Raw genomic sequence first — 229,776 nt, 5'->3', positions numbered from 1 at the left:
ACACGGAGGCACCCATGACGCACCCGTCCCCGTACCCACGCCGCACCCCGCCCACCGGCGGCCTGTCACCGCGGTTCGTCCAGCGACGCACCGTCACATCAGCCGGCACCGCCCGGGCCGTCCAGGACGAGGGCCGGCGGCGGTGGAGGGCGGCCACGGCCCCCAGGGCCACGCCTACCGCGATGACGGTCAGCCAGCGTGTCCAGACCACCGCCTCGACCTCTGTGGCGAGCGCCGCGCAGGAGCCCCCCAGGACGGGGACGGCGGTGTACGCACGGAAGTATGGGCTTGTCGGGCGGTCGCGCCGCAGAACCGGGACGGCCGTGTTGACGATGAAAAACACCACAAGGTGCAGCAGGACGAGCCGGGGAACGCGCCGGGTGGCAGGCCGTGCCACGGGTTCGCGTGCTTTCTCCCTGCCGGCCGAGCCGGTGCCACACGGACAGGACCTTGGACGCGCGGCGCTGGGCGACAGCCCGAACCGTGATGCGAATCAGTGCGCTCCCCATGATCGCGAGTGATGTTCGACATGTACCGAACGCCCGGTAGCATGGTCGGCATGCCGGACCACTCGTTCCCCGCCGACAGTGAGATCGCCCTGCCGCGCCTGCTCGGAGCGCTGAGCGACCCGACTCGGCTGGGGATCGTCCGCATCCTGTCCGACGGTGCCGAGCGCGGATGGGGCCGATTCAGCGCTCCCGTCGCCAAATCCACTCTCAGCCATCATCTCAAGATGTTGCGCGAGGCGGGCGTCACGCAGACCCGTCAGGAGGGTACGCGCTGCTATGTGAAGCTGAGGCGTGACGCCCTTGAGGCCCGTTTCCCCGGCCTCTTGCAGGCACTGCTGTCTGCCGCTGTCAGCGACAACATCGGAGATCATGTCACCGAGCGTGACGAACCGGCGTAACGACGCCACTGTCGGCGCCCCGTACTCAACGAGTTGTGTGTCCCCGGGCGGGCGACAACCCGTCGCCTTGAGGGTTGTGACGCGCACCGCCTCCGGACTTGGCGTTCCGCCGCACCGGTCGCGGTGTGTGGTGGCACCCGCGCCGCGTTGTGCCATGGTGTCGAACTAACCGCACCGATCGGTGTCCGGCCCGCTCCACTCCCTGTCGCGTGTGACACACGACGAGCCCATCGTCCGGCGCGACCTCTTCCTGACCTGGGCAGACCGCCGCGGTGCCCACGGTTGTGGTCGTCCCTCCGCCACGTTGCAATTTGACGAGGGTGCGAAAGCCTTCCCATAGTGTTCTATGTACAACGAACATCGAACAAGGAGTGGCTCATGCCTGCCGACCCCCTGGACCGGACCTTCTCCGGCCATGTCGCGATCGTCACCGGCGCCGGTTCCGGCATCGGCCGGGCCGCGGCCATCGCCTTCGCCGAGGCGGGCGCCCACGTACTCGGTGTGGGGCGACGTGAGGCGCCATTGAAGGAGACGGCCGCGGCCCACGACAACATCGACGTCCTGGCGATCGACATATGCGGCGACGGAGCACCTGCCAAGGTTGTCAGTGCCGCCGTGGAACGCTGGGGCCGCCTGGACCACCTCATCAACAACGCCGGCGCGACGGCGGTCATGCCCCTGGCGGAGACCGACAAGCAGACGATCGTCGATCTGTTCGCGCTCAACGTCGTCGCTCCGAGCCTGCTGGCCCACGAAGCCCTGCCCCACCTGCGGAGGACCTCCGGGACGATCATCAACCTCTCCAGTACCTACGGCCACCGCCCCATGGCGGGCGGCGCGCACTACTCGGCCACCAAGGCGGCCGTCGAGCAGATGACGCGGAGCTGGGCCCTGGAGCTCGCCGGCGAAGGTGTTCGGGTCAACTCGGTCGCTCCCGGCCCCACCCGGACCGACGTCATGCTGCACGCCGGCCTCACGCCGGAGGCCGCCAACGACATGTACGCCTACGAGCGCGACCGTATCCCCACGCACCACATCGCGAGCGCTGACGAGGTGGCCCACTGGATCCTTCGCATGGCCGATCCCGCCGGGCGTCATGCGACCGGTCAGGTGATCACCGTCGACGGCGGGCTGGAACTCATCTGACTCCACCGTCCAGCATGTTCCTGATGGATCATCACGCCTTCACGGGGCTGGGGACATCCACGGGGGAAACCGTGAGTCGCGTGAGGGTGCCTGCGGCGTACGGCGGCCGTAGCTCGAACCTGCTTCCGGGGGAGGACCTCGGTACGTAGCGGGAGCCGTCCGCTCCGGGCCTGATCCGATGACTACCGGGCCGGGGTGCACACGGGGCTGGTCGGCGGCGGCCTCCCGTTCCCTGCGTCTGCCCGCGCGCTCGCGACGGTGAGGGACACCGAGCCGGTGCCCGGCGAGCCCACTGGAGTCCTTGACACGGTTCGGTGGGATTCACGCCATCGGCCCAACACTGTTTCGACAGGGTTCTCCCACCATGACCAGGCGTCGAGTGAATCTGTGACACGGACCGCACTCGGTGCCAGCCGGCACCGTCATTGTCCCGCACCACCGGCGTCACCACCGCGGGCCGGAAGGTTCAGGCCGGGAAGGTGAACAGGCGGTACTCGGACAGCGTCGTGAAGCCGAAACGCCGGTACAGCGGCTCCCCCGCCGGGCTCGCCACGAGCGCGGCGGAGCGCATCCCTCTTTCCTGCGCCGACCGGAGCGCGGCGACCGTCAACGCCGCACCGATGCCCCGCCGGCGATGCGCTTCGGCCACGTGCACGAGGAAGATTCCGGCCACCTCGTGGGCGTTGATCACCACCGTCGACCCGACCACCCGGCCGTCCAGTACCGCGGCCAGCCGGACGATGTCCGCGTTGTCCTCGCGTTGCGACTCGATGCGCACCATCTCCGGCTCCAGGCCGGACGCGATACCCATCGACGTCCGGTACGTCCGGACCAGCTCCGTCAGCCGTTCGCCGTCCCGAACCGTCTCCACCCGCAGGTCGGCGCGTGCGCCGTCCTGACCGGCCGGGTCGAGCATCTCGGCCGGGTGGCCGAGCGGCCTCGCCAGCACGGGCAGGACGGCGAGCTCCTGTCCGCCGTGGCGCCGCAGGGCGTCGGCGGTGTCCCCGGGGCTGTCGGGCCCGACCCACCACCACCAGGGAAGACCCTCCAGGTCCCTGCGAACGGCCGCCACGGCAGTCCCTGTCGCGGACGTGGACCGCACGCGCACCACGCCGTTGAACTGTGGGGTGGCGAGCCCGCTGCGGAACTGATCGACCTCGGGCCCTGGGTGGGCCTCCGCGTCCCATCCCATGAGGTACTGGCGAAAGTTGGCGAACACCGACGCCATGGGTCCGGGGTCCAGGGCGGTGTCCCGGGTTTGCGTCCGGTCATCGTGCGGCGCGCCGATCGCCCTTGCTGAGTGCATTATGAACACGGCCTTCTTGTTGCGCGGGTTCTGACGGGGGCTCGGTGAGTGTAGTGCCGTACGGGGTGAGGTTCCCGGCGGGAGGTCCAGGACGAGGCGGCGCCTTCTACGGCGGAGCACAGGGTCCGACGCCTGTGCCGCGTACCCGGCTGGGGAGCAACTCGCTGAAGCAGACGCTCGTACCGGCCGACGATCCGCACGCCGCCATCCCCAAGGGCACTCCCGGCACCAGCGGCATGTGCTTGGCCCCGTCGGGGAGGTCGCGATGGTGCGCAGCAGAACCCGTACCCGCCCCACCCGGTCCGACAGCAGATCCGCCAGGGTCCCGCCCACCACCGAGCCCGGCAGGGTCACCGTCATGATCCAGCCTGCCTGGGTGGAACTCGACGTGAACGCCGCAGTGAGGGTACTCAGGGCCGGTGGCAAGGTGTTGGAATCGAAGGGATCCAGGCCCCACCCGGCGGAGTTGTCCTCGCCACCGTGTCCACCGTGTGCGTTATGGTGTGGGCCAGCGTTCTCCAGCCCATGTCTGTCCTCCAAAGCGAGGATCAGCGACGGCTGTTGTCAGGGACCGTCCTACGGCCCGTAGATCGCTTTCAGCGTCTTCACCCGATCACGTCAGAAAGAATCGGATGCGCATCAAGAACGCGAGCGTCGTGCTCGCAGGTACCGCCGTGATGGCTGCTCTGGCCGTGACGCCCGCCGGTGCCGCCACCACCAGCCTTCCCAGCCCGTCGGTCACGGGTGTGCTCGCCGTGCAGAAGCAGGCGATGGCCAACGGCGCGCCCGGCGCGCTCACCCGGATCGACTCCGGATTTTCCAGCTACCGGATCGCCATGGGGGAGGCGGACACCGCGGCCGGCACCGCGATGGACGCCGACCGCAGGTTCCGGGTCGGCAGCGTCAGCAAGAGCTTCACCACCGTGGTGCTGATGCAGCTTGTCGCCGAGGGACGTATCGACCTGGATGCGTCGGCGAACGACTACCTCCCCAAGCCGCTGCCGGACGACCGCATCACCGTGCGGCACCTGCTGAGCCACCGCAGTGGCCTCTGGGACTACACCAACGACATGTTCTACCACACTGTCCCGGGCTTTGAGGCGGTCCGGAACAAGGTGTTCACCTACCAGGAACTCATCGACCTCTCGACCGCGCACCAGCCCACCAACCAGCCGGGGGCCGCCTACAGCTACTCCAACACCAATTTCGTGGTGCTGGGACAGATGATCGAGCACGTCACCGGTGTGCCGATGGCCACGCAGTACGAACAGCGGATCTTCCAGCCGCTCGGCCTGAAGAACACCTCCTACGTGCATCCGCAGACGACCATCACCGGCTCCTACGCGCGGGGCTACGTCCGCGACGACGACACCACACTGCCGCTGGTGGACTCCACCGAGCAGACCGTCTCCTGGGCTCAGTCCGCCGGAGCCGTGATCTCCAACTCGGCTGATCTGAACCGGTTCTTCGCCGCGATCGTCTCCGGCAGGCTCGTTCCCGAGCCGCAGTTGAAGGAGATGATGAGCATGGTCCCGGTGAACGCGGACGGCACCCAGTCCTATGGACTCGGCCTGCGCGGCAGGAAGCTTTCCTGCGGCGTGACGGTCTACGGTCACACCGGCACCGTGCAGGGCTACTACACGTACGCCTTCACGACGGCCGACGGCAAGCGCAGCATGACCTCGATGGCGAACACGTCCAACAACGGCACCGTCAACACCGTCCTCGCCGGCACTCTGGAGGCCGCGTTCTGCGGCGTCGATCCCCTGAAGAGCAGCAAGGTCACCACCCGCTCCGGCGGTAAGGCCTTCACCGAAGACGTCGCCCCCCAGATCGTCCGCCACTGAGGCTCCCGCACACCGGCGGTGACCTGGTCGCCCCTGGGGCTCCGTGGCGCCGGCCCGCGAAGGCCGGCGCCACGGACACTCGCCCCCGGGAGGTGATCTGTCCCTCAGACCCTCGTCACGGACGCCCGCTGGTGTCACAGGCCGGGTGCCTGTCCGGTCACACCTTCAACCACCCGGGCCCATGAAGGGATGACGGACGATGACACCTCACGGGGACCTCCCCGCACCGCAGCAGGGACTCCTGCTCACGCATTTCCTGACGGTGCGCGATGTCGCGGTGTCCCGGCGCTTCTACGCGGACGTCTTCGGCGGAGAGGTCGTGATGGAGGAGAATCCGGCGATCGTCAAGGTCGCCAACACCTGGATCATCATGAATCCCGGCGGTGGTCCCACCCCCGACAAACCAGGGGTCACACTGGAGGCACCACGCAGTGGTGAGCGTGTTTCCGGTTTCCTCAATGTGCGAGTCGCCGACATCGCTGCCTTCTACGCGCATGCCGTCGCGAACGGGGCCGGATTCCTCACCGAGCCCGTCGACCGCGGATCCGAACTGCGCTGCTACTTCCGTGACCCCGACGGCTACCTCATCGAGGTGGGTCAGTCCACCGGTCTGCTCGCGGGAATTCACGCGGCCACCCCGGAAGACTTCAGTTGAGCACCGCGACGCGGTCCCGTCCATAGGGGAGTTCCGGATGAAGGTCGTTGTGTTCGACGACGGTGGGCTCATAGGCGCCGAGACCGCTCTCTGGGTCAGGGACCACGGACACGAGGTCGGCCTGGTCTCGGCACCCAGGGGTCTTGACTCGCTCGCACAAGAAGAGATCGCCGAGTCCCTGGGCCAGTGCTCGGTAGTGATCGACCTCTGTCGTCAGCCGTCCCTGAACTCCGGGATCGTCACTGACGATCATGGCCTTGTCATGGACGAGGAGGCCCTCGTCGCGTCATGGCGACGTTCCACCAGCGCCCTCCTCCAGGCCGAGAGGGCCGCCGGTGTCGCACACCATGTCTCCCTGTCCGTGGTAGGTGTGGACCGGATAAGAAGGGAGGGTGCTTTCCGAGCCCTCCAGGCGCACGAGGCCATGGTTCAGCGGTCCGGCATTTCCTATTCCATAGTGCGTTCCACGCAGATGTTCGAGTCGGCCGAGGACATAGCGACCGCGGGCACCGAAGACTGGATCGTCTGGGTGCCGCCGGTCGAAGTGCGCCCGGTGTCCCTGACCGACGTGGCCATCCTGCTCGCGCATACCGCCGTGTCCCGGCCCCTGATCGGCGTCCGTGAGATCGCCGGCCCTGAGAATGTCAGGCTGGACGCGTTCGTGCGTGCCGCCCTGACCACCGTGCACGCGGAGCACCGCCATGTCCTCGCGGACGCCCGCAGCCCCTTCTTCGGTGCGCGTCTTCGGCCCACGGACCTTCTGCCACGTGCGGACGCCTTCGTCGCGCGGACGAGCTACCGCGAATGGTGTGCCGGTCGACCCGGGCGTGAGAGCGCCGAGAACCCTGGAATCGGTGAGTCCCCGGACGGCGCCCACAGGCCCCGTCACGGATCGTCCGACGAAGGCTGCTACTGAGGTGAAGTACTGGAACCGCACGGGCCCCACCCCGTCTGACGCGTCTCGGAAAGCTGGGCTGCAGCCTCCCATGGCGTACCGAGTGAGCGCCCTTCACCCGGTCACAACCGTCGCTTCTCCACGCACGTCGGTGCCACGAGGAGCGCGAGTTGTTCCGTACCGATCGTCTCAGCGACTACCGACGCTGAGATCAGCTGCCACCGACGTGGACGAAAGAGGATGATGCATGTCCGGAGACGTCACAGAACCGTGCCTCAGATGGTTCTGTCTCCCTTGACCAGTGCGGCGATCTTCCTGGTCGTCACGATCGACAGTGGTGGCGAGACCACCGTTCGCGAACTGCTCTCGGACGTCGGCTCACTGGAACGGGCCGTGGGGTTCCGTGCCCAGCCCGACGGCAGGCTGAGCTGTGTCACCGGTATCGGTTCGCACGCCTGGGACCGGCTGTTCGCCGGACCGCGTCCGGCCGGGCTGCATCCTTTCCGGGAACTGAACGGTCCCGTGCACCGGGCCGTGGCCACCCCCGGCGACCTGCTGTTCCACATCCGCGCTTCCCGGCTGGACCTGTGCTTCGCGCTCGCCACGGAGATCATGAACCGGCTGCGCGGAGCGGTCACGGTCCAGGACGAGGTGCATGGTTTCACCTACTTCGACGAACGTGACCTGCTCGGCTTCGTCGACGGCACAGAGAATCCGACGGGCCCGGCGGCGCAAGCGGCCGTGCTCGTCGGCGAGGAAGACCCCCGGTTCACAGGCGGCAGTTATGTCGTCGTGCAGAAGTACCTGCACGACCTCGACGCGTGGGAAGCCCTGCCGGTCGAAGCGCAGGAGAAGGTGATCGGTCGCCGGAAGCTGACCGACGTGGAACTGCCGGACGACGCCAAACCGGCGGACTCACACGTCGCTGTGACAACGGTCACCGACGCGGACGGCAACGAGCGCGAGATCCTCCGTGACAACATGCCCTTCGGATCCGTGGGCCGTGGGGAGTTCGGCACCTATTTCATCGGCTACGCGCGCACTCCCGACGTCACGGAGACGATGCTGGAGCGCATGTTCCTGGGCACGGCGTCAGCGTCGTACGACCGCATCCTGGATTTCTCCACTCCGGTCACGGGCTCCCTGTTCTTCACGCCGACCGCGGACTTCCTGGAAGACCTGCCCGACCCGCCGGTTCCTGAGTCGTCCGCTGCTTCTCAGGCCGAGGGACACGCTTGAGGACCCGTGGTACCCGCGAATACAGGAATGCGCGGGCGCACACGCTGTGGCGGGGCGACCGTCGCGGTGCCCCGCGCGATGGGACGGGTCGCACGCCGTCGTGTTCCCTGTTCCCCGGCGACGGTGCGTGCGTGTCCGGTGCGGGTCGGCTCCTGCCGTTGCCGGCCGCACGGTGTCTCGGTTCAGGGGGCGGGGTGGCCGGCCGCGGTGTTCAGGTGGGACTGGGAGTCGCGCACCGTGGGCAGTGCGCGTCCCACGGCGAAGAACGTCTGTCCCGCGACGATCACGATCAGATCCTCACTCTGCTCGCGCTCGGGATGGTTCGGGGCGATGCTTCGACAGAATGTGATGGTGAAGTCATGACAGGATGGTGGGTTTCCGGCGAAGGTGGACACCGTGCCTGATATCGCGCCGTTGCGGGGGCGACGCCGCGAGTTGGCGGAACTGGAAGCGCTGGTGAGCCGTGCCCGCCTCGGCCACAGCGGGGCGCTGATCGTCTCCGGTGAGGCCGGCGTCGGTAAGACGGCACTCCTCGACCACATCACGGCGCGGGCCGCGGCGCACGTCCGCATCGAGCGCATCGTCGCCTCCCAGTCCGAGATGGAACTCGCCTACGCCGGCCTCCAGCAGCTCTGCGGGCACATGATGGGTTCGGCCGCCCGGTTGCCGGGCCCACAGCAGGAGGCGATCGAGGTGGCGTTCGGGCTGCGCAGCGGCGCCGCCGTGCCGAGCCCGTTCCTCGTGGGGCTGGCACTGCTCGGACTGCTCACCGAGGCCGCGGAGGACCGGGCACTGCTGTGCATCGTCGACGACGCCCAGTGGCTCGATCAGGCGTCCGCGCGTGCCCTCGCATTCGCCGCCCGGCGCCTGGACGCGGAGGGTATCGCCCTGGTGTTCGCCATGCGCCAGGCCGATGATGTGTTCGCGGGCCTGACGCACATGGTCGTCGAGGGGCTGGGCCACGAGGATGCGTGCGAACTGCTGCGCCTGGCGGTGCCCGGTGGTCTCGACCGGCGGATACGCGACCAACTGATCGCGGAGGCTCGCGGCAACCCGCTTGCGCTGCGGGAGCTCCCCCGGACCGTGGGCCCTGCCCGGGTCGCCGGCGGCTTCACCCTGGCGGACTCCCTGCCGCTGGAGAACCGCATCGAGCAGAGTCTGATGGTGCAGCTCGCCCCGCTGCCCGCGTCGGCGCGCCTCCTGCTGCTGCTGGCAGCCGCCGAGCCCACCGGTGATCCCGGACTGCTGTGGCGGGCGAGCGCCGTACTCGGACTGGGCTCGAAGGCCTTCGAAGCGGCCAAGGACGCCGAGGCGCTCGTCGTCGGCACCCGCGTCGCCTTCCGTCATCCGCTGGTGCGGTCGGCCGTGTACCGGGCGGCGTCACCGGGGGACCGGCGTCGCGTCCACGCCGCCCTGGCGGACGTCACCAGCGTCGAACACGATCCGGACCGCCGCGCCTGGCATCGGGCCAGCGCGACGCTGTACCCGGACGAGGAGGTCGCCGCGGATCTGGAGCGGTCCGCGGTACGTGCACGGACGCGCGGCGGTGCCGCTGCCGCGGGCGCGTTCCTGGAACGGGCGGCGGAGCTCACACCTTCGCCGTTCTCCCGCGGGCAGCGGTTGATCGCAGCCGCCGAGGCCACACACGACGCCGGCGCGCCTGCCGCGGCCCTGCGCCTGCTGGAGTACGTCCGCGCCCTTCCTCTCACCGCGTTGCAGGAGGCGCTCGTCGCGCGGCTGCGCGCTCGGGCGGGATACGCGCTGCGGCGCGACCGCGGTGGGGTACAGCAACTGCTCGCCGCGGCGCAGGGGCTTGAAGCCCTCGCCCCGGCGCTCGCCCGCGACACCTACATCGAAGCGCTGGCAGCCGCAACATACGGCGGCAGGCTCGGAGACGCCGAACAGGTGGCCGCCGTCGCGCACGCGATTCTCCGGGCAACGCCCGCCGCCGAGGAGACCGGCCGGGCACGGGACCTGATCCTGCGCGGCCAGGCGTTGCTCGCCACCGAAGGCCAGGAGGCCGCGCTCCCCACCCTGCGACGGGCGCAGCGTGCGTTCCTTGAGCAGGCACCCGACTTCCTGGAGCTGCACTGGGTGTGGTTCGCCTCCCGCGCCGCCCAGGACCTGTGGGACCCCGACGGGCTTCGCGCGCTCGCCAACCAGCAGGTTGAGGTCGCCCGCGCCGAAGGCGTGGTCACAGTACTGCCGATCGCCCTGAGCCTGCTGATGCTGGTGCAGCTGACCGACGGCGACCTGGACGGGGCAGAAGCCTCCTGCGATGAGATCGACGCCATCAAGGAGGTCACCGGCAATCCGCTCCCGCAGTACGGACGGCTCCTCCTCGCGGCATACCGGGGGCAGGCCGCCGAGGCGGAGCGCTGGGCGGAGCAGATCAGGGCGGACGGGCACGCGCGGGGCGAAGGGCACGCGCTGAGCGCGGCCAATTTCTCCGAGGCGGTCCTCTACAACGGCCTGGGCCGCTTCGCCGAGGCGGTGGCCCGCAGCCACCGCGAGCTGCCCTACACCCACGAACTGAACCTCGCGATGCGCACACTGCTCGAACTGGTGGAAGCGGCCGCGCACACCGGTGACCGCGCGCTCGCCGAGCAGGCGTTCGAGAAATTGGCGCGCGTCACGCGGCCGGTCGGAACCACCTACGCGTTGGCCGTGCTGGCGATGGCGGAGGCGCAGCTGCGTGCGGGTGACGAGGCCGAGAAGCTGTACCGCGATGCGATCAAGGGCTTCGAACACGAGCGGATACCGATCTGGGTGGCGCGTTGCCGTCTGCTGTACGCCGAGGCACTCAACCGCTGGGGGCGGTACACCGACGCGCGCGAACAGCTCCGCCCCGCACACCAGGTGCTCAGCGCCTGTGGCCTGAACGGCTTCGCCCAGCGCGCCGCGGACGAGCTGCGCGCGAGCGGAGAAACCTTGCGGGTCCGCGTGCGGGGGTCGGCGGCGCAGCTCACCGATCAGGAACTCAACGTGGCGCGCCTGGCCCGCGAGGGGCTGACGAACCGAGACATCGGCGCACGTTTGTTCATCAGTGCGCACACCGTCGAGTACCACCTGCGCAAGGTCTTCGCGAAGCTCGGCATCAAGCGGCGGACCGAACTGAAGACCGCTCTCGCCGAACCCGGCCCCGATTCCAGGTCGGTTGACGTCATCTGACCGGAGGCGGTGTGACGACTCCACCACCAGGTGCGGCGAACGTCGAGTGAAGCCCCTGCGACTCGGTTCCCGTACAAGCCCACCGTTGACAACGTCGCCGGCTCAAGAGCGTTGGAGAAATCGTCGTACTGCTGCGGCTGTCACAACGACGACCCCTGGTCTGTCTACTTGCTGCAGACCAGCGGCGGCTGTTCCGCCGTCCTCCTAGGCCGGCATGTGTCATGCGGGACACGGCAGGGGCTGCGGACAGCAGGGAGGCCACCCAACCGTGAATGCCGTTGCCGCGTCGATCGCCCGGTGGGACACGTTGGCACGTGTTCACCGTCGGATCGAGTCCCGGGTCGGGCGACACCTTCATCAGCACCTCGGGCTGGGGGCAAGTGAGTTTCACGCCCTGCGCGCGCTGGACGAAAGCGTGCGAGCCGGTTCGGGTCCGCTGTACCTCAACGTCCTGGCCGACGGGATCGGCCTGAGTCAGTCCGGCTCCAGTCGTCTCGTCACACGTCTGCAGGACCGTGGACTGGTCACCACGCGCCTTTCATCACACGACCGCCGCAGTGTCGAGATCGAACTCACTCCCCTCGGACACGAAGTGGTGCGGAACGGCTCTCCTGTCGTCTACAGGGCTGTCGAGGAGATTGTGCGGGAACTCCGTGCCGAGGGCACCGACGAGGACCTCGTCCGCTACCTGCGGGGCAGCACGCACGAAGCGATCACCCACCGGGTTCCGCCAGACTCCGAAGTCACCGCAAGCAGATGACGCAGCAGGGGAGTCGGAGCAGTCCGAGGTGGTGGCTTGCGTCTCGCAGGCCCGCAGACCTCGGATGACATGCGATCTCCGCCGACCAAGGAGACCGCTCCCACACGTCCCCTATGGCCGGCGGAGCCAGAGGCCCACCAACCTGTTCACGTCGGTATGTGAGCCGTGCGCACACGAGGACTGGAAATAGTGTCCTGCCCCTGCTCGTTCCGTCAGACGGCCAGTCGGCGCCCTGGGTGGTATCGCGCGAACGGTTCGCCGGACCGCTGGACGAGTCGTACCGATCCCTCTGCCGGATCGCGAGGGCCGCAGACCAGCCTGTCGCCGACAAGCCACACCAGCTCCAGCCGAATGACCACTTGTCACATGTCAGTTCCGCGGAACCCCGCTGCCACGGCCGGCGGGCTGCCGCCCACGACGGACCGGCATCTCCGTGACCCGCCTGCTCAAGAGCGCGGTCCATGGCACGCGGGTACGTCGTCCAGGGCCTGCACTGATTGACGGCGCCGGGCGTGTGAGCCGGCCCGGGCCGTGTTGCCTCACCGTCCGGCACGCACAGGCCGGCGTGATCCCGTTGCCACCAATACCGCAACGGTCTCCTGCACGCCCGCCTGCGAGGTGTAGCGCTCTGTGACGACGACCGCTGCAGCCGGCCGGCGGCGAGGTGATGTCTCGGCCCGCGCCGCGCAGGCCGGCCAGATGCGGGGGCGGGGGGGGAAGCGGAGTGATCCGATGGGAGTGTGCCGTGCTCCCGCAGAAGGGGGGAGCACGGCACGAGGCGGGAACCGGTGAGGCCCTGACGTCGGCTGCTGGGAAGTGGGACACCAGCCGCACGACCAGGAGCCTCGCCACGTCACCGGGCCCACCGACCCGTGGCCGTCACACCACCCATCGCCCCGTCGGTGCGCCGGCGTACGCGGCCTGATCGTGACGTGGGCTCGCCCGTTCCTCGCCAGGACCGCTTGCGCAGGCTACTTCTGCTGCGCGAGCCACTCGTCGAAGTGGACTTCGCCGATGTGCGCGCCCGGGCCCGGGAGGAGGGTGTCCTCCTGGATCTTCGCGCCCCAGTAGGTGCCGTTCGGGTCCGCGACGACCACACGCGTGTCCTGCTTCGCGGCAAGCTCCTTGCGGATCAGCTCGGGCAGTTCGAAGACGTCGGGACCCGCCACCTCGGTGATGGCGTTGAGGGGCTCCCCGACGGCGGTGCGGCTGACGGCCGTGGCGACGTCGTCGGAGAAGACCGGCTGGATCTTCACGGGGAGGAGGGTCACCGTGTCACCGTCGGTCGCCTGGTCGGCGAGCCCCTTCGCGAACTCGAAGAACTGCGTCGCGTGGACGATCGAGTAGGGGATGCCGCCGTCCTTGATCAGATCCTCCTGTACCTGCTTGGCGCGGAAATAGCCGCTGCCCTGCAGACGGTCCGTACCGACCACGGACAGGGCGACGTGGTGGCCTACGCCTGCGGCCTTCTCCGCCTGGAGGACGTTGGACGTCGAGGTACGGAAGAACTCCATGACGTCGTCGTCCGCGAAGGACGGGGAGTTCGAGACGTCGACGACGACCCGGGCACCCTGGAGCACCTCGTCCAGGCCTTCGCCGGTGAGCGTGTTGACACCGCTGTTGGGAGAGGCGGGTACGGCCTCATGACCGTGCTCCTGCAACTTGGCGACCACCTTGCTGCCGATGAGCCCGGTCCCGCCGATGACGACCACCTTCATGATCAACCCTTTTGATGTGTCGCACGTTGTGCGATGTGGAAATGGGGCGCTGTGTGCTCCCCTATGACCAGGGTCGAACGAGATCTGTGACAGTGCATTGGGCGTTCTCCGTGGAACCTTGCACTACCGGACCGCCGGCCGCCGCCATCTCGGTGAGTGACCCGCACTCGCGTTGCGTGGTCCGCATCCTCCTCGACCACATCGGGCGGACCGGCCACCGAAGCCTCGGCTCCCGGGCGCCGAACCAGTGTCGGCCGGCCTCGTCCGGAAGCATTGCGCGCGTGGCCTTGGCGATGGAAGAGCTCACCTCGTTCCAGGGCTCCGCCCGGCGTGTGGCCGCCAGCGTGGCGAGGGCCGCCAGGTCGGGCCGGCGCATGACCTCCGCGCCCTGACCCGGATCGGGCGGGTGCTCTCGATCAACGCGACCAGGCGTGCGACGGCCAGCGAGGTCTCGCCCGAGTCGGTGAGGTCATCGGCCGACGTGAGGCCGGGCTGGTCGAGCAGCCGGAGGTAGGCCGCCGGGAGGGACGCCTCGGTGTGCTCGGCCTGCGGGACTGCCGGGTCCGCGCCGCCCCGGTGACGGACGCCGTGGGAGCAGCAGCGGATCCTCACCTGGTCGCCGACCCGGCCGACGAAGGTCAGGGCGCCGTCGGTGCGCAGGACCGCGAGGTCGCCGGTGCGGTGGAGCCAGGGCATCGTAGCGCTTCAGCCGTCGGCTTGTGGTGCAAGCCGTCCCTGCTCACTCCCTGGAGCAGTGGGCTGTGGTCCGGCGACGTCCTCCCGGTCGTCCCGTCGGATCGCAGCCCTGGGGGGAGCAGTGCCGACCACGCCGCGGGCGGTTGGCAGCGAGAACTGCACCGTCTCCGTCTTGCCACGCCTTACGGAGAAGAGGGCCACACCGGCGCAAGGCATACTCCGCACGGCGAACGCGAGTTGAGGACGGCATCGCCCACCTGGACAACATTCGAGCCCCGGCCCCGCACCGCGGCCGCCGCGAGCACGTGGGCGACATCGTCCAGGCCGCCGCCGGCCTACCGTTCGACCAGCGGACCGTGGGCCGCACCCGACTCGTCAGAGGAGAAGCCAAGAGGCCGCACGGAGGTTCACCACGTCTCACCGCTCACCGTGCAACGGCGGCGGACGTCGCGCGCCCCATCCTCCAGCGCGCGCCGGGGCGGCGGTTTCGTGAACGCGTCGCCGGCACCGTGTTCCCGTCGCCTCGGCAGACGCCAGACCGGTGTCGTGAAGCCGGAGGCTTCACGACCGAGGTGCGTCAGAGGACATGAGTCCGGTTCCGGGGGGCCTCGTTGAGGGTCCGGTGGGAACTCTCAGCGAGATGATCCTCGACGCACTTGCGGGACATCGACAGCCGGCCGTTGGTCACAAATGAGTGGCATCGACGGTCACAGTGGGCATGAGTCAATCCTTGGAATCGAAGACGGGCATCGACGGGCCGGTCACTGTCATCAAGCGCTACACCGTGCCGGCGGGCGAGGCCGACTATTTCGTCGAGGTGTACCAGGAGAACGCCCGGATCATGTCGACCCAGCCCGGCTTCCTCCGCTCCCGCCTGCACAGGCCGCTCGCCGACACCTCTGAGGTGCAGTTCGTCCATATCGCGGAGTGGACCTCAGGCACCGCACTCGACAAGGCCACCGGCAACCCCGAGTGGCATGCCTCACTGCAGCGCATGTTCGACGACCCGGGCCTTCACATCACGTCAGAACCCGCCAGCTACCGCGTCGTCGTGGAACTTCGCCCTTCCTGACAGCGGTGACCACCGCCCGCACCCCTGGCGCGGCAATGACCCATGACCCACGTCCATTTGGGACCGCGTCGTGCTCGTCCACGTCCAGACCGCCCCTGTGCACCATCTGACGCCGTCCTGGACGGGGGACCCGTGCCAGCGGCAAGCCCTTCCAGGGTCACGGACCTGGTGCACTCCCGCTCCCACGCCGACCACATCGGAGCTGCCTCCCTGCTCGGTAGGGGCGGATACGCGTAGCCAGGTGCAGTGCGCGGCGCCTCAAGGGCAGGGCTCTCCTCGTTCTACACGGCCCTTGAACCGGACGGGAGATGAACCTGCGGGGAGGAGGAGCGGACGGCGGTACCGCCCGGTCCGCCGTCGACGACTGAGACGTCCGCCCCACGGGCTGTGGGGCCCACGCTCCCCCCGGACCGGACGTGGTCCCCGCAGCCGGGGTGGGAGCTCCAAGTTTTCACGCAACCATCACGCACGTCCGGGTCCTGCGGGGAGCGGAAGGAGGAGGAATGATGCGAACCAGACTGCTGCCGCTGCTGAGCGACTGGGAATGGCAGGAGCGAGCCGCCTGCCGCGGGATGAACAGTGCCGTCTTCTTCCCCCCTCAGGGGGAGAGGGGCCACCGGCGCCGCCGGCGGGAGGAACAGGCGCGCCGGATCTGCGACCAGTGCGAGGTCATCGAGGCGTGCGCCGCCATGGCCCTTGACAACAACGAGCCGTACGGCGTGTGGGGCGGGATGACCGCGGGTGAACGCCAGGGTCGTTTCGCTCTGGACCGCGGGGACGCCGACCAGGACGCCGGTTGACCGGTCGACGTGGGTGAGCCGACTGAGACCGATGAGCAACTGGCAAAAATTGTCCGGGATTCTCTTACCCGAAACCCAATCGTGCCGACGGAGGGCCTGGAAGGGACCCCGTCCCGCACTTCATCAACGGCTCCATCGAGGTGATGACCGACTTCGGTACCGAGCCGATCCCCCTGGCCTCCGCCGCTCACGTCCTGACCGTCCCCGTCGCGGTGACGGACCCGCTACCACGGAACACCCCGGTCTGGCTCGGACAAGAACCGTACCCCACCCCTGACGACCGTGCCCGATGACCACATGACGCCCGACCAGCCTGTCACGGACCTTCGTCTCGTCCGGTCATCCTGAGCAGAGACTTCAGGAAGAGATGTGGTCATGACGACGTTGCACGTCACGTTGCTCAATGCGCTCCGCGAGGTTCCGGCCGTGGAGCTGCCGTCCTTCACCCCCGTCGCCGGTGGTCGTCCCCCGCGCCGGTTCGCTCTGGAACTGCACGTGCCGCACGAGCGGCACGAGGAACTGGAGGCCGAGCTGCGTTCAGCCTCCGCACCGGAAGGAGAGCCTCTGCGGGGACGCGACGCAGCCTGGCGTGTGGTGGGCGGTTGGACAGTCACCTCACACGGGCGCAGCCCGGAACTCTACGTCTACCGGATGGAGATCCAGGAGGTGGAGAGTCCGGCGCGCGCCGAAACGGCTGCGATCAGCGCCGAAGGCGGCGAGGCCCTGTTGGAGTTCAGGCTGGAGCTGGTCGTCCTCCCCGTCTCCGACGTCGATCGCGCCAAGGCCTTCTATCAGGCGGTGGGGTTCCGCCTGGACGAGGACCACACCAGCGACGAATCATATCGAGTGGTACACATGACGCCTCCGGGATCTCCGTGCTCAATCCTTTTCGGAACCGGGGTGACAACGGCCCTGCCGGGCACGGTCCGGGGGCTCCATCTCGTCGTGACCGACATCGAGAGGGCATGCCTGCAACTCCATGAGCGGGGGGTCAGGACGGGTGAGATCTTCCACGACACCTGCGACATGTTCCACCGTTGCACTGATGAGACTCGGCGCAGCGGCCCCCATCCGAAACGGCTCGAATACCGCTCGTACGCCACGTTCAACGACCCGGACGGAAACGAGTGGGTGTTGCAAGAGGTGCCTGCGTAGACCCGATGAGGGCCGGGCGGACGACCGCATCCTCCACGCTGGGACGGAGCGGGGCCTGGACTGACCCGCAGCCCGGCCTCGGTCTCCGTCGCGCTGGACGCGGCGCTCGTTGGCCGATCGCGGCGGGCCAACTGGTGGTGCCGTGCTGTCGCTCGGCCGTGCGGCTGGCCGCTCGGCGGCCTGCCACGCCGCTCCGTCGAGAAGGGGATCGCCGCCCCGCGCTCGGCGGAAGCGTCTGATCCGGGCTCATGCCCACAGCGGGATCTGGCAGCCGGCCTCGGCGGCGGGGCCGTTCGCCCGCCTCCACGTCATGCGGACTTGCCACCCGTGAGCCGACCGGTGTCAGGTTCCCGGTCTGTGGGTCGAAGATGAGCGTCCGCCTACTGGGCAGGCCACCGAAGAGGTCGTTGGGGGAGAAGGCCTCGCCTGCACGGCCCGCCGTGTCCTTGACCGTGTCCGCGCGGACCAGGCCCTTGGTGTCCGCCAGGAGGCGCGGCAGCGCCGCTCGCTGCGCGGAGGAGAAGCAATGGTCCCGGAGGTGTGCGGGCACGACTTCGTACAGCAGGCCCGGCCCCATGCTCTGGCCGTGCGTCAGCCACTTCCGCATCGCCTTCTCGGTGGCCGGCGGCTCGGTCACCGACGACGCCCCGCTGGAGCCGGAGGCGCTCCGCGGCGATCGGCCGAGCGCTCCGGCGTCCTCCCACACCGCGCGCTGCCTACTGTGCTGGAACGCGGGAGGCAGTGTCCTGCTCTTCCAGTCTGTCGAAACGTCAGGCTTCTGCCGTGTCCGGAGCAGCCGCACATCCCGCAAGCGCGTTCCGGGCCTGCGCGGGCTCGGCAGCGGCAGCGGCCCGAGCGGAAAGGGCTTGGGTCCACTCACGTGATCAAGCCACGGGCCGGCACGGGCCCAAGGGCCGTTCGCCGGAAGCAGGCACCTGGCGCGCTCGCGCGGGCACGCCCCTGGAGGTTCTCTCCAGTGTTGTGCTGCTCGCCGCTCCACGCCCTCCTCCGGCGACCCTGAGGAGTTCATCCGGCCGGCCGTCCTGATCGGCAGCCGGTCGTCGCGCTCGGTCGATGACGGAAGCGTCTGACGGTCACTTCAGCAGAGGCGGGGACGACATGTCGGTCGATAGGCGCCTGCCACTGCGCCGGATGGCCGACCGGTCAGGCCCCCCACCCCTGTGAAACCCGTCAACGCGTGGCGTTGACCCCGTCCGCCTGGATCAGCGCGGTCTTGTGGCTGTACTGGATCGTGTACATCTTCTTGGCACCGAAGACGACCTTGCCGCTGGACGGGAAGAAGTCGTCGGTCGGCGTCGGTTCGGCCGTGGCCACATACGCCTGCCCGGCGGGAACGCTGTACATGCTCAGCGGGGCCTGCGTCGACGGCGAGAGACCCTCGGGGTACTCGTCGGCGTCCGGGTAGCTGGTGCCGAAGACCTTCAGGGACTCGGTACCGGCGGGCCGAACGATGGTCACGTCATGGGCGGGAACAGTGAGGCGACCGTGCGGGTTGTGGAACCACACCTTGCTGCCGCTGTACCAAAGGGCCGTCCAGTCGCCCTTCTTGCCGGCGACGACGAACTGCTGGCCGGCCTGGGCCGCGGAGCCCCAGTCGCTGATCCGGTCGGTGCCGGGCTCGTCCGGGTGGATCGACTGCTCGGCGAAGAGCGGCGCGTCAGCACGCGGTTCCGTGTGCAGACGGACGAAGTTCGACGCCTGGCGCATGGTCGTGCACTCCTTGGTGACGCCGCTGCCGTCATCCTGCGGGCAGAGCTGCACGGTCTGCTCGTTCCGGGTGAAATCCGGCGCTATCGTCACGGCTGAGCCCACGGGGCCGACGCCGTGCCGTGCCCTCGGTGGAGCACCGACCAGGCCCATGAAGCGCTCCCAGTCCCAGGAGGGGCCCGGGTCCCAGTGCTGGTCCTTGGTGAACCGATCGGCCGGCGCCAGGACATTGTCGTGACCGATGATGTGCTGACGGTCCAACGGGATGTCGAAGCGCTTGGCCAGGTACTTCACCAGCTCCGCGGTCGATCGGTACTCCGCCTGGGTGTACCAGGTGGCACCGTGCGCCGCGTAGCCCTCGTGCTCGATGCCGATCGAGTGCAGGTTGGTGGAGTAATTGCCCGCGTGGAAGCCCAGGTTCTTGGTGGGCACCATCTGGGTCACCGCGCCGTCGGAGGAGCGCACCACGTAGTGGGCCGAGGTGAAGCTCGACGGGTTCTGGAACGTGGCGATGGCCGACTCATAGGGCGACTCGGTGTCGTGGATGACGATCTGGTCGATCCTGATCCCGTTCGCGGGCCGGTCCGCAACCTGCCCGTTGCCCGGGGCGGCCGGGACGAAGGTGCAGTCCAGGGTCGGCGGGCACTCGGAGTCGATCGTCGCCTCGGCGCTCGGCAGCTTGAGCGCCTTCATCTGCGACGTGGCCGGGGTCACCTCGCTGTCGGCGGTGAGCCGCACGATCTCGCCGTCGTCCGTCTTGCGGGTGACACCCTTCTTCATGGTGTCGAAGACCCGGTTCGCGAACGCCGACGCGCCCTGGCGCACGGTGGCCTGGCTGTACCGGGCGACCGCCCCGTACCAGTCGTCCGGGTTGTCGGAGGTCTGGCCGTTCAGTTCCTTCTGGTACGACGCGAGCAGCGCAGCTCCGGCGCGGATGTTCGCCGAGGGATCGGTACGCACTTCGTCGACGGACAGTCCGGAGAGCTTCGCAGCGGTCCGCAGGGTGTGTTTGTCCTCGCCCTTCGCGAGCTCGGCGGCCTCGGCGCGGCCGGCCATGCCCGCGGAGCCGCCGGCGATCATCTCGGGGGTGACGTCGGTCAGGTGCATCGGGCCGTAACCACCCGAGGCACTGTGCTGCCCCTTGTGGGAGTCCCAGGCCGACTGCTCGTAGGCCACCGCGAGCAACACCTGCGGGGGAACGTGGAATTCGGCCGCGGCAGCCGAGAACGCCTTCTGCAGGGTGGGGTCGGTCGCGGGGTCGCCCTGAGTCGCCTGCGCCACCACCGGCAGTGCGATGGCTCCGGCCACGGCCACGGCCGCGGCACCCAGCGCAACGGGACGCCGCCGGAGGGCATGCTTCCGGCGGGCATTCGTCTCTTGTGTCATCAACTTCCCAAATCTGGGCAGAGGTGAAGGTCACATCGGCTCGCGGCCGACCGGAGATCCATGTCGGCCCGCGTTCGATGCGCCTCGAACGTAGCAGACGTTATGGCGAGTCCATCACAACGTTGTGTTCCGGATCGGTCTGCGCGATTGAACGTCGCGTGAATCGCCTCGAAGCGCACGATTACCAGTCGCCACCTGCGCTGACGTTGTGGGCCAAGTCCCCTGCAGGCTCCGGTGCGTTGCCCTGATCGTGCCCACTCCGCCACGGCGCAGCCGTTCAAGTGGCGAGCTTCACATCAAACCTTCACATCGACTGACACGTCTAGTGTCACGGATGCATGAAACTGCATGGAGGCAATCAGAATCCGCGTGGACCACTACGTGTGTCCGTGTCGGTCCACGCGGCAACGAAGCTGGAAGAAGTTGATCTACCATGAAGGACGGCGACGCCAGGACCGTCTGGCTCCCGTACCCCCCGCACCAGATCCCCGGCCTGCCGGCCGGGTTGCGGTACGACTTCTGGGACGGCTCGACCGCACTACCCGGCGATCCGGACGATGTGCGTTTCCTGGTCGGCCCACCGTCGCCGGGCGCCGACCACGTGCTGCGCTCGGTTCTGCCGCGCATGCGCAACCTCGAAGTGCTCCAACTCCTCAGCTCCGGCTACGAGTACGTCATGCCGCTGCTGGACCGCGTGCCCACCGGCATGCGGCTCGCGACCGGCCGCGGTGTGCACCGCGAGGCGACAGCCGAGCTGGCGGTGACCCTGCTGCTTGCTCTGGTCCGGGGACTCGACGACTTCGGTACGCGCCAGGCCGAGGGAAGATGGCAGCCCGAGTTCCGGATGACACTGGTCGGCAAACGCGTCCTGATCGTCGGCTACGGGGCCGTGGGCGCGGCGGTCGCCGCCCGGCTGAGCCCGTTCCGGTGCGAGGTGGTCCTCGTGGCCCGCACGGCGCGTGTGACCCGGGCGGGGCACGTGCACGGCGTGGCGGAGCTGCCCGCGCTGCTGCCCACGGTGGACGCGGTCGTGCTGTGCGCGCCCCTGACCGACCGGACGCGCGGCATGTTCGGCGCGGAAACACTGGCGCTGTTGCGGGACGACGCGATGCTCGTGAACATCGCGCGCGGGGAACTGGTCGACACCGACGCCCTGGTCCGAAGGTTGCGGGCCGGGCGGCTGCGGGCCGCGCTCGACGTCACGGATCCAGAGCCCCTGCCGGCCGACCACCCCCTGTGGCACCTCCCCGGCGCGCTGATCACCCCTCATGTGGCCGCGTTCACGGACGCGTTCCAGACCATGAGCAAGGACTTCCTGAGCCAGCAGTTGGGCCGCTACCAGCAGGGCCAGGAGTTGCACAACGTCGTCCTGACGGCAACCGGAGCCCAAGTCGACGAACAGGCGGCCTGAACACATGTCGATGCCGACGCACTACGACCCGCTGAGGGCCTTGGGACCGGACACCGCCCTTCTGGCGGTGCTCTCCGCCTTCGAGAAGCGCGGCCATGACGATCCCGCCGCAGCCTGGCGGGCCTTGACCAGCACCTGGAACTGGGCGGCACCGCTGCCCACCGGCTTCCCCGGCACCGACCGGACCGGTACACCAGCCGTACGGCCGGTTTCCGGGGGTTACACCCTCTCGGGGCACTGGCGGCTGCCCTCCGCTGCGGACGCCGCGCCGTGGGTGGCCCTACCGCTCGCCGACGGCCGACGGTCCTGTGCCGGTACGGCTGCCGAGCGGAACGCCGCCGATCTGTTCGTGATGCCCGCCAGGAACCTCCGCACGACGGGCATGCTCCCGCGGGGCAGAGGCGACAGCCACCCGGCGTCCGGGCTGGTGTCGCGGGCGACGGACGCGTACGTAGCGGTCGATGTGTACGTGCCGGTCGGCTTCGCCACGTACACGACGGGCAAGCCCCTGTTCGCGAGCGACGCCGCCTTCCACTGGACCGCGATCGCCGCCCTGGCGCTGGGAGCGGCCCGTCGGACGACAGACGCGCTGGCGGGCAGTGTGCCGGGCGCGGCGCCGCCGCACCCGCCGGCGGCACCCGCCGGGCAGGCCGTCGAGCTGGCGGCCGTACTGCACGACGAGCGGTCGAGTCTGGCGGCCACCGTGCACGATCTCCCCGCCGCCCGGGATGTTCTGCCGCAGGCCATGGAAGCGCGGCTCGCGCAGCAGGTCCGGCAGGTGGCCATCGTCGTCCAGCACGTCCTGACCGAGGCCTACCAGCAGATCCTGTCCGGGGACACGATGGGCGACCGGCACGACCTGGTGAGCATCATCGAGACCAGTTCCCCGATACTCCAGCAGGCGCGACGCGCAACGGAGATTCTGCCGCCTGTCGACAACACGCCCCTCAGGAAGGGGTGAAGAACGTGATCACTGTCGCATACCAGGGAGAACCCGGTTCCAACTCGGCGTCCGTCGCGAACGCCCTGTACCCGGCGAACGGCGAACTGCCCTGCACCAGCTTCAGTCAAGCCCTGGACGCCGTGATCCTGGGCGACGCCGACGTAGCGGTGATCCCGGTGGACAACTCCGCGGCGGGACGCGTCGCCGACGTGCACCACCTGCTGCCGGACTCGGGCCTTCACATCGTCGCCGAACACTTCCTGCCCATCCGCTTCGACCTCATGGGCGTGGCGGGCGGCACCCTGGACCAGGTCGAGTACGTTCGCAGCCACGTGCACGCCCTGGGGCAGTGCCGCAAGGTGCTGCGGGAGGGTGGCTGGCGCACCCTCGTCAGCGACGACACGGCCGGAGCGGCGCGCGAGGTGGCCGAGCTGGGCGACCCGCGGCACGCCGCGCTCGCCCCGCCCGCCGCGGCCGCGCTCCACGGCCTGGAGGTATTGCGCGCCGAGGTCGAGGACGACCCTGACAACACCACGCGGTTCGTCGTGCTGTCCCGGGAGGCCGCTCCGGTGCCGCAGACCGGGAAGCCGACGATGACGAGTCTGTTCTTCAGTGTGCGCAACATACCGAGTGCGCTGTACAAGGCGCTCGGCGGGTTCTCCAGCAGCGGGGTCAACCTCACCAAGATCGAGAGCTATCAGATCGGCGCGGGGCTCAACGCGAGCCGCTTCTACATCGAGGTCGAGGGGCATCCCGGCGACGACCATGTCGCCCTCGCCCTGGACGAGCTGCGGTTCTTCTCCTCCGAGGTGCGCGTCCTGGGCGTGTACCCGGCTCATCCGTACCGGCTGAGGAGCTGGAGCCGGCGCGAGGCTCGGCAGGCGGGTGCGTAGACGGCACCACCCGGCGGGTTCACGACTTCTTACGCGGCAACCGCCACAGGCAGGCCGGCCGAACAGGGGATCGTGCCCTTCTGACACGCGGCTCAGGTCGTCGGTGCCACCGACCCGGCAGCGGTCTTCACCGGTGCCGCAGCGCCCTTTGCGGCTCAGCGGCACCGGGTACGCCGCGAGAATCATCCAGCCCACTACACACCCTGTGTATAGTCGTTCCGGCGTCCAGGGACATCCCCGTCCGGGCTGCCGTGCCGTGCGCCGCGCACGCAGGAGGCGGCCACCCCTGTACGCCGCTTTCGACTTTTCGCCCCGCCCTGGCGGACCCAGCCTGCTCCCTGCCATCGGGCCGGACACAGCTCTGCCGCAGCACGAGAGGAAGTCAGTGAGCCCACGTCGGCCAGATCAACCCGGTCCCGTCCCGGTCCTGGCTCCGGAACACAGAAAGCGCCTCGGCCGGTTCCGCGCACTCGCCCTGGGAGCAAGACTCGCCCTGACCGGCGGCCGGGGCAGCGCGGTACGAACCGTCCTGATGGCCGCGGGGATCGGAGTCGGGGTCGCCGTGCTGCTTCTCGCGGCATCGGTGCCCACGGCCAGGCAGCATCGCGACGCGCGCATCCACGGACGCATCGACGTCAACCTGGACGACCGGGTCGTACCGGCTTCCCGGCGCACCGTACTGGTGAGTGACATCGACACGGTCTTCCGCGGTATTGCGATCCGCGGCCGACTCGTGGAACCCGAGGGGCCCGATGCCCCTCTGCCGCCCGGGCTTGACAGGTTTCCGCGGCCGGGCGAGATGGTCGTGTCACCGGCCCTCGGACGACTGCTCGCGCAGCCCGGGAACGGCCTGTTGCGTGCCCGCCTCGACCACCCGGTCGCGGGAGAGGTGGACGACTCGGGCCTGCTCGGCCCCGGCGAGTACGTCTTCTTCCTGGGCGGCGAGCACATGGAGAGCGGCGTGGCGGGCGCACGGCGGCTCGACCACTTCGGCAAGGTCTATGCGGACAAGCCCCTGGCCCCCGATCTCGTGCTGCTCACCGTCGTCGGCATCGTGGTACTGCTCACCCCGGTCGCCGTGTTCATCGCCGCGGCCACCAGGTTCGGCGGTGAACACCGCGACAGGCGGCTGGCGGCTCTGCGGCTGATCGGCGCGGACCGTGGCATGACGGCCGGTATCGCCGCCGGTGAGGCGCTGGTCAGCTCCCTCATCGGCGTTGTTGTGGGTGCCGCGCTGTTCGCGGTGGGACGCCGGTTCGTCGATCTGGTCGATGTCCAGGGACTTAGTGTCTTCGCACGGGACCTCACCCCCGAGCCGTCCCTGGCGGCCGTGGTGGCCGTTGCCGTGCCCTGTCTGTCCCTGGTCAGCGCTCATCTGGCGATGAACAAAGTGGTCGCCGAACCGCTGGGAGTGGTGCGCAGGTCCGTCGGTGCCAAGCGGCGACTGTGGTGGCGCGTCGTCCTGCCCCTGTTCGGGCTGCTGCTCCTGTGGACGTCCGTCCGGGACGCATCGCAGGTTCGGAGCACCGCGGGCGTCGTCGCGCTGGTCGCCGGGATGCTTGCGCTGCTCGTGGGCGTGACAGCTGTCGTGCCTTGGCTCCTCGATCGCTTCACCGAACGGGCCGGCGGGGCGGGCCCCCTCTCCTGGCAGCTCGCGGTGCGCAGGCTGCGGTCGCACAGCGAAGCGTCCACCCGATCGGTCAACGGCATCGTGGTCGCCGTTGCCGGGGCCATCGCGTTGCAGACCCTTTTCACCGGTATGGCCCACAGCCATACGGGTGACCACCCGTCCACGGCACGGGGGCCGGCGCCGGACACGCGGGTCGGCGTGGTCCGTCTGGTCGGAGCCGACAGTGAGAAGCCGTACGCCTCTCTCCTCGCCAGGACCGCGGGGGTGACACGGGCTGTCGGCTTCGCCGAATTGCAGGTGAGCGAGGTCCCCTACGGCGTCCCGCAGACCGTACGCATCGCCGACTGCGCAGTACTTCGTCTCCTGGCCTCCGTCCCCACGTGTGCGAACGGCGACGCCTTCGTGGTCGCTCCCGGCATCGGGAGCACGGACGACACGACCGAGTGGGAGGCAGGCACGAGGATGCGCATGGGCACGAGTGGACCGGACTGGCGGGTGCCCCGGATCACCGCCACGGCGCGGGCCAGGGCGGGAAATCCGCAAGGTGTCTTTCCCGAGACGATGTTGCTCGCCACTCCCGGAGCCGCCGGCGCGACCGCGACCGCACACGCGACCCATGCCGTGAGCCTGGAGTACCGGACTTCCCGAGAAGATGTCCACGACCGGATCCGCACTGCCGCGGTCCGGTTGAATCCGCAGTTCCAGGTCGAATTCCCGGAGGACCGTAAGGAGGACACGGCGCTGAGTGACATCAGGCGTGCTTTGCTCGCAGGCGTTGCCGTCGTGCTGCTCCTGATCGCCGCAAGCATGCTGATCGGCGCCGTCGAACAACTGAGGGACCAACAACGCGTCATGGCCATGCTGGTCGCCGTCGGTGCCCGGAGGCGAACCCTCAACGGCTCGGTGCTGTGGCAGACCGCGCTGCCCGTGGCGATCGGAATGCTCGTGGCGGGACTGGTCGGAACCGCGCTCGGTGGTACCCTCCTCCACCTCATGGGCCGTACGGCGGTGTTCGACTGGATCGGCATGCTGGCGATGGCCGCCATCGGCGCGGGAGCGGTGCTGCTGGTGACCGCCCTGACGCTGCCGACCGTGCGGCAGGTCACCCGAGTGGAGGGCATCCGCCACGAGTGATGTCCACACCTGGTGAGCGACGGTTCCGTGGACGCGCTCGGTCACGACGGCCAGGCCGGCCACGGAGCGTGGCTGCGAGCAGCGCGCCGAAGACTGCGGTCTCCTGTGAAGGAACTCAGCCCACAGGATGTGCGGGACCCCGCGCGGCGGAGCCGCGCCGGAAGCCGGCCGGCCCGGCCGAGCGGCCGGCGAACGGCACCGTCGCCGCCCGCGCCGCCCCGCTCACGTTGCCCATGGACCATCCGCGCGACGGGATCTCGGGCCCGCCCGGCGCGGACTGCCGTCAGTACCGACCTGCTCGGTGACGTCATGGACCCGCTCAGTTCCCGGCACCGGCCGCACCGAGACCGCCTGCGCCGTGCCGCCGGACATCATCGGCGGCTCCGTGCGCGCCGTCGACGCGGGCGCCGTGCACCGCCCGCGGTCGGCAGGCGCACGGCGGCCGACGAGCGGCCGTTTCCACACGGTCGTCCGGTGGAAGGCCTACAGGTTCTGCCGGCTTCCCAGCACACCCTGACCGCGGAGGAAAGCGAGGACCGCCGCGCTGAACTGCTCCGGCCGTTCGATGTGCGCGAGGTGCCCCGTGTCCTCGAAAATCGACAACTCGGCCGCGGGCATGGCCTCGTGCAGGAGGCGGGCCCATCGCGGTCCGCAGATGAAGTCCTGCCTGCCGGCGAGGACGAGTGCCGGTGTGGTGACACCCGGCAGGGCGTCCCGGACATCGAACGGAGCGCCCTCGCCCCGGGTGGGGGCCGCATACATCCGCAGCGACTGGCGGGCGGGTGCGAACTCCTCCTCCCTGCCCCAGTAGTCGAAGAGATAGGCGGGCATGATCTTGCGCAGGATGGCGGTGGTGCCGTCGTCGTCGAGCAGGTCCAGGCGGGCTGTGAGGGCGGCGACGTAACCGGCCACCTCCGGATGGTCGTCGACGTGACGGTCCACGAAGCGCTGCATGGCGGCGACCGCCGCCGACCAGAACTGTTCGTCTGCCACGGGCGACGTGTCGTACAGGACCAGGGCGGCGAGCCGCGCCGGGTGGTCGAGGGCGTACCGCTGGGCGACGAAACCACCATGGGAGTGGCCGAGCAGTGTGACCTCGGGCAGTTTCAGGTGTTCGACCACATGGTGCAGAAGACGCGCGTATGTGGTCACGGAGTAGTCCCGGGAATCGGGGAGCCGTCCGGAAGCGCCTGTACCGACGGGCTCGATGTACACCATGGTGAGGCTGCTCTCAAGCGCGGGCATGCGCAGGTATTCCCAGCCGATGCCGGGTCCGCCCGAGTGAGCGATGCATACCGGGCCCGAACCGGCGACGTGGTATCGCTGTTCGACGTGGGCGGCGCCGTGAGGGACGGTGATCGTGTGGGTGCCGGGGGAAAGTGGGGATGACGAGTGCTTCACGCCTTCCGATGATCCATTGAAGGGGGGCGCACTCCAACAAGAAACGCAACATGTCATCACACTGTTATCGGGACCGCCCAGTCGAACATCGCCGGAACGGCCGGTGTGGTGACTGCCGGCCTTCACCACCGTGTGAGTGCGCTACACTCATCACAGTGTTCCTGACGTCGGGTGGCAACCCGGACAAGCGTCAGGAGCGCTGTCACACCCGCTGCACAGAGCCGAGCGGGTGCAGTGCCCCGGACGTCATCGATCCCCCGTAGACGGCGTCCGGGGCCGTTCACTTTCGTCACCGCGGATCTGGTCAGGGCTGGGCCCGGTAGAGACCCCGGCCGGTCCGCCGGACCCGGGACGCACCGACCAGACGGTCGAGTGTGCTGCGCACCGTGTTGATGCTTCCATTGCCGGTGTCACGGCCGAGTGCCGCCGCTACGTCCCGGGCGCGTACGTCGACGTCGCCGACCTGCGAGAGGTATTCCAGGATCTGCTCGGTGAGCTTTCCATACGTCCGTTCCCCCCCCGGCTTCGGGACAGGGAGCAGCCATGCGCGGTTGCAGCCGGTTCCCGGGAGGTGTCGAGGTCCGGGTGACTTCCGCGGCTGAGGGACGTCCAGCCGGTGGAGTGTCCCTGTACGCCCGTCTGGGCTCCGGCGCACGACTCCGGGCCGCACCGACGGTGCCCACGGGATCCGGCGTGCCACCCGCGGAATCAGCCATCAGGACCTGGAGCGCGCCCAAGGCCTGCTGGAGGGTGTCCAGACGGTCCATGACGGCGGCGGATTCCCTCTCCAGCGCCTGCTTCTGAAGCCGCAGACGGGCCAGATCCTCCTGCAGCACCTCAGCGGTGAGCTCGATGGTGCGCGCCGCGCCAGTTGCCGGGCCATGTCTTCCTCTCGTCCTCAGCTTCGCCGCGCCCGGCCCGTTCACCTGGAGTGACGTTCGACGCGGACGCCAGAATGGGCGCTTCGGTGCATCCTGTGCGGGTTCGCGGCACCCGCTGCACCGGCGGCGACGTCGGCGGCCTGTGTCACCGGGTCCGAGCTGGTGCGAACTTCAGTCCAAGGTGGTCGCACACCCGCTCCGGTCGCTTGCGCGGCCTGCCGAGCACTTCGCCTCGGCGGCGACGTGAATCCTGCTCGTCAGTCCGCACGGGGAACGCCCGAGCGCAGTCGTCACCGCAGGTCAACCGACTCCGAGCAACGCCCCGAACACCGGGAAAGGCACCGTGGCGCCCAGCGTTCCGTCCTGTCGACCGCGTGTGGGACCGGAGGACCTGCCACCGGGCTGACGGACGTCGTCCGGGGCCAGGACGGCCTCCAGCGAGGCGACGTCTCCGGTCCGCGCCGCCGAGACGAAGGCATCGAGGAGGCGTCGGTGCTGGGCCCTGTCCACGGACCGCCGGTGCCCGGCCGACAGGTGTTTGCGTGCCCGGCTCACTATCTTGCGCGCATTGACAGGGGTCAGGCCCAGTATCTCGGCGATTTCGGCGTAGCCGTAGTCGAACGCCTCCCGTAGTACGTAGGCGGCCCGCTCGCTCGGGTTCAGCTTCTCCAGAAGGAGGAGCAGGGCCAGCTCGAGTGCCTCGGCCCGCTGCGCGCCGATCTCCGGGTCGTTGCTCGTGTCGACGGGCTCGGGCAACCAGGGGCCGATGTAGGTTTCGCGGCGCACCCGGGCCGACTGGGCCACGTTGATGGCCAGCCGTGTCGTCGCACTCGACAGGAACGCGACGGGGTTCACCACCACCGAGCGGTCTGTTCTCTGCCAGCGCACCCATACGTCCTGGACCACGTCCTCGGCCTCCATCGCACTGCCCAGAACGCGGTACGCGATACCGAACAGACGTGGACGGAGCTCCACGAAGACAGATACGGCCTCTTCCAGGTTGCTTCCCGTGGAGGGCGTCTCACGATGCATGGTCCTTCTGTCTCCGTTCCCCGCGGATCGGTGCTGCCGGCGGGCGCGCTCGTACGGCTGCCGCGTGACGGTCCGCCCATCGGCCGACTCCTGACACGCCACAACAAGTCACACTGATTTCAACTGTGTCTGCTTCATAGACCAGGGCCGGCCCAGATCCGTTACAGGTCGTTCGTGACCAGTTGTTGTGATCAGCGGAAAAAGGTGTTGTGCGCTCGGACTTCCCGGGCGCACGGTGTGGGAGCGTCTCAGTCTCCGAGGGCCGTGGAAGTGGGGGCGTGGGGGCGGTTCCAGGTGCGCAGTTTGTCGGGGTTGAGAACGGCCCAGACCTGGAAGACGTGCTGGTCGGCGATGTCGAAACTGATGACGGCGGCTACCTGGTCGTTGTGGCGTACGACGATCGCGGTACGGCCGTTGGCCGGGCTGAGGTGCAGAGTCGTGTGCGGTCGGGGGGTCAGGAGGGTGAGGAGGGTGCGGGCGACGTGCTGATTGCCGTGCACCGGCCGGGTGAGGGCCCGCACCTTGCCGCCACCGTCGAAGAACGCGGTGGCGTCGGGTGCCAGCAGGGATGCCAGATGAGTGGCGTCGGCCGTGGTGCAGGCCTGCCGGACCGCGCGGACGATCCTGTCGTGCTGCTGCGGTGTGGTGGGGTGTGAGCGGGTGCTGCGCAGGCTGCGGCGGGCGCGGTCGGCCAGTTCGGCGCATTCGTGTGGGGTCCGTCCCACGATGCCGGCGACCGCTCGTGGTGGCATGGCGAAGACGTCGTTGAGGACGAAAGCCGCTCGTTCAGTGGGGGACAGAGCGTTCAGGGCGTTGAGCAGGGCGCCGCTGATCTCCTCCTCCAGGGCCCGGTGGAGTCCCGCCACCGTGTCGCCGCCCTTCCCGCCCGGGCCTGCGGGTCGTCGCTCGGGCAGGATGAGGCGTGCCAGGCAGACGGAGCCCGTGATCTCGGTCAGCCAGGCACCCGGGTCGGTGATGCGGGCCTTCTGGAGATCCGACAGGTTGTACCACTGCCGGTAGGCCTCGGTCACGGCGTCCTCGGCCTCCGGGCCCGTGCCCAGCATCCAGTAGGCGACGTTGAGTAGATGCCGTCGTTCGTCGAGCAGATCCGCGATCGGCACTGCGTCACCGGCCTGGTCCATACGGCGTCCTCCTTCTCACACGGCACCGCGTCACACCGCCGAGATCGGCTGGATCGACGTCCGTGACGGTCGGCGGACGGAGCACGCGGTCCGGACGCTCTCGGCCGACGGGCTCGTCTTCGGTGCCCTCAGCAGTGCAGACCGGACAGGCACGGATCATGTGACACCAGGACGGGCCCGTCACCCGATCAGAAGGGATTCCACCCCGTCCGGCCGACATGTGACGATGAGTGGTGCCCGGGAAGTCACGTACATAACAGTGTGACAAGATGCTCTCCCGACACCGATCGCGAGGCGTCGCCCGCTGACGAAGGGACCTGTCCATGCCTGCCATCCTGATTCACGGCGTCCCCGACACCCACCGGGTGTGGGACGGCGTGCGGCGGCACCTGACCCGCACCGACGTGGAAGCCTGGGACCTGCCCGGCTTCGGCGCGGCGCGCCCGGCCGGCTTCGGATCCACGAAGGAGGAGTACGTGGACTGGCTCATCGAACGGCTGGAACGGGTCGGTGAGCCGGTCGACCTGGTCGGTCACGACTGGGGATGCATACTCACCGCCCGCGTCGCCTATCTGCGCCCCGATCTGGTCCGTACCTGGGCGGGGGGCAACGGCCCGATCAACTCCGCATACGTATGGCACCCGTTGGCCAAGATCTGGCAGGACCAGGTCGAAGGCGACCGCTTCATGGAGGAACTGCAACCGGAACAGTTCGCCGACGACCTGGCGAACGGCTTCGACGTGCCCATTGATCTGGCCCGGGAGACGGCGAGCCACGTGGACGGTCCGATGAAGGATGCCATCCTCAAGCTGTACCGGTCGGCTGTGACGATGGGCGCGGAGTGGGAGCCGGGGCTGTCCGCGGTGTCAGCGCCGTGCCTGGTCTTCTGGGGAGCGCTCGACCCCGCCTGTCAGATCGAGTTCGGGCGTAAGCTCGGCGCCTCCCTGCACGCGTCCGCGGTGATCGAGATGGACTGCAATCACTGGCCCCTGCTCCAGCGACCCGCAGAGGTGGCCGCAATCCTGGAGGCGCACTGGAGCCGGCACGCGAACGCGTGACGAACGCGCCGGCCGCACCGACGACCGGGGCAGTACGACCCACGCCGGGCGGCAGCTCGGGCAGCAGGGCGACTGGACCGCGACCTGGCTCGGCGGCAGCAGGCCGGCTCCGCCCCCGCACGGACACCGCTCGTACCGGCGGGCCGCGACGATCGTCGGCGCCGCCGGTACCGAGCCGGTGAAGGCCCACGGCACCGGCTGCCCGGGTGCCGCCGGGTTCCCCGACGGCATCTCGCCGCGGACCTGGGTGCCGCCGGGCCACGAGACAGACGGAAGTGCACGTTCCCCAGCCGTCCGGGCCGGCCCGCGGCACAGCGCAGGTGTGGCAATCCGGCGGTCGGCACGGCAAACGCCCCCTGTCTGTGCGACGAGGGACGGTATCCGATCCAAGGGGTGGACCAGAAACGGCGCCGCCGGTTGCACATGCCAGATTCCCGGTTGCGTCCCCGCTCACGTCACACCACGTGGTTCTGGCCGGTCTTGATGGGTGAAACCGAGAGGAACAGAGGACACCGTGCGTGAGATCTTGATCGTGGGTGGCGGCTACGCGGGTTTCTACACCGCGTGGGGCCTGGAGAAGAAGCTGCGCCGGGGTGAGGCACGCGTCACCGTGGTCGACCCTCGCCCGTACATGACGTACCAGCCGTTCCTCCCCGAGGTGGTCGCCGGGTCGGTGGAGGCCCGGCATGCGGCGGTCTCGCTGCGGCGGCACCTGCACTGGACTCGTGTGGTAGCGGGCGCGGTGACGGAGATCCGCAACAGCGCGCGCACGGTCACGGTCCGGCCGGAGAGCGGGCCGGAATTCGACCTCCACTACGACGTGCTGGTGGTGACGGCGGGGGCCGTCACACGCACGTTCCCCATCCCGGGGCTGAGCGACCAGGCGTACGGACTGAAGCACGTCGAGGAGGCCGTGGCGATCCGCGACCGGCTGCTCACCTCGTTCGACCGTGCGGCGACCCTTCCGCGCGGTCCCGAGCGCCGCAAGCTGCTCACCGTCACTGTGGTCGGAGGCGGGTTCTCCGGGGTGGAGGGCTTCGGTGAACTGCTGGCCCTGGCGACCGCCCTGCTGAAGCACTACCCGGAGATCGGCGCGGGAGAACTGGGCTTCCACCTGGTCGAGGCGCGGGGCCGGATCCTTCCCGAGGTGACCGACCGGCCCGGTGAGTGGGTGGTGCGCTCGCTGGAGAAGCGGGGTGGCACGGTGCATCTGAACACCCAGCTCGTCTCCGCGGAGGGCGGGCACGTCGTGCTGTCCGACGGGGAGGAGTACGACTCGGGACTGATCGTGTGGGCGGCGGGCAACGCGTCCAACCCGATCGTGCACAACCACACGGACCTTCCGGTCGACGAACGGGGCCTGCTGACGGTGCGGGCGGATCTCCGGGTCGGTACGGACACCGAGGTGGTGGCGGACGTATGGGCGGCCGGTGACGACGCCTCCGTGCCCGACCTCGCCGCAGGGCGGCCGGGGGCCCGCACGGTGCCCAACGCGCAGCACGCCGTCCGTCAGGGCAAGCTTCTGGCGAAGAACATCCTGGCGTCACTTCGGGGCCGGCCGGCCAAGGACTACGTGCACCACAGTCTGGGCGTGGTGGCGACGCTGGGGCTGGGCCGTGGCATCTTCCAGTACCGGCGTCTGGTCATCAAGGGTTTCCCGGCATGGTTGATGCACCGGGGCTACCACGTCCTGGCCGTACCCAGCTGGGAACGCAAGATCCGTGTTTTCGCGGTGTGGGCCACCGCCGCCTTCTACGGCCGTGACATCGTCTCCCTCGTCTCGGTCCAGCACCCGAGAGACGCCTTCGTCTCCAGCGGCGCCCCACGGAGCAGCGAGGAGCCCACGGACGCCGTCGCCGGGTGAGCCGGCGGTGACATGCCGGGTGACGGGTGTCCCGCTGGGAGCACCCGTTGCCCGGAGGTGACAGCGGAACCCATGACCTGGCGCGGCGCAGTACGGTTTCCGGTCAGGGCTTGGCGGCGCGGTACAGGCCGCGGCCGACACGGCGAATGCGGGAGGAGCCGACCAGACGGTCGAGCGTGCTCCGCACGGCGTTGATGCTGCCACTGTCGGTGTCCCGGCCCAGAGCGGCGGCGACATCGCGGGCACGCACGTCGGTGTCCGCGACTTCGGCGAAGTACGTCAGGATCTGTTCGGTCAGCTTGCCGTACTTCGGTGCGCTGTCGGCCTCGGCCTCGACGTCGGCGTGGTCGGTCCTCGCCCGGCTCGCGTCCGCGCCCTCGGGCGCCGGCTCCGCCGCCGGCCCGACATCCACGGACCCGGGTGCCGCGGACGACGCAGCGGCCATGGGCATCAGGGCCTGGAGGGCGCTGAGGGCTCGTTGCACCGAGTCGAGGTGAGCGGTGACCGCGGACAGTTCCCGCTCCAGCGCCTGCTTCTGAACCTCCAGCCGGGCCAGGTCCTCCCGGAGGCTCTCGGCGGTGATCTCGATGTTGCGAGCCTTGGGGGTCACGGAGCCCATGTGTTCCTCTCGTCCTCAACCCTTGTTCCGGCGGGGCCGCCGATGTGCCGGCGACGTCAACCCGGCCCAACACCGTTGGATGCTACCCGCACATCATATGCAGCGGCCCCCACTGGTCGAGATCTGAGCGGGCTGACACCGGAGAAAACGCATCGAGTGGCGAGGCGCTTCACCGGGTCCGCCCGCTCGATCCCTCAGAGGCGGTCGGTCCTCGAATGATCGAGCCTGGTGCCGTCTGTCTCGCCCGGGTGCTTCTGGCCGTCGGCGGGCCGGGCCACCGAATGGTGCAGGTGCCGGAGGGCCTCGGAGACCGCGTCGATGCGTGCGTCCACCGTGTCGATCGCCTCTCGGAGCAGGCGTAGCCGGCCCTCGAGCAGCGCCGCCTCCGCCGCCAGCGACGCGGTGGCGGCGGCGGGATCGGCCTGCCGGTCAGTGCCTCGGGGCATCCTGTCGTCCTTCCTCAGCTGGTGCCGGAAGCCTGGGCACGGACGTCTCCCGAACAGCGATCATTCGCACGCATCGGCTGACATGTGTCCCTGCCATGCTCCTCCTTCTTCTTCACCGCACGGCTTGAGCGGTTGCCGCCGCAAGCCGTCGACACCGCATTGACCAGGCAGTGGCGGGAGCTGTGACAGCCGTGGAGCGGCGCGCGCCCCGTTACTTCGGCTCGCAGCCGGGATCAGGGGCGTCCTCGGCGAAGGGGGCGCCGTGCGGCAGTACGTAGAGGACCTTCAGTACGACATCCACCGCGCCGCGGTTCTGCCCGATGTGCACGTGCGTCGCGCCAGGCGGTTCCTTTATAGGCGTACAGGTAGCCGTCGTGGTAGTGCCATCCCGTCCCCTGACCGGGAGGAATGGTGATCTCACGGAGAGTGTAGTCCCAACGATGGGTGGTCCACTGTGCCAGCGTCTTGCCCGTGACACCGGGACCGCCGGGTGTCGCCTGCGCGACCACCGGGGCGAACGTGAGTCCTGCGGACACGGCACCGAGGGCCACGGTACGCAACACGTTGCGCAGGCTGACCCCTTCGGGAGATGGGTGGGTGAGGGGCCGCCCGGGTAAGTGCACCTCGTGAGCGGCCTGTTGGACAGAACCCACTGTATTGCCGTGGGTAATGACACCGACAGCGGGGTCCCGTAAAAGTGTGTTTCGGCGACACAATGGGGCAGTCGCGAGATGCGACGCCACCGCAGCGACGATGTTGCCGGAGGGCCGTCCGGAGGGAGAACGCGGTATGGAGCCTGTCGGTGACACACTGCCGATCACGGAGTTGCTCGACGAGCGGAGGCACCTGCTGGAGGTGGCTCACTGGATGCTGGGCAGTCGCCCCGCGTCCGAGCGTGTCACCGATGAGGCGTACCGGCGGTGGTACGGGCTCTCCGATCACCAGCGGGACCGGATAACGGTGCCACGAGCCTGGCTGACCCAGGTCGTCGGTGAGATCTGCCTGGCGCGGCTGGCCCTGCCCGGCCGCAGGGAGGACGCCCAGGGCCCTGTGCCGGGGAGGGAGCAGAACGGTCCCGGTCCGGGGGGCGAGGTCAGCGCGGTGTTGCTGCGAACGCTGGACGCGCTGTCACCGCTCGTGCGAGGTGCGCTCGTCCTCGATGACACGTTAGAAATGCCACCGGGCACGCTCGCGGGCATCGTGGGACAGCCCGAGGGGAGGAGCGCTGAGCCGGCAGACGCGGCCCGCCGGAGCCATCGGGCCCGGCGCGCACAGCCGACGCCGCCACGCCGGCAGGACGAGATCGCCCACGCCGTGCGGCACGCGTGCGCCGACGGGGACGCCGGCCGCCTGGCGTCCCTGCTGAGCCCGGACGTCACCGCATTCTTCGACGGCGGAGGCAAGGTCCGCGCGCTGACGCGGCCCGTCACCGGCAGCGCACGCGTCACCCGGAGTCTGCTGATCCTGCTCGCCCGGCACCCCCGCACCAGTTTGCACACGCACCCCGCCAACGGACGCACTGGTCTCGTCGTCCGCTGCGACGACCAGGTCGCCGCGGTCATCAGCCTCGACATCACCGGCACTCGTGTCGTCCACATGTGGGTCGTCCTCAACCCCGACAAACTGCGCTCCTGGAACCGCCCTCGCGCATGACGGATCGCCCGGGAACCCGGTCGCGGGGGACGGCCGCGCGGCGGCATCGGAGTCGAAGAAGGCGGCGCTCCGACGCGGGTCCGAGACCCACGTCAGTGAATGCCCCGGTGCGTGACCGCGACGGCCATGGCGGTCACGGTGGAGCAGGCCCCCGCTTCGTCCGTCGGCGTCGACCGATCCGCCCCCTTGCGTCGGTCGGAACCGTGGACATGCGGTCGCCAGCTCCGCAACGCGGCCGCGGCCCGTGAAGGGTGGCGAAAGGCCCGTCGCGCACATCGGTGGATCACCCGCCGGCCTTGGGGGAACGCGAGCCCGGCACCGTTCAGGTGTCACACACACGCCGACCGCTCGGTCCTTTCCAGTGACGAGCGGTGGTGTACCGCCCACCCGCGTCTTCGCACTCCCTGAATACGAGCCGCCCCCCCGAGACCGTATCCGTCGCTCACCCCAGGAGGTGTTCCATGGACTGGCGCGAACGGGCGCTTTGCCGAGGCGAGGACCCTGATCTCTTCTTCCCGATCGGCAACGTCAACAGTGGCCCGGTGGCGATACAGACGGACGAGGCGAAGGCCGTCTGCCGTCGCTGCCCCGTGAGGGAGCAGTGTTTGGCGTGGGCCGTCGACGCCGATCCGGTGGAGGGTATCTGGGGCGGTACGACGGAAGGGGAGCGCCGCTCCATGCGCCGGCGCACGGCGCGTACGCCGGGGGCGACGGAAACCGCCGCGTGAGCGCAGGCCGAGTGATGGACGCGGCCGTGGCCGCGGTCCAAGGAGCCGAAGCGCGGACACAGGGCGGGGAGGGGCCGGGCGGGGTGGTTCCGGAACGGGTGCCGCCCCGCCCAGACCGGCTTCCGGTCAGGCTGCCGTGTCCCGGTCGAGCCGTATCGCGGAGACGTCCAGTGTCAGGGTCACCTTGTCGCTGACGAGGACTCCCCCCGTCGCCAACGGTGTGTTCCAGGCCAGCCCCCAGTCCGAACGCCGCAGCGTGGCGGTGCCCTCGAAGCCGACCCGGTGTTGGCCGTAGGCGTCATCGCCGGCTCCGCCGAAGACGACGTCGATGTCCAGGGGCAGTTCGATGTCCTTGATGCGCAGACCGCCGGTGAGGCGGAACTCGTCGTCGCCGAGCGGCACGATGCCGGTGGAGCGGAAGGCCATCAGGGGAAACGTCGCGGAGTCGAAGAAGTCGGGACCCCCGAGGTGCGCGTCGCGCTCCTGGATGCCCGTGTCCAGGCTGTCGGTCTGGACACTCACGTACGCCTCGGAACGCGACGGGTCGGAGCCGTCGAGTTTGAGGAGGCCCTCGAAACGGTCGAATCTCCCCCGGACATTGGAGACCATGGAGTGCCGGACGGAGAAGCCGATCGAGCTGTGCACCGGGTCGATGGTGTACACACCGGTCACCCCAGGGTACGAACCGGGACGGGGAGGAACAACCTGATCGCGTTGTATCAGCATGGTGGGTGTCTTTCTCTGTGGTTGCTGTCTGCCGGTGACGAGGCGTGCCGGCATCTCGGCCATCGCCGCGCCGGACATGAGGCGGGGGCCTGCCGTGCCGCGGTGCGCGGATGACAGGCCCCCTCGAAGGGATGGCGGGCCCTGCCCCAGGGCCCGCCACTTCACGGCTCAGTGCTGCTGCTGCGCGAGCCAGTCGGCGAAACGCGTCTCCGCGATGTGCGCGTCCGGACCGGGGAGCAGGGTGGTCTCCTGCAGCTCCGCGCCGAAGTACGGTGCGTGCACGTCGGTCACGACCGTGCGCGGGTCGTTCTTCGCGGCCAGGCCCTTTCGGATCAGCTCGTCGAGCTGGAACACCTCGGGCCCGGCTACCTCGACCACCCCGTTGACGGGGGTACCGACAGCGGTGCGGCCGACCGTGGCGGCAACGTCGTCGGAGTACACGGGCCGGATCTTGATCGGGGCCAGTCGGACGGTGTCACCGTCGGTCGCCGAGTCGGCGATGCCCTTCATGAACTCGAAGAACTGGGTGGCGTGAACGATGGAGTACGCGATTCCCGAGTCCTTGATCAGCGCCTCCTGCGCCTGCTTGGCGCGGAAGTAGCCGCTCTCCTGGAGCCGTTCCGTACCGACCACGGACAGAGCCACGTGGTGGCTCACCCCGGCGTCGGCCTCCGCCTTGAGGAGGTTGGTGGTCGAGGTGCGGAAGAACTCCATGACGGCGTCGTCCGCGAAGGACGGCGAGTTGGAGACGTCCACCACGACCGAGGCACCGTCGAGGACCTCGGCCAGGCCCTCGCCCGTGAGCGTGTTGACGCCGGTGTTGGGGGCCGCCGGTACGGCCTCGTGACCGTGCTCCTTGAGCTTGGCGACCAGCTTCGAGCCGATCAGTCCGGTACCGCCGATCACTACGACCTTCATAGTGGAATCCTTTCAGTGATGTGTGAAGTCGGTCTGCACCAGAAAAGACCGGCTGCGCACGATGTTTGTGACAAGGCGAAGAGTGTGGAGGAGGAATGCGAGGATGACGGACAGCTATTCGACGAGCTTTCCATCGGTGGAGACGTCCTCCATGAGGGACGCGATCTCGCCCGGGATGGGCGGAATGCTCTCATGGGTGATTCCGGTCGTCGGGGACCAGACGAGGTTGACGCGGAAGGCGGGATCCATGTCGGGGAAGTCGCTGCGGTTGTGACAACCGCGGGTCTCCCGGCGTTCCAGCGCCGCTTCGAGGGTGGCGCGGGCCGCCAGGGCGGCCGATTTGAGGTCGAAGGCGTGGGCGAGGTCCTGGAAACCGGCGATGTCGGGGTGGACCCCGACGTTCTCCATGCGCTTCTCGATGGTGTCCAGTTCCGCCAGGCCCGTGCGCAGACCCTGTTCGTCACGGACGACACCGGCGTGTTCGGTCATGGTGTTGCGGATGGCGCGCTGCAGGGCGCGGACGTTCTCGGGCCCGTCGGCGGCGAGCAGTTCGTCGACTTCGGCGCGCGCCTGGGCCACGGCCGCGGCGGAGCGGGGCTGCGCGGTGAGTGACTCCGAGTAGGCGGCGGCGGCCCGGCCGGTGATGCGGCCGTAGACGAGGAGTTCGATGAGACTGTTGCCGCCGAGGCGGTTGGCGCCGTGGAGGCCGCTGGACGCCTCTCCGATGGCGTACAGGCCGCGGACGTCGGTGCTGTGGTCCTCGGGGCGGACCCAGACGCCGCCCATCGAGTAGTGCGCGGTGGGGGCGACCTCGATGGGTTCGCGGGTGATGTCGAGCATCTGCAGATCGAGGAGCGTCTGGTAGACCCGGGGGAGCCGGTTCATGATCGTCTGGCGGGGGAGGTGGGAGACGTCGAGCCAGACCCCGCCGTTGGGGGTGCCGCGGCCTTCCTTGATCTCGGTGTAGGAGGCGAGGGCCACGCGGTCACGGGTGGACAGTTCCATCCGCTGAGGGTCGTAGCGGCTCATGTACCGCTCACCGAGGGCGTTGCGCAGGATGCCGCCCTCGCCGCGGGCCGCCTCACTGACGAGGGTGCCGGCGGCGTTCTCCGGTTCGATGATGCCGGAGGGGTGGAACTGGACCAGTTCGGGGTCGCGCAGGCGGGCCCCGGCCTCGACCGCCAGGCGGAAGGAGTCGCCGGTGTTCTCGTCCCGTCGCGAGGAGGTGCGCCGCCAGATGCGGGTGTGCCCGCCGGCCGCGAGGATGACGGCGTCCGCGTGGATGAGGTAACGGGTGCCGTTGCCGAGGTCGAATCCGTAGGCCCCGAAGACGGCGCCGTCGTGGACCAGGAGACGGGTGATGTAGACGCTGTCGAGCATGGGTATGTCCAGCTGGCTCGCGCGCCGGATGAGCGTGCGCTGGATCTCCAGGCCGGTGTAGTCGCCGGCGAAGGCGGTGCGGCGGAACTTGTGGGCGCCGAAGAAGCGCTGCGAGATGCGGCCGTCCTCTTCCCGGGCGAAGGCCATGCCGTAGCGTTCCAGGTCGTCGATGCCCAGCGCGGCGCCCTGGGTGACGATCTCCGCCGTACGGGGGTCGCCGAGCAGGTAACTCTCCTTGAGGGTGTCCGCGGCGTGCTGCTGCCAGCTGTCCTCGGGGTCCATCGTGGCCAGGGCCGCGTTGATCCCGCCGGCGGCCAGGGAGGTGTGGGTGTCCTCCTTGGGGCGTTTGCCGACGGCAACGACGTCGACGCCGGCCTCGGCCAGCTCGATCGCCGCCCGCAGGCCGGCTCCGCCGGTACCGATCACGAGGACCATGGTCGACAGTCGTTGTTCGGTGATGGCCACGATTGCTCCCGTCGCTGTGGGTGTCACTGACTACGACCAGGCCGGGCGGAGCTTTGTGACACGGTTGCCTGGCGGCTGCGGGGTGGGTGACCCCGGGGAGAGCACACGTGTCACAACGAGACGGCGTCTCCGGTCCTACCGATGAGTCCGACGGCCGTCCGAGCCGGCCCCGTGGCGTGTTCGACGGCGAAGAGGAGGAGAGGGATGACGTACGTCATCGCGCAGCCCTGCGTCGACATCAAGGACCGGGCGTGTGTCACGGAATGCCCCGTGGACTGCATCTACGAGGGTGCACGCACGCTCTACATCAACCCCGCGGAGTGTGTCGACTGCCATGCTTGTGAGCCCGTGTGCCCCGTGGAGGCCATCTTCCACGAGGACGACCTGCCGCGGCACTGGGCGCACTACCGGTCCGTCAACGCGGAGTTCTTCGAAGCCGCGACCCCGGAGCGGAACCGTCGGGACGGCACGGACCGGGACCACCCGCTGGTCGCGGCCCTGCCCCGGCAGGGTCTCCACAAGAAGGAGATCTCCGTCTTCGCCGTCCGCAAGGAGGAAGCCGCCGACGCGGACCTGTGGTTCCCGTCCTGACCGGGTGTGCCGGCCGCGAGCGGCCGTCGCCCCGGGCGACGGCCGACGCATGCCGGACGTGCCGGTCAGGAGGCGAGCGTGATGGTGGTCGGCGTGCCTCTCCAGGCCATGCGCGCGTAGGGACACAGGGCGTCGGCCTTCTCCATCAGTTCCGTTGCCGTCTCGCGAGCGACACCTGGCCACCGCACCACCAGATCGACGTGCAGCAGATAGCCACCGTCCTCCGGATCCCGTCCGAAGGCGACGGTCGCCATGACCGAAATGGCCGCGGGGTCGAGCGCCTTCTGCCGTGCCAGGAGGCTCAGCGCGCCGTGGAAGCACGCCGCGAAGCCGGCCGCGAAAAGCTGCTCCGGGTTGGTTCCCTGGCCGTCGCCGCCCAGTTCGGCGGGCATGCGCAGATCGAGGTCCAGTGCGCCGTCGGACGAGCGTGCCCGGCCGGAGGCCCGCCCGTGCGAGGCCACGCCACCGTCGACGGTCACGGTGGTCGTGTAGATGGGCGAGAACTCGTTCCCCTCGTAGTCCTTCTCGGTCGGCAGACTGGGTGGCTGGATGCGCTCGGTCACGGCATGACTCCGATGTGGTCGTGGTACGGCGTCCCGGCGGACGTCCGGGAGCGCGTACCCGGGGGCGTCCGGGATCCGGACTACTGGTTGACCGACAAGTAACCGTTCCTGTGACGCCTGCCCGCCGACGGCCGGGGAAAATGCCCGCGCCCGGCGGGTCAGTCGCGCAGGGAGGCCACGTAGGGCTCCAGCTTGGCCGGGTTCATCACCCACATGAGCCGGTCGATGCCTTCCGTCGACACGTCGACGGACAGCAGGGCGACAGCCTTCTCGCCGGACGAGACCAGCACGGCCGGCAGGCCGTTCGCCTCGACCCACCGGATGTCCGCCTGCGGCCAGAAGCGAGGGGCGAAGGCCACGAGGTACCGCGAGACATGAGGGCGTCCGATCACTGGGATCTTGGACGCGCCGCGGATCCCGCCACCGTCCGAGTAGCTGACGACGTCGGCGGTGAGAACGTCCTCCAGCACCGACAGATCACCCGTCCGCGCCGCCGAGAGGAACACCTCCAGCAGCCGCCGGTGGGCTGCCGGCGTGACGCGCTCCCTGCGCTCGGCGGCAAGGTGCCTGCGTGCCCTGCTCACCAGCTGACGGGCGTTGGCCTCGCTGGTCTCCAGGATCTCGGAGACCCGCCCGTAGGGGTAGTCGAACGCCTCCCGCAGGACGTAGGCGGTGCGCTCCACGGGATTCAGCTTCTCCAGGAGCAGCAGTACCGCCATCTCCAGGGCCTCGGCCCGCTCCGCGCCCAGCTGCGGATCCTCCGTGGTGTCGACGGGCTCGGGAAGCCAGGGACCGACATAGGACTCCCGGCGCACCCGTGCGGACTGGGCCAGGTTGATCGCCAGCCGGGTGGCCACCGTGGTGAGGAAGGCGGCCGGTTCGAGGACCTTCGTGCGGTCCGTGTTCTGCCATCGCAGCCAGGTTTCCTGCACCACGTCTTCGGCCTCCGCCGTACTGCCCAGCACGCGGTAGGCGATGCCGAAGAGTCGCGGGCGCGCCGAAAGGAAGTCCTTCGTCGCTTGATCGAGGGTGTCGGGGTGGGCGCCAGCGTGCATGGATCTTCCCTTCTGGCTTCGTGCGCACCATGCTACAAGCGGCTGCGGAGGGCCGCGTCGGGGGCGTCGGCCCGACCGTCCCGGACGCCGTCCAGCGTGCACACCGTGGCACTCGATGAGTCCGCGCCGTCCCCGTGCGGGGCACGCATCGGTCCGCGACCTGTCCGCTCCTGGTGGCGAGAGCGTTCTGTCACGAAACAACTGCACGCCCGGTCAAGACCGTGAAAGGTCATGGACCAGGAAAGGTGCACGCGTCCCATGGACACTCCCGTCGACATCGTGCACTTCATGCTGACGGTCCTCTTCGCCCTCGCGGCGGTGCACGCACTGTGGCATGGTGTGCGGTCGCCGGGGGCGGGACGCCGTGACCGGGTGGACCACCTCCTGCACGCCGCCATGTCCCTCGCCATGGCGGCCATGCCCTGGAGTCTCGGCCGATCGCTGCCCGGCCGGGCCACGACGGTTCTCTTCGCGCTCGCCGCACTGTGGTTCCCGCTGACCGCCCTCCGCCGCCGCACGGCGAACAGAGTGGCGGAGATCGCCGGCCGGCTGCCGTCCGCGGCCGGCATGGCCGCGATGGCCTGGATGCTGCGCGCACCCCACGGCCGTGGGGTGCCGACCCACGAGACCTTGGCCGCGGGCGTCCCGGGCGTGCACGACACCGCGGCTCATGGCCATGCCGCCGGCGCACCGGTGCCGGCCGCATGTGTCACCGGGCTGCTGACGGTGTATCTCCTGGCCTGTGCCATGTGGTCGTTGACCCGCCCCATGCCCTCGCTGCGGTCCACCCCGGACGCCGCGCACCGCGCCGCCGCGACGGACCCGTACGGTCACGTCCGCGACGGCGCGATGGCGCTGGGGACGGCCCTGATGCTGCTCGTGCCCCACTGACCGCCTGTCACAGGGCGCCGACGACGGCCTTGCTGCGCATCAGGAAGTCCGACAGGTAACTGTCGTGGGGCACACCCGGAGCCATCCAGTAGGTCGGGTGGTCACCGACGTACACATTGGCGATGGTGGGTTCCGCCAGCAGCGCGTCGAGCAACGCGCCGTCGCGGGTGAGCGCCGAGAGCACGAGTGTGTCCCGCAGCGGAGCGATGCCGTCCGTACGGTTCCAGGGCGCCACCCATACGCAGGGAAAGGGGAGTTCTGTCCGGAGCTGCGCGGCACTCGAACCGCCGACCTGGTGGACGGCGGGACGCAGGACGGCGCTTCCGTCACCGAGGTCGCCGACGACGCCGTCGCCACCGAGCCAGGCACGGGTCCCCGCCGCCACCGATCTCAGGTAGGAGTCCAGGGCCCGCGCCCGGTCCAGCGGGCACACCGGGAGCACCGCCCGCACGTCCTGCGGCGGCAGAACGGGCAGCCGGGACAGACGGGCAGCGACGGCCTCGGCGAGCGGCGCCGGATCGCCCTCGACGAAGACGGCGGTGGCGTTGACGCACGCGGTGCCCCCCTCGTCGGCGACCGAGCCGACGATCGTGTCGAGGTGCTCCCGCCAGTCGGTGTCCGCCGTGACGAGGATCTTGGTCCTGCCGGGCCCCTGGGGCAGCACGCGCGGATCGCGGGCGTACTGGGTGACCACCTCGTCGCCGCCGTACACGACAGCGCGGTCGGCACCGCGGATGAGCACGTCGGCGGTCCGGTGGTCCGTGGGCAGCAGCATCAGCTGGTCCTCGCGGACACCCGCCCGGTGCAGCGCCGCGACAAGCCGGTGCGGGGTGAACGGCTCCCGCCGCGACGGACGCACGGCGACGCGGTAGCCCAGCGCCAGCGCTTCCAGCCACAACCGGTGGACGCCGGGGTGGTTGCCGGAGGCGTTGACGGCGAACACGTTCCCCCGGCGGGCCCAGACGGCGTGGCCGGCCTCCAGAGCCGGGTCCCGGCGGTCGGAGACCGCCCCGCGTGGTCTTCCCCGCTCGGCGGAGGAACGGGCCCGGCTGACGAACCGAGCCGTGCCCCGTGTCGCGGCGCGCACCACCGTCAGCGGCGTGCCGGACGTGCGGCTGACGAGGTGTTCGTACTCGCGTACGCCCAGTCCGCCGACGGTGCCGGTGGCGAACTCCTCACCGGCCGCCTCCAGCAGTGCGTCGACGTCGGCCGCCGGTACCGCCTCGGCCTTGCGCAGCGCGGCCAGGGCCCGGCCGACGTACAGCGGTGGCACCAGGCTCAGCCGCGCCACCTCGGTGCCGGACACATCCGTCACCGCGCTCGGCACCCGCGTCCGGTACGGACCGCGGGGACCCAGCGCGTCCAGGTACATCGGCCCGGTGACCACCGCATGTGTCATCAGTACACGCCCTCGATCACGGTCTCGCCCTTCACCGTGGGCACCGGCGCGACGTCGGCGACCGCGTCACCTGCCTGGCCGTCGGCCGGCCGCATGCGCACGGCCGTGTCCCGTTCCGCATTGTTCGGGATGAGCATGGATCTGCTGACGTGGCTGACGATCACTTGGCCCCGTTCACCGACATCGACCGTGTCCCCGGTGTCGGGGTCCACGACCGACAGGAACACGTACGGCGACACGGGGTCGAACACACAGGGCTCCGAAGCGCTGAGACCCGTCCGTTCGAGCAGCGCGGTGAGCATCATGGTGTTGCCGTACATGCCGATGAGGGGTACCTCGGGAAAGACCTCCGTGGCCAGCAGGTGGCGGGTGTCGGGGTCCATGTGCGTGCCGCCCCAGATGATCGCCTGGGCGGAGCCGTTGATCCGCTCCAGGAGGTCGTCCTCGCGTGCGAAGCGCTCCAGCAGCGGGGTGGTGGCGGCGAGTACCCCGATGTCCTGGGTCAGCAGGATCCGTCGGCACTGTTCGACGAGATGGTCGGCGTAGGACTCGACCTCGTCGCTCCGGCCGGCGGCGACCAGCTTCTTCACCCAGCGGGGGTCCATGTCGATGTTCAGCCCCAGGCCGCTGAGGGATCCCGCGGCCCGCTGCAGCACGTCACCCACCAGATGCGGACCCGTCGGCGCCACCGTCAGCCACTGGGCTCCGACGGGCAGGCCGTGGTCCCGGAGGCGCTTGCCGACCTGTTCCGTGCTGTGCCGCATCCAGTCGTCGAGCTGGACGACTCGCTTGGGCGCACCGGTCGTTCCGCCGCTGTCGAAGACGTTGAGCAGCCGGACGTCGCTTCCATAGCCCCGGGGGATCAGGTCCGCCACCGGGACGTCACGCAGTTCGTCGGCCAGGTCGGGGAAGAGCATCAGGTCGTCCACGCCCTTGACGTCCTGTCGCGGATCGAAGGCGAGCCGGTCGGCCCGGTCGAGCCAGTAGCAGGAACCTGTCGCCGGGTCGAAGTGCCAGCGCATGGCCGCTCGGACGAACTCGTCCGGGTCGACGTCGTCGGACGGTCCGGCGTCCAGAACGGTGGGGGACTCGTACGTCATGGATGGTCCTTCCTAGGCACGGACTCGTGCGTATGAGCGAGGTTCCGCGGGACGTGTGAGATCGGAAAGCGTTCGGTCACCGGCTGAACAGCTCGAAGGCGACGGCACGCCTTCCGTCGAACCGCGAACCGTGGGTGCCGGTGCTGTCGGTCAGGAAGCGGCGCGCGTACGTCTCGGGGTCCTCCTCGGTCAATGCCTCGATGTAGGTGCGGTGCCGCAGCAAGGACAGCACCCCCCGCTCGAAGCCCGGCTCGGCGGACACCGCGTGGGTCGGCGCGGGCGAGTTGGCGACGGCCACCCACCGGACGCCGTTCCAGGGCCGCAGGCCCTGTTCGGTGAGCTCGGGGAAGATCCAGCGGTTGCCCGCGTCCGCCGACGCGTCCAGCACCGCGCGTCCCACTGCCACGTGGTCCGGTGTGTTCCAGGCACCCTGAGCCCAGGTGTCCCGGTGGTTGAGCGTGATCACCAGCTCGGGCCGGTGGCGCCGGACGGCAGCGGCGATGTCGCGCCGCAGGGGCACGCCGTACTCGATCACACCGTCCTGGTGGTCGAGGAACTCCACCGTGGACACACCCACGGCCGCGGCGGCGGCACGCTGCTCCGCCTCGCGCAGCGACCGGGCGCGTTCGGGGGCCAGGCTGTCGATACCGGCCTCACCACGGGTGGCGAGGACGTAGACGACCTCCCGGCCGTCGGCCACCCAGGAGGCCACGGCGGCCGAGCATCCGTACTCCAGATCATCGGGATGGGCCACCACGGCGAGCGCCCGTCGCCAGTCGTCCGGCATCGGGCGGAGCGGTGGAAGAGGGCTGTCGGTCATGTGTCTGCTCTCGTAGATGTCGCGTGGTGTGGCGGCAGGCCGGCACGGGGCTCTTCAAAGCCGATGTGCGCGGGCACCTTGGAGCCGACCGTGTCGCCGAAGTGGTTCAGACGCGCGGAAGGAGGCTCTCCAGGGGGACGGCGAGATCGGCGAGGACGGCGTCGTCCGTCTCCACGCCGGATTCGATCAGGGAACGGATCGTGCCGATGACGTCCCACACGTTGACGCTCATCCCCGCAACGATCCGGTTCCCGGACAGCCAGAAGGCGATGAACCGCCGCTCGTCCGGTGCCCCGCGGAAGACGACACGGTCGTAGCCGCCCGGCTCGGCGTAGCCGGTGTACTCCATCCCGAGGTCGTACTGGTCGGTGTAGAAGTACGGCAGCCGGTCGTAGACCGCGTCCTTGCCCAGCATGCTCAGCGCGGCGGTGCGCGGCTGGTGCAGTGCGTTGGCCCAGTGCTCGACGCGCAGGTGCCGGCCGAGCCGCGGGTGGTAGGCGTTGGCGACGTCGCCGGCGGCGTGGATGTCGGCCGCCGAGGTCCGCAGGTGTTGGTCCGTGACGATGCCGTTGCGCACGTCCAGGCCCGCCTCCTCGGCGAGGCGGACGTTGGGTGTGATGCCCACTCCCACCACCACGGCGTCCGCGGGCAGGCGACTGCCGTCGGCGAGCACGACCCCATCCACGCGGCCGCCGGTTCCGGTGACGCGTTCGATCCCGGCGTGGGGACGCAGGTCGACGCCGTGGTCCCGGTGCAGGCCGGCGAAGACCTCGGCCGCCTCTCGCCCCAGGACCTTGAGCAGGGGCAGCTCGGCGTGCTCAAGGACGGTCACCTCCGCCCCGGCCGTCCGCGCCGCGGCGGCCGTCTCCAGACCGATCCATCCGCCGCCGACGACCACGATCCGCGCGCCCTCGGTGAAGGCGGACTTGAGACGCTCGCTGTCGCCCACGCGTCGCAGATACAGCACGTCGTCCAGGTCCGCCCCCGGAACGGACAGGCGGCGCGGTGAGGAACCGGTCGCCAGAAGCAGCTTGGCGTAGGGCACGCGACGACCGTCGTCCAGCGTCACCTCGTGGGCCTGCCCGTCGACCGACGTCACACTCGTGCCCAGAAGCAGGTCGACCCCGTGTTCCCGGTACCAGTCCTCGGGGTGCACATAGATCGACTCGCGGTCCTCCTTGCCCAACAGATAGCCCTTGGACAGCGGCGGTCGAATGTACGGCCGCTCACGCTCGTCCCCGATGAGGAGAAGCGGCCCGTCGTGACCGTGCGCGCGCAGTTCTTCAGCAGCCTTGCCGGCGGCCAGGCCGCCCCCGACGATCACGAATGTGTTATCAGGCGACATGATGATCCCGTCTCAGGTTGTGCGGCGCACACAGCGAGTCGTGTGGTGCGGTCATCCATGAGACCGGGCGACGACAAGGGTTGTGACATCACCGCGTCAGCGTGCCGGGGCCACCGCCGTCGGCGTCCCCTGGCCGTTCTCGCGGGCATCAGGAGGTGTGATCCGTCGCCTCATCAGAGAGAACGGAGCGTCACCGCCAGCACGGCCGGATCATCGTGCCCTGCCAACGGGACGAATCCGTGCCGTTCCAGGTCGTCGATCATCTGCGAGCGCGAGGCGGGCCACATCCAGAACGTCTCGGTGTGCTCCCGGAGCACACCTTCCGCACCCCGGACCCAGTAGTCGGCGCGTGTGTGGATGCGGTTTCCGGCGGTCGACATCACCATGCGTCCGCCGTACGTGTGCTCGCCGATCCGCTGTTCGGGCAGGACGCGCAGAAGGGCCCGGACCGGAAGCTGGGCAGGTGGAAGCTGCAGGAACAGCGAACCGCCGGGGACGAGGGCCGCGCCGATCGCATGCCAGAGCGCGTGCCGCGCGCTCGGCGAGAGGCACGCGACCGTGTTGTGGCAGACGGCCACGTCCGCCACCGCGTACAGAGCCGCCTCGTCCAAGGCGTGCGGGTGCACGGTCACCCGCTCCCTCTCCCGTGCGGGCAGGGCGGCGAGGCGGGTCATCAGGGACGTGCGCATGGCCCGCGCGGGCTCGACGGCGTACACGTCGGCTTGAGACTCGGCCAGGCTCATCAACGTGACCCGTCCGGTACCGGCACCGATGTCCAGGACCCCGACACGGGCCTTCGCGACTTCGCGACCGTAGAGCTGACGGACCCGTCTCTCGTCCGCCTCGGCCTGGAGGATGTCGTAGAACTCCGCAGTGACGGCGTAGGAATCCGTCTGCGGCCGGAAGGTCGGTGCTCTCGCTATGACAGGGTGCATATCCAGCAAGACAGCACCTGGGCCGTAGGTGTGACAGCGATGACGGCGAGCGGGGTGCCGGCCCGTGCGGGCTCGGGGTGACCGCCGTCGCAGTCCTGCTGTTGCGTCGGCCGGGACCTCCTCACGAACGTCGAGGAGCACGGCGGCGCCCGGCTCCTTCTGTCACACCTGGGCCATCTCGCCGGTCATGACTGGGACAGCAGTTCACGAACCGTGCCCGAACAGCACAGCCGTGGACGAGTCGGCTCCGCAGCGCCGCGGGTGCGTTGCTTCGCCTCCGTTTTGGGCTGGGCGACGCGCGTGGCACGGACAGCCACGGCCGCACGGCGACGGCGAGCCCTCGCAACACGCCAGTGCCGCGGACTCACGGCAGTGCCCGGGACCGCGGCGCCATCAGACGCAGCGAGCTTCGGGTGATGCAGAAATGAATGGTGAAGAGATGGGCAACGAAAGCCGGCCGGCCGAGCCGGGGCAGGAGCGCACGGGGGAGAGGCTCGCCCAGTGGGCGGACGGCCGACTCGGCTACCGCCGTCTGGCCCGCTCCGCTCGGCGCCTGGTCTTCCCCGACCATTGGTCGTTCATGCTCGGCGAGATCGCACTCTACAGTTTCGTCATCCTGCTGCTCACCGGCGTCTACCTGAGCCTCTACTTCCACCCTTCCTCCGACCCTGTGGTCTACCAGGGCAGCTACGCCCCCTTGCGAGGCCAGCTGATGTCGGAGGCCTTCGACTCGACCCTGCACATATCCTTCGACGTCCGCGGCGGCCTGCTCGTCCGCCAGGCACACCACTGGGCGGCGCTGGTCTTCGTCGCCGCGTTGTTCGTACACATGTTGCGAGTCTTCTTCACCGGCGCGTTCCGCAAGCCACGCGAGCTGAACTGGGTGTTCGGGTTCCTGCTGCTCATCCTGGCCATGTTCGGGGGCCTGACGGGCTACGACCTGCCCGACGACCTGCTGTCCGGCACCGGCCTCCAGGTCGTGAACGGCACGATCCTGTCGATCCCGGTCGTCGGGACGTACGTGTCGTTCTTCCTCTTCGGCGGCGAGTTCCCCGGCGAGGACCTGATCGCCCGCTTCAACACGATCCACATCCTTGTCATCCCCGGACTGATGGTCGCCCTGCTCGTCGGCCACCTGGCCCTGGCCGTATGCCACCGGCACGCTCAGTACCCCGGGCCCGGCCGCACCAACACCAACGTCGTCGGCATTCCGTTCCGGGTGTACGCCGTGAAGGCCGGCGGCTACTTCTTCCTCGTGTCCGGCGTGATCTTCTTCATGGCCGCCGTCGCGCAGATCAATCCGGTGTGGAACTACGGGCCCTTCCGCCCCGACCAGGTCTCCGCCGGTTCCCAACCCGACTGGTACATGGGCGTCGCTGACGGCTTCCTGCGCGTCATGCCCGGCTGGGAAATCTCGTTCTGGGGCCACACCCTGGCCCTGGACAACTTCCTGCCCCTGCTGATCGGCATGCTCCTCTTCCTCGCCATGGGCGCCTATCCCTTCATCGAGTCCTGGGTCACGGACGACGACCGCGAACAGCACTTGCTGGACCGCCCCCGCAACCGCCCGGTGCGGACCGCTCTGGGCGTGGCCTGGCTCAGCGTCTACTCGGTGGCTCTCGTCGGTGCCGCCAACGACCTGATAGCGACGCATCTGCGTGTTTCCGTCGAATCAGTCACCTGGACCGTGCGCATCGGCCTGTTCGTCGTCCCGGTCCTGGCCTTCTTCATCACCAAACGTGTGGCACTGGGTCTCCAACGACAGGACCGCGACAAGGTGCTGCACGGGCGTGAGAGCGGCATCATCAAACGGCTTCCGCACGGCGAGTACGTCGAGGTTCACGAGCCGCTCACCCAGGCGCAACTGCACGTCCTGACGGCCCACACGCAGTACCGGCCCATGGAGGCCGCACCCTTGCAGGACGGCGACGGCGACGGCGACGCGCCCCGCCGGGCCCAGCGCATGCGCGTCAGGCTCAGCCGTGTCCTCTACGGCTCGGGTACGCAGATTCCCAAGCCCACGCCGGCCGAGTACACGGAGATCAGCAGCGGCCACCACCACTCCTGATCAGCGACGAAACACCCCGCGACCCGTCGTCACGACGTGTCACACCTTCGACGCGGTTCCGGTCATATGAGTAGAAGGCGGCACAACGAAGTGCCGGGCCAATCGGTCCGCCGTACACGGCTGTTCGCCGCGGCGCCCTCGCCCCGTCGGCCTGACCGCCGACTCCCGCGCGGCGGCCTCGGCGCTCTTCCTCGCAGCGGCGGACCCACACCCGTACCGCGGCTGCGGGCCGCGCGGGGGCAAAGACCCCCAAGTATCAGCCCGCTTGCCCTCCCGGAGCTTGCGCCCCGATCCCGTCCGAAAGGCATCCGACATGACCCGTACCCCCCGCACACGCCGGGCCCGTACCTCCCTCACCGTTCTGGCCGGCGCGACCATCGCCGCGGGCCTGCTCGCCACCACGATCGCTCCGGCTTCCGCCGACAAGGGCGCCCCCTCGCGGGCGCCCAAGCCCACCGTCGTCCTGGTCCACGGTGCCTTCGCCGACTCCACGAGCTGGAACGGCGTCATAAAGAGACTGCGTCACGACGGCTTTCCCGTGGTCGCCGTCGCCAACCCGCTGCGCTCCCTGAGCGGCGACTCCGCCTACCTCAAGGACGTCCTGGCCGGCATCGACGGTCCCATCGTCCTGGCCGGTCACTCCTACGGCGGCTCGGTCATCAGCAACGCCGCCACCGGCAACAGGAACGTCAAGGCACTGGTCTACCTCGCCGCCTTCCTCCCGGAGAAGGGGGAGAGCGCGGTCGACCTGTCGGGGAGGTTCCCCGGCAGCACCCTCGGTGACGCGCTGCGCCCGGTGCCGTTCACGAACGCCGACGGCTCGCAAGGCACCGACCTCTACATTCAGAACGACAAGTTCCGGCACCAGTTCGCGGCGGACGTGCCCCGTAACCAGACCGACCTGATGGCCGTCACCCAGCGACCGGTCACCAACGCCGCCCTGACCGAGGGCGCGGCGGAGCCCGCGTGGAAGACCATCCCGTCCTGGGTCCTGGTCGCCACGCAGGACCTCAACATTCCGCCGAAGGCTCAGGAGTTCATGGCCGAGCGGGCCGGTGCCCACACCACGGAGGTCCGGGCGTCCCACGCGGTGAGCGTGTCGCAGCCCGGCAAGGTCACCGACGTCATCGAGGACGCCGCGAGCTCGGTGCGCTGACCCTTCCGCGTAACGCCCGCGGGACTGACACGGACCGTTGGGTCCACGCGTCGGTCCCGTGGGCGTTCCACGCTTCCATGTGCGCGAACCCCGTGCCCCCGACCGCCGGTCCGCCGATGCGACCCCGCACCGGGCCCGGCCGCGCAAGGACAAGCCCATGCGCCGCGAACCGCGGATCATTCCCATAGGCCCCGGCGACCTCGCTCCCGTCGTGGCGATGCATCGTCGCTGCTCCTCACAGACCTTGTGGAGCCGTTACCACCGGGCCATGGCCGACCCTCAGACCTACCTGCCCGCTCTGCTGGGCCGCCCCGGCTCGGTCCACCTGGCCGCACGGGACACCACCGGCCGCATTGTCGCTGTGGGCCATCTGATGCCGGACCACTCGGCCGTCGAGGCCGCGCTTCTGGTCGAGGACTCCTGGCAGGGGCAGGGGCTGGGCACCCGCCTGTTGTACCACCTGGGCCACCACGCGCTCAGAGGTGGTTGGGCGACGCTCTACGGCCTCGTCCTGTCCGGCGACGAACGGATGGACGCCCTCCTGCGCCATGTGCCCGTCGCCGTGCACCGGAGCGAGGAGGGCGGCACCGTCACCGCCTGGGTCCAGGGGCGTGACCTGGGGGCCGGCCTGCCCGGCCGACGGCGGAGCTGCTTCCTGCGCACCGGGCACCGGTGATCACCGACCGCCTTCCGGGTCAGCCGGACCGGGTACCGGCCCGTTGAGAAAAGCCGATGCGGAACATTGTGTTCCGCATCGGCTGTTTCACGAGCACCACACATGGGCGCCGGCACGCCTCACGTCCCGGCGTCGGGGTACAGGTCGTCCTCGAAGGGCGCGGACTCCAGGATCTCCCTGACCGTGGTCAGGTAGCGAGCAGCATCCGCCCCGTCCACCAGCCGGTGGTCGTACGACAACGACAGGTGCACCAGGTCCCGGATGCCGATGACCTCCTCGCCGGCGCTGCGCACGACCCCGGGCCTCCTGACCGTCGCGCCCACGCCCAGGATCGCTGCCTGGTTCGGCGGCACGATGACGGTGTCGAACAGGGCGCCGCGCGAACCGGTGTTTGAGATCGTGAAGGTGGCCCCTGATACGTCGTCGGGGGTGAGGTGGCCACTGCGGGCCCGGTCGGCCAGGTCGCGGACGGCCCGGGCGATCCCGGCGACGGTCAGGTCGCCGGCGGCCTTGATCACCGGGGTCATCAGCCCGTTCTCGGTGTCGACCGCGATGCCGACGTTCTCGGTGTCGAAGTAGGTGATCGTCCCCTCGGCCTCGTTGATCCTGGCGTTGACGACCGGATGCGCCTTCAGGGCCTGGGCCGCGGCCTTGACGAAGAAGGGCATCGGGGACAGCTTGAGGCCCTCGCGGGCCAGGAAGCCGTCCTTCGCCCGGTTTCGCAGCCGCATGAGCCGGGTGACGTCGGCCTCGACCGTGCTGGTCAGTTGCGCCTGCTCCAGCAGAGCCTTCTTCAGGTTGTCCCCGATGGCCCTCCGAATGCGGGTCATCCGGACCGTCCGGCCGCGCAGCACGGGCTCCTGTGCCGCCGGGGTGGACGGCACAGCGGGCGCGGGTGACACCGGCGCGAGCGGCGCCGACACCCGTGGTGCCGCCGTTGGTTCGGGTGCGGGGGCCGGCGACGGCGCGACGGGTGCGGCAGGAGCCGGCGTGACCGGCGCCGGCGCAGGAGTGGGAGACGGCGCCGGGCCAGCCTGGGGGGCCTCGGCCGGGGGCGCCGGTGGGGCCGCCGGGACGGCGTCCGCCGCACCGATGACGGCGAGTTCGGCGCCGACCTCGGCGGTCTCGTCCTCGGCGACGGCGATGCTCAGCAGAACACCGGTGGCGGGGGAGGGGATCTCGGTGTCGACCTTGTCGGTGGAGACCTCCAGCAAGGGTTCGTCGGCCTCGACGTGCTCGCCGATCTGTTTCAGCCAGCGGGTCACGGTGCCCTCGGTGACGGACTCGCCGAGGGCCGGCAGGGTGACGGTAACCGTCATGATGTCGTTCAGCTCCTCACGGACCGGCAGGGCGCAAGGGCCCTCCGGTTCCTGTCGTTCATGACCTGCGTCATGGGGGTCGGTCGCGTGTCCCCGCCGCTCACCGGTCGAGGCCGTAGCGGGCGCGGGCCTGCGCGACGATCGCCAAGGGGATCTGCCCGGCCCGGGCCAGCCGGTCCAGTGCGGTCACCACGATCGACTCGGCGTCCACGTGGAAGTAGCGACGGACGTCCTCACGGGTGTCGGACAGACCGAAACCGTCGGTGCCCAGGGAGTAATAGTCCTGCTCGATCCACTGGCTGATCTGGTCGGGCACCTGCCGCATCCAGTCGCTGACGGCCAGCACCGGCCCCGGCGCACCGGCCAGTGCCCCGGTGACGAACGGAGTGCGATCCTCACCGCGCATCCGGGCGTCGTCGGCGCGCATCGCGTCGCGGCGCAGCTCCGTCCACGACGTCACCGACCACACGTCGGCGTGCACGTTCCAGTCGGAGGCGAGGAGTTCCTGCGCTCGCAGGGCCCAGTGAATGGCCGTACCGGAGGACAGCAACTGGAGCCGGGGTCCCGCCGCGGCGGGGTCGGCGGGCCGATACCGGTAGATGCCCCGGACGATGCCCTCCTCGACACCCGGCAGCGCGGGCATGGCCGGCTGGTGCTTCGGCTCGTTGTACACGGTCAGGTAGTAGAAGACGTCTTCCGGCTGCTCGCCGTACATCCGGCGCAGACCGTCCCGGACGATGACCGCGATCTCGTAGGCGAAAGCCGGGTCGTAACTGACCGCCGCCGGATTGGTGGCGGCCAGCAGGTGCGAGTGCCCGTCCCCGTGCTGCAGTCCCTCACCGGTCATGGTCGTGCGCCCCGCGGTGCCGCCGACGACGAAGCCGCGGCCCATCTGGTCGCCGAGCGCCCAGAACTGGTCGCCGGTGCGCTGAAAGCCGAACATGGCGTAGAAGATGTAGAAGGGGATCATGGGCTCGCCGTGCGTGGCGTACGAGGTCGCCGCGGCGGCGAACTCGGCCACGGAACCGGCCTCGGTGATGCCCTCGATCAGCAACTGTCCGGTCGTGCTCTCCTTGTAGTGGAGCAACTGGTCCGCGTCGACCGGATCGTAGTTCTGGCCCAGCGGCGAGTAGATGCCGGCCGTGGGGAACATCGATTCCATGCCGAACGTACGGGCCTCGTCGGGGATGATCGGCACCCAGCGCGCTCCGGTCCGCTCGTCACGCATCAAATCTTTGACCAACCGCACCAATGCCATGGTGGTGGCGACCTCTTGGTGGCCGAAACCTTTCTCCAACGCCTCGAAGGGCTTGGCGGGCGGCTCCGGCAGCGGCTTCGCGATCACCCGCCGGAGAGGGGCGGGACCTCCCAGCGCGGCCCGGCGCTCGCGCAGGTACCGCACCTCCGGTGAATTCTCCCCCGGGTGCCAGAACGGGACCTGGTCACCGGCGAGCGCACTGTCGGGAATGGGAAGCCCCAGCAGGTCACGCATCTCACGGAACTGCTGCATCGTGAGCTTCTTCATCTGGTGGTTGGCGTTGCGGGACTCGAACGCCGAACCCAGGGTGTGACCCTTCACCGTCTGGGCGAGGATCACCGTCGGCGTGCCCCGGTGCTCCACCGCGGCCCGGTAGGCGGCGTACACCTTCAACGGCTCGTGTCCGCCGCGGGAGTTCTCGAACAGGTCGATCACCTGGGCGTCGCTCAGGGCGGCGGAGAGGGCGGACAGGGCGTCACCGGTGAAGAAGTTCTTCCGTATGTACGCGGCGTCCCGCGCGGCCAGCGTCTGCATCTGCGCGTCGGGCACCTCGCCCAGGCGCCGCACGAGGTCGCCGGTGGTGTCCTGTCCCAGCAGCGGGTCCCAGGCCTCGCCCCACAGGGTCTTGACCACGTTCCAGCCCGCGCCGCGGAACCGCGCCTCCAGCTCCTGCACGATCTTCGAGTTGGACCGCACCGGCCCGTCCAGGCGCTGGAGGTTGCAGTTGATGACGAACGTCAGGTTGTCCAGGCCCTCGCGGGAGGCCACAGTCAGCGCGGCCATCGACTCCGGCTCGTCTGTCTCCCCGTCGCCCAGGAACGCCCACACCCGCGAGGCGGAGGTGTCCTTGATACCGCGAGCCTGCAGATAGCGGTTGAAGCGGGCCTGGTAGATCGCGCCGAGCGGGCCCAGCCCCATGGACACCGTCGGAAACTCCCACAGCCACGGCAGCCGCCGCGGATGCGGGTACGACGGCAGGCCGTGTCCGCCCGCCTCCCGCCGGAAACCGTCGAGTTGCTCCCTGCTGAGCCTCCCTTCGAGGAACAGCCGGGCGTAGATGCCCGGGGAGGCGTGCCCCTGGAGGAACAGCTGGTCGCCCGAGCCGTCACCGTCCTTGCCCCGGAAGAAGTGGTTGAAGCCGATCTCGTAGAGCCAGGCCGCCGACGCGTAGGTGGAGATGTGGCCGCCCAGTCCCAGCCGGGAACCCCGGGTGACCATGGCCGCGGCGTTCCACCGGTTGAGCGCGGTGATCCTGGACTCCATCTCCAGGTCGCCGTCGAACTCCGGCTGTGCGGCGGCCGGGACGGTGTTGATGTAGTCCGTGGACAGCAGTCCGGGCAGGGGCGCCCCCGACGCCGCGGCGAACTCGTGCACCCGCCGCATCAGGTAGGCCGCCCGCTCCGGCCCGGCGTTCCGCACGACGGCGTCGAGGGAGGCCTGCCATTCGGCGGTCTCCTCGCGGTCACGGTCGGGTAGTTGATCGAGCTCGCTGATCACAGAGGTCTCGGTGGGCCGGGACGGATCACTCATGGCAGCCTTCCTGTCACTGCGTGGGTGCCGGCGACGCCGGCCGCGGACACGGTGGGCGCCGCGGGGCGGTCGGTGGGGATCGGGGGTGACGACGCGTCGCCGCCCGGCGGACTCAGCGGTTCTTGAGCCACTGGCTGAAGGTCTGGTGGCCGACGTGGGCGTCCGGCCCGGGAAGGAGGGCCCGCTCCTGGAGCACCGCGCCGAAGAACGGGGCCTGCGCGTCGGCGATCACCGGGCCGCGCCGGCCCAGGAAGGTGAGCAGCTCGGCGGTGACGTCCTCGAACCTGAGCTCTTCGGGGCCGGCGACCTCGGTCACCTCGAACCGCGGTAGACCCACCGCGACATGGGCGACCGCGGTGGCGACGTCGTCCATCGAGACCGGACGCAGCAGGAGCGGGGGCACGTGCACACCGTCGGTCCGGGTGCCGGCCGTCGCGGCGGCCGCCACGGACTTGTGGAACGGCGTGGCGCGCACCACGGAGTACGGAATGGTGGTGTGCCGCACCAGGTCCTCCTGTGCCGCCTTGGCCCGGAAGTAGCCCGAGCCGATCCGGTCGGCGCCCACCACCGACAGCGCCACGTAGTGCTCGACGCCCGCCGCGGCGGCGGCCTTGAGGAGGTTGCCCGTCGCGGTGGTGAAGAACGCCGTGCTGGTCTCCTGCTTCCGCGAGGGTGCGTCGGTGAGGTCCACGACCACCTCGGCGGCGCGCAGCGCCTGGTCGAGGCCCTGGCCGGTGCTGACGTCGACCCCTTGTCTGCGGGAGACCGGCACGACCTCCACCCCGTGGTCCCGGAGCCTGGCGACGGTCCTGGAACCGATCAGACCGGTGGCACCTACAACGACGACTCTCATCTGGATCTCTTCCGTCCAGGGGCCGATGACCCCGCTGGGTATGCGTCGAAGGCGGTGGCGGACATCGGCGCGCCACCGTGCTCACCACAGCTAGACAGGACCGATCGGCTCGTTGTGACACCATGCTCACGAGTGCCGGCCGCCGCCGGTCGCAACCCGTGTCACAGATCTGCCGGGCACCCGGTCAGGAGGAGGAGCGGTCTTCAACGACCGGACATGACCACGTGCAGGCGGGATCTGCCGCCCGGGCACGTGGAACCACGGAAGGTGCGACTCAGTGTCGGAGAACTCACAGCACGCCCACCACGGCCACGGTCACGGAACGGACGGCGAGGACGGTCCGAGCTGGACCCGAGCGGCGAAGATGCTCCAGGACGCCTCGCCGATCACCGTTCCCGAGGGTGCCTCGGCGATGACCATCCACGTCCAGTGGGAGCCCGGTGACCCCGGCACCCCGCCGCACCGCCACTCCGGACCGGCGTTCGGCTATGTCATCAAGGGCGCGGTCCGCTTCGAACTTGAGGGCGAGCCCGAGCGCGTCATCGAAGCCGGCGGAACCTTCTGGGAACCGGGTGGCGACGCCATCCACTACCAGGACGGCAACGCTCTCGCCGACGAGAGGACCGAATTCGTCGTCACCATGATGTGCGCCCCCGGCAAGCCCATGCTGGAGCTGGTCGACGAGCAGGAGCTCAAGGAGCGCGCCCACCTGCGCGCACCGCGGCCCACCGCCTGACCCCGAGACGTTCACACGCCGTCCGCTGCCTCATGGCGGCGGACGGCGGCATATCCGTGCCGTGGGCGAGGGGCCCGATCACCGTGCTCCGCGACACCAGGTGCCGGTCCGGCCGTTCACATGACAGGCGAGGCCCTGCGCTCATGAAACCGGCTACCGCCGCGGTTTCATGGGCGCAAGGCCCCGCCTGTCGGTGTCTCCTACTCCACGAAGTACGAGTCGTGCTTGTCGAAGAACGCGGCCCGCTCCTCCTCCGAGGCGTGCGCCAGCTGCGACACCTGCTCGAAGTACTCCTCGCGCGGGGCGCCCGGGGTGAACAGGAGCAGCATGTCGGCCGGGGCGTCGGAGTCGTTCCGGAAGGCGTGCAGCCCGCCCTGGGGGACGTGCAGGAAGTCTCCCTTGCGCGCGTCGACCCACTCCACGCCGTTGAACAGGCGCACCGTGCCGTCCAGGATGTAGAACGACTCCGAGATCCGCTTGTGGAAATGCGTCTTGGGGCCGCCCGCCCTGGGCCGCATCTCCACCCGGTACAGCCCGAACTCGCCTCGCGTGGTACCAGTGGTCGCCAGATAGTGGGTGGCGTCCTTCCCGGTACCGCTCTCACCGAGGTCCGGCGGTGTGGTGGCCGGCCGGAAGACGGCGCTGACCTCACCGTCCTCTCCCCAGTACTTCTGCTCCGGGTACGGGTACGACATGTCTGGCTCCTTTCCTGCGGCCGACGCGTGACGACGCGCCGGCGCGAACCGCTGAGCAGCGGTCCTCTCTACAACGAGACCGGCGGGCGTCCGCCCGTGTGACAGCGGAGCGCCCCGCCGGGTGTCAGTCGACGACCTGGTGATGGGTGAAGCGGGACACCAGTGGAGGCTCCATCAGCCAGCTGTGTGTCCGTCCGTGCAGCGGGTGAGAAGCCGCAGCAGTCTGCCGCAGCGTGGCGAAGGCCACTGACGCGCCGACGACCAGCAGACCCGCGCACAGCGGCATCGCCCGGCCGAACGACGTGTTGAAGGCCGCGTCGGACCGGTAGGCGTCCGGTCCCATCCCGGCCAGGAGGGGCAACGCCGCCACGGACACCAGCCCGGCCGCCCGGGCCACGGCGTTGTTGATGCCGCTGGCCAGCCCGGCGTTCGCGGAATCCACCGACGACAGCAAGGTCACGGTGAGCGGGGCGACCATCACGACCATGCCGGCTCCCATCACCAGCAGGGCGGGAAGGACATCGCGGAGATAGGACGCGCCCGGACCGACCCGCAGCATCATCAACATGCCCGCCGCGCACACCACCGGACCGACGGTGAGCGGAGTCCGCGGCCCCAGCCGCCGGGCGAGCGTCCCGGACCGGGAGGAGAACAGCACCATCAGCGCGGTGTTGGGCAGCATGGCGGCACCGGCTGCCAGCGCCGAGTACCCGACGACGATCTGCAGTTGCAGAGCCGTCAGGAAGAAGAACCCGCCCGTGCCCGCGTAGACGCACAGGGTGATCAGGTTGACAGCGGTGAACTGCCGGGACGAGAAGACGGACAACGGCATCATCGGGTCGCTGCTGCGGCGCTCCACGCGGAGGAACGCGGCACCCGCCGCGACACCGGCGACGGATGCGCCGACGGCCATCGGTCCGTTGTTTCTGGCCTCGGTCAGCCCGTAGGTGATCAGGGAGAGTGCCAGAGCGCCCAGGACGGCGCCGTCGATGTCGAAACCGATGCGCCGCCGGCCCCTCGTGTCGGCCATGAGGACCTCGTTCGTCCTGGGCGTGCCGACGGACTCCGGGACGTGGCGCAGTGCTATGGGTACGCACAGCAGCGCCGGGAGGATGCTCAGCAAGAAGGTCCAGCGCCAGCCGGGACCGTCCACCAGCCATCCGCCGAGAAACGGCCCGAGGGCCGCGCCGACGCCGCCGAAGCCCGACCACAGACCGATCGCGCGTGGCCGGTCGTCCGGGTGGAAGGATGCCTCGATGATCGCCAATGAGCCGGGCGTGAGGAGAGCACCGCCGACGCCCTGCAGGGCTCGGGCGGCGATCAGCGTGGTGGTGCCCGGAGCCAGACCGCACAGCAGGGAGGCCACCGCGAACCACACCAAGCCCAGAACAAAGATGCGGCGCCGCCCGAAACGGTCGCCCAGCGAGCCGCCCAGCAGGATCAGACCCGCCAGGGTCAGCATGTACGCGTTCACCGTCCACTGGAGCACCGCGAGGTCGGCGTCGAAGTCGTCACCGATGCGCGGAAGAGCGACGTTGGTGACGGTCGATCCGAGCAGCACCACGCTGGATCCCAGAACGGTGGCCAGCAGGGTCCACCGTCCCCGGGCACTGGCGAGGCGGAGCGGAGCGGAGTCGTCCGGTGCGGGGGAGTGCGTCATGTCGAGTCCTGGTTCCGTCCGGAGAAGCCGTCGCGGCCGACATACGTGTGCCGCAGTACGCGCACGTCGCGTACGGCAGCCGCGAACGCCTCGGGGCTCTCCTGCGGAAGATTGTGGCCGGCGTTCACCACCTGGCGGTGGAGCCGGGGGCCGGTGAAGTGCCGAGCGGTGGAGGAACCGTCCGACGCGGGGAAGTTGCCGTCGGCCCGACCGTCCAGGGTGACGGTGGGAACCGTGATGGCGGGCAGCTCGGCGAGACGCGCCTCGAAGGCCGCGTACGCCTCGGCACCCGGAGCCGCACCAAGCCGGTGCCGGTACGAATGGATGACGACGTCGGTGTAGTCGGGATTGGCGAAGGCCCTCGCCGTCCTCTCCAGATCCTCCTCGCGGAAAGGCCACTTGGGCGAGTTCCGCTCCCAGATGACCCGGGCTATCCCCTGCGGGTCGGCGGCAAGACCGGCCCGGCCCCGCTCGGTGAGGAAGTAGTAGAAGTACCAGAAGCCCGCCTCCCGTTCGGGTGCGACGGGTTCCATCGCCGCGCCGATGTCCTGGATGAGGTAGCTGTTGACCGAGACCAGGCCCAGAACGCGTTCGGGCCACAGGGCCGCGGCGACGTTGGCGGCGCGCCCGCCCCAGTCGTATCCGGCGAGGTAGGCCCGCTCCACGTCCAGGGCGTCGAGTAGGGCGACGACGTCGGCTCCCAGAGCGGCCTGCTGCCCCGAGCGCGGATTCGACTCGGACAGGAACCTGGTGGGCCCATGGCCCCGCAGATAGGGGACGACGACTCTGAACCCGCTTTCGGCGAGCAGCGGAGCGACTTCCGCGTAGCTGGATGTCGTAGGGGAAACCGTGCAGGAGCAGCACGGTGTCGTCTCCCGACCCCGTCTCGTAGTAGGCGACTTCCAGCACGTCGGTGCTGACTCGTCGCAGAGGGGCGAGTGCGTGGCGTTCTGACATGAGGGTCCTCTGGGATCCAAGGCCCGCGGCGGTCGCTCCGGGCTCCGCGCCGCCGGGCGGACTTCGACCGGCCGGTCGGGTCGGCGTCCCTCGCCTGGTCGAAGGCCGGGGCGACCAGGCGAGGGACGGTACGCGACCGGCCGAGCCGGAGCGGCTGACTCAGCCGAACATGCCGGGCTTGTAGTCGCCGGCGGGCTGCCGGTTGATCACGTTGATGCGGTTGTAGGCGTTGATCACGGCGATCAGCGACATCAGCGCGACGAGCTGGTCCTCGTCGTAGTGCTTCGTGGCGTTCGCCCACGCCTCGTCCGACACACCGTCCGCGCCGTCCGCGATACGCGTGCCCTGCTCTGCCAGTTCGAGCGCGGCGCGCTCGGCGTCCGTGAAGACGGTGGCCTCGCGCCACACGGCCACCAGGTTCAGACGCTGCTGGTCCTCACCGGCGGCGGCGGCGTCCTTGGTGTGCATGTCGGTGCAGAAGCCGCAGCCGTTGATCTGGCTGGCACGAATCTTCACCAGCTCCTGAGTGGCGACCGGGAGAGCCGAGTGCACCGCCGCGCCGGCCGAGTTGAGGTGCTTCATGACCTTGCCGGCCAGGGCGTTGCCGAAGAAGTTGATACGCGCGTCCATGACGGAACTCCTCAGGTGTGGAACAGTTACAACTCACTGACCGGGAGCCCCTTCGATCTGTGACACCGTCGGTCATCGAGTCACTCCCGTCGGACCAGGACGCGGTGCGGATCGGTGCAATACGATCCTCAGCACCGTGTGACAACACGAAGGTGAGGCCCGTCGGCCCTAGCGACGTCATCCTGGGACCGCACACACCGGGCACGGCGAGCCCACCATTCAGCGAATTCAAGGTGATCATCATGGCAACCGAGAGTGTCCTGCACCCGAGCCTCCTCGTCCCGGTCGGGCATGTGGAGCCCGTGCCTCGTCGCATCCGGGGAATGATCGGCGGCCGTGTCGTCTTCGACACCCGCCGCGCGCTGTACGTCTGGGAGTGGCAGGCGTACCCCCAGTTCAGCATCCCGGTCGAGGACCTGGTGGACGGTGTGCTCGACGACGACAAGCACACGGAGCACCTCGGCGCCGGCCCGGCGCACCGTCACACCCTGCGGGTCGGCTCGGAGGTCCGGCCGGGTGCGGCGTGGGTCTGGGGAGAGGGCGCCCCCGGACCCCTGCACGACACCGTGCGCTTCGAGTGGGAGGCGCTGGACTCCTGGTTCGAGGAGGACGAGCCGGTCTTCGTCCATCCCCGAAGCCCGTACTCCCGCGTGGACGCCCTGCGCTCCGGCAGCAGCGTCAGAGTCGAGGTGGACGGTGTGGTCCTGGCGGAAGCCCCGAACTGCGTGAAGCTGTTCGAGACGGGCCTGCCGACCCGCTACTACCTCGACCGTACGACCATCGACTGGACCCGGCTGCGGCACTCCGACACGGTGACCCGATGCCCCTACAAGGGGACGACGAGCAGCTACTGGTCGTTCGACAGCGGCACCGCCTCCCACGAGGACATCGCCTGGACGTACGACTTCCCGACCATCCACGCCAACCGCATCGCAGGGCTGACCGCCTTCTACAACGAGCACGTCGATCTGTACGTCGACGGCTTCCTGCTGCCGAAGCCCGCCGGTCCCACCCGGCCGGCATCTGACAGGTAACGCCGGATCAGCGGGCCCTGCGCGGGTTCCGCTCACGGAATGCCGTGGCCGGTGAGCGAATTCCGCGCCGTTTTTCCCAGAGCGTCACACATCGACTCCCGGCCCGGTCTCATGAGGTGGAAGCTTTCCGAAACCCGCCACCTCACAAGGAGTATGTCGTGAGCGACTTCATTCTCGAGCCCGCCGCCCAGGAATTCGCCGACGCGACCGCCAAGCCGCCGCTGCTTTACGAACTCGGTGTCGAGGGCGCCCGCAAGCTGCTCGACGACGTCCAGTCCGGGCCGATCGAAAAGCTCGACGTGGACGAGAAGTGGATCAGCGTCCCCGCCGAGGTCGGTGATGTGCGGGTGCGCATCATCAAGCCCGTCGGCAGCACCGGCGTCCTGCCCGTGATCCTCTACGTGCACGGCGGCGGCTGGATCCTCGGCAACGCCGGCACCCACGACCGCCTGGTGCGTGAACTGGCCGTGGGCGCGGAGGCGGCCCTGGTCTTCGTCGAGTACGACCGCTCGCCGGAGGCGAAGTACCCCGTCGCCGTCGAGCAGGCGTACGCCACCGCCCAGTGGGTCACCACCAAGGGCGGCGAAGAGGGTCTGGACGGCTCCCGTATGGTCGTCGCCGGTGACTCCGTCGGTGGCAACATGAGCGCCGCCCTCACGCACCTGGCCAAGCGGCGCGGTGACGTCACCTTCCTGCACCAGTCGCTCTACTACCCCGTCACCGACGCCGGGCAGGACACCGAGAGCTACCGGCTCTTCGCCCACGGACCGCACCTGACGGCGAAGGCCATGCAGTGGTTCTGGAACGCCTACACCACCGACCCGGCCGAGCGTGACCAGATCACGGCCTCGCCTCTGCGGGCGACCCTGGAAGACCTGCGGGGACTGCCGCCGGCGTTCGTCGTGGTCGACGAGAACGACGTGCTGCGCGACGAGGGCGAAGCGTACGCCCGCAAGCTGATCCAGGCCGGTGTGCCGACCATCAGCGTCCGCTACAACGCCAGCCTGCACGACTTCATGATGCTGAACCCCGTCCGCGGAACCCAGGCCTCGACCGCGGCGATCGAGCAGGCCGTGCATGTCCTGCGCAAGGCGCTGGGAACCGACTGATCGACTGGTCCCTCTCGCGCGGCCATAGCGCGGAGGATCCCATTCACCGGCGTCTTCACCGGCCTGCTTCACTGGCAAAATGAAAGGCCACTCTCATGAGTGCACAAAAGCCGACCATCGTCCTCGTCCACGGCGCGTTCGCGGACTCCTCCAGTTGGAACGGCGTCGTCGAAAGGCTCCAGTCGCACGGCTACCCGGTGGTGGCCGCGAGCAATCCGCTACGCGGACTGGCCGGAGACAGCGAGTACGTCAGACAACTCGTGGCCTCCATCGACGGCCCAGTGGTCCTCGCCGGCCACTCCTACGGCGGCTCGGTCATCAGCAACGCCGCCGCCGGCCTCGACAACGTCAAGGCACTTGTCTTCGTCGCGGCCTTCCTGCCGGACGAGGGCGAGAGCGCGGTGACCCTCTCCGGCAAGTTCCCGGGCAGCACCCTGGGGGAGGCGCTCCGTCCGGTACCGGTCACCCTGCCGGACGGCAGCCAGGTCACGGACCTCTACATCGAGAAGAGCAAGTTCCACCAGCAGTTCGCCGCGGATGTTCCGGAGGAGACCACGGCGGTCATGGCTGCAACCCAGCGGCCCGTGGCCGACGTCGCGCTGGCGGAGGGTGCCTCCACCCCGGCGTGGAGGAACGTTCCGTCGTGGGTGCTCGTGGCCACCGAGGACCGGAACATCCCGGCGCAGGCGCAGACCTTCATGGCTGAGCGCGCCAAGGCCACCGTGGTGAGCGTCACCGCCTCCCACGCGGTCGGCGTCTCGCGTCCCGGCGACGTCGCGCGCCTGATCAACGAGGCGGCGCAGGCGACCGGCTGAACAGCCGGCTCCCAGCGCACCGGATCCCACCGGGAGGCCGATCAAGTGAGCGGTCGGCCTCCCGCAGGCGCGTCGAGGAAGCACGCGCCGACCGCCGTCGCCCACCCGCAGCCCGGTCCAGGTGCCGAGTGCCGGGCCACCGACTCTGGGAACGCATCATGAACATGAACAAACAGGCAGCTCGTGGACTGGTCGACATAGAGGCCTATCTGTACCGGGAGGCGCATCTCAGTGCTGCTCGCCGGCGTGTGACGGCCTTCACCGCGAGGATGGACGGGCTGACCCACGAACAGAGGAGGGATATCGAGCTGTGGTATCTCGAGGAGCAGAAGCACGTGGCCCGCATGGTGACGAAGTACATCGCCGACAATGTCGGTGCGGCCGAGACGGCGAACAACATCCGGTTCGGCCGATGGCTGCGCGGCACACTGATCGCCATGGCCGTGATCACCATGTTGACGTTCGTGTGCACGGCCGTCGTCGTGGGATCGGTGTCCTGATCCCCGCGCCGTGAAACGGGGACCGGCATGTCCGGGACTGGCTTGATGTCTTCCAACGCCGAGGTATCGTGACGGCCGGGAGGCTGTCATGGCGAGGGGCGGAGCACGGACCGGGCTCTTCGGGCGGCGGGACGAGTGCAAGGTCCTCGATGACCTCCTCGCGCAGGCCAGGGCCGGGCGGAGCGGGGTGCTGGTGCTGCGCGGTGAGGCGGGCATCGGGAAGACCGAGCTGCTGAACCACCTCCTCGGCCGTGCCACCGGATGCCGTGTCGTCAGGGCGGCCGGAGTGCAGTCCGAGATGGAGCTTTCCTATGCCGGGCTGCATCAGCTCTGCGCCCCGTTGCTGCCCCATCTCGATGATCTTCCCGAGCCGCAACGCAACGCTCTGCGTACCGCGTTCGGGATGCGGGTCGGTGACGCGCCCGACCGGTTCCTCGTCGGTCTGGCCACCTTGAGCCTGCTCGCCGGGGCCGTCGGCGACGAGCCGTTGCTCTGCCTGGTCGACGACGCGCAGTGGCTGGACCGCGTGTCGGTCCAGATTCTGGAATTCGTCGCTCGCCGGCTGCTTGCTGAATCGATTCTGCTCGTGCTGGCCGTCCGCGAGTCCGGCTCCCGCGAGATTCTCGCCGGCCTGCCGGAGCTCCCTGTGCGTGGACTGAACGAGTCCGAGTCCCGCAGGCTCCTCGACTCCGTCGTCACCGGGCCGCTCGACCAGCGTGTGCGCGACCGCATCATCGCCGAGACGCGCGGCAACCCGCTGGCCCTGCTGGAGCTGCCGCGAGGCCTGACCGCCGTCGAATTGGCCGGAGGTTTCGCAGGGCCCGGTGCCCGGCCCCTGTCCAGCCAGATCGAGGCGGGGTTCCTCCGCAGGATCAGGTCGCTTCCCCCGGAGGCGCAACAACTGCTGCTCATCGCCGCCACCGAGCCGGTCGGTGACGTGACCCTGCTGCGGGACGCCGCCGAGCGCCTGGGAATCTCCGGGGACACCGCCGTGACCCACGCCGAGGCGTCGGGACTGATGACGCTCGGCACATGGGTCCGCTTCCGCCACCCGCTGGTTCGCTCCGCGGCGTACCGTGCCGTCGGCTTCGAGGAACGCCGGCGCGTGCACGCGGCTCTGGCCGACTCGATCGACGCGAGCGTCTATCCCGAACGCCGCGTATGGCACCTGGCGAGCGCGGCCACGGGACCGGACGAGGCCGTGGCCGCCGAACTGGAGGGATCCGCCGGGCGGGCGTACGCGCGCGGCGGGGTCGCGGCGGCGGCAGCCTTCCTGCACCGGGCCACCGAACTGACTCCGGATCCCGTACGCCGCGGAGCCAGGGCATTGGCGGCGGCGCAGGCCCAATACCAGGCGGGCGCCTTCGACGTGGCACGGGAACTGGTCGACGCCGCGGAACTGAGCCATCTCGACGAGGCCGGAGCCGCACAGGCGACCTTGCTCCGGGGACAGATCATGTCCGCGGCCAAGAACGCCAGCGCCGGCCTGCCGCTGTTGCTCGAAGCGGCCAAGCGGCTCCAGCCGTACGATGCCGTACTCGCCGGTGAGACGTACCGGGACGCGATCTACGCGGCCCTGACCGCGGGCCGGCTGTCCACGGGCGGGGTCCGTGACGTCGCCGAGGCGGTGCTGAGTGCTCGGGGCCACGTCGACACCGAGAGCCGTGAGAACCTTCTCCTGACCGGTCTCGCGCGGGTGATCACGGAAGGGTACTCGGCGGGCGCGCCGATCCTCCGAGAGGCCGTCGACGCGTTTCGCACGGGAGGACTCTCCCGTGAGGAAGCTCTGGGATGGCTTCCGCTTGTGTGCCGCATGGCACACAGCACCTGGGACTTCGCCGCATGGTCCGAGCTCTCGGCACGGCTGGTCGACCTCGCCCGCAGCAACGGAGCGCTTGCCGTCCTGCCCTCGGCCCTCCTCCTGCGCCTGTCGAACCGGGTGTTCGCCGGCGACCTCCGCGGCGCCGATTCCCTCGCCGTGGAAGCGAACGCGATCGGTGAAGCCACGGGCAGCAGCTTCTTCGCGCACTACGGGGCACTCGTCGTGGAGCCCTTCAAGGGACGGGAGTCCACGACCCGGCAGGCGATCGAAACCCTCACGCGCGACCGTGTCCTGCGAGACGAGGGCAAGGTGACGACAGCGACCCAGTGGGCGGCGGCGGTCCTCTACAACGGCCTGTGCCGATACGACGAGGCCTTCGCCTCCGCCGAGCGTGGATGCGAGAACCCGCAGGAACTCGGACTGTCCCTGCAGTCCCGGGTCGAACTCGTCGAAGCGGCCGTACGACTGGGGCGGACCGCGCAGGCGGTCGAGGCCGTATGGACGATCGAGGAGATGGCCCAGGTCAGCGCAACCGACTGGGCGCTCGGTATCTCGGCCGCCACCCGTGCCCTGGTGAGCGAGGGGCAGGCCGCCGACCTCTTGCACCGGGAAGCGATCGAACGGCTCGACGCGGCACAGGCCCGGATGGACGGCGCGCGGGCACGACTTCGCTACGGTGAGTGGCTGCGCCTGGAACAGCGGCAGGCCGAGGCCCGTTCCCAGCTGGGCGAGGCGCACACGATGCTCGGCGAAGCCGGGGCCGACGCATTCGCGGAGCGTGCGCGACGCGAGTTGCAGGCCGTGGGCGTGAGAGTGCGCAAACGCGCCTCGGCGACGCCGGTGGTCCTCACAGCGAAAGAAGTCGAGATCGCGCGACTCGCCCAGGGCGGCTTCACGAACCCGGAGATCGGCGCCCGGTTGTTCCTCAGCCCGCACACGGTCGAATGGCATTTGCGGAAGATCTTCGCGAAGCTGGGCATCTCCTCCCGCAAGGAGATCGGCTCCGCGCAACTCGAAGGGATGCCGACGACATCCTGACCCGCCCGGTTACCGGGCGGGCCCGGCCACCGGGGGCGCGGCCGGGGGTCTGTCGTCTGGGTCACGCCGGGCTCGCGGTCCGGCCTGACCCGAGCGAAAGACCCTAGGCGGGGGACACGTCCGGTTCCGCCAGCAACGTGGGTACGGTGACGATCTTGACATCCCTGGTCAGCAGGCGGTGAACGGGACAGCGCTCGGCGGCCGCCAGCAACTGCTCGCGCTGCGCCGGCTCCAGGTCGCCGGTCAGCCCGACGTTCTTGACGATTCGCCCTTGATCACCGAACCGTACGGCCACGTCGATGCGGTCGAGTGCCCAGCCGTGCCGGTCGGCCATCGCCCGCACGGCCATGGAAGTGCAGGACCCCAGCGCTGCAAGGATCAGCTCACCCGGGGTGGGACCCGCGTCGCCGCTGATGGGCTCGGGTTCGTCGGCCCTCAGGGTGTGGGGGCCGACCGCGATGGAACGGGTGAGCCGACTGCCTTCGGCAATGGACACGATGCGCGTGGTCATGGGTCTTCCTCTCGACCGAGGTGCGGGGACCGGGTAGCTCATCCCTCTTCCGCAGAGACCGAGCGGACCCCGCCCGTGTGACAGGCCGGCCCGGAACGGCGCGGTGCTGTCCCGATCCCCTGCCGCCGTGCGCGGTAGGGGATCGGGACCCCGCTACGGCATCACCAGGGCACCACCACGCAGCCTCCCACGGGTTCTCAATGGCGCGGGCGCCACGCTGCCGCGCGAGGGTTGGTCGCGCGGCGTTCCGGCGTCGCTCACCCACTCCAGCAAGGGAGCCGACCGTGGACACGGACCTGAGGGAACACAGGCGCTCGCCGGTGCGGGACAGCCGCGCGGTGGCCTCGGCGATCGACGATCTGGACGGCGCTGTGTCCGTGTTCCTGCGGGCCCGGCCCTCATTGATCAACATCGCCTGCCGGATCCTCGGCAACGTGAGCGAGGCCGAAGACGTGATGCAGGAGGTATGGCTGCGGTTGCAGCGAACCGACCGCACAGCCGTGCGCAGCCCTCCGGCGCTACTGCGGACGATCACCGTCCGGGTGGCGATCAACGTGCTCCAGTCGGCGCGCAGACGGCGGGAGCGGTGCGCCACCCCGTGGCTTCCGGATCCGGCCGACCCCGGTGCCACCCCGGACGTGGTGGCCGAGCGGCAGGACGCCGTGGAACGAGCGGTCGTCCTGTTGATGCAGACGCTGACACCCCAGCAGCGCGCCGTGTTCGTCCTCCGACAGGGGTTCGGGTACCCGTACGACCGGATCGCCGCGCTCCTGCACCTCTCCGTCCCCAACGCCAGGCAGCAGATCACCCGTGCACAGCAGCGTCTGGATGCGCCGTGGCGACAGCAGCCCGTGGATGCCGTCGCCCAACGCCGGCTGGTGCAGGCGTTGCGCGCGGCCGCACAGGTAGGCGACCTGGCCCGTCTCGAACGGGTCCTCCTGAGGGACGCCGGAGAACCCGTGAGCGCCCCACTCGGCAGGTCCGCGAACGTATAGGGCTCCCTGCGCCCGGAAGTGAGAGCGGCCGCCCCCACCTCGCCGTGTCACAGCGGGAATACCTGCCTTGTCTGTAGGCCGGAGCCGGGAACCGTCCTTACCGGCGTCGTTACGAGGAGGCAGCCACATGCAGGTGGCCGTGGCCGGAGGAACCGGCATGGTGGGGAAGTTCGTCGTCGCGGAGTTGCGGGGCGCGGGACACCGACCTGTGATTCTCGCCCGTTCGCACGGCGTGGACCTGGTCACCGGCGTGGGCCTGGAAGAGGGGCTGTCCGGTTGTGATGCGGTGATCGATGTGACGAACATCGTCACGACGAGGAGGAAGACCGCAGTCGGCTTCTTCTCGCGGGCCACCGGCAACCTGCTTGCCGCCGCCCGGGCGACCGGGATCGGGCACCTGGTCACCTTGTCGATCGTCGGCAGCGACGAGGTGGACTTCGGGTACTACTTCGGCAAGCGCGTTCAGGAAGCACTCGTCCGTGACGGAGGCGTGCCGTGGACGGTGCTCCGTGCCACCCAGTTCTTCGAGTTCCCCGAGCCGCTGCTGGACAACCGGTCACCAGTGGTCATGATGCCGAGGATGCTCACCCAGCCCGTCGCCGCCCAGGACGTCGCCGAGAAGCTCGTCGAGCACGCGGTGCAGGGCCCTTCCGGCATGGCACGGGAGATCGCGGGGCCCGCCCGGCTGGACATGGTCGAGATGACGCGCCGTATTCTGCGCTCCCGGGGTCGGCGGCGGCTCGTCGTGCCGGTGACACTTCCCGGCAAGGTGGGCAAGGCCATGTCAGGAGGCGGCCTGCTGCCGCGTGGGGAGTACGTCCAGTGCCGCCGGACGTTCGAAGAACACCTCGCCTCCTCGGGGCAGGCCATGACCACCGGCCGCTGACCGGCGACGGGGTGGACCCCACTGCTTCGTTGCCGCCCTCGTGCGCCGGCGCCAGGACCCGTCGTCCGCCCGCGGCGAGCACGCCCCCGACCGGTCGTCCCGCGGAGCTGCCACGCCGGCGCTCGCAGCGTCGGGACGCAGGGTCACAGCGCCGTGTGCAGGTGTCGTCGGGAGGGGATGCCGAGCTTGGCGTACACCTTCCGCAGGTGCCATTCCACGGTGTGCGGACTGAGGAACAGTTGCGCGCCGATCTCCGAGTTGGTCAGACCGTCCCGGGCCAGCAGCGCGATCTGGGTTTCCTGGGCGGTCAGTTTCTCCGCCGCGACACCGTCGCGCCGGGTCACCGTCTCACCGGTGGCCCGCAACTCGCGGACGGCGCGTTCGGCGAACGCGCCCGCACCGAAGCGGCTGAAGAGGGCGTGTGCCTCGCGCAGATGTTCCCGGGCGTCCACGCGACGGCCCTCCCGCCGCAGCCACTCCCCGTAGAGCAGATGAGTCCGGGCCAACTCCACCGCGGTCCGGGTACGTCCGAGTCGTTCGATCGCCTCGCGGTAGAGCTCTTCGGCCACGTGGCCCCGGCCGAGCAGCGCCCGGGAGCGCGCCTGCACACCCAGCGCCCAGTTCGTGCCGGCGGCGCCCGTGGCCCGGGTCAACCGGTCCAGTGCGGCCTCGGCCGCGTCGTGGCGACCGCTGCGGGCCGCGGCTTCCACCAGTTCGACCAGTCCCCAGTTGGCCGCGATCAGGTCCTGCTGGTGCGCGGTCGCCGGACGGGTCGCGTCGAAGGCCTCCTCGTATCTGCCCAGGCCGTTGTTGAGCACGGCCGCCGCCCGTAGCCCGATGGCCACGCCGAGGCCCTCACCGCGGTGCACGGCCTCGTCGGTGCCGGCCTCGATCAGCGGAGCGGCCTCGCGTTCGCGGCCCTGCCAGGCGGCGAGCGTCATCGTGCCGTACGGCGCGAAGCTGGTGCCGGTCGCCTCCTGCACCCGGGCGATCTCCGCGATGAGCAGTCCCGCCGCATCCAGTTCACCGGCGAACGTGTGGAGGACGACCCGCGAGTTGAGTGCGAGGGGCAGCTCGGCCAGCGCACCGACGGCCCGTGCGGTCCGGACCTGACGTGTCACCAGCTCCGTCCAGCCCTCGTCGTCCCACATCTCGGCGGCCAGCGCCGAAGCCGGCCACGACAAGCGCAGGATCTCCTCCGGGTCGGTCTCACGGCGCAGCGCCCGTACCGCTTCGCGTGAGGCGGCGACCGCCTCGCGATATCCGACGGTGAAGCGGAGGGTCAAGGCGTCCAGAAGCAGATCGGCGGTGCGCGGCGGTCTCGTGACGGGAGGCAACGTCTTCCGCGCGGTCGCCGCCACCACGCGTACGTGCGTGCCGGAGGCGAGGCGTCCGGTGAAGATGGCGGCCGACAGGGCGTCCAGGAGGGTTTCGCGAGCCAGGCCCGCGTCGAGTGGCACCAGTCGCCGCGCGGTGGCCAGCAGAAGGGGGAGGGCCTCTTTGTCCCGGCTGGAGGCGAAGGCGATCCGGGCCTGGAGGAGTTCCACGCGGGCGCGGCCGAGTGCGTCCAGGGCGCCGCTCCCGGCCAGCGCCAGCAGATCGCGCGCCGCGGCGGGCGCACCGGCACGGAGTTTCGCCTGAGCCGCGGCGAGGGCGCGCGTCGCCTTGCGCCGCGGGTCAGGCGTCAGTACGGCCGCGTGTGCGAGGAACGCCGCCGCGGCGGCGGTGCCGCCTCGGCTCAGCGCCCGCCCGGCCGACGACTCCAGCTCGGCGGCGACCGCCTCGTCCGGCCGCACCGTCGCCCGCGCCAGGTGCCACGCACGGCGGTTCGGGTCGAGGCCGGGGTCGGTCTCCTCCGCCAGGACGCGGTGGGTCTCCCTTAGCTCCCCCAGCCCGGCCGACCGGTAGATCGCGGAGCGCAGGAGCGGATGCCTGAAACGCACCAAAGCCCCGATGTCGAGCAGCCCCGCCGTCACCGCCGGGCCGGCCGCGTCGGAGTCGATGCCCAGTCGCTCGGCGGCACGCCTGAGCAGCGCCGCGTCACCGACCGGCTCGGCGGCGGCGAGAAGCAGCAGGCGCTGTGTCGCGGCCGGCAGCGAGCGGACCCGCGTGAGGTAGCTTCGCTCGATACGGCTGGTCACCGGTCCGGGATCGGGCAGTTCGAGTCCGTCGTCCGGCCCCGTCGCCATGCGGCCACGGGGGAGTTCCAGCAGGGCGAGGGGGTTGCCGCGTGCTTCGGCGAGGACGCGGTCACGGATCCGCTCGTCCATCGGGCCGTCGGCCGCCGCGTCCAGGAGTGCGCGCGCGTCGGCGCCGTCGAGGCCGTCGAGTCTCAGCTCGGGCAGACCGGCCCACTCGTCGCGTCCTCGTTGTTCACGGGAGGCGAAGATCAGTGCCAGCGGTTCGGCGTAGACCCGCCGCGCTACGAACGCCAGCGTGTGCGCGGAGACCCGGTCCAGCCACTGGGCGTTGTCCACGAGACAGAACAGCGGCTGCTCTGCGGCCACTTCGGTCAGCAGTCCGAGTACGGCCAGACCGACCAGGAACCGGTCCGGAGGCGGTCCCGTGCGGAGTCCGAACGCTGTGGCCAGCGCTTCTCTCTGCGGGGGCGGAAGGGAGCCGACGCGACCGAGGAACGGGGCGCACAACTGGTGCAGCCCCGCGTACGGCAGTTCCATCTCCGACTCGGCGGCCGCCACACGGGCGACGCGGTGTGCTACGACGCGTGCCGCCAGGTGATCCAGCAGAGCCGACTTCCCGATGCCCGCGTCACCGCGCAGGACCAGCACGGCGCTGCGCCCCGCCTCCACCTGTGAGACCAGTTCTTCGATCGCATCCCACTCGCGGCGCCGACCACGCAGCCCCGCCGGATCGTCCCCATTCATCCTGCCCCCTGTACCCGGGGGAGCATAACAACGCCACGAGCGGCTCAGCTGGTCGTGGCGCGGGGAGGAGCGGGCCGTCCTCCCCGTTCCTCAAGGGCGCATCTTCACTCGCTCGCCGCGTACGGCAGTGGAGGCGCCGTCGGCGGCGAGCACTCTCTCCAGGGGCACGAGATCGCCCGACTGGGCCGCCGTGCGGAAGGCGGTCACGAGGCGTCGGTGTGCGTCCGGGTCCACCGGCCGGAGCCGCCGGCCGCCGGCGAGACGCTCTTGTGCACGGAAGACCTGCTGCCTGGCATTGGCGACGTTGATGTGCAGAATCTGGGAGATACGGGAGTAGGGGTAACCGAATCCTTCCCGAAGGACGTACACCGCGCGTTGGCTCGGGGGCAGCGTCTCCATCAGCAGGAGGACGGCTCGTTCGACGGCGTCCTGCAACTCGGCCACCGTGTCCGGACCGGCCTGGTGGTCCGTCGAATCCGGCAGCCAGGCGCCGGCGCAGGTTTCCTGGCGTCGGCGGGCGGACTGGACGACATTGACGGCGAGCCGGATCGTCGTCGTCCTGAGCAGCGCCGGCGGGTTGAGCACGACCGTCCGGTCGGTGCCCTGCCACCGCACCCATGCCTCCTGGAGGATGTCCTCGGCCTCGACCGCGTCGCCGGTGATGCGGCGGGCGATCCTGAGCAGCCCGGGCCGGGCCCGCACGAACACCGACACGGCCTCACCGAGTTCGTCCGCGGCCGGGCGGGCCACCACGCCCGGGATGTCCCGGACCGGCCTGGGTCTGGTCAGATACGGCCTCACGACCGCCTCCTTCGCTCGACGGGATGGCGCCCGGAAGGGCGGCAGAGCAAAGGTCACACCCGGGTGTGACGGATCGCACCCCGCGGAGGCCGTAGGCGGGTTCGTAGTGGTCCGTGGTGGACCCGTGGCGGATCAGTGAAGGGTCACGCTCAGATGCTCCGTGGACGAACGCATTCCGACGCTGACCGGTCGCCGCCCTCTGCCCGGGCCGGCTTGTCACACATGTCGCCCTTATTCAGTCAAATAGCTAGAAAACTGTACTTTCGGGCATTCGTGCTGATGTCCCGGCCGGGGATCAACCGGCGTGACATCGGACGCGGAGAGGAGGTCACATGCTGCTCGACAGGGACCACCCCAGCATTCCGGGGGCCGACTGTGCGGGGCTCACTGCAGGGGACGGCGCCCCGGTCGCCGACACTGCTCTCCGCGAGGCCGACCAGCCGGCGCGCGGCCCTCACACCTACCTGAGCACTGTGCTCACCGAGCCTGTGAAATGGCTGATCGGCGTGCCGTTCCGGATCGGCGGGACCCGTGTGATCCGGATGTACTACGTGGTCGACGAGGATCTGGATGTCGCCGACGCCGTGCATGTCGCCATGGAACGCGCGAACGACCCTCAGGAGCGGCACGCGCACGGCGATCTGCCAGTGGAGGCCGAGCGCATCGAGGTGCGGAGGATTCTTCTGGACATCCTGGGGCGCATAAGCCTGGACGACGGCCGCTGACCTGCTGGCGCCTTCTCGGTCGATGGGGTCGCAGGACGGCACGTGGCTGGGAGGCGTTTGGCGAGGGTGGTGCAGAGTTGCTGGACGTGATGCGAGTTCGACGCGGACCTCGCGCAGGTGCCACTTGACGGCTTGGGGGATGATGAACAGCTAGGCCGGCTCGGCGGATTGGTGAGTAGACCCCGGGCCAGGCCCGCGATTCGTGGCATCCTGAGCGATCGGCTCAGTGGACGCGGTGATGACACGCCTGGTCACCGTCTCATCGATGGCCCGCAACTTGCGGCCGGTTCGCTGGATGAAGGCACCGGCGCGGAACCGGGCGCAATATCTTCCAGGCGGACTCGCCGTTCCGGCCTCGCCCCGCAGCACAGGACGGCACTGTGCCCGGCTTCCACCACAGGGCACAGCCACCGGGCGGCGATACCGGGCCGATTCGGCTCGGCATGCAGCAGAGGAACTTTCCTGACCCCGAACGGGCGCGGCACGGCTGTGACGCGGATCATGGGCATGGCAAGGCATGGCTGCCTCGCGACGGCCGATGTTTCCTTGGCGGCATGAACGAAATCCCTGCGGTTCCCTTCCCTGCGCCGTCCCACTGGATCGACGGTCGCCCTCTCCGGGGTTCCGGGCCGTTGATAGATGTGGTCAATCCTGCCGACGAATCGGTGATCGCCGCGGTGCCCGAGGGCACGGCCGAGGACGTGGACAAGGCGGTGGACGCGGCGCTCGCCGCCTTCCCGGGATGGGCGTCGACGTCCCCGGAGCACCGTGTGGCCGTCATGCGGCGCCTGGCCGAAGGCCTTCAGCAGCACTCCGAGGCACTCGCCGCCACCATCACCCTGGAGATGGGCGCCCCGATCGGCTTCTCCCGACAGGCACAGGTGGGGTTCCCCGTCGCGGCGACCTTGGCCGCGATCACGACGGCCGAGCGGTTCGAGTGGACGGAGGTCGTCGAGAACTCGCTCGTCATCCGCGAACCCATCGGCGTGGTGGGAGCCATCACCCCGTGGAACTTCCCCCTTCAGCAACTGGTGACCAAGGTCGTCCCTGCGATGCTGGCGGGCAACACCGTCGTCCTCAAGCCCTCGGAGAACAGCCCACTCAGCGCCCGCATGTTCGCGGAGATCGCCACCGAAGCGGGTCTGCCGGACGGGGTGTTCAACGTGGTGCAGGGCACCGGCCCGGTCGTCGGCGAGGCGCTCTCCCGCCATCCGAGGATCGACATGATCTCCTTCACCGGGTCCACCCGCGCGGGCCGGAGTGTCTCCGTGGCCGCCTCCGGGACGGTCAAACGCGTCGCACTCGAACTGGGCGGCAAGGCGGCCCACATCGTCCTGCCCGAGGCGGACCTCGACTTCGCCGTCCGTCGCGGACTGGCTTACGCCTGGGCCAACGGCGGTCAGGCCTGCGGCGCCTACACGCGCATGCTGGTGCCCGAGAGCCTTCAGGAGACCGTGGTCGAGAAGCTGCGGGACGCGGCCGAGGAGTACGTCGTCGGTGACCCCGCCGACGAGGGCACACGGATCGGCCCGCTCGCCTCGGAGACCCAGCGCCGGCGCGTCGACGACTACATCCGGCGTGGCATCTCCGACGGTGCCCCACTCGTGGTCGGCGGCCCCGGCCGGCCGGCGGGCTTCGAGACCGGTGCCTACGTCAGGCCCACGATCTTCTCCGACGTCGATCCCGAGTCCGTCATCGCCCAGGAGGAGATCTTCGGCCCCGTCCTCGTCGTCATCCCCTACGTCGACGACGACCACGCCGTCGAGATCGCCAACGGCACGATCTACGGACTCAACGGTGCGGTGACCGGTGACGAGGACCACGCCATGGCGATCGCCCGGCGCCTGCGCGTCGGCCAGGTCGACGTCAACGGTGGACCGCACAACTTCCAGGCCCCGTTCGGCGGGTACAAGCAGTCCGGCAACGGCCGGGAGATGGGCCGTGCCGGTCTTGAGGAGTTCCTGGAGACCAAGGCGATCACCCGCTGACGCAGCGCGGCACCATTGCCCCGGCCGCGGTACAACGCTGTCAGGGATGCCGTCCCACCGTCCGCGGGGTGTGGGACGGCACACTGTTGTGGGGAATGTATGGTTCTGGCCGCATTGCTCACACGGTGGAAGCAGTTCGTGAAGGTCGTGGTCGAGGCGGTACTTCCTCCCACAGGCCCGGTCCGGACATCCACGGACCGGCAATCCCGTGGGGGCGGCACCGTCCCGGGAGAAAGGACAGCAGCCATGGCGGACCGGGCAGCGCTGGCGGCGTTCCTACGGGCGCGCCGGGAAGCCCTCCAGCCGGAGGACGTCGGGCTGCCCCGCGGGCGCCGCAGGCGTACCGGAGGGCTGCGCCGCGAGGAGGTCGCGGCGCTCTGCGACATGTCGGTGGACTACTACAGCCGGCTCGAACAGCCACGGGGTCCCCACCCCTCGGAACAGATGCTCGCCGCGATGGCCCGCGGACTGCACCTGTCACTGGAGGAGCGCGACCTTCTCTTCCAGCTCGCCGGTCACGCCGTGCCTCGCCGGGTGCGGCGCGGCGATCACATCAACCCGGGGATGATGCGCATCCTGGACCGGCTGGAGGACACCCCCGCCCAGGTGATGAACCACCTGGGCGAGACACTGAGACAGACGCGCCCGGCGGTGACGCTGCTGGGTGACGAGACGGCCTACACCGGACTGGCGCGCAGTGCCCACTACCGCTGGTTCACCGACCCGGTCGCCCGCCTGCTCCACCCCGAGGACGACCACGCCGAGCGGAGCCGGCTGCTGGTGGCGGACCTCCACGGCGCCTACATCCGCGACGGTGGCGACTCGCGTGCCGCCGCACTCGTGGACGCGCTGAACAGGGCAAGCCCCGAGTTCGCCGGCATCTGGCGCGAGCGCCCCGTGCTGGGGCCCTACTGCGCCCCCAAACGCTTCCGGCATCCCCAGGTCGGGACGCTGGAACTGCACTGCCAGACGCTGGTCGACCCCGACCAGTCCCAGCGGCTCGTGGTCTACACCGCGACACCGGGCACCGAGAGCCACACCAACCTCCGCCTGCTGTCCCTCCTGCCGGACGCCGAGGGACAACCCGTACCGGGCAGACCGTGAGGAAGCGGAGCGGGTGGTTGCCGCGGTGCCTTCCTCCGCCGCCCTCTGATGCCCACCCGTCGGCCCCCTGGAAGCGCTACTCGACCAACCGCGCGTCGGCCGGTACGTCGTGCATCAGCTCGGCGATGTGGGTGGGGATGGGCGGGACGGTTTCGCGGCGCACCCCGGTCGCCGGCGACCACACCAGATTGACCTGTAGGCCGGGGTCGACATCGGGGTGGTCGGACCGGTTGTGACAACCCCGTGTCTCCCGCCGCTCCAGCGCGCACAGAAGTGTCGCGCGAGCGGCGAGAACGGCGGAGCCTAGGTCGAAGGCGTGCGCGAGGTCCTGGAAGCCGCCGATGTCGATGTGCACGCCCACGTACGCCATGCGGGCCTCGATCTCGTCGAGTTCGGCGAGCCCGGCGGCCAGCCCCGCCTCGTCCCGTACGACACCGGCGCGCTCCGTCATCAGGTGCCGCACCGACCGTTGCAGCGCGCGGACGTCCTGGTCGCCGTCGGCGGCCGCGAGCCGGTTCACGTCCGCCTCCGCGGCGCGAACCGCCGCCGGCGACCGTGACTGGGAGGCGAGCCCGGCCGAGTACTCCGCCGCGGCCCGGCCGGCGATCCGGCCGTGGACGAGTGGTTCGATCAGCGCGTTCTCCTCCAGCCGGTCCGCACCGTGCAGACCACTGGCCGCCTCCCCGGCCACGAAGAGACCGTCGACATCGGTGCTGTGGTCCTCGGGTCGTACCCAGACGCCGCCCATGGAGTACTGGGCGGTCGGCGCGACCTCGATCGGGTCATGGGTGATGTCGAGCGTCTGAAGGTCCAACAGCGTCTGATGGACGTGCGGCAGCCGCGTCAGTACCGTCTCACGTGGCAGGTGCGACAGGTCGAGCCACACGCCGCCGGCCCGGGTGCCGCGGCCTTCCTTGATCTCCGTGTAGGACGCCAGCGCTACCCTGTCCCGGCCGCAGAGCTCCATTCGCTCGGCGTCGTAGCGCGTCATGAACCGCTCACCGAGGTTGTTGAGCAGGACCCCGCCCACGCCGGGTGCCGCCTCGCTGACGGGCATGCCGGCCGCGTTCTCCGGGCTGACCAGACCGAAGGGGTGGAACTGCACCAACTCGGGGTCACGCAACCGGGCGCCGGCCTCGACGGCGAGGCGGAAGGTGTCACCGGTGTTCTCGCCTCGACGCGACGACGTACGCCGCCAGATGCGCGTGTGTCCTCCGGTCGCGAGAATCACGGAGTCGGCGTGCACGAGGTAACGCGAGCCGTCGACGAGATCGAACCCATAGGCACCGAAGACCGTCCCGTCGTCGACCAGCAGCCGGGTGACATACACGTTCGACAGGACGGGAACGGCGAGCTGTTCGGCGCGTTCACGGAGCGCTCGCCGCACCTCCAGGCGGGTGTGCTCGCCGGTGAACGCGGCACGGCGGTACGTGTGGTCGCCGAACCGGCGCCGGGCGGTCCCGCCGCAGCCCGGGCGGTCGAGTCGCATGCCGTACCGCCCCACGTCGTGGAATTCCTGTGCGGCGTAGCGGGCCACGACCTGCGCGGCGCGCGGGTCGGCCAGCAGGTGCCCTGCCCGCAGTGTGTCGGCCGCGTGCTGTTCCCATGTGTCTTCGGGCCCGGCGGCGGGGGGCGCCTGTGCCGGACATCCAGATGTCGTAGCAGTGTGGACGTCCTCAGCCGCGCGTTTGGTGACCGCGATGACCGCGATACCGGCCTCGGCGACCTCGATGGCAGCGCGGAGGCCTGATCCACCGGCTCCCACTACGAGAACGGACGTGGCGAGCTGGTGTCCGAGCGAAGACACGGGACCTCCTGTGGCGGCGGACGGGCGAGATCATAGGCAGTGGTCGACCGGACAGCGGCCTGTTGTGTGACAGCGTCGGAGAATCTTTTGCAGTGGAGTCCGTCACAACAAACCGCCACAAGGTGTGGAGTCGTCCCAGGTATCGTTGTGAGGATTCTCCACAGCCCGTCGTGGGAGCCTCACCCCCGGATTCCTCCAAGGAGCCGCGTCGCATGATCTCCAGCCCGCTTCCCCACCTGGTCGGCCGGCGTCGCGAGTGCGCGGCGCTCGACGACCTGCTGGCCGGGCTGCGCGAAGGCGGGTCGCGGGTCCTGGTGGCCCGTGGCGAGGCCGGAATCGGGAAGTCGGTACTTCTGAAGTACGTGGCCGCGCAGGCGTCACGGGTGAAGGTGGCCTGGGCACACGGCATCGAGGCCGACATGGAGCTGCCCTACGCGAGCCTGCACCAACTGTGTGCGCCGTTCCTGGACGAGCTCGACGAACTGCCCGAACCCCAGCGTGAGGCCCTCCGCGTGGCGTTCGGGATGGCGGCCGGGGACCCGCCCGACCGCTTCCTGGTCGGCCTCGCCGTGCTCACCCTGCTCACCCGGGCCTCGGAGAGCCGACCGGTGCTCGTCCTGGTCGACGACGCCCAGTGGCTGGACCAGGTGTCGTTGCAGACCCTGGAGTTCGTGGCCCGGCGACTGCTCGCCGAGGCCGTCGCGATGGTGTTCGCGGTACGTGACCCCGACGGTCAGGACGCACTCCACGGTTTGCCGGCGCTGCGGATCGGCGGTCTCGACACCGTCGCGGCCGGGGAACTCCTTGAGACCGCCGTCGGCGGGCAGCTGGAGAAGCGGGTCCGCGACCGGTTCGTGGCCGAGATGGGCGGCAACCCGCTCGCCCTGCTCGAATTCTCCCGCGGCCGCAGCGCCGCCGAGCTGGCGTACGGCCTGGACTCGGCGAACCTCCGGAGCGTCCAGGGACCGGTTGCCAGCCGTGTCGAACGGGACTTCGCCAGCCGGCTCGGTTCGCTGCCCGCGGCGACCCGGACACTGCTGCTGATCGCCGCGGCGGAACCGGTCGGTGACGCGCGTCTGCTGGTCCGCGCCGCCGCTTCCCTCAAGATCACCCCCAATGCCGCACCGGCCAAGGCGGCAGGTCTGATCGAGTTCGGTGAGTCCGTGCGGTTCCGGCATCCGCTGGTCCGTTCGGCGGTGTACCACGGAGCCGGGCCCGCGGAACGCCGGGCGGTGCACCGGGCGTTGGCCGAGGCCACGGACCCGGTCCTCGACCCCGACCGGCGCGCCTGGCACTCCGCCCAGGCCGCCGACGGGCCGGACGAGGAGGTCGCCGCCGGGCTGGAGCGGGCCGCCGGCCGCGCGCGGCAGCGCGGCGGCATCGCGGCCGAGGCGGTACTGCTGGAGCGCGCGGCCGAGGTGACGCCGGACCCGTGGCCGCGGGGGCGCCGAGCCCTCGCAGCCGCCGAGGCCCACTTCTCGGCCGCTGCGCCCGATCGGGCCACGGAGCTCGCGACGGTGGCCGAACTGTGTCCCCTGAGCACTCTGGACCGTGCCCGCCTGGCGCGCCTGCGGGCCAGGATCCTGTTCGCCCGCAGCCGCAGCGACGAGGCGGCACCCCTGCTCCTCGAAGCCGCCGCACAGTTCACCGCCGCCGGGTCGCCACTGGCGCGCGAGACGTACCTGGAGGCGGTCAGCGCGACCATCTTCGCGGGCCGGGTCCACGGTCCGACAGGTGCCCGCGCAGCCGCGATCGCGGCCCGCGGGTCCGGGGCGCCCCCCTCGGGCTCCAAGGCCGCCGACCTGCTCCTGGACGGTGTGGCCGCGCTCCTCGCGGACGGTTGTGAGACCGGTGTCCCGGCACTGCACGCCGCGCTGGACCTGCTCGCACACGAGGAGCTAGTCACCCGTGAGGCGACCGTGCGCTGGCTCCTGCTGGCCCCGGTCGCGCTGGAGGCGTTCATCCACTACGCCTGGGACCTGCACGCGTGGGACACGCTGTCGAGTCGCGCGGTGCGCCTGGCCCGCGACATCGGAGCGCTCGGCGCGCTGCCGCCGGCCCTCGTCTACGCCGGCGGGGTGCACATCCACTACGGTGATTTCGCCGAGGCGGCCCGGATGATCGACGAAGCCGACGCGCTCGCCGCCGCGACCGGCCACGCCCCGCACAAGTACGCGACGCTCGTCCTTGCCGCGTGGCGGGGCGAGGCGGACGTCGCCGCCGGCATCATCGAAGAAGCCCGGCAGCGGGCCGAACAACGCGGCGAGGTGGGACTGCTGGGCGCGACGGGCTACATCCAAGGTGTGCTGTTCAACGGCCTGGCGCGCTATCAGGAGGCCCTGGAGGCGGCTCGGACGGGCATCGAGCACGACGGGTTCAACTTCACCGGCCTGTCACTGGTCGAACACGTCGAGGCCGCCACCCGTTGCGGTGAGCTGGACCAGGCCCGCGCCTCACTGGCCCGGCTGGTCGAACTCACCCGCGCCGCCGATTCCGGATGGGCCCGTGGCGCCAGCGCCCGCAGCCAGGCTCTCCTCGCCGACGATGACGAGGCAGACCGTCTGTACCGGACCGCGATCGAGGAGTTCCGCCGCGGCGGAGTGACCGTGGAGGTGGCACGCACCCACCTGCTGTACGGCGAGTGGCTGCGCCGCGGCAACCGCCGTTCGCTGGCCCGGGAGCACCTGCGCACGGCCCACGAGATGTTCGCCGCGATGCCCGCGCACGCGTTCGCCGAGCGAGCGCGCCGCGAGCTGCTCGCCACCGGCGAGCACGTCAGGGTGCGGGAAAGCACACCGACGAGCGTCCTCACCCCCCAGGAGTCGCAGGTCGCGTCGCTCGCCGCCGAGGGCATGACGAACGCGAAGATCGGCGCGGAGCTGTTCATCAGTCCGCACACCGTGGAGTGGCATCTGCGGAAGGTGTACACGAAGCTCGGTATCAACTCGCGTCGCGCGCTGCCGGGTGCCCTCGCGAGCGCCCCGGTCGAGGGGAGCAGGGACGAGGGCACGGTGCGATCCGGCTGAGGGCGGGTGCGGGTCCCCGGGTGACCCCACGGTGTCCCTACGGACTCGACCATGGGTGACAAGGGCGCGGTGGGCGGTGCCCCGGGGCGAGGGTGGAAAGCGACGCCCTCGACGGGCGCCCGCCCACGAAGAGGAGTTCCCGGATGTCCGCGCCCAGCCCGGAGACGACGACGCCGACCGAACCGCCGGCCGCGCGGCCGGGCGAAGACGGCCTGGACACCGCCCTCGACATCTTTCTGGCTCAGCGGGCACGACTGTTCCGCATCGCCTACCAGATCCTCGGTGACGTGTCGGGAGCGGAAGACGTGATGCAGGAGGTGTGGGTGCGCTGGCAGCTCACCCACCGCGTGGAGATCAGGAATCCGGCCGCGTTCCTGACCACGGCCACGACCAGGCTGGCGATCAACGTCGTCCAGTCCGCGCGGCACCGTCACGAGACACCGGCCGAGCCGCAGTTGGCCGACCTCGATGACCGGACCGCCCAGGATCCCGTGCTGCGTGCCGAGCAAACGGTGGCGGTAGAGGCGGCCCTGGCCCTGCTCATGGCGAGGCTGACACCGGACCGGCTGGCCGCCTACGTGCTGCGGAAGGGCTTCGACTACGCCTATGCCGACCTGGCGGGGCTGCTCAAGACCAGTGCCCAGAACGCACGGGTGGTGGTCCACCGAGCGCAGGCCCGCCTGGAGTGCGGCCGTGAGCGGCCGGTCCCCGCCGAGTCGCACCGTCGTCTCGTCGCCGCGTTCCGGACCGCGGCCGGCACCGGTGACCTGGACGGTCTCATCCGGCTGCTCGTCCCCGACAGCCCTGTGCACGGCCTGCCGTCGCCGGCCCCTGGATCGCCTCGCCCAGGTCACCGACCGGCCCGACATGCCGCGTGAGAGGAGGAGGCGAGGCGGACACGGCGCGTCGGCCCAGCGAGCGTGCGGGGTCCCGACAGCTCGGCCGACGGCCCGTTCTCGCCTTCGGCGCGCCTCGTCATGTGCCGACCGGCCCGGTGTTCTCCGAGTCCGCCCGCACTCCCTCCCGACGGTGAGGGACGCCGAACCGGTCCCTGGCGAGGCGTCGACCGCGGTGGGGCGCCGTCGGCTGAGCGCCGGGAGGACGGGCCCCGGGGGAGTGGCGAGGTGGCCGACGTGCGGGGTCAGCCGGGCGCCGTCGTGGCTCCGTCGATGAGGCGATCGGCTGCCGCGTCGGTACGGGCGACGTCATGGGTCACCAGGCGGTCCTGGCACAATCCGCGCAGGCCGGAGACGAGCAGCGTGGCCGCGGCTCGTGCCTGCTCCGGCGGGTGACCCAGCCGGACGTACGCGGCGGCGATCGGGCCGATCATGACCTCGACGGTGTCGGCGGCCAACTCGCCGTACTCCTCCGGGTCGGTGGCGGCCAGGCTCAGCAGTTGCAACAGCATGCGGACCGGTCCGGACTGTTCTCCGACGGTCATCGCCTTCCACAGCGTGCGGGCGGCCCGGCGCAGGCCGTCCGTGTCGCGGACGTCGTCGAACATCGCATGAGCATCCGGTCGGTTGGCGATCAGTGCCTGTGCCAGCAGGTTCTCGCGACTGCCGAAGTAGTACAGAAGCATTCGTTTGGTGGTGCCGATGGACTCGGCGAGCGGGCTCAGCGACATCTGGGCGAGCCCGTGATCTTGAAGGTGCGCCACCACCTGCCGGAGCAGCTCGGCGCGTTTTTCGACATTGACTGGGCGAGGCATGACTTTGACTGTACCGGTCGGTACGCATAGGCTCCGCGGAGTGTTGATGTGCCGATCGGTACATTAACTCGACGTTCGCGTCAGCGACGGCCGAGTGCGAAGGGCGTGAAGGGATCTCATGGAACGGGCTGCACTACGGGAAACGGTCACGAAGCGTGGAGCCGCAGGACGTGACCCAGCCGCCGTCCACCTGCCGAGGCGCGGCGCCGCACCTGTCCGTGGCGGCCGGGAGGCGGCCCTGTGAGGCACCGCAAGGAGCACACCGCGGGCGCGGCCTGGGTCAGGACCCTGGCCGAAACCCTGATGTTCCCGACCGTCCTCTTCCTCGGTCTTCTGTTCTGCTTCACCGCGGCCTTCCACGCTCCCCAACCGCATCACCTGAAGGTCGCCGTCGCCCGGCTCGAAACGGAACGCGAGATCGACACCGCCCTGCGCAGGACGCATCCCGGTGGGTTCGACGTCACCGCCGTAGCGGACGCGGGGCAGGCCCGACGGGCGGTGCTCCGGCGGGACGCCGTGGCGGGATACGCCACCGGTCGCGGCCACCCTGTGCTGTACGTGGCCCAGGCCAATGGGACATCGCTGGAACAGGCGTTGGTCCAGGGCTTCACCGAGCTGGCGGCGCACGACCACCAGAGGCTCACGATCACGGACGTGGCGCCCACCGTGAGCAAGGACCGCAACGGCACCACCCTGGTCTACCTCGGTGTCGCCTGGAGCGTACCCGGCTACATACTCGCGACCACCCTGTTGCGGGCCGTGACCTTCAACCGCCGTAAGAAACTGATCACGATCGCGGGCGTCGCCGCGTCCTTCAGCGCGGTGGGCTACCTCGTCGGCACATGGCTGGACTACCTCCCCGACGAGCCCTCGGCGCTGGCGATCGGATTCCTGCTGACCATGGCGGTCGCCACGTTCTCCGCCGGCATCGCGCCGTTCACGCGGCAGTTCTTCCCCCTCGTGGGCATGGGGCTGTTCATCGTGCTGAGCGTTCCCACCAGTGGCGTGGCTCCCGTCCCACTGCTGCCGACGTTCTTCCAGGACCTGCACGCCGTGATGCCGTTGGGCAACGCGGTGGACGCCCTCAAGGGGCTGCTGTACTTCGACGAAGCAGGCGTGCTCGGACCAGTCCTCGTGCTCTGTGCGTGGATCACCGCGGGTGTCGCCCTGCTCGGGCTCGACGCGTGGCGGCACCGGCGCGAGGCCGCCGGGGAGAACGTGGAGGAGGCCCAGGAGGACATCCCGGAGCCTCCGGTCGAGGATCCGTCCGTGGAGGCTCCCGCACCCACCGCGCTTCCCGTTCACCATCATCACCACTTCGGCGAGCCGCTGCCCATGCTGGAGGGCACCGTCCGTGACGACGAGCAGCACCCCATCCGTCATGCCGCCGTGACCGTCATGGACACCCGCGGCCGGCAGCTGGTGCGGACCTCGACGAACGCGCAGGGCGAGTACGCCGTGACCGGCCTGCCCGAGGGACACGTCGTCCTGGTCGTCTCCTACCCCGGCCGCCACCCGGTGGTGCACCAGAAGCTGGTGCAGTCCGGCGTGGCCGTACGGGCCGACTTCACCCTGCACGGCCGCACCCGCTGGACGTCGTACCGGGCGCTCTCACAGCACTGATCCGAGCGCGGGCCGCCTCTTCTGACGTGCCTCCGCCAGCGTGCGCGTGGACCGGCACCGGGACCGGCATCCGATGGTCCGGTCGGCCGACGGGCGGCGGGCGACGGCCGACCGGCGACGAAGCCCGTGTCACAAACGAGCGCCATGCCCGGTCAGCCCTGTGTGCGGAGACGGGCGAGCGGAAGATCGTCTCAGTCGAGTGTGGCGGCGCCCTGTGACGCATGCATAGATGCACGACATATGTGTATTTGCCCCAATTATCGCGAAAGGCACGTCATGAAGATCGCAGTCATCGGCGGAACCGGGCTGATCGGCTCACAGGTCGTCCAGAACCTGAACGCCGCCGGACACGAGGCGGTACCGCACTCGCAGTCCACCGGAATCGACGTCATCAGCGGTCAGGGGCTGGAACAGGCGGTCGCCGGCGTCGACGTCGTCGTCAACCTGACCAACTCGCCGACCTTCGACGAGGCTTCACCGGCCTTCTTCCAGACCTCGATGGACAACCTCCTGGCCGCGACCCAGAAGGGCGGTGCCGGACACTTCGTCATCCTCTCGATCGTGGGCGTCGACCAGGTGCCGGGGTTGGACTACTACCGCGCCAAGGTCCTGCAGGAAGACATCCTCAAGGCGGGACCGATTCCCTACTCGATCGTCCGGGCCACGCAGTTCATGGAGTTCATGGACGCCGTCCTGTCCTGGACCACCGACGGTGACACCGTCCGGCTGCCCGCCACGCCGATCCAGCCGATCGCCGCCCAGGACGTGGCCCGCGCGGTGGCGGAGGTCGCCGCGGGCACCCCGCTGAACGGCATCCGCAACATCGCCGGCCCCGAGGTCTTCAACCTCGACGAGCTCGGCCGGATCACCCTGTCCCACAAGGGTGACCCCCGTAGCGTGGTCACCGATCCCACGGCCGGTATGTTCGCCGCCGTGGAGGGTGATGTCCTCACCGACACGAACGCGCACCTCGCCCCCACCCGATACACCGACTGGCTCTCCTGACCGACGATGCCCGACTGACGGCGAGCTGAGCTCCGGCCGGCGCAGCGGGCGACAGCACCGACACCGGGACGGCGGTACACCTTCGGGACCGCTCCGCACCGACACGCTCACGACCGAGACGCTCGATCGCTCCACGGTGGCGTCTCGGCCGTTTGGCGTGCCCGCGGAAGCGCACGTGCGCAGGGTGTGGACACCAGGTGTCCACACCCTGCCGGCGTCGCCCGGGTGAAGATGCGGACGGGGCGTCAGCGCACCGAGACGACCGTCAGGGACTTGACGGGGCCGGCGCCGCGCAGGGTGAGGTCGAACAGCAAGTTCCCCTGCCCAGGGCGCAGGTCGGCCGTGTGAGCAGGGGCGATCTCCCGTTCCGGGCCCTGCTGGCGCTCGCCCTGACGCGGCCCGTCGATGACGGTGACGTACACGGTGGACGGCCCGGTGTTCCGTACCCGGACCTGTGTGGTCGTTGAACAACGCCGGGGCGCGTCGGACGTCGGGCACACATGACGCAGGTCACCGAAACCGTAAGTGCCGCAGGACAGCTCCTCGTCGGCGGGCAGAGCGGAACGGCAGGTGCGCCCGGCACGCACAGGGTCGCCGCCCGTGTCGCCGCCGTCGCGCGCGGACGAGGTGCCCACGGCGACCAGGGTCACGACGGCACAGCCCGCCCACGCGGCGGCCGATAGGCGATCGGGGCGTCTGCGAGCGGTCCACAGTCTGGAGTGACGTACGGAGTTCACCGGAGTCCTCGACACGGTCGGTGGTTTCACACCATCAAGCACCGTCGGTTGACAGCGTTCTCCCACCATGACCATGCACCGAGTGGATCTGTGACACGGACGCGCCAGTCCTGTCCGCCGGCAGTGTGCGGCGGCACTGCCGCGCCGGTGACGCACGCATCGCCCGCAGGCTCCCGAAGCGGGGCCCGTGAGGAGGCGCCGAGTCGTGCCTCTCGGACCGCCTGTCGGTCCATGGCGAGACCGTCTGCGGAGGCGGCGGGCGGTACTTCAGGCCGGTAAGGCGATCAGGCGGCAGTCGGACAACGTCGTGAGGCCGGGGCGCCGGTACTGCGGCCCGGGCGGGTTCGCCACGAGCGAGGCGGAGCGCACCCTCTTCCCTGTGCCGCCCGGAGCGCGGTCATCGTCAGCGGCGCGCCGATGCCCGGTCGGCGACGCGCTTCGATGACGGGGACGAGGAGATCCCGGCCACCCCTTCGGCGGTGAACCACCGTGGACGCGACCACCCGGCCGACCCGGCCGCGACGCTGGATGCGGCCGGTTCGGCCGGTGCACGCGCCGGCCCGCGGGTGGAGACGAGCGACCATGGCGAACGTGTCTCCGGTTTCCTCACTGTGCGAGTGGCGGACATGGCGGCCTTCTCCGCACATGCCGTCGCGAACGGTGCCGACTTCCTCACCGAGCCCGTCGACCGCGGATCCGAGCTGCGCTGCTGTTTCCGTGATCCCGAGGGCTACGGCATCGAGGCAGGCCAGTCCACCGGTCTGCTCGTAGGCTCCCAAGCGGCCACGCCCACAGAGTCCAGTTGGCGACCGCCCGGGCCGGTGTGCGGTGTCGTGACCGCCGAGAAACTCACGCCTCTTCGTTCACCCAGCTCATCAGCTTGCGCAGCTGCTTGCCGGTGGTCTCCAGCAGGTGCTCGGAGTCCTGCTTCTTGTACTCGTTGTACTTCTTCAGGCCCCCGTGGTACTCGTCCATCCAGTTCCGGGCGAAGGAACCGTCCTGGATCTCGGCGAGGACCTTCTTCATCTCGGCCTTGGTGGCGTCGGTGATGATGCGCGGACCGGTGACGTAGTCACCCCACTCCGCGGTCTCCGAGATCGACCAGCGCATCTTCTCCAGACCGCCCTCGTACATGAGGTCCACGATCAGCTTCAGCTCATGCAGGCACTCGAAGTAGGCGATCTCCGGCTGGTAACCCGCCTCGGTCAGCGTCTCGAAGCCCGCCTTCACCAGCGCGGCCGTACCACCGCACAGCACCGCCTGCTCACCGAACAGGTCGGTCTCGGTCTCCTCGGTGAAGGTCGTCTTGATGACACCGGCACGGGTGCCGCCGATGCCCTTGGCGTACGACAGGGCCAGCGCGAAGGCACCGCCGGAGGCGTCCTGCTCCACCGCCACGATGCAGGGCACGCCGCGGCCCTCCTCGTACTGACGGCGCACCAGGTGACCCGGACCCTTCGGCGCCACCATGCAGACGTCCACACCCGCCGGGGGCTTGATGAAACCGAAGCGGATGTTGAAGCCATGACCGAAGAACAGCGCGTCGCCGTCCTTCAGGTTCGGCGCGATGGACTCCTCGTACACCTGGGCCTGGATCGGGTCCGGGACCAGGATCATGATGACGTCGGCCTCGGCGGCGGCCTCGGCCGGGGTCACCACGCGCAGGCCCTGCTCCTCGGCCTTGGCCTTGGACTTCGAGCCCTCGTGCAGACCGACACGCACGTCCACACCGGAGTCACGCAGCGACAGGGCGTGGGCGTGGCCCTGGCTGCCGTAGCCGATGACCGCGACCTTGCGGCCCTGGATGATGGACAGGTCGGCATCGGCGTCGTAGAACAGCTCAGCCATGGGGTACACCTTTCATGGGTAACTCCCCGGGCGCATGCTTGGCGAGAGAGCGACCGAGAGCGAGCATGGCGCCTCCGGAGAGCGGGGAACACGAGAAACAGGGCCGGGGGAGTCCGGGTGTGTCCTGCCAGGCAGGGGTTCGGAAACCGCGGCAGGACCGCCGCCGTCGGCCCGGCGGTCGAAACACTATCTCACACCTACCATGCGTCGACGGATGCGCGCGCAGTGGTTCCTCAGCGTCCGAAGTGTGTTGCGCGATGCTGGGGCGGGCAGGTCGTGCGACTGCTCCCGCCTGTGAGTGTGTCGCAGCACAACTACCCTCTGAGGACTGCCACTTCGGCTCGATCAGCACCGATGGTTGCCTGATCTCAGTCTCCGTGTCACAGATGGGTCGTCTGCCCTGTCAGTGAGGTGACTCCAGGGTATGGGCCTGTTCTTCCGGCTGCGAACGAAGAGCTCCGTCGTCCACTTGGCGGCTTCAACGCTTCGCAGTCAGTTGCCGGGGGTCTGTTCCCTTGCTTCTACGACACCGAAATGAGCTTCTCCTCATGTTTCAGGACCAGCCCGACAAGGTCGACACCGTCTCGACGACAGGTATCGCCACGTTGGACGATCTTCGCAGGCACTTGCAGTGGGCCATCGAACTCGAACACGCCACGCTGCCGCCCTACCTCACGGCCCTGTACTCCCTCGACCCCGAACGGAACGCGGAGGCCGCACAGCTCATCGGAGGCGTCTTCGTCGAGGAGATGATCCACCTCGCCCTGGCTGCGAACCTCCTCAACGCGGTCGGCGGACAGCCGCGCCTGGACGCGCCGCACCTGCTGCCCCCACACCCGCGGACCATGCCGCACGCCGACCCCTCCATCGAACTGTCCCTCCTGCCGTTCGGGCCGGAGGCCCTGGAGATGTTCCTCCGCATCGAACAGCCGGCGCACTCGGGAGATCCGGCCGAGGGCGACAACTACGAGACGATCGGGCAGTTCTACGACGCCATCGAGAAGGGGCTGCGGCGCCTGTGCGCCGAACTGGGTGAGGACCAGGTCTTCACCGGCGACCCCGCCCGCCAGGTGGCCGGTGGTCCGTTCGCCCACACGGCAGGGCACCTCAACCCGGTCACCGACCTCAGCTCGGCGCTCGCGGCGCTTGAGGAGATCGTCGAGCAGGGTGAGGGCGCGGCCCGCGCTGACGTCTGGGACGGGGACATGGACCTGTTCCACCCCGAAACCAAGGCGGTCTCCCACTATTACCGCTTCCAGGAACTCGCGGCAGGGCGCCGCTACCAGCCCGGTGACACGCCCGAGTCCGGCCCCACCGGGGAGGCCGTGACCGTGGACCCCGCCGGCGTCCGCCCCTTGCGCCCCAACCCGCGGCTGGAGGACCACCCCGAGGGCAGCGCGATCCGCACCGCGCAGGAAGCGTTCAACCAGACGTACTGCAAGATGTTGCACCAGCTGGAGCAGGCCTTCAACGGCAACCCGGCCATGCTGGGCATGTCGGTCGGCACGATGTACGCGATCAAGGGACAGGCACAGAGCCTGATGGCGATGCAGGACGACGCCGGCCTGGCCGCCGGCCCCACCTTCGAGTACGTCGCACCCGAAAACCGGGCCTGAGCCCTCCATCTCCTCCGGTTCGGATCATGCCCGGATCATTTCAATCTGCCGTTGTCCGGTCGGGAGGTCTGCGTCACGGTCCGTGCCGGACCCGGATGGTTTGATGCGCGGCGGACTTGTTCTCGCCGGGTCGCCCGCACCACACCCTTTGCCGGCCCGTCCACACCAGGTCGCCTGTAAGGGACCCTCTGCCCGCGCCCGTCCCCTCCAGGTCGCCCACACCACATCGCGCGCCCGGCCGCCCCCGCCCGGCCGCCCCCGCCCGGCCGCTCCCGCCCGCCCGCAACCGCGCGCCGTCACCGCCGCGAGATCGCGGAGACGTCCTCGTCCGTCGAGCCCTCGGAGGCGGCCACGCTGCCCAGCAGGCGCAGCGCCGCCTCGGTGGGTGAGCCGGGCTCGGCGGTGTAGGCGATCAGCCGCTGTCCGGACGTACCGGGGATGACGAGGTTCTCGAAACTGAGGTCCATCGCGCCGACGAGCGGATGGTGCAGCCTCTTCACGCCCGAGGTGCAGGTGCGCACCGGGTGCCGTGCCCAGCGGGAGGCGAACTCGTCGCACTGGACGGTGAGCTGGCCGACCAGCTCGGCCAGCCGGCGGTCGTCGGGGTGGCGGCCGGCCACCAGGCGCAGGGAGGCGACGGCGAGCTGCGCCTCCTCGTCCCAGTCGGTGTACAGCTCGCGGTACTGCTCGTCCAGGAACAGCATCCGCGTCAGGTTGGGCCGGTCGGCCGGGGTGTCGGGGCTGTCGGACGGCAGGTGTCCGGCGAGCAGGGCGTGGCCCAGCGCGTTCCAGGCGAGGACGTCGTTGCGGCGGTCCAGGACGAGCGCGGGCACGTCCGTCATCGCGGCCAGCAGCTGGCGTGCGGAGGCACTGGCGTGTTCCACCCGCGGCGGTGCCGGGCGGGACGCGGCGGACGGCCGGGCCAGGTCCTTCAGGTGCGCGGTCTCGTCCTCGGTGAGCCGCAGGGTGCGGGCGAGCGCGTCCAGCACGGCGTCCGACGCGCTCGTGGCACGGCCCTGTTCGAGACGGGTGTAGTGGGTGATGCTGACGCCGGCGAGCATGGCCAGCTCCTCCCTGCGCAGCCCGGTGACGCGGCGGCGGGTCGGATGCGGCGTGATGCCGACGTCCTCGGGCCGCAGTGCGGCGCGGCGGGACTTGAGGAAGTCGCCCAGCTCGGACGGAGCGTCCATCGATGCCTCCCCTGTCGTACATGCCCGGCCGCACGGCCGCCGGGTGACCGGTGCTTGCCGGCGCAAGCAGCTCTTCGTCCATGATGCCCGCAGGTCACGGCAGTCGGGAGCGGTAAGGGTGGTCATGAGATGACCACCCTTGCGTTGACTGTGCGAGACAGGGTTCTGGCTGGGTTTCCCGACGCGGACGAGTCTCTTTCCCGAACGGCGCGCAAGACGCCCGTGCTTGAGAGAAAGGGATATCGACCTCATGTCCATCACCGATGCGGAAACCGCCGGTACGGCCGGTACTGCCGGTGCCCCCGGTGCGGCCGCCGGTACGGCCCCGGCCGTCCTCACCCCCCGGCTGCGGCTGGTGCTGGTGCTGCTGCTCGCGGCCCAGTTCATGCTGGCCGTGGACTTCTCCATCCTGAACGTCGCCCTGCCGGTGATCGGCGAGGGCCTCGGCTTCTCCCTGGCGCACCTGCAGTGGATCGGGACCGCGTTCGCCCTGTGCGCGGCCGGGTTCACCCTCCTGTTCGGACGTGTCGCCGACCTTTTCGGGCGTCGGCGGCTGTTCCTCGGCGGCCTCGCGGTGCTGGGCGTGGCCTCGCTGGCGGGTGGCCTGGCGCAGAACCCCGAGGTGCTGATCGCTGCGCGGGTCTTCCAGGGTCTGGCCACCGCGGCGGTGACCCCGGCCGGGCTGTCCCTGCTCACCACGTCGTTCCCGGAGGGGCCGCTGCGTGAGAAGGCCCTCGGTCTGAACGGCGCGCTGATGTCCGCCGGGTTCACCACGGGCGCCGTCCTCGGTGGTCTGCTGACCGACCTGCTGTCGTGGCGATGGGCGTTCTTCATCAACGTTCCGGTCGCCCTCGTCGTCCTCCTCGTCGCGCCGACCGTCATCAAGGAGTCCCGTCCCGACGAGCGCCCGAAGCTGGACGTGCCCGGCGCCGTCAGCGTCACGCTCGGTCTGCTCGCCATCGTCTTCGGCCTCACCCAGGCCGGCGAACACGGCTGGGGCTCGTCCTCGGCGCTGCTGCCCCTGGCTGGCGGCATCGTGCTGCTCCTGGTCTTCCACGCCGTCGAGCGCAAGGTGGCGGCGCCCCTGGTGCCGATCGGTGTGCTCGGCAAGCGGTCGGTGGCCTGGGGCAACCTCGCCGGTCTGATCGCCTTCCTCACCGAGACCTCCCTGGTCTTCCTGCTCACCCTCTACCTCCAGGAGGTCCTGGGCTTCTCGGCGCTGGCCGCGGGCCTGTCCTTCGGCGTGCTGGGCATCGGCACGGTCGTCGGCGGATCCGTCGCCCCGAAGGTCATCGGGAAGATCGGCAGCAAGAGCACGGTGATCGTCGGCGGGCTGCTGCAGACGGTGTTCACGGCCGCCCTGCTCGGCCTCGGCGACGACCGCGGGTGGATGTGGCTGCTGCTGGTCGCCACCTTCGCCGGCGGCGTCGGGAACATGCTCGTCATCGTCGGCTTCATGGTCACCGCCACCTCCGGGCTGGCCGACCACGAACAGGGCCTGGCCACCGGGCTCGCCACCATGACGCAGCAGATCGGCATCACCATGGGCACGCCGATCATGAGCGCCATCGCCACCGCCGCGATGACCGGCACCGGCGCCTCAGCCATCCTCGGCGGCCTGAAGGTCGCGATCGCGGTGAACGCCGCCATCGTGCTCCTGGGTGTGCTCACCAGCGCCGTCTTCCTGCGCGGCGCGGCCTCCCGTGCACAGTGACGCCCCGCGGTACGCGCCGCACGACGACCGTCCGGGCCGCCGCGAGGCCGTCGCGGTCCGCCCGGACGGCCGTCGGCCCGGCGGGCCCGCCTGGGAGGCCCTGTGGCTCGACGCCGGGACGCACCGCATCCCGGTCCGGGTCTACCGCCCCGGCGCGGAAGCCTCCGGCTGGCTCGTCTGGGCGCACGGCGGCAGCTGGCAGGCGGGCTCCCTGGAGCACTGGCACGAGCCGGTCATGGACCTGGCGCGGGTCTCGGGATGCACCGTGGTCAGCACCGGCTACCGCCTCGCCCCCCGCTACCGGCACCCGGCCCAGCTCGACGACCTGCTCACTGCGCTCGCCTGGGCCGAGGAGCAGGCGGACGGCAAGCCGCTGGCGGTCGGCGGGGACAGCGCGGGCGGGACGCTGGCCGCTTGCGCGGCCCTGGCCCGGCGCGACCGGAACGAGCCGCTGGCCGCGCAGGTGCTGGCCTACCCGCCGCTGGACCCCGGCTGCACCGCCCCCGCCTACACGCGCGACCCGGGCGCGTTCCCGGCCGCGGACGACCTGCGGCGGGCGTGGCGGATGTACCGCGGCGGCGCGGGTACGGCCGTAGGTGGCGGCGTACCGCTGTACAGCACCCCCCTGGAGGCCGACCGGCTCACCGGGCTGGCGCCGGCCGTCCTCGCCGTCGGAGCCCTCGACCCGGTCCGCGACGACGTGACGGAGTACGCCCGGCGGCTGCGCGAGGCGGGCGCCTCCGTGCGGCTGCGGGTCTTCCCGCGCACCCCGCACGCGGCCTTCCTCGCCGGTGACGGCCCCGGACAGGGGAACCCGCGTCTGCGGCGCTGGCTCGGCACGACCCTGCGCCGGCACCTCACGTCACCGAAGGAGACGACATGACCACCGCACACAGCGAGGCCGAGCTGCCCCACCTCGCCGCACTGGCCCGGCACTTCGCGGACCTGCGTGACGGCACCCACGGCGAGGGCGGCGACACGCTCACGCGTCAGGGCAAGGAACGGCACTTCGAGCGCGCCGTGGAACTGCTCCACCCCTATGCCGTCCAGGTCCTTCAGGAGTTCGACGCCGCCCTGCTGCTGAACACCGGCGAGGTGACGGCGAGCGGCGTGCGGCGCACCTCGGACGGAGGGCTCGGGGCCGAGTGGACGCTGTCCTGGCCCGAACAGCGGGCGGCCGGGATCGCCCCCATCACGCTGCTCGCCTTCTACGGCCGGGGCTTCCACCACCCGCACCTGCGGGGCGCGACCGTCCACGACTGGCCGCTGAACGTGTTCACCCCCGAGCAGGCCGCGGCCGAGGTGCCCACACTGCGGGCCATCGCCACCGGGGACCTGCACAACCTCGTCTTCCAGCGCGACTACCGGATCGTGCCCGCCGTCGTGCGGGCGGGACAGTGAGAGGAGCAGCGCCGATGGTCCCGCGGTTGTCGGTGCTGGACCAGTCGCCCGTCGGCGCGGGCTTCACCCCGGCCGACGCCCTGCGGGCCTCGGTCGACCTGGCGCAGGCCGCCGAGGAGTGGGGTTACGTCCGCTACTGAGTGGCCGAGCACCATGGATCGCCGGGGTTCGCCGGCAGCGCGCCGGAGGTCCTGGCGGCGGTCCTGCCGGCCCGCACGAGCCGGATGCGGGTGGGCACCGGCGGGGTGCTGCTGCCCCGCTACTCGCCGGTGAAGGTCGCCGAGGTCTTCGGCGTACTGGCCTCGCTGTACCCGGACCGGGTCGACCTGGGCCTCGGCCGCGCGGGCGGTCCGGCCCACGACTTCCCGGAGCGGGTGCGGGCGCTGCGGGTGCTCCTCGGCATGGACGGTGCCGAGCCGGAAGCGGGGGAGGGGGCGCAGGCCCCGCCCGTGCCGCCGCGGATGTGGCTGCTGGGCGCGGTCGGCGGGTCGGCCGCCCTGGCGGGGGAACTGGGGGCGGACTACGCGTTCGCCCACTTCCTCGATGCCTTCGGCACGGCTTTCGTCGCCGGAAGGAATCGCGTGCCCGGTCCGGCGGTCGGGATGACGGCTTTCATCAAGCGGCGGGAACTGGTCATGCGGCGAATTCATCGACCGGGCGCCCGGCCGGACGAGGGCTTCCGGCCGATGCGGAACCGATTCAGTAGCTCCGCCCTTCACCTGCGCCCGCCAGGGCCGCCGACCGCACGGTGAACTGCTGAGTTCGCGCGGTGGGCGAGCCCGCGGAGCGTGAACGTACCGAAGACGTCGATCCGGTTTGCGTTTCCCCCTCACCCACTCTCGGGAGAAGCGGCACACCGCCAGGTGGACACGGGAGGCGACGCGCTGTGTCGAGGACGAGGTCGCCCGGTGGCCCGAGCAGCAGCGCGAGCAGACCCGTACCGGCTCCGACCGGGCGGCGGCGTCCGCCGGATCCGGGACAGCGCTGAAATGCGACGTCCCGGTGGTACGGGGGAGAACCACCGGGACGTCGCCACCCAGCCTACGCCGCACTATTCGCCCGCGTGCGGAGATTGCGGGACGCGTCCGGACACGGTCGTACGGGCCGACGGCTGCCCGGCCCGACGACGTCGTCCGATGCCCACAGCGTGAACACCTCCACCAGCGTCCCGGCCGCGGTGCGGGGGCACGGACGCGGCGAAGAAGACCGTGGGCCGCAAGCGGAGCAGCGTCACCGACACCGTGTGACTGCTGCCGGCGGTGCCGGTCAGCGAGGCGACCGCGCAGGACTCCGTCCCAGGGACCGAACTGATCGCGCCGGGCGGCGGTCATGACACGACGGCAGCCCCTGCGCTCGGCCGGAATACCCGTGCGAACACGCGCCGTTGATCGCAGGGAACAGGTCTCGTGACGGAGCCGAAGCGTCGCATCGAGAGAACGGAGCATCCGGCGTGGACGTCTTCATCATCGGCATCACCGGCGGCATCGGCGATGCGCTGGCGCGGAGACTGCGTTCTCGGGGAGACACCGTCCACGGGCTCGTTCGCCGGGATGACCAGCGGGCCGCCCTCGCCGCGCACGGCGTTCGGGCAACGATCGGCGACCTTGCCGGCATGACGGTGGAGGAACTGGCGGCGGCATTCGGCGGCGTCGACGTGATCGTCTTCAGCGCCGGCTCGAACGGCGGCAGCAAGGAGGTCACGCAAGCCATCGACGGCGACGGGGTCGTCAAGGCGGTCAATGCGGCACGCCTCGCCGGTGTGGAGCGCTTCGTGCTGGTGTCGGTGCTTCCGGAAGCGTGGCGGGAACGCAGCCTCGGCGACGAGGTCGAGTACTACTTCGCCGTGAAGAAGAGTGCGGATGTCGCTCTCAGCCGCAGCGACCTGAACTGGCTGATCCTCCGTCCGTCCCTCCTTGTCGACGACCCGGGAATCGGCACCGTGTCCCTCGGGCCGGCCGAGTTCCACGGCCAGATCGCCCGCGAGGACGTGGCCGCCACGCTCGCCGAACTGCTTCACGAGCCGCGGATCGGCCGGCAGATCCTCGAACTCAACACAGGATCGACCCCCATCCAAGAGGCGGTCCGGGCGAACGTCCGCTCCTGACCACCCGGTCGGCTCACCCAGGCCGTGGGATGAGGCCGCCAGCCGCGGACAGGCCCCCGCCACCGCGCAACCAGCGGCTACCACGGCCGAGCGAGACGTGCGTTTCCGTCGGGGGGCCGGGTTGCGATGGACGGTTCACACGATCTTGAGAGTGGTGCCGCTGTTCTCCAGTGCGGTGGTCTCGTCGGCGGGCGCGGTGGCGTCGGTGACGAGGATGTCGACCAGGGTGGAGGGTCCGACGTAGGCGTGTGTGGTGCGGCCGAGTTTGCTGCCGTCGGTGGCCGCGATGACGCGACGTGCCGATGTGATGACCGCTTTCTTCACCGCTGCTTCGTCGAGGTCGTAGGCGGTCATGCCGTCGCCGGCGGTCAGACCGCAGCAGCCCAGGACGGCGGTGTCGAACCGCAACACCGACAGGGAGGCCAGGGTGAGGGGCCCGGTGAGGGCTCCTTCGCCGGCACGGGGCCGGCCCCCGGGCACGAGGAGTGCGGTCGGCTCGGGGGCGCTGCTGAGGACATCGATCGCCTGCAGTGACAGGGGCATCACGGTGATCTGCCGTCCGCGCAGCAGGCGCGCGACTTCCAGACAGGTCGTGCCGCTGTCCAGCAGGACGGTCTCACCGTCGGCGATGAGCGCGGCCACCTCCGCCGCAATCCGGCGTTTGGCGTCGACGGCTTCATGGGCGCGCAGCGCGAAGGGCGGTTCGTCCCCTCGCAGGAGGAGCGTGCGAGCCCCGCCGCGGAACCGTTCGAGGACGCCTTGCGCGGCCAAGTGGTCCAGATCCCGACGGACGGTCATTTCCGAGGCACCCGTCAGGCCGGCCAGTTCCGCGACTGTGGCCGTTCCCGCCTTCTGGACGGCCTGGGCGATCAGTCGATGACGTTCCACGGTGCTCATACCGTGATTCAACACCACTCCTACCGAACATGTGAGACGTTCGAACGCCCTCGTTACAAACAGAGTCTATGTTCGTTATGGTGTCCCCATGGAAAGAGCGCTGCGCGTCTCACGCTTTGTGACGTTTGTCTATTTCATCCTCAATGGCACGTTGCTGGGCATGTGGGTGGTACAGATCCCGGCCGTCGAGGAACGCGTGGGCATCAGTCACGCGGCCCTGGGCGGGTTCCTCGTGCTGCTGGGGGCAGGGGCCTTCGCCGGCATGCAGGTCGGCGGGCGTCTGTCCGACCGGCTCGGCACGCGCAGCGTCGTCCCGGCGGCCGGAGTGCTGTGCAGCGTGACCCTGGTGCTGCCCGGTCTCGCCCAGGAACCGTGGGCCCTCGGAGCAGCACTGCTGGTCTTCGGTTTCGGGAACGGCACCCTCGACGTGAGCATGAACGCGCACGCCGTGCAGGTGGAGAAGGCGTACGAACGGCCCGTCATGTCGGCCTTCCACGCCACGTTCTCCGTCGGGGGCGTCCTGGCCGCGCTCGCCGGCGCCGTGGCCGGCGGCATCGGATGGCACCCGACCACGACGCTGGGCGTCGCCGCAGGCGTCGGCGTCGTCACCTCCCTGGTATCGGCCCGTGGTCTACTGCCCGCCGAGCCGGCCGCCCCCGTGACCGATACGGAGGGGGAGCCGGAGGTGAGGAACCGATCCGTTCCCACGCGGATCTGGCTCCTGGCCGTACTGGCTCTGCTGATCATGCTGTGTGAGGGAGCCGCCAACGACTGGAGCGTCCTGCATCTGAAGACCGTTCTGGGCGCGCCGGAGAGCACCGCCGCCTTCGCGTATGGGACGTACGCGGCGACGATGACCATCGGCAGGCTCCTGGCGGACCGGATATCCGCGCGGTTCGGGCCCGTCGCCGTCCTGCGGGGCGGCTCGGCCCTGGCCGCCGTCGGCATCACGGTCGTGACCTTCTCGCCATGGGTCCCGGGGGCACTGGCCGGCTGGGCGCTGTTCGGTCTGGGCCTGTCCGGCTGTATCCCGCAACTGTTCAGTGCCGCGGGACACACCGACCCCGCGGCCGCCGGCACCAATGTGTCCCGGGTCGCCGGACTCGGCTACATCGGCATGCTCGCCGGACCCGCTGTCATCGGCTGGATGACCCATGTCATGGCCCTCAACCGCACCTTCCTGCTCCTCGCCCTGTTCTGCGCGACGGCTGCCGCAGCGGCCGGCGTCCTGCGGCCCTCGCCGGAGCGGTCGCGGGTGGCCGAGCTGACACCCTGACCGCCTGCGCGGCGCGGCCTGACGACGCGCCGCGCAGGCTTCTCATCGGCCGTTCGCAACCATTGCGGGGTTCAGTGGCGCTCGGTCGCTCACCTGCCTGGCACAGGGCGAAGGAGAGCAGAATGACGCGGCCGGCGGCGCGACGGCGGCCCACTGCTTGATGCGCGGCGTTGACCAGGCGAACGAGCCCGAGTCCTCGCAGCCGTCGCAGCGCCGCTGACCGGCGCGTCCTTCCCGATCACCCCAGTTCGGGAATGTCCCGGCGGCGCTGACGGACGGTGCCGCGAAGAACAACGCCCCGCCTGTGGACGGGTGTCCGTCGCCGGTGTGTCCGTCCGATCCGCGGCGCCGGCGCGGGCAGTAGGCACGCGACTCTGCCGGTCTCGCGGTCGGGGCGCGCCGCCTGGAGTCTGTGTCAGGTCCGTGGGGAAGTGGCAGACCGGTTGTGAATATCACGGTCCCTTTCCGTGCCCTTCGCCGCAGCATTGCTGCAAAGCATCGAAGTCGAGTGTGCTGATATGGCAGGTCGATATCCTGATATCTGGCCCCATATCCACCGCCGGGCTGGGCGGGCAGCATCGAGGACGGGGCCAGTCGCCTGCGCCCGGAGGGCTTTATGATCTCCAACGGAACTACTGGCTCCGCGTCCGTCCTCCTGTCGCCGACGATTCTTGGCGACCGCGAACGCAATCGTCTGAGCGGATCGCGTGACGGTGACGCAGGTGAAGAAGGGTGAACTCCATGGCTCTCGGGCTGCTCCGACGTCGGCGTTCCCACGATGCCGGACCGAGCATCTCGGTCCCCCTGCCGCCCGGTGCCGGCGCGTTCGGCTTCGAGGTCGTCGATCCCATGGAGCAGCCCATGGGCGGAGCCGAGGTCACTGTGACCGCGCTGGACAGCCACAGGGTCGCGACACGCGGCACCACGGATCCCCACGGGTACTTCATAGCGACGCTGCCACCGGGCTCCTACAGCGTGATGATCGCGGCTGAGGGCCTGTCACCCGCCCGCGAGACCCTCGACATCGCCGCCGGGGTGGCTCTGCCCCCGGTGCGCGTCGCGCTCCAGCCGGCCCGCCAGATGGAACTTCCCACAGCCGGAACCTGGTTGTTCGACCCCCCGCACACCGCTATCCGGTTCATCGCCAAGCACGTGGGCATGGCCCATGTCCACGGGCGGTTCACCCGCTTCCAGGGCGGCATCCGCATCGCACCGAACATGGCCGACTCAAGTGTCTCGGTGCGCATCGACGCCTCCAGCGTCACCACGGGCAACAACACCCGCGACAACCACCTGCGTTCCGCCGACTTCCTGGACGTCGAACGCTACCCGTACATCGACTTCACCAGCACCCGGTTCGCCCACCGCGGCGGCTCCAAGTGGACCCTGCACGGCACACTCACCATGCACGGCACCAGCCGCTCCGTCGGCCTCGACACCACCTACCTCGGGATGGTCAACGGAGGCTACGAACAGGAACTGCGCTGCGCGGCTCTCGCGAAGGCGGAACTGCATCGGGAGGACTTCACCCTCAACTGGCGCTCCATGCTGGCCCGCGGCATCGCCGTCGTCGGACCGACCGTCCAACTGGAGCTGGACGTCCAGGCGATGTACCGCACCCACGACACGCCCACGCCGCCGCAGTAGGTCTTCACACGGGGCCGCACCCCCGGGTGTCGCGCTCCAGTCGGCCCTCCGAGTCGCGGTCGACCGGGAGGGGGTTCGGTGCCGACGGAATGGTCGACTACGCGGCGGTCGGCTTCGCGAGTCGGTCCGCGACATCGACGTCGTACTCGACACGATCGGTGGCGACACCGTCGAGCGGCCGCTCGAAGTGTTCCGCCAGGCGGTCACCTGGCGACGGTGGTCGCCGGGTGGCTTGCAAGGGGTGCGCCTGCCAAGGCCCGCCTCAGCCGGTACCACCTGCTGCTTGTCTCCGGCGGCCGGCCGGTGCAGCCCGGCTGGTGCCGCGAAGGTGTCGACAGGTTCCGGTTGGTGCGGGACGAAGCTCATCGCCCGGGAGCGGTCAGGACCGTGTTCTCAAGGGGCGTTCCCTCGGCGTAGCGCCGCAGCTGCCGCCGGAGAAACTCCCGGGAAGCATCCTCGAAGGCGTCCGTGAACGCTCCGACGTGTGGGGTCAGCAGCGCGTCGGGCAACTGCCACAGGGGGTGGCCGGCGGGCAGTGGCTCGGGGTCGGTGACGTCGAGGGCGGCCAGCAGCCGACCGCTCGCCACCTCGCTGGTCAGCGCGTCGGTGTCGACGAGTTCGCCCCGGCCGACATTGACGACTATGGCGCCGTCGGGCAGCAGGGCCAGGGTCCGTGCGTCGAACATGGCACGCGTCCGGTCGGTCGCCGGCGCACACAGGACGACCGCGTTCATGGCCGGAAGGAGGTCGTGGAGGGCCTCGGCGCCGTGAACCACGCCGTCCGCGGTGGTGCGGGGCGTGCGCGCGAGCCGGACCACCGTGCAGCCGAGCACCCTGAGCCGTTCGGCGACGGCCCGGCCCACCGGCCCCTGCCCCACCACGAGGACGCGCTTGCCGCCGAGAGTGGTGAGACTGCGCGGCTTCCACTCCTCGCGGCCCTGCTCACGCGCGAACCGGCCGATGCCGCGTGCGGAGGCGATGAGCAGGCCGACGGCCAGCTCGGCGGTCGGACCGGCGTGCACTCCGCGTCCCGTGCACAGTCGGGCACCGGACGGCAGCAGGTCCAGATGGGGCAGGAGATAGTCGTACCCGGAGCTGAGCACCTGGAGGATGTCGAGGCCGCGGCTGCGGGACAGCGCGTCGACTAGCGAGCCGTACCCGGTCGTGCCGGGGAAACCGGTCAGGAAGCGGACATCCTCGACGGGGGTGGGGTACAACTCGGTGCCGTCCCAGAGGTGACAGTCCAGTTCCTCGGGAAGGTCCCCGAGTTCCTTCGGCTCGTACGGTATCCAGACCACGGGTTTGCCGATGGCGTCTGCCGACATGCTGCCTTCCTTGGTGCTCGTGCGGTCACTACTGGGCCTGCGCCGTCGTAGAACTGACAGAGCGTCAGGCAGTCGGAAAATCGATGATCGGCCGCCGGACGTCGCCCGGGTACGAGCCCGGTGGCCGACGGACGTTGCCCGGTACCAGCCCGGTAGCCATCGGCCCGCCGCCGACCACCGCGGGCCTCCCGCTACGACGGTTCGGCCGGACCGACTGTGCCGAACTCCCCGCCGAGCTGCCGCCCTTGAAATCCGCGGCACCTCACCGACGGTGGGGCATGCCACCGGTGCCGTCCACGCTCTCCGCGGTCGCGCGGCGTGCGGGCCGTGCGAACGCGCCGCAGCCGTCAGTCCAGCGGCTTGATGGTGCCGGTGAGGGCCAGCGGGGTGCCGTCCGGCAGGGTGATGCGCGAGTGGACCACACCGCGCTCGAAGTCCTCCAGGTGAGTGATGGTGGCGCCGGACTCCTCCTTCCAGGATGTGAGGAACACGTCAGGCCGGATCTCCGCCGCGGTGATGGCCACCGTCTCCACGTGACCGTCCGGCACCATGCCCCCGCCGGCGACGACGGTGAAGGTCATGCGTTCCTCGGACTCGAAGTGCACTTCCAGGGTCAGCAGGCCCAAGTCGACGAAGTACCGGCGCTCGGTCATCCGCTCCTGTGACATGACATACCTTCCTGATGGGACTCATGCGGTCCCCATCAGGTTTTCTCAGGTCCGGCACCGAGCCATCCGTCATCCGACCTACGACTCCGCATCGCAGCCCCGGACTCGGGCGACGGTCGTCGCGCCGTGGTGCCGTGGCGACACGTGAACGCGCACCGGGCGCTGGACGGCGTTCACTGTCGTTGCCGACGGCGGCGCAGGCGGCCACGACAGCCACGACGAACGCGTGGGTGAGGTTGCGGGGGCAGGGCGGGGATTGCTTTCCGGGAGATGCGATGGTGTGCGAACGCGGAACGGCGCGGAGCGTCCGGCCGTTGCCGACCGAAACAGGCGGGCCCGGTTCCCGAGGCGGTGCTGGATCAGCGGCGCGCCGGGCCGCTGCCGATCGGCAAGCAGCGTGCGGTAGGTGCCGTCGGTGTCGCGGCGCACGATGGCGTTGCGTGCCGGGTGGCGAAACCGATCCGTGCCGTCTGGCGAATTGGATCGGGCCTGGCCGGATACCCCGCTCCAGCACATACTCGGTGCCGTCGAACTCCCGCACCTCCTTCGGCGGCGAGGCCGGCGCGACGCGGCCGGCAGCGGGCCGACGGCCGGCAACTGGGCAAGGTGCGCTGGTTGGTCGAGCGCGCCTTCGCCTGACCGCCCCAGTTCAAACGGCTCCGCACCCGCTGCGAGTGACGCGCCGATCTCCCCCGGGCCTGCCCGGACCGGCCTGCAACCTCATATGGCTCCGCCGCCTGCGAACCTCCTGAAGCGATCAGGTGGCCACGGCGAACCTCCCCGGCGCTTGCGCAACCGCCGTGCCAGGGGAGGCGGGGTCGTCCCGCCACCGTGCGACAACTACCGCACACCCTCCATCCCAGCCCTTGCTTCACCTATCGAATCTCGATAGATTCCGATCGCTATTCGATGGAAGGATGGGTCATGGGAAAGCTGACCGTTCGTGCGCTGCGGGCCGTGCTCGTGGTGGTGCTCACCGGCACCGTGTTCGTGCAGGCATTGATGGTGTGGACATTGGTCAGCGGGAGCGACCCGGAGGACGGTTCGCTCCCGCTGACCGCGCTGCGCCTGATCACGATCCTGGGCATGGTGGCGGTCCAGGTCGCCCTGGTCTGCGTATGGCGGCTGGTGACGATGGTGCGACGCGGAACCGTGTTCTCCCACGCCGCCTTCCGGTACGTGGACGGCGTGATCGGCGCGATCGTGGCGGCTGCCCTCGTGTGGTTCGCGGTCACGGTCATCAATGCGCCGGGCCAGCGGGACGACCCGGGCGTCACCCTCATCATGGGCGGGGTCGGCGTGGCCATCCTGGGAGTCGCGCTCATCGTGCTCGTGCTGCGCATGCTGCTCGCCCAGGCCGTCGCGCGTGACGTCGAAGCGGCGCAGATGCAGGCGGAGTTGGACGAGGTGATCTGATGCCGATCGTCGTCGACATCGACGTGATGCTGGCCAGGCGCAAGATGTCCGTGGGCGAGCTCGCGGACCGCGTAGGGATCACCCCCGCCAACCTGGCGGTACTCAAGAACGGCCGCGCCAAGGCGGTGCGCTTCGCGACGCTCGCCGCGCTGTGCGAGGTGCTCCAGTGTCAGCCGGGCGACCTGCTGCGCTGGGAGGCCGAGGACGCCACGGGCGAATGACGTGCCCTTCCAAGATCATGGAGTTCCCGACGCCACGTGGTCCGAGTGGAAGAGCGTGTCCGCCGACGCGCCATCGCCGATCGGGCATCAGCGACGCCCCGTCCGTCCGTGAGACTTGCGGCGGCCGTCGCCGGCTCGCCGCGGGCTGGGGGCTGAGCTCGGTGCAGGCATCCGTCGGTTGGTCCAGCGGTGGTGGGCGCTGGCGCTCGGCGGTCAGGACGGCTGGACTTGGTCGAAGAGGGCGAGGGCTTCGGCGGGGTCCGGGCTCACGAGGCGTTCCAGGCCGGCCGTCGTGATCTTCGCCCACCTGTCGGCCCGTGCCCACATCTGTTCCTCGAAGGCGCGGACGGCCTCGTCCAGATGCTCAGGGCCGGTGGCGATGGACTCGGCGAGTTCGGCGCCGTCCAGCATCGCGAGGTTCGCGCCTGCCCCCAGTGGGGGCATCAGGTGGGCGGCGTCGCCCAGTAGCGTCACTCCGGAGACGTGGGTCCAGGTGTGGGACACGGGCAGGACATAGAGGGGGCGGTGGACGAACGCGCTGCCGTGGCGGAGGAGGTCGAGGACGGGAGCGGCCCAGCCGTCGAACAGAACCAGCAGGCTCGATCGCACGGCCTCGACATCGTCCAGGTCCAGGTTCGTGTGCCAGTCCAGCGGCGCGCGGAACTTGGCGTACACCTTGACGTGGCCTCCGCTGTTGCGCTGGGCGACGAGGGAGCGGTTGACGCCGTACACAGCCACGGAACCGTCGCCGATCAACCGCGCGAGCTCGGGGTGGCGGGTGTCGACGTCGTCCAAGGAGGTTTCCACCGAGGTGACGCCGGTGTAGTGCGGTGTGGCCGAAGAGACTGCGGGGCGCACCCGGGACCAGGCGCCGTCCGCGCCGACCACGAGGTCGAACGTCTCCTGTCGCCCGTCCGCGAAGTGGACCAGTACGCCGTCCCGGGTCCCTGGCACCACCCGCGTCACACCGCGCCCCCACTGGACGTCGACAGGGCCGAGCAGCAGGTCACGGAGTCTCCCGCGGTCGATCTCGGGATTGGCCCGGTCGTCTGGGCGGGGTCGCCAGTCGCGCAGGACGGTCCCGTCCGTGTCCAGGATGCGCATGGCCTGCCCCTCGGGGCGGGACAGCGCCTGGAACTCCGCCAGCAGCCCCGCCTTGTCCATCGCGACCTGGCCCAGCCCTTCCTGCAGGTCCAGTGTGCCGCCCGGAGGGCGCGCGTCGGGGGCGGGGTCGCGTTCGAGGACCGTGACGGGGTGACCATGGCGGTGCAGGACACGGGCGAAGGTGAGGCCGGCAGGACCGCTCCCGACCACGGCGATACGACGTCTCATGGCGATACACCGTATTGCCTTGATGCAGCGCATCGCAACAGTACGATGTCACCATGACTGTGTGGGACCGGCCGGAGCCGACGAATCGCCCCGTGCCGCTGGACCGGGAGCGGATCGTCGCCGCCGCCATCGCGCTGGCCGACGAGGGCGGGCTGGACGCGGTGTCGTTGCGCAAGGTCGCCGCCCGGCTGAACGCCGGCCCGATGCGGCTGTACGGATACATCGCCACCAAGGAGGAGTTGTTCGACCTCATGGTGGATGAGGTCCAGGCCGAGATCCTCCCCGAGGAGCAGCCCGGTGACTGGCGGGAGGCGCTGCGCATCCTCGCCCACCGCACGAGGCAGGCCGCTCTGCGTCACGAATGGCTCGCCGATCTGCTCGGCGGCCGCCCGACCCTGGGCCCGAACGGCCTGGCCGTCACCGAGGCCACACTGGCCGCCCTCGACGGCCTCGCCGACATCGACACCGTCATGCGCGCCGTGGAGACTGTCAGCGCCTACTTCACTGGCGCCATCAGGCGCGAGATCGCGAACCTGCGGGCCGAGCGCGCCACGGGCCTGTCCAAGCGCGACTGGCAGCGCGCCTCCGGTCCGCATGTGATGAGGATGTTGGCCACGGGCCGCTTCCCGGCGCTGGCCAAGGCGGTGCACGACGGTACGGACGTGGATGCCGAGGCATCCTTCGCGACCGGCCTGGACTGGGTTCTCGACGCCGTGGCCGTCAAACTCGCCCGGCCGCAGGCGTGACGCCCTGCCCGTGCCCGAGCGTCGGTCGTGCGCATGATCCGATCATCCGAGTCGCTGGACGCCGGGTTGGCGACGTACGGGAATGTTCGCCGGGCGGGTGTGGTTGAAGGGCTCGTGATGGTGAAGGGACAGTGTCCCCGGGCCTCAACCACTGCATGCGAGGACGATCGTTCGGCTGAAGCCTCGCATCGCCTTTCGCCGCGTAGGCGACCGCCCTTCACGATCACACCCCTCGTGGGTTCAGCCCCGGCCGGCACGCTGGCCGGGGCTCATTCGCACCAGTGCGCGATACGGAGGGCCTTGGCCGGTCGGCAACGTACGCACTGCGGTACCCGGCTCCAGGTCAGGAGCCCCGCATGGCCTTGATGTCTTCGGCCTGCTTCGCCGCGCCGCCGATCGCCCACTCGGCGCTCGGTGTCTCAGTGATGAACGCGTGCGTGGACTGGCGCATCGGCTCGCCTGCGATCTCGATGAGAGTTTCGGAGAGGCGTTCCACCAGTTGGCGCTTCTCCTCGTGAGTGAAGACGCCCTCGATGACCTTGATCTCCACGACAGGCATAGGACCATTCCCTTCCTCGTGATCGTGCCTATCGGTGAGGCTAAACAGCGCATATGACCGCCGCGCGATGTGCGGGGCCATTCAGCGCACCAAGGTCTGCCCGGTCCCTCGAATCCTGGCGCTTTCCTGGCTCACCGTTCCCCACGGTTGCCTCGGCAGGCCGTCGTCCGGCAGCTGTCAGCCCACCCGGCGTGGTCGCATTGCGCCCGGCTCCGGTCGATCGAAGTGGCTTGACTGCGAGGGCTAATGCAACAGAAGCTGTTACAACAAGCAAGGAGGAGTGATGGCGGCCAACAGTCGACTGACCATCGCGACGCATGCACTGGCGTGGCTGGCGTTGGCGCAGCGCCGTGGCCAGGAGGTTCTGACTTCGGACCAGATCGCGGCCAGCGTCAACACCAACCCCGTGATCATCCGGCGCAGCCTCGGTGACCTGCGCCGAGCCGGCCTGGTGGAGGTCCGCCATGGCGCAGGTGCGGGATGGAGTCTGGCCCGTGAGCCCGAGGAGATCACCCTGCTTGAGGTGTATGACGCCGTTGGTGCGCAGCCACTGTTCGGCCTGCACCGCACCGAGCCCAATCTGGAGTGTCCGGTCGGCCGAGGCATCCGGCCCGCCCTGAGCGGCGTCTACGGCCGGGTCGAGCAGGTCATGCGGCAGGAGTTGGCGGGAACGTCGATCGCCGATGTACTTCGCGAGACGCTGGTGAGCTAGCCGACAGGCCGGTACTCAGTCGGTCGGCCTACCGCTTGCTGTAACAAATACGGTTGCAACAATCGAACGAGAAGGAGGACTGGTGAAGGTCTTACGGTGTCCAGTCGTCGAACTGCGGCAGTACACGCTGCATCCGGGACAGCGAGACGTACTGATCGATCTGTTCGACCGGGAGTTCGTGGAGTCCCAGGAGGCAGTGGGTGCCACCGTCCTGGGACAGTTCCGTGATCTGGACGACCCTGACCGGTTCGTGTGGCTCCGCGGCTTCGAAGACATGCCGCGCCGGGCCAAGGCCCTGGAGAGCTTCTACGGCGGGCCGGTCTGGCAGGCACACCGCGACGCGGCGAACGCGACGATGATCGACTCCGACGACGTACTGCTACTGCGGCCGGCCTCGGTGCGCGGTGCATTCCCAGTGCCGGTCGGCGCCCGGCCGATCCCCGGCGAGCCGGCCTCATTGCCACCGTCACTCGTCCTCGCCACGATCTGGTACGGGAACACTCCGTTCGACACGACATTCGTCGAGTTCTTCCAGCAGCACGTGCGACCCTTACTGACCGAGACCGGCGGTGAGCCACTGGCATACCTGCGGTCGGAACACTCCCCGAACACCTTCCCGGCGCTGCCGGTACGGATGAACGAGGAGGTCTTCGTATGGTTCGCACGTTTCGCCGACGAAGGCCACATCGACCAGCACCTGAATCGCTTGCAGCTTTCACAGCGCTGGCGCGAGGAAATACTGCCGACCCTTTCGGAACGGTGGGCCAGAGCCCCACAGCGGCTACGGCTGGCACCCACCGAGCGGTCAGTACTGCGGTGAGTGCCAAGGCGCGCTGGCGATTGTCGTCACCTTCGTTGGATGAGCGGGAGGACGGTCAAGTGATCCGAATCCTGCAAGTGAGCACTCGCCCCGAAGTGTTTGCGCGCAGTGCCGGTGTCCACGAGGCCGGCCCCGCTGCAGCGCCCGTTCGGCACCCTGCGCCGCCTCATCGCGAAGCGAGGGCCGTCGGCCCGTCGTCCAAACGCAGCCACTGCGCTGTCCGGCCAGGTGCGATGCCTTTGTGCCATTCGCAGGCAATCTGCCTCCGGCATCACCGGCGCCCGGCTACACAAGAAGGCTGGGGTGGCGTTCTGCCGTCCCGGTGCAGTGGTGGCCGGCCGATGAGCCCCCCGCACACGCCAAGGCCCGGTGGCGCCCGGCGGCGCCCACCGCGGGCCACGGGTCGGGGGAACGAGGGAGGAGTGATGGCAGCACGTCGACCGCGCCTGCGCTGGAAGAAGCGGACGCGCAGGCAGTTGCAGGGCTGGGGTGCGGTGGTGGCGGTGATCATCGCGGTGTGGGTGGCCGGGCGCTGGTCGGTGGTGTGGCCGGTCCTGCTGGTCGTGCTCGCCGTGGCCGTGGTGGGCGGGGTCGCATGGACGCTGCTGCGGGCGCACCGCCTGGCGGTCGGCCAGGACCGTGCGTGGCGGGAGCAGGAGGAGGCCAGGGCACGGGAGTTGTCGATGGCCGAGGTCGACGCGTTGTCGTGGCGGGAGTTCGAGGCGTACGTCGCCGATCTGTGCCGGCGCGACGGCTGCACGAAGGTCGTCGTCAGCGGCAAGAGCGGCGATCTGGGCGCGGATGTCGTCGGCTACCTGGCCGACGGGCGCAAGCTGGTCGTCCAGTGCAAGAAGTATGCGCCGCACCGGAGTGTGTCCTCGCAGGACATGCAGAAGTTCGTCGGCACCGCCCGCCTCGAACACGGTGCCGACGTCGCCCTGTTCGTCACCACCGGCCGCGCGTTCACGAACGCAGCGCTGGGCCTGGCGCTGCGGCAGGACGTCGTGGCCCTGCACCGCGACCTGCTGGGCTCCTGGGTCAGGGGTGCGCATCTGGAGACCCTGATCCCGTTGAGCGGAAGCGGGGGAGGCACGCGAAGGCGCCCTTCTGCCTGACCGTGCCACCCCGGGGCCGTGGCCGCCTGGCGAAACATCGGCTGGGTACCGCTGTCCTGAACGGCGTCGGCCGGGCTTCCTGGAGGTGGGCGGCTCATTGCCCCAGTTGACGGGGGCACAGCCTGTGGTGCTCAGCGGTGGGTTCTTCGAGAGGGCTCGGGGATTCCAGGTGGGGAGCTGGATCCCCGAGGAACATGGTCCCCTCCGCGTGCGCCAAGTAAGGTGACTCCGCATGATCGAATCCGAGACCGAGATCAGCGAGGACCTGGTCCGCGACCTGCTGCGGGACCAGCACCCGGACTTGGCCGCGCTGCCCATCCGCGAGGTGGCGGGCGGCTGGGGCAACCAGATGTGGCGCCTCGGGGGCGAGTTGGCGGTCCGGATGCAGCGGATGGACACCAACCCGGATCTGCAACTCAAGGAACGCCGGTGGTTGCCGACCCTGGCCTCGCGCCTGCCGCTGCCGATCCCGGTCCCCGTGCGGTACGGCGCGCCGTCCGAGCGCTTCCCCAAGATCTGGACCGTCATGACGTGGGTTGAGGGCACGCCGCTGGACCACGACTCGATCACCCGCAGTGACCACGCGGCCGATGTCCTGGCGGCCTTCCTCAAGGCACTGCATGTGGAGGCGCCCGCCGAAGCACCGGACGCCTCGGACCGTGGCGGTCACCCCAAGGAGTGCACGGAGGGCTTCGAGCGCTTCCTGCGGGCCGTGGACCTGGGCCACTTCGCCGAGGACGACATCCGGGCCGTGTGGGACGACGCTGCCGCGGCTCCCGGATGGCAGGGCCCGCGAGTGTGGGTTCACGGCGACCTGCATCCCGCGAACGTCGTCGTCGCGGAGGGGACCCTGGCGGGCGTCGTCGACTTCGGCGATGTCTTCGCCGGCGACCCGGCCTGGGACCTTGCGGCCGCCTGGGTGCTGCTCCCCGCGGGCGGCGCCTCGCGGTTCTTCGACAGCTATGCGCAGGCGGACGAGGCGGCGGTCAGACGGGCGCGTGGGCTGGCCGCTATGAAGAGCCTGTTCCTGATGCTGATGGGCCAGAACGGGGACCGCGGCCTGCCGGGCGGCAAGCCGAACTGGGGGCTCGCAGGCCGGTCGGCGCTCGAGCGCGTCCTGAAGGGCCTTTGACGTCGGCATCGATCGACCAACGCAGGATGCCCCCGGCCCCTGGCAGGGACGGGCCGGCCGCGCGAGGTTGCGGCTCAGCGGGCGTCCGGGCCGGAAGCGTCCACCTCAAAGCGTCGTCCTGGAAGAGGTGGCCGAGCCTGTCACGGCACCCCCGGACCGGCGGATCCTGCGAGTCGCGATGAGTCCTGCGGCGTCCGGCGGTCGTACTGTCGAACCCGTCGTCAAGGAGGACTTCCGATGCGCAACGTGACCTGTTCGATGAGCGTCTCACTCGACGGCTACATCGTCGGACCGGACGGCGGCTTCGACTGGACGGCGCCCGACGAGGAGGTCTTTCGCCTCGCCACCGACGAGGTGCGGGGGCTCGGCGTCCACCTGCTGGGACGACGGCTGTACGAGACCATGCTGTACTGGGAGACAGCCGATCAGAATCCATCGCTCGACTTCTCGACGCTTGAGTTCGCCGCGATCTGGAAGGCGCTGCCCAAGGTGGTGTTCTCCACCACGCTGCCGGCGGTCCAGGGCAATGCCCGTCTGGCCTCCGGCGGCCTGGCGGAGGAGATCGAGCGGTTGCGGGCCGAGCCGGGAGAGGGGAACATCGCGATCGGTGGCGCGACACTCGCCGCCGAGGCGGCCGCGTCGGGTTTGATCGACGAGTACCGGGTCAGGATTTACCCGGTGCTGGTCGGCGGTGGCATCCCGTTCTTCCCCCAGCACGAGCGCCGGGTGGATCTCGAACTCGTCGAGACCCGCACCTTCGGCTCAAGAATCGTCTGCCTCCGCTACCGCGTGGCGCGCTAGCCGGCTCGTCCGCCGAGCGCCGGGAGAACGGGCCGGCAGCCAGGTTCTCCCAACGGAGACATGCCCACTGGCCGCCGAGGACGAGGGCGGCGCGGCCGACGGCGCCCATCCGGCTCGGGCTGAGGGTACGGCCGCCGGCTCGACGGTACGGGCGGCCAAGCCCCGATTGCCGGGAGGGCAGACCGGGGATGCGGCGCTCCTCCCCCTCGGCCCGCATGACACCGGATCCGCCTCGCCGAACGCCCGCAGGACTGCGGGACACAGCCCTGGCGGAGACCCCGGAGGCATCAGGCACCCTGAAGGGCGCAGGCGGCCCCGGAGCGCATACGCGCCGCGATCCTGGTCGAACACCGAGTCCGGGTGTCTGCTGACACACCGTCGGGCAGCCTCCTCGTGTTCACCGAGGCAGCTCGGTCCGTCAGGCAGGACCTAAGGCATGGCGGCGGCTGCCTTGGGGACGTCGGCCAGTCGCAGGCCGACGTTCACGAGGGCCCAGCCGAGACGGTTGCGGAGATCCCGCGGGCGCCGGGCTGCTGCGGCGAGGCGGTACATGTCGGCTTCGGCGCGGAGTTCGGCGGCACGGAAGCGGTACAGGGCTTGCTGGATCTCGGGGCGCATCGGGCTGTGGCCTTTCATTCCGTGGTGAGGGGGAAGGCGTGCGTGTGGATGCGTACCTGGGCGGTGCGGGCCTCGTCCTCGTCGGAGGCCCGGTCGCGGTAGGTGTCGATGAGCGCGTGCATCTTCTCGACGAGTTCTCGGGTCAGTTCGGGCGTCAGCCGCAGCGTCGCGCTGCTCATTTCAAAGGTGCGGTTCCACTCCTCGGGCCACGCCTGGCGGTTGCCGAGCCAGGTCGACAGGTCCCGGGTCTGGGTCGTCGCCACCTCGTGGAGGTACATGTCGGCGGCCCCGCGCACGTCCGGGTTGGCGTCCGTGAGCAGTGTGTCGTCGAAGCGCAGGCCCTTGTGCACGGCCTTCCACCACCGCTCGCGGCCCCTGCCGCGTTCGGGAGCGTCTTCGATGAAGCCGTGGGCGGCGAGCTGTCGGAGGTGGTAGCTGGTCGCGCCGCTCGACTCGCCCAGCTTTCCGGCGAGTTGGGACGCGGTGGCCGGACCGCCGAAGCGCAGGGCGTCGAGCAGTCGCATGCGAAGTGGGTGTGCGAGCCCGCGCAGGGATCGGGCATCGAGATTGCGGACGTGCGAGTCCTGGGGCTCGTTCATGGGTACAAAGGTAGTGATGCAAAGGAATGCTTGCAATGGGTTCTTTGCAAGTTTCCGCTCAAGCGCAAGCCGAGCCGGGCGCACTACCCTGGGTTCATGCGGCAGGGGGCGGCGGCAGCGGCGGGGGAGTGGCGGGACTGGCGGGTCGGTGACCGGGTCCTCGGGGTGTACGAGGTGACGGGGACTCTCGGGCAGGGCGGCATGGGGCGCGTCCACCGGGTGCGGCACCTGGGGTGGGGAACCGATCTCGCCGTCAAGAGCCCGCGTCCGGAGCTCTTCCGGGACGAGGCGGACAAGGAACGGTTCGTCCGTGAGGCGGAGACGTGGGTGGGGCTGGAACTCCATCCGCACCTGTGCGGATGCCACTACGTGCGCACGATCGACGGAGTGCCGCGGGTGTTCGCGGAGTACGTGAACGGCGGAAGCCTGCGCGAGTCGATCGACGACGGCCTGCTCTACCGGGGAGCACGCGACGAGGTGGTGGGCCGGATACTGGACATCGCGATCCAGATGGCGCGCGGACTGGCGCACGCCCACCTCAGCGGGGTGGTGCACCAGGACGTCAAGCCGGGCAACGTGCTGCTCGACCGGCAGGGCACCGCGAAGATCACCGACTTCGGTCTCGCGCGCGCCCGGCACTTCGGTACCCGAACCCCGTCCGCCGGCCTAGTGGCAGATGGGGCAGTACCCCACGAGACGGCACCTCACGAGACGGCACCTCACAACGCAGCACCTCAGGAGCCGCAGGTGGCACTTGACGAGGCGACACTTCTCGTGACCCACGGCGGATTGACGCCCGCGTACGCCTCACCCGAGCAGGTGCGGGGCACGCCCCTGAGCCGTCGCACCGACGTGTGGAGCTTCGCGGTCAGCGTGCTGGAGATGTTCACGGGGGCGGTGACGTGGGGCGTGGGGTCCGCCGCGGGTGCGGCGCTCGCGGCGTACCGGCTGAGCCCGCCGCCCGACGCCGCGGTGGCCTCGATGCCGGAGGCGCTCGCGGATCTGCTGGAACGCTGTCTGCGCGAGCGCGTCGAGGAGCGGCCCGACGACCTGGCGGCGGTGGCCGGGGAGCTGGCCGAGGTGTACGCACGGGAGGTCGTCCGGCCGTATCCACGCCGGGCGGAGGACGCCGCCGTACACCGGGCCGACGGGCTGAACAACCGGGCGATGTCCCTGCTCGACCTCGGCCGGACGCGGGAGGCGGAGGCCGCGCTGGCCGAGGCGCACGCCGTCGACCCGCAGCACCCGCAGGCCACGTACAACCTCGGGCTGCTGAGGTGGCGGGCCGGCGCGCTCGCGGACGACGCGCTGGTGGACCAGATGGAATCGGCCAGGGCGAGCGCGGAAGGGCCCTCGGCCGCCGACCACCTCCTCGCTCACGTGCACCTCGAACGCGGCGATCACGAGTCCGCCCTGCCCCTCCTGCGTGCGGCGGCCGCGACCGTCGAGGCGACCGCGGACGCGGACGCCGGCACCGCTCTGCGCGACGCTCTCGCGCACGCCGAGCGCGAACACGGCGCCGGGGGGCGCCTGCTCGCCACCTTCACCGGGCACCGGGCGTTCGTGCACGCGGTGAGTCTCAGCGCGGACGGCAGCCGCGCGCTGTCCGGTGACGAAGCCGGGGACGTACGGCTGTGGGACACGGCCACCGGCCGCCCGCGCGCTCTCAAGGGACATCGGGCCGCCGTGCACGCGGTGTCCCTGAGCCCGGACGGCCGCCTCGCCCTGACGGGTGGGCACGACGGCGACGTCCGGGTGTGGGACACCGGAACCGGCCGCTGCCTGCGCGGGCTCTCCGGGCACACCGGCTCGGTCCGCGCCGTCTGCCTCGCCCCCGACGGGAGCACCGCCCTGACCGGTGGCTGGGACGGCACCCTGCGCTGGTGGGACGTGTCCACCGGCCGCTGTCTGCGGGTCGTCGGCTCCCCTGAGGGTCCGGGCGGCGCGGGCCGCGAGATCAACGCCGCCTGCCTGAGCGCCGACGGGCGGCTCGCCCTGTTCGTGGGCGGTCGGACCGTGCTCTGGGACCTGGTGGACGACCGGCCCGTGCGGACCCTGGACCGCGGCACGATCTGGCCGGCCGCGCTGAGCCACGACCGACGGCACGCGCTGACCGGCGGGGACGACCGGGCTCTGGTGTGGTGGGACCTGGCGACCGGCCGGTCCCTGCGCGTCCTACGGGCGGACGCCAGGCCCCCCTGGGCGGCCGGGCTGAGCGCCGACGGGCGGTTCGCGGTGTCCGGGGCCATCGGCGGCACGTTGCGCTGGTGGGAGCCCGCCACCGGGCGTTGTCTGCGCACCTACGACGCGCACTTCTCCCAGGTGACCTCGGTCAGCCTGAGCGCGGACGGACGGCGGGTGCTGACCGGGGGCGACCACCGGGTACGACTGTGGCAGCTGCCCACCCCCGACGCGTACACCGCGCCCTACCAGATCTGCCGTCCCCGCTCCCACACCGAACTCACCCGGTACGACGACCGGGTCGCCGCGCTGCTGGACGCCGCCGAGTCGGCCGCGGGGCGGCAGCGGTACGCGGACGCGCTCGCCCTGGTGGCCGAGGCACGCGCCCTGCCGGGGCACGAGCGGGACACCCGTGCCCTGGCCGCCTGGCACCGGCTCTCGCTGGTCACCGTACGGACAGGGGTGCGGGGCGCCTGGCCCGCCGGGACCGTCGAGCTGCCCACGTCGGGTACGCAGGTCCACGCCACCGCCGACGGCCGGCGCGCCCTGTGCGCGGACCTCGACACCCTGCGTCTGTGGGACTTCGAGAACGGCGGCCGGTGGGTGCGTACCTTCGACGGTCACGACGGAGCGGTCCAGGCCGTCTCCCTCAGCGCCGACGACCGCCTCGCCCTGTCGGGCGGCGAGGACGGGACGGTCCGGCTGTGGGACGTCCGCACCGGTCGCTGCCTGAGCGTCCTTGAGGGGCACGGGGCGAAGGTCCGCTCGGTGAGCTTCAGCGGTGACGGGCGCTTCGCCTTCTCCGGCGGGGAGGACGGTTCCGTGCGCTGGTGGGAACTGGCGACCGGACGGATGCTGCGGGCCTACGAGTACGCAGGCCAGCGGGTGTACTCGGTGTGCCCCAGCGCCGACGGGCGGTTCGTCCTCTCCTCCGGCCAGGGCAGCCGGGCGCGGCTGTGGGAGCTGGACTCCGGCCACCGCGAGCGGACCTTCGAGGACCTCAGCCGCGACGCCACGACGCGGTCGCCGCTGCTGGGGGCCCTGCACTCGGCCCAGCTCACCACGGACGGACGGCACGCGGTGACCGCCAACGGCGACGGGCGGGTGGCGCTGTGGGACGTGGCGGGCGGGCGGCGTCTGCACGTCTTCGAGGAACACGCCGGGAGCGACGGGCACGCGGAGCCGATGACGTCGCTGTCGCTGAGCACGGACGGCCGCTTCGCGCTCGCCGCCAGCTGGGACACGACCGTACGGCTGCTGGACCTGCGGGCCGGACGCTGCCTGCGCACCCTGGGCGGGCACCGGCGCTGGGTGCTGTCGGTCCATCTGAGCGCCGACGGGCGGTACGCGGTCTCCACCGGGACGGACCGGACCCTGCGCCGGTGGGAGCTCGACTGGGAGCTGGAGGCCAGGGAGCCGGCGGACTGGGACGAGGGTGCCCGCCCGCACCTGGAGGCGTTCCTCGCCACGCACACACCGTTCGGGCGGCCTGTGCCGCACGACCTCCAGATGGTGTCGTACGACCCCCGGCTGGCCCGGCATGGAGAGCCGGTGTGGTCCGACGCCGACGCGGACCTGCTGCTGCGTCACCTCGCCCGGGCCGGATACGGGTGGCTGCGGGCGGACGGTGTGCGGGCGGAGCTGGAGCGGATGGCCGCGGCCTGGCAGGGTCCGCGCCCGCTGCCCGCACCACGGCGGGAGCCGACACCGGCGCGGGTGCTCAGTTCAGCAAGGTCTCGATATCGGGCTTGGCGAGGACGCCGGCGCAGCTGACGCAGACCGGCCTGCGCAGCACACGCCGGGTCACGCACCGGTCGCAGAAGTAGGCGCGGCAGCCCGCACAGTGCCAGAAGACCACGGCCCAGTGCTCCGGGTCTTTCCTGGCGACCGGGTTGCCGCCCGGGACGCGCGACACCGACAGCAGGCGATCACAGCCCCTCCTGGAACACATCATGACGGCCATGGAACGGACCGTAGCAGCGCGGGGAGACGGATGACAGTGCCTGGGCAACAGCAGGCCGGCGATCAGGAGTTGGAGGCGCCCCCGCCTCCCGTGTGACTGCCGCCCGCCGTACGGGTCAGCCGCCGGGCCTCGTCCTCGATCCTGCGGACCACGCTGCCGCCGCTGCCGTCGTCCACCCCGCTGGCCAGCAACTGCGCGGCGACCGTGGTGAAGTACTGCGCGGCGGCCAGCACATGGCCGTAGGCGTCGACGGCCTCGCCGCTTCCCAGCCGCAGCAGCGCCTGGGAAGCGTCGCTCATCACCCGGACGACCTGCTGCGAGAGCTGCGCGCGGGTCTCGGCGGGCAGCCCCACCGCCCGCCCCAACTGCCGTTGGATGCTGTTGCAGGACCGCTCCAGCTCCTCCAGCAGCGCGAAGTCACGGCGCACCGGGGGACCGACCACCGCCGACGGGTACGAGCTGTTCCGCAGCAGCAGGTGGGTGAGCACCTGCGGCTCGTACCGGTGCAGGTCGATGGCGTGGGTGGCACCCAGCGCGGGCCGGAAGCACGGATGGATGTGGAACTCCGTCTCGTGCGGCTGTACGGGCACGTGGGCCCCGCCCGTGTAGACCACGTCATTGCCGCGCCGTACCCCGAGGAAGCCCACCCCGTACAGCGTGTCGACCACGCCGGGCGCGGTGAGCCCCTCGGCGTACGCGGGGTACTGGCGGTGGAGCGTCTCGGCGACGGTGTCGAAGCGGGCTTCCAGCGCACTGCGCATCACCACGTAGCCGGTGTTCTGGAACATCACGAACAGCTGTGCCAGGAAGGGGTGGGTGACCAGGTACTCCTTCGCCAGGTCCTGCAGCTTCCACTCCGAGAACTGCCGGGTGGCGAGCAGGACATCGCTCTCGTGGATGCTCTCGTGTCCCCGCTCGACGGCGGTGTCCCGGCACACGTTGAGGTACTGGATCGCGTCGCGCGGGCGGGGCAGGGCGCGGCCGAAGAGGAAGTCGGCGGTGTCCTCGCCGCCCACGGCCGGCGGGAAGATCTCCCGCCACAGCCGGTCCCCGGTCAGCTCGGCGCCGGCCGACGCCCGGGCCCGGGCGAGAGCGAGGTCCCGCAGGCCGCCGGCGGTCCACTGGATGCGCAGCTCCTCGCTGTGGAACTTGTCGCCCTCGCTGAAGTTGAGGGTGTCGTAGATGTCGGAGCGCAGGAAGAGCAGACAGCGCAGCGCCTTGCCGTACGCGCCCGAGACGTGCTTCGCCGCCAGCAGCAGCCCGATGACCATGGCGTTGCTGTCCGGGTCGCTCGACCAGATCTGCTCCAGCTGGTCCACGAGCAGCAGGAGCGGGGCGTGCGAGCCCGCGCAGTCCAGATCGGCGAACGCCTCCGCCACGCCCCGCTCGACGACCTCCAGCTGACGTGCGGCGCGGGCGCCTTCGGAGGCCGGCGGGGCCCCGCCCAGATCCACCGCCGCCTTGACGCCGAAGGCTTCGAGGGACAGCGACGTCTGCAGCCCGGTCACGCCGTGGAGCAGCCGGTCGTACAGGCCGGGCTCGTCCGAGGACTCGCCGTTCGCGCGGAGGAACCGCCGCAGCGTCTTCACCGGGCGGGGCAGCCGGCGCAGCCCGTGCACCTGCTTGGCGTGGGCGACGATGTGCCGCGCGGCCTGGACGGCGAAGACGTAACGCCAGATCAGCGACTTGGCCGTGTCACCGGTGAGCCCCTGCAACTCGAACCGGCGGATCTCGTCGCCCGCCGCGTCGTCGGGGGTGATCAGGGCGGTGCCGCCCGGGTGGACGCCGTCGGCGGTCAGATGCATGCAGATGGCGCTCTTGCCGGAGCCCTTGCGGCCGATGATGAGCATCTTGCGGCCGGACACGGCCGCGTCGTAGGCGGCGGTCCGCAGGAACCCCTCCCGTAGCAGACCGTCGGACATGTCCCGCTCGGCGTCCTCCCGCCCGAAGTAGAGGCGCTCGACCACACCCGACGGCCCCGTCATGGATCCCCCAACTCCGCTGCTGCGCTCGCTCCTTCATGCGCATGATGCCAGCTTGCGGCCATCGGTTCCCGCCGCTTTCCACCAGGGCGTCGGACGGTCCGGCCGGACTGCGCCGCCGTGATCACGGCCGCGAGCAGCTGCGGCTCATGCCGTGCAGGCAGTCGAGGACCAGTACGGCTCGGCGGCGAGGTCACACGCCGGTGAGGCCGGTCATGGGCAGCACGTACCCCCTCCGTACCCACTTCCGGTGCGGTCCGAGCACGGGCTCGGTCAGGACGACGGGTGGCATGCGGGGTCCACCGAGGGGTCCGGTAGGTAGACCTTCCGTTCCTGTGGAGTCAGGTCCCGGTTGACGGCGCGACAGATCTTGTCGATCGCTGAAGCAGGTTTCACGACGGTGGTGTCTCTCAGCCACACGGTGTGATCTTTGCTGCCGCTGGCGAGGGTCTTGCCGTCCGGGCTCAGGTCCACGGACCACACCTCGTCCGTGTGGCCCGTCAGGACGGCGCGGCTCCTGTGCGTGACCATGTCCCACAAGCGCACGGTCCGGTCATCACTGCCACTGGCGAGAGTCCGCCCGTCGGGGCTGAAGGCTACGTCGTTCACCACTCCCGTGTGACCCGTCAAGGCGGTGATGTCCCGGTGGCCGGCAACGTCCCACAACCGCACGGTGTGGTCGTCACAGCCGGCCGCGAGCGTCTTTCCGTCGGGGCTGAAAGCCACCGACTCCACCGGTCCGCTGGAGCCCGTCAAGGTGACAGAGGCGGCGTTGGTGGTGAACAGCTCGACACTGCCATCGCCGAGGCCGACGGCAAGGTGGTGTCCGTCCGGACTGTACGCCACCGATGTGACGACCTCGGCCTGGTCCAGACTCCCCAGATGCGCTCCGGTGGCCACGTTCCAGAGGCGCACGGACTGGTCGGTGCTCCCGGTCGCAAGCGTCTTCCCGTTCGCACTGAACGCCACCGCGGTCACCTCGCCGTCGTGGCCCTTGAGGGTACGGGCCCTGCCGGTGGCCACGTCCCACAACCGCACGGTGAGGTCGGAACCGCCGGTGGCGAGGGTCTTCCCGTCAGGACTGTACGCGACCGACTTCACCCAGCCTTTATGGCCCCTCAACGTGGTGCGGGTCCTGCCGGAGGCAACGTCCCACAACCGCACGGTCTGGTCGCCGCTCGCCGTCGCGAGAGTCCTCCCGTCCGGGCTGAACGCCACGGAGAAGACCCAGCTCGCGTGGCCGGTCAATGTGGTGCGGGCCTTGCTGCTGGTCACGTCCCACAACCGCACGGTGCCGTCCTTGCTGCTGGTGGCGAGAGTCTTTCCGTCCGGACTGAACGTCACCGCCTGGAGCGCTTGCGCGTGGCCGCTCAACGTGATGCGGGCTCTGCCGGTGGCCACGTCCCACAGCCGCGCGTTCTGGTCGGCGCCGGCCGTCGCGAGGGTCTGCCCGTCGGGGCTGAACGCCACGGCGGTCACCCAGTCCGTATGGCCGGGCAAGGTCGCGCGGGCTCTTCCGGTGGCCACGTCCCACAGTCGCGCGTTCTGGTCGGCGCTGCCGGTCGCGAGGGTCTTCCCGTCCGGGCTGAACGCCGTCGCGATGACGATGTTCGTGTGACCGGTCAACTTTGCCCGTGACCGGCCTGTGGACACGTCCCACAGCCGCGCGGTCTGATCGACACTGGCTGTCGCGAGGGTCTTCCCGTCGGGACTGAACGCGATCGACCAGATCGAGTCGGTATGGCCGGTCAAAGGAGCGCGGGCTTCGCGGCTCGCCACGTTCCACAGCCGCACGGTCCGGTCGTCACCGGCGCCGGCGACGGTTTTCCCGTCCGGGCTGAACGCCACCGCGTTCACCGGCCCGTTGGGGCCCCTCAACGTAGCGACGGGCCGGCGAGTGGCCACGTTCCACAGTCGTACGGTCTTGTCTTCGCCACAGGTGGCCAGGGTCTTGCCGTCCGGACTGAACACGACGCACCCCAAACCGCCTTGGTGACCCGTCAGTACGGCAGGGCTCCGGTCGCTCTCCATGTCCCACAGCCGTACCGTGCCGTCGCCGCCGGCGCTGGCGAGGGTCTTCCCGTCGGGACTGAACGCCACCGCGTTCACCCAGTTGTTGTGGCCCACCAGCCGTCTCTTCAGCGGCAGCGCCGCGACGCTCTGCAGACTCTCGACAGACTCCGGGGTGGGGCTGGTGCGGTAGGCCTCGATGGCCAGAAGAGCGGCCACGTCCGGGTTTCCACTGATGAGCGTAGCGGACCGTGCCGCAAGCTGTCGTGACAGCGCCGCCTGCCGTTCCTCCGCGACCGTGCGCCACTCCCAGACAGCGCCTGCCACCGCGAGGAGGGCAAGAACGAGCAGAGTGGCCAGCACCCGGTTGAGACGCTTGCTGCGGCGGATGACGGATAGCTGGCGCTCGTGGCTGGCGGCGAGGAACGCGGTGATGTCGCCCGGCAGGTGGCGCTGCTGGGACCAGTCGAGTCCTTCGGCGAGTGCCGTACCCCCCAGCAGATCTCCTGGATCGTGCGTCTCCGCCCAGCGGACCCGCTGCTCGCGCGTGTGGTCGAGCCACTCGTGGAAGCGATGGTCCTGTCCGACCCACGCGCGCAGAGTGCCCCAGTCCCGGATCAGCGCCTCGTGGATCAGTTCGGCCACCGGCAGCGCGGGAGGGGCGTCGGAGGGCCCCGACGCACTCGGCGTGTGCGTGGTGATGATGCGGTGCCGGATGAGCACCGCGAAGACCTCGTCGATGGCCCGGCCGCTCTCAGGGCCACCGTGGGGGTCGGCCGCCAGCTCGCGCAGCTCCTGAAGGGGCACCTGCGCCCGGATGGCGGGAATGTGATGGTCGGGATCGGCGGGCCGGACCAGCGCGGTGAGGGCCCGCTGCGCGATGGGCCGGTGTTCCGGCGGCAGCTGGTCCAGGGCGGTGTCGCACCACGTGGTCAGACTGCCGACGACCCCGCCGATACGTCGGTAGGCGTCATGCGTGAGGCATCCGTTCCGACGTCGTTTCCACAACTCGCTGAGTGTCAGCTCCAGCAGGGGCAGTACGGTCACCGGTACCCGGCGGACGAGGGTGCCCTCGGGGCTGGTGGCCAGGACGTCGCCGATGATGCGCTCGGGCAGCCCGGACTCCAGGCAGGCGCCCACGCTCTCGGCGGGAAGGGTGATGATGTCGTGCAGGTCGGACTCGCTCAGGGTCCCCGGTACGTTGAGGAGTCCCGGCATCGCGGCTTCCAGCAGCCTCGGCGCGAGGGCGGCCTGCTGTGGGTAGAAGTCGTCACGCATGATCAGGATCACGCTCAGCCGGGCGTGCGCCTTGACCGCGGTGGTGAGCTGGTCCGTGGCGGCGAGCCGGGCGGCGAGATGCTCCTGCCGGCGGCCGTTGTAGGGCTCGGTGAGCAGCTCCTCGAACTGGTCGATGACCAGCAGGAGGCGCTCGTGGCCCGGTTCGGCCGCGAGTCTGCGGGCGACGGCTTCGGCGATCCCGTCCCCGGCCGCCCCGGGCAGTCCCGCGCGCTCCAGCTCCGCCAGCAGATCCTGTCGCGGCCGGGCGAGGACGGGCAGCCATGTGTCGCTCCCCGGCAACGCGCCCGCGGCCAGAGCGGGCAACACTCCCGCCTGCACCAGGGACGACTTGCCCGAGCCGGACGGCCCCAGCAACAGGACCACCCGCTGCTGGTGAGCGAGGTTCGACAGGACCTGCCGTACCGCCTCGTCCTGTCCATGGAACCACTGGGCGTGTTCCGCGGTGAACGGCTCCAGCCCGCGGTAGGGACACACGTCGTGCTCAGCCAGACCGGGCCATGTCTCCCGAAGCGTCTGCGCGGGCGTGACGTAGGCGATGCCCTGCCCCCGCTCGTACTCGTCGAGGGCGGTGATCTCGGTGACCATGCCGATGACCAGGCCGGTCACCTCGTCCACGACGGGTGCGCCGCTGAACCCGGTGGTCAGGTCGTTCGCGGCGGTCAGCTGGAGATGCGCCCCCCTGCTGTCGGTGGCCGGCAGCAGATCCCCGGCCACGCCGAAGCCGAAGTGGCCTCCCGCCGGGGCCTGGGCCGGAAACCCGAACGAGCGCACCGTATGACCCCGGCATCCCGTCGCCGACCCCAGCCGCAACGCCGTCACGCCCTCGACCCCGCCGCTCAACCGGATCACGGCCACGTCGACGTCCTCCGGTGCGCGCCACCCCTCCACCTGCACCGCACCCTCCATCCGCGGGGCCCCGGGCGCGTGCGGAAACGCGAGCCTCACCGTGTCACCCGGTCCGGCTCCGGCCGCCAGCGTGACATGCGCGCAGGTGACGACGATGTCCTCCGTGACCAGGAAACCGGCCCCGGCCACTTCTCCGTCCGGTCTCAGGACCTGGGCGACAGCGGCGAGCAGTCCGGACGCGCCCCCGCTGCCGACGCCCGTACGCGTGCCGTCCACCCGATCACTCCAGGTCTTCCGCAGCGCCGCCGGGGCCGCCTCGCCGCCAGGCCGCCGTCACCCTGATGCGGCAGCCGGCTCCGCCCATGGTGATCACGGCCCCGACGTGCGTCGCGAGGCCGGACCGACAACCCCCGACCACCGGGGAATCACCAGCAGGACATGTCAAGGCTCCTCCTCCAGGTGGGTGACGGCATCGGCGCCACCGACTGGTCGGTGACCGTGCCGACGCTCTTCTGCCCTGAGCATCGCCAGGGCCGGCGCCCACCGCATCCGGATTCGGCCGTACGGACGGCAGGGCGCCTGTGTACGGGTACAAGGAGCAGGTCCCGGACCGTGTCCAGGACCTGGTAGGGGGTGAGGCCGGCGTCGGGGGAGCCGCCGGGCGGGGGCCGCGCGTCGGCCTCTGTCCGCTAGCTGGTCACCGCACACTGCCCGCGGTCCGCGGCCTTCGGTCCCTCCGCGGTGGGGCGGACGTCGAAGTCGAAGATCCCGGTCGGCAGGTAGAGGGAGCAGCAGGCGTTCGGGATGTCGACGATTCCGCTGATGCGCCCCTCGATGGGGGCCGCGCCGAGCAGCAGGTAGGCCTGCTCTCCCGTGTAGCCGAACCTCTTCAGGTACTCGACGGCGTTGAGACAGGCACGGCGGTAGGCGACCGTCGCGTCCAGGTAGTAGTTCGTGTCGGTGTCATGGTCCACGGAGATGCCGATGAACGACATGAATTCCGTGTACCGCGGCTCGACGTTGCCCGGCATGAAGACGGGGTTGGTGCTGATGCCGTACTTCTCCATGCCGCCCTTGATGAGATCGACGTGGAAGTCGATGTAACCGCCCATCTCGATGGCGCCGCAGAAGGTGATCTCACCGTCTCCCTGGCTGAAGTGCAGATCTCCACCCGACAGCTTGGCGTCCTTGACGTGGACGGGGTAGAAGACGCGCGATCCACGGGTGAAGTTCTTGATGTCGTGGTTGCCTCCGTTCTCCCGGGCAGGGACGGTGCGCGCGCCCTCCTGGGCTATGCGTTCGGCATCCGATCCCGTCGCCTGGCCACCGAGGGCCTGGTCAGGGTCGGGCGTGAGCCCCAGCGGCGGGATACGGTCCGGGTCGGTGTCGACCAGGGCCTGCTCTCGCCTGTTCCACCGCTCCAGCAGCTCCGCGGACGGCGCTGTGCCGAAGAGGCCGGGGTGTGTGATGCCGGTGAAGCGGACGCCGGGAAGGTGCCTGGACGTCGCCACCTGGCCGTGGAACTCCCATATCGCCTTGTAGGCGTCCGGGAAGTAGTCGGTCAGGAATCCTCCACCGTTGGCCTTGGCGAAGACGCCGGTGTACCCCCAGCCCTGACCGGGGGCGTCCCCGACCTGCTGGGGCACCGGACCGAGGTCAAGGATGTCCACGATCAGCAGGTCACCCGGCTCCGCGCCCTCGACGCCGATCGGCCCGCTGAGCATGTGGGCTCGCTTGAGGTCGACGTCACGCACATCGTTGGCGGAATCGTTGTTGCCGATCTGCGCGTCGGTCCACTCGCGGCATTCGACGCGGAACTCGTCCCCCGGGCGGACCATGGCAACAGTCGGTACGTCCGGATGCCACCTGTTGTGTCCGGGCACGTCCTGGTCACGCATCGACCGGGACTGATCGACGCTGAAGATCACTTCAGGCATGTCAACTCCTCGTGTTGCTTCCCTCAGGAGGGTCAGCCGTGGCTTCCGGCCGGATATCCCGAGGTGCCGTAATCCTGCACAGGCGTGCGGGGAGTCCTACGGCGGAGTACGAACCAGAGTGCGGCGAAGGTCAGTACGCCGAAGGCGCCCAACGCGATCGCCGTTTCGGAGTAGTTCCCCGGGACCCAGTAACCGGTCAGGAGCAGATATGCCGGGATGACACCGGTCACCCAGCCCTCGATCGCGGTCACCCAGCCCACATACGTCGTCAGCGCCTCGATTTTCAGCCCCAGCAGCAGGAAGAAGAGGAACCAGAGGAATGCCCAGTAGAGCCATATCACGCCGAATGGCTTATCGTTCACGAGTCGGAAACTGACGAACGAATAGCCAAGGGCCACGATAGCCACGAACAGTGAGTAATAACCCACACCGGTCGTGTCCAGACCCATGAGCAGCCCGATTCCTACGTAGAGGTACGTGAAGCCGAAGAGGAAAATGCCCGACGCCAGCATGATGCGCCTGGGATCATCGTTCGCGGCGATGATGAGATATGTGGGTGTGAGGACCTGGAGTCCACCCACGAAGAGGTTGAACACGGCTGCTGCCCGGCTGTCCACCTTTCCCAGCAGCATCAACCCGTTCATGAACAGCACAGCGCCGACGAAGAGAAGTCCGACGTTGGCCAAGAGGACACACCTCCCGCAGTTTCCGCTCCCGTCGGTGGCACGCCCGCAAGCGGTCATGCGACCACAAGCCGGTGCGCGCGGTTCCGCGCCATGGCCGCCGGGAAGACGCACACCCTCGCGCCGGCCCGGCCTGCCCGTCAGGGCCGGGGAAGCCGTGCGAGCGCCGGATGAACGGGACTTGGCGTGGTGTTCCTCGCGACTCGCGTGACCACCTCTGGGTTCTCCCGGGATCTCTCCGAACGCTCGCGCAGCGCCGCCACCGCGGGCGGTGTCGAGGCGAGTGCCGGAGAGGAGTACACACGCCGCGCGGCGCCATCGCACCGCGAGCACTTCCACTGCGTCGGCGCGGTGCCGATCGGCAGTTTCACATCGAACGATCCGCAGCGGCTGCAGGAATATTCATACGTTGCCATAAAATCTCCGCCCCGCCGCGCGCCTCCGGCCCTGGGACGTACAACACCGAGCCTGAGCCGATGGGACGCCGCAGAACTAGCGTCCTTATTCAAGGCAACCCTCCGGATGGCGGCGTGTCAAGGTGAGTTGGGGGCCGCCCGGTGGGGGGCGGCCGTACCCGCAGAAAAATGGGGGTGGGAGCGGGGGCTCGGGCGGTGTCGCCGACCAGCGACGTCATTTCGTTCGCACCACACACTCGCGGGCCGCGCACCAGTCGTTTTCGCTCAGGTCCGGGCTGCGACCGGACCGGTGGAGGCTGCTGCCGGCGCGGTGATTCGACAGGCGCCGCGCCGATTGAGACCAACGGGTCGGGCGGCAGCGCGCGCCACGAAAAAGCAGGACCGGGCCGCACATGCACGGCCGGGCCTGCTCAGCAGGGGAGATGTATTCAATAAAGCTGTGAACTGGATGGGCCCTCTTCGAACTGAATGCCGCTCGCTATTCCAGGAAAAAGGCGGCGAAAGCCGGCACCGGACGCGTCGACGTCCGAGTGGCGGCACATGCGTCGCTCAGACGTCACGGCCGCACGCCCGCCGTCACGTGCGAGCCCGGCCCCCGGGGCCGGGCGTCAGGGCGCGCCCACGATCGCGCAAGCGCGGCACGGCGGCCGGCCGCAGGTGCACTGCAGGATGCCGTCCAGTACTCCCCGGTCGTGGTAGAGGCATTCGTCGCGGCACGTGTGACGCGGGACAAAGCCCGCCTGGAGCTCGTCCGGCCAGGGCTCCTCGCCCTCCCGGCAGCGCACGAACCGCTCGGGGTCCGCGGAGTGCAGCTCGTGCATCCGCTCCTGCGCCTCGCCCTCCAGGTCACGCGCTGCGGCGACCACGCCCTTGAGCTGGTCGGCGAGACCGGAGAACCGGGCGTCGCCGGTTCTCACATGGGCAGCATTCAGTGCCATGACAGCATTGCCCAGAAACCGCCGAGCATCCTGGATATTGGTGACGTGGTGCAGTTGGATGCCGGTCACGCCTCGGACCCACACGGCGTCTTCGCTCACTTCTTCCGCCTTCCGAGCTTGAAATTCCCTCTGGCGATGCCGGCGACGAATGCGCCGCATCTTCCTCACACGCTCTGAAGTGTCTGGAAACAGCGACCATTGCCCGAGTTCCGGCCGGCCCGCTCCCGTCGCCCACGCGGCTGTTGCATGAGGAGATCACCTATGAGGCTTGCACACTGTCTGAAGAGGCTAAAGTGCGCGATACGTAATAATCCAGCCAAACTCTGGTGAACTCAATCACAAGCGGTGATCCGCTTTTACGAGGCGGCCACGAATGCTTGATCAGCGGGAGGGGCTCGTTGAACCGGCATCCGAGAGCACACGAGGTCATGGGCTGGGAGTGCGAGGACGCGCTGCGGTCTGCCTGAGTGGACGGGGAGCCGTGGGCGGTGGAGCGCAGTTCAACGCCTGACCGCCCGACCCGGTGGCCTGACCGCAGGCACAGTCGTCTGACCGATGCGGTCCGTGCTCCGGTCGGCGACAGTGTCCGTGGCGGTTTTCGGCAGATGTACGGGGCCGCCGGGAGCGGCCACACCGACCAGGGAGGGAATCATGACGGAATCCGAAGCCGAGAAGCAGATCCTCGGCTGCATCACGGAGATGATCAGCCAGGAGAGGGAGCTGCGGGACCGCCTGGCGCAGCACACCATCGACCCGACGACCGAGCACGCGCACCTGACCCGGCTGGAGACAGAACTCGACCAGTGCTGGGACCTGCTGCGTCAGCGCAGGGCCCGGGTCGCCGCCGGTCAGGATCCGGAAGAGGCGCATGTGCGGCCGGCCGCGCAGGTGGAGCGCTATCTCTCCTGAACGCAGGGCTGACGGGCCGGTGAGGACGGCGACCGGGTCGAACCGGAGCGGAGGGCGTTCACCCCGGGGCGGGTGTCGCCCTCCTCGTGTCGCCGGGGAACCGTTCGGAGACACCGGTGATGATGCCGAGCGGTACGGCCGGGAACCGGACCTTCGCTGCGATGCGGACGCTCGACGCGACCCGTGTCCGCGGCGGCGTCCGTCACCCGGGCAGGAGGGCCGGAACCGGACCCGCCCCGCCCCGGCCTGGGGTCATTCGCTGGTCGCGCCTGCCCGACGGACTCGGACCGGCCCGGGCCCGCCTGCCGCACAGGGCTTCGGGCCGGCCCGGGCGCGCCCGCATCACCGGGGTCAGGCCGGCTTGAGTCCGGGGGCACCGGCTTCCGTGACGAAGGAGGCCGCGGTCGTGACGGGCGCGCCCGGCCTGGTGACGTAGGGGACGGTCTTGAAGTCGGCGCGGGCCGCTTCCCGGCCGAGCGTGACGGTCACGTAGCCGCGCCGTCCGTTGTAGAACTTCATGTGCGGGTTGGCCGCGAGGTAGGTGGCCCAGTTGCTGGGCCGGTCCGCCCCGTCACGCCCGCTGGTGATCGACGTGGTGACGATCTCCGTGCCCACGGTCCGGGAACCGGGGTCGCCGAAATCGCGCTTGATGTCGAACGCGTAGTGCACGTGCACGTCGCCGGTGAGGACCATGAGGTTCTCCACGCCGGCGGCCTCCGCCCCCGCCAGGATCCGCTCGCGGGAGGCCGGGTAGCCGTCCCAGGAGTCCATGGAGACCTTGGACGGCGTAGCGGTGGTGTTGTACCGCTGGGAGAAGGTGACCTGCTGCGGTACGACGTTCCACAGCGCCCGCGAGTCGCGCCAGCCGTCGATCAGCCACCGCTCCTGCGCGGCGCCGGTGAGGGTGCGGGCCGGGTCCTCGGACTCGGGGCCGGGGTACTGCCAGCCGTCGCCGTAGGCCTGGTCCGAGCGGTACTGGCGGGTGTCCAGGACGTCGAACTGGGCGAGCCGGCCCCAGTGCAGGCGGCGGTAGAGCCGCATGTCGGAGCCGGTGGGCAGCTGCGGCCGGCGCAGCGGCTGGTTCTCCCAGTAGGCGCGGTAGGCGGAGGCGCGGCGCAGCAGGAACTCCTCGGAGGAGCCGTTGTCCTCCGGGATGTCGTCGGCGTAGTTGTTCTCCGTCTCGTGGTCGTCCCAGGTGACGACGAAGGGGTGCGCGGCGTGCGCGGCCATCAGGTCCGGGTCGGACTTGAACAGGGCGTAGCGCAGCCGGTAGTCCTCCAGCGTCACCGTCTCGCGGTTGTAGTGCGCCGGGAGGGTGCGGTCGGTGTATTTGCGGTCGTTGCCCGTGGCGTTGACGGCGTACTCGTACAGGTAGTCGCCCAGGTGGAAGACGACGTCCACGTCGTCCTCGGCGAGGTGGCGGTAGGCGGTGTAGTAGCCGTCGGCGTACGCCTGGCAGGAGACGGCGCCCAGGGTGAGCGCGGCCGGGCGGGTGCCGGGCAGCGGAGCGGTGCGGGTACGGCCGGTGGGGCTGAGCCAGGACCCGGCCCGGAAGCGGTAGAAGAAGACGCGGTCCGCCGGCAGGTGGGGCACCTCGACGTGGACGGTGTGGCTGAACTCGGGGTGGGCGGGGGCCGTACCGCGCCGGACGATCCGGCGGAAGTTCTCGTCGTGGGCCAGCTCCCAGTGCACGGTGACGCGCTGCGCGGGCAGTCCCCCGTCGGGCTGGTACGGCTGCGGGGCCAGCCGGGTCCACAGCAGGACCGAGCCGGGCAGCGGGTCGCCGGAGGCCACGCCCAGCGTGAAGGGATCGTCGGTGATTCTGCGGGCGTCGAACTCGGCGGCGGCGGCCGTGCCGGCGGCGGGCAGGTTCACGGCGAAGGCGAGCGCGGCGGCGGCGCCGGTCACGGTGAGGAAGCGGCGCCGGCCGAGGTGCCTGGCGGCGGCGCGCAGTTCGGGGGCGTGCTGGGACGGGCGGGCTGCGGGTGTCATCCGGTCTCTCCCCTGTCGCGGTGAATGCAAGGGGCAGTTGACCGGGCCGTGACTACCGCGACGGGGCAGGAGCTTGGCAGGCTCATGACGTTCCCATGGCGGAAGGATGAGTTCCGGCACCGGGCGAACCGCCCCGCCCTCCCGTGTGCCACCGTCGTCACCGGCGCCGACTCCCGCCCCGGCATCGACCGCGCGGTCGCCGCCGAACTGCCGTACGCGGGCTGGACGGTGGCCCTCGCGGGGCGCCGTACCGAGACGCTGGACGAGACGGCGGCACTGGTACCGGATCACGGGGTCGGAGGAGGCAGCTACGAGCGCGCCGGCCCAGTGGGCAGATCGTCGGAGTGTTCGCCGGAAACCCCCGCTCCGATGCGAGTGGTTGTGCCCGCCCGGCGACGAACTCCAGGGCTTCGCCGACCAGTTCCGCCCGGCCCCGGGGAAGCCGGCCGTGCTGTGTACGGTCCCACGCTCCCCACCCCCCGGCCACTTCCACGAGGGACGCGCGTCTACGACTTCGCCGCGTTCACTCCGACGCCGCTCGTGAGGGGTCTCCGGCAGTCCCGGCCCGCCCGAACTCCCGTCGGTCACACGCGGTGGCGATCACGGTCTGCTCGGCGCCAACGGCAACAGCCCCACCTGGATGAGCGACGGCCCCGCGGTCCCCGTGTCCCCCCACCGGCATCTATTCGGCGATCCGGCCGGTCGTGTCGTCCTCCCCCCGCGGGCCGGACCGGTGGGCCGGCGGCGGCACGGAGTACGTGACCGTCGCCGTGGCGGCCAGGGCGTCGGCGCTGTCGCGGAGTTCGGCGAGGACGACGCAGAGGCTCTTGCCGAACTTGGCCATCTTCGCGTGCGTGCGGAGCAGGCCGGGGCGGGGACGGCTGAGGTAGCTGATCTGGAGGGAACTGGTCAGGGCCATCGGGGTGGGCCGGCCCAGTCGGGCGTTGATGAGCAGGAAGGCCGCCAGGTCGACGAGGGCGGCCTGTTCGGGGCCGGAGACGGTGCCGCCGGGGCGGGTGCGGAGACGGGTGCCGTCGGCCTCCATGGTGAGGTGGGTCGTGGTGGCCTCGGTGACGTGGCAGGCGGCGTAGTCCTGGAAGTCCCGCGCGACCATCCGGACGCCGGCCGAGGCGCTTGACCGTGCCGCGCTCCTCTCCCCGGCCGAAGCGGCGGGCGCGGGAGGGTTTTCGGCACTCGGTACGGGGCACGGGGCTGGGGTCAGCCGCAGCACTCCCTCCCGGAGCCGTGCGAGTACTGCCGGATCCGGGCCGTCGCAACCGAGCAGCGGGCCGAAACCGACGAACCCGACCCGGGCAACCAGCGGCACGGGCAAGCCCACGGCGCTCCTGCGCAGCAGCGGCACCCCTGTGCACGCAGCGGAACCCCGCCCTCTTACCGTTGGTCTCACTCATTCACGCGATGTCAGGACCCCGATCGCGCTGCCACCATGGCTGCCGCGAAACGTATGGTGAAAGACGGGGGTTTCCATGTCGCCGGACCCATCAACCACCCTCCACACCACGGACTCGGTGCCGGCCCACCGCCGACGGGTGTACTGGCGAGAGGCGCTGTCCCAGACCTTCGGAGCCGTTGACATCAGCGTTCCCGAAGAGGTGTATTCCGGCACGGTCCGTATGTCGGCGCTGGGCCGCATCCGGGGCGTCACTGTGGAGGGCGACCCCATGCAGACCCTCCGCACCCGGCGCCTCATCGCTGGGAGCACCCACGACCACCACGTCGTCGTGATGCTGCTCAGCAGGGGGAACGCCCGCATCGAGCAGGACACGCGCGACGTGCACGTGCGGCCAGGGGCGCTGTTCGTCTACGACAGGGCGCGCCCCCTACGGCTGACCTTCCCCGAACCGTTCCAGACGAAGTCCCTCGTCCTGCCACGGCACGTCCTGGATCTGGGCGAGTCCGACCTGCGGCAGATCACGGCCGCGCCGCTCGGCCGCGAGTCGGCGCTCGGCACGTTGCTGACGCCGTTGCTGTCCCGGCTCGTGGAGACCGCCGCGACGTACCCGCAGCGGACGGGCGAGTCGATCGCCCGCAACGTCGTGGACATGGTGCAGACCCTGGCCGAGGAGCGACTCGGCAGACGCCCCACGGACACCCCGGCTGCCGCCCGGATGTCGCTGCTGCGCATCCGGGCCTACATCGACCAGCACCTGTCGGACCGGGACCTGACACCGGAGGCCATCGCCCGGGCCCACCACATCTCCGTCCGCTATCTGCACAAACTGTTCGAGCTGGAGGACATCACCGTCAGCCGCTGGATACAGAAGCGCAGGCTGGAACACTGCCGACGCGACCTGGCCCGCCGGTCAGTGGAGCTCACGATCGCCGCGGTGGCCCACCGCTGGGGGTTCACGAGCGCCTCGCACTTCAGCCGGGTGTTCCGCGCCACCTACGGCGTCTCCCCCGTCGAGTGGCGGAACTCCGCTGTGCTCGCAGCCACCGCTTCCGCGCTGCCCCAGGGCTGAGACGCAGGTCGTCCTCAGTTCCGATGCCTGGCATGGCGCGCCCGGGGGCGGGTGCCGCGGGTGAAGGCGCAGGCCAGGCCGAGGCATTGGAGGACAGCGCAGACGGTGATCGTCGTGTGCAGGGCGGTGGGGGCGATGACTGCCATGAGGACGCCGGCGACGGGGTAGGGCGTGAGCAGGATCAGCACGGTGACGGCCAACGTGCTGCCGAAGACCTCGGCGGGGATGAGGTGGGATCGCAGGGTGCGCAGTACGACGGCCAGCACGCTGTCGCCCGCCATGAAGACGGCGACGAGGACCAGGTACGCCAGGTAGGAACCCGTGTGCGCGATCAGGAAGCACGGCACGACGGTCACGAGAGCGGCGCACCGGCCCACCCCCGGCAGCCCATACCGGTCGATCGCGACGCGGCTGGTGGCGACCGCGAGCAGCGAGGCCGCGGCCGCGCAGGACCACACCACCCCCACGAAGGCGCTGGACCGGCCGAGTTGCTGCACCACGATCACCGGGGTCGCCGCCTCCAGCAGGCCGAGCGCCAGGTTGGACAACGCCAGCCCCACCACAAGCCAGGCGAGTGCCGGCAGCGCACGCAAGGTCGCCCAGCCGGTGCGCCATCCGGTGGCGGCCGGCCCGGTCGCTTCCGCTGCCTGCGCGGGCGGCCGCTGCATGCGCGGGGTGATGGCGGCCGACACCACCGACAAACCACCGATCGCCGTGAGCATGCCGCTGAAGCCGGACCACTGCAGGAGGATCCCGCCTGCCGCGGGGCCGGCCAGGGTTGCCGCCTGATCGATGCCCAGCAGGACGGACTGGAGGCGGTGCGCGGCGTCGCCGGCGTCCCGGCTGGCGACGGCGCCGACACTCTCGGCCGCGATGAAGCTGAACTGGGTCAGGCACCCCGCGCACGCCGCCAGGAGCATGACCAGCCCCGGGGCGGTTCTGTCGTCCGCCGTCGCCAAGGCGGGAACGGCAAGAGCGGCGACGAGCGCCCGCGCCGTGGCGGCCAGCCGGAAGACCCGTGCGGGCCCGAAACGGTCGACGGCCAGGCCGGCCAGAGCGAACGTGCACAGCCGTGGCGCCCACGCCATGATGAAGGCGATCCCGGTCAGCGACGACGACTTGGTCGTGCCCAGTACCAGCAAGGGGATGCCGTAGGTGGCCATGGACGAGGCGAGGGCATCCGCGAGGCGCGGCAGATAGACACCGCGGACCCGACCGTAGGTCACGGTGCGGGCATGCCGGGGTCCGGCGGACCGGACTTTCGTGGGTATCAAAGGGACGTGTTGTTTCTGTGAACCGTGGCGGCGGTCATGAGAGCGACCCGGGCGAGAAGAGGCGCAAGGGCCCACACAACAGATGTGTCTGACTGAACTCCGTTCCTGCGAGAGCGAGATCGGCCGCATGCCGGACGCGGGGCACGGGAGCGGGATTCGCACTCGGACCAGTGGAAGCGGGCGCCCGACGCCGGACAGTCCGCAACGGGCGAGCGGTCCTGTCACCTACCATCAGCGTGATCACCGCACCGGATGTTACGCCGGGTAAACCCAGGTCGCGCCCGCGAGTCGCGGCGGTGGTGAGGAACCCGCCCCGCATGACCGGCCTCGGTCGCCACCACTGCTGCTCGTCGGGTCAACAGGCGTGGCGAGATTCCGCAGACGGCCGAGACGACGGGCCTGCACCCGCTCGCGGTCCTGTCGTACAGCGCGAGCGGGAAGCCGGTCCACTGACGCGGGGCGGTCGCCCTGAGACAGCAGGGCTACAACCCGGCCCGGCACATCAAGGGCGGGTCACCGCCCGCAATGCGTTCCGAGCTCCTGCGCCACCTCTGGCGCCCGGCCGTCAGCCTGCGCGTTTAGTGATCACCGACGTATTCATCATACTGTCCCAGGCACTTGGCGGAGGATGGGAGATGACCCTCATGCACAACCAGGACGCGGCCTCACCGGAGGCCGGCGGCGAGCGGCTGGTCGCCGGCCGGTACCGGCTGCTGTCCGTGCTCGGCGAGGGCGGCATGGGCACCGTGTGGCGCGCCCACGACGAGGTCCTGCACCGCGAGGTGGCGGTCAAGGAGGTCCGTGTCTCCCTGGACCTGCCCGCGGAGCGCAGCAAGCGCATGCACGTCAGACTGGAGCGGGAAGCCTGGGCGGCGGCCAGGGTCAACGCCCGTGCCGTTGTGACCGTTCACGATGTCGTCACCTTCGACGACCGCCCGTGGATCGTGATGGAACTCGTACGCGGCCGGTCGCTCGCCGACGTGATCGGCGCGGAGGGCGCCCTGCCGCCGGCCGAAGTCGCGCGCATCGGGACCGAGGTGCTCGCGGCGCTGCGCGCTGCGCACGCCGCCGGGGTGCTGCACCGCGACGTGAAGCCCGCCAACGTCCTGCTCGCCGACGAGGGCCGCGTGGTACTGACCGACTTCGGGATAGCCACCGTGGAGGGCGACACGGCACTGACGATGACCGGCGAGGTCGTCGGATCCCCCGAATACCTCGCGCCGGAGCGGGCGTTGGGCCGGACTCCGGGCGCCGCGTCGGACCTCTGGTCGCTGGGCGCGCTCCTCTACGCGGCCGTGCAGGGCCGTTCGCCGTTCCGCAGGACGACGGCCCTGGCGACACTGCGGGCCATCGTGGACGACGAACCGCCGCCGGCGCACCGGGCCGGGCCGCTTGCGCCGGTCATCGAGGGACTGCTGCTCAAGGACCCCGAGGAGCGGATGACGGCCGACGAGGCCGGGCGCCTACTGCGCCTGGCGGCAGGTGATGCGGCGGCCCCCTCGGAGACCGAGACCTCCACCGATGCCACCGCCGCCACGCCCCCTGCCGCCGCCACGGCCACTTCCGTAGCCACGACCTCCGCCACGGGCGGCATCACCGCAGCCGTGACCGCGGCGGTCACCACCGCGGAGGAGGTGCCCACGGCCACGGTCGCGTCCATGGAGACCGCACCGACCGCGGTCGACGCGGACGCGACAGCACCGGTGTCCCCGGCCGCGCCCGCGCCGCTGGGAACGTTCGGGCCTCCTGCGAGCGGTGCGGGATTCGGGCCCGTGATCACCGAGCCCGGCCCCGCCTTCGGGGCCTTCGGGCACGACACCGGCCCCGCGCCCGCTCCGGCGCGCCGCAGCCGCCGTACCGCATACCTGATCGGGGCGGCAGCGGCCGTGCTGGTGCTGCTCGGCGGAGGCCTCGCCTACGCGCTCGTGACCCAGGACGACGACAAGGACAAGAACGGCGGAGCAGGGACCGGCGGAAGCGCATCGCAACCGGTGTCGGTGACCGTGACCGGCAACGCCACGACGTACGACGGGAGCTGCCCGCCGGGAGACGGGCAAGCGCCCTGGTTCACGGCGACGTTCACGACCGACCGGGCTCCGGTCCAGTTCTCGTATCGATGGGTCTCGGAGAACGGCTCCGTCGTGGACCGGCAGTGGCGCACCCTGTCGTTCCGGGAAGGCGATCCCACCAGCAAGAAGGAAACCGTACGCCTGTCGACGTACGCACAGGCGGGGACGCTGAGAAGCGCGATGGCGGTGGAGATCAAGTCGCCGTTCGACGCCAAGTCCAACACGGTTGCCTTCTCGATCACGTGCCGTCCAGGCGGCGAGTGAACACGGCACCACGTCGTTCATACTTGAACTAATCTGGCTTTCCTCAAGGGAGTTTCTGTGTTGTCGGTCATCGTGGGACGCACCGGTCCCTTCACCGGTCAGAGCGTGGTCCTCGGCGACGCTCCGCTGACGTTCGGACGCAAGAGCGACAACGATGTCGTCATCGTCAGTGTCAGCGCCTCCCGGCTGCACGCCGAGATCGTCACGGAGAACGGCACGTACGTCCTCCACGACCGCGGCAGCCGGAACGGCACGTACGTCAACGAACAGCGCGTCATCCGGCACGAGTTGACGCCCGGTGACACCATACGCATCGGCGACGAGTCATTCCTGTTCGAGACGCAGGAAGCCGTGGAGACGGTCATGGACCTCTCCCAGCTCGCCCTGCCCCGCGCCGACGAGACCGTGGACCCGGGGGTGCTCCGGGTCACCGTGACCGGTGGCGGCCCGGTGGGCCTCGCCTTCGCGCTGCTCCTGGAGGAGGCGCTGCCGGGACGGGTCGCGGTCACCGTCTACGACGGCCGCTGGGTCCGCAGCGGCACCTCCGTGGTCTGGAAGGACGAAACCCAGGGCAACGTCCGCCGCCAGCAGGTCGTCACCGTGCAGAGCCGGCAGTACCTGGCGCTGACGGAGGAGATGCGGTCGGCGCTGTTCGCGGAAGGGCAGTTCTCCGAGATGTGGCCGCTGGGACCCGACTCGGTGGACGGGCAGCCGCCCCGCAACATCCGCATCGCCTACATCGAGGACCGACTGCTGGAGCTGGCCAACCGCAAGTCCGCGATCCGGCTGGTGCCCAAGCGGTTCGATCCGGCCGAGCAGGAGCAACTGATCGCCCGCGACCACGTGCTGGTGATCTGCGAGGGCGGCCGCTCCCGCACCCGCGAGCACTTCGCCGACCGCTTCGGCACGGCCGACGCCTCCATCTACTCCCTCGACGGAGAGCACCTCCAGGACGTGGTGCTCGGACTGCGCGTCAAGTCCCGCCTCTCGGACCCCATGAGCGTGCTGCTGACAGTGGCGCAGAACCGGTTCCTGCTCAACTCGCTGCGCGGCGAGGGCTTCCTGAACATGCGGCTCACCCGCGAGGAGGCGCGCAGCGTCATCGGCATCGACCCGGTGCGGCAGGTCTTCGAAGAGTGCATCGCGGCCCGGCCCTGCGTCATGAGCCGCCACGAGGACAACGAGTTCGTCTGCCCGACCCACGGAACCCTGTTCCTGCCCGCGCTGCTGCGCAGTTCGCCGCTGTGGAAGCGGATCCTCGAAGGCCTGCGGCTGTTCGGCGTCGCCGAGGAGGACCTCAGCGCGATCACGTCGTTCCGGCTGGACATGGTGCAGCGCCCGCGGTTCACCGCGCAGCTCACCCGTCCGACCGCCGACCGTCCGGGGACGTACGGGTTCCTCCTGGGCGATGCGGCCAACGCGATCCACTTCTGGCCCGGCCGCGGCCTCAACAGCGGCCTGGCCTCGGCCATATCCCTCGCCCGCTCCCTCAGCCGCGTCTGGCGGGGCCGGCCGCTGCGCGACGCGGACTTCATCCGGCACGAGGCGGCGATGTCGATGCTGCAGTACCGCCACAAGAGCCGCGCGTGGAACGCGATGGTCACGACGGACGAGCGGGGCGTGACCCGCGCGATCAAGGACATCATCGACAGCAGCATGGAGAGTACGGCGGGACCGGCGGCGGCCGCACTCGCCCCATCGTCCGCATCCGCCTCGGGAGGTGCCGGCAGCCCGGTGCCCTCGGGTTCCGCGGAGGCGGACCTCGCGATCCTCCTGGACCGCATGCGGGCGATCCGCGACCGCCTCGCGACTCGCCTTCCCGGCCTGCCCGACGACGAGGAACTGCGCGCGCACCTCTCCGCGCTGGCCCCCGCGACGCTGCGGACACTTCAGGAGAGCGGCGCGTGGGACACGCTGATCGTCGGCGGCGAGGAGGCGGACATCGACATCTTCTACCAGAATGACGCCCCTGTCTTCGTCCCCGCCGCTCCCGCCGCGGCCCTCCCGCTCCCTGACCCCCGCACCTCGGCACTGCTCGACCCCGCCTGACGACAGGTCACCCTGCCCGCGGCCGGCCCCGCAGGCGTCCGGGCGGCGGGGCTCAGGACGCCGGGCGGCGCGGGGGAGGAACAGTGGTGAGGTGGCCGAATCAGCCGCTCTGGGGCGCCGGGGCCGGGAGTAACGCGCCGGACGCCGGCTTACGCTCCGTCAGTTCGTGCTCGCGGGGCCGATCCGTCGGCAGGGTCGAGCCGAACTCCCAGTGGCCCGAGCCGACCTGGTACACCGCCTCCGCGCTGGGAACAGGTGCCTGCCGAGCTTGAGCATGTTGTAGCTGCTGCAGTTCTCGCAGGTGACGTCGGAGAGCCGGCTGACGATCTCGTCGGGCTGGCCGAAGAGCTCCTGGTTGGAGTTGCCACCGATGACGTACGAGTGGTGCTCCACCACGTGGGTCCAGAAGGTGTCGGCGATGTCCAGGTAGCGGGCGTCGCCCGTGGCCTCGTAGCCCGGCACCGCGCCGGCCACCTTGGCGATCTCGGTGTTGGCGTGCCGTCCGGCGAGTTCGTCGCGGCCCGCGGCGAGCGGCGCGTACAGCTCGTCGTGGTCGAAGCGCTGGGCGGTGCGCAGGTGCGCCGGGTCCCCGGTCTCCAGGTACAGCCGGGTCAGGACGTCGTTCATGCCGCCGAACTCGACCTTCAGCACGCTCTGCATCCGCTCCCTGGACAGTGGAGCGGTGCGCGCGTCCGCCCAGGCCGCCATCTCCAGCAGCACCGTGAGCGCCTGCCGGTTGCCGCTCAGCCGGTACTGGTCGAGCAGACCGGCCATGGTGGGGTGCGGGCACAGGACGGGTTCCCTTCGGGCAGGCGGCGCTGACTTCCGGAACGGGGGGGCCTGAGCGGGGACGAGGACGGTGGGCCGGGGGAGGAGGGGGTTGAATCGTTCAAGGCGGGAAGATCGACGGCGTGCCCTCCGGCGGCCGTGCCGTGCGGGCCGTGCGGGGGCGCACCGGTGGCCGGTGCGCCCCGAGGGAGTCACTCGACGGTTGCCTGGGCGTACGGCACCAGCCGCACGGGACCGGTCAGCCCGTGGGCCTGCCGGGCGGTGGTCCCGAAGACCTCGGGACGGGTCACCCGGAGACGGTTGATCAGCGGCGTGGCCACCTCGATCTCGACGGTGTTCTCGCCCGCCCGCAGCAGCGCCCCGAGGTCGACGACCGGGTGCACGCGGTCGACGGGTGCCGTCCGGTTGCCGTTGACCGTGACCCGGACCGTGTCGCTGACCTGTCCCAGCTCCAGTACGGCGCCGTGGGCGTCGCTCCAGTCGGCCGGGAGGGTGACCGTGGTGCGGTACCGGCCGATGCCGGCGGAGTCCGCGAGTTCCGGGATCTGCGACCAGGGCAGCAGGGTGTCGAGGGTCAGTGTGCGCCGCACCGTCTCGGTGCGGGCCGGGGAGGATCCGGGGTACCAGTCCTCGACGTCGAGCTCCCAGCGACCCGGCACCATGGAGGCGGGCACCGGCGGGAGCGTGGTGGTGACCGTGCGGCCCCGGGACAGGCGGGTGGTGTACGTACCCGCGGCGCCGGCGCGGACGGTCAGCCCCCGCTCGGTGAACAGGACCTGGTCGGCGTCGGTGGCGACGGCGTGCGGGCGGCTGCCGAGCCGGTCGCCGAAGAGTCCCGGCCGGCCCAGCGCGACGATCGTCGCCTGGCCCGGCTGGAGGCTGATGCGCAGGGTGACGTCGTCGCCGTCCTCCGTGTAGCGGGCGAGGCGAACCACCTCGCCGCTCCACGGGTCGAGCAGGTACGGCACCGTGCGGCCGCCCACGGTGCGGCGCAGGGTGACGTCGTGGTCGACGGCCGCGACGGGCGGCTTGACGGTCTCGGCGTGCTTGCCGTTGCAGAAGTAGTAGAAGTCCGCGTCCCTGGTGACCCGGTGGGCGTTGAGGAGGGTGGACGCGGTGGCGTGCCGTACGTCGGCGGTGACGCCGAGGCCGGCGAGGGCGCCGCCGACCGCCGCCTTGTCCGTGACGCGGACTACGTTCGGCAGCGCGAGCAGCCGGGTGAGCACCGCGCGCAGTTCATCGGTCTCACCGGCACCGGGCACGCCCGGGGTGAGCACCTGGTCGAAGGCGCCGAGCAGCACCACGGGCAGGCCGGCCTTCGCCAGCGCGAGCAGCTTGCGGGCGTCGGCCAGGGCGAGGGTGGGGGTGGAGCCGTAGAAGAAGTCCCCCTCGACGAACAGCGCCTTGTAGGCGGGGCCGTCCGGGGCGAGCCGGCCGTCGGAGACCGTGGCGTTCGGCAGGTCGAGCAGGGGGCCGCTGAGGAACTGGTGTGTCCAGCCGAGCGGGACGCCGGTGGCGGTGAACCAGGACGCGCCGATGCCCGTGGCGGTGTAGCCGGTCTGCCGGAAGACGGCGACGTCCGCGCGGACGGTGCCGGACTGCAGGACGCGGTGCACGCGGCCCAGGTAGCCGGCGATGTCCTCGACGTGCCGCCAGGTGGGCTGCCGGGGGCCCCACGACTCGCCGTAGCCGGGGGAGCCGTTGTAGGGGCTGAACGCCGCGAAGCCGGGCCACTGGGCCTCCGGGGCGGTGGCGTAGGAGAAGCCGTGGACGACGGTCTGGTTGACGCCCGCCGCGTAGGCGCCGCCCATGGTGCGCAGGAAGCGGTCCCAGGTAGTGCTGTAGGCCGAGCCGCTGTAGGCGCCGGACTCGCAGGACAGCACGGTGTGGCCGGCCATGTCCCGGCCACCGGCCAGGCAGCGGAAGTCGTCGAGGTTCTTGAAGCCGAGGGACTCGCCCTCGGGGATGTCCAGCAGCGCGGCGGACTCGATGGCGTCGGTCTGCAGCCCGTACGGCTGGGCGCGCAGGCCCACGCCGAGTGAGTGCGCCCAGTCCCGCAGGGCGCGCACGTGGTGCCGGTTGAACAGGTCGGAGACGGTCGCCCAGAAGTCGTGCCTGATCTGCCGGGTCAGCTGGGCCTCGAAGGCGAAGACCTGGTTGCTCTTGTCCAGGACCAGGGCGGGCAGGTACGGCAGCAGCGGCCGTCCCGTGCGTTCCTCGAAGGCCCGTGGCAGCAGCGGGGTCCAGGTCAGCCCGTCGGTCTCCATCTCGATGGAGTCCTCGAAGAACGCGCCGCCCGCCGCCTTCAGCAACCTGCGCAGGGAGCCGGTCAGCACCGCCCGCTCCCAGAAGCCGGTGACCGCGGCGGTGCCGGCCGCGCTGAAGTGGTCGACGACGTAGGCGGCGGGCGCGGAGTGCGGCCCGGACTCCGGCTGCTGGCCGGAACCGCGCCGCCAGTAGGAGATCAGCACCCAGTCCCCGTCGGCGGGCGCCGTCCAGGAGAGCGTGCCGTCGGTGACGGAGTCGGTGAGGTCGCGGACGCTGTCGAGGTCGAGCCCGGTCTCCTTGCGGGTGGAGTGGGCCGGGTTGATCCGGGCGGCCTGGACGGCGAGGAGGCTCTGGCGGGTGACGCCGGCCGTCGCCGCGTGCACCGGCGGAGGGACCGGGCCCTGGTAACCGGCTCCGCCGGTCACCGTGACGCGGCCGTGGGCGAGTTCCTGGGCGGCGGCCTCGTCGTCGGGGGTGACGCCGGGCACGGCCACGGGCCAGCTCGGGCCGAGGGTGAGGTCGACGGTGAGGCCGCGTCTGCTCGCCCGGCTCAGGGCCGCCTCGACTCCGGCGCGCCAGGGTGCGCTGCCCCACCCGTGGTGCTCGGTGTCCAGCAGGGACTTGCTCTTGACGCTGTGGTGGACGGCGGCGATCTCGGCTCCGCCGAAGCCCGCGTCCGCGATCTGGTCGATCTCGCGGGCGATCTCATCGGGGTCGACGAGGCCGTCGGGCCACCACCAGCGGAACTTGGGACGCACGGAGCGCGGCGGACGCGCGAACCAGTCGGCGGCCGGCCCGGCGGTACCGGCCGCGGGAAGGGCGGCGGCGCCGCTTGGAACACCACCGACAGCGGCCACGGTTCCGGCCGCCAGCGCGGCGGCTAGGACCGTGCGCCGGGACATCCCGCCACGTTGCGAGAGGAATTCAGGCATAGGTGCGCCCCACAAGCTGACTCGACAAGGGATTGAATCGTTTCAATCCGATAGGAACGCCGGAACGCTAAGCCTGTCGGTCCGGGGGGTCAAGACGTGGCCGGCCAGTAACTTCCCGCGCGGCCCGAACCAGTGCCCCGACAGCCGGGGTCCGCGCCGTCGCGACGGGCGGGCGCTGGCGCCGGGGTACTGGCGGTGAAACAGGGCACCGTTCGAACGCGGTTCACGCTCGAAGTGGTGCGACACGGGTGGGATTCAGGCGAGTTCGACGGGGAGGTCACCTCGGTCGGTGACGGCCCGCGGTATGAGCGGAGCGATCAGATCCCGCTTCTGGTCACTGAGTTCGTGTCGGCGCATCCGACCATGATGAGCCAGGTAGTGATCTTTGATGACGGCCAGTAGCGCCCGCATAATCACGGCATGACCAATACTGTTGAAGCAGCCTGGTACAAAATCCTCACCACGGCCGGCGAAGCTCGCCGACCGGAAGGATCGCCACTTGCCGCTCCGTTTGCCGAACTGGTGCTGGTCGCGCATGCAGATCCGCTGCTTCGCCGGCTCTACCCCTGGGCCGGTATGTGGGAACTGCACTTCAGCAGATGCACGGAAATTCGCCACACGTGGGACATCCCCTACACCGGAATCCTAGGAGACGGCCGCTACTACGTCGAAGGGCCGAGCCGAACCAGCCCACGGATCGCCGAGACAGACAGCGCGCAAACTGCAGTAACGATGGTCGTCGATCGTCTGCCATCACACTGCGGCCCGGCCTTCATCGGCAACGCAGAGGAGCTGGCCGCCTACGAGAGATCGCGGGACAACAGGTAGATGCCGAGCCGCCGACTTCGCCTCGGCAGCTCAGTAGGCACCTTTGCGGACGGGCCCTAGTGTCGCGACCGGGAGCTTTGCCAAGTTGAGTAGGCTGAGCCGCTGCGGTGAGGGAGGGCGGGGATGACGCGGAGACCGTCGGTCGATGAAGCCGTGGGGCTACTTGAAGGCGAGCTGAGGGCGGGGCGGCGCGCGCTCGCCGACCTTGGCACGGAAGACGTCTGGTGGGCATTCCTCCGCTTCGGCCGACGGCTGTTCGACGTCTCGGAAGTCCCTGATGGTGACGGCCTTCTTTTCCAGTACGGAACCTACTCGTTCGACGGTTCACCGACGTTCACGGTCGACCTGACAAGGCAGTTCGAGGTCTCCGACGCCGATGGTGATCACGACCATTACGTGCAGGTCCACTGCGAGGTCCGATGCGGATCCGGACCTGCCCTGGAAGCTCTGGGAAGCTTCGACTCATGGTTCTTCCACGGTGCTGGTGATGACCTCGAAGATTGGGCCCGAGAGCTGACCGAGCTGTCAGCTTGGACGACGGTCAGAATGCTCGCGCCGACCGAGATCAGGGTGTTTCAGGAGCAGCTGTAATTGCTCAAGCAGCAGTCGTAACAGGCCGGCCGTCCCATCGGACGTGTCTCTCATTTGGAACGCGGGCGCGTTCGCGTCACTGGTTCGCGAGGACGTTGGGGTAGCGACGGTTCTGGTTGTGCCGGCGCAGGTAGGCGTGCAGTGCCCGGATCTGGACGATGTGGCTCGAATGGTCGGAGTTGGCCAGCGTGAACAGTCGCGGCGGTCCGAAGTGGGCCTCGACGGGGTTGGCGAAAATGCGTAGGTTGGGGTGAAGCACAGCTCGATCCTGTTCCGGTCTGCCCACCTGCGGATTCGCCAGTTCAGGTGGGCGGAAAGGTCGTCGAGGATCACGTGGATCGGAGCGCCGTCCGGACGGGCGGCGCGGATGGATCGCAGGGCGGCCCGGGTGTGGTCGATGCCCTTGCGGTGCTGGTTGATCCCCCACAGCTTGTCGTCGCCGACCGAATGGCAGCCGTGGAAGCAGGTAATGCCGTGGGTGCGGCGATATGTCGCCGGCAGCCGCTCCGGCTTGCCTCGTTCGGCCCAGCATGAGCCGGCGGTCGGCCGGATGCCGAGCGGGCCGAACTCGTCAAAGGCGAAGGTACGGCCCGGTCGCTCGTTCGGCTGGTCGGTTCCGGCGCGGGCTGACCAGCTAGTCCCACCTGGCGGTCGAGCGGGGGCAGAAGCCGTTGCCGGTGGTGATCTCGGCCGGACAACGCGGGGATTCTCCGCAGTTCGATCCGGTCTCGGAGGCAATCCGGTGCCTCGACTCGGCTTGGGACGGCCGCGCAAGCGCCCGGACCGGGTGCGGGCCGACAAGGCGTACGACTCCCGCAAGAACCGTGCCCACCCGCGTCGACGTGGGATCAAGGCCACGATCCCCATCCCGGCGGACCGGGTCCGCAACCGCGTGAGTCTGGGTTCTCACGGCGGTCGGCCGCCGCAGTTCGACAAGACTGACTACCGCGAACGGCACGCGGTCGGACGCGGGTTCAATGGCCTCAAGCGCCACCGAGTGGTGGCCATCCGCTATGACAACTTGGCCGCCCGCTAGGAGGCCGCCGTGCTGGTCGCGGTCCTGGACGAATGGCTATGACCAGCAGCGGAATGGTCCTCATCGGTCACCTTGTAGCCAGGGACAGACGGCCAGCGGACCGTCAGAACCACGGACTCTTCCTCCGCGAACCAGGAGTGATCGACGCCTCGGCCCCACACGACGTAATCCCCCTGCCGGGCCAAAGTCACGCGGCGCCCTGGCAGTTCCACCCGGAAGCGCCCGCTGATGAGCACCAACAGGGTGGTGCGCTCTTCGCAGGTCACCCACTGAGCCCGCTCATCGCCCTGCGAGTGGACGCCCCATTTGATCTCCACGTCCTCGCTGTGCCGAGGATCGGAGGCGTCCTTGAAATGCCCCAGCAGCCACCCCCGGTCCAGCGCCGCGTCCCTGCCGGCATTGCCCACATACACGTTGTCGGTCATGACTCCGGAAGGTAGCAGCCAGCTGCATCGGCACTCATGACAGTAACCGTCACTCCAGCAACAGGCCCTTAAGCTGTCCCGTGACTGCACATCATCTCCGGCAGGAAACCGCCTGCGGCGGTCAGCCGAAGAGGAGCTCAACGCTCATGTCCCGGCAGTACTTCATGACGGTGACCAGTTGGCGGGCGTCATCGACACGTCGTTGGAGAACGGGGTCGCTGTCCTCGGAGTGGAACTGATCGATGATCGCCTCCAGTCTGGGCAGCATGGCTGCGCATTGAGCTGCCGTGAGGGATCCGTCATCGTCTGGATGGTCGAGCAGCGGTGCCAGCGTGGTGGAGACACTGCTCCACGCGCGGTCTCCACCGAATCCGTGCATCTCAGCAAGGGTGAACCCCTCTGCGTCGGCCAGCCACTCCCTGAACATGTGGAAGCCGGTGTAGGACCAGGAGACGTCAGGGCTGGTCACGTCGCCGCTTCCGGGGAAGAGCATGAGCCCCACGGTGTCCCCCCTTGCTTGCCCGATGCCCAGGATCAGTCGTAGGGCGACGTTTCGGCAACTGAGATGTCCTGCCGCATGGCTGGTGTGATCACGGCGTCGGAGCCCTCCTGGATAGCTCCGTTCACTGGGCTGAGCACGCGGCAGTTCGACAAGCTGATCACCGCGTAGTGGTGCCAGTGGCAGGGCATCCACCCGGTCCGCAAGGGGCGGCTCTGGATGGTGCCGCTGGAGGACCGGGTGCTTCTGGCCGCGGGCCACTGGCGGACCAACCTCACCCTGCGCCAACTCGGGCCGCTGTTCGGGGTGTCCAAGTCTGCAGCCGACCGCATCATCGACCATCTCGGACCCGCGTTCGCCGCCCAGCAGCGCAAGCGGTTCCGTAAGGGCGCGGCTCTGATGGTGGATGGCACGCTGGTGGGAAGCAATGCTGGTCAAGCGGCATGCCATAGATCATTTACGGTACAACGTTCATGCCAAGCCCTCTCTTTCGGATCTTGTCGGAGCATCGCATGGAGCTCCCAGCGCCCGATGCGCTGGAGCCTTCCGACGTCGTGCGCCCGGCCGAGTCCTGACAACGAAGCGCTGGGGCATGTACGACGGGCGGCAGGGGACGTAATCCGGTGGCCACCATCTTCGTGGCGTCCCTAGGGTCGCTGGAATGGCACACAACACTGTGGACCCCGCGACGATCACACCGGATATGGCTGCTCAGATCCGCACGTGGCGATGCGATGAGGAATACACCTGGCGCGCTGTGGCCCAGGCCGCGTCCCACCTGTGGGGCTCGGAATGGGGTAGCAACCAGCTCTACGGTGAAGACCTCTGTGTGGCCGCAGCGAAGGTGCTGGGCGAGAATCCGTACGAGGAACCGTGGAACTGACGCTCGTCGGGTGGTGTCCCTAGGGTCAGCGAGCGGACCCGATGAAGATGCCGGCGAGGTGAAGTACGGCTCGGAAGACGGTGGGGGTCTCCTCGTAGCGGGTGGCCGGCCCACGCCAGTTGTTCAAGCGGTTGATGCAGCGTTCGACGGTGTTGCGTCGCTTCTACGCCTCCCGGCCGAAGGTCGGCGCACGTCCAGCCAGACGGCCCTTGCGTCTGCGCTTTGCGACTTGGTCGGCGGGCTGTGGAATCTTCGTCCGGATTCCTTCGTGGTCAGCCCACCACGTGAGCGTCCGACCTCGTGGGGAGTGGGCTCGCCGGCTGGGGCCCATTTTGCGGGTCCCAGCCGCGTGTCGGTGAGCGCGCACGACGCTGGAGTCGACCGGCGACGACCAGTTCATGTCGCCTCCCTCGACGTCGGCCTGCGCGACCAGAGCAGTCAAGACCCGCGTCGGTCGACGCGCACGGCCGGACCAACGGTCCGCTGATCGGAAAGAAGCTGAGCTGGGCGGCAAGGGACGCAAGGACCGTCGCGTCCATGCCGGGCCGGGCGTGGGCTAACTCGTCCAGCTGTGGGCCACGTCGACGACGACCCGGTCGTCCAACTGGGTCACGCGGAAGGGCAGGCGGGCGCGTACGCCGAGACCGACCTGTGTCTGCCCCTCGAACGTGCCGCCGAACCGGGTGTCCCGGAAGGTGCTGTACCCGCTGATGTTCACACCGGGCAGGGCCTTGCCCACCTTCCCCGGGTAGGTCGGCACGCCGGCCTCCAGGTCGTAGCTCCACGCGCCGACGCGGATGTCGAGGATCGCCCCGCCGGCAACCGGTATGTACTGGCCCGAAGGGTTCGCGTAGAACCGGTCCACGTACTGGACGTGGTAGCCGATCCGGTCGCCGCCGCCGGGCACGTCGAACACGATGCGGTCGTAGCACTCGTGCTGTCCGGTCCTGATGTCCGTCAAGTGGTCGGCCCCCATGGCGGTACCACCCTTGGCGCCGCTGCCCCAGCCCGTAGGGCAGGCCGCCGCCGCGCGCGGTCCCTCCGCCGGGGCCGCGGCCGCGGTGCTCGCCGCCGTCCACAGCGTGGCGCCCGCGAGCACGAGCACCGCCACTGCCGCTCTGATACGTCGCATCCTGTCCCCCTTGGTCGAGCTCGGTCGCTTGACTCTGATGCCGGGTGAGACGGCCGGGCGCAGCGGAAGGTTGTACGCCAGACAGGGGCAAATAGGGAATCTTGCCGTCCGCGGGATTCCCCCGAGGAAGCTCGTCCGATGCGAGCCAGGAACGCGGCACGAGTACCTGGCCGACGACACGCGCGGCCGGGCGGGCCTCGTGGAGCGGCAGCGCATCGACCACCTGTTCGCCGCCGCGGCCCCGGGCACCGTCTACGCCCCGGCCGCCGCCGACGTCGTCCAAGTCGAGCCCGCCGCCGAAGCCGGGCCCGCCGCCTGGGAAGCCGAGCCTTGCGGAGCCGCCTGGATCGCGGCCCGCGACGCTGATGGGCACAGGTGCTGCGCGAGCTGGGGACGCTGGAGCAGACCGGGCCCGAGAAGGTGACGAAACCGTGCGACGAACTCACCCGCCGCGCGGGCGGCCACGGCCCGGCCCATATCGACGCCTGGCTCGCCCACGCCCTGACCGCGCGCCTCAGGCACTATCGACCCGGCCGCCACTACCTTCTGCCGCCGCCGGTCCTCGACGAGCACGCCGCGTCACTCATCGAACTCGCCCGCCGACGTCGGCGTCACCCAGCTCGGGCTCGCGCCCGGCCTCGCCACCACCGAGCCCGAAACCGCCGGTGATCACGCCGTGTCCATCGCGGGTGCCTGGTCCGGTGTGGGCCGACCTCACGCCCCGCTGTGCCCCGGGCCCCCACCGGTGTCAGCCGAAGAGAAGGCCGACGCCGTTGTCGAAGCAGAGCTGAAGTACGACCACCCGCCCCGGGCGTCGTCTCGGTGCCGTTGGAGAAGGGGGTCGGTGACTTGGCCTTGAGGCTGATCGGCGAGCTGCTGCAGGCGGGGCAGGAGCGTGGCGCACTGGATCGGCGTGAGGTCGGGGCGGCCATTGTGGGACGTGGGCATCTGACGACGGCCAGTGGGCCCTGCTTGAGCCGTTGCTGCCGCATGGCATCAAGCCGGGCCGTCCGCACCTGTGGACTCGGCGGCAACTGACGGACGGCCTACGGACCGTGTCCACGACCTGTTCCGGCGCTGGCAGCGGGACGGGACCTGGGTCCGGATCCTCACCCGGCTGCAGGCCGAGGCGAACGCGAAAAGCTTGATCACCTGGGGTGTGAACGTCGACTCCACGGTCTGCCGGGCCCCTCAGCACGCCGCCGGGGCGGCGAAAGGGGGATCTCCGGAAGGAGCTGTCCGGCGGCATCGCCCTTGAGCCGGCTGACGACGGACTCGGACGCTCGCGTGGCGGGCTGACCGCCAAAATCCACCTCGCGGTCGAGCAAGGCCAGAATCCTCTGTCGGTGGTGATCAGGGTGGGGCAGAGGGGTGAATCCCCGCAGTTCGAGCCGGTCCTGGGGGCGATCCGGGTTCCCCGGCTCGGGCCCGGCAGGCCGCGTAAGCGCCCGAACCGGGGCGGGCCGACATGGCGTACGACTCCCGCAATAGCCGAGCCTACCTGCGCAGACACGGGATCGAAGCAACGATCTCCGTTCCGGCGGACCGGGTCCGCAACCGGCTGGCACGCGGCTCGCACGGCGGCCGCCCGCCGAAGTTCGACAAAGACGACTACGAGCAGCGGCACGCAGTCGAGTGCGGGATCAACCGCCTCAAGCGCCACCGCGCCGTCGCCACCCGGTACCACAAACTCGCCGTCCGCTACGAAGCGACCGTGCTGGTCGCAGCCATCAACGAATGGCTTCGAACGGCACGGGGAGAGTCATGGGCGGGAGATCAGGCCACAGGCACCCGGTCTTCTGCGTAGGCAGAGCGCCTGCCCAGGTTGCGCCAGGCGATGGCGCCGAGAATCGGGAACAGGACCATGATGATCAGCCAGCCGACCTTGGGCAGGATGCGAATGCGCGGCGCAGGGGTCCTGATGCAGTCGACCAGGGCATAGACGTACAACGCCGCGACCATGAGGTAAATCGCGTAGACCAGTGCTGATGTCATCGGGTCACCTTGTGTGCCAGGAGCTCCCGCCCCGCTTGCGTGCGGCACGGCCTGGCCTCACTGCCCGACCATGCTAGCGGCCCTCGCTCAGTTGGGTGATACGGCCATTTGCCCCTATGGCCAGGAAGCGGGGCACATTGCAATGACCACAACGGCCGGACTACCCGCAGCCGACATCCGCTTTCGCAAAAGGCCCTAGAGGCTGACCGGGTCGAGCAGTTGCGGGCCGTTGTTGCGGACGTCGTTGACGGCCGTGGAGACCGGGCGCGCATCGAGGTGTCCGCCGGCGGGCTGGCCGAGGAGAGCCCGCAGTTCGTCGGGGTCTTGGTGTGCGGGGTCGAGCCAGGACTCGTAGTGGTCCTCGGTGAGCGCGAGGGGCATGCGCGGGTGCACGCGGCCGGCTGCGTCGGTGGCGTCGGTGGTGATGATGGTGCAGGTCATCAGCCAGGCGGCTGGGTCGTCGTCCTGGGTGACGGCCGGGTCGCGCCAGTACTCGTACAGGCCGGCGAGCGCCATCACCTGGTCGTCCTCGGGGTGGATGAAGTACGGCTGCTTGCGCACCTTGCCGGTGGCCGGGTCCTTGATGGGCTGCCACTCGTAGAACCCGTCCGCCGGGAGCAGGCAGCGGCGTGTGAGGAACGCGCGGCGGTAGGCCGGTTTCTCGTGCACGGTCTCCACCCGGGCGTTGATCATCCGCGCGCCGGTCTTCGGGTCCTTCGCCCAGGACGGCACCAGGCCCCAGCGCAGCGCCCGCAGCTCCCGCACGGGTGCGGCCCCGTCGCCGTCTTTGCGCGGGGTGCGCTCCAGGACGGCCCAGACGTCGTCGGTCGGGGCGACGTTCCAGTTCGGTGCGAGCGCCTCCGTGGTGGGCCACTCGGTGACGTGGAACACCTGCGCCAGGTCCTGCGGGCTTCGGGTGGAGACGTATCGACCGCACATGCGACCACCTTCTCATCGCCCGGCCGCCCGACGACGCACCGGTGCGGTGACCCGAGGGGAGGTGTCCTACGCCGGGCTGTCGCTGGAGAGGCGGTGCCGCACTTCTGCCTCGGACACCTCCCGCACTTCTGCCCCGGCCACCTCCCGCTGCCCCGGACACCTCGGGTACCCCCTCGGCACCGGCAGTCGGCATACACCTCCGCAGACTCACCTGAACCCCGCGTAACGGGTGCTCGGCGGGCCTCCCCACCCACCCGGCGCCCGGACCGCGGCCCATTCACCCGAGCGTGACGCGGTCGCGTGCGCCCTACTGGAACGCGACGCGGCCCCCGTCCGCCCTACCGGAGCGCCACGCGGCCGCGTCCGGCCTCCGCCACCCCCGTGGGCGAAGAACCGGACGCGATCACGCGTGGCGCCGGGTCAGCAGTGCGGGACCTCGGCGGAGGGCCTGAAGACGTCCCAGCTGGACCAGCCGGTGACACCGGTGGCGTTGTTGCGGTGGTAGTACCAGCTGATCGTCAGGCGGGGGTCGACGGCGGGGCCGTCCTGCCAGCAGTACACGGTCGCCCCCTGCCCCGCGTATCCGAGACCCTTGATCGTGGACGAGCCGTTGGCCTGGGCCCGGATCCGCACCCCGGTTCCCAGGTAGTCGCCCGGAGCGGCGGCGGTCGCCAGCGGGGCGGTGCCGGGTGCGGCAGGGGCCCCCTCGGCGGCGCCGGCGGCCGACGCGGGCAGCAGCAGGGCGGCCGTGGCGCCGAAGACGGCGAGGGTGGCGCCGTACAGACGGGCATGGCGACGGATGTGTGTGTTCATGACTGCTCCTGAGACCGGGTCAGCAGTTGCCGACGGCGAGGTACGGGGCGACGACGTCGTACCGGCCCCAGCCGGTCACGTGCGTGGTGTTGTCCGTGTGGTAGTACCACTCCTGGCCCGCCACGACGCGGCCGCAGTGGACGGTGACGTCGTGGCTCCCGTAGCCGTAACCGACCGTCGTGGAACCGGTGTTGGGCTGGGTGTGAATGCGAGCGCCGTCCACCAGGTAGCGGCCCGGCGAGGACTGGGCGCCGAACGCCTTCGCCGGTGCGGCTGTCGAGTGCGCGGTTGGCGCGGTGTGGGCCGTAGCGGTCCCCGCTCCGGCCGTCAGGAGGGCTGCGACGGCGGTGACGCCGAGCAGCCCGCGAAGCAGTACGTCGTGATGAGGCACGATGTGGTCCTTCCCCCTGCGGTATGTGCTGGTCGCCCCCCAGTGTTCGGTGCGCACCCTGCAAGGAGCTTGATAGTTTCTTGCAGGGGCGCGCAGACCGGTGTCGGGCGGACGGCCGCGACGGCCGGCCTGGGCCGGCGAGACCGCGCGGGACGAAGGACCGGCATGAGCATCGGATTCACCCTTCTCGGCGATGTGACCATCCGGTCCCACGGGGCCTCCGTCGCCCCCGGATCACCGCGCCAGCGCTGCGTCCTGGCGCTGCTCCTCGTCGACGTCAACCGACCCGTGTCCGCCGAGACACTCCTCACGCGGGTGTGGGGGGACAATGTCCCGCCGCGTGCGATGGCCTCGCTCTACAGCTACGTGTCGCGGCTGCGCGCCCTGCGCTCGGACCCGGGCGACGCGGAGCGGTGGGACATCGTGCGGACGCCCGCGGGGTATGTGCTGCGGACCGACGACTCGGCCGTCGATCTGTTCCGTTTCCGCTCCCTGGTCGAGCAGGCACGGGGCGCGAACGACCCCCGGGAGGCCGAGGCCTCGTACAGCCGGGCGCTGGCGCTCTGGCAGGGCGAGCCGTTCGCCGGGCTGCACTCTCCCTGGCTCGACGCGTACCGTCTCACGCTCGCGGAGGAACACCACCGGGCCCGGCTGGATCACTACGAGCTGCTGCTCGACGGAGGTCGGCACGCCGACCTCGTCCAGCCGCTCGCCGCGCTCGCCACCGAGCAGCCACTCGACGAACAGGTGGCCCACCTGCACATGCTGGCCCTGTACCGGACGGGACAGCCCGCCGCCGCCCTCACCGCCTACGAGCAGTTGCGGCAACGGCTCGTGGAGCGGCTGGGCGTCGACCCCGGACCCCGGCTGAAGGAGCTCCATCAGCGGATCCTCGTCTTCGACGACGCCCTCGCCGCACCCGCGGCCCATGCGCCCGAACGCCGCACACCCCGCCAACTCCCCGCATCCCCTTCGGGATTCGTCGGCCGGGACGACGCACTGCGGCTCCTCGACGCACGGGAAGGCCGCGCCGACGACGCGGCGCCGGACATCAGCGTGATCGCGGGAATGGCCGGAGTCGGCAAGTCGTGGCTCGCCCTGCGCTGGGCGCACCAGCACGCCGACGAGTTTCCCGACGGCCAGCTCTACGCCCAGCTGAACGGCTTCAGCCCCAGTGTCCGCCCCACCGACCCCGGTGACGTCCTGCACCTCTTCCTGATGGCCCTCGGGGCGGCCGAGAGCGAACTGCCCGCCGACACGGAGGGCCGCGCGGCGCTCTATCGCACGCTGATGGCACGGCGAAAGATCCTGGTCGTTCTCGACAACGCCCGCGACAGCGCGCAGGTCGTGCCGCTTCTGCCCGGGACACCTGGCTGCAGGACGCTCGTGACCAGCAGGAACCGGCTGAGCAGCCTCAAGGTGCGGGCCGGGGCGGACATCGTCGACCTCGGCGTACTGTCGGCCGCCGAATCGTCGCGGCTCTTCGCCCGCCGGGTCGGAGACGACCGCGCCGCGTCCGAGCCGGCCCTGCGCGACATCGTCCACTGGTGCGCCGGGCTGCCGCTGGCCCTCGACATCGCGGCCGCGCACGCGGACGGACTACCGGGCGCCTCCCTCGACCAGCTCGCCCAGGACCTGCGCAATCCGAGCGCCCGCCTCGACGTACTGGACGCCGGTGACGTATCCGTCAGTCTCCGCGTCCTGTTCGCCGCGTCGCACGCGGCGCTGGACGCCGAACCGGCCCGGGTGTTAGGCCTGTCAGGGCTCCTGCCGCACCAGGACGTGTCCTTGGCCGCGCTGGCCCACTTCATCGAACGTGACCCGACGCGAACCCTGCGGACCATGCGCGTCCTGGAAGAAGCCTGCCTGGTCCGTCAGCACCGACCGGGCCGCTACCAGATGCACGACCTGATCCGGCTGTACGCCGAGGAGCAGGCGGCCGGTCTGACCGCCGTGCAACGCGACCGGCACACGCGCCGTCTCGTCGGTTTCTACGTGTGCGCGGCCCAAGCGGCGCACCGAGTCCTGGAGCCGCACCGCACGGCACAGGACCCACCCGCACTCGACGATCCGGGGCCCGCTCCCCTCGCCTTCGATGACGCGCAGGCCGCGCTGGCCTGGTTCGACGCCGAGTACGCCTGCCTCCAGGAGGTCATCGCACTCACCGAACAGCGCGGCATGCGACTGGAGTTGTGCCGCCTGACCTGGGCGCTGCACACATTCCGCTGGCGCCGCGGGCTGTTCGAGGAAAGCATCCGGGCCTGGTACACGGCCCTGGACGCGGCCACCGGCCTGGACGATCCCTCTCTCACGGCCCACACCCGTCAGCGGCTCGGCGTCGCCCTGGCACAGGCGGGGCGCTACGACGAAGCCCTGCCCCACCTCGACGAGGCCCTGGAGCGGTTCCGTGCCGACGGCGACACCGCGGGCCTCACCCGCACCCACCACTCGCTCGCCGAGGTCCACGTCCGCATCAACGCCTACGAGCGTGCCCTTCCGCACTTCGCGCAGGCGCTGGAGGGATACCGCGCGCTCGGGGATCAGGTGGGCGAGTCCAACATCCTGAACGGCACCGGTTGGGCGCTGGCCCGGCTCGGCCGGTACGCGAGCGGCGAGGCACACTGCCTCCAGGCGCTGCCGTTGCTCCAGCTCCACGAGGACGGCGAGGGGCAGGCCGCGACGTGGGACACACTGGCGTACATCGCGCGGCGCACCGGCCGGACGAGCCGTGCCCTGGACGCGTACCAACAGGCCCTCACCCACTTCCAGGCCATCGGCAACGCCAATCGTGAGGCCGACACATGGGCGTCCCTCGGGGACATGCACGCCGATGCGGGGGACCACGACGCCGCACATCAGGCCTGGACGACGGCGCTGGGCCTGTACCGGGGCCAGGGCCGGACGGCGGAAGCACGCGAGATGACCGAGCGGTTGGCGACAGGGACCGAGCCCTGACGCCCATCTCCCGGACCGGTACTCCTGAACCGACCGCGTCCCCGCGAAAGGGTCCGGCCACCACCTGGCCGGGCTACGGAACCCAGCCGAACGTGGGTGCCCGGTGGGAGCCTGTTTCTGATCCCGGCTGTGAGGTGGGTCCGGTGATGGCCTGATCACGCGCTGCTGACCAGCCGTGCCAGGGTGATCCGTCGCGGTATCGCATCAATCAGGGGCGCGACCGATGGGCCGCTTGATGGGCCGGCCCATGCGGGGCCACGTCGTACGCATGTTCCTGGCGTGCTGGGCGAAGAGGGCCATCCCCGCGGAGACGGGGAGCAGCGGGTGCCGGTACCTGCCTGGGTGGCCGAACTGGGACCATCTCCGCGCACGTGCGGGGAGGGTCCCAGTTGCGTCTGGAAGGCCGAAGCGGCCGCGCCGGGAACAGCCGGTCCGGCCGGCACGGTTGCATCAGCTGAGACACTGGCGCCGCACCGGTATCCGGGCCCCAAGTCCGCGGTGAACCCGCCGCGCACTCGGACCGAGACGTATTACTGCAGGAGGCTTTCATGACTGACCGGCCCTTGACGCTCATGGCAGTGCACGCCCACCCCGACGACGAGGCCACCGGAACCGGAGGGGTCCTCGCGCGGTACGCGGCGGAGGGCATCCGCACGGTTCTCGTGACGTGTACCGACGGCCGTTGCGGTGACGGACCCGGAGGCGTCAAGCCGGGCGAGCCCGGGCACGATCCGGCGGCGGTCGCCCTGATGCGCCGTCAAGAACTCGCAGCGAGCTGTGCCGTGCTGAAGGTCAGCGATCTGGAGACGCTGGACTATGCCGACTCCGGGATGATGGGCTGGCCGAGCAACGACGCCCCCGGATCCTTCTGGCAGACCCCCGTGCAGGAAGGCGCGGCACGGCTCGCGGAACTCATGCGGCACTACCGACCTGATGTGGTAGTCACCTATGACGAGAACGGCTTCTACGGCCACCCCGACCACATCCAGGCCCACCGCATCACGATGGCGGCGCTGGAGATGACCGCGCTGGCACCGAAGGTGTACTGGACCACGATGCCCCGTTCGATGATGCAGCGGTTCGGCGAGGTCATGCGCGAGTTCCATGAGGACATGCCGGAGCCGGATCCTGCCGAGGCCGCCGCCATGGCCGAGATCGGCCTCCCCGACGATGAGATCACGACGTGGGTGGACACGACCGGGTTCAGCGGTCAGAAGTTTGACGCGTTGGCCGCGCACGCCAGTCAGGGCGAGAACATCTTCTTCCTCAAGATGGGAAAGGAGAGGTTCGGTGAATTGATGGGCATGGAGACCTTCGTACGCGTCCGGGACACCACCGGCGCGGCCATACCGGAGAACGATCTCTTCGCCGGACTGCGCTGATCCACCCGTGCGACCGAACGGGTAGCGCATCGCCCGCACGGCCCGCGATCGAGCGGCACCTCCGCCTCGTGACCGGGCTGGTGGGTCTGCGGGACGAACACCTCCAGCGGAGCCTCGCCGGACTCCGCCAGGATGTGCGGCTTCCAGGCCGCGACGTAGTAGGGGACCATCCCAACCCCGTGCTTGCGCTCCAGCTCCCGCATCGACACGACGCCTCGACCTTCGACCACCGCGGCATGCCAGCACCTTCCACCAGGAGCGCCCCGATGCTGCTGTGGCAAGAGACCCGGTGCCCCCAAACTCGTCAACACCACGCGTCCGTGGAAGGGGGGCGCCTCCCGAACTCATCGACAGGCGACGTGCTTGCTGGGGTTCTGGCTTGCTTTCCGTAAACCGGTCACGGTGGATCATGCGACGTAGCTCGAAGGCTGTGGTTCTGGTGCGCTTCTGCGGCGAGAAAGTCCCGCGCCGCGGAGGTGACCCAGGTGCGAATGAGCTGCTGGTCCGGAGGTTGATCGTTCGGCAGGTCGAGTGCTCTCACGAGATCAACGATGGGTTGCAGCGCGTCCGGGTAGTCGAGTTCGGCTGCAGCTTCCTTATGGATCAGCTTCTCTCCGTGCATCTTTCCGTACAGGGGAGTCCTACCACCGAAAGCCGCGTGGCGCTGACCCGGCCGTGTACTGCGTACGGGATGAGCCCGGTAGGCGGGAGCAGGTCCGGGAGTCAGGACTGTGCCGACGCCGTGGACGGCGCGGGGGTGAGCGACGTGGCGGTCTCCCAGACGAATCCGTCCGGGTCGGTGAACGAGCCGGCGGTGCTGCCGAGGACGATGCGGTGCGAGCCGGTGCCGTAGGCGGGGACGCCGAGGTCCTTGGCCAGGCCGCGGCGCTTGTACAGCGCCAGCTTCACGGGGCTGGACACCCCGGAGGCGAACTCGGCGTACTTGCCGCCGAAGCTGGCCTTCACGTCCTCGACGCCGAGCAGGAGGACGATCTCGTCGATCTCGCGGGTGGCCGGGCCGGTGTCCTTCTTCGCCGAAGTCGCGATCTTCCAGACCGTTCCGTCCGGCGCCTGGAGGACGCCGCCGTAGCCCCACAACGACTTCTCGGCGGGCTTCAGCGTCGTGGCGCCGGCGTTCACGCCGGCGCGGAGGAAGCTGTCGACGGTGGCCGGCCGCGACACCGTGAGCGCCAGGGTGAAGCCACGGAATCCGGCGGAGTGCGCCTCCGACGCCCGCAGGCGTATGTGCGTGTCCACTCCGAAGGCGGTGTAGAAGCGGTGGGCTGCCTCGGGGTCGGGCACCTCAAGGACGACGGATGCGATGGACGTGGTGGGTGCGGTGGTCGCGGTGGTTGCCATGACCATCACGCTAGGGGCTGCTCGGCGGCCGGGGCTTCTCGATTCCTGACCGGTCTCGTCACCTGCTTCGCCACACACGCCGGCATCCCCTCCAGCATGACGGCAGACCCCGCAGCACCGGCCGTACCAGAGGCATCGGCACGGTCGGCCGCCGCATCTGCGGCGAGGCGCCGGAAAACCCCGGGCGGCATGCCGACCAGCTCGGTGAAGCGGGTGGTGAAGGTTCCCAGCGACGCGCAGCCGACCATGAAGCAGACCTCGGTGACGCTGAGGTCGCCACGTCGCAGCAGCGCCGTCGCGCGCTCGATGCGACGCGTCATCAGATACGCGTACGGCGACTCGCCGTAGGCCGCCCGGAACTGCCGACTGAGGTGCCCGGCGGACATGTTCACACCGCGGGCGAGCGCCTCCACGTTCAGCGGCCGCGCGTACTCCCGGTCGATCCGGTCACGGACACGACGCAGCCGCGCCAGATCGGTCAGGCGCTGCGCCTCGACGCGTGCACGCCGCCACTCGGGCTGACACATGGGCGTACTCCCCTTTCCTTCCTCTTGCATCGACGCCTACGAGCGCCTGGGGTACCCGCAGGGACAAGGCACCCAGGCGCTCGTTGATGAGGACCGGCCCGCCGGAGCCGACCAGCCGGGTCGTCCAGACGCTGACGCGGCCCTGGCACACCGCCGGCAGGGCGGAGCCTGCGCACTGCTGCGCAGCGTTCTGCGCTGGTGGCCGCGGTGCCGGGCGACACGGCCGCATCGACACCGGCACGGCTCAGCGCAGCTCCTGGATGCGGACCAGGTTGCCCGCGGGGTCACGGAACGCGCAGTCACGGATGCCGTACGGCTGCTCGGTCGGTTCCTGGACGACCTCGGTGTCACCGGCCTGCACCTTCTCGAACGTGGCGTCGAGATCGCGGGTGGCCAGCAGGATCCAGCCGTAGGTGCCCTTGGCCATCATCTCGTGAATGGTGCGGCGCTCGTCCTCGGTGACGCCCGGGTCGGCGGCCGGTGGTGCCAGGAGGAGGGAGGTGTCCGGCTGTCCGGCCGGGCCGACCGTGATCCAGCGCATCCTGCCCTGTCCGACGTCGCTGCGGACCTCGAAGCCGAGGACGTCGCGGTAGAAGGCGAGCGACGCGTCGGGGTCGTCGTGCGGCAGGAAGCTCGTGTGAATGGTGATGTCCATGACGAGCAGGCTAGACGTGACTCCCTGACCCGCGCTTCTCGATTCGTGATCGCTCCGGCCGCGCTCGGACGTTCACGTGCCCTGCCGCGGGAAGCGTTCCGTGTCACACTCCAGGCCGGGCGCCGGCGACGCCGCCTTCCGGTTCATCGCGTCCACCACGCGCGGTGCTGAGACGACGATCGCCCGGGGCGGCACGTTCAGCAGCGCTCCGAGGGGTGGGCGGCTGCCGGCCGAGGCGTCGCTGCCCGGACTGCCGCGTCAGCAGGCCGGGCAACGGGGTGCTCAACAGGTCAGCGGTCGTGGGCGAAGTGCGCATAGAGCGGGGCGTGCCGTCCCGTCGCAGGAGGGGCCCCCGACTCGCCCCGGTGTCACCCACGATGACCTGCGGCTTCTTCAGTAGCGGTCGTAACCGTCGCTGATGCGCGTCTTTCCGCTGGGACAGCCGGCATACACGCCCGTCCGGTCTCCGTACCACTTGGTGTAGCTGTTGTGGTACTCGCCGCTCGTGCAGACCACGTAGGTGCCGTACCGTTCAGGCCCCGTGCCGTCGCACCAGCCGGTGAGGGATGTGGTGGTCCTGCTGATGGTGTAGCAGTGGCCGTTCGCGACCGACAATCAACTCCGCTTCGGATACCGCGAGTTCATCCCTCTCACACCGGAAGCCCTCTTGTCTCGATGTCATGTCACCGTCATTCTGTACCTGCGCGTGTCCGTCTACCCGCATAGATGCGCGCAAGGGTTCCACCTGTCAGTGCGACATCGACCACTCGTCCCCGGAGGATCGATCCACGTGAGACCCCGTCACCCCCGTCGACGTTGCCTCGGCGCCGTCGCGGCATCCCTGGTCGTCCTGTGCGCCGGCCAGACCCTGAGCGCCCTGCCGGCCACGGCGTCCGTCAAGGCCCCCGCCTCCAGGTCCGCCGTCACGGCCGCGGAGGACCACGCCGCGCGGGCGATAGCCGGCTCGCTCACCGACTCCGCCTGGCGTGCTCGCGTCCGGACGGCCGCGCTCACCTCCGACGAGGTGAAGGTAACCGCCCTGGCCCGACAGGCCGGCGGCACCCTGCAGTCCACCCTGACCGCGGCCGACCGCCGGATCGCCACCGCCAAGGGCCTGGGTACCGAGGTCGGTCCGCTGCTGCGGCTGCGACTCGGGGACGCGTCCATGCGGACCGCGCTCGCCGCCGGGGCCACGCCCTGGGTGGCCGCGGCCACCCAGGACGAGAACGCCACCACCGTCACCGCCTACGACAGCCGCGGCCGGGCCCACACGCTCGACGCCCGTAGGGCGCCCGCCCACCCGGTGTACGTCGTCGACATCGACAGCTCCACGGCACTGGCCGCCGGTCTGAACGTGCTGACCGAGGAACTCTCGCGGTACGGCGTCCACTCCGCCGCGCCCGCCGCAGAGCAGACCCCTGCCGAACACCCGCGGAGGCTCGCCGCCACCGGCGGCTTCTGGACCACGCGCATCACCGCGGTCGAGCTCTCCGACGACGAGGAACCCTGGATCAAGGGGGACGCCGAGATCTACACCCTGGTCACCGGCTTCGGCCAGGACGGCAAGGTGCGCGTCGATCCCGTCGACATGCCGTACCTCGACAACGACGGCACGGTCTACCGGCCCAACCAGATCCTGGTCAACTGGTCCTCCTACAAGTACGACCTGGCCGACGCCGTGATGATGGAGGAGGACGGCAGCACCAACTACCACGACCTCGCCCAGGCCATCGCCACCGCACTGCTCACCATCACCGACCAGGGCACCTACATCCCGCTGGTGAACGCGGTCCTGGACGCCATCCCGGACGACTGGTGGACCGACGACCCGGACTACGTCGACTCCTGGTACACCCTGGCCCGGAGCGACAACGGCACCCGCTACGGCGCCCGCGGCAACGGCTGGATGACGGTGCAGCCGTACTACGTGTCGGAGTTCTAGCCCCAGCGCCGGGCCCCGGCGCACGGAAGCCCGGCGGCTGAGGGACGCGCGCTTCCCCGGCACCGGTCCGAGCCGCGGCACCGGTCCGAGCAGCTGCTGCCGGTGGCCGGTGCCGGGCACACGGCGTGGTCCCCGACATGCGGCTCGGGCCGCCCCCTGGTGGGGACGGCCCGTCGGACACCCGGTGCCGGGGACGCTGGCCCGGGGCCGTCCTGCGGACGGCCTCGCGGTGGCGCTTCAGCAGGTCGCCGTCGCCGGGTGCGCTGTGCGGCCGGTGTGGTGACGGTGCGCCCGGTGGAAGGGGACCAGGGCCAGGGAGCGGACGGCGACGGCTCCGATGACACCGGTGGCGACGGCGACCACGACCCAGCCCACCGGGGCGCTCCACGGCGTCCCGGTGAGGGACAGCAGCCGGATCCCGTAGGTCGCGCTCGCCGCGGTGGTGAAGGTCAGGGCCCAGAAACCGAGGGTGAAGGGAAGCCGCAGGTAGTCCTTCACGAGGACGAGGTGAGGCAGCAGCAGGGCGGCCATCGTGCCGAGCAGGATCTCGTGGACCGTTCCGGGCCTGCCTCCGGTGATCACCCACCAGGCGTTGCCCGCGACGGCCGGCGGCGCCGAGAAGATCGCCAGGGTCGGCAGCAGCGGCCGCGGGAGTTCGGGACCGGTCGCGAAGCGGACCAGCAGCAGGCTCCCGATCAGCAGCCAGAACAGGATGCCTGCGGCGAACAACACCTTCGCCGCACCGGGGTGGCCGATCGTCGCGACGGATTGGGCCGAGATCAGGGACGCCGCGACGGTGGGCAGCAGATGACCACCGTGCAGCGTCGCCGGGTCGCGCGGCACCGTCAGCAGCCGGGCGACGAACCACGCGCCGAAGCCGGCGCTGAGGGCCAGCATGGCCCACACCAACCCCTCGCCCACCAGGGGGAACGACACGAAGAGCCGGGCCGACATCGGCGAGGCGGCGACGGGCACGAGGGCCGCGAACGGGCCGAGAACGGGATGGCGCAGATCGTCGGCGACCTCGTGCGGTCTGAGCCCGGCCGCGGCGTACCGGAGCACGGTCACCAGCCATGCGGTCGCGGCCACCAGCCAGAGGACGGTCCCGATCACCCGCGGCGCCCCCAGTTCGGCGGCGGCCGTCCAGGTGCCCGCCAGCCCGGACAGGCCGAAGGAGATGCCGAAGGCGTTGAGCGGAAGCCTGGCCCGGGCGGGTCGCGCGGTGCCGGCGGACCGGGCCGGTCGGGAGGTGGATGCGGACATCGGGTCTCCAGTGATGCGTCGAGCGGGCAGCGCCGCCAGGGCACGGCCATCGAGGGACGGTTGACGTCCTGCTTCTGAGGACGGTCCGATCTTGCGCTCCTGCCCATTCATGAGTCCAAGGAACGATTTTCATCGTTTCCATAAATGCGGCACATGAGGTGCCCGTGCGAGCCGTCACCATGCATGCAATCTATGGATTCGAGCACATCGAATCATTGGAATCATCGCGCCTGGCGTACCAGAGTGATGCGCGGCCCCATCGACGTCAGTCATTCGACGGAAGCACGTGGACAGGGGCCGTTGTGAACTGATGTGCGGAATGCAACCCGAGGTGACCTTCTTCGCGAAGGCCCCAGCACAGTTGGGAGCCAGTACTTATGCGTACCCCCGATCCCGCTTCGACGACGGGTCCGGACCGGCGTACGGTGCTCGCCGTGCCACTCGCCGTGGGCGCGGTCCTTGCGGTCGGCGCCGGGCAGGCGCAGGCGGCCCCGCGGCCGGGCGGCGGCGCCCCGCACGCGCACCCGTACGCGCCGCGGTTGGAGACGGTGGCCACGTTCGACGGCGCGATGCCGACCGGTGTCACGGTCTCGCGCGGCGGCCGCGTGTTCGTGAACTTCCCCCGGTGGGGCGACGACGTGCCGTTCACCGTCGCGGAGATCCGGCACGGCAAGCCCGTCGCCTACCCGGACCGGGAGATCAACACCCCTGACACCGCCGCGCCGGAGCGACACTTCCTGGGGGTGCAGAGCGTCGTCGTGGACGCCGCCGACCGGCTGTGGGTGGTCGACACCGGCCGGGTGGAGTGGGCCGACGCGCCGTACGGCGGGCCCAAGTTGGTGGCCGTCGACCTGGCCACCGACAAGGTGGTGCGCACCATCGTCTTCCCCGCCTCGGTGGCCGGTCCGCGCAGCTTCGTCAACGACGTGCGCTTCGACCTGGTCCACGGCTTCGCCTATCTCACCGATGCCACACCGGACGGCCCCAACGGGCTGATCGTCGTGAACCTGGCCACGGGTGAGTCGTGGCGGCGCCTGGACGACACCCCGTCGACGCTTCCGGTGCCGGGTTTCGTGCCGACGGTCGACGGCCGGCCGATGCTGAACCGTCCGGACGGCACGTCAGCGGGAACGCCCATCAACATCGGTGTGGACGGTATCGCGCTGAGCCCCGACGGTGAGTGGCTGTACTACTGCCCGCTGTCCAGCCGGCGACTGTACGCGGTGCGCACACGCGACCTCACCCGTCTCCGGGAGACCGACATCGAGGTGCACGACCTGGGTGTCAAGGGGATGTCCGACGGTCTGGAGACCGACCGTGCGGGGCGCGTGTACGCGGGTGACATCGAGCGCAAGGCGATCGTCCGGCGCGACACCGACGGCAGCTACCACACGCTGGTTCAGGACGAACGGCTCAGCTGGCCCGACACGTTCTCCATCGGCTACGACCACAAGCTCTACGTCGTCGCCAACCAGCTCAACCGCCAGGCCGCCTACAACGGCGGCACCGACCTGCGGCGCAAGCCGTACGTGCTGTACCGCCTGCCCATCGGCAGCGGGCCGGCACGCCGCTGACCCGAACCGGCTCAGGCCGGGCTCCACTCTCCGCAACCGATAGCCCGAAAGGCAGATTCCCGCATGTCCCGCAAGCTCATCCGTGCCGCCGTGGCGACCGCCGTCGCCACCGCTGTAGCGGCCGGTACCGCGCTGGCCGCGCAGCCGTCCGTCGCAAAGGACCACCAGCGGACCGGCTCCCACGCCTGGCCCTGGAAGCTGGTCGACGGATCGCCCGACCTGGTGAGGCCGACGGCGCTGACGGTGGACCGCTCGATCGGCGCGCGCCGGGCGGCGGTCGAGGTACGTCTCGCGCAGCAGCTGTACACCTTCTGGAACACGGGTGAGAAGAAGTACCTCGACGCGTCGGTCAGCCCGGACTTCGTGGACAACACCCTGCCGCCCGGCCGGCCGCAGGGCCCCGAAGGCCCAGTGTTCGCCTCACGGAACTTCCGCGCCGCCGTGCCCGACCTGACGTGCGAACTGGCCGACCTGCTGATCACCGGTGACAAGATCACCGCTCGGCTCGTCTTCCGGGGCCACTTCACCGGCACCTTCGACGGAGTCCAGGGCACGGGCCAGAAGGTGGATTTCAACGCCATCGACATCCAGCACGTCGGCGAGCGGCAGATCGTCGAGGACTGGCACATCGAGGACAACCAGACCTTGCTGTCCCAGCTCGGCGTCGACTGACCGACCGTACGCAGGATCTCCGCCACGTGGTCCCCGCTCCACCGGAGCGGCGGAACCACGCGGTCGTGCCCACGGTCGTCCACCGGGAGCGGCACCGGACCGACCGGTGCCTTCCCGGCACGGGCACCCCCGGCACCGCGTCCGGTGACGGGGTGTGCCGCGCATGCCGGCGTCCACGGTCCCCGGAGGGAGCGACGGCGAAGGCCCCCGGTCACAGCACGGGTCACACGTGTTCGTGTGCGGCAGTCCGCAGCACGTGTGTCCCGCGCGCACCACTCAGAAGGTGTCGTCCGGCCCGTCCCGTACTGCGCCGGATCTGATACGTGTGTCGGCTCGGAGTCCCCGGCGGCGGGATGTTCTGCGAGCTGGGCGAGGAGCCAGGCGAGAGCGACCTGCCCGGGGGTGGCCTCCTTTGCCCTGGCGAGCGTCGCGACGTGGTCGACGAGAACCTGGTTCGCCGCGCGATTCTCCGTCGTGAAGCGGGGGACGGTCGTGCGGACGTCGCCGTCCGTGAACGAGGTGAAGGCGTCCACCGTCCCGGTCAGGAAGCCCTTGCCGAACGGGCTGAACGGCACGAAGCCGACGCCGAGTGACACGCAGGTCGGCAGGACCTCAGCCTCGGGGTCCCGGGTCCACAGCGAGTGACGCCGGTGTGATGGCCGGGGCGGTCGAAGCCGACGCCACGATCACGATGGCGGACGCACGCGACGGCGCGGAAGTGGCCGCCGCCCTGCTCGTCGAAGGCGACCACCGCAGGGAGACCGTGCTGACCACCGGCCGGGAAGCGCTGTCCTCAGCGGACTGTGCCGCGCTCGTCGGCAAGGCCGCCAGCAAGGATGTCCCCTGCCACCACGTCCCCGCCCAGCAGGTGCTCGACGGGCTCCTGGCGACCGGGCTCCCCGACTGGCCGGCCGAGGCGCTGCCGGCCCTCCAGCAGATGTACGACACCGGCGAGCTCAACCCGGACAGTGACGGCGTGCAGCCGACCGCTCGTCGCGGGACGCAGCAAGGGCCCCGCTCGCGGGAATGAACGCCTCAGGCAACGGGCTGTTCTCCGATATGAGCGAAGCAGTAGTGGCCGCCGCGTACGGCGGCCCCGAGGTCCTGTCCCTGACCGACGTCGCCGTCCCGGAGCCTGGCCCGGGTCAGGTGCGCATCGCGGTCCGCGCGGCCGGAGTCAACCCCTTCGACCACAAGACGTACAGCGGTGCCTTCGGCGCCGACCCGCAGCGGCTGCCGCTCCGGCTCGGCCTGGAAGCGGCCGGCGTGGTGACGGCGGTGGGCGCCCACGCGACCGGCCCCGCGGGTCCGATCGCGGTGGGTGACGAGGTGATCGCCTACAGGGCGCCCGGCGCCTACGCGGCCGAACTCGTCGTTCCTGCCGAGTCCGTCATCCCGAAGCCGGCGGCCCTGTCGTGGGAACAGGCCGGCGGGCTGCTGGCCGCGGGCGTCACCGCCGTACACGTCCTCGAAGCGACCGGTGTGAACAAGGACGACACGGTGCTGATCCACGGCGCCGCGGGAGGCGTCGGCCTCGTGGCCGTCCAGGAGGCGGTGGCACGCGGAGCCACCGTGGTCGCGACGGCGAGCCCGGCCAAGCACGAGGTGCTGCGCGAGCTGGGAGCGATCCCGGTCGCGTACGGGCCGGGACTGGCGGACCGGGTACGGGCTGCCGCGCCGTCCGGTGTGGACGCCGCGGCGGACCTGGTGGGCACCGACGAGGCGGTGGACGTCTCCCTGGAACTCGTGGCCGACCGTTCCCGCATCGCCACCATCGCGGGTTTCCAGCGCGGCGCCCAGGCGGGGATCAAACTCCTCGGCGGCGCGCCCGGCGCGGACCCCGGAACCGGCATCCGGGACGCCGCCCGCCTGCACCTGACGGAAGCCGCGGCGGCCGGCCGGCTGCGCGTCATAGTGGCGTCGAGCTATCCGCTGGCTGAGGCCGCGGCAGCCCATCGCGAGAGCATGGCCGGCCACACGACCGGAAAGATCGTCCTGGTCCCGTAACCGCTCGTCGAGTCGCGAGGTCCGCGGCCGAAGGAGGCGCAGGCGGCGCCGGGAGAACCACGAACGGCGCTGCCTGCGAGGCGACAGCGACTCCCCGCGTACGCGGCTCGGCCGAGAACCCGCGTCCTGGGAGGAAGCGTTCGCCACCCGCCGCGCGGGGTGGGGCCCTGGCGCCCGGACGCCGCGGCACATTGCATGGAGGCGCGGTCCGAAAGAGCTGACCAGGACTCAACGCAGCCGCCGGCGGTACTGGGGGCCGGTGGGCCGTCTTGCGCACGTCCGTCACCCCGGTCGGCTCGTCGACCGGGGTGACGGTGAGGTCGATTGCGGCACCGCCGGAGACGTCGGGGGCTCACACCATGCGCAGGGTCCAGCTCCAGCGGTGCACCCCCGGTGAGACGAGGTAGGCGGGGAAGGTGTCGGGGCCGCAGGAGGCCGTTCCGAGGCCCCGGTGAGCGGCGTCGATGTGGACCACACAGCCGGGACGCGGCGTGAGTTCGTCGTGGTGCGCGGCGGCGGTGAGGTCTTCGGCGCGGTAGCGGGTGACGGAGACCTGGCGCGGCTCGTCCAGCTCGACCGCGAGTCCGGTGGCGCCGGGCGACGACAGGGTGAACCGCCGTACGCCGTGCCGGCCTCCGCTCTCCTGTGGCCGCAGATACGGGGTGAACAGGTCGTCGACGGGCAGCGCGTGGTGGCCGACCGGTGCTCCGGCGGCCCGGTCCGGATACGACTCCCAGGGACCCTGTCCGAACCACTCCAGCAGATCGAGCCCGGCCACCGTCTCGAAGACCGAGCCGATGCGGGCCACGTCGTGGAACTCCTCGGGCAGCTCGGCCGACTCGTCGACGCGGACGCCGCCCCCGACAGGCGTGAATGCCTGCCGGTGCCGTACCACGCCGAGGGTGCAGGCGTATGCGGCCTCCACGGTCACCCGTGTGCCGTCCCGGTGTACGGAGACGACCTTGCGCACCATCCGGTCCAGGCCCCAGGCGCGCCACCGCATCGCCATCCCGCCCAGCTCGTCGTTGTCGGTGGGCGCCCGCCACAGCGACAGCGTCGGGGCGGTGGTCAGCAGCGGGTGGCGCAGCAGCCCCTCGGCGTCCACTTCGACGGCCGGCCCGGCCACGACCGGCTCCCTCGGGGCGTCCGCCGCCCGCAACCGGATCCGGGGCGTGCACACCTCCGTACCGGCCGGCGCCCACGCCTGGTCCTCCGCCGTCGTCACCCGCAGCGTCAGCCACGCCTCGCCGCCGTCGGCCGGCACCGCGAACGGCAGCGGTACGGCCGCGGTCTCACCCGGCCGCAGATCGGGCAGTTCGGCCGGGCCGGTCAGGGTACGGCCGTCGGCCAGCGCGAGCTCCCAGGTGCCGGTCAGCCAGTCCAGGCCACGGAAGTGCTGATGGTTGGCGAGGACGACGCCCTCGTGCCTGAAGCACCGGATGCGGACCGGCGCCGCGATCTCCCGGTGCTCGTACATCGCGGGCTTGGGAGTGCGGTCGGGGAAGACGATCCCGTCCGCGACGAACGCCCCGTCGTGCAGGGTCTCGCCGAAGTCACCGCCGTACGCCCAGCGGTGGCCGGGCGCGGCGACACCGTTGCCGTGGAGTCCGGCGCCCGCGCGCCCGACCGGCCTGCCGTCGCTCACGCGCTGGAGGATTCCGTGGTCCCAGAACTCCCAGATGAACCCGCCCTGAAGACCCGGAGTGGACTCGATGGCGGCCCAGTGGTCGGCCAGCGTGCCGTTGCTGTTGCCCATCGCATGGGAGTACTCGCACTGGATCAGGGGCTTGGTCTGCTCCCCGGACAGCGCGTGTGCCAGGCAGTCCTCCAGCGGCGCGTACATGGGGCAGGCGATGTCGGATGCCACGTCCGGATCGGCCCAGCCGCGCTTGGCCGCGCCCTCGTACTGGATCGGCCGGGTGGGATCGTGCCGGCGCACCCAGCCCGCCGCCGCGTCGTGGTTGGCGCCGTAGTCGGACTCGTTGCCCAGCGACCAGACGATGATCGAGGGGTGGTTCTTGTCGCGCAGCACCATGCGCGCGACGCGATCCACGAAGGCGTTCAGGTAGCGCGGGTCGTCGGCGATCTCATGGGCGTGGTCGTGGGACTCGATGTCCGCCTCGTCGACGACGTAGAAGCCCAGTTCGTCGGCGAGGTCGTACAGCCACGGGTCGTTCGGGTAGTGCGAGGTGCGGATCGCGTTGAAGCCGAACCGCTTCAGCAGCACCAGGTCCGCGCGCATGTCGTCGTACGAGACCGTCCGCCCGGTCAGCGGATGGAAGTCGTGCCGGTTGACGCCCCGGATGAAGACCCGCTCGCCGTTGACCAGCAGGTCCCGGCCGACGATTTTGACGTCCCGGAAACCGACGCGGTGGTACGAGGAGTCCGCGACCGTGCCGTCCGAGCGGTGCAGCCGGACGGTCAGCCCGTACAGCTCGGGCTGCTCCGCGTTCCAGGTGCGCACCTCGGGCACGACGGCGTGGACACGGGCCTCGCCCAGGAAGTCGGAGACCCGCTCGTCCGCCGCGTTGAGCCGGTCGAACTCGGCGTCCTGGGCGAGGGGATCACCGTCCAGGTCACCGGTGACGTACCAGCCCGCGGGCAGCGCCCGGTCGCCCGCCGCGTTGCGCACCAGGCAGTCCACTCGCAGGTCGCCGTCCTGGCGTGCCCGTACGGTCACGTCCGCGAGGTGCAGGGGGTCGGTCGTGTACAGCAGCACGGAACGGGTGATCCCGCCGTGCCACCACTGGTCCTGGTCCTCGATGTGCGTGGCGTCGGACCACTTGACCACCGTCAGCCGTACGACCGAGGGCTCACCGGGGCGTACGAAGCCGGTCAGGTCGAACTCGGCGGCCAGGTGGGAGTCCTTGGAGAGGCCGACGGGCCGTCCGTCGACGTGGACCAGCAGCACGCTCTCGGCGGCCCCGACCTGCAGGACGATCCGGCGGCCGGCCCAGTCGGCGGGGACGTCCACGTGTCGTTCGTACACACCGGTGGGATTGGCGGCGGGCGACTGTGGAGGGAATTCCGGGAACGGCATACGGACATTGGTGTACTGCGGCAGGTCGTCGGTGTCCTGCATGGTCCACGCGCCCGGGACGTGTGCCTTCGACCATGTGCCGTGGACCGTCGCCTCCGGCGTCGGCAGCAGCTGGAAGCGCCAGTCGCCGTCCAGGCAGAGGGCGCCGGAGCGCCGGTCGACGGCGTTCATCGGCAGCCGCCCCCAGGAGGTCACCTCGGGTGCCTGCCAGGGGCGCAGTGCCAGAAGCGGGTCCGTCACCGGATGGCTCCCTTGCCGAGGTCGCCGATGATCTGCTTGGCGCCGATCGCGAAGACGATCAGCAGGGGGACGAGGGCGAGGAGCGCGCCGGTCACGACGATTCCGTAGTCGGTGGTGCCGTGCGTGCCGTTGAGCTGGGACAGGGCCACCTGGAGGGTGACGTTGCGGGGGTTGGTGAGGGCGATCAGGGGCCAGGCGTAGTCGTTCCACTGACCCATGAAGGTGAAGATGCCGAGGAAGGCCAGGCCGGGCCGGACGACCGGCAGGGCGACGTGCCAGTACTGGCGGAGGAAGTTCGCGCCGTCGATGCGGGAGGCGTCGAGGAGTTCGTCGTGGATGGCGCCCCTCATGTACTGGCGCATCCAGAAGATGCCGAACGCGTTGGCCGCGGCCGGCACGATCAGCGAGGTCATCGAGCCGATCCAGCCCAGCTTCGCCATGATCACGAACTGCGGGATGGCCGACAGCTGCGCCGGCACCATGAAGATGACCATGAGCAGTGCGAACAGCGCGTTCTTGCCGGGGAAGTCGAACTTGGCGAAGACGAAGGCCGCCAGCGAGTCGAAGAACAGGACCAGGAAGGTCACCGAGCCCGCCACCAGCAGCGAGTTCCCCATCGAGCCGAAGAAGGCGACGCTGTGGAAGAGGTTGCGGACGTTCTCCAGGAAGTGCGAGCCCGGCAGCAGCTTCGGCGGGTAGGCGAAGATCTCCGACGACGTGTGCGTCGACATGATGACCGCCCAGTAGAACGGGAAGGCCGACAGCACCAGACCGACGATGAGGACGGCGTGCAGCGCGATGCCCCGGGTGAAGGTTCCCCGGATGCGCTGGGGCCTGCGGGTTCCTTGGATGGATGCCATGGTGACCGGCCTTCCTAGTCTTCGCCCCGGCGCTGCACCAGGCGCCAGTTCACGATCGAGAAGAGGATGACGACGAGGAAGACGCCCCACGCCACGGCGGCTCCGTAGCCGAAGTCGTTGTTGTCGAAGGTCTGCTGGAAGAAGTAGAGGACCATCGTCCGGCCCGCGTGGCCGGGACCACCGGAGAACGTCGACTCGTTGGCCGTGTTCTGCAGCAGCACCTGCGGTTCGGAGAAGCTCTGCAGGCCGGTGACCGTGGACACCACGAGCACGAACAGCAGCACCGGCCGCAGCATCGGCAGCGTGATCCGGAAGAAGGTCTGCACGGGACCGGCGCCGTCCATGCGGGCCGCCTCGTACAGCTCGCTCGGGATGGTCTGCAGGCCGGCCAGGAAGATGATCGCGTTGTAGCCGGTCCACTGCCAGGTCATCAGCGTCGCGATGGCGATCTTGATGCCCCACGGCGTGTTCAGCCACGCCACCTGATCGAGGCCGACCGCCTGCAGGAACGCGTTCACCAGGCCGAAGTTCGTGGAGAAGACCGAGCCGAAGACGATCGCGACGGCCACCACCGAGGTGACGTTCGGCAGGAAGTAGGCGAAGCGGTAGACGTTCTTGAAGCGGACCGCCGAGTTCAGCATCACGGCCGTCACCATCGCCAGGAAGATCATGGGGAAGGTGGCCAGCGCCCAGATGACGATGGTGTTCCCGACCGACTGCCAGAAGTCGCTGTCGCTCAGCAGGTACTGGTACTGCGACAGACCCGCCCACTCCATCGGGCCGAGACCGTCCCAGCGGTGGAGGGAGACGTAGAGCGAGAAGCCGACCGGTATCAGGCCGAAGCAGAGGAAGAGGAGGTAGAAGGGGGAGATCGCGGCATAGAGGTGCCAGTACTTGCGCAGCCCCGTACGGGGGCGGCCGGTCGTGACGCTTTCCACGGTCGGCGCTGGCTTTTCGAGTGCGGTGGCCATCAGTAGCTCACCCCCAGGTGCTCGGCGATCCGACGGCACTTGCCCATGGCGTCCCTCCAGGCCTTCTCCGGGTCCTTGCCCAGGACGCCGACGTTCTTGATCTCGTCGAGCAGGGGCTGCGAGAGCGCCACGTCGTACGGACTGTTGTAGGCGACCACGATCTTCTGCGCGGCGGGGCCGAAGACGTCAGTGGTCACCTGACCGCCGAAGAAGGGGTCCGGATCCCGCAGTTGCTTCATGTCGTACGTGGCGGGGGTGGACGGGAACAGACCCGCGTCGACGTACCCCTGGGCCTGGTTGGCGGCGTCCAGGATCCAGGTGATGATCTGAAATGCCTGCTCGGGCTCCCGGCACGCCTTGGTGATCGACAGGAACGATCCACCGCTGTTGGAGGGCCGCACCGGCATCTGCGCCACGCGCCACTTGCCCTTGGTCTTCGGTACCCCGCTCTTGAGGTCGTACGTCGCCCAGGAGGCGCCGAGCTGGCTGGGCAGCTTGCCGTCCTGCACGGCCGACAGCTGGTCCGGTGTGCCGGTGACCAGGTCGGATACGATCTTCCGCTGCTTGGCCTCCACGGCCAGTGCCCAGGCGTGGCGCACATGCGCCTGGTCGCCGATGAAGTGCCGGTCCTTGTCGACGTACCGCTCGCTGCCCTGCTGCACCACGTTGGTGAAGACGGACGTGATGTCGGTGAGCAGACAGGTCCCCGGGATCCTCTTCCTCAGCTGCTCGCCGGCCGCGAAGAACTTCTCCCAGGTGTTCAGCTCCTGGGAGACGTCGTCGGGTTCGTAGGGCAGCCCCGCCTTCCGGAAGACGGGGTACTGGTAGAAGTGCGCGACCGGCCCGCAGTCGATCGGAAACCCGACCATCGTGCCGTCGTCGGCGAGACCCTGCTCCCACTTCCAGGACAGGTACCGGCTCTTGTACCTGTCGGCGCCGAGGGTCCTGAGGTCGACGAACTGGTCGGCGTTGGGCAGGTAGGACGCCATGTCCTCGCCTTTGAGGCCCGCGATGTCGGGGATGTGGGCCCGGCCGGTCATGGTGGTGAGCAGTTTCGACCGGTAGTAGCCGCCGATCTTGATGGCCTGCAGGTCGACGTCGGCGTCGTAGCGGGTCGTCGCCTTCTGGACGACCGTGTCGCTGAGCCCGCCGTCCCAGTACCACAGGACCATGTTCCGGCCGGTGGAACCGGTCGGCACGGCACAGCCGGACGCCAGGCCGCCGAGCGCCGTGGCGGCCGTACCGGCCAGGCCCGCGCGCAGCAGGCCTCTACGTGAGAGCCGCACAGCTCCCACCGCCTTTCGGGGTCTTTTCGTGACTTCGCATGAACGTGGGGGTGGGGGTCAGTGCCGCCGTGCGGGGGGAGTGACGGGTGCGTACCGCACCGGTGGGCCGGGGTCGGCCGGCAGCCTGTCCGCGAGGAAACCGTAGGCGCGCCTCAGGTCGGGGTCGGCCGCCGATGAGCGCCACCAGCGGTCGACGCCGTACCAGCCGGGGGCGGCGAGCGCGCCGCCGGGGTGCTGGACGGACAGTCCGGCGGCGAGGACGGCGAACCGCAGCCGTTCCGCCAGCGGCCAGCCGCCCAGCGAGGCGGCTACGAAGCTCGCCCCGAAGACGTCCCCCGCGCCCGTCGCGTCGAGGACGTCCACGTCGAGGGCCGGGACCTCCGCGTACTCGCCGGTCGTCTGGTCGACGGCCACCGCGCCATGACCCCCGCGCGTCACCACCGCCACCGGGACCAGCTCCGCGAGGGCGCGCAGCGCGGCGGCCGCGGTGTCGGTGCGGGTGTAGGCCATGGCCTCGTGCTCGTTGGGGAGGAAGGCGTGGCACAGCGCGAGCTGGTCGAGCAGGTCGCGGGACCACTGCTGGGTGGGGTCCCAGCCGACGTCCGCGTAGACGCGGGTGCCGTTCGCGGCCGCCTTGGCGATCCACTCGCGCGGCTCGGCATCCAGGTGCACCAGGGCGGTGCGCGCCTCGGGCGGGTCGCCCATCAGCGCGTCCTGCGAGTACGGCGGCTCCTGGCCGTGGGTGATCAGGGCGCGGTCGCCGCCGTGTGCGAGGGAGACGGTGACCGGGGTGGGCCAGCCGTCCGCGGTGCGGGAGAGCGAGAGGTCGACGTCCTCCTGGTCGCGCAGGACGTCCCGGCAGTGCTCGCCGTAGAAGTCGTCGCCGAAGACCGTGGCCAGCGAGGTGCGCAGACCGAACCGGGACGCGGCCACCGCGAGGTTCGCGATCCCGCCGGGGCCGCAGCCCATACCGGCCGTCCAGATCTCCTCGCCCGGTGCCGGCGGCTTCGCGAGCCCCGTGAGGACGAGGTCGTAGAAGAGCAGCCCGGTCAGCAGCACATCGGGCCTGTCGTCGTCCACACGCCACCCTCTCGTCAGAACTCGTCAATTTCGATGACCGGAATCGTGCGCCGCTCGCCGAGATTGGTCAATAGTCGAGCAGAAGTGAGCATGGATTTGATTGAAGATGAAGAGTAGTGTTCGTGGCGTGCTGGCAGAACGACGACATCAACTCATCCTGCGGGCCCTGCGCTCGGGTGGTCCCGCCGCCGTGACCGATCTCTCCGAGCAGCTGGGCGTGAGCCCCGCCACGATCCGGCGCGACCTCGTCAAGCTGGAGGAGGACGGGCTGCTCACGCGGGTGCACGGCGGCGCGGTCGTGGAGGAGGGCGACCAGCCCTTCGCCGAGGTCGCCGGGGTGCGCGTGGCCGAGAAGGACGCCATAGCGGAGCGTGCCGCGGCCATGGTCGCCGACGGCCAGTCGGTGCTGCTCGACATCGGCACCACCGCCTACCGGCTGGCCCGTCACCTGCACGGCCGCCGCCTCACGGTCATCACCAGCAACCTGGTCGTCTACGAGGAGCTCGCCGACGATGAGGGCATCGAACTGGTGCTGCTCGGCGGCATGGTCCGGCGCGAGTACCGGTCCCTGGTCGGCTTCCTCACCGAGGACAACCTGCGCCAGTTGCACGCCGACTGGCTGTTCCTGGGCACCAGCGGGGTCCGTCCGGGCGGACAGGTGATGGACACGACGGTCGTGGAAGTGCCGGTCAAGCGAGCCATGATCGACGCGAGCGACAAGGTGGTGCTGCTCGCCGACGCGGCCAAGTTCCCGGGTACGGGTATGGCGAAGGTATGCGGTCCCGAGCACCTGGACATGGTGGTGACCAACGCTCCCATCGACCCGGCGACCCGGTCCTCCCTGGAGGAGGCCGGCGTCGAGGTGGTCATGGCAGGAGCAGGAAGGGTACGGACGTGAAACTGACGATCCTGGGCGGCGGTGGATTCCGGGTGCCGCTGGTGTACGGGGCACTGCTGACGGACCGCGGCGAGGGGCGGGTGACCGAGGTCGTCCTGCACGATCTCGACGCCGGCCGGCTGCGGGCGGTCGCCCGTGTGCTCGCCGAACAGGCGTCGACCGTGGACGACGCCCCGACCGTGACCACCAGCACGTCCCTGGACGAGGCCCTGCGCGGTGCCGACTTCGTCTTCTCCGCGATCCGCGTCGGCGGCCTGGAGGGCCGCGCGAACGACGAGCGGGTCGCCCTGGACGAGGGCGTCCTCGGCCAGGAGACGGTCGGCGCGGGCGGTATCGCCTACGGTCTGCGGACGGTCCCCGTCGCCGTCGACATCGCCCAGCGGGTGGCCCGCCTCGCCCCCGACGCCTGGGTCATCAACTTCACCAACCCCGCCGGCCTGGTCACCGAGGCCATGTCCCGCCACCTCGGCGACCGCGTCATCGGCATCTGCGACTCCCCGGTCGGCCTCGGCCGCCGTATCGCCCGGGTCCTGGGCGCCGATCCGCAGGAGGCCTGGATCGACTACGTCGGCCTCAACCACCTCGGCTGGGTGCGCGGCCTGCGCGTCGCGGGCCGGGACGAGCTCCCGCGCCTGCTCGCCGACCCCGGCCTGCTCGGCTCCTTCGAGGAGGGCAAGCTCTTCGGCACCGACTGGCTGCGGTCCCTCGGCGCGATCCCCAACGAATACCTGCACTACTACTACTTCAACCGCGAGGCCGTCCGCGCCTACCAGCAGGCCGAGAAGACCCGCGGCGCCTTCCTGTGCGACCAGCAGGCGCACTTCTACCAGCAGGTCGGGGATCCGGGCGTGAAGGCCCTGGACGTCTGGAACCGCACCCGCGCCGAGCGCGAGGCGACCTACATGGCCGAGAACAGGGAGACTGCGGGCGCCGGCGAACGCGACGCCGACGACCTCTCCGGCGGCTACGAGAAGGTCGCCCTCGCCCTGATGCGCGCCATCGCCCGCGACGAGCGCACCACCCTGATCCTCAACGTCCGCAACCGCGGCACCCTGTCGGTGCTCGACGGGGAGGCCGTCATCGAGGTGCCCTGCTTCGTCGACGCCAACGGCGCCCACCCGGTCGCCGTCGACCCGCTGCCCGACCACGCCACCGGTCTGGTCTGCGCGGTGAAGGCCGTCGAGCGCGAGGTGCTCGCGGCCGCCGAGTCCGGCTCCCGCGCGACGGCCGTGAAGGCGTTCGCGCTGCACCCGCTGGTCGACTCGGTCAACGTCGCCCGCCGGCTGGTCGAGGGCTACACCGCGGTCCATCCCGGCCTGGCCTACCTCACCTAGCCCAGCCGCTCAGCAAGCGCCTTCCAGCCCTCATCCGGAGACCGCCGGCCTGCCCACCTCACCTGGCGAGCCGATCAGCCGGTGCTTCAGCCCTCTTCTGGAGACCTCCATGCACGACGAACGCCGCCGGATCGAGGAGCGCGTAGAGCGTCTCCACAACCAGCGCATCAAGCCCGCGATCCACGCGGCCACCGTCCCCTTCGAGGTGGCGGCCTGGCAGGCCCCCGGGGAGCCGGTGCCCTTCGAGGAAGCCGCGGCCGCCCCGTACGAGCCGTTCGCCGTGGACACCCCGTGGGGCCCGCCCTGGGGCACCACCTGGTTCCGGCTGCACGGCCGGGTGCCCGCCGAGTTCGCGGGTCGCCGCGTCGAGGCCGTCATCGACCTCGGCTTCGTCGGCGACTGGCCCGGCAACCAGGCCGAGGCTTTGGTCCACCGCACCGACGGGACCCCGCTGAAGGCGGTCAACCCGCTCAACCAGTACGTGCCGATCGCCAACCCGGCGACCGGCGGCGAGGTCGTCGACTACCTGCTTGAGGCCGCCTCCAACCCCGACATCCTCGCCGGCGACTTCGCGGCCCCGACCCCGCTCGGCGACGTCCTGACGGCAGGCGACAAGCCGCTCTACACCTTCAAGCGCGCCGACATCGCCGTCCTCGACGAAGAGGTCTGGCACCTCGACCTGGACCTGCAGGTGCTGCGCGAGCTGATGCTGGAGCTGGGCGAACACGACCCGCGCCGGCACGAGATCACGCACGCCCTCGACCACGCGATGGACCTGCTCGACCTGGACGACATCTCCGGCTCGGCGCCCGCCGTCCGCGCGGCACTGAAACCGGTGCTGTCGAAGCCGGCGCACGCGAGCGCCCACCGCATCTCCGGCGTGGGCCACGCGCACATCGACTCGGCCTGGCTGTGGCCGATCCGCGAGACGAAGCGCAAGACCGCCCGGACCTTCTCCAACGTGACGTCGCTGGCGGACGAGTACGAGGAGTTCGTCTTCGCCTGCTCGCAGGCCCAGCAGTACGAGTGGGTGCGCGACAACCACCCGCGCGTGTGGGGCCGCATCCAGGAGTCGGTCAAGAAGGGCCAGTGGGCGCCGGTCGGGGGCATGTGGGTGGAGGCCGACGGCAACCTGCCCGGCGGCGAGGCAGTCGCCCGCCAGTTCGTGCACGGCAAGCGGTTCTTCATCGAGCACTTCGGTGTGGAGACCAAGGGCGTCTGGCTGCCCGACTCCTTCGGCTACAACGCGGCCTACCCGCAGCTCGCCAAGCTGGCCGGCAACGAATGGTTCCTCACCCAGAAGATCTCCTGGAACCAGACCAACAAGTTCCCCCACCACACCTTCTGGTGGGAGGGCATCGACGGCACCCGCATCTTCACCCACTTCCCGCCCGTCGACACCTACAACGCCTGCTTCAGCGGCGAGGAGATGTCCCGCGCGGTCCGCAACTACGCCGAGAAGGGCGCCGCGACCCGGTCGCTGGCCCCGTTCGGCTGGGGCGACGGCGGTGGCGGCCCCACCCGCGAGATCATGGAGCGCGCCCGACGCCTGAAGAACCTGGAGGGCTCCCCGCGGGTCGAGATCGAGCACCCGGACGCGTTCTTCGCCAAGGCACGCGCCGAGTACGAGGACGCGCCGGTCTGGGTCGGCGAGCTCTACCTGGAGCTGCACCGCGCCACCTACACCTCCCAGGCCCGCACCAAGCAGGGCAACCGGCGCAGCGAACACAAGCTGCGCGAAGCCGAGTTGTGGGCCACGACGGCCGCCCTGCACGCGCCCGGCTACCGGTACCCGCACGAGAAGCTCGACCGGCTCTGGAAGACCGTCCTGCTCCACCAGTTCCACGACATCCTGCCGGGCTCCTCGATCGCCTGGGTGCACCGCGAGGCCGAGGCCGAATACGCGCGCGTCGCCGGGGAACTGGAGGCGCTGACCGCCGAGGCGATCGCCGCGCTGGGCACCGGCACCGCACGGGTCTTCAACACCAGCCCCTACGCCCGCGCCGAGGTCGTCCGCGACGGTGCGGGTGCGCCGGTGTACGTCGAGGTCCCGGCGAGCGGCAGCGCGCCACTGACCGGCGGCGCCCAGGCTCCGCGGCCGGTGACGGTCGACGGCCGGGTCATCGACAACGGCCTGGTGCGCGTACGGATCGCGGACGACGGCACCCTGGCCTCGGTGTACGACCTGCGGGCGAACCGCGAGGTCCTCGCCGACAAGGGCAACCTCCTGCGCCTGCACACCGACCTCCCCAACTACTGGGACGCCTGGGACGTCGACAAGCACTACAGGAACCGCTACACGGACCTGCTGGACCCCTCGGAGATCACGGTCGTCGAGCAGGACCCGCTCCTCGGCGCGATCCGTGTCAGCCGTTCGTTCGGTAACGGCTCGAAGATCACCCAGACGATCACGCTCCGGGCCGGCAGCCCCCGGATCGACTTCGAGACGGACATCGACTGGCACGAGGCGGAGAAGTTCCTCAAGGCCGGCTTCCCCGTGGACATCCGTGCCCCGCACTCCTCCGCCGAGATCCAGTTCGGCCATGTCCAACGGCCCACCCACACCAACACCAGCTGGGAGGCGGCCCGCTTCGAGGTCTCCGGCCACCGCTGGGTGCACATCGCGGAGCCCGGCTACGGCGTCGCCGTCATCAACGACTCGACGTACGGCCACGACGTCTCCCGCACGGTCCGCGAGGACGGCGGTACGACCACCACCGTCCGCCTCTCCCTGGTCCGCGCCCCGCGCGTCCCGGACCCCGGGGCCGACCAGGGCCGGCACCGCTTCACCTACTCCCTCCTGCCCGGCGCGAGCATCGCGGACGCGGTCGCCGAGGGCTACGCCCTCAACCTGCCGCTGCGGATCGCCGAGGCGGCGGGCGAGCCGCGGCCCGTCGTCTCGGTGGACGGCGAGGGAGTGACCGTCGAGGCGGTCAAGCTCGCCGACGACTCCTCCGGCGACGTCGTGGTCCGCCTCTACGAGTCCCGCGGCGGCCGCGCCCAGGGCCTCCTGCGCACCGGCTTCCCCCTCGCCGCCGCCCAGGTCACCGACCTGCTCGAACGCCCCCTGGAAGCCGCGACCACCGACGGCGACACCGTGCCCGTCGAGCTGCGCCCCTTCCAGATCCTCACCCTCCGCCTGCGCAGGAGCTGACCGATGGCCATGCAACCCTGGTTCACCGACGCCAAGTTGGGGATCTTCGTGCACTGGGGCATCTACGCCGTCGACGGGGTCCAGGAGTCCTGGTCCTTCTACGACGACATCGTGCCGCACGACCAGTACATGTCCCAGCTGCAGCGCTTCACGGGCGCCCACTACGCCCCCCGGGCGTGGGCGGACCTGTTCGCCCGCGCCGGCGCCCGATACGCCGTCCTGACCAGCCGCCACCACGACGGCGTCGCCCTGTGGGACACGGCGCACGGCGACCTCAACCTCGGCAGGGACTACCTCGGCCCCTACGCCGAAGCCCTGCGCGACAAGGGCCTGAAGGTCGGCCTGTACTACTCGCACTCCGACTGGAACCACCCCGACTACGCGAGCACCCGCAAACCCGGCCGCCCGCCGGAGCTGGAGGACAACCGCTACTCGGAAGTGGCCGCCGAGGACGAGGACCTGGACGCCTGGGAGCGGTTCATCGCGTACCGGGACGGACAGATACGGGAGCTGGCCTCCCGCTACCGGCCGGACCTGATGTGGTTCGACGGCGAGTGGGAACGCAGCGAGGAACAGTGGCGCATCCCCGAACTGGCCGCGCTCATCCGCTCGTACGTCCCGCACGTCGTCTTCAACGCACGCATGCTCAGCGAGGGCGACTACGCCACCCCCGAACAGGGCGCCCCCATCGTGCCCCCGGACGGCCCCTGGGAACTGTGCCTGACGATCAACGACTCCTGGGGCTACCAGCACCACGACCACAACCACAAGTCCCTCGCCCAGCTGATCCGCTACTTCACGGAGACCATCGGCGGCGGCGGCAACCTGCTGCTCGACGTCGGCCCCATGGAGGACGGCACCATCCCGCAGCCGCAGGTCGAGCGCCTGGAGGGGCTGGGGGAGTGGATCCGCACACACGCGCAGGCCGTGTACGGCACCGTGCGCGGCCTCCCGCCCGGGCACCACTACGGTCCCAGCACCCTCTCTCCCGACCGGCGCACCCTCTACCTCACGGTGTTCGACGCCCCGCGCGCCGAGATCGGCGTCCGGGGCCTGGCCACCAAGGTCAACAAGGTCACCGTCCTCGGTACCGGCACCGAACTCCGCCACCGGGTGATCGGCGGACTCCACGAGGCGGTCGGGGTGCTGTGGATCGACCCGCCTGCCGAGTCCGACCTCGACCCGTACGCCACCGTCCTCGCCGTCGAACTGGACGGCGAACTGGAGCTGTACCGGGGGGCCGGCCGGTTCTGACCCCGGTGATGCCTGTGCGTCCGGAGACCTGAGGACCGGACCTCACCGCGCCTCGCTCGCGTGCCCGCTGCCGGCGGGCGCGTGTGCCCGCTCGTCGTCACCGAGGCTGGTAGACAGTGGCCTGTATGGAAACGGTGACCTGATCGGGCAGGAAGCCGTCCCGGCTGAGGTCCGCCTGGCTGACGTGGCGTGCGCTCGGCGTCATCGCCACCAGGGCCAGGACATCCGGCCTCGACAGGGTCGCGGCGTACTCCACCCGTTCGGTGACGACCGCCTCGAAGAAGGGGTTCAGCGCCCGGTGCAGGCGCGGTTCCTTGGCCGGGTCGATGGCGACCATCCCAGGCACCCGTTCGCGCAGCTCGGCCAGGTGTCGCCCGCCGGGACGGACCACGATCAGCCTTCCGGTCGGGCGCAGCACGCGGTGGAACTCGGCCGGGTTGCGCGGGGCGAACACGTCCAGCACGACGTCGGCCACCGCGTCGGCGAGCGGGAAGGGACGGTAGACGTCCCAGGCCACCGCGGCGGCTCGGTGGTGGGCACGGGCTGCCGAGCGCAGCGCGCGCACCGACGTGTCGAGCCCCAGCCCACGGGCGCCGGGCAGCCGGTCGAGTACGCCGGCCAGGTAGTAGCCCGTGCCGCACCCCACGTCCACGACCGTGGCCTGCTCAGACATGGCGTCGGCCACCAAACGGGCCCCGACTTCGCGGATGGGCGCGTAGGCGCCGGTGGACAGGAACCGGCCCCGGGCCTGGACCATGGCTGCGTCGTCGCCGCTGGTGGCGCGGGTGCCCGTCAGCAGGCTGGCGTAGCCATGGCGGGCGACGTCGAAGGTATGGCCCACAGGGCAACGCAGCGCGCCGCGCCCGGGGTGCAGGCGGCGGGTGCGACACGTCGGGCAACGCAGCAGGTCGAGGGAGAGTTCGAGGGCAGGGGGAAGCGACACGGGCATGAGGCACTCCTGGCAGGTCGTGGAGGGAAGGGACCGTGCCTGCACGCGCCCGGAGCGTCACTGCCGGAAAGAGGAACGGGCAGCGTGGGAAGCGTGGTTCACGAAGCAGGCACGCCAAGGAGGGCGATGCCGTCCGACATCGCCCTCAACGCCTTCCGATCACAGGAAGCAGCAGTGCGGGGTGCTCATGAATGCCACGTCACGAGTGTACGAGCATCGGCGAACCCCTTACGTCGTAGTGGCGGCGGTGATGGTGGTGAGCAACGGGCGGTTGAAGTGTTCAACTTCGTCGTCGTTCTGGGCCGCCGGGGCTGGCCGTCGGGTTTCGGGGCGTGGCCGGCCCGGTAGAAGACCAGGTCAGCAGGCTGATGCGGCAAAGGTGATCGCTGTGGCCGCGGCGGCTCGGAGTGGCGAGAGGCGCGTCCCGGCGCCAGCCTGGGAGGGTCCGTTGAGCGACAGGACGGGAGACACACATGACCTCCGCACTCCGTCACCACTGCCTTCGTACGCTCGGCGCCGGTGCTCTCTCCGTGGCGCTGCTCTCCGGCGGGACGACCGGAGCCCTGGCCGCGAGCCCGAGCCCCAGCACCATGGCCTCGATCACCGTGAAGGCCGACAAGACCGAGGTGAAGGCCGGGGACACGGTGACGTTCACCGGCCGCACGAAGGGCCTGAAGGTCGGTTCCCCGCTCGTGCTCCAGCACGAGAAGTCCGGCAAGTGGACCCCGCTCAGGGCGACCGCCAAGGTCAAGAAGGGCAGCTCGTACGCCCTGATCGCCAAGCTCAACACCAAGGGCGCCGAGCATCTGCGGATCGCGGGCGTGAGCGGGTCCGAGAAGGTCTACTCGCCCACGGTGACGGTCAAGGTGAAGTGAGCCCCCGCACCAGCGGTGTCCGCGCGAGGCTCTCGCTCTCAGCCCCCACGAAGGCGAGGATGTCGGCGTTGAGGACCTCGGGGTGCGTCGACAGCATCCCGTGGGGGTAACCCTCGTAACTCTTGAGCGTGCCGTTCCTGAGCAGCTCGGCGGACTTCGGGCCCGAGTCGGCGTACGGAACGACCTGGTCGTCCGTCCCGTGCATCACGAGGACGGGGACGTCGATCTTCTTCAGGTCCTCGGTGAAGTCGGTTTCCGAGAACGCCTTGATGCACTCGTAGTGCGCGATCGCCGCGCCCATCATGCTCTGCCACCACCACCGGTCGATCAGTCCCTGGGACACCTGGGCCCCGGGCCGGCTGAAGCCGTAGAACGGGCCTGCGCGTCGAAGACCTCGATCGGGGTGCCCTCGGGGTTGCTGTCCTTCTTCACCATGACCGGCGGGACGGCCGCGACGAGTACCGCCTTGGAGACCCGGCCGGGCTTGGCCTGCGCCACATAGCGCGCGACCTCGCCGCCGCCGGTGGAGTGCCCGACGTGCACGGCCCCCTGTAGGTCGAGTGCGTCGGCCAGCACGTTGACGTCGGCGACGTAGGTGTCCATGTCGTGGCCGGTCGAGGGCTGGCTGGATCGCCCGTGCCCGCGGCGGTCGTGGGCGATGACCCGGTACCCCTGGGAGAGGAAGAACAGCAACTGGGCGTCCCAGTCGTCGGAGCTGAGCGGCCAGCCGTGGTGGAAGACGATCGGCTGGGCGTCCCGTGGACCCCAGTCCTTGTAGAAGATGACGGTGCCGTCCGGCGTGGTGACTGTACTCATCGCTGATTCCCCTGCTGTGTCGGATGGTCAGTTGTGCGTTGTGCGAGTCGCCGCGCCCGGGCCAACGCGGTGCACCGGCCGACCCCGACCGCTTGGAGGATGAGGTCCACGACCTCGTCCGGGTGAGCGAGCACGACCACGTGCGAGGAGTCGGTCTCCACGCGGCTGCTTCCGGCACGGCGGCAACCGAACCACTGCACGTCGGTCCAAGCGGGCTTCGTCCTCCGGGCCGTGGCACTCGCCTCTCGGCGCACGCCGGACCCGCCGGCGTGCCCTGCGACGATCGGTGCGCAGTACGGCCGTCGTTGCGGTGACCGGCAGGTCGGTGCCGACCAGATGCCCGGCAGAGGCTAGGCGGGCGGCGCGTCGGGGCGGGCGTCGTACGCGGCGCGGGCGGCGTCGATGTCTGCCAGGTGCGTGATGCTCCACTCCAGCAGGGGCGCGGTGGCCTGCCGGAGGGTCTTGCCCATCGGAGTGAGTTCGTAGCTGACGTGCGGCGGCATGACGTTGCGGACCGTCCGCGTGAGGATTCCGTCGCGTTCCAGGCTGCGCAGGGTGACGGTGAGCATGCGCTGGCTGATTCCGTCGATGGCCCGCTTGAGTTCGGTGAAGCGGCGCGGCCCCTGGCTGAGGTTGCGCACGACCAGCAACGACCATTTGTCACCGACGATACCGAGCACTTCGCGGGTCCGGCACGGCTCCTCCTGCCGGCCCGGCCGTGACTCACTGCCTGCGGCGCTCATGGTCACCTCCAGGGAACCGGGGCACCGAAATGTGCCTTATTGCTCGGGGCATCGTAGGTGCACCACGATGATGTCGGTTCTCAAAGAGTACCGAGGCACGGATGGGAACTGCTCGTTCCCGCGCCCGCGCAGCCCGGAGAGGAAGACTGACATGTCGACATTCCTGCTGGTACACGGTGCCTGGCACAGCGGCCGGTGCTGGGAGCGGGTGGTCCCGCTGCTGGAGTCGGCCGGACATCGCGTGTTCGCACCCTCGCTGACCGGCTGCGGCGACAAGGCACACCTGCTCAGTCCCACGGTGGGGCTCGATACACACGTTGAGGACGCCGTCAAGCTGATCCACGAGGAGGACTTGACCGACGTGATACTCGTCGGTCACAGCTACGCGGGCCTGGTCATCTCGTCGGTCGCCAACGAGGTCCCGGAGCGGGTGGCGCAGTTGGTGTATCTGGACGCGATGGTCCCCGAGCACGGCGAGACCGCCGTCGACGTCCAGCCCATCACCCAGCACCTGATCGACCAGGCCGCGCAGTCCGGCAGCGGCTGGCGCGTTCCGCCGCTGCCCGAAATGCCGCCGCCCTACGGTCTGTTCGGTGTCACCGACCCGGTGGACGTCGCGTGGCTGCGCGCGATGCTCTCCGACCATCCGGTGCGCTGCCTGCAGCAACCGGTCCGCCTGGACAACCCGGCGATGGAGTTGATTCCGCGTTCGCACATCCACTGCGTCGGTGTGCAACCGGAAGGCATAACGCGCAGGCCCGTCCCCCCGATACAGCCCAATGGTTCTCCCGCACGGGTGTGGGAACTGCCGACCGGGCACGACTGCATGGTCACCATGCCGGCAGAGCTGAGCGAACTGCTGCTCAAGCTCTGATCAGCCTGGCAATTCGCTCTGCTGATCACCCGGTTCGGACTGATCCATGCGTACGCACCTCCACGGCCGGCCACCAAAGGCACCTACTGAGGGAGGAGTTCGCGTACGAGCGCGGCCACCTGTTCCACTTCGATCAGGAAACCGTCGTGACCGTAAGGGGATTCGATCACCCGGAGGTGATCTCCCGTGCGGATTCCGGCGGCCAGCTCCGCCTGCTGGGCGAGGGGATACAGGCGGTCCGAGCGCACCCCGGCGACCAGCGTCCTCGCGGTGACACGGCGCAGAGCGGCGCGCGTACCACCGCGACCACGGCCGATGTCGTGCGTGTTCATGGCCTCTGCCAGCACGACATAACTGCCGGCGTCGAAACGGCGCACCAGCTTGGCGGCATGGTGGTCGAGATAGGACTCGACCTGGTACCGGCCTCCGTTCCACGGATCCTCCGTGCCCTGGGGCGCGCGACCGAAGCGGATCTGCAGCTCCGCCTCGCTGCGGTACGTGACGTGGGCGATGCGGCGGGCCAGCCCGAGCCCCGCGTGCGGACCCCGGCCCGTGTCGTGATAGTCGCCGCTGTGCCAGTGCGGGTCGCTGCGGATGGCGTGGAGCTGGATGCCGGCCCAGGCGATCTGCTCCGCGCTCGACGCCGCCGCGGTGGCGAGCAGGAGGAGTGCGCCCGTGCGCTCCGGATACGACACGGCCCACTCCAGGGCACGCATGCCGCCCATGGAGCCGCCGACCACCAGGGCCCAGCGGTCGATGCCGAGCGCGTCGGCCAGGCCGGCTTCCGCGGCGACCTGGTCCCGCTGTGTCAGCGTGGGGAAGGCGCCGCCCCAGCGCGGTCCGTCGGGACGCTTCGAGGACGGCCCGGTACTGCCCTGGCAGCCGCCCAGCACATTGGGGGCGACGACGAACCACCGGTCGGTGTCAAGGGCCAGACCGGGCCCCACGAGCCCGTCCCACCAGCCGGGGGTGGGATGACCGGGCCCGGCCGGTCCGGCGACATGACTGTCGCCGGTGAGCGCGTGGAGCACCAGTACGGCGTTGGAGCGGTCCGGTGCCAGGCGCCCCCACGTCTCGAACGCCAGCCGGACACCGGGCAGTTCGCCCCCTGCTTCCAACGGCAGCGGGTCCTCCCGCACGTGCCACTGGCGGCGACCCGGAGGGTCCCCCTCCCGCCAGGCCCCGGAGGGTGGCGGGAGGGGAATCTCGGAGGTCGCCAGTACGGCGCTCAGGACGCGCCCTTCGCCGCGCGGAAGCCCGCCTCCAGGTCCGCCTTGAGGTCGGCGAGGTTCTCGATGCCGACCGACAGCCGAACCAGACCGGGCGAGGCGCCGGTCGCCGCCAACTGCTCCTCATCCAGCTGGCTGTGGGTGGTGGACGCCGGATGGATGATGAGACTGCGCACGTCGCCGATGTTGGCGAGGTGGCTGAACAGCTCGACGGCGTCGACGAACCGCTTGCCGGCCTCGACCCCGTCCCGCAGTTCGAAGGCCAGCACCGCGCCGGCGCCGCGCGGCAGATAGCGCAGCCCCGCGTCGTACCACCGGTTGGACTCCAGCCCCGGGTAGTGGACGGCGACGACCTCGTCGCGCTGCTCCAGCCATTCGGCCAGGGCCTGGGCGTTGGCGGAATGCCGTTCGACGCGCAGGCTGAGCGTCTCCACGCCTTGCAGCAGCAGGAAGGCCGAGTGCGGGGAGAGTGCGGGGCCGATGTCGCGGAGCAGCTGCACGCGCAGTTTGACGGCGAAGGCACCCGGGCCGAGCGCGGGCCAGTACCGCAGGCCGTGGTAGCTGGGGTCCGGTTCGCTGAAGTCGGGGAAGCGCTCGCTGTGCGCACCGAAGTCGAACGTGCCGCCGTCGACGACGACGCCGGCGATGGTGGTGCCGTGCCCCCCGAGGAACTTGGTCGCGGAATGGACGACGATGTCGGCGCCGTGCTCGATCGGCCGCAGCAGATACGGGGTCGGCACGGTGTTGTCCACGATCAGCGGGACGCCCGCCGCGTGGGCGGCGTCGGCCACCGCCCGTACGTCGAGAACGTTGCCGCGCGGATTGCCGAGCGTCTCGGCGAACAGGGCCTTCGTGTTCGGCCGGACCGCTGCGCGCCAGGCTTCGAGGTCGTCCGGGTCGTCGACGAAGGACACCTCGATGCCGAACTTGGGCAGGGTGTGCCGGAACAGGTTGTACGTGCCGCCGTACAGGGACGTGCTGGAGACGATGTGGTCGCCCGCGCTCGCCAGAGTCAGGACGGCGAGGGTCTCCGCGGCCTGCCCGGAGGCCACGGCCACCGCGGCGACGCCCCCTTCGAGCGCGGCGATGCGCTGCTCGAAGACGTCCTGGGTCGGGTTGTGGATACGGGTGTAGATGTTGCCCGGCTCGGCGAGCGAGAACAGGTCGGCGGCATGCTGGGTGTCGCGGAAGACGAACGAGGTGGTCTGGTAGATCGGCACCGCCCGCGCCCCGGTCGTCGGATCCGGCACGGCGCCGGCGTGGACCTGCTTGGTCTCGAACGACCAGGCCGAGGTGTCGGGGCCCACTGGTTCGTCCTCGGGGGCGTGGCCGGCGGTGACGGAATCGAGCGGCTGGCTCATGGTTCTCCCTTGTGCGGGGCGTTCGGGGTGCGTGAAGAGACCGCGCGGCTGCTGTCCGGGCCTGGAAGACGGCAGGGCGGAGGACAGCGCGGTGCGGAGGGAAGAGGGGGAAATCAGATGCCGGAGCGCGAAAGTCAGCTCACGGCGCGACAACACATGGTGGTGACACGCACGTAGTCAACGTGGCGGCGAGTCACAAACCCGGTCATGGGCTCAGGTAACCACAGATGGTGACGGCGCGCCAGTACGTGAGTACACGGCCTTCATGCCAGTCCTGGACCGATCGCGGGACAGCCCTCAACGAGTTCGTCGGTGCTGTGATCGGGTAGGTTTCGCCGGGTCGTCGGACGAGAAGCGGACCGTGGCGGCGGCGGGAAGGGGGCAGGCGATGAGCGACAACTACCTGACGGTGATCCCGACGGATCCGCACTGGCAGCCCGGTAAGGATGCGGTGGATCGTGCCGTGACCGTGCTGTGCGGACTGCTCCCGGACGACGACGCCCGCCGTGGTCTGGAAGCCAAGTGGCACGACAGCGTGGAGGTGGTCTCCTGCGGCGCCAACCTGGAGACGGTCTCCTGCCCGCACTGCGGTGGGGGGTTCGCACTCGACCGGTGGGCGGAGGCCGTCTCGGAGCTCTACGCCGAGGGCTTCCCGACGCTCATGGTGTCGGTTCCCTGTTGTGAGGTCGAGACCTCGCTCAACGAGCTGGTGTACGACTGGCCGATGGGCTTCGCGCGGTTCAGGATCGAGGTCCTGTACCCGAACCGGGCATGGCTGAGCAACGAGGAGCTTGCCTCCCTCACGGGCGCGCTCGGACACCCCCTACGACAGATCCTCATCCATGTCTAGTGCCGGACCAGTAGGTCCGCCGGTGCGGCCGGGCTGCGCCTTCGCGCGGGCGCCCGCCGCCGACGAGAAGGGGATCGCCGTCGCGGTCCGCGTCAGCACCCTGCGCCGTCTCCGACGCGGCGAGCCCCATGACGGGCCTGGCGTGATGCCCTGGACCGGCGCGACCCCGGACCCCCGGGTCGCTGAGGCAGACCCGCCGTAGAAGAGAGCCCTCCTTGGCGAGTCACAGGGCCCACCAGCAGTACAGCCGTTGGTCGGAAGCCTGAGCGCGCTGAGCCAGTGCGGCCAGGGCTTCCAGAACAGCGGCGGTGTCCTCGACGCTGATCCCCATCTGCCGGAGTTCATCGGTCATGGACCACGGTCCGGCAAACCGAACGAGGTCGTCCTGCGTCGCCGTGGCGAGGGCACCGGTCAGGGTGTCCGACAAGCTGACCACGAACGGCGGACCGTCCTCCGGTTCTGACAGCAGCTGCCCGGACCGCGGGTGTTCGCCGGCCTCCTCATGACTGCAGCCGGTCATGATGGCTTCGAGCTGAGCGACGGCGACGACCGGATCGATGTTCTTCAGGAAGACCACGTCGACTCCGGCTTGCCCCGGCCCTCCGGGCGTCTGGAGGACCGCGACGGCAGCTCGGTCGTCAGCGGCAGAGAAGTAGTCGCACAGCGTCATGCCGCGGATTCTGCCACCCACGGCTGACAGTCCGGCCGTCACCGCCGGAGCAGTCGACGGCCGACCATACGAGGGCCAATCGTCAGTGCCTTGACGCACGCCGGTGCTCTACTCGTCACCCGTCACCCCGCACCGGTCGTCACCCCGGCCGTCACGCCCTCGGCCGTCACCGCCAGCCCAGCTCCGGTGCCACATGGGTCAGAACGCTGTCGATGACATGCGCGTTGTAGTCGACACCGAGCTGGTTGGGCACGGTGAGCAGCAGGGTGTCGGCGGCCGCGACGGCCTCGTCCTGCGCGAGCTGTTTGACGAGTACGTCGGGTTCGGCGGCGTAGGACCGGCCGAAGATACTGCGGGTGGTGGGGTCGATGTAGCCGATCTCGTCCTTCGAGGCGCGCTCCTGGCCGAAGTAGGCGCGGTCCCGGTCGTCGACGAGCGGGAAGATGCTGCGGCTGACCGAGACCCGCGGCTCGCGGGTGTGGCCCGCCGCCCGCCACGCCTCCCGGTACGCCTCGATCTGCTTGCGCTGCTGGACGTGCAGCGGTTCGCCGCTCTCGTCGTCCTTGAGCGTCGAGCTCTGCAGGTTCATCCCCCGCTCGGCGGCCCACACCGCGGTCGCGTCGGAGCCGGACCCCCACCAGATGCGGTCCCGCAGGCCCTCGGAGTGCGGTTCGATGCGGAGCAGCCCCGGCGGGTTGGCGAACATGGGACTCGGATGGGGCTGCGCCATGCCCTCGCCCTTGAGTACGTCGAGCAGGGTCTCGGCGTGCGCGCGCGCCATGTCGGCGTCGGTGCCGTCCTTCGGCGGCCGGTAACCGAAGTACCGCCAGCCGTCGACCGCCTGCTCCGGGGAGCCCCGGCTGATGCCCAGTTGCAGGCGGCCTCCGGAGATGAGGTCCGCGGCCCCGGCGTCCTCGGCCATGTAGAAGGGGTTCTCGTAGCGCATGTCGATCACACCGGTGCCGATCTCGATCCGGGTGGTGCGTGCACCGATGGCCGCGAGCAGCGGGAAGGGGGAGGCGTGCTGCCGCGCGAAGTGGTGGACCCGGAAGTAGGCGCCGTCGGCTCCCAGCTCCTCCGCCGCGACCGCGAGGTCGATCGCCTGGAGCAGGGAGTCCGACGCGGAGCGGGTCCGGGAGTGCGGTGACGGCGTCCAGTGCCCGAAGGACAGGAATCCGATCTTTTTCATGTTTCCTTCAACGATGAGGGGCCCGGTTCATTCCGTGCCCGCGAGGAGCACCGGGAAGGAGGTCGCCCGCGCGGTTCCTCGTACGCCCCTTGCACCGGCGCTACTGCGGGCTGATCTTCTCGATGACCGTGTCGGTGATCTCCGCCAGCAGAACGATCTGGCCGGGCGTGAGGTGGTCGAGGAACAGGCGGCGGACGTCTTCGACGTGCCGCGGCGCGGCCGCCTCGATGGCCGCGCGGCCGGCCGGGGTGACCGCGACATAGGCCCCCCGTCCGTCGTCGGCGCAGTCCTCACGCGTGAGGAGACCGCGCTTCACCATGCGCGACAGATGGTGCGACACCCTGCTCTTCTCCCACCCCAGTACCTTGGCGAGCTCCATCACGCGCAGCTGGTCGTCCGGGGCGCGGGTGAGTTCGGCGAGTACGGTGTAGTCGGTCGCGGACAGCCCGAATTCGCTCTGCAGGGACCGGCCGGCCTGATTGACCAGAAGATCGTGCATGCGCAGGAGTCCGCGCCATGCCCGTCCCTCGTCAGGGGAGAGCCAACGGGGTTCTTCAGTCATGGGGCCAGCATAGGAAAAAGTTGACGCTTCAGTCACCTTTCCCACCGCTGTGCTACGGCGCCGGTCAGCGGGCCAGAGGTGCGAGCTCCCGCCACTGTGTCCGCGGCAGTCCCGGGTCGGCGCTGATCGCATGGAGGGCGACGTGGGTGGCGCCCGCGTCGAGGTGGGCCTTGATGCGCTCGTCGACGGTGTCGACGCTGCCCCAGGCGACGACGGAGTCGATGAGGCGGTCGCTGCCGCCGCCCACGAGGTCGTCCTCCGAGAAGCCCTGCCGCAGCAGACTCCTCGCGTAGTGCCCCATACCGATGAAGGGGGCGAGGAACCCCCGCGCGGTGGCCCTGGCGCTGTCCGGGCGGGGATCGACCACGACGGCCTGGTAGGGCGCGAGGAGGGGGCCGGGCCCCAGGACGGCGCGTGCGCCGGCGGTGAAGTCGGGGGTGACCAGGAAGGGATGTGTGCCGGCGCTGCGACGGGCGGCGAGTTCGGTGAGCCTGGGGCCCATGGCGGCCACGAGCCGCTCGCCGACGGGTACCGGCTCAGGAGCTTGGTCGAGACGGTCGAGGTAGGTGCCGAGGGCGGCCAGGGGACGGTATGTCCCGCCGGCGTGCTGAGCGGCGGCGGCGTCGCTGACGCCGAGGCCGAGGAGGACGCGGTGGCCGTACTCCTTGCGGAGCCGGGCGTGCCCGGCGGCCATGTCCTCGGCAGGGTGGCGCCAGATGCTCAGCACGCCGGTCGCGACCGTGGTGTTCTCGGTGGCGGCCAGAAGCCGTTCGGCGTCGCCGAGGATGTCACCCCCGCCGAGACCGGGGATCCACAGGGTCCCCCAGCCGTGGCTGTCGAGCTCGGCCGCGGCGTCGGCGATCTCGCCGCTGTCGCCGTGCAGACGCAGTTCCGGACTCCAGATGCCGGTGGTGCCGATGTGCATGGCGGTGTTCCTCCCGTACGGGGGTGAGTGCGTCCGGGGCGGTGTGGTCAGACCTGGTTGGCGCCGCCGTCGACGAAGATCTCGGTGCCGGTGATGTAGCTGGACTGGTCGGTGGCGAGGAAGAGGGCGAGGGAGGCGACTTCCTCGGGCCTGCCCATGCGGCCGAGGGGCACGCCGGCGGCGAGGGTGTCGCGCAGCTGCGCGGCCTGCTCGTCGTCGGGGGCGAGTCCGTTGAGGCCAGGGGTGGTGATGGGGCCGGGAGCGATGGTGTTGACGCGGATGGTGCGGGTGCGCAGTTCGTTGGCCCAGGTACGGGCGAAGGAGCGGATGGCGGCCTTGGAGGCGCCGTAGACGCCGAAGGCCTCGTTGCCGACGCTGCCGGCGGTGGAGCCGGTGAGGATGACGGAGGCGCCGTCGTTGAGGAGGGGCAGCGCCTTCTGGACGCTGAAGAGGACACCCTTGACGTTGGTGTCGAAGGTGGCGTCGAAGTGTTCTTCGGTGACCTGCTCCAGGGTGGCGAATTCGCCGCCGCCGGCGTTGGCGAAGAGCACGTCGATGCGGTCTCCGTGGTCGGCGACGGTGGCGTAGAGGCGGTCGAGGTCGGTGAGGCTGGCGCTGTCGGCCTGGACGCCGATGACGTCACCGCCGATCTCGGCGACGGCCTTGTCGAGGGTCTCCTTGCGGCGGCCGGTGATGTAGACGCGGGCGCCCTCCTCGCGGAAGCGGCGGGCCGAGGCCAGTCCGATGCCGCTGGTGCCGCCGGTGACGACCGCTGTCCTGCCGTCGAGCTGTCCCATGGTCTTCTCCTTGCTGGGTGGTTCGGTAGATCCATTCCGTTCAGCCTTCAATCACCGTAGATCTGGAAAGGTGACGTGTCAACTACTTACAGGGCGGCGAGGTGACGGCGTGGGCAGACACGCCGAAGCGGTGGCAGGTGTGCTCTCACACCTGCCACCGCTCCTGTATGTCTGCCCGCACCGCTCATACGGCTCGTGAACACGCGCACTGTGCGTTGACGTACACCACATGCCATGCGTCACTTCACGACCCGGGCCGGCCTTCAGGGGTGAACCAGCGCATGTAGGGGCGGCGGTGGGGTCAGGTGAGGGCGGAGGCGAGAAGGGCGAAGGCGGCGATGATGACGGCGACGCGGACGTAGTGCCAGCGCTGCCAGCGGTTCAGCTGCTGCTTCCAGTCGGCGGGCCGGTTCTCGGGGGTCCAGGTCTTGTTCCGGTTGTTGATCGGGACGAGCAGCAGTATCGACATGACGACACTGACGATCAGCAGTCCGGCGGCGGTGACGACGAGTCCGGCGCCGTGGTGGTGCCGTCCGGCGACCGCCCAGATCGCGCTGAGGACGAGCGAGCCGATGTACCAGAAGGGCATCAGGGCGCCGAGCATGCGGCCGCCGTGGGCGTGGCCGAGCTGGCCGCTGTCCTCGGGAAGCGCGTCCAGGATCCGGTTCATGATGAAGGCGACGGAGAACTCCACCCCCACCATCAGGCCGACGACGACGGTGGTGACGACCTCAAGCGCGTTGAGCATGACGATCCTCCGTTGACCTAGCGTTGCTAGCTGATGAAGCAACGCTAGTGCTGCTGCCGCTCGATTGTCTAGCGGTGCTAGGATCGACTTATGTCGGTACAGGAACGCAAGCAGCGCGAACGGGCGGAGCGCGAGCGCCTCATCGTGGCGACAGCCCGCGAACTCGCCGAGCGACAGGGCTGGGAGGCGGTCACCACCCGCCGGCTCGCCGAGAGCATCGAATACAGTCAGCCCGTCCTCTACAGCCACTTCCGCGGCAAGCGCGAGATCATCGGCGCCGTCGCCCTTCAGGGGGCCGCCGAACTGGCCGCGTCGGTGCGGGACGCGACCTCCGCCGCGGACGGCCCGCGCGCCCGGGTCGCCGCTCTGGCCCGCGCCTACCTCGACTTCGCCGCCCGCAACCCGGCGGTCTACGACGCCTTGTTCCAGCTCGACGGCGGCCTGGCGTACGCGCAGGAGGACACCCCCGAGCCTCTGAAGGATGCCTTCGCCGCCCTGCTGGAGACTCTCGACGAGGTCGCCGGCGACGGCGTCAACCCGGGGCTGTTCACCGAGGTGTTCTGGGCGGCCCTGCACGGCCTCGCGACCCTGACCCGCGCGGGCCGCCTGCTGCCCGAGGACGCCGAGGCGAGGGTGGAGCTGCTGGTGGACCGGCTCGCCATGGTCTGACACGCCGCCTCCATGGGCACACAGCCGGGCCCCCACTTCCGGTCAGCCCCACCCCGAAACCCTTCGGGGTTGACGGTGGATGCAATCGAGGCGTTGGACAGGCAACCCAGTCCCACAGGCTTCTTCGTCAGCGGACCTGGTCGCTCTTCGGCCCGACGCTATTGATCCTGGTCGGAGTTCCCTCCGGGGCGAACGAGTGGTGGAAGGTGAAGGCGTGCGGCGCGGAGCCGTGGTCATGGAGGTGTTCCAGCCGGGAAACCCCGTCCTGCCAGGTGGGTGTCACACCATCGGGTACCCACCAGATCACGTGATTAGGGTGCCCTGTCCTCTCGAACCAGTCGTAACGCCTGTTCAGCGCCGCACGGTGCAGACCGGTGTAGACGGCGTCGAAGGCGGGGCGCAGACCGGTCCACAGTGAGAGGGTCGCGGCCAGGGCGGTGGTTTCCACCGTGCGGCCCTTGCCGTACCACGTCGGTACGGCGAACTCCCCCCATGCACCCCAGTCCGCCTCGAACAGCAAGCCTCGGTCGCCCTCTGCCGCTTCAGCGCGGCCGAGGTACCCGGGCTGCTGACCGACCTTCCGGTAGACGGCCTCACCCATGTCGTAGAACTCGCTCATGAGAGGCGCGGGATCGGCGAGAGGTGACTTCAGGACGCCGAATGTGTAGAGCGCGAGATGGGGCATGCGTCTCTCCCTGGGTGTGGGTGCCTGGTGTGGACCCGGTTCGGTGGCTTACGCCTGGGGGCGAGGATCCGCGGGGCGTGACCAACTCGTCCCGTCGCGGATGGCTCAGCCTGGGCCAACTCCTGGGCGACCGCGGGTGGTTGCCGAGGACAAGGTGAAGGTAGCCGCCTCCGCGGGCCCTGTCGAAGTTGCGTTTTCCCTGTCCACGTGGCCTCTTGTACGGTCCACGCTGTCCGGAGCAGCCCACTCGCGGCCACCCCGCACGGCGAGGCCGCCGGCCTTTCCGGGGTAGAGGTGGGCGGTGCCGTCGTTCCACACCACCGTCAGGTCGGGCAGGCCGTCACCGGTCAGGTCGCCGGCCCCGGCCATGGCCTGGACCATGCCCCAGCCGCTCGACAGCTTCTGCCGGACGCCGACGGACGCCGAGGCCGCTCGCTGCACCCGGGTACACGGGCCGGGCGCAGCCATCCGGCTCACGCAAGCCGCTCGGACTTCACGACTGACGGGCACCCGTACTCATGACGCCACCTCCTGTCACCAGGCCGCCACACCGGCGACAGCCCCGCGCTCCAGTGCACACTCGCCCGCCGGCCATCCGGGAGCCCGGCCGCTGCCGGCGCGAACACCTCTGTCGACGCGGCGACAACACAGGACCTGCGGCATGTGCTGTCCGCAGATTGCCCGGGGCCCAGCCAGCGAATTCGACGGGTCGAGCAGGGAAAGGGCAGGGCCATGGATATCCCATAGAGCACACCAGAATCCGGCTGTCTGCGCCGGTCAACGCAATCTTGCCGAAGCCGCACACGCGGGCGGTCACCGTCGCATGCATATACGGATGCGAGTGCATCAGGGAAGGTTGCCCAAGTCGCGCATGAACCGCACGGCCTTAGATCCTCCACGAAGAGCCCTCCCAGCAAACCCGTGACCTGCAACGACCGTGAGGACACGCGCGAGCGGAATTACGACACCACCCTTCGGGGCAGCGGTGATGTCGCATACCTGCCAGCCCTCGCCCCGCTCCGCCTGCTGAACTGAACACGCAAGAGCGCACACATCACAGGACGGAATCCATGGCCGCATCCACCACCGCCACCACGCGCGACCCTGGCGGGCCCGAATCACCGCCTCGCTCCCCGGTAGTCGGATGGCTGGCCGTCGTCGCGGTGACGCTGGGAATCTTCTCCATCGTCACCACAGAAATCCTCCCCATCGGACTTCTGACCAAGATCGGCGCAAGCTTTACCGTCTCCGACGGCATGGCCGGACTGATGATGGTCATGCCCGGCTTCCTCGCAGCGATCGCCGCACCCGTCGTCACCGTCGTGACCGCGCGGATCGACCGCCGCCTGATGCTGTGCGTCTTCATGGTCCTGCTCGCCGCAGCGAACTTCCTGGCAGCAGCAGCCCCCGACTACTGGCTGGTCCTGGTCTCCCGCATCATCGTCGGCGTCGTGATCGGCGGCTTCTGGTCCATCGGCGCCTCGCTGGCCGAACGCCTGGTACCCGTCGCATCCGTCGGCCGAGCCACGGCAGTGATCTTCTCCGCAGTACCTTTGGGCTCCGTACTGGGCGTGCCGGCCGGCACACTCATCGGCGACCTTGCCGGATGGCGCACCGCGTTCATCGCCATGGGCGGCTTCACCGTCGCCGTACTGATCATGCTGTTGATCGTCACGCCGCCACTGCCACCTCACCAGACCACGCGCCTGCGCGTACTGCGCGGCATGCTCAACAGCGTTGCCACCCGATTCGCCCTTCTCCTGACCGTCCTGGTCGTGTTGGCGCACTTCGGCACGTACACCTACGTCACCCCGTTCCTTGAGCAGGTCACCGACGTCAGCTCCGGACTCGTCACCGTCTTCCTGCTCATCTACGGAGCAGCGGGCATCCTCGGCAACTTCCTGGGCGGCTCTCTGATCGCACGGCACCCCCGGGCCACCTTCGGCACCGCCGCCGGCATGATTGCTGCCGCCACCTTGCTCCTGCCCGTCACGGGGCATGGCACAGTCGCAGCGATCGCCCTCCTCATCGTCTGGGGCATGGCATACGGGGCCGTCCCTGTCTGTTCCCAGACGTGGTTCACCAAGGCGAGCCCCGACACCCCCGAAGCCGCTTCCGTCCTGTTCACCGCGTCGTTCCAGGCCACGATCTCCCTCGGCGCTCTGACCGGCGGACTCGTCGTCGACGCCAGCTCACCCTCGACGGTCATGACCCTGGGCGGCATGACAGCCACCCTCATGGGCATCGCTGTATGGACCCACTACGCCAGGCGCCTGACATGGCCGGACAACGCCTGACCGTCTCGGCTTGCCTGACGACCTGACACGCCCGGACCTTGCCGCACCGCGAACGGTGCGGGCGGCGGAGCGCCTGGGTCATTGCGGCTGCGGTTGCACCACGCGGGTCAGATCGCGTCCCCAGGTGCGTACGCCGTGCCGCCGCAGCCACCAGACCACCGCGGTGTCCCGCAGTCCGACCGCCAGCAGCAGGACCGCGACCGCCCCGCACACGTGGACGCCGATGAACCCGTTCCCTACCTCGCCGCCTCTTCCGTCCGCTCCCGTGCCGCCGGAATCACGGAAGACAGGGGACGCGGATTGCGCGGGAGGCTACGGCGCGGGCGGCCCGGTCAGACCCGCGCCGCGAGCAGTCCGGGCAGTGCCCTCATGTCACCGAAGACCCGGACGTGCCCCGAGCACCGGCTCTCCTCCGGCCGGTCGGGCCGGTACCAGTGGACGCGCAGGCCCGCGTCGTGGGCGGAGCGCACGCCGACCTCGCTGTCCTCGACCGCGACGACGGCCCCGGGGTCCAGCCCCAGTGTGCGTACCGCCTGCCGGTAGAGGCCGGGGTCCGGCTTCCACGTGCCGAGTTCGTACGCCGAGAAGTGGGGCCGGTGAAGAAGCCGTCGAGGCCGGTGCGGCGCAGGCGGTCCTCGATCATGCCGAGCGGGGAGTTCGACACCACCTACACGGGCGCCGTGATCTCCCGCAGGGCCGCCGCCATCCCGGGCGTGGCGCGCAACCGGGTCGCCAGGTGCCGCTCGGCGATCTCCCTGACCCGCTCCACCGCGTCGTCCGGCAACGGGGCGTCCGAGTACTGACCGATGATCGCGACCGACTCGCTCATCCCCGGCAGCTGTTCCGCGCCCCCACCATGCGTGGCCACTGGCCCTGGTCCGGCCGGAGTCGGCCACCACCCGAAGCGGTGCCGAGCCGGCGCAAGGGGCGGTCAGCCCCGAGCAGGAGGACCTGCTGGAGGGCGGCCTGCCGCACCCGGAGCCGTGGGCGCACAGCCTGGTGCTCACCGCCGCCCGGCCGCTGGACCCCGAGTGGCCGGCCGTGGTCGTCAAACGGGTGGCGGCCGCCCATCCCGGCCTGTGCTCGGCGTTCCGGCGCACGGACACCGGCTGGCGTGCGGACGCCACGGACCGCCGGCTGTGGCGCGTCGAGGCGCCGGGCGCCGATCCGGCCCGGCTGGCGGCCGCCCATCGCGCCGCCTTCCACGCCGCCGGTGGCACTGGGCCGGGTCTGGGGCGCGGTGCTGGCCATGGCCTTCGCCGCCGCGCCGGTCGGCATCTTCGCCACGGGCTGGCTCGCGCAGAACATCGGTCTGCGCCCCACCCTCGGGCTGTTCGGCGGTCTGTACGTGCTGCTCATCTGCTACGTGGTCCGGAACCGCCCGCTGCGCGGCCTCGCCGACCCCGCGGAGGCGCGGACACCGGTCTCCGAGGACGCGGCGACGGCGGGCTGACGCCGTGCCCGAGCCGAGCGGGACGGTTTCGCCACACGCGCAAAGACCACCGCCCGGCGGGGCCTCGCCCTAGCCTCCTGACATGCAGTCACCGATCATTTCCGTACAGGCCCAACCGCGAGACGCCGCCTCCTGGACCGCGCTGGCCCGGCGCGCGGAGGCAGGGGGGTACGACGCGCTGCTCGCGGCCGACCACCCGGGCACCGCCGCCTCCCCCTTCGTCGCGCTGGCCGCCGCTGCGGCGGTCACCGAACGCCTCGGCTTGGGCTCCTACGTCTCCCACGCGGGGGTGCGCGAGCCGCTGCTGCTGGCGTCGGACGTCGCGACCCTGGACCTCGTCTCCGGCGGACGCGCGCGCCTGGCCCTGGGCGCGGGCCACACCCCGGCCGAGTGGGAGATGCTGGGCGGGCAGCGGCCGGACGTGGCAGGGCGCGTCCGGCGCTTCCAGGTCGTGGCCGAAGCCTGTCGCGCGCTCCTCGCGGGCGAGACCGTCACCCTCGACGGCCCCGAGGCGCGCGCCCGCCAGGCCCGGCTCACCAGGCCGCGCCCGGTCCGGGGCGATGTGCCGTTCACCTTCGGGGGCGGCAACACCGCGCTGCTGCGCTGGGCGGGGGCGCACGCGGACGTCGTGGGCCTGAGCGGGCTGGGCCGCACCCTGCCCGACGGCCACATGCACGAGACGCGCTGGAACGCCGAGGACATCGACCGCCAGATCGACCTGATCGAACAGGGCGCCGCCGGCCGGTCCACCGCCCCGGCGCGCGAGGCACTGGTCCAGATGGTGGAGGTCACCGACGACGCCGAGGCCGCGGCCCACCGCATCGCCGGGCAGCTGAACTGCTCCCCGGCCGACGTGCTCGCCTCGCCCTACGCGTGGGTCGGCACGGAACGGGAGATCACGGCCGCGCTCGACGAGCACCGGCGCCGCTGGGGGATCACCCGCTACGTCGTCCGCGAGTCCCACCTGGACGCGGTGGACCGCCTGCGCGCCCACTTCCCGGACGGCGGCGGCGCGGACGCTCCCGAACGCGAACAGAAAGCGATGAACAACGCGTAGCCGAACGCCATTTCTCGACGGGATGTGCGACACAGCAGAGGCGGCCGGCCGGCGCGCGCGAGCGGACGGCGGCCGGGACCACGCCTCCGACACCCCGTGACCAGTGTACGGAGCCGCTCGAACGCCGCGCACCGCAGCGGCACACCGGTCGCCGCTGCCACGTCGGGGTCCCCGGCCCCCACCCGGACGCTGCACGACGTCAGCACGGCAGAGATCCGCCGACTCGGTGACCAGCACCCCTCGCGAAGATCGTCACGACGGTTCGGTACCTGCCGAGCTGGAGACGAACGGCACGGACGCCGGGGCTGGACGCCAAAGACGTGTACATCGTGCTCAGCGTCGGCGGTGTGATCAGCGCCCACGAGTGAGCACTTCCAGCCGGCCGGCGACCGCCGGCACGGCCAGGCGCCGCTGTACCACGGCGCCCGCTGTCGAGCGGCGCCCGGCCGGGGGCGCCGTGCCTCCGGCCTCCGGGACCGCACGCGGCGCCGCCCCTCCGGCCCGGCAGCCGCGGTCGTACCGGCGGGCCTCGGCCGCCGCGTCAATCGTCACCTTGCTCGACGTCCAGATGGATCGGACCCCGGAGAACGGGGCTGGGCCGGTACGGCGGCGGCTCGGCGACCAGCCTGGGGCGGTCGAGTCGGCGTACCAGCTCGGTCAGCGCGATCTGGGTTTCCCGCCGGGCCAGCGGGGCGCCGAAGCATGAGTGAATGCCGCTGCCGAAGCCCAGGTGCTGGTTGTCACGCCGGTCCGGGTCGAAGCGGTCGGGATCGTGGAAGCGCTGCGGATCGCGGCTGCCCGAGGCCAACATGAGCATGATCTGCGAGCCTTTGGGGATGACGGTGTCCCCGACGGTGATGTCGCTGTACGCCGCCCGCCAGGGAATGATCTGTACGGGTGGCTCGTAGCGCAGCAGTTCCTCGACCAGCGGCACGACGAGGTCGGGTTCGTGGCGCAGTCGTCGCAGCACGTGAGGGTGGCGCAGCAGCGTCAGCATGCCGTTGGTGATGAGGTTGACGACGGTCTCATGGCCGGCGATGAGGAGCAGTTTGGCGGTGGCGACGATTTCGGGGTCGGTCATCCGGCCGTCGGGCCCGTCGTCGTTGGCCAGCCGTGAGAGCAGGCCGTCGCCCCGTCGGCCGTGGCGCTGTTCCACCAGCTCGCCGAGGCGCCGGCGCAAGTCCTTGCGGGCCTGTACGCCCTTGTCCAGCTTCTCCTTCGGGTCGGTCTCGGGGTCAAAGTCGACCGAGTTCATGATGTCGTTCACCCAGAGGTGGAACCGCGGTTCGTCCTCGCGCGGGACGCCGAGCAAGTGGCACGTCACGGTCACGGGGAACGGGCAGGCGAAATCGTCGACGACGTCGATCCGCTCCCTGCCCACGAAATCGTCGATCAGGCTGCCGACGGTGGCGGTCAGGTCGCTTTCCATGTCGGCCACCAACCCCGGCGTGTGCGGGGGGCCGAACTGGCGCATCGCCATACGCCGCAGGCGATCATGCTCGGGCGGGTCCCTCTTGATGAACGCCGTCGTGACGCCTTCCTCAAGTGCGGGCATCGGGCACGACAGACTGCGCATGTCGGAGCTCAGGTGCGGGTCGTGCAGTATGTCTGTGATCTCGCGATAGGTGCTGATGACGTAGCTGCCGTCCTCCTGCCGAGCCACCGGCGTCTCGCGCAACTCGGCATACAGCGGGTACGGGTCGGCCCGGGCGGAGTAGTCGAAGATCCGTCGCAGCGTGCCGCGCATCTCGGCCGTGGTCATACGGCCCTCCTCCTGCCGGTGCCGGTGCCGGTGCCGGTGCCGGTGACGACCGCGGTGGCGCCCTGAGCGAGCAGGCCGGGCCCGGGGAGGTCGACGGGTACCGGTCTCACGTCGGTCGGCTGGTCCGGCGTGGGGGAGCGTGGCGGGAAAGGTGCGGCCGTCTCGATCAACCGTCGGTAGTGGTGCAGCCACTTGGCGTCGTCGAAGCTCACGGCAGCCGTGACGCGGCCCCGATAGCCGTATGCGGCGACGAAACGATGGTCGTCCAGCGACCCCTGGGTGACGACCACCTCGTCGGCGAAGGTCGGCACGCCGACGGACTTGATGTTGACGCCGAACTGGATCGACCAGAACAGCGGGATCGACAGATACGGCCGGCGGTCCGCCTGGGCGCTGACCATGTTGTGGGCCGCGACCTCGGCCTGCTCCACGGCGTTGGCCCAGTGCTCCAGTGAGATGAGCCGGTGTTCATAGAGGGGGTGCGGGCAACGCGCCACGTCTCCTGCGGCGAACACGTCGCCGGTGGCTCGGCCATGGATGTCGAGGGCGCGGCAGCCTGTGTCGCAGGCGACTCCCCACACGCCCGCTGCCAGCCCCGACTCCCGTAGCCACTCGGTGTTGCGAATGCTCCCGAGTGCCACTACCGCCACATCGGCGTCGACCGTACTGCCGTCGTCGAAGTGAGCACGGCGGAACCGCCCCTGTGCGTCGCCCTCAAGCCGGGTGACCTTGACACCGCACCGCAGGTCGACGCCGTGAGTGCGCTGCAAGTCCGCCGCAACCTCACCGATCACGGCACCCAGCGCCCCGGCCAGCGGAGCCGCTCCCAGCTCGGCGACCGTCACCGGTAGCTCCCGCTCTCGGCAGACCGAAGCGATCTCGGAACCGGTGAACCCCGCCCCGATCACCAGAACGCGGGAAGGCCCGGCGGCGAGGGCTCGCTGCAGGCTCTCGGCATGTTCACGCGTACGCACGACGAACGCCCCGTCCACAGCCGCCTCGGACTCGACGCACCACGGCCGCGCCCGTACCCCGGTGGCGATCAGTACCCGGTCGAAGGGAACCTCGCGTCCGTCCGCGAGTCGTACGCGGTTCGCCGCGAGGTCCAGCCCACTGGCGGGCACGCCCAGCAACCACTCCGCATCGATGCCGCGACGGCGGGGCAACGTGGTGCCCCCGGCCGGCACCCACCCGGTCATCACCTGCTTGGACAGGGGAGGCCGGTCGTAGGGTTCGCCCAGCTCGTCACCGATCATGGTCAACGACCCGGTGAAACCCTCGGCGCGCAGCGCCTCCGCAGCCCGCAGCCCCGCCAGTGACGCCCCGACGACCACGATGCGGCCCTCGCGCTTGAACGCCCGCAGAGTAGCGGCACTGGTCACGGCGCCGGAGCCTTCGCCAAGGCGTTCCGTCCCTCCAGCCAGTCGACCAGAATCGCTTGGACCGGACAGGCCGCCGCGGCGCGTAGCACCAGGCTGCGCTGGGCGTCGTCGGGGTTCGGGTCGTACATCAGCGCTTCCTCACCGTGCATCCGGAACGCCTCCGGAGCCAGGAACGCACACTGTGCATACCCTTCACATCGGGAAAGATCAACGACGACTCTCATCCCGACCCTCCACAGGGAGTGCGAACTCCAGACCCTCAAGCCGGCGCCGCTCCGGCCCGAGACAAGCCCCGAACGGGCTACTCGATCGCTGCCTATCCTGCGATGTGCGCGGGGCACAGCACCCGTCGGTCTCCATGAAGACGCTTGATCATCGCGGCCAAGGCAATCGACGCAATCGACGTTCGAACGTATCTACAAAGGTCATGGTATGACCCAAAATCCCAGCCGCGCGCACATCACACGCACTCCGGAAAGGGGGCCCGCCGACTGGTGCCGAAGCCACGGACAGTCGCGGCCCGGCGGCATACAGCTGATCGGCGCAATCCCGCCCACGCCGGGCACGCGGCCTCAGCTTTCGGACGGTTATGTGCGCGAGGTGTACCGGGCGACGGCCTACGAACCACTCGACCCGGGCAAACCCGTCCCGCCCTGGCCAACCGGACGCGGCCCCCACCGCCGCACCACGCCGTCGCCCCCGCCAGAGGCGGACCGACTACTGGCTGGTCGACACCCCACAGGTCGTCCACGCCCCCAGATCCTCGCCTTGGACGACGAGGGTATCCGCCGCCTCGGGGAGGGTGCCGCCGTCTCGGGCGAGGGTGCAGCAGTGCTGCCATGCCACGTCTCACCCGAGCGGGAACCCGGCGGCTGTGCCGGCCGACTCGCCCTCGGCCTCGCCCATCACCAGGTCGTAGGGCACCGCAGCTGACCGTCGGCCTGTTCGCCCAACTTGACCGGTCGCAGGGGCACTCGGGGGGCACCCGCAGCGCTCCGAGGACCTTCGCAAGGGGTCCCGTAGGCGTCCGAGGTTAGGATTTCGTCGGCAGCAAGATCGAAGACGTCGACCACGTCGAGCGGAACAGACCCGGCCGGAACCAGAGGGATCAGCACCTACCGCTTGGAGAACTTAGGATGACGGACGTCGCCCCCCTGGGAATATTTGGCAAGATCGCGAGCCAGGCCACCTGGTCAGGAAATGCCGACATGCTTCGTCGACGAGTGGGCGAAATTCCCAAGGGAGAGCGGAAAACAATCGCCGAGTATCTTCGCTCCGGCACTCCGATCATCGCCCTGATGGGGTTCTCGGAAGACATTCTTGGCAACAAGTTCTCCCGCTCCGGCGGCACCGCCCTCATGAGCGACGGCCGCTTCTTCTGGCGGCTCGACGCAGCCGACTACGTGGAGCATTACGGTATCGGTCTCCCAGAAGAGTTCATCGCCTACGGCACCGAACGTCGGTGGATCGCTCCGGCCCTTTCCCGCGACGAGGTCGTTGAGGTGGACGACCGCCTCAACGGACTGCGACGAGCGGGGGTCTTGTGACCTGAGCGTCTCCGCCAACGCCCGTGTTGCCGTCGCCGTCAGGCCGTCAGGGAGGAGCAGCGGCGCCCTGAGGCACGGGGGAAGCCGCGTCAGCGGGAGCCGCGGCGGCCGGCGCGTGCGGACTGGGGGTACCCACAGGGTGAGCGGTGGGAGCCCGTCGACTAGCGGGGCTGGAACTCGGCCGTGTCGGTCGCCGCACCGCCGTTGCCGCTGCGGTGCGGCGGACCGCCGAGACCTTCGGCCGCCTGGACGTGGTCGTCAACAACGCGGGCTACGGCCTGTTCGGCATGGTCGAGGAAACCACCGAGGAACAGGCGCGCGCCCAGCTCGACACCAACCTGTTCGGCCCGTTGTGGGTGACACAGGCGGCCCTGCCGTACCTGCGGGCCCAGGGCAGCGGTCACATCCTGCAGGTCTCCAGCCTCGGTGGCCTCGCCGCCTTCCCCACCCGCGGGCTGTACAACGCCGCCAAGTGGGCCCTGGAGGGGATGAGCGAGGCCCTGGCCCAGGAGATCGCCCCCTTCGGGATTCACGTGACTCTGATCGAACCCGGCCCCTACGGCACCGACTGGTCCGGGACCTCCGCAGTGCACACCGAGCCGCTCCCCGCCTACGAACCCGTCCGCGCCGCGCGCCGGGCCGGTGCCTCCGCCCGCACGCCACAAGACGCCCGAGGCACCGCCGCCGTTGTCCTCGACCTCGTCGACACCGGCACACCACCCCTGCGGCTCTTCCTCGGCACCTACCCCTATCCGGTTGTCGAGGCGGCCTATCGGAAGCGGGCTCGACACGTGGAACGACTGGCGGCACCTCGCGTCCCGTGCGTGACCGGTACGGAGCACCCCGCGGCGCCCGGGGGCGGCCGGGCACCTGGCGCCTCCGGCGCCCTCCCGCCTGGCAGCCACGTCACCTCCGACACCCCCGGGTGAACCACCCCGCCCAGCCCCGGTCGCGCCCCGGGCGCGAGGCCGACCGGGTTCCCCGGTGGCAGGAGGCGGCCCGGATGCCGCCGCCGTACTCGCAAGCGCCCTGCCGACGACATCGTCAAGGTCGCCGGGATGCCCGACCATGACTTCGGCTTCGCCCTGCACCTGCTGGTCCCGGGTATCGAAGCCATGGCCGAGCGCGGGATCCAGGCGTCAGTTGCTGAAGTAGAGGTACTTCCAGCGCCGTACGTCGTGGAGTTCACCGAGTCGCCGGACGAGCCGTTGACGTGGACGGATCGCATACGGGCTTTGACGCCGGCCTCACCGGGGGCGCCGAGCTCGACGAGGGACTTGCCGTTGGTGCCTAGTGCGGAGTCCTGAGAGTCCAGCGAGTGCCAGGAGCCCTGGTAGTACGCCTGGAGGTCGAAGCGCTGGCAGCGGCCCGGGTAGTACGTCATGGCCGTCGTGAGCAGCGGGTCCGTACGCTTGTGGAACCAGTAGACGCCGAAACACTTCGCGGGCGCGACCTAGGGCGGCCACATCGCGCGCTGTCTGGCGGAACAGGATCGCCATGGGCGGGTCCCGTGGCGGGCTGACTACGAAGGTCCCCCAGAGCCGGCCCACGAGCTGCGACAGGGCATGTGGATCAAACCAGTTCCAGCCCGCCGTCGATGGTGAGGATCTGGCCCGTGAGCCAGGTCGACGTGGGATCGGCGAAGTGAACGATCCAGGACGCCACTTCCTCGGGCTCACCTCGCCTGCCGAGAGGAATCTGTGCGGCCTGCTCCTTCTTGACCCTTGTCACGTCCTCCTGTGTGAGACCGCTCAGGGACAGTGCCTCGCTCTCCGTCGGGCCGGGCGCTATGGAGTTCACCCTGACCTTGTCCTTGGCCAGTTCGAGCGCCCAGGTACGTGTCAGCTGTTCCAACGCGGCCTTGGAGGCCGCGTAGTGGGCGGCGCCGGGCTGGGGGCGGTGGCCGTAGGTGCTGGAGATGTTGATGATCGAGCCATGACTGCGGCGCAGATGGGGAAGTGCCGCTTGGGCGAGCATGGTGGGCGCGATGACGTTGAGGTCGAACAGATCAGCGATGCGCTCGCGTGTCACCTCTTGGAGGGAGACGCGTGCGGTTGCGCCCGCATTGTTCACCAGCACGTCCAGTTGCTTCCACCGGTCGATCGCCGCGCCGATGATCAGCTCGGGAGCCTGCTCCGAGCGCACGTCGACGGCGAGGGTCGCGATGTTGGGGTTGACGGCGGCGGTCTCTTCCAGGGCTGTCACTCGTCGGCCCACGCCGAGGACGTGGGCTCCCGCCTCGGCCATCGCGATCGCCGTGGCTCGGCCGATCCCCGAGCCTGCGCCGGTCACGATCGCGATGCGACCGTCGAGGGTGGGCTCCTGCTTCATGACGGTACTTCCTCACTCTGGTGACGGGTGGCTGGACCGAAGTGGGGGTCCAGCCGGGCATCGACGCCCCGCTTCGCCCTCCTCGTATCGGGCAGCCTGCGCGGGCGAGGCAGCGCGAGAGGTTCCCGGGCGGCGCCGCACACCCACAATAATCGATAATCGTCGATGTTCGAAGTATTCTGGACTCATGCCCAGAGAACTGCTCCATCCCGACCTCGAAGCCGTCACCCTCGCGAAAGTGCTGTCAGCCCTCGGCGACCCCGTCCGCCTTCACGTCATGGACATCATTGCGGACGGCAACGAACACACACGCAAAGACTTCGATGTGCAGCTCGCCCAGTCCACCTTCAGCCACCACATCAAGGTGCTCCGCGACGCCGGGCTCCTTCTGCAACGTATGGAAGGCACACGCTGCTACGTGTCCCTACGTGAGGAAGCACGGGACAGGTTCGCCGCCGTACTCGACAGCGTCCTGGCCACGGACAGAGCCGAACGCGCGAAATGATCAGCGGCGGCAGCTGCTCAAGGGCCGCGGCCCGGACGATCGCCCCCGCACTGGGGGATGGTTCGGCCGTCAGTTTCGACGCGACACGGCTCGTGTCCAGCCACGCTCGACGTCCGGTCACCACCGGCGTGGTCGGCGGAGGTATTCGGCCTTTGCAACTCACCTGGCCCGGCGGCGCCCACTGCCGGGCCACGGGCCAGGGAGCGGGGGTCTTGTTTGTCACCACCTGCCGCGCGTTCACGAGCGCCGCACTGGGCCTGGCGCTGCGCCAGGACATCGTGGCCCTGCACCGCGACCTGCTGGGCTCCTGGGTCAGGGGTGCGCATCTGGAGACCCTGATCCCGTTGAGCGGAAGCGGCGGCGGCACCAGCCGACGACCCTCTGCCTGACGGCGCCACTGCGGGGTCACGGCCGCCCGGCGAGAGACCGCGCGAGGCGGACGGTGGCGCGGGTGACACGCAGGACCAGGCCGGTCAGCAGCTGGTGGGCCAGGTCGATCTCTTCGATGGCCTGATCCTGGCCGGTGAATGCGAGGGCGAAGGCGCGTTGGGCCTGGGAGATGGCGCGTACGCCGATGATTGGCGTGGTCTTCGGCTTGGTGCGGGCGGCGGCGTAGGCGGTCGCCACACGCTGCGTGACAGCCGCGGGCCCTGCGCAGCAGAAGGCTTGCCTTCGTCCAGCAGGAGCTGGTGGAGGGTCGCCGCTGCCTCCGGAATCTCCGCCGCGCCGACCAGACGGCGACCGGCGGCTGCCCTGGCCAAGCGGGACGCCGAGTCGGCGTCCCGGCTCGTCATCGACCGGGGGGCTCACGGCCCCCCTTGGACACACGGTCGGGCCGGTCCGGAGGTCCCGTTGCCCGGCCCAGGTGGCGGGAGAAGGCGGGGGAGCGGGTCCGCGGACGATGTCGGTCATCTCTTCTTAGCGCATGTCTCCGCCTCCGCCAGGTACCGCGCCACCGGCCCCAGCGTGACCATCCCGCTCGCCCCGCCCGCGTGTTCGGCGTGGGCGGGGCGCAGGGCCGCCGCGGCGCGGGCGGCGACCGGGCGCTCGCCGAGGCGGGCGGCGGCGTGGGCGGTCAGGCACCACAGTGCCTCCTGCATGTGATCAGGAGGTGGCTCGGGCGCCCTGGCCAGGGCAGTACGGGCCTCCTCGGTCCGGTTCCGGGCGAGTAGCACCAAGGGGTGCGTCCACGGGTGGTACGGGCCCCAGTCGAGGGCGGAGTCGGTGGGTGCGGGACGGTCGTGCAGGAGACGTAGGCCCAGGAGGGCGAGGGCGAACAGGCCCCGGTGCAGTCCCGGCATGCCCGCCGACGCGGCGAGGGCGTCCTCAGCGACGCGGTAGTGCGCCGCGGCCGTGGCGGCGGTCGGTCCGCCCGGTTCGGCGCTGCGGGCGGCCGTGACCCGGGCCCGGAACCAGGCAGTGAGTACGGGGACGAGAGACGCCTCCGTGCTGACGGCGAGCTGCTCGGCGGCCTCGGCGTGCGCGGTCGCGGCATGGAGGTCGCCGAGGGCGGAGGCGGATTGCAGGCGGATGAGCCGGCCGAGCACGGCGAAGTTCGGCAGCTCGTGCCGGGTGGCCAGGTCAAGCATCTCGATGCCGATCAGATCCCGTGCCGCCGCGAGCCCGGGCCGGGTGAAGGACTGGAGGAACACGCCGTTGAGGGCGAACACCAGCAGGGCGGGGTCGCCCAGCTCCCGGGCCAGCGCCTCCGCCGCACGCGCCGCCTGTCCGGCACGTCTTCGTTCGGTGCCGGACAGGTCGGCGCCGCGGCTCTCGACCGCGACGGTGGCCAGCAGCCGGGCGCGCAGTCCGGCGGGGCCGTCGGGACCGAGCGCGGTGAGCGTACGCTCGGCCGCCGCTACGACGGCGCGGGCCTGCTCGGGGTCGTCGGCCCGGCTCCAGAGGGCCGGTACGTCGTAGGCGCCGATGACGCGGGCGGTCAGGGCGATGTCGCCGGTGCGCTCCGCGGCCTGGGCGGCGGCGAGGCGGTCGCGCCGCGAGTGGACGAGGGCGTCACCACCGGCCAGGGCCAGGGTGCGCGCAAGTTCGACAGTGGTGCGCGGGCCGAGCCGTACGCCGGCGGTCCACACGGTACGCGCGGGCTGGAGCGTCGTAGCTCCCTGGAGGATGTCCGTCTCCAGGCGCCGCAGGTCGGAGCCGGGGTCGAGCCCGAGCTGGTCCGCGAGCATCGTGCGGGCGCGGCGGAGGGTGGCCAGCGCGTCCGCCTGCCGGCCCGCGCGGTGCAGTGCGCGGGCCAGCAGTCCCCAGGCGGGCTCGCGCCAGGGGTGTTCGGTGACGTGGGCGCCCAGTTCGGCGACCAGCTCGGCTCCTGAACCGGAGTCGAGGAGGAGGCGGGCGCGCAGCTCCACCCCCTCCAGCCTCAGCTCCTCCAACCGGGTCCGCTCGCGCTCGGCCCAGGCGGAGCCGGTCACGTCGGCGTAGGCCGGGCCGCGCCAGGCCGCGAGGGCCGCGTCGAGGTCGGTCAGCGCATCGGGCGTACGCCGGGCGCGGGCCAGGGCGTCCTCGAACCGGTGGACGTCCACGTTGTCGCGCGAGAGGCGCAGCACGTAGCCGGGGCCCTCCGTGACGAGGACGCGCGGCGGAGTGCGGGGCGGCCGGTCGGGTTCGATGGCGCGGCGCAGCGCGGCGACGAACGTGCGCAACGCACCCACGGCGCGCACCGGCGGCTCGGCCCACAGGTCGCCCACGAGGGTGTTGGTGGCGACCATCCGTCCCTCGGCGGCGACGAGCCGGGCGAGTACCTCGCGGTGGCGGGGCCCGCCCAGGTCGACCGGTGTGCCGTCATCCCGGAGGGCCCGCACGGCACCGAGCACGTCGATTCGCATGCCCTCCATCTTCCGTGCCGCGGGTCTACGGCGTCGAAGCGTACTGATCGGCTGCTGATTGCCGTCGCCCACGCTGATCCGGTCAGTCCCCGGACCAAGGCTTTCATCGGTCCACCCACCCCAGGAAAGGGTCTTTCATGACGCTCACCATTCCCGGTTTCGACCACGTCCGCCTGCCCGGCACGGACGGCGTGGAGCTGGCCGCCGCCGTCGGCGGCAGCGGCAGCCCGGTCGTGCTGCTGCACGGCTTTCCGCAGACCCACCTGATGTGGCGGCACGTCGCCGAGCGGCTTGCCCGCGAGCACACGGTGATCTGTCCCGACCTGCGCGGCTACGGCGCCAGCGACAAGCCGACGGCCACCGGCCCCGAGGTGTACTCCAAGCGCACCATGGCCGCCGATGTCGTCGCCCTGGCGGCGGCTCTCGGCCATGAGCGCTTCGCCCTGGTCGGCCACGACCGGGGCGCCCTGGTCGCCTTCCGGGCGGGGCTGGACCATCCCGAGACCCTCACACACCTGGGCATCCTCGATGTCCTGCCGACGCTGGACATGTGGGACGTCCTGCACGGTGTCCCGGCGGCGGTCGGCTACCACCTGTTCCTCATGGCGCAGCCGCCGGGGCTGCCGGAGACGATGATCGCCAACAGCGCGGACGCCTACTTCGGCTCCTTCCTCGACGCCTGGGCCGGCGATCCGGCCGCCATGCCGGAACAGGTCCGGGCGGCGTACCTGCGGGCGAGCGCCGCGGCCGTGCCGTCGATCGTCGCGGACTACCGGGCCTCGGCGGGCATCGACGTCACACACGACCAGGCGGACCGGGACGCCGGTTCCCAGCTGGCCATGCCGGTGACGGTCGTCCAGCAGGACTGGGGCGCGCGACTGGGCTACGACGCCGCCGCGGTCTGGCAGGCGTGGGCGCCGGACCTGGACCACCGGCTCACGAGGGCTGGACACTTCATGGCGGAGGAGGCGCCCGACGAGATCGCGGGGGCGATCCGCGACCTGCTGCTCCGCTGAGCCCGCCGACCGGGCACGGGCGGCAGCGGGCGAGCCCCGCGTTCCCGGCGCCGGACCGGCCCCGCGATCCGGCGACCGCTGACCAGCCCGCCTTCCTACGGTCACTGCCTCGGCCCGGGGAACACCAAGCGACGCTCAGCAGGGCGCGGCGCACCACGGATGTACGACCGTATCCTTTCCGCTCCGCAGGCGGGGCAGGCCGGGGCAGCGAGGGGGCGCGGCACGGGCAGACCGATCGTCACGGTGGCGGCACGGACCGGGTGGGGCCGGGGAGGGCGACCGACGAGCGCCGGAAGGTCGACGGTCGCAACCCCGGGCTGTTCAGGCCATTTCGACGTAGCGGTGGACCCGGTCGAAGCACCGGGCCGCCACGTCCCGGCGGCGGACCACCCAGTGGGCCACGCCGGAGTCCAGTTCCGTGACGTCGTCGCCACACCTCCAGGTGGCCAGGAGAGCCCAGTCGTCGGCGCCCTCTCCATATGCCGGACCGCCCTGCTGGGGGGAGCCGGCCTCCTCGGGGCCACGGGCGTAGTGGACGGGGTCGTTCTGGGGCGAGACCGGGTGGCCGCCGATCTGCAAGGCCCAGGAAGGACGGTAGCCGCCCACGTCTGCCCAGGCGTCGGCGAGTTCGTCGGCGAGTTCGAACTGCTCGTCCTCGGGGAACTCGCCCCATCTGTCGAGGGCGAAGCTCTCCGGCATCTGCGCGCTCGGCTGGTGCCAGACCGTGCGGAGCTCACGCGGCCGGTACGGCTCGCGCCAACTGTGTTCGAGGGGGCTCGGGGCTGTCGGGGTCCCGGCGGGGACGTACAGCACCGCGTCGGACACCTGTCCCTCGATGCCGTGGACGTCGGTGCCGGAGAAGAGGAGCAGGTGGCCGTCGGCGGGGAGCGGGAGGCCGGTGACGCCCGGCGGGAGAGCCGCGAGGTCGACGGAGGCCACGAAGGGATCGGACGGCCTCGGCGCGCCGTGCGGCAGCAGGGGGTCGCCGCCGACCCGGGCCACGAGGGGGCTGTCACCGCCCTCCGCCAGGTACACCGCCGGGCGGGCGACACGTATCCATTCCTCCACCTCCTCCGTCGGCAGCCCCCGGGATGCCGCCTCGGCCCGGAAGCGGTTCATTCTGTCCACGCTCGCGTCGGTCACCGGGCCACCCTAACGGGGTCATGGGCGGGCATAGGCAGGACCGAACTCGCTGGAAGGCAATACAATTTGGCGCTCCTGACCATTGAAACGTGGTGCCGGCAGGGAGACTGACGACGTGTGATCCGCGCGGTATGCCGGTTGTGTGAGATATCCGCAAGGTGGCGGGCTGACGCCCGGACGGCAGGCGTTCTGCGAGCGAACCCGGCGGGAGGCCGCCGAGCGATTCGCTGCCCATGCCCCCAACCCGCACGCTGACCACCCGCCAGGTCCTGCTGCGGGACGGGCTCCTCGACGAGGCTGACAAGCCCACGCGGTTCTCCGTCTCCGACCAGCCGACCGGCACTCCGTACATCACAGCTCCGGTGCCGACGCTGCCGCCTCGGGAGTGCGCCGGTGCTCGGACTGCTTCCCTTGGACTGCCTGGTTCAGCTCTGGAGGGTGACGAGCCAGTCGGTCAGCAGGCGGTTGACCTCGTCGGGGCGCTCTTGCTGGATCCAGTGGCCGCAGCCGTCCAGGAGGTGGGAGGCCGACAGGCCGGGGAGGGTGGTGGGGTAGGTATCGATGGCGTCGGACATCCAGGTGGTGGAGGCGTCCAAAGCGCCGCCGACGAACAGGGACGGCTGCTTGATCGGGGCTCCGCGGTGCGGGGCGAGGTCTTCCCAGTCCCGGTCCATGTTGCGGTAGCGGTTGAGCGCGCCGGTGATCCCTGTGCGCTCGAACTCCCCGGCGTAGACGTCGAGGTCGTCCTCGCTCAGCCAGGCCGGGAGGACTCCCGTGGGGAAGCGGTCGCGCAGCCGGCCGCCGCCGCGGGTGACGAAGTGCGGGTCGGGCTCGCCCTGGGCGGGCATGGTGTCGGCGGACAGGGCCGCGTAGAAGCCCGCGAGCCAGCCCCGGACGTCGGGCTCGATCTCCGCCTCGGCGCGGCCGGGCTCCTGGAAGTAGGAGACGTAGAACTCCTGCTCCGGGCCGCCGATATGGCGGAAGACGTCGGTGGGGCGGGGGCCGCCGGGCGGCGCGTAGGGGACGCTCAGCAGGCCGACGGCGCGGAAGACCTCGGGGTGGAGCAGGGCGGAGCCGGCGGCGATGTTGGAGCCCCAGTCGTGGCCGACGACCACCCCGCTTTCCTCGCCGAGGGCACGCACGACGGCGACGTTGTCCTCCACCAGATCGAGCATTCGGTAGGCGTCGGTCGCCTCCGGCTTGGAGGAGCGGCCGTAACCTCGCACGTCGATCGCCACCGCCCGGTAGCCGGCCGCGGCGAGGGCCGGAAGCTGGCGGCGCCAGGAGTACCAGGACTCGGGGAAGCCGTGCACGAGCAGGACCAGCGGACCGGTGCCCTGCTCGACCAGGTGCAGACGCCCGGCCGGGGCCTCGACGGTGCGGTGACGGAGCTCGGCGGTCGGCTCGGGCTGCATGGGCTTCCCCTCGGTTCGCGGCGGACGCGGCTACCCATCGATCATGCGGCGCAGCACCCGCCCGACGCGATCAGCCTTGCCATTCTGGCAACCTTGCAGGACAGAGCGGTGGAGCAGCACGGCAAGAAGGAGCGTGAAAGGTGGCAGTCGACGACATGGACGGCTCACTGGCCGCGATGGGGCCCCGGTTGCGGGCCGCACGCGAGCACCACGGTGCGACACTCGCCCGTGTCAGCTGCACGACCGGCATCTCGACCAGCACGCTGTCCCGGATCGAGACCGGCCGACGCAAGCCCACCCTGGAGGTGCTGCTCCAGCTGTCGAAGGAGTACGGCGTCTCCCTGGACGAGCTGGCCGGCACGGCGCCCGCCCCCGCGGCCAAGCCGCGCGCCACGGCGCCGCTGAGCTTCGGGGATGATAAAGCGGTGCTGCCGTTGACCCGGTACGTCGGCGGCCTGCACGCCCACAAACACGTCCTGCCCGCCCTCAAGGACCTGCCCGCGCGGCCCCGTCAGGTCTCCCACGACGGCTACGAGTGGCTGTGCGTCCTGTACGGGCGACTGTGGCTGGTGCTCGGCGACCAAGACCTCATCCTGACACCCGGGGACGTCACCGAGTTCGACACCCGCATCCCGCACGGGGTGGCGAACTCCAGCCCCAGCGGTCCGGTCGAGTACCTGGTCATGTTCGGACCGCAGGGCGAGCGCCTACGGCCGCGCACCCCTCCAGCCGCTGCTCGCGGGACCGGTCACAGAAAGGCCCCCGAGTGAGCAGCTGTCCGGTCTCATTCGCCACGTCATCCGACTCTGCCGGCGACAACTACTGAGCTTCGGCTCAAATCGGCGGGCCGTTGTAGCGCTCTGGTGGCGGCCCGCTCCCGAATCCGCACCGCGAAGAACGAACGCCAGCTCCGGGTCCGCTTCCGCCCGGCGACAGCGCCGGCGGCCGGCAGCCGGACCAAGGTGTGCTGGAACGTTCCCCGGTCGGCCCGCAACAGGTAGTGGGGGAGCGGCGGGAGCGGGTCGACGCGGAGTACGTCCCGGGGTATGCGGCCTGACGCGGGACCCGGCAAGTACGGCTGCGGAGAGACGAGCCACAGTCACACCCCCAGCCGAACAGGGATACCTGCGCCACGTCGACGTCCGTGCGCACGAGGTGTGGACGGGCAGCGTGCCGCCACCGTCCCGCGCTGTCCTGGGCGACGTAGACGGCTACCTCCATCACTTGGGCTCCACCAGGACGACTCCGAGCGTGCGCTGCGTCCCCCAGCCTGCCGAGAGCGTCCATCTCTGCCACGGATGCGCACCCCTTGGCAGGGCCAGCACACCGGCCGACGGAGCCGGTGACGGCGCCGACGATTGCCTCGGTGGACGTGGCATGAGATCGACACCGCCGTCGCCCTCTCCACCGCTTCGCTGGCCATACGTAGACGCTGCCTGTTGGTCACGAGTTGTGTGGCAGGGAGTCGTCGTCGGGATACAGAGGCGTCGGATGAACTCGACGGCCTGTTGTGCGGTCAGCCCACGGTGTTGAGGCTGTAGTCGCCGAGGAGATCGATGTCGACGTCGACGGCGGTGGAGCCGGCGTTGTAGAGGTCGATCTCGCCGTCCGCGCCCACCTTGACCAGCGCGGCGCCGGCCGCGGGATGTCCGCTGGTGTAGTCGGCCGAGTGCACGTCCGGTCGGGTGGTGCCGTCGGCGTAGGCGACGAGGTAGCCGCTGCCGGTCGGCGAGGGCACCGTGAGATTGAGGTCGACCGCGCTCACCGCGTTCGCCGGTACCCCGTGGGCGCCGGTGACCTTGAGTCTGAGCGTGGCGTGAGCGCCCAGCTTGGCGGTCCTCCCGCCGGTCCCTGTACGGGTGTTGAGAATCCGGACCGGGCTGACCGGCCGGAACGTCGTCCCGCTCGCGGTGGGGCCGTACCAGCCGACCACGTCCGCGACGAGGTGCGCCGAGGACTTGCTGTTGTTGCGGAGTACGACCTTGCCGTTGATCAGCGGAACCATGGGGACGACGATTTGGGCGGAGGCGGTCTGCCCCGTGGTCCAGTACGGGCCGCTCACACCGGAGTTGACGGTGCCGGCGGGGGAGACGGTGAGGCTGCCGGAGCCCTTGGTGGCGGTCGCCACCACGTTGAGCACCACGGCGTTCGCGTCGGCCGGGACGCCGTGGGCGCCCGAGACGGTCAGGGTGACCGAGTGGCCGCCGGTGACCGCCCCGGTGTGGCCGCCGGTGGCGCCGCGGGTGTCGAGCAGACGGATCGGCGTGGCGGGATGGTAGGTGCGGCCGAACTGCGCGTGCGACTGGAGGCCGAGCGTGGCGACGTTGACGGTAACCGGGCCGGAGCTGCCGTTGTAGAGGTCGATCGCACCGGTGGGAGCGACCTTCACCGTCGCCTCGTTGGAGACCGTCCGGCCGGGTTCGAAGCCGACGGTGGAGGTGCCCGGCCGGGTGGTGCCGTCGGTGTAGAGGGTGAGGATGCCCCTCGCCTTGGCACCGCTGGTGACGACCTGAAGGCGCGCCGCGTCGACGCCGTCGGAGTCGGCGTGCACGGTGGCCGCGGAGAGCTTCAGCACGCCGTGGGCGGGGATCGTCCTCTCGGCGTCATACTGCGCGGTGATGGGCAGGAAGGCGTCCGCGGCGTGCACGGTCACCTTGGCGGTGGTGGTGCGGCCGAGCAGGTCGGTCTGGGTCAGCGTGGCGGTGTACGAGCCCGCTGCCGGATACTGGTGCTCGATCTTCTGGGGGCCGTCGGCCAGGCTCTCATGGTCACCGTCACCGAAGGTCAGAACTCGGTAGGCGACTTCCCACGCGTCCGCCGGTTGCGCGACGGTGAACGACGCGTCCCCGGCGTCCACCTGCCCGTCGGCGGTGGTGACCAGGGCGCCGGAAAGCGAGGCGGCCGGTGGTGTGGCCGTACCCGCGTCGACGGCAGCGGACCGGACGGTGCGGCTCGACCCGTCGGCGTCGGTCACCGTGATGGCCGGGGCGTACACGCCCGGGGTGGTGTAGGTGTGCGTGATCGGGGCGCCCGGTGCCTGGGTGACCGGGGCGCTGCCGTCCCCGAAGTCGACCGAGTACGTCGCGATGGACTTCCCCCACGAAGTGGTGGCGTCGTCGGTCTTCACCGAGGTGACGAACGGCGCGACGCCCCGTGACGGCGACGGCATGTCGTCGCCGGGGACGGTGATGGAGTCCTGCCGTTCGACGGCGCCTCGGTCGGGGTGGGCCGTCGGGCCGGTGCCGGTGCCGGTGTCGTCGACGAGGGGGTCGTCGACGAGCGGGGAGCCGTCGACGTCGGTGGTGAGCTCACCCGGTGCGTCGGCATCGGCGGAGTCGATGAGCGCGGAGTGCTCGGGCGGCGCCGTGGCGGTGGGCACGTTGAGCCCGTCGATGTCGTGCGCGCCCTGCCCGGTCGCGTCGTGCAGCGACGCGGCGGTGGTGTAGGGGGTGCCGGCCCACGCGCACTCGGGCCGCGGCCGGGCGAAGGCACCGACACCGTTCGCCGCCACGTTGTAGTCGCCGGTGACCTGGTCAGCGGATGCGGCGGACACGGAGTACAGCGGAGCCGTGGGTGCCGGGCAACTGTCGGTCTGCTTCGCCCCGGCAGAAGCGACCACGTTGTTCTCCACGGTCCCCCGACTCGTGCCTTCCAGCGAGATCCCGGTGGCGCACGGAGTGATGACCGTGTTGCTCGTCACGGCGGCTCCGGACGTTCCCGTCAGCACGATCCCGCCCCGCCGCGGATCGGTCACCACGTTGGTGGTCACGGTGAACTGCGAGGCTCCCGGCTGCGCTTGCACGCCGTAGGCGTACCCGTCCGGAACCCGGTTGCGCGACACGGTCACGTCCGAGGAGGCGCCGTCCACGCTGACCGCGGTACCGGTGCCGTCGGCCGACGGCACCGGGCGACGGAACGACAACCGGTCGAGGGTGACGCCCGTGGAGCCCGTCACCGCTACCGCGTCCGCGCTCGCGTAGCCGATCCCCAGGGACTGGATACGCACGTCGTGCACCGCTTCGAGCGTCAGCGCCGGTGCGGATCCCTTCGGCGTGAGGACCGCCGGCGAGCCTTCGGGGACGAGGGCGGCCCCGGTGAACGTGATGGGGGCGTCCTTGGTGCCGGACCGAGTCAGGGTCACGGACTCGACGTAGGGAAGGCCGTCCGGCGACTCGACACGAACCGTCTGCCCCGGTACCATCGCGTCCGCCGCTGCCTGCACCGTGCAAAAGGGCATGCTCGCCGAGCCCGTCGCCGTGTCGCTGCACACCCCGTCGTGATTCACATACAGCGTCCCGGCCGGGCTCGGCTCAGCCGCCGCCTCACCGGTTCCCCAGCCGCTCACCACCCCCGCCACGACGAGAACGGCCACGGACACACCAGATGCGGGGCGAGGTCTTCGCATATGAGCTCCAGGGAAGGATCGGCGGTGCGGATGACGGCACCGGGGTCTGATGCGCGGGTCATCGACCCACCACTCGTGAGGCGATGACGTGGTGGGAGCAAGCCGCCGGTCACAGGCACGACCTGCCGGTCCCGGACGGTTCGGCTCAGGAGCTGTGCGCAGCTCATGATCTCAGCCCCACCCTAAAGGAACGGCCACGATCCGACCTGGCCTTGCTCAAGTAGTCCGGTGTCGCGGCGAGTTGCACGCCAATCCGCCAACGCGCCCAAGCCGACCTCCCGCCGGTACGACGGGTCGGCTGCTACCAGCGCATCCCGAGCCGGGCCAGCTCGGCACGGCGCTCGGGGGTGAGTCTGTCGGCCCGGCGGTGGGTGTTCTCCAAGAATGTCCCCAGCGTGATGTCGACCTCCACGCCGTCGATGCCCAGGCGCTCGATGTGCTTGCGGGCCGGGCCCAGGTGTCCTCCGCGGGCGAGGTACTGCCGGGTGGCGCGGAGCTTGAGCGCTCACTTGTCGTCTGCGGTGAGCTTTGCCGGGCGTCCCCCGAGGCCCGGCGGGTTCCCGTCCGAGTGTGCTGCCGAGTGGCCACTGCTGCGCGGGGGAGAGCTTGTCCCACCTCTGCCGCTGTGCGACGACCCATGCTCCGAGGTCTTCGCCCTGGACGAAGAGTTCACCGGCCGTCTCGGGGAGGCCTCCGGCCGGTGCGGGCGAGGGTGAAGCAGCGTTGCCATGCCATGTCCCCTGCTGCGGGCCTGGATGGACTTGCATACCGAACTTTCAGTCCCGTCAGCCCCGCGGTCGCCTGACACCAGCGGTCCGACCTGCTGCCCCGTTCCCCGCCCGCCACGAGGCAGTACTTGCTTTCGTACTTGCTCTTGCTCTTGCTCTGCCCTGCCCCGCTGTGCGTCGGCTGCTTGGGTTCGTGCGGGCTCATCGGCCGTTTCCGCGGTGATCAGGAGCAGAGCATGGCAGACGGCGTTACCCGGTCACCTGGCCGCACCGGCTCAGTAGCCGTCCACCCCCAGCTCCGTGATGCCGGCGTAGAGCCAGCTCCACACCCTGCCCGTAGGAGTGTCCTGGTCGGACAGGTCCGGGGCCAGTTCCGCCAGCTCCGCCAGGAACAGCTCCGTCACGGCTTCCTGGCCGCCCTCCACCGGGTACGGGTGCCAGCAGGCGTTGCGGTAACGGTCGACGGCCTCCAGGGTGCGGGTGAAGACGTCGAGGTCCGGGGCGAGCGGCACCAGTACCTCCTCGGTACGGCGGGTCAGGCGGCTCCGGATGAGCACCGCGCCGTCGTGACGGTGGAGGTACAGCTCACCGTACTCGGTGGTGCCGAAGGCGATCAGGTCGGCGGCGGCCACCCCGTCGGGCAGGCTCTCGTCCGACAGGACACCCTCCGCCGGTGGGCGCATGGCGTCAAGAGGGTGGGTTTCGTACTGAGCGCTGTGGCCCACCCACCAGGCGGGCAGACCGACCTCCCGCAGATATCGCCTGCTGCCCGCGTGGATGAGCCCCTCGGGCAGGTCCCTCTCGGCGATGCGCACCACGTGCCGCGCACCGCCGAAGGCGTCGTCGACCCGGGCCGCGGTGAGCGGACCCGTCGGCCTCCGCACGGCGGGGGCCGGCCCCGGCGGTGGTTGCTCCGCCGACGTGGGGTCGAGGCCCGCGCCGCGCGGCCAGTCCCGCAGCGAGTCGGCGTCCGTTTCCACGACCGCTATGCCGTGCACGCTCTCGACGAGATACCGGGTCCGGCCGCCGTCCGTAGCGAAGGCCACGGCGCCCTCCCACTCCTCCGGGAGGAACAGGTCCAGTTCGTACAGCGCGGGTGCCTCGGCGGCCCCGGTCGCGGTCGACGCGTCGGTCAGCGCCGCCTCGTCCACACCCGTCACCCGGTGGCCGGTCGCCGCGTCGAGCCAGAGGGGGCCACGCTGGTCGGTCACCTCGACGAGTTCCCGATCCCCGTCCCCGCACCGGCGCACCCGGAAGTAGTCGCCGTTCAGGCTCGGGTGGACCGGGAACCAGTGGGCCGGCCGCCACCACGCCCACACCGTCCGCCACGGCATGCCGGGACCGGCCGCGGCGATCCGGTCGGCGTACGCGTCGTGGCCGGTGGCCTTCGCCGCGAAGTGCAGCCAGGATGCGAACTCCGCGGGCGTCACCTCCGCGCCCCCGAAGATCGCCTCGGCCTGCAGGAAGACCTCACCCCCGACGCAACGGGCCCGGTCGTCGTGGGAGAGGTGGTCGCGCAGTGGCGCACGGTCGGCGATCAGCAGCCGTGCGGGATCTGCCAGTACGCCGTCAAGATCGTCAGTCATGCGGCCATGCTGCCAGCCGGCGCTGACGGCATGGCGGGCTCCCCGTCCTCGAACCCCTCCCCGCTTCCGGCGGAGTTCCATGATGGCGCGGCGGCGGGCCAGGCGGAGGGTGCGGCGGATCGGGGCCGTGTCGCCGCCGTGGTCCACGTCGCCTTTGCGGCCGTCGACGTCACCGCGACCGTGTTCGTGGTGCACGACGGCGGCCGCTTCCACCGCCGGCACCTGCTCCCCGAAGCCCGCCGCCACCTCGCCCTCGTCCTGCACGACCGCCGCCGCGACCCCGGCCTGGACGACCGGATCGTGGCCGCAGCCATCTCCACCCACTGCCCGGACATCAGCGAGCCGAAGACCGCGCGCGGTCTGGAGCCCGGCTATCGCCTTCTGGAAGCAGTCGGGAGTCCGGTGACCTGCTCATTCCGCGAGCTGCCAGCCGTTCTTGCGTGTCGCCCGCCCCAGCAGACCGCGGGCGTAGTCCCGCATCCGCCACCGCAGATCCGCGCGAGAAAACCGGCCCGCCACCCGGGCGAATACCGACTCCAAGTCACCTGACCTGTCGGCGACTTCAGTCATCCCCTCCATACCAGGACAACGACAACCACCAGGACACGAACCGCTGCTGGAGTACTAAGGCACCTGATACACCATCTGCGGGTAATGCGCACCACCCGACCACGAACTGCGGCGGGGACGCTCGGTCGGTGCGGGCTTCGCCGTAGCGGTACGGGTGCTCGGCGCGGCGGAGGACGCGGCCCGCGATCTTCAGGCGCCCCGTGCCCCGTCCAACGCCACGATCGAGGGGCTGGACGGCGGCCTCCCCTGATCCGCCAGGGTGGGGTAGTCGTTGTAGCCGGCGGCCCCGCCCACGTACATGAAGTACCGGTCCCGGACCGGGTTGAGCGGTGCTCCGAGGCGGAGCCGGGTGACCAGGTCCGGGTTGGCGAGGAAGGGCCGGCCGAGCGCCACCAGGTCGGCGCCGGCCGCCAGCATCTCCCGCGTGGCCCGGGTGACGGCCTGCGTGGACAGGACGGTCAGGTCCGGGTTGCCGATCAGAATGCCGGGCCAGTCGGCGCGGATCCGCCGGTACCAGCCGGTCGCCGGGTCGGAGCGCACCAGGTGCAGATAGGCGAGGTCCAGCCCCTTCAGGCGGTCCAGGAGCGTGGCGTAGAGGCCGTCGGTGTCCTCTTCCAGGACGCCGTTGACCGTGCTCGCGGGGGAGATACGGATGCCCACCCGGTCCGCGCCGATCGCGTCGGCCACCGCCTCGGTCACCTCCGCCGCGAACCGCACCCGCCGCTCGACAGAGCCGCCGTAGCGGTCGGTGCGGCGGTTGGTGTTGTCCGCGAGGAACTGGTGCAGCAGCATCCCGTTGGCCGAGTGCACCTCCACGCCCTCGAAACCCGCGTCGACGGCCCGGCGTGCGGCGGCGGCGAAGTCGGCGATCGTGGCCCGGATGTCGTCCGTCGTCATCGCCCGCGGGACGACGGCCTGCCGATGGCCCTGTGGTGTGAAGATCTTCTCCGGCAGCGGGACGGGGGAGGGTGCGAGGGGCGTGAGGCCGGTGGTCGCCGGGTGGCTGACCCGGCCCCCGTGCTGGAGCTGTAGGAACATCCGCCCGCCGGCCGCCCGCACCGCATCGGTGACCCGCCGCCAGCCGGCGGCGTGCCGGTCGGTGTGGATCGCGGTGATGTCCGGGTACGTCTGTCCGGCCCGGTTGGGCGTCGAACCCTCGGCGACGATCAGCCCGGCAGAGGCCCGCTGAGCGTAGTGGGTGACCATCAGATCCGTCGGGGTACCGTCGGCCTCCGCACGGTTCCGGGTCAGCGGGGCCATCACGAGGTGGTTGGGGAGGGCGAGCCGGCCGAGCCGGGCGGGGGCGAGGAAGTCCGTTGTCCGCGTCATGCCGGCACGGTAAAACTTGACACTGATGTGAGATTCAAGCCCTCTTCCGTCGGAGGCGGACATGCGGATCGGTGAACTGGCCCGGCTCACCGGCGTGAGCGAGCGGTCGCTGCGCTACTACGAGAGCCAGGGGCTACTCACCGCCGAGCGCACCCCCGGCGGCCACCGCGACTACCCGGAGACGGCCGTCGACCGGGTCATCCGCATCCAGGAGCTGTACGCGGCCGGGCTGCGCAGCGAGAAGATCCGGCAGCTGTTGCCCTGCATGCGCGACCGGGACGGCGGACCCTCCGCGATCGCCACCCCCCGTCTGGTGCAGGATCTGAGCGCCGAGCGCGACCGGATCGACCGTATGATCGCCGATTTGCGCCGCTCCCGGGAAACCCTGGACGAGGTCATCCGCACGGCTCGGGGCGCCTGACCGGCCGTACCCCCGACCGACTCGTACCGGGACGGCAGACCGAAACGGGCGGCTGGACGGGCAGCCCGGTATGGCGTGCGCTGCTGCCCGCCCGGGAGTTGTCGGCCTGCGACCTCAGTGCACGACGAGGTCCTGCAGTTGGTGGGCCAGCTTTGGGCTGGGCTGTGGGATGGCCAGACCGTCGAGCGTGTCGACGGCGAGGTCGTCGACGGCGCCCCGGACCGCTTCCGCTGGTACGGCGGCGACGTCGTCGGGCAGGCCGAGGCCGACGGTCACGCCTCCGGCCGAGGACGGTGTCGAGGACCTCGTGAGCGACGGGCGCGTACTGGCAGGGCTTCTCTTCCAGGACAGTGATTGCGAAGCGGTCCCGCGCTTCGCGATCCCGGCGCGGCCCTTTTGATCTCGCTCACGCAAAGGACCGCCTTTCAGAACCGCGTGGCATTGAGGGCCTGTTGAGCTTCATCGCCGAAGTCGGCCGCTGCGTACGGACTCGCCTCACGGCCCGCTGCCGCCGGCCTTGAGCGTTGGCGTGGCGTGTGCTCACCGGCTGTACTCGTCGGGTGCTGCTTGACCTACGATGACGCGGTGAAGTTCGTGATGGCGCCGGCGGTTGGCAAGGCGGATGGGTGTTCGACTCGGTGGCCGCCGAGCTGCGTCGAGCCGGTCACGACGTCGAGGCGGTGACCCTGTCGGGGCTGAAATCGGACGGTCCAGTCGATGTGGACTGTCCGCCGACCTCGACTCTCGTATTGCCCAGGTGGCCGACATCATCGACCGTGGCGACGGAACGCCCGTCGCGTTGTGCGGGCACAGCTACGGCGGCATGGTGATCGCCGGTGTCGCGGATCGGCTCGGCGACCGCCTCGATCAGCTCGTCTTCATCGACGCCTATGTCCCGGACGACGGGGATTCGTGTTGGTCTTTGACCAGCGACAGCTTCTGGGAGTTGTTCATAGCCGGCGCACGCGCCGACGGTCGACGGGTCGCGGTACCCGAAGGACTTGACCCTCGCGCGCGACCGCACCCACTGGCGAGCTTCGTCCAGTCGATCAGGCTGGAAGACAATCCCGGCTGCGCGCTCAAACGAACGTTCATCAGTGGTGGCGCGTGGCGGGGTAGCCCGTTCGTGACCCTGACCGAACGGTTGCGCAACGACCCGGGCCGGCGGGTTCACGAGATCCCCGTCGGCCACAACATCGCCCGCCGAGACCCGCACAGCCTCGCTGCCGTTCTCGGCGCATTGTCGTCCGACCCCGCCTGACGCCCAGCCGCTCACTCCTCTGTGTCGCCGTCCTTGTCGAGGTTGCGGTCGCCAGGTCCCTGGACGGCCAAGACATGGGATGCCGAGAGTGTGCGCACGGCGCTGCTCAAGCTCCGCTACCGAAACGAAGGTCCGGACAGCGAGCAGGGGCGCGGAACGCTCTTCGTGCAGGCCCACGACCCCGACAGCAACCCAGGTACCAGCATCGTCCTCAACGTCCGTCACGATGCCTGTGTGACCGCGTTCGCGCAGTCGACCAACTACCAAGTCCAGGTCAACGGCCGGTTCCTGGAGTCGGGCTGTTCCGAGCCGCGCGGCGGCCACTGAGCGTGTGGGGTGCCGACTACGTCGTCGGCAACCCCACCCACACGGGCCGTCAGCCTCTCCGGAGCATCGTTAAGCATGATCACCACTGCGGCGGCTTCGGTTGCCTCACAAACCCACATCAAAGGGGCAGACAACCGTGCCCGTGTCCCCGAGCGCGGTGCGGAACTCAGCTACACACACTCGTGCGGATCGAGGCGGACCTGCGGCGGGACCGGCGGTTCGCGCGGCGTATTCGTGCCGGCCGACAGCAGCGCGAAGCACCACAGCAACGCGGGATCCGAGGAAGGAGTCCACGCGACGAACAACGAGCCGCTCCACCGCGCCGCCGGCGTCAGCGGATCGCAGCTTGACCATTGATTCCCGACCAAGGAGAGTCCGTCCTGGCCGTGATCGCCTGGCAGGCCGAGTGCTTCCTCACCTTCCACCGGGACGAGCGATTCGCCGACTTCGACCACCTCGACGCACTGCGGGCGTGGGCGGAATTCCAGCAACAGCCAACACCTGATGCTCTACGTCCTGCTCGCCGCCGCCGTTCTGGCACCCGGCGCCATCACCGCGCGGCTGCTGCGCCACCGCGGCCCAGGTGTCGCGCTGCTCGCAGGCGCCGCAGCGACCATGGCCATGCCGTTGGTGCTGATCTCCGGCATGGACGCGTTCCCGCCGCTCGGTAGCGCCGTGGGTGCGGCCGGCAGCCTGGCCGCCCCCAGCGACTACGACGCCGGGAGGATCTGGCGGAGGTGATGTCGATGTCCCGGTTGTGGATGTGCGCCACGTGCAGGATCACGGCGCGCGGAATCTCCGCGCGTCGCTGCCACGGATGGCGACGAGGCCGCCGTGCAGGCAGACGACGTGACGGCGCCACCGTCCGAAACACGGCGCTCGCCGCATGTGCCGCGGGCGACACGACGAAGCGCGGCTGCCGCGAGAGGCCGACGACGCCGACGAATTCGTCGAGGACGGCGCCCAACTCGTTGTGCGGGTCGATCACTTCGACCCGGCACGATCCTGCGGCTGCGTTGCTCTCCCACCTGGGCAGCGTCCAGGCGGCGCCCAGCAGCCGCTCGACGTCGGCGTCGTCGGAACGCTGCCGGATCACCTTGGCCGGGTTGCCGCCGACGATGGAGTAAGGCGGGACGTCCGCGGTGACCACCGTGCCGGCGGCGACGATGGCGCCATCGCCGATCCGCACGCCGGGCATGACGGCCGTCGGGTTAGCCGAACCAGACGTCGTCGCCGACTACCGTGTCGCCGCGGCGGGGCATGGAGGTGACGACGTCCAGGGTTCGTTGGGCCCACCGGCCGCCGACCGTGGCGAACGGACACGTGGTCAGCCCCTTCGTCGGATGCTCGGCGCCGGCCGTCAGGAGCGTGGTCCCGAGGAGATCGCGCAGTACTCGCCGATGAGGTGACGGTCGATCTGGATGGCGTGCTGGTCCTCGCACTCCGAGGCGCAGGATTCGACGGCGACCTGAAAGAAGACCTACGGCTACCACCAGCTGACGGGCTTCGACGACCACGGCTCGGGCGGCACCGGCGAACCGGGGGCAGCCCTGCTCTGGTCCGGCAACGCGGCCTCGAACACGGCCGCCGACCACGTCAATTCAAAATTATGTCATGACCATGCCTAGATATGATCATGACAAGCTTTCTATATTGCGTGGGTCCGTAACGCCCCTCGTGACAGGAGGCCCCGCGTTGCAAGGCTCGACACTCGCGCGAAGAGCGCGCCGCGCCCTTGAGGCGGCCGTACTCGCCGGCGTACTCGTAGTCACGTCGTTCGGAATGGCCGGCCCGTCCACCGCTCACGACGGTGACCTCGGCGTCGACGAGATATCACACAGTGCGAACATCAAGCCCCTGGCGAACGTCCCGAGGCAGGGCCCGCTCGCCAATGCCACCCACAGCGACCTGGCGTTCTATGGCAACTATGCCATTCAGGGCAGCTACGCCGGGTTCACGATCTACAACATCCGGAACCCCGCGAAGCCGGAGATCGTCTCCCAGATGGCGTGCAACGGCGGCCAGGGCGACCCCACCGTGTCCGAGGACGGAAAGCTGCTGTTCGTGTCGGTCGACGGTCCGCAGTCGAATCCGTCCTGTGCGAGCACGAACTCCAATGCGGCCAACCCGGATGCCTGGGAAGGCATCCGCATCTTCGACATCAGCGACAAGCAGAACCCCAAATACCTGAAGTCGGTGCGGACCGACTGCGGTTCCCACACGCACACGTACGTTCCCGCTGACGGCGGGGACACGGCCTACCTCTACATCTCCTCGTACGGCCCGTCCCCGGCGTTCCCGCACTGCCAGCCCCCGCACGACTCGATCTCGATCGTGAAGGTTCCCCTGGACGACCCGGACTCCGCGTCCGTGGTCGCCACGCCCGTGCTCTTCCCCGACGGCGGCGCGGGCGCCACCGCCGGCTGCCACGACATCACCGTCTTCCCCGAGAAGGATCTGGCCGCCGGCGCCTGCATGGGTGAGGGTGCTCTGATCGACATCTCGGAGCCCACCAAGCCGTACGTGATCACGAGCGCCACCGACGCGAACTTCGCCTTCTGGCACTCGGCGACGTTCACCAACGACGGGAACCGCGTGGTCTTCACCGATGAGCTCGGAGGCGGCAGCGCGCCGACCTGCAACGAGCAGATCGGGCCGAACCGCGGCGCCGACGCCATCTACGACATCAAGGGCAAGGGCGACAACCGCGAGCTGGTGTTCCGCAGCTACTTCAAGATTCCGCGCATGCAGCAGCAGACGGAGAACTGCGTCGCCCACAACGGCTCGCTGATCCCGGCCAAGCACCGCGACATGATGGTGCAGTCCTGGTACCAGGGCGGCGTGTCGGTCATCGACTTCACCGACCCCGACCATCCGAAGGAGATCGGCTACTTCGAGCGCGGCCCGCTGTCCAAAGAGACCTTGCAGCTCGGCGGCTCCTGGTCGGCGTACTGGTACAACGGTCGCATCTACTCCAGTGACATCACCAAGGGCCTGGACGTGCTCCAGCTCACCGGAGCGCCGAACAGCGCCAACCGGGTCCGGCTGGACTTCTTGAACACGCAGACCCAGTACAGCTACAAGCCCTGATCCTGCCCATGGCCCGGCGGGCGGCACGTCCGCCGGGGCCGCACCCACACATGCAGCAAGCCACAAGTTCAGCCCGCCGCGTGCGTGGCTCCCAGGGTGCCGCGTGGCGAGGCAGAAGGGAACAGGCGCACAGTGAGGTACCGCAGAGTTGCAAGTGCGCTGCTGACAGCAGCCTGTCTGCTCGGCGTCGCAACCGCGTCCGCCAGCGCGGCGGCTGGGCGGACGTCCCCGGCCGCGGCGGCCGCCCCCGCCCCGGCGTCGACGAATCCGCAGGTCGAGTCCAACAACGCCGATGCGGACTTCGTCGCCATGATGATCCCGCATCATCAGCAGGCGCTCATCCTGAGCCGGCTGGCCCCGTCGAGGTCCGGCGACAGCGAGCTGCGTGCGCTCGCCGACCGGATCGACGTCGAGCAGGGCCTCGAAATCTACATGATGCAGTCATGGCAGGAGTGGAACGGCCTCGAGAAGACGGATCCCCAGCAGTCGTACGAGGAGATGCTGCGGGATCCGATGATGGTCGAGGCGATGGGGATGGCCACCCCCGAGGAGCTGGACCAGTTGAGCGCGGCGACCGGCAACGCCTTCGACGTGCAGTTCCTTCGACTGATGATCAAGCACCACAACGGCGCGATCGGCATGCTGACGGAGGTGCTCACCAACGGCACCGACGAGACCATACAGACGTGGGCGACCGACATGCTGGCCACCCAGTACGCCCAGGTCCAGATGATGCAGCGGATGCTGGACGACAAGACGTAGGGCCTGCTCGCCAAGAACACCCGCACTTACGTCGACTGCCATCGGAGCATCCCCCACCAGTCGGGGCCGAACGCGGGCGTCAAGGGATGGGTGCGCGGCGACTTCAACGACTGGTGTCAGGCCTCTCGCGCGTCAACGGCGCACGCGATCATGAAGCGGCGGCATTCGTTCCATGGGGGTGCCGCCGCCTTGTGATGCCGCCGGGTTGTCGCTGCCCCCCAGCCGCTTCGAATGCCGTGTGTTGTGTCGTGTGTGGCCGCAGAACTACGCCGGCCGGGCGTGAGCGGTGAGTATGCCGGGACCGCGGCTTGGGGGTTTCTCACGCAGGTGATGGGGGTCGGGCGGGGCGCAGCGGCCACCGGCTACCAGGATCCGGCCTGGCCGCTGGCATGGGCCCGGCGGCCGGTCTCA

189 protein-coding genes and 18 pseudogenes are annotated in these 229,776 nt (G+C 70.2%); 101 read left to right on the top strand and 106 right to left on the bottom strand.

Going from position 1 to position 229,776, the window contains the following annotated elements; all coding sequences use genetic code 11:
* Positions 1 to 559: 559 nt before the first annotated feature.
* Together C3492_RS14750 and C3492_RS14745 are read left to right on the top strand one after the other, a co-directional pair.
* Positions 560 to 907: a helix-turn-helix transcriptional regulator gene (locus C3492_RS14750; RefSeq protein WP_103812254.1), complete on the top strand. Its 348-nt coding sequence runs from the start codon at positions 560 to 562 to the stop codon at positions 905 to 907.
* 378 nt (positions 908 to 1,285) lie between these two features.
* Entirely contained in the window at positions 1,286 to 2,053 is a 768-nt protein-coding gene (locus C3492_RS14745) for an SDR family NAD(P)-dependent oxidoreductase (protein WP_103812200.1), read from the top strand.
* Positions 2,054 to 2,519: 466 nt separating this feature from the next.
* Here the strand turns inward: C3492_RS14745 and C3492_RS14740 are convergent, their stop codons facing one another.
* Positions 2,520 to 3,281 carry a GNAT family N-acetyltransferase gene (locus tag C3492_RS14740; RefSeq protein WP_258055715.1) on the bottom strand — a complete coding sequence of 254 codons (762 nt, stop codon included), beginning with the start codon at positions 3,279 to 3,281 and terminating at the stop codon, positions 2,520 to 2,522.
* 710 nt (positions 3,282 to 3,991) lie between these two features.
* On the opposite strand from C3492_RS14740, the gene C3492_RS14735 reads away from it, so the two are divergent.
* The 6 genes from C3492_RS14735 to C3492_RS14710 all read left to right on the top strand — a co-directional run bounded on the left by C3492_RS14735 (position 3,992) and on the right by C3492_RS14710 (position 11,926).
* Positions 3,992 to 5,206, top strand: a complete 1,215-nt coding sequence (locus C3492_RS14735) for a serine hydrolase (protein WP_103812199.1) — start codon at positions 3,992 to 3,994, stop codon at positions 5,204 to 5,206.
* Between the two features lie 199 nt (positions 5,207 to 5,405).
* A complete protein-coding gene (locus C3492_RS14730) occupies positions 5,406 to 5,861 on the top strand; it encodes a VOC family protein (protein ID WP_103812198.1) in 456 nt (151 codons plus the stop codon).
* Between the two features lie 49 nt (positions 5,862 to 5,910).
* Positions 5,911 to 6,777 carry an SDR family oxidoreductase gene (locus C3492_RS14725; protein WP_258055714.1) on the top strand — a complete coding sequence of 289 codons (867 nt, stop codon included), beginning with the start codon at positions 5,911 to 5,913 and terminating at the stop codon, positions 6,775 to 6,777.
* Between the two features lie 258 nt (positions 6,778 to 7,035).
* Positions 7,036 to 7,995 (top strand): Dyp-type peroxidase, encoded by a 960-nt coding sequence (locus C3492_RS14720; protein ID WP_308461148.1) that lies wholly within the window; start codon positions 7,036 to 7,038, stop codon positions 7,993 to 7,995.
* 396 nt (positions 7,996 to 8,391) lie between these two features.
* Complete coding sequence (locus C3492_RS14715) at positions 8,392 to 11,166, top strand: AAA family ATPase (RefSeq protein ID WP_258055713.1); 2,775 nt, start codon at positions 8,392 to 8,394, stop codon at positions 11,164 to 11,166.
* A 268-nt stretch (positions 11,167 to 11,434) separates the two neighbouring features.
* Positions 11,435 to 11,926, top strand: coding sequence for a MarR family winged helix-turn-helix transcriptional regulator (locus C3492_RS14710; RefSeq protein ID WP_258055712.1), 492 nt, complete (start codon positions 11,435 to 11,437; stop codon positions 11,924 to 11,926).
* 971 nt (positions 11,927 to 12,897) lie between these two features.
* Here the strand turns inward: C3492_RS14710 and C3492_RS14705 are convergent.
* Both C3492_RS14705 and C3492_RS14700 read right to left on the bottom strand, forming a co-directional pair.
* Entirely contained in the window at positions 12,898 to 13,644 is a 747-nt protein-coding gene (locus C3492_RS14705) for an SDR family oxidoreductase (protein WP_103812195.1), read from the bottom strand.
* Positions 13,645 to 13,947: 303 nt separating this feature from the next.
* On the bottom strand, positions 13,948 to 14,340 hold the full coding sequence (locus C3492_RS14700) for a hypothetical protein (RefSeq protein WP_103812194.1): 393 nt from the start codon (positions 14,338 to 14,340) through the stop codon (positions 13,948 to 13,950).
* A 694-nt stretch (positions 14,341 to 15,034) separates the two neighbouring features.
* Here C3492_RS14700 and C3492_RS14695 point away from each other — a divergent pair.
* The 3 genes from C3492_RS14695 to C3492_RS14685 all read left to right on the top strand — a co-directional run bounded on the left by C3492_RS14695 (position 15,035) and on the right by C3492_RS14685 (position 17,367).
* Positions 15,035 to 15,412, top strand: coding sequence for an antibiotic biosynthesis monooxygenase family protein (locus C3492_RS14695; RefSeq protein WP_258055711.1), 378 nt, complete (start codon positions 15,035 to 15,037; stop codon positions 15,410 to 15,412).
* 503 nt (positions 15,413 to 15,915) lie between these two features.
* Entirely contained in the window at positions 15,916 to 16,212 is a 297-nt protein-coding gene (locus tag C3492_RS14690) for a WhiB family transcriptional regulator (RefSeq protein WP_308461147.1), read from the top strand.
* A gap of 726 nt (positions 16,213 to 16,938) precedes the next feature.
* A complete protein-coding gene (locus C3492_RS14685) occupies positions 16,939 to 17,367 on the top strand; it encodes a VOC family protein (RefSeq protein WP_103812249.1) in 429 nt (142 codons plus the stop codon).
* A gap of 1,191 nt (positions 17,368 to 18,558) precedes the next feature.
* On the opposite strand, the gene C3492_RS14675 is transcribed toward C3492_RS14685, so the two are convergent.
* A complete protein-coding gene (locus C3492_RS14675; RefSeq protein WP_103812192.1) occupies positions 18,559 to 20,481 on the bottom strand; it encodes an N-acetylmuramoyl-L-alanine amidase in 1,923 nt (640 codons plus the stop codon).
* A gap of 433 nt (positions 20,482 to 20,914) precedes the next feature.
* On the opposite strand from C3492_RS14675, the gene C3492_RS14670 reads away from it, so the two are divergent.
* The 4 genes from C3492_RS14670 to C3492_RS14655 all read left to right on the top strand — a co-directional run bounded on the left by C3492_RS14670 (position 20,915) and on the right by C3492_RS14655 (position 26,492).
* Positions 20,915 to 21,892: an NAD(P)-dependent oxidoreductase gene (locus C3492_RS14670; RefSeq protein WP_103812191.1), complete on the top strand. Its 978-nt coding sequence runs from the start codon at positions 20,915 to 20,917 to the stop codon at positions 21,890 to 21,892.
* A gap of 4 nt (positions 21,893 to 21,896) precedes the next feature.
* Positions 21,897 to 22,853, top strand: coding sequence for a hypothetical protein (locus C3492_RS14665; protein WP_103812190.1), 957 nt, complete (start codon positions 21,897 to 21,899; stop codon positions 22,851 to 22,853).
* Between the two features lie 5 nt (positions 22,854 to 22,858).
* A complete protein-coding gene (locus C3492_RS14660; RefSeq protein ID WP_103812248.1) occupies positions 22,859 to 23,728 on the top strand; it encodes a prephenate dehydratase in 870 nt (289 codons plus the stop codon).
* A 532-nt stretch (positions 23,729 to 24,260) separates the two neighbouring features.
* Positions 24,261 to 26,492 (top strand): ABC transporter permease, encoded by a 2,232-nt coding sequence (locus tag C3492_RS14655; protein WP_103812189.1) that lies wholly within the window; start codon positions 24,261 to 24,263, stop codon positions 26,490 to 26,492.
* Positions 26,493 to 26,975: 483 nt separating this feature from the next.
* Here the strand turns inward: C3492_RS14655 and C3492_RS14650 are convergent, their stop codons facing one another.
* The 4 genes and pseudogenes from C3492_RS14650 to C3492_RS14635 form a co-directional block, all read right to left on the bottom strand.
* Positions 26,976 to 27,893: an alpha/beta fold hydrolase gene (locus C3492_RS14650; RefSeq protein WP_258055708.1), complete on the bottom strand. Its 918-nt coding sequence runs from the start codon at positions 27,891 to 27,893 to the stop codon at positions 26,976 to 26,978.
* A 304-nt stretch (positions 27,894 to 28,197) separates the two neighbouring features.
* Positions 28,198 to 28,795: pseudogene (locus tag C3492_RS45790) on the bottom strand (hypothetical protein).
* A gap of 372 nt (positions 28,796 to 29,167) precedes the next feature.
* Positions 29,168 to 29,806 (bottom strand): annotated as a pseudogene (locus tag C3492_RS14640) (sigma-70 family RNA polymerase sigma factor); the annotation flags it as partial.
* Positions 29,807 to 30,054: 248 nt separating this feature from the next.
* Positions 30,055 to 30,948, bottom strand: a complete 894-nt coding sequence (locus C3492_RS14635; protein WP_103812186.1) for a sigma factor — start codon at positions 30,946 to 30,948, stop codon at positions 30,055 to 30,057.
* 323 nt (positions 30,949 to 31,271) lie between these two features.
* On the opposite strand from C3492_RS14635, the gene C3492_RS14630 reads away from it, so the two are divergent.
* On the top strand, positions 31,272 to 32,006 hold the full coding sequence (locus C3492_RS14630; RefSeq protein WP_103812185.1) for an alpha/beta fold hydrolase: 735 nt from the start codon (positions 31,272 to 31,274) through the stop codon (positions 32,004 to 32,006).
* Between the two features lie 514 nt (positions 32,007 to 32,520).
* Positions 32,521 to 33,870 (top strand): NAD(P)/FAD-dependent oxidoreductase, encoded by a 1,350-nt coding sequence (locus tag C3492_RS14625; protein WP_103812184.1) that lies wholly within the window; start codon positions 32,521 to 32,523, stop codon positions 33,868 to 33,870.
* A 103-nt stretch (positions 33,871 to 33,973) separates the two neighbouring features.
* Here the strand turns inward: C3492_RS14625 and C3492_RS14620 are convergent, their stop codons facing one another.
* The 3 genes and pseudogenes from C3492_RS14620 to C3492_RS14610 all read right to left on the bottom strand — a co-directional run bounded on the left by C3492_RS14620 (position 33,974) and on the right by C3492_RS14610 (position 35,507).
* Entirely contained in the window at positions 33,974 to 34,489 is a 516-nt protein-coding gene (locus C3492_RS14620) for a hypothetical protein (protein ID WP_103812183.1), read from the bottom strand.
* A gap of 194 nt (positions 34,490 to 34,683) precedes the next feature.
* Positions 34,684 to 34,935, bottom strand: a complete 252-nt coding sequence (locus tag C3492_RS14615) for a hypothetical protein (protein ID WP_103812182.1) — start codon at positions 34,933 to 34,935, stop codon at positions 34,684 to 34,686.
* 211 nt (positions 34,936 to 35,146) lie between these two features.
* Positions 35,147 to 35,507: pseudogene (locus C3492_RS14610) on the bottom strand (cupin domain-containing protein).
* 217 nt (positions 35,508 to 35,724) lie between these two features.
* Here C3492_RS14610 and C3492_RS14605 point away from each other — a divergent pair.
* Complete coding sequence (locus tag C3492_RS14605; RefSeq protein WP_103812181.1) at positions 35,725 to 36,588, top strand: RNA polymerase subunit sigma; 864 nt, start codon at positions 35,725 to 35,727, stop codon at positions 36,586 to 36,588.
* Positions 36,589 to 37,049: 461 nt separating this feature from the next.
* Positions 37,050 to 37,316: a WhiB family transcriptional regulator gene (locus tag C3492_RS14600; RefSeq protein ID WP_103812180.1), complete on the top strand. Its 267-nt coding sequence runs from the start codon at positions 37,050 to 37,052 to the stop codon at positions 37,314 to 37,316.
* A 126-nt stretch (positions 37,317 to 37,442) separates the two neighbouring features.
* Here the strand turns inward: C3492_RS14600 and C3492_RS14595 are convergent, their stop codons facing one another.
* From C3492_RS14595 to C3492_RS14585, 3 genes are all read right to left on the bottom strand, one after another.
* A complete protein-coding gene (locus tag C3492_RS14595) occupies positions 37,443 to 38,042 on the bottom strand; it encodes a YceI family protein (RefSeq protein ID WP_374938345.1) in 600 nt (199 codons plus the stop codon).
* 168 nt (positions 38,043 to 38,210) lie between these two features.
* Positions 38,211 to 38,960, bottom strand: coding sequence for an SDR family oxidoreductase (locus C3492_RS14590; protein WP_103812179.1), 750 nt, complete (start codon positions 38,958 to 38,960; stop codon positions 38,211 to 38,213).
* A gap of 114 nt (positions 38,961 to 39,074) precedes the next feature.
* Positions 39,075 to 40,775 carry an FAD-binding protein gene (locus C3492_RS14585; protein WP_181140375.1) on the bottom strand — a complete coding sequence of 567 codons (1,701 nt, stop codon included), beginning with the start codon at positions 40,773 to 40,775 and terminating at the stop codon, positions 39,075 to 39,077.
* 234 nt (positions 40,776 to 41,009) lie between these two features.
* Between C3492_RS14585 and fdxA the strand changes: the two are divergent.
* Positions 41,010 to 41,315: pseudogene (gene fdxA, locus C3492_RS14580) on the top strand (ferredoxin); the annotation flags it as partial.
* Between the two features lie 146 nt (positions 41,316 to 41,461).
* Here the strand turns inward: fdxA and C3492_RS14575 are convergent.
* Together C3492_RS14575 and C3492_RS14570 are read right to left on the bottom strand one after the other, a co-directional pair.
* Positions 41,462 to 41,959 (bottom strand): Ohr family peroxiredoxin, encoded by a 498-nt coding sequence (locus C3492_RS14575; protein ID WP_103812176.1) that lies wholly within the window; start codon positions 41,957 to 41,959, stop codon positions 41,462 to 41,464.
* A gap of 158 nt (positions 41,960 to 42,117) precedes the next feature.
* The gene (locus tag C3492_RS14570; protein WP_103812175.1) at positions 42,118 to 43,014 is read right to left on the bottom strand and encodes an RNA polymerase sigma-70 factor; all 897 of its coding nucleotides are present in this window, start codon (positions 43,012 to 43,014) and stop codon (positions 42,118 to 42,120) included.
* A gap of 258 nt (positions 43,015 to 43,272) precedes the next feature.
* Here C3492_RS14570 and C3492_RS14565 point away from each other — a divergent pair, with 258 nt between their 5' ends.
* On the top strand, positions 43,273 to 43,905 hold the full coding sequence (locus C3492_RS14565) for a DUF5134 domain-containing protein (RefSeq protein WP_258055707.1): 633 nt from the start codon (positions 43,273 to 43,275) through the stop codon (positions 43,903 to 43,905).
* Between the two features lie 7 nt (positions 43,906 to 43,912).
* On the opposite strand, the gene C3492_RS14560 is transcribed toward C3492_RS14565, so the two are convergent.
* From C3492_RS14560 to C3492_RS14540, 6 genes and pseudogenes are all read right to left on the bottom strand, one after another.
* The gene (locus C3492_RS14560; RefSeq protein ID WP_103812173.1) at positions 43,913 to 45,304 is read right to left on the bottom strand and encodes an aldehyde dehydrogenase family protein; all 1,392 of its coding nucleotides are present in this window, start codon (positions 45,302 to 45,304) and stop codon (positions 43,913 to 43,915) included.
* Positions 45,304 to 46,326: a phenazine antibiotic biosynthesis protein gene (locus C3492_RS45785; protein WP_374938348.1), complete on the bottom strand. Its 1,023-nt coding sequence runs from the start codon at positions 46,324 to 46,326 to the stop codon at positions 45,304 to 45,306. The genes C3492_RS14560 and C3492_RS45785 overlap by 1 nt, the downstream gene beginning before the upstream one ends.
* Positions 46,319 to 46,408: pseudogene (locus C3492_RS46910) on the bottom strand (hypothetical protein); the annotation flags it as partial. The pseudogene C3492_RS46910 and the gene C3492_RS45785, both read right to left, overlap by 8 nt.
* A 72-nt stretch (positions 46,409 to 46,480) precedes the next feature.
* Positions 46,481 to 47,224 carry a PIG-L deacetylase family protein gene (locus tag C3492_RS14550; RefSeq protein ID WP_103812171.1) on the bottom strand — a complete coding sequence of 248 codons (744 nt, stop codon included), beginning with the start codon at positions 47,222 to 47,224 and terminating at the stop codon, positions 46,481 to 46,483.
* A gap of 106 nt (positions 47,225 to 47,330) precedes the next feature.
* Complete coding sequence (locus C3492_RS14545; RefSeq protein WP_103812170.1) at positions 47,331 to 48,569, bottom strand: NAD(P)/FAD-dependent oxidoreductase; 1,239 nt, start codon at positions 48,567 to 48,569, stop codon at positions 47,331 to 47,333.
* A gap of 173 nt (positions 48,570 to 48,742) precedes the next feature.
* Positions 48,743 to 49,504, bottom strand: a complete 762-nt coding sequence (locus tag C3492_RS14540; protein ID WP_103812169.1) for a bifunctional 2-polyprenyl-6-hydroxyphenol methylase/3-demethylubiquinol 3-O-methyltransferase UbiG — start codon at positions 49,502 to 49,504, stop codon at positions 48,743 to 48,745.
* 439 nt (positions 49,505 to 49,943) lie between these two features.
* Here C3492_RS14540 and C3492_RS14535 point away from each other — a divergent pair, with 439 nt between their 5' ends.
* The 3 genes from C3492_RS14535 (at position 49,944) to C3492_RS14525 (ending at position 53,404) form a co-directional block, all read left to right on the top strand.
* Positions 49,944 to 51,572 (top strand): ubiquinol-cytochrome c reductase cytochrome b subunit, encoded by a 1,629-nt coding sequence (locus C3492_RS14535; RefSeq protein WP_103812168.1) that lies wholly within the window; start codon positions 49,944 to 49,946, stop codon positions 51,570 to 51,572.
* A gap of 313 nt (positions 51,573 to 51,885) precedes the next feature.
* Positions 51,886 to 52,728, top strand: coding sequence for an alpha/beta fold hydrolase (locus C3492_RS14530; RefSeq protein WP_103812167.1), 843 nt, complete (start codon positions 51,886 to 51,888; stop codon positions 52,726 to 52,728).
* 268 nt (positions 52,729 to 52,996) lie between these two features.
* Positions 52,997 to 53,404, top strand: coding sequence for a GNAT family N-acetyltransferase (locus C3492_RS14525; RefSeq protein ID WP_258055706.1), 408 nt, complete (start codon positions 52,997 to 52,999; stop codon positions 53,402 to 53,404).
* 119 nt (positions 53,405 to 53,523) lie between these two features.
* On the opposite strand, the pseudogene C3492_RS14520 reads toward C3492_RS14525, so the two are convergent.
* The 3 genes and pseudogenes from C3492_RS14520 to C3492_RS14510 all read right to left on the bottom strand — a co-directional run.
* Positions 53,524 to 54,711: pseudogene (locus C3492_RS14520) on the bottom strand (2-oxo acid dehydrogenase subunit E2); the annotation flags it as partial.
* A 112-nt stretch (positions 54,712 to 54,823) separates the two neighbouring features.
* Complete coding sequence (gene aceE, locus C3492_RS14515) at positions 54,824 to 57,511, bottom strand: pyruvate dehydrogenase (acetyl-transferring), homodimeric type (protein ID WP_103812164.1); 2,688 nt, start codon at positions 57,509 to 57,511, stop codon at positions 54,824 to 54,826.
* Positions 57,512 to 57,623: 112 nt separating this feature from the next.
* Positions 57,624 to 58,364 (bottom strand): SDR family oxidoreductase, encoded by a 741-nt coding sequence (locus C3492_RS14510; RefSeq protein WP_103812163.1) that lies wholly within the window; start codon positions 58,362 to 58,364, stop codon positions 57,624 to 57,626.
* 277 nt (positions 58,365 to 58,641) lie between these two features.
* On the opposite strand from C3492_RS14510, the gene C3492_RS14505 reads away from it, so the two are divergent.
* Complete coding sequence (locus tag C3492_RS14505) at positions 58,642 to 59,100, top strand: cupin domain-containing protein (protein WP_103812162.1); 459 nt, start codon at positions 58,642 to 58,644, stop codon at positions 59,098 to 59,100.
* A gap of 200 nt (positions 59,101 to 59,300) precedes the next feature.
* On the opposite strand, the gene C3492_RS14500 is transcribed toward C3492_RS14505, so the two are convergent.
* The 4 genes from C3492_RS14500 to C3492_RS14485 form a co-directional block, all read right to left on the bottom strand.
* Entirely contained in the window at positions 59,301 to 59,795 is a 495-nt protein-coding gene (locus C3492_RS14500; RefSeq protein WP_030654576.1) for a cupin domain-containing protein, read from the bottom strand.
* A gap of 124 nt (positions 59,796 to 59,919) precedes the next feature.
* A complete protein-coding gene (locus C3492_RS14495; RefSeq protein ID WP_103812161.1) occupies positions 59,920 to 61,455 on the bottom strand; it encodes an MFS transporter in 1,536 nt (511 codons plus the stop codon).
* The gene (locus C3492_RS14490; RefSeq protein ID WP_258055705.1) at positions 61,452 to 62,432 is read right to left on the bottom strand and encodes an alpha/beta fold hydrolase; all 981 of its coding nucleotides are present in this window, start codon (positions 62,430 to 62,432) and stop codon (positions 61,452 to 61,454) included. The genes C3492_RS14495 and C3492_RS14490 overlap by 4 nt, the downstream gene beginning before the upstream one ends.
* Positions 62,433 to 62,571: 139 nt before the next feature.
* Complete coding sequence (locus C3492_RS14485) at positions 62,572 to 63,042, bottom strand: carboxymuconolactone decarboxylase family protein (RefSeq protein WP_103812160.1); 471 nt, start codon at positions 63,040 to 63,042, stop codon at positions 62,572 to 62,574.
* A 242-nt stretch (positions 63,043 to 63,284) separates the two neighbouring features.
* Between C3492_RS14485 and C3492_RS14480 the strand changes: the two genes are divergently transcribed.
* The 5 genes from C3492_RS14480 (at position 63,285) to C3492_RS14460 (ending at position 69,360) form a co-directional block, all read left to right on the top strand.
* A complete protein-coding gene (locus C3492_RS14480) occupies positions 63,285 to 64,076 on the top strand; it encodes a DUF427 domain-containing protein (RefSeq protein ID WP_103812246.1) in 792 nt (263 codons plus the stop codon).
* 158 nt (positions 64,077 to 64,234) lie between these two features.
* Positions 64,235 to 65,185, top strand: coding sequence for an alpha/beta hydrolase (locus tag C3492_RS14475; protein ID WP_103812159.1), 951 nt, complete (start codon positions 64,235 to 64,237; stop codon positions 65,183 to 65,185).
* A 95-nt stretch (positions 65,186 to 65,280) separates the two neighbouring features.
* Positions 65,281 to 66,000, top strand: coding sequence for an alpha/beta fold hydrolase (locus C3492_RS14470; protein WP_103812158.1), 720 nt, complete (start codon positions 65,281 to 65,283; stop codon positions 65,998 to 66,000).
* 158 nt (positions 66,001 to 66,158) lie between these two features.
* A complete protein-coding gene (locus tag C3492_RS14465) occupies positions 66,159 to 66,500 on the top strand; it encodes a hypothetical protein (RefSeq protein WP_103812157.1) in 342 nt (113 codons plus the stop codon).
* 88 nt (positions 66,501 to 66,588) lie between these two features.
* Entirely contained in the window at positions 66,589 to 69,360 is a 2,772-nt protein-coding gene (locus C3492_RS14460; RefSeq protein WP_103812156.1) for a LuxR family transcriptional regulator, read from the top strand.
* Positions 69,361 to 69,463: 103 nt separating this feature from the next.
* On the opposite strand, the gene C3492_RS14455 is transcribed toward C3492_RS14460, so the two are convergent.
* A complete protein-coding gene (locus tag C3492_RS14455; protein WP_103812155.1) occupies positions 69,464 to 69,871 on the bottom strand; it encodes an OsmC family protein in 408 nt (135 codons plus the stop codon).
* Positions 69,872 to 70,155: 284 nt separating this feature from the next.
* On the opposite strand from C3492_RS14455, the gene C3492_RS14450 reads away from it, so the two are divergent.
* Positions 70,156 to 70,866 carry a sigma-70 family RNA polymerase sigma factor gene (locus tag C3492_RS14450; protein WP_181140369.1) on the top strand — a complete coding sequence of 237 codons (711 nt, stop codon included), beginning with the start codon at positions 70,156 to 70,158 and terminating at the stop codon, positions 70,864 to 70,866.
* 127 nt (positions 70,867 to 70,993) lie between these two features.
* Positions 70,994 to 71,752 (top strand): SDR family oxidoreductase, encoded by a 759-nt coding sequence (locus C3492_RS14445; protein WP_103812153.1) that lies wholly within the window; start codon positions 70,994 to 70,996, stop codon positions 71,750 to 71,752.
* Positions 71,753 to 71,895: 143 nt separating this feature from the next.
* Here the strand turns inward: C3492_RS14445 and C3492_RS14440 are convergent, their stop codons facing one another.
* On the bottom strand, positions 71,896 to 74,637 hold the full coding sequence (locus C3492_RS14440) for a LuxR family transcriptional regulator (protein WP_103812152.1): 2,742 nt from the start codon (positions 74,635 to 74,637) through the stop codon (positions 71,896 to 71,898).
* Positions 74,638 to 74,727: 90 nt separating this feature from the next.
* Complete coding sequence (locus C3492_RS14435) at positions 74,728 to 75,438, bottom strand: sigma-70 family RNA polymerase sigma factor (protein ID WP_181140368.1); 711 nt, start codon at positions 75,436 to 75,438, stop codon at positions 74,728 to 74,730.
* Between the two features lie 332 nt (positions 75,439 to 75,770).
* Here C3492_RS14435 and C3492_RS14430 point away from each other — a divergent pair, with 332 nt between their 5' ends.
* The 3 genes from C3492_RS14430 (at position 75,771) to C3492_RS14420 (ending at position 79,255) form a co-directional block, all read left to right on the top strand.
* Entirely contained in the window at positions 75,771 to 76,163 is a 393-nt protein-coding gene (locus tag C3492_RS14430; protein ID WP_103812150.1) for a hypothetical protein, read from the top strand.
* 554 nt (positions 76,164 to 76,717) lie between these two features.
* Positions 76,718 to 78,151 (top strand): aldehyde dehydrogenase family protein, encoded by a 1,434-nt coding sequence (locus tag C3492_RS14425; protein ID WP_258055704.1) that lies wholly within the window; start codon positions 76,718 to 76,720, stop codon positions 78,149 to 78,151.
* A gap of 246 nt (positions 78,152 to 78,397) precedes the next feature.
* Positions 78,398 to 79,255: a helix-turn-helix transcriptional regulator gene (locus C3492_RS14420; RefSeq protein WP_103812149.1), complete on the top strand. Its 858-nt coding sequence runs from the start codon at positions 78,398 to 78,400 to the stop codon at positions 79,253 to 79,255.
* 76 nt (positions 79,256 to 79,331) lie between these two features.
* On the opposite strand, the gene C3492_RS14415 is transcribed toward C3492_RS14420, so the two are convergent.
* Complete coding sequence (locus C3492_RS14415) at positions 79,332 to 81,062, bottom strand: FAD-binding protein (protein ID WP_103812148.1); 1,731 nt, start codon at positions 81,060 to 81,062, stop codon at positions 79,332 to 79,334.
* Positions 81,063 to 81,274: 212 nt separating this feature from the next.
* On the opposite strand from C3492_RS14415, the gene C3492_RS14410 reads away from it, so the two are divergent.
* Both C3492_RS14410 and C3492_RS14405 read left to right on the top strand, forming a co-directional pair.
* Positions 81,275 to 84,088 carry a LuxR family transcriptional regulator gene (locus C3492_RS14410; RefSeq protein ID WP_103812147.1) on the top strand — a complete coding sequence of 938 codons (2,814 nt, stop codon included), beginning with the start codon at positions 81,275 to 81,277 and terminating at the stop codon, positions 84,086 to 84,088.
* Positions 84,089 to 84,231: 143 nt separating this feature from the next.
* Entirely contained in the window at positions 84,232 to 84,966 is a 735-nt protein-coding gene (locus C3492_RS14405) for a sigma factor (protein ID WP_103812146.1), read from the top strand.
* 263 nt (positions 84,967 to 85,229) lie between these two features.
* On the opposite strand, the gene C3492_RS14400 is transcribed toward C3492_RS14405, so the two are convergent.
* Positions 85,230 to 85,799 carry a TetR/AcrR family transcriptional regulator gene (locus C3492_RS14400; RefSeq protein WP_103812145.1) on the bottom strand — a complete coding sequence of 190 codons (570 nt, stop codon included), beginning with the start codon at positions 85,797 to 85,799 and terminating at the stop codon, positions 85,230 to 85,232.
* Positions 85,800 to 86,039: 240 nt separating this feature from the next.
* Between C3492_RS14400 and C3492_RS14395 the strand changes: the two genes are divergently transcribed.
* Both C3492_RS14395 and C3492_RS14390 read left to right on the top strand, forming a co-directional pair.
* Positions 86,040 to 87,422: a carboxypeptidase regulatory-like domain-containing protein gene (locus tag C3492_RS14395; RefSeq protein ID WP_258055703.1), complete on the top strand. Its 1,383-nt coding sequence runs from the start codon at positions 86,040 to 86,042 to the stop codon at positions 87,420 to 87,422.
* Positions 87,423 to 87,698: 276 nt separating this feature from the next.
* A complete protein-coding gene (locus tag C3492_RS14390; protein WP_103812144.1) occupies positions 87,699 to 88,427 on the top strand; it encodes an SDR family oxidoreductase in 729 nt (242 codons plus the stop codon).
* Between the two features lie 245 nt (positions 88,428 to 88,672).
* Here the strand turns inward: C3492_RS14390 and C3492_RS14385 are convergent, their stop codons facing one another.
* The gene (locus tag C3492_RS14385; protein ID WP_146075687.1) at positions 88,673 to 89,062 is read right to left on the bottom strand and encodes a hypothetical protein; all 390 of its coding nucleotides are present in this window, start codon (positions 89,060 to 89,062) and stop codon (positions 88,673 to 88,675) included.
* Between the two features lie 581 nt (positions 89,063 to 89,643).
* Between C3492_RS14385 and C3492_RS46905 the strand changes: the two are divergent.
* Positions 89,644 to 89,895, top strand: a pseudogene (locus tag C3492_RS46905) (VOC family protein); the annotation flags it as partial.
* Positions 89,896 to 90,013: 118 nt separating this feature from the next.
* Here C3492_RS46905 and ilvC read toward each other — a convergent pair.
* A complete protein-coding gene (gene ilvC, locus C3492_RS14375; RefSeq protein ID WP_103812142.1) occupies positions 90,014 to 91,012 on the bottom strand; it encodes a ketol-acid reductoisomerase in 999 nt (332 codons plus the stop codon).
* Between the two features lie 548 nt (positions 91,013 to 91,560).
* Between ilvC and C3492_RS14370 the strand changes: the two genes are divergently transcribed.
* Entirely contained in the window at positions 91,561 to 92,628 is a 1,068-nt protein-coding gene (locus C3492_RS14370) for a ferritin-like protein (RefSeq protein ID WP_103812141.1), read from the top strand.
* A gap of 296 nt (positions 92,629 to 92,924) precedes the next feature.
* On the opposite strand, the gene C3492_RS14365 is transcribed toward C3492_RS14370, so the two are convergent.
* A complete protein-coding gene (locus C3492_RS14365) occupies positions 92,925 to 93,818 on the bottom strand; it encodes a helix-turn-helix transcriptional regulator (protein ID WP_103812140.1) in 894 nt (297 codons plus the stop codon).
* A 250-nt stretch (positions 93,819 to 94,068) separates the two neighbouring features.
* Between C3492_RS14365 and C3492_RS14360 the strand changes: the two genes are divergently transcribed.
* The 5 genes and pseudogenes from C3492_RS14360 to C3492_RS45770 all read left to right on the top strand — a co-directional run.
* A complete protein-coding gene (locus tag C3492_RS14360) occupies positions 94,069 to 95,532 on the top strand; it encodes an MFS transporter (protein WP_103812139.1) in 1,464 nt (487 codons plus the stop codon).
* A complete protein-coding gene (locus tag C3492_RS14355; RefSeq protein ID WP_258055702.1) occupies positions 95,522 to 96,415 on the top strand; it encodes an alpha/beta hydrolase in 894 nt (297 codons plus the stop codon). Before C3492_RS14360 ends, C3492_RS14355 begins: the two co-directional genes overlap by 11 nt.
* Positions 96,412 to 96,933, top strand: coding sequence for a hypothetical protein (locus tag C3492_RS14350; RefSeq protein WP_103812138.1), 522 nt, complete (start codon positions 96,412 to 96,414; stop codon positions 96,931 to 96,933). Before C3492_RS14355 ends, C3492_RS14350 begins: the two co-directional genes overlap by 4 nt.
* A 14-nt stretch (positions 96,934 to 96,947) precedes the next feature.
* Positions 96,948 to 97,073 carry a hypothetical protein gene (locus C3492_RS45775; protein ID WP_258055701.1) on the top strand — a complete coding sequence of 42 codons (126 nt, stop codon included), beginning with the start codon at positions 96,948 to 96,950 and terminating at the stop codon, positions 97,071 to 97,073.
* Positions 97,074 to 97,286: pseudogene (locus tag C3492_RS45770) on the top strand (LLM class flavin-dependent oxidoreductase); the annotation flags it as partial.
* Positions 97,287 to 97,480: 194 nt separating this feature from the next.
* Here the strand turns inward: C3492_RS45770 and C3492_RS45765 are convergent.
* Positions 97,481 to 97,570: pseudogene (locus C3492_RS45765) on the bottom strand (UTP--glucose-1-phosphate uridylyltransferase); the annotation flags it as partial.
* Between the two features lie 813 nt (positions 97,571 to 98,383).
* Between C3492_RS45765 and C3492_RS14335 the strand changes: the two are divergent.
* On the top strand, positions 98,384 to 99,037 hold the full coding sequence (locus tag C3492_RS14335; RefSeq protein WP_103812137.1) for an NAD(P)H-binding protein: 654 nt from the start codon (positions 98,384 to 98,386) through the stop codon (positions 99,035 to 99,037).
* Positions 99,038 to 99,172: 135 nt separating this feature from the next.
* Here C3492_RS14335 and C3492_RS14330 read toward each other — a convergent pair whose 3' ends face one another.
* A complete protein-coding gene (locus tag C3492_RS14330; protein ID WP_103812136.1) occupies positions 99,173 to 99,934 on the bottom strand; it encodes a DeoR/GlpR family DNA-binding transcription regulator in 762 nt (253 codons plus the stop codon).
* Positions 99,935 to 100,022: 88 nt separating this feature from the next.
* Here C3492_RS14330 and C3492_RS14325 point away from each other — a divergent pair, with 88 nt between their 5' ends.
* Together C3492_RS14325 and C3492_RS14320 are read left to right on the top strand one after the other, a co-directional pair.
* The gene (locus C3492_RS14325) at positions 100,023 to 101,210 is read left to right on the top strand and encodes an MFS transporter (RefSeq protein ID WP_181140367.1); all 1,188 of its coding nucleotides are present in this window, start codon (positions 100,023 to 100,025) and stop codon (positions 101,208 to 101,210) included.
* Between the two features lie 741 nt (positions 101,211 to 101,951).
* Positions 101,952 to 102,857 carry a YceI family protein gene (locus C3492_RS14320; protein ID WP_181140366.1) on the top strand — a complete coding sequence of 302 codons (906 nt, stop codon included), beginning with the start codon at positions 101,952 to 101,954 and terminating at the stop codon, positions 102,855 to 102,857.
* Positions 102,858 to 103,219: 362 nt separating this feature from the next.
* Here the strand turns inward: C3492_RS14320 and C3492_RS14315 are convergent, their stop codons facing one another.
* The 3 genes and pseudogenes from C3492_RS14315 to C3492_RS45760 all read right to left on the bottom strand — a co-directional run.
* Positions 103,220 to 104,182, bottom strand: a complete 963-nt coding sequence (locus C3492_RS14315) for an NAD(P)-dependent oxidoreductase (protein ID WP_103812134.1) — start codon at positions 104,180 to 104,182, stop codon at positions 103,220 to 103,222.
* 347 nt (positions 104,183 to 104,529) lie between these two features.
* Positions 104,530 to 104,850: a hypothetical protein gene (locus tag C3492_RS14310; protein ID WP_103812133.1), complete on the bottom strand. Its 321-nt coding sequence runs from the start codon at positions 104,848 to 104,850 to the stop codon at positions 104,530 to 104,532.
* 493 nt (positions 104,851 to 105,343) lie between these two features.
* Positions 105,344 to 105,424 (bottom strand): annotated as a pseudogene (locus C3492_RS45760) (succinyl-CoA--3-ketoacid-CoA transferase); the annotation flags it as partial.
* A 350-nt stretch (positions 105,425 to 105,774) separates the two neighbouring features.
* Here C3492_RS45760 and C3492_RS14300 point away from each other — a divergent pair.
* Positions 105,775 to 106,266, top strand: a complete 492-nt coding sequence (locus tag C3492_RS14300) for a DUF2975 domain-containing protein (protein ID WP_103812132.1) — start codon at positions 105,775 to 105,777, stop codon at positions 106,264 to 106,266.
* Entirely contained in the window at positions 106,266 to 106,487 is a 222-nt protein-coding gene (locus C3492_RS14295) for a helix-turn-helix transcriptional regulator (protein ID WP_103812131.1), read from the top strand. The genes C3492_RS14300 and C3492_RS14295 overlap by 1 nt, the downstream gene beginning before the upstream one ends.
* Before the next feature lie 213 nt (positions 106,488 to 106,700).
* Here C3492_RS14295 and C3492_RS14290 read toward each other — a convergent pair whose 3' ends face one another.
* Positions 106,701 to 107,819: an NAD(P)/FAD-dependent oxidoreductase gene (locus C3492_RS14290; RefSeq protein WP_103812130.1), complete on the bottom strand. Its 1,119-nt coding sequence runs from the start codon at positions 107,817 to 107,819 to the stop codon at positions 106,701 to 106,703.
* Between the two features lie 53 nt (positions 107,820 to 107,872).
* On the opposite strand from C3492_RS14290, the gene C3492_RS14285 reads away from it, so the two are divergent.
* On the top strand, positions 107,873 to 108,565 hold the full coding sequence (locus tag C3492_RS14285) for a TetR/AcrR family transcriptional regulator (protein ID WP_103812129.1): 693 nt from the start codon (positions 107,873 to 107,875) through the stop codon (positions 108,563 to 108,565).
* Positions 108,566 to 108,908: 343 nt separating this feature from the next.
* Here C3492_RS14285 and C3492_RS14280 read toward each other — a convergent pair whose 3' ends face one another.
* On the bottom strand, positions 108,909 to 109,124 hold the full coding sequence (locus C3492_RS14280; protein WP_103812128.1) for a tautomerase family protein: 216 nt from the start codon (positions 109,122 to 109,124) through the stop codon (positions 108,909 to 108,911).
* 283 nt (positions 109,125 to 109,407) lie between these two features.
* Between C3492_RS14280 and C3492_RS14275 the strand changes: the two genes are divergently transcribed.
* The 5 genes from C3492_RS14275 (at position 109,408) to C3492_RS14255 (ending at position 113,704) form a co-directional block, all read left to right on the top strand.
* Positions 109,408 to 109,836 (top strand): Rrf2 family transcriptional regulator, encoded by a 429-nt coding sequence (locus C3492_RS14275; protein ID WP_103812127.1) that lies wholly within the window; start codon positions 109,408 to 109,410, stop codon positions 109,834 to 109,836.
* 82 nt (positions 109,837 to 109,918) lie between these two features.
* A complete protein-coding gene (locus C3492_RS14270; RefSeq protein WP_103812126.1) occupies positions 109,919 to 110,656 on the top strand; it encodes an NIPSNAP family protein in 738 nt (245 codons plus the stop codon).
* A gap of 425 nt (positions 110,657 to 111,081) precedes the next feature.
* Entirely contained in the window at positions 111,082 to 111,771 is a 690-nt protein-coding gene (locus C3492_RS14265; protein ID WP_103812125.1) for a restriction endonuclease, read from the top strand.
* Between the two features lie 232 nt (positions 111,772 to 112,003).
* Positions 112,004 to 112,903 carry an aminoglycoside phosphotransferase family protein gene (locus C3492_RS14260; RefSeq protein WP_103812124.1) on the top strand — a complete coding sequence of 300 codons (900 nt, stop codon included), beginning with the start codon at positions 112,004 to 112,006 and terminating at the stop codon, positions 112,901 to 112,903.
* A 237-nt stretch (positions 112,904 to 113,140) separates the two neighbouring features.
* Entirely contained in the window at positions 113,141 to 113,704 is a 564-nt protein-coding gene (locus tag C3492_RS14255) for a dihydrofolate reductase family protein (RefSeq protein ID WP_103812123.1), read from the top strand.
* A 429-nt stretch (positions 113,705 to 114,133) separates the two neighbouring features.
* Here the strand turns inward: C3492_RS14255 and C3492_RS14250 are convergent, their stop codons facing one another.
* Positions 114,134 to 114,322, bottom strand: coding sequence for a hypothetical protein (locus C3492_RS14250; protein WP_103812122.1), 189 nt, complete (start codon positions 114,320 to 114,322; stop codon positions 114,134 to 114,136).
* Positions 114,323 to 114,336: 14 nt separating this feature from the next.
* On the bottom strand, positions 114,337 to 114,921 hold the full coding sequence (locus tag C3492_RS14245; RefSeq protein WP_103812121.1) for a transcriptional regulator: 585 nt from the start codon (positions 114,919 to 114,921) through the stop codon (positions 114,337 to 114,339).
* A 96-nt stretch (positions 114,922 to 115,017) separates the two neighbouring features.
* Between C3492_RS14245 and C3492_RS14240 the strand changes: the two genes are divergently transcribed.
* Entirely contained in the window at positions 115,018 to 118,875 is a 3,858-nt protein-coding gene (locus C3492_RS14240; RefSeq protein WP_103812120.1) for a WD40 repeat domain-containing serine/threonine protein kinase, read from the top strand.
* On the opposite strand, the gene C3492_RS44180 is transcribed toward C3492_RS14240, so the two are convergent.
* From C3492_RS44180 to C3492_RS14210, 7 genes are all read right to left on the bottom strand, one after another.
* Positions 118,823 to 119,065 (bottom strand): hypothetical protein, encoded by a 243-nt coding sequence (locus C3492_RS44180; RefSeq protein WP_146075686.1) that lies wholly within the window; start codon positions 119,063 to 119,065, stop codon positions 118,823 to 118,825. The genes C3492_RS14240 and C3492_RS44180 overlap by 53 nt on opposite strands.
* A gap of 62 nt (positions 119,066 to 119,127) precedes the next feature.
* Positions 119,128 to 121,050, bottom strand: a complete 1,923-nt coding sequence (locus C3492_RS14235; protein ID WP_103812119.1) for a P-loop ATPase, Sll1717 family — start codon at positions 121,048 to 121,050, stop codon at positions 119,128 to 119,130.
* Positions 121,051 to 121,320: 270 nt separating this feature from the next.
* Positions 121,321 to 125,478, bottom strand: coding sequence for a trypsin-like peptidase domain-containing protein (locus C3492_RS14230; RefSeq protein ID WP_103812118.1), 4,158 nt, complete (start codon positions 125,476 to 125,478; stop codon positions 121,321 to 121,323).
* Positions 125,479 to 125,891: 413 nt separating this feature from the next.
* Positions 125,892 to 127,139, bottom strand: a complete 1,248-nt coding sequence (fmdA, locus tag C3492_RS14225) for a formamidase (protein WP_103812117.1) — start codon at positions 127,137 to 127,139, stop codon at positions 125,892 to 125,894.
* A 32-nt stretch (positions 127,140 to 127,171) separates the two neighbouring features.
* On the bottom strand, positions 127,172 to 127,825 hold the full coding sequence (locus C3492_RS14220; protein WP_103812116.1) for an AmiS/UreI family transporter: 654 nt from the start codon (positions 127,823 to 127,825) through the stop codon (positions 127,172 to 127,174).
* A 137-nt stretch (positions 127,826 to 127,962) separates the two neighbouring features.
* Complete coding sequence (locus C3492_RS46900) at positions 127,963 to 128,238, bottom strand: FmdB family zinc ribbon protein (protein WP_103812115.1); 276 nt, start codon at positions 128,236 to 128,238, stop codon at positions 127,963 to 127,965.
* Between the two features lie 608 nt (positions 128,239 to 128,846).
* Positions 128,847 to 129,155 (bottom strand): hypothetical protein, encoded by a 309-nt coding sequence (locus tag C3492_RS14210; RefSeq protein ID WP_103812241.1) that lies wholly within the window; start codon positions 129,153 to 129,155, stop codon positions 128,847 to 128,849.
* On the opposite strand from C3492_RS14210, the gene C3492_RS45755 reads away from it, so the two are divergent.
* Entirely contained in the window at positions 129,156 to 129,353 is a 198-nt protein-coding gene (locus C3492_RS45755; RefSeq protein ID WP_132789382.1) for a hypothetical protein, read from the top strand.
* 474 nt (positions 129,354 to 129,827) lie between these two features.
* Positions 129,828 to 130,085, top strand: a complete 258-nt coding sequence (locus C3492_RS14205) for a DUF2630 family protein (protein WP_103812114.1) — start codon at positions 129,828 to 129,830, stop codon at positions 130,083 to 130,085.
* Positions 130,086 to 130,436: 351 nt separating this feature from the next.
* Here the strand turns inward: C3492_RS14205 and C3492_RS14200 are convergent, their stop codons facing one another.
* Positions 130,437 to 132,077: an alkaline phosphatase gene (locus tag C3492_RS14200; protein WP_103812113.1), complete on the bottom strand. Its 1,641-nt coding sequence runs from the start codon at positions 132,075 to 132,077 to the stop codon at positions 130,437 to 130,439.
* A 183-nt stretch (positions 132,078 to 132,260) separates the two neighbouring features.
* Between C3492_RS14200 and C3492_RS45750 the strand changes: the two are divergent.
* Positions 132,261 to 132,365 (top strand): annotated as a pseudogene (locus tag C3492_RS45750) (3-oxoacyl-ACP reductase); the annotation flags it as partial.
* Between the two features lie 394 nt (positions 132,366 to 132,759).
* On the opposite strand, the gene C3492_RS14190 reads toward C3492_RS45750, so the two are convergent.
* Entirely contained in the window at positions 132,760 to 133,191 is a 432-nt protein-coding gene (locus C3492_RS14190) for a PaaI family thioesterase (RefSeq protein ID WP_258055700.1), read from the bottom strand.
* Between the two features lie 373 nt (positions 133,192 to 133,564).
* On the opposite strand from C3492_RS14190, the gene C3492_RS14185 reads away from it, so the two are divergent.
* On the top strand, positions 133,565 to 134,560 hold the full coding sequence (locus C3492_RS14185) for a helix-turn-helix domain-containing protein (protein WP_103812112.1): 996 nt from the start codon (positions 133,565 to 133,567) through the stop codon (positions 134,558 to 134,560).
* A gap of 14 nt (positions 134,561 to 134,574) precedes the next feature.
* Here the strand turns inward: C3492_RS14185 and C3492_RS14180 are convergent, their stop codons facing one another.
* The gene (locus C3492_RS14180; RefSeq protein ID WP_103812111.1) at positions 134,575 to 135,786 is read right to left on the bottom strand and encodes an MFS transporter; all 1,212 of its coding nucleotides are present in this window, start codon (positions 135,784 to 135,786) and stop codon (positions 134,575 to 134,577) included.
* Between the two features lie 692 nt (positions 135,787 to 136,478).
* Between C3492_RS14180 and C3492_RS14175 the strand changes: the two genes are divergently transcribed.
* Positions 136,479 to 138,167 (top strand): serine/threonine-protein kinase, encoded by a 1,689-nt coding sequence (locus C3492_RS14175; RefSeq protein ID WP_103812240.1) that lies wholly within the window; start codon positions 136,479 to 136,481, stop codon positions 138,165 to 138,167.
* 57 nt (positions 138,168 to 138,224) lie between these two features.
* A complete protein-coding gene (locus C3492_RS14170; RefSeq protein WP_103812110.1) occupies positions 138,225 to 140,216 on the top strand; it encodes an FHA domain-containing protein in 1,992 nt (663 codons plus the stop codon).
* 159 nt (positions 140,217 to 140,375) lie between these two features.
* Here C3492_RS14170 and C3492_RS14165 read toward each other — a convergent pair whose 3' ends face one another.
* Both C3492_RS14165 and C3492_RS14160 read right to left on the bottom strand, forming a co-directional pair.
* A complete protein-coding gene (locus C3492_RS14165; RefSeq protein WP_308461146.1) occupies positions 140,376 to 141,200 on the bottom strand; it encodes a beta-L-arabinofuranosidase domain-containing protein in 825 nt (274 codons plus the stop codon).
* Positions 141,197 to 144,205, bottom strand: a complete 3,009-nt coding sequence (locus tag C3492_RS14160) for a glycosyl hydrolase (protein ID WP_103812109.1) — start codon at positions 144,203 to 144,205, stop codon at positions 141,197 to 141,199. Before C3492_RS14160 ends, C3492_RS14165 begins: the two co-directional genes overlap by 4 nt.
* Positions 144,206 to 144,625: 420 nt before the next feature.
* Here C3492_RS14160 and C3492_RS14150 point away from each other — a divergent pair, with 420 nt between their 5' ends.
* On the top strand, positions 144,626 to 145,033 hold the full coding sequence (locus C3492_RS14150; RefSeq protein WP_219822073.1) for a DUF6193 family natural product biosynthesis protein: 408 nt from the start codon (positions 144,626 to 144,628) through the stop codon (positions 145,031 to 145,033).
* Between the two features lie 123 nt (positions 145,034 to 145,156).
* The gene (locus C3492_RS45745) at positions 145,157 to 145,624 is read left to right on the top strand and encodes a hypothetical protein (protein WP_258055696.1); all 468 of its coding nucleotides are present in this window, start codon (positions 145,157 to 145,159) and stop codon (positions 145,622 to 145,624) included.
* Positions 145,625 to 145,628: 4 nt separating this feature from the next.
* Here C3492_RS45745 and C3492_RS14140 read toward each other — a convergent pair.
* The 3 genes and pseudogenes from C3492_RS14140 to C3492_RS14125 all read right to left on the bottom strand — a co-directional run.
* A pseudogene (locus C3492_RS14140) lies at positions 145,629 to 146,227 on the bottom strand (transposase); the annotation flags it as partial.
* A 429-nt stretch (positions 146,228 to 146,656) separates the two neighbouring features.
* Positions 146,657 to 147,085, bottom strand: a complete 429-nt coding sequence (locus C3492_RS14130; protein WP_103812107.1) for a signal peptidase I — start codon at positions 147,083 to 147,085, stop codon at positions 146,657 to 146,659.
* Between the two features lie 121 nt (positions 147,086 to 147,206).
* Positions 147,207 to 147,578, bottom strand: coding sequence for a hypothetical protein (locus tag C3492_RS14125; protein WP_308461149.1), 372 nt, complete (start codon positions 147,576 to 147,578; stop codon positions 147,207 to 147,209).
* A gap of 84 nt (positions 147,579 to 147,662) precedes the next feature.
* Between C3492_RS14125 and C3492_RS14120 the strand changes: the two are divergent.
* Positions 147,663 to 148,004 (top strand): annotated as a pseudogene (locus tag C3492_RS14120) (transposase family protein); the annotation flags it as partial.
* 241 nt (positions 148,005 to 148,245) lie between these two features.
* Positions 148,246 to 148,467 (top strand): hypothetical protein, encoded by a 222-nt coding sequence (locus C3492_RS14115; RefSeq protein WP_103812105.1) that lies wholly within the window; start codon positions 148,246 to 148,248, stop codon positions 148,465 to 148,467.
* 556 nt (positions 148,468 to 149,023) lie between these two features.
* Here C3492_RS14115 and C3492_RS14110 read toward each other — a convergent pair.
* On the bottom strand, positions 149,024 to 149,599 hold the full coding sequence (locus C3492_RS14110) for a hypothetical protein (RefSeq protein ID WP_103812104.1): 576 nt from the start codon (positions 149,597 to 149,599) through the stop codon (positions 149,024 to 149,026).
* A gap of 933 nt (positions 149,600 to 150,532) precedes the next feature.
* Here C3492_RS14110 and C3492_RS46895 point away from each other — a divergent pair.
* A pseudogene (locus tag C3492_RS46895) lies at positions 150,533 to 151,406 on the top strand (IS5 family transposase).
* On the opposite strand, the gene C3492_RS14095 reads toward C3492_RS46895, so the two are convergent.
* The 4 genes from C3492_RS14095 to C3492_RS14080 all read right to left on the bottom strand — a co-directional run bounded on the left by C3492_RS14095 (position 151,376) and on the right by C3492_RS14080 (position 153,737).
* Positions 151,376 to 151,594 carry a PLD nuclease N-terminal domain-containing protein gene (locus tag C3492_RS14095; RefSeq protein WP_103812103.1) on the bottom strand — a complete coding sequence of 73 codons (219 nt, stop codon included), beginning with the start codon at positions 151,592 to 151,594 and terminating at the stop codon, positions 151,376 to 151,378. The pseudogene C3492_RS46895 and the gene C3492_RS14095 overlap by 31 nt on opposite strands.
* Positions 151,595 to 151,789: 195 nt before the next feature.
* Positions 151,790 to 152,533 (bottom strand): SOS response-associated peptidase, encoded by a 744-nt coding sequence (locus C3492_RS14090; RefSeq protein ID WP_103812102.1) that lies wholly within the window; start codon positions 152,531 to 152,533, stop codon positions 151,790 to 151,792.
* Between the two features lie 420 nt (positions 152,534 to 152,953).
* Positions 152,954 to 153,346, bottom strand: a complete 393-nt coding sequence (locus C3492_RS14085; RefSeq protein ID WP_103812101.1) for a hypothetical protein — start codon at positions 153,344 to 153,346, stop codon at positions 152,954 to 152,956.
* Between the two features lie 19 nt (positions 153,347 to 153,365).
* Positions 153,366 to 153,737, bottom strand: a complete 372-nt coding sequence (locus C3492_RS14080; RefSeq protein WP_103812100.1) for a hypothetical protein — start codon at positions 153,735 to 153,737, stop codon at positions 153,366 to 153,368.
* A gap of 165 nt (positions 153,738 to 153,902) precedes the next feature.
* Between C3492_RS14080 and C3492_RS14075 the strand changes: the two genes are divergently transcribed.
* Positions 153,903 to 156,692 (top strand): BTAD domain-containing putative transcriptional regulator, encoded by a 2,790-nt coding sequence (locus C3492_RS14075; protein WP_103812099.1) that lies wholly within the window; start codon positions 153,903 to 153,905, stop codon positions 156,690 to 156,692.
* Positions 156,693 to 157,240: 548 nt separating this feature from the next.
* Positions 157,241 to 158,074 (top strand): PIG-L family deacetylase, encoded by an 834-nt coding sequence (locus tag C3492_RS14070; protein WP_103812098.1) that lies wholly within the window; start codon positions 157,241 to 157,243, stop codon positions 158,072 to 158,074.
* Between the two features lie 397 nt (positions 158,075 to 158,471).
* Here C3492_RS14070 and C3492_RS44170 read toward each other — a convergent pair whose 3' ends face one another.
* From C3492_RS44170 to C3492_RS14050, 5 genes are all read right to left on the bottom strand, one after another.
* Complete coding sequence (locus C3492_RS44170; protein ID WP_146075685.1) at positions 158,472 to 158,696, bottom strand: hypothetical protein; 225 nt, start codon at positions 158,694 to 158,696, stop codon at positions 158,472 to 158,474.
* A 101-nt stretch (positions 158,697 to 158,797) separates the two neighbouring features.
* Positions 158,798 to 159,439, bottom strand: a complete 642-nt coding sequence (locus C3492_RS14065; RefSeq protein WP_181140374.1) for a VOC family protein — start codon at positions 159,437 to 159,439, stop codon at positions 158,798 to 158,800.
* On the bottom strand, positions 159,439 to 159,960 hold the full coding sequence (locus C3492_RS14060) for a helix-turn-helix transcriptional regulator (RefSeq protein WP_103812096.1): 522 nt from the start codon (positions 159,958 to 159,960) through the stop codon (positions 159,439 to 159,441). The genes C3492_RS14065 and C3492_RS14060 overlap by 1 nt, the downstream gene beginning before the upstream one ends.
* A 244-nt stretch (positions 159,961 to 160,204) precedes the next feature.
* Positions 160,205 to 160,615, bottom strand: coding sequence for a VOC family protein (locus C3492_RS14055; RefSeq protein ID WP_103812095.1), 411 nt, complete (start codon positions 160,613 to 160,615; stop codon positions 160,205 to 160,207).
* Between the two features lie 393 nt (positions 160,616 to 161,008).
* Positions 161,009 to 161,230, bottom strand: a complete 222-nt coding sequence (locus C3492_RS14050) for a hypothetical protein (RefSeq protein WP_103812094.1) — start codon at positions 161,228 to 161,230, stop codon at positions 161,009 to 161,011.
* A 175-nt stretch (positions 161,231 to 161,405) separates the two neighbouring features.
* Between C3492_RS14050 and C3492_RS14045 the strand changes: the two genes are divergently transcribed.
* Positions 161,406 to 162,557 carry a DUF3103 family protein gene (locus C3492_RS14045; RefSeq protein ID WP_103812093.1) on the top strand — a complete coding sequence of 384 codons (1,152 nt, stop codon included), beginning with the start codon at positions 161,406 to 161,408 and terminating at the stop codon, positions 162,555 to 162,557.
* Positions 162,558 to 162,794: 237 nt separating this feature from the next.
* Here C3492_RS14045 and C3492_RS14040 read toward each other — a convergent pair whose 3' ends face one another.
* A complete protein-coding gene (locus C3492_RS14040) occupies positions 162,795 to 163,820 on the bottom strand; it encodes a C4-dicarboxylate transporter (protein ID WP_103812092.1) in 1,026 nt (341 codons plus the stop codon).
* A gap of 434 nt (positions 163,821 to 164,254) precedes the next feature.
* On the opposite strand from C3492_RS14040, the gene C3492_RS14035 reads away from it, so the two are divergent.
* Entirely contained in the window at positions 164,255 to 165,394 is a 1,140-nt protein-coding gene (locus C3492_RS14035) for an L-dopachrome tautomerase-related protein (protein ID WP_103812237.1), read from the top strand.
* Positions 165,395 to 165,457: 63 nt separating this feature from the next.
* On the top strand, positions 165,458 to 166,066 hold the full coding sequence (locus tag C3492_RS14030; RefSeq protein ID WP_103812091.1) for an ester cyclase: 609 nt from the start codon (positions 165,458 to 165,460) through the stop codon (positions 166,064 to 166,066).
* A gap of 362 nt (positions 166,067 to 166,428) precedes the next feature.
* Here C3492_RS14030 and C3492_RS14025 read toward each other — a convergent pair.
* Positions 166,429 to 166,662 (bottom strand): annotated as a pseudogene (locus C3492_RS14025) (aldo/keto reductase); the annotation flags it as partial.
* 59 nt (positions 166,663 to 166,721) lie between these two features.
* On the opposite strand from C3492_RS14025, the gene C3492_RS14020 reads away from it, so the two are divergent.
* Both C3492_RS14020 and C3492_RS14015 read left to right on the top strand, forming a co-directional pair.
* Positions 166,722 to 167,096, top strand: a complete 375-nt coding sequence (locus C3492_RS14020; protein WP_103812090.1) for a hypothetical protein — start codon at positions 166,722 to 166,724, stop codon at positions 167,094 to 167,096.
* A gap of 44 nt (positions 167,097 to 167,140) precedes the next feature.
* Positions 167,141 to 168,073, top strand: a complete 933-nt coding sequence (locus C3492_RS14015) for an NADP-dependent oxidoreductase (protein WP_103812089.1) — start codon at positions 167,141 to 167,143, stop codon at positions 168,071 to 168,073.
* A gap of 352 nt (positions 168,074 to 168,425) precedes the next feature.
* On the opposite strand, the gene C3492_RS14010 is transcribed toward C3492_RS14015, so the two are convergent.
* The 5 genes from C3492_RS14010 to C3492_RS13990 are packed head-to-tail and all read right to left on the bottom strand — an operon-like array spanning position 168,426 to position 175,550.
* Positions 168,426 to 171,353: a glycoside hydrolase family 2 TIM barrel-domain containing protein gene (locus C3492_RS14010; protein WP_103812088.1), complete on the bottom strand. Its 2,928-nt coding sequence runs from the start codon at positions 171,351 to 171,353 to the stop codon at positions 168,426 to 168,428.
* Positions 171,350 to 172,213 (bottom strand): carbohydrate ABC transporter permease, encoded by an 864-nt coding sequence (locus C3492_RS14005; RefSeq protein WP_103812087.1) that lies wholly within the window; start codon positions 172,211 to 172,213, stop codon positions 171,350 to 171,352. The genes C3492_RS14010 and C3492_RS14005 overlap by 4 nt, the downstream gene beginning before the upstream one ends.
* A gap of 14 nt (positions 172,214 to 172,227) precedes the next feature.
* Positions 172,228 to 173,184, bottom strand: coding sequence for a carbohydrate ABC transporter permease (locus tag C3492_RS14000; protein ID WP_103812086.1), 957 nt, complete (start codon positions 173,182 to 173,184; stop codon positions 172,228 to 172,230).
* Positions 173,184 to 174,470, bottom strand: a complete 1,287-nt coding sequence (locus tag C3492_RS13995) for an ABC transporter substrate-binding protein (RefSeq protein ID WP_103812085.1) — start codon at positions 174,468 to 174,470, stop codon at positions 173,184 to 173,186. The genes C3492_RS14000 and C3492_RS13995 overlap by 1 nt, the downstream gene beginning before the upstream one ends.
* Positions 174,471 to 174,527: 57 nt before the next feature.
* Positions 174,528 to 175,550 (bottom strand): carbohydrate kinase family protein, encoded by a 1,023-nt coding sequence (locus C3492_RS13990; protein ID WP_103812084.1) that lies wholly within the window; start codon positions 175,548 to 175,550, stop codon positions 174,528 to 174,530.
* A gap of 127 nt (positions 175,551 to 175,677) precedes the next feature.
* On the opposite strand from C3492_RS13990, the gene C3492_RS13985 reads away from it, so the two are divergent.
* The 4 genes from C3492_RS13985 (at position 175,678) to C3492_RS13970 (ending at position 182,190) form a co-directional block, all read left to right on the top strand.
* Complete coding sequence (locus C3492_RS13985) at positions 175,678 to 176,448, top strand: DeoR/GlpR family DNA-binding transcription regulator (RefSeq protein ID WP_103812083.1); 771 nt, start codon at positions 175,678 to 175,680, stop codon at positions 176,446 to 176,448.
* Positions 176,445 to 177,782, top strand: a complete 1,338-nt coding sequence (locus tag C3492_RS13980) for a 6-phospho-beta-glucosidase (RefSeq protein ID WP_103812082.1) — start codon at positions 176,445 to 176,447, stop codon at positions 177,780 to 177,782. Before C3492_RS13985 ends, C3492_RS13980 begins: the two co-directional genes overlap by 4 nt.
* A gap of 109 nt (positions 177,783 to 177,891) precedes the next feature.
* Positions 177,892 to 180,936, top strand: coding sequence for a glycoside hydrolase family 38 C-terminal domain-containing protein (locus tag C3492_RS13975; RefSeq protein ID WP_103812081.1), 3,045 nt, complete (start codon positions 177,892 to 177,894; stop codon positions 180,934 to 180,936).
* A 3-nt stretch (positions 180,937 to 180,939) separates the two neighbouring features.
* Complete coding sequence (locus C3492_RS13970) at positions 180,940 to 182,190, top strand: alpha-L-fucosidase (protein WP_103812080.1); 1,251 nt, start codon at positions 180,940 to 180,942, stop codon at positions 182,188 to 182,190.
* A 97-nt stretch (positions 182,191 to 182,287) separates the two neighbouring features.
* Here C3492_RS13970 and C3492_RS13965 read toward each other — a convergent pair whose 3' ends face one another.
* A complete protein-coding gene (locus C3492_RS13965; protein ID WP_103812079.1) occupies positions 182,288 to 183,139 on the bottom strand; it encodes a methyltransferase domain-containing protein in 852 nt (283 codons plus the stop codon).
* 473 nt (positions 183,140 to 183,612) lie between these two features.
* On the opposite strand from C3492_RS13965, the gene C3492_RS13960 reads away from it, so the two are divergent.
* Positions 183,613 to 184,014, top strand: a complete 402-nt coding sequence (locus C3492_RS13960; protein WP_103812078.1) for a hypothetical protein — start codon at positions 183,613 to 183,615, stop codon at positions 184,012 to 184,014.
* Here C3492_RS13960 and C3492_RS13955 read toward each other — a convergent pair.
* A pseudogene (locus C3492_RS13955) lies at positions 184,001 to 184,830 on the bottom strand (alpha/beta fold hydrolase). The gene C3492_RS13960 and the pseudogene C3492_RS13955 overlap by 14 nt on opposite strands.
* Positions 184,831 to 185,180: 350 nt before the next feature.
* Positions 185,181 to 185,573, bottom strand: coding sequence for a helix-turn-helix domain-containing protein (locus C3492_RS13945; protein WP_103812077.1), 393 nt, complete (start codon positions 185,571 to 185,573; stop codon positions 185,181 to 185,183).
* Between the two features lie 151 nt (positions 185,574 to 185,724).
* Here C3492_RS13945 and C3492_RS13940 point away from each other — a divergent pair, with 151 nt between their 5' ends.
* The gene (locus C3492_RS13940) at positions 185,725 to 186,447 is read left to right on the top strand and encodes an alpha/beta fold hydrolase (protein ID WP_103812076.1); all 723 of its coding nucleotides are present in this window, start codon (positions 185,725 to 185,727) and stop codon (positions 186,445 to 186,447) included.
* Positions 186,448 to 186,530: 83 nt separating this feature from the next.
* On the opposite strand, the gene C3492_RS13935 is transcribed toward C3492_RS13940, so the two are convergent.
* Together C3492_RS13935 and C3492_RS13930 are read right to left on the bottom strand one after the other, a co-directional pair.
* Positions 186,531 to 187,667, bottom strand: coding sequence for a homoserine O-acetyltransferase (locus C3492_RS13935; RefSeq protein ID WP_374938347.1), 1,137 nt, complete (start codon positions 187,665 to 187,667; stop codon positions 186,531 to 186,533).
* Positions 187,668 to 187,675: 8 nt separating this feature from the next.
* Positions 187,676 to 189,037 carry a bifunctional o-acetylhomoserine/o-acetylserine sulfhydrylase gene (locus C3492_RS13930; RefSeq protein ID WP_103812074.1) on the bottom strand — a complete coding sequence of 454 codons (1,362 nt, stop codon included), beginning with the start codon at positions 189,035 to 189,037 and terminating at the stop codon, positions 187,676 to 187,678.
* Between the two features lie 388 nt (positions 189,038 to 189,425).
* On the opposite strand from C3492_RS13930, the gene C3492_RS13925 reads away from it, so the two are divergent.
* Entirely contained in the window at positions 189,426 to 189,887 is a 462-nt protein-coding gene (locus tag C3492_RS13925) for a hypothetical protein (RefSeq protein WP_103812073.1), read from the top strand.
* 223 nt (positions 189,888 to 190,110) lie between these two features.
* Here C3492_RS13925 and C3492_RS13915 read toward each other — a convergent pair whose 3' ends face one another.
* The 6 genes from C3492_RS13915 to C3492_RS13890 form a co-directional block, all read right to left on the bottom strand.
* Positions 190,111 to 190,557 carry a hypothetical protein gene (locus C3492_RS13915; RefSeq protein WP_181140362.1) on the bottom strand — a complete coding sequence of 149 codons (447 nt, stop codon included), beginning with the start codon at positions 190,555 to 190,557 and terminating at the stop codon, positions 190,111 to 190,113.
* Positions 190,558 to 190,723: 166 nt separating this feature from the next.
* Positions 190,724 to 191,746: an LLM class flavin-dependent oxidoreductase gene (locus C3492_RS13910; RefSeq protein WP_103812070.1), complete on the bottom strand. Its 1,023-nt coding sequence runs from the start codon at positions 191,744 to 191,746 to the stop codon at positions 190,724 to 190,726.
* A gap of 100 nt (positions 191,747 to 191,846) precedes the next feature.
* Positions 191,847 to 192,245, bottom strand: a complete 399-nt coding sequence (locus C3492_RS13905) for a MarR family winged helix-turn-helix transcriptional regulator (protein WP_103812069.1) — start codon at positions 192,243 to 192,245, stop codon at positions 191,847 to 191,849.
* A 127-nt stretch (positions 192,246 to 192,372) separates the two neighbouring features.
* Complete coding sequence (locus C3492_RS13900; protein WP_103812068.1) at positions 192,373 to 193,233, bottom strand: TIGR03620 family F420-dependent LLM class oxidoreductase; 861 nt, start codon at positions 193,231 to 193,233, stop codon at positions 192,373 to 192,375.
* A 47-nt stretch (positions 193,234 to 193,280) separates the two neighbouring features.
* Complete coding sequence (locus C3492_RS13895) at positions 193,281 to 194,030, bottom strand: glucose 1-dehydrogenase (protein WP_103812067.1); 750 nt, start codon at positions 194,028 to 194,030, stop codon at positions 193,281 to 193,283.
* Positions 194,031 to 194,331: 301 nt separating this feature from the next.
* Positions 194,332 to 194,778: a DUF1772 domain-containing protein gene (locus C3492_RS13890; protein ID WP_103812066.1), complete on the bottom strand. Its 447-nt coding sequence runs from the start codon at positions 194,776 to 194,778 to the stop codon at positions 194,332 to 194,334.
* Positions 194,779 to 194,868: 90 nt separating this feature from the next.
* Between C3492_RS13890 and C3492_RS13885 the strand changes: the two genes are divergently transcribed.
* Positions 194,869 to 195,447: a TetR/AcrR family transcriptional regulator gene (locus C3492_RS13885; protein ID WP_103812065.1), complete on the top strand. Its 579-nt coding sequence runs from the start codon at positions 194,869 to 194,871 to the stop codon at positions 195,445 to 195,447.
* A 127-nt stretch (positions 195,448 to 195,574) separates the two neighbouring features.
* Here the strand turns inward: C3492_RS13885 and C3492_RS13880 are convergent, their stop codons facing one another.
* The gene (locus tag C3492_RS13880; protein ID WP_103812064.1) at positions 195,575 to 196,132 is read right to left on the bottom strand and encodes a DUF3291 domain-containing protein; all 558 of its coding nucleotides are present in this window, start codon (positions 196,130 to 196,132) and stop codon (positions 195,575 to 195,577) included.
* A gap of 1,070 nt (positions 196,133 to 197,202) precedes the next feature.
* Between C3492_RS13880 and C3492_RS13870 the strand changes: the two genes are divergently transcribed.
* Positions 197,203 to 198,429: an MFS transporter gene (locus C3492_RS13870; protein WP_181140361.1), complete on the top strand. Its 1,227-nt coding sequence runs from the start codon at positions 197,203 to 197,205 to the stop codon at positions 198,427 to 198,429.
* Between the two features lie 78 nt (positions 198,430 to 198,507).
* Here the strand turns inward: C3492_RS13870 and C3492_RS45735 are convergent, their stop codons facing one another.
* The 3 genes and pseudogenes from C3492_RS45735 to C3492_RS45725 form a co-directional block, all read right to left on the bottom strand.
* Positions 198,508 to 198,642 (bottom strand): hypothetical protein, encoded by a 135-nt coding sequence (locus tag C3492_RS45735; RefSeq protein WP_258055693.1) that lies wholly within the window; start codon positions 198,640 to 198,642, stop codon positions 198,508 to 198,510.
* A 119-nt stretch (positions 198,643 to 198,761) separates the two neighbouring features.
* A pseudogene (locus C3492_RS46645) lies at positions 198,762 to 199,007 on the bottom strand (HAD-IA family hydrolase); the annotation flags it as partial.
* Positions 199,008 to 199,096: 89 nt separating this feature from the next.
* Positions 199,097 to 199,258, bottom strand: a complete 162-nt coding sequence (locus C3492_RS45725) for a hypothetical protein (RefSeq protein ID WP_258055691.1) — start codon at positions 199,256 to 199,258, stop codon at positions 199,097 to 199,099.
* 384 nt (positions 199,259 to 199,642) lie between these two features.
* On the opposite strand from C3492_RS45725, the gene C3492_RS13860 reads away from it, so the two are divergent.
* Both C3492_RS13860 and C3492_RS13855 read left to right on the top strand, forming a co-directional pair.
* Positions 199,643 to 199,882, top strand: coding sequence for a hypothetical protein (locus C3492_RS13860; RefSeq protein WP_146075684.1), 240 nt, complete (start codon positions 199,643 to 199,645; stop codon positions 199,880 to 199,882).
* 82 nt (positions 199,883 to 199,964) lie between these two features.
* On the top strand, positions 199,965 to 200,939 hold the full coding sequence (locus C3492_RS13855) for an LLM class flavin-dependent oxidoreductase (protein WP_103812061.1): 975 nt from the start codon (positions 199,965 to 199,967) through the stop codon (positions 200,937 to 200,939).
* A 541-nt stretch (positions 200,940 to 201,480) separates the two neighbouring features.
* Here C3492_RS13855 and C3492_RS13850 read toward each other — a convergent pair.
* Genes C3492_RS13850 through C3492_RS13840 form a run of 3 tightly spaced genes read right to left on the bottom strand, consistent with a single transcriptional unit; the run spans position 201,481 to position 204,307 of the window.
* Entirely contained in the window at positions 201,481 to 202,701 is a 1,221-nt protein-coding gene (locus tag C3492_RS13850) for a cytochrome P450 (RefSeq protein WP_103812060.1), read from the bottom strand.
* Complete coding sequence (locus tag C3492_RS13845) at positions 202,698 to 204,083, bottom strand: NAD(P)/FAD-dependent oxidoreductase (RefSeq protein ID WP_103812059.1); 1,386 nt, start codon at positions 204,081 to 204,083, stop codon at positions 202,698 to 202,700. The genes C3492_RS13850 and C3492_RS13845 overlap by 4 nt, the downstream gene beginning before the upstream one ends.
* Positions 204,080 to 204,307, bottom strand: a complete 228-nt coding sequence (locus C3492_RS13840) for a ferredoxin (RefSeq protein WP_103812058.1) — start codon at positions 204,305 to 204,307, stop codon at positions 204,080 to 204,082. The genes C3492_RS13845 and C3492_RS13840 overlap by 4 nt, the downstream gene beginning before the upstream one ends.
* A gap of 912 nt (positions 204,308 to 205,219) precedes the next feature.
* On the opposite strand from C3492_RS13840, the gene C3492_RS13835 reads away from it, so the two are divergent.
* Together C3492_RS13835 and C3492_RS13830 are read left to right on the top strand one after the other, a co-directional pair.
* Positions 205,220 to 205,630 (top strand): hypothetical protein, encoded by a 411-nt coding sequence (locus C3492_RS13835; protein ID WP_146075683.1) that lies wholly within the window; start codon positions 205,220 to 205,222, stop codon positions 205,628 to 205,630.
* 146 nt (positions 205,631 to 205,776) lie between these two features.
* Entirely contained in the window at positions 205,777 to 206,559 is a 783-nt protein-coding gene (locus tag C3492_RS13830; protein WP_258055690.1) for an SDR family NAD(P)-dependent oxidoreductase, read from the top strand.
* A 643-nt stretch (positions 206,560 to 207,202) separates the two neighbouring features.
* Here the strand turns inward: C3492_RS13830 and C3492_RS13820 are convergent.
* Positions 207,203 to 207,961 (bottom strand): SDR family NAD(P)-dependent oxidoreductase, encoded by a 759-nt coding sequence (locus C3492_RS13820; RefSeq protein WP_103812056.1) that lies wholly within the window; start codon positions 207,959 to 207,961, stop codon positions 207,203 to 207,205.
* A 187-nt stretch (positions 207,962 to 208,148) separates the two neighbouring features.
* Between C3492_RS13820 and C3492_RS13815 the strand changes: the two genes are divergently transcribed.
* Positions 208,149 to 208,466 (top strand): helix-turn-helix transcriptional regulator, encoded by a 318-nt coding sequence (locus C3492_RS13815; RefSeq protein ID WP_103812055.1) that lies wholly within the window; start codon positions 208,149 to 208,151, stop codon positions 208,464 to 208,466.
* 212 nt (positions 208,467 to 208,678) lie between these two features.
* Positions 208,679 to 208,855 (top strand): hypothetical protein, encoded by a 177-nt coding sequence (locus C3492_RS13805; protein ID WP_258055689.1) that lies wholly within the window; start codon positions 208,679 to 208,681, stop codon positions 208,853 to 208,855.
* A gap of 16 nt (positions 208,856 to 208,871) precedes the next feature.
* Here the strand turns inward: C3492_RS13805 and C3492_RS13800 are convergent, their stop codons facing one another.
* Both C3492_RS13800 and C3492_RS13795 read right to left on the bottom strand, forming a co-directional pair.
* Positions 208,872 to 209,093 carry a hypothetical protein gene (locus tag C3492_RS13800; RefSeq protein ID WP_103812054.1) on the bottom strand — a complete coding sequence of 74 codons (222 nt, stop codon included), beginning with the start codon at positions 209,091 to 209,093 and terminating at the stop codon, positions 208,872 to 208,874.
* A 281-nt stretch (positions 209,094 to 209,374) separates the two neighbouring features.
* Positions 209,375 to 211,312, bottom strand: a complete 1,938-nt coding sequence (locus C3492_RS13795) for an AfsR/SARP family transcriptional regulator (protein ID WP_103812053.1) — start codon at positions 211,310 to 211,312, stop codon at positions 209,375 to 209,377.
* A gap of 137 nt (positions 211,313 to 211,449) precedes the next feature.
* On the opposite strand from C3492_RS13795, the gene C3492_RS13790 reads away from it, so the two are divergent.
* Complete coding sequence (locus C3492_RS13790; RefSeq protein ID WP_103812052.1) at positions 211,450 to 212,328, top strand: alpha/beta fold hydrolase; 879 nt, start codon at positions 211,450 to 211,452, stop codon at positions 212,326 to 212,328.
* Positions 212,329 to 212,649: 321 nt separating this feature from the next.
* Here the strand turns inward: C3492_RS13790 and C3492_RS13785 are convergent, their stop codons facing one another.
* Both C3492_RS13785 and C3492_RS13775 read right to left on the bottom strand, forming a co-directional pair.
* Positions 212,650 to 213,471, bottom strand: a complete 822-nt coding sequence (locus tag C3492_RS13785; protein WP_103812051.1) for a DUF1963 domain-containing protein — start codon at positions 213,469 to 213,471, stop codon at positions 212,650 to 212,652.
* A 425-nt stretch (positions 213,472 to 213,896) separates the two neighbouring features.
* Complete coding sequence (locus C3492_RS13775; protein ID WP_103812050.1) at positions 213,897 to 214,886, bottom strand: alpha/beta fold hydrolase; 990 nt, start codon at positions 214,884 to 214,886, stop codon at positions 213,897 to 213,899.
* Between the two features lie 140 nt (positions 214,887 to 215,026).
* Here C3492_RS13775 and C3492_RS13770 point away from each other — a divergent pair, with 140 nt between their 5' ends.
* Complete coding sequence (locus C3492_RS13770) at positions 215,027 to 215,656, top strand: helix-turn-helix domain-containing protein (protein WP_103812049.1); 630 nt, start codon at positions 215,027 to 215,029, stop codon at positions 215,654 to 215,656.
* 746 nt (positions 215,657 to 216,402) lie between these two features.
* Here the strand turns inward: C3492_RS13770 and C3492_RS13755 are convergent.
* Together C3492_RS13755 and C3492_RS13745 are read right to left on the bottom strand one after the other, a co-directional pair.
* Complete coding sequence (locus tag C3492_RS13755) at positions 216,403 to 219,258, bottom strand: PKD domain-containing protein (RefSeq protein WP_181140360.1); 2,856 nt, start codon at positions 219,256 to 219,258, stop codon at positions 216,403 to 216,405.
* A gap of 1,036 nt (positions 219,259 to 220,294) precedes the next feature.
* Positions 220,295 to 221,605 (bottom strand): SUKH-4 family immunity protein, encoded by a 1,311-nt coding sequence (locus C3492_RS13745; protein WP_103812234.1) that lies wholly within the window; start codon positions 221,603 to 221,605, stop codon positions 220,295 to 220,297.
* 6 nt (positions 221,606 to 221,611) lie between these two features.
* Between C3492_RS13745 and C3492_RS46890 the strand changes: the two genes are divergently transcribed.
* A complete protein-coding gene (locus C3492_RS46890; protein ID WP_374938344.1) occupies positions 221,612 to 222,154 on the top strand; it encodes a hypothetical protein in 543 nt (180 codons plus the stop codon).
* 210 nt (positions 222,155 to 222,364) lie between these two features.
* Here the strand turns inward: C3492_RS46890 and C3492_RS13735 are convergent, their stop codons facing one another.
* Positions 222,365 to 223,504: an alkene reductase gene (locus tag C3492_RS13735; protein WP_103812047.1), complete on the bottom strand. Its 1,140-nt coding sequence runs from the start codon at positions 223,502 to 223,504 to the stop codon at positions 222,365 to 222,367.
* A 61-nt stretch (positions 223,505 to 223,565) separates the two neighbouring features.
* On the opposite strand from C3492_RS13735, the gene C3492_RS13730 reads away from it, so the two are divergent.
* Entirely contained in the window at positions 223,566 to 223,925 is a 360-nt protein-coding gene (locus C3492_RS13730) for a MerR family transcriptional regulator (protein ID WP_103812046.1), read from the top strand.
* A gap of 114 nt (positions 223,926 to 224,039) precedes the next feature.
* Here the strand turns inward: C3492_RS13730 and C3492_RS44630 are convergent, their stop codons facing one another.
* Positions 224,040 to 224,201, bottom strand: coding sequence for a hypothetical protein (locus tag C3492_RS44630; protein ID WP_181140359.1), 162 nt, complete (start codon positions 224,199 to 224,201; stop codon positions 224,040 to 224,042).
* 481 nt (positions 224,202 to 224,682) lie between these two features.
* On the opposite strand from C3492_RS44630, the gene C3492_RS13725 reads away from it, so the two are divergent.
* Positions 224,683 to 225,186, top strand: coding sequence for an alpha/beta fold hydrolase (locus tag C3492_RS13725; protein WP_258055688.1), 504 nt, complete (start codon positions 224,683 to 224,685; stop codon positions 225,184 to 225,186).
* A 90-nt stretch (positions 225,187 to 225,276) separates the two neighbouring features.
* The gene (locus C3492_RS13720; RefSeq protein ID WP_103812045.1) at positions 225,277 to 225,513 is read left to right on the top strand and encodes a hypothetical protein; all 237 of its coding nucleotides are present in this window, start codon (positions 225,277 to 225,279) and stop codon (positions 225,511 to 225,513) included.
* Between the two features lie 170 nt (positions 225,514 to 225,683).
* On the opposite strand, the gene C3492_RS44625 is transcribed toward C3492_RS13720, so the two are convergent.
* On the bottom strand, positions 225,684 to 226,004 hold the full coding sequence (locus C3492_RS44625; protein WP_181140358.1) for a hypothetical protein: 321 nt from the start codon (positions 226,002 to 226,004) through the stop codon (positions 225,684 to 225,686).
* 13 nt (positions 226,005 to 226,017) lie between these two features.
* On the opposite strand from C3492_RS44625, the gene C3492_RS44620 reads away from it, so the two are divergent.
* The 4 genes and pseudogenes from C3492_RS44620 (at position 226,018) to C3492_RS13695 (ending at position 229,365) form a co-directional block, all read left to right on the top strand.
* Positions 226,018 to 226,254 (top strand): hypothetical protein, encoded by a 237-nt coding sequence (locus C3492_RS44620; protein ID WP_181140357.1) that lies wholly within the window; start codon positions 226,018 to 226,020, stop codon positions 226,252 to 226,254.
* A gap of 661 nt (positions 226,255 to 226,915) precedes the next feature.
* Positions 226,916 to 227,117, top strand: a pseudogene (locus C3492_RS45705) (IS1380 family transposase); the annotation flags it as partial.
* Positions 227,118 to 227,295: 178 nt separating this feature from the next.
* Positions 227,296 to 228,603, top strand: coding sequence for an LVIVD repeat-containing protein (locus C3492_RS13700; RefSeq protein ID WP_258055687.1), 1,308 nt, complete (start codon positions 227,296 to 227,298; stop codon positions 228,601 to 228,603).
* Between the two features lie 132 nt (positions 228,604 to 228,735).
* Complete coding sequence (locus C3492_RS13695; protein ID WP_103812043.1) at positions 228,736 to 229,365, top strand: DUF305 domain-containing protein; 630 nt, start codon at positions 228,736 to 228,738, stop codon at positions 229,363 to 229,365.
* Positions 229,366 to 229,776 lie beyond the last annotated feature (411 nt).

Origin of the sequence: Streptomyces sp. Ru62 (assembly GCF_002920615.1) — a bacterium.
Classification (GTDB): Bacteria; Actinomycetota; Actinomycetes; order Streptomycetales; family Streptomycetaceae; genus Streptomyces.
The sequence above is the reverse complement of the archived record's forward strand: the minus strand, read 5'-3'. Positions and strand labels throughout refer to the sequence as shown.

What these genes read in the sequence shown, in the direction of transcription:
- C3492_RS14750 (WP_103812254.1), top strand. Translation starts at nt 560, where the DNA reads ATGCCGGACCACTCGTTCCCCGCCGACAGTGAGATCGCCCTGCCGCGC.
- C3492_RS14745 (WP_103812200.1), top strand. Translation starts at nt 1,286, where the DNA reads ATGCCTGCCGACCCCCTGGACCGGACCTTCTCCGGCCATGTCGCGATC.
- C3492_RS14740 (WP_258055715.1), bottom strand. Translation starts at nt 3,281, where the DNA reads ATGGCGTCGGTGTTCGCCAACTTTCGCCAGTACCTCATGGGATGGGAC.
- C3492_RS14735 (WP_103812199.1), top strand. Translation starts at nt 3,992, where the DNA reads ATGCGCATCAAGAACGCGAGCGTCGTGCTCGCAGGTACCGCCGTGATG.
- C3492_RS14730 (WP_103812198.1), top strand. Translation starts at nt 5,406, where the DNA reads ATGACACCTCACGGGGACCTCCCCGCACCGCAGCAGGGACTCCTGCTC.
- C3492_RS14720 (WP_308461148.1), top strand. Translation starts at nt 7,036, where the DNA reads ATGGTTCTGTCTCCCTTGACCAGTGCGGCGATCTTCCTGGTCGTCACG.
- C3492_RS14705 (WP_103812195.1), bottom strand. Translation starts at nt 13,644, where the DNA reads ATGAAGGTGGTCGTCATCGGCGGGACCGGGCTCATCGGCAGCAAGGTG.
- C3492_RS14700 (WP_103812194.1), bottom strand. Translation starts at nt 14,340, where the DNA reads ATGCCCTGGCTCCACCGCACCGGCGACCTCGCGGTCCTGCGCACCGAC.
- C3492_RS14690 (WP_308461147.1), top strand. Translation starts at nt 15,916, where the DNA reads ATGATGCGAACCAGACTGCTGCCGCTGCTGAGCGACTGGGAATGGCAG.
- C3492_RS14675 (WP_103812192.1), bottom strand. Translation starts at nt 20,481, where the DNA reads ATGACACAAGAGACGAATGCCCGCCGGAAGCATGCCCTCCGGCGGCGT.
- C3492_RS14670 (WP_103812191.1), top strand. Translation starts at nt 20,915, where the DNA reads ATGAAGGACGGCGACGCCAGGACCGTCTGGCTCCCGTACCCCCCGCAC.
- C3492_RS14665 (WP_103812190.1), top strand. Translation starts at nt 21,897, where the DNA reads ATGTCGATGCCGACGCACTACGACCCGCTGAGGGCCTTGGGACCGGAC.
- C3492_RS14655 (WP_103812189.1), top strand. Translation starts at nt 24,261, where the DNA reads ATGGCCGCGGGGATCGGAGTCGGGGTCGCCGTGCTGCTTCTCGCGGCA.
- C3492_RS14635 (WP_103812186.1), bottom strand. Translation starts at nt 30,948, where the DNA reads ATGGACCAGGCCGGTGACGCAGTGCCGATCGCGGATCTGCTCGACGAA.
- C3492_RS14630 (WP_103812185.1), top strand. Translation starts at nt 31,272, where the DNA reads ATGCCTGCCATCCTGATTCACGGCGTCCCCGACACCCACCGGGTGTGG.
- C3492_RS14620 (WP_103812183.1), bottom strand. Translation starts at nt 34,489, where the DNA reads ATGGGCTCCGTGACCCCCAAGGCTCGCAACATCGAGATCACCGCCGAG.
- C3492_RS14615 (WP_103812182.1), bottom strand. Translation starts at nt 34,935, where the DNA reads ATGCCCCGAGGCACTGACCGGCAGGCCGATCCCGCCGCCGCCACCGCG.
- C3492_RS14605 (WP_103812181.1), top strand. Translation starts at nt 35,725, where the DNA reads ATGGAGCCTGTCGGTGACACACTGCCGATCACGGAGTTGCTCGACGAG.
- C3492_RS14600 (WP_103812180.1), top strand. Translation starts at nt 37,050, where the DNA reads ATGGACTGGCGCGAACGGGCGCTTTGCCGAGGCGAGGACCCTGATCTC.
- C3492_RS14595 (WP_374938345.1), bottom strand. Translation starts at nt 38,042, where the DNA reads ATGCTGATACAACGCGATCAGGTTGTTCCTCCCCGTCCCGGTTCGTAC.
- C3492_RS14590 (WP_103812179.1), bottom strand. Translation starts at nt 38,960, where the DNA reads ATGAAGGTCGTAGTGATCGGCGGTACCGGACTGATCGGCTCGAAGCTG.
- C3492_RS14585 (WP_181140375.1), bottom strand. Translation starts at nt 40,775, where the DNA reads ATGGTCCTCGTGATCGGTACCGGCGGAGCCGGCCTGCGGGCGGCGATC.
- C3492_RS14570 (WP_103812175.1), bottom strand. Translation starts at nt 43,014, where the DNA reads ATGCACGCTGGCGCCCACCCCGACACCCTCGATCAAGCGACGAAGGAC.
- C3492_RS14565 (WP_258055707.1), top strand. Translation starts at nt 43,273, where the DNA reads ATGGACACTCCCGTCGACATCGTGCACTTCATGCTGACGGTCCTCTTC.
- C3492_RS14560 (WP_103812173.1), bottom strand. Translation starts at nt 45,304, where the DNA reads ATGACACATGCGGTGGTCACCGGGCCGATGTACCTGGACGCGCTGGGT.
- C3492_RS45785 (WP_374938348.1), bottom strand. Translation starts at nt 46,326, where the DNA reads ATGCGCTGGCACTTCGACCCGGCGACAGGTTCCTGCTACTGGCTCGAC.
- C3492_RS14550 (WP_103812171.1), bottom strand. Translation starts at nt 47,224, where the DNA reads ATGACCGACAGCCCTCTTCCACCGCTCCGCCCGATGCCGGACGACTGG.
- C3492_RS14545 (WP_103812170.1), bottom strand. Translation starts at nt 48,569, where the DNA reads ATGTCGCCTGATAACACATTCGTGATCGTCGGGGGCGGCCTGGCCGCC.
- C3492_RS14540 (WP_103812169.1), bottom strand. Translation starts at nt 49,504, where the DNA reads ATGCACCCTGTCATAGCGAGAGCACCGACCTTCCGGCCGCAGACGGAT.
- C3492_RS14535 (WP_103812168.1), top strand. Translation starts at nt 49,944, where the DNA reads ATGGGCAACGAAAGCCGGCCGGCCGAGCCGGGGCAGGAGCGCACGGGG.
- C3492_RS14530 (WP_103812167.1), top strand. Translation starts at nt 51,886, where the DNA reads ATGACCCGTACCCCCCGCACACGCCGGGCCCGTACCTCCCTCACCGTT.
- C3492_RS14525 (WP_258055706.1), top strand. Translation starts at nt 52,997, where the DNA reads ATGGCCGACCCTCAGACCTACCTGCCCGCTCTGCTGGGCCGCCCCGGC.
- aceE (WP_103812164.1), bottom strand. Translation starts at nt 57,511, where the DNA reads ATGAGTGATCCGTCCCGGCCCACCGAGACCTCTGTGATCAGCGAGCTC.
- C3492_RS14510 (WP_103812163.1), bottom strand. Translation starts at nt 58,364, where the DNA reads ATGAGAGTCGTCGTTGTAGGTGCCACCGGTCTGATCGGTTCCAGGACC.
- C3492_RS14500 (WP_030654576.1), bottom strand. Translation starts at nt 59,795, where the DNA reads ATGTCGTACCCGTACCCGGAGCAGAAGTACTGGGGAGAGGACGGTGAG.
- C3492_RS14495 (WP_103812161.1), bottom strand. Translation starts at nt 61,455, where the DNA reads ATGACGCACTCCCCCGCACCGGACGACTCCGCTCCGCTCCGCCTCGCC.
- C3492_RS14485 (WP_103812160.1), bottom strand. Translation starts at nt 63,042, where the DNA reads ATGGACGCGCGTATCAACTTCTTCGGCAACGCCCTGGCCGGCAAGGTC.
- C3492_RS14480 (WP_103812246.1), top strand. Translation starts at nt 63,285, where the DNA reads ATGGCAACCGAGAGTGTCCTGCACCCGAGCCTCCTCGTCCCGGTCGGG.
- C3492_RS14470 (WP_103812158.1), top strand. Translation starts at nt 65,281, where the DNA reads ATGAGTGCACAAAAGCCGACCATCGTCCTCGTCCACGGCGCGTTCGCG.
- C3492_RS14465 (WP_103812157.1), top strand. Translation starts at nt 66,159, where the DNA reads ATGAACATGAACAAACAGGCAGCTCGTGGACTGGTCGACATAGAGGCC.
- C3492_RS14460 (WP_103812156.1), top strand. Translation starts at nt 66,589, where the DNA reads ATGGCGAGGGGCGGAGCACGGACCGGGCTCTTCGGGCGGCGGGACGAG.
- C3492_RS14455 (WP_103812155.1), bottom strand. Translation starts at nt 69,871, where the DNA reads ATGACCACGCGCATCGTGTCCATTGCCGAAGGCAGTCGGCTCACCCGT.
- C3492_RS14445 (WP_103812153.1), top strand. Translation starts at nt 70,994, where the DNA reads ATGCAGGTGGCCGTGGCCGGAGGAACCGGCATGGTGGGGAAGTTCGTC.
- C3492_RS14440 (WP_103812152.1), bottom strand. Translation starts at nt 74,637, where the DNA reads ATGAATGGGGACGATCCGGCGGGGCTGCGTGGTCGGCGCCGCGAGTGG.
- C3492_RS14430 (WP_103812150.1), top strand. Translation starts at nt 75,771, where the DNA reads ATGCTGCTCGACAGGGACCACCCCAGCATTCCGGGGGCCGACTGTGCG.
- C3492_RS14425 (WP_258055704.1), top strand. Translation starts at nt 76,718, where the DNA reads ATGAACGAAATCCCTGCGGTTCCCTTCCCTGCGCCGTCCCACTGGATC.
- C3492_RS14420 (WP_103812149.1), top strand. Translation starts at nt 78,398, where the DNA reads ATGGCGGACCGGGCAGCGCTGGCGGCGTTCCTACGGGCGCGCCGGGAA.
- C3492_RS14410 (WP_103812147.1), top strand. Translation starts at nt 81,275, where the DNA reads ATGATCTCCAGCCCGCTTCCCCACCTGGTCGGCCGGCGTCGCGAGTGC.
- C3492_RS14405 (WP_103812146.1), top strand. Translation starts at nt 84,232, where the DNA reads ATGTCCGCGCCCAGCCCGGAGACGACGACGCCGACCGAACCGCCGGCC.
- C3492_RS14400 (WP_103812145.1), bottom strand. Translation starts at nt 85,799, where the DNA reads ATGCCTCGCCCAGTCAATGTCGAAAAACGCGCCGAGCTGCTCCGGCAG.
- C3492_RS14390 (WP_103812144.1), top strand. Translation starts at nt 87,699, where the DNA reads ATGAAGATCGCAGTCATCGGCGGAACCGGGCTGATCGGCTCACAGGTC.
- ilvC (WP_103812142.1), bottom strand. Translation starts at nt 91,012, where the DNA reads ATGGCTGAGCTGTTCTACGACGCCGATGCCGACCTGTCCATCATCCAG.
- C3492_RS14370 (WP_103812141.1), top strand. Translation starts at nt 91,561, where the DNA reads ATGTTTCAGGACCAGCCCGACAAGGTCGACACCGTCTCGACGACAGGT.
- C3492_RS14365 (WP_103812140.1), bottom strand. Translation starts at nt 93,818, where the DNA reads ATGGACGCTCCGTCCGAGCTGGGCGACTTCCTCAAGTCCCGCCGCGCC.
- C3492_RS14360 (WP_103812139.1), top strand. Translation starts at nt 94,069, where the DNA reads ATGTCCATCACCGATGCGGAAACCGCCGGTACGGCCGGTACTGCCGGT.
- C3492_RS14350 (WP_103812138.1), top strand. Translation starts at nt 96,412, where the DNA reads ATGACCACCGCACACAGCGAGGCCGAGCTGCCCCACCTCGCCGCACTG.
- C3492_RS45775 (WP_258055701.1), top strand. Translation starts at nt 96,948, where the DNA reads ATGGTCCCGCGGTTGTCGGTGCTGGACCAGTCGCCCGTCGGCGCGGGC.
- C3492_RS14330 (WP_103812136.1), bottom strand. Translation starts at nt 99,934, where the DNA reads ATGAGCACCGTGGAACGTCATCGACTGATCGCCCAGGCCGTCCAGAAG.
- C3492_RS14325 (WP_181140367.1), top strand. Translation starts at nt 100,023, where the DNA reads ATGGAAAGAGCGCTGCGCGTCTCACGCTTTGTGACGTTTGTCTATTTC.
- C3492_RS14320 (WP_181140366.1), top strand. Translation starts at nt 101,952, where the DNA reads ATGGCTCTCGGGCTGCTCCGACGTCGGCGTTCCCACGATGCCGGACCG.
- C3492_RS14315 (WP_103812134.1), bottom strand. Translation starts at nt 104,182, where the DNA reads ATGTCGGCAGACGCCATCGGCAAACCCGTGGTCTGGATACCGTACGAG.
- C3492_RS14310 (WP_103812133.1), bottom strand. Translation starts at nt 104,850, where the DNA reads ATGTCACAGGAGCGGATGACCGAGCGCCGGTACTTCGTCGACTTGGGC.
- C3492_RS14300 (WP_103812132.1), top strand. Translation starts at nt 105,775, where the DNA reads ATGGGAAAGCTGACCGTTCGTGCGCTGCGGGCCGTGCTCGTGGTGGTG.
- C3492_RS14295 (WP_103812131.1), top strand. Translation starts at nt 106,266, where the DNA reads ATGCCGATCGTCGTCGACATCGACGTGATGCTGGCCAGGCGCAAGATG.
- C3492_RS14290 (WP_103812130.1), bottom strand. Translation starts at nt 107,819, where the DNA reads ATGAGACGTCGTATCGCCGTGGTCGGGAGCGGTCCTGCCGGCCTCACC.
- C3492_RS14285 (WP_103812129.1), top strand. Translation starts at nt 107,873, where the DNA reads ATGACTGTGTGGGACCGGCCGGAGCCGACGAATCGCCCCGTGCCGCTG.
- C3492_RS14280 (WP_103812128.1), bottom strand. Translation starts at nt 109,124, where the DNA reads ATGCCTGTCGTGGAGATCAAGGTCATCGAGGGCGTCTTCACTCACGAG.
- C3492_RS14275 (WP_103812127.1), top strand. Translation starts at nt 109,408, where the DNA reads ATGGCGGCCAACAGTCGACTGACCATCGCGACGCATGCACTGGCGTGG.
- C3492_RS14265 (WP_103812125.1), top strand. Translation starts at nt 111,082, where the DNA reads ATGGCAGCACGTCGACCGCGCCTGCGCTGGAAGAAGCGGACGCGCAGG.
- C3492_RS14260 (WP_103812124.1), top strand. Translation starts at nt 112,004, where the DNA reads ATGATCGAATCCGAGACCGAGATCAGCGAGGACCTGGTCCGCGACCTG.
- C3492_RS14255 (WP_103812123.1), top strand. Translation starts at nt 113,141, where the DNA reads ATGCGCAACGTGACCTGTTCGATGAGCGTCTCACTCGACGGCTACATC.
- C3492_RS14250 (WP_103812122.1), bottom strand. Translation starts at nt 114,322, where the DNA reads ATGCGCCCCGAGATCCAGCAAGCCCTGTACCGCTTCCGTGCCGCCGAA.
- C3492_RS14245 (WP_103812121.1), bottom strand. Translation starts at nt 114,921, where the DNA reads ATGAACGAGCCCCAGGACTCGCACGTCCGCAATCTCGATGCCCGATCC.
- C3492_RS14240 (WP_103812120.1), top strand. Translation starts at nt 115,018, where the DNA reads ATGCGGCAGGGGGCGGCGGCAGCGGCGGGGGAGTGGCGGGACTGGCGG.
- C3492_RS44180 (WP_146075686.1), bottom strand. Translation starts at nt 119,065, where the DNA reads ATGGCCGTCATGATGTGTTCCAGGAGGGGCTGTGATCGCCTGCTGTCG.
- C3492_RS14235 (WP_103812119.1), bottom strand. Translation starts at nt 121,050, where the DNA reads ATGACGGGGCCGTCGGGTGTGGTCGAGCGCCTCTACTTCGGGCGGGAG.
- fmdA (WP_103812117.1), bottom strand. Translation starts at nt 127,139, where the DNA reads ATGCCTGAAGTGATCTTCAGCGTCGATCAGTCCCGGTCGATGCGTGAC.
- C3492_RS46900 (WP_103812115.1), bottom strand. Translation starts at nt 128,238, where the DNA reads ATGGCAACGTATGAATATTCCTGCAGCCGCTGCGGATCGTTCGATGTG.
- C3492_RS45755 (WP_132789382.1), top strand. Translation starts at nt 129,156, where the DNA reads ATGGGCAGCATTCAGTGCCATGACAGCATTGCCCAGAAACCGCCGAGC.
- C3492_RS14205 (WP_103812114.1), top strand. Translation starts at nt 129,828, where the DNA reads ATGACGGAATCCGAAGCCGAGAAGCAGATCCTCGGCTGCATCACGGAG.
- C3492_RS14200 (WP_103812113.1), bottom strand. Translation starts at nt 132,077, where the DNA reads ATGACACCCGCAGCCCGCCCGTCCCAGCACGCCCCCGAACTGCGCGCC.
- C3492_RS14190 (WP_258055700.1), bottom strand. Translation starts at nt 133,191, where the DNA reads ATGGTCGCGCGGGACTTCCAGGACTACGCCGCCTGCCACGTCACCGAG.
- C3492_RS14185 (WP_103812112.1), top strand. Translation starts at nt 133,565, where the DNA reads ATGTCGCCGGACCCATCAACCACCCTCCACACCACGGACTCGGTGCCG.
- C3492_RS14175 (WP_103812240.1), top strand. Translation starts at nt 136,479, where the DNA reads ATGCACAACCAGGACGCGGCCTCACCGGAGGCCGGCGGCGAGCGGCTG.
- C3492_RS14160 (WP_103812109.1), bottom strand. Translation starts at nt 144,205, where the DNA reads ATGCCTGAATTCCTCTCGCAACGTGGCGGGATGTCCCGGCGCACGGTC.
- C3492_RS14150 (WP_219822073.1), top strand. Translation starts at nt 144,626, where the DNA reads ATGACCAATACTGTTGAAGCAGCCTGGTACAAAATCCTCACCACGGCC.
- C3492_RS45745 (WP_258055696.1), top strand. Translation starts at nt 145,157, where the DNA reads ATGACGCGGAGACCGTCGGTCGATGAAGCCGTGGGGCTACTTGAAGGC.
- C3492_RS14130 (WP_103812107.1), bottom strand. Translation starts at nt 147,085, where the DNA reads ATGACCGACAACGTGTATGTGGGCAATGCCGGCAGGGACGCGGCGCTG.
- C3492_RS14125 (WP_308461149.1), bottom strand. Translation starts at nt 147,578, where the DNA reads ATGCTCTTCCCCGGAAGCGGCGACGTGACCAGCCCTGACGTCTCCTGG.
- C3492_RS14115 (WP_103812105.1), top strand. Translation starts at nt 148,246, where the DNA reads ATGGCACACAACACTGTGGACCCCGCGACGATCACACCGGATATGGCT.
- C3492_RS14110 (WP_103812104.1), bottom strand. Translation starts at nt 149,599, where the DNA reads ATGCGACGTATCAGAGCGGCAGTGGCGGTGCTCGTGCTCGCGGGCGCC.
- C3492_RS14095 (WP_103812103.1), bottom strand. Translation starts at nt 151,594, where the DNA reads ATGACATCAGCACTGGTCTACGCGATTTACCTCATGGTCGCGGCGTTG.
- C3492_RS14090 (WP_103812102.1), bottom strand. Translation starts at nt 152,533, where the DNA reads ATGTGCGGTCGATACGTCTCCACCCGAAGCCCGCAGGACCTGGCGCAG.
- C3492_RS14085 (WP_103812101.1), bottom strand. Translation starts at nt 153,346, where the DNA reads ATGAACACACACATCCGTCGCCATGCCCGTCTGTACGGCGCCACCCTC.
- C3492_RS14075 (WP_103812099.1), top strand. Translation starts at nt 153,903, where the DNA reads ATGAGCATCGGATTCACCCTTCTCGGCGATGTGACCATCCGGTCCCAC.
- C3492_RS14070 (WP_103812098.1), top strand. Translation starts at nt 157,241, where the DNA reads ATGACTGACCGGCCCTTGACGCTCATGGCAGTGCACGCCCACCCCGAC.
- C3492_RS44170 (WP_146075685.1), bottom strand. Translation starts at nt 158,696, where the DNA reads ATGCACGGAGAGAAGCTGATCCATAAGGAAGCTGCAGCCGAACTCGAC.
- C3492_RS14065 (WP_181140374.1), bottom strand. Translation starts at nt 159,439, where the DNA reads ATGGTCATGGCAACCACCGCGACCACCGCACCCACCACGTCCATCGCA.
- C3492_RS14060 (WP_103812096.1), bottom strand. Translation starts at nt 159,960, where the DNA reads ATGTGTCAGCCCGAGTGGCGGCGTGCACGCGTCGAGGCGCAGCGCCTG.
- C3492_RS14055 (WP_103812095.1), bottom strand. Translation starts at nt 160,615, where the DNA reads ATGGACATCACCATTCACACGAGCTTCCTGCCGCACGACGACCCCGAC.
- C3492_RS14040 (WP_103812092.1), bottom strand. Translation starts at nt 163,820, where the DNA reads ATGTCCGCATCCACCTCCCGACCGGCCCGGTCCGCCGGCACCGCGCGA.
- C3492_RS14030 (WP_103812091.1), top strand. Translation starts at nt 165,458, where the DNA reads ATGTCCCGCAAGCTCATCCGTGCCGCCGTGGCGACCGCCGTCGCCACC.
- C3492_RS14020 (WP_103812090.1), top strand. Translation starts at nt 166,722, where the DNA reads ATGGCCGGGGCGGTCGAAGCCGACGCCACGATCACGATGGCGGACGCA.
- C3492_RS14005 (WP_103812087.1), bottom strand. Translation starts at nt 172,213, where the DNA reads ATGGCATCCATCCAAGGAACCCGCAGGCCCCAGCGCATCCGGGGAACC.
- C3492_RS14000 (WP_103812086.1), bottom strand. Translation starts at nt 173,184, where the DNA reads ATGGCCACCGCACTCGAAAAGCCAGCGCCGACCGTGGAAAGCGTCACG.
- C3492_RS13975 (WP_103812081.1), top strand. Translation starts at nt 177,892, where the DNA reads ATGCACGACGAACGCCGCCGGATCGAGGAGCGCGTAGAGCGTCTCCAC.
- C3492_RS13970 (WP_103812080.1), top strand. Translation starts at nt 180,940, where the DNA reads ATGGCCATGCAACCCTGGTTCACCGACGCCAAGTTGGGGATCTTCGTG.
- C3492_RS13965 (WP_103812079.1), bottom strand. Translation starts at nt 183,139, where the DNA reads ATGCCCGTGTCGCTTCCCCCTGCCCTCGAACTCTCCCTCGACCTGCTG.
- C3492_RS13960 (WP_103812078.1), top strand. Translation starts at nt 183,613, where the DNA reads ATGACCTCCGCACTCCGTCACCACTGCCTTCGTACGCTCGGCGCCGGT.
- C3492_RS13945 (WP_103812077.1), bottom strand. Translation starts at nt 185,573, where the DNA reads ATGAGCGCCGCAGGCAGTGAGTCACGGCCGGGCCGGCAGGAGGAGCCG.
- C3492_RS13940 (WP_103812076.1), top strand. Translation starts at nt 185,725, where the DNA reads ATGTCGACATTCCTGCTGGTACACGGTGCCTGGCACAGCGGCCGGTGC.
- C3492_RS13930 (WP_103812074.1), bottom strand. Translation starts at nt 189,037, where the DNA reads ATGAGCCAGCCGCTCGATTCCGTCACCGCCGGCCACGCCCCCGAGGAC.
- C3492_RS13925 (WP_103812073.1), top strand. Translation starts at nt 189,426, where the DNA reads ATGAGCGACAACTACCTGACGGTGATCCCGACGGATCCGCACTGGCAG.
- C3492_RS13915 (WP_181140362.1), bottom strand. Translation starts at nt 190,557, where the DNA reads ATGACGCTGTGCGACTACTTCTCTGCCGCTGACGACCGAGCTGCCGTC.
- C3492_RS13910 (WP_103812070.1), bottom strand. Translation starts at nt 191,746, where the DNA reads ATGAAAAAGATCGGATTCCTGTCCTTCGGGCACTGGACGCCGTCACCG.
- C3492_RS13905 (WP_103812069.1), bottom strand. Translation starts at nt 192,245, where the DNA reads ATGCACGATCTTCTGGTCAATCAGGCCGGCCGGTCCCTGCAGAGCGAA.
- C3492_RS13900 (WP_103812068.1), bottom strand. Translation starts at nt 193,233, where the DNA reads ATGCACATCGGCACCACCGGCATCTGGAGTCCGGAACTGCGTCTGCAC.
- C3492_RS13895 (WP_103812067.1), bottom strand. Translation starts at nt 194,030, where the DNA reads ATGGGACAGCTCGACGGCAGGACAGCGGTCGTCACCGGCGGCACCAGC.
- C3492_RS13890 (WP_103812066.1), bottom strand. Translation starts at nt 194,778, where the DNA reads ATGCTCAACGCGCTTGAGGTCGTCACCACCGTCGTCGTCGGCCTGATG.
- C3492_RS13885 (WP_103812065.1), top strand. Translation starts at nt 194,869, where the DNA reads ATGTCGGTACAGGAACGCAAGCAGCGCGAACGGGCGGAGCGCGAGCGC.
- C3492_RS13880 (WP_103812064.1), bottom strand. Translation starts at nt 196,132, where the DNA reads ATGCCCCATCTCGCGCTCTACACATTCGGCGTCCTGAAGTCACCTCTC.
- C3492_RS13870 (WP_181140361.1), top strand. Translation starts at nt 197,203, where the DNA reads ATGGCCGCATCCACCACCGCCACCACGCGCGACCCTGGCGGGCCCGAA.
- C3492_RS45725 (WP_258055691.1), bottom strand. Translation starts at nt 199,258, where the DNA reads ATGAGCGAGTCGGTCGCGATCATCGGTCAGTACTCGGACGCCCCGTTG.
- C3492_RS13855 (WP_103812061.1), top strand. Translation starts at nt 199,965, where the DNA reads ATGCAGTCACCGATCATTTCCGTACAGGCCCAACCGCGAGACGCCGCC.
- C3492_RS13850 (WP_103812060.1), bottom strand. Translation starts at nt 202,701, where the DNA reads ATGACCACGGCCGAGATGCGCGGCACGCTGCGACGGATCTTCGACTAC.
- C3492_RS13840 (WP_103812058.1), bottom strand. Translation starts at nt 204,307, where the DNA reads ATGAGAGTCGTCGTTGATCTTTCCCGATGTGAAGGGTATGCACAGTGT.
- C3492_RS13835 (WP_146075683.1), top strand. Translation starts at nt 205,220, where the DNA reads ATGACGGACGTCGCCCCCCTGGGAATATTTGGCAAGATCGCGAGCCAG.
- C3492_RS13820 (WP_103812056.1), bottom strand. Translation starts at nt 207,961, where the DNA reads ATGAAGCAGGAGCCCACCCTCGACGGTCGCATCGCGATCGTGACCGGC.
- C3492_RS13815 (WP_103812055.1), top strand. Translation starts at nt 208,149, where the DNA reads ATGCCCAGAGAACTGCTCCATCCCGACCTCGAAGCCGTCACCCTCGCG.
- C3492_RS13795 (WP_103812053.1), bottom strand. Translation starts at nt 211,312, where the DNA reads ATGCGAATCGACGTGCTCGGTGCCGTGCGGGCCCTCCGGGATGACGGC.
- C3492_RS13790 (WP_103812052.1), top strand. Translation starts at nt 211,450, where the DNA reads ATGACGCTCACCATTCCCGGTTTCGACCACGTCCGCCTGCCCGGCACG.
- C3492_RS13775 (WP_103812050.1), bottom strand. Translation starts at nt 214,886, where the DNA reads ATGCAGCCCGAGCCGACCGCCGAGCTCCGTCACCGCACCGTCGAGGCC.
- C3492_RS13745 (WP_103812234.1), bottom strand. Translation starts at nt 221,605, where the DNA reads ATGACTGACGATCTTGACGGCGTACTGGCAGATCCCGCACGGCTGCTG.
- C3492_RS46890 (WP_374938344.1), top strand. Translation starts at nt 221,612, where the DNA reads ATGCTGCCAGCCGGCGCTGACGGCATGGCGGGCTCCCCGTCCTCGAAC.
- C3492_RS13735 (WP_103812047.1), bottom strand. Translation starts at nt 223,504, where the DNA reads ATGACGCGGACAACGGACTTCCTCGCCCCCGCCCGGCTCGGCCGGCTC.
- C3492_RS13730 (WP_103812046.1), top strand. Translation starts at nt 223,566, where the DNA reads ATGCGGATCGGTGAACTGGCCCGGCTCACCGGCGTGAGCGAGCGGTCG.
- C3492_RS44620 (WP_181140357.1), top strand. Translation starts at nt 226,018, where the DNA reads ATGCTCTACGTCCTGCTCGCCGCCGCCGTTCTGGCACCCGGCGCCATC.
- C3492_RS13700 (WP_258055687.1), top strand. Translation starts at nt 227,296, where the DNA reads ATGGCCGGCCCGTCCACCGCTCACGACGGTGACCTCGGCGTCGACGAG.